The organism is Sphingobium vermicomposti (assembly GCF_011762025.1).
Taxonomy (GTDB): Bacteria; Pseudomonadota; Alphaproteobacteria; order Sphingomonadales; family Sphingomonadaceae; genus Sphingobium; species Sphingobium vermicomposti.
Window position 1 is genome coordinate 558,806 of sequence record NZ_JAASQR010000003.1, and the last position, 193,781, is coordinate 752,586.

A 193,781-nucleotide genomic window follows, 5' to 3' on the forward strand; every position below is an offset into this window, starting at 1 on the left:
CGGAATGGGCGTGTCGCGCAACAGCCGCGTGCCGCCGATGATCAACATCGGCAATTCAGAGGAAAAGGGCAGGCGGTCGCGCGCGAAATGGCGCTGGCGGACGACCGGGTTGGTGTGAAATCCATGCACCTGAGAGGCTGTCAGCCGCCCGTCCTCCACCAGTCCGTGGCAGGTCGGGCAAAGCAGCGTCGCGTCGGCAGCGTCGGGCAGCAGGAGATAGCGATAGATGGTGACGCCGCACCGGACGCAGGCATAGCCGCATGATTGACGCACTTCGTCCCGCTGCTGCGCGGTCAGGTCGGGTAGCGAAAGCATCACTGGCAGCGCCATGGAAAGACAACCTTTTGCACCGCCCTTCACGTCATTGCGAAGCGGCGTTACCCCGTGGCGTCCTTTCCCGGAAACCGAGCCTCCTAAGGGCCCGTCACTGTCCTATCGTTCAAATAAATTGGCGTGAGGTCAAGAGGGCGAGGTTGAAAGTCACCGTTGCGGCAGCAGATCAAGGTTGCGAGATGCCGCGATGTTACGGATTCGGCCGGGACGCGGCATGGATTTAATCGCGATTTCAGCGACATCCCCCGCGCTGAAAAGCTCCACATTGCCGACGTCGAAGATGCGCTGACCGAAAGTCTGGGTGATGCGCACGCTGCGGATGCTGGACAGCGCAATTTCCGTCCGCTGTTTCGACAGCAGGCCTCGCTCCATCAGGACCTCGCGATCCGACAGCGCCAACCGCTCACCCTTGGTGCGCAGCCACCAGATGCCGATCGCCAGCAGGCCGACGACCGATATCAGCAGCAGCAGGAACAGGAACGGATGCGCCCGGAACATTGCGGGATGTTCATCATATAGCCAGGCGTCGCTCACATCATTCGTCCCGTCAAGAAAAGGCCGCCGGACATCATCATGGAAGGCCTGCCTGCGTCAATCCTTGCAAGGGTGCACCCGCCTGCCTTGAAGGCGCTAGCTTTCGTCACCCATGCGCAGGGCAGCGATGAAGGCTTCCTGCGGAATCTGGACGCTGCCATATTCGCGCATCCGCTTCTTGCCTTCCTTCTGCTTGTCGAGCAGCTTCTTCTTGCGGCTGATGTCGCCGCCATAGCATTTGGCGGTCACGTCCTTGCGCATCGCCGCGATCGTTTCACGCGCGATCACTTTGCCGCCGATCGCCGCCTGAATCGGGATCTTGAACAAATGGCGAGGGATCAGGTCCTTCAACCGCTCGCACATGCCGCGCCCGCGTGATTCGGCGGTGCCGCGATGGACGATCATGGACAACGCGTCGACCGGTTCGCTGTTGACCATGATGCTCATCTTGACCAGATCGCCTTCGCGATAACCAATCTGATGATAGTCGAAGCTGGCATAGCCCCGGCTGATCGATTTCAGGCGGTCGTAAAAGTCAAACACCACTTCGTTGAGCGGCAGTTCATAGGTCACCTGCGCGCGGCCGCCGACATAGGTCAGGTTCTTTTGAATGCCGCGCCGGTCCTGACACAGTTTCAGGATCGACCCCAGATATTCGTCGGGGCAATAGATGATCGCTTCGATCCACGGCTCCTCAATCTCATCAATCTTGGTGGGATCGGGCATGTCGGCGGGGTTGTGCAGCTCGATCTCACCCGCGCCATAGGTCAGCTGGATCTTGTAGACCACCGACGGCGCGGTGGTGATGAGGTCCAGGTCATATTCGCGCGTCAGCCGTTCCTGGATGATTTCCAGATGCAACAGCCCCAGGAAACCGCAGCGAAAGCCGAAACCCAATGCCGCGCTGCTTTCCATTTCGAAGCTGAAGCTGGCGTCGTTCAGCCGCAGCTTGCTGATCGAATCGCGCAGCTTGTCGAAGTCGTTGGCATCGACCGGGAACAGGCCGCAGAACACCACCGGCTGCACTTCCTTGAAGCCCGGCAGCGGCTTGGTCGCGGGGTTCTTGACCGTAGTGATGGTGTCGCCGACGCGCGTCTGGCTAATGTCCTTGATCTGCGCGGTGATGAAGCCGATTTCGCCGGGACCGAGTTCGGGCAGCTGCTCGATCTTGGGCCGCATGCAACCCACGCGGTCGATCAGATGCTCGGTGCCGCCGATCATGAATTTGATATTCTGGCCCTTCTTGATGACCCCGTTCATCACGCGCACCAGGATGACGACGCCCAGATAGGGGTCGTACCAGCTGTCGACCAGCATCGCTTCCAACGGGGCGTCGCGATCCCCCTTTGGCGGCGGGATCTTCTTGACGATGGCTTCCAATATATCGTCGATGCCGATGCCCGACTTGGCGCTGGCCAGCACCGCTTCGGACGCATCCAGGCCGATCACTTCCTCGATTTCTGCGCGGACCTTTTCCGGTTCGGCGGCGGGCAGGTCGATCTTGTTGAGGACCGGCACGATTTCATGGTCATGTTCGATCGACTGGTAGACGTTGGCCAGCGTCTGCGCTTCCACGCCCTGCGCTGCGTCCACGACCAGCAGCGCGCCCTCGCACGCGGCCAGGCTGCGACTCACCTCATAGGCGAAATCGACATGGCCCGGCGTGTCCATCAGGTTCAGCTCATAGGTCTCACCATTTTTCGCGACATAGTCGAGGCGCACGGTCTGCGCCTTGATGGTGATCCCCCGCTCCTTTTCGATATCCATATTGTCGAGCACCTGGGCCGACATTTCCCGATCGGTCAGCCCACCGGTGCGCTGGATCAGGCGATCGGCCAATGTCGACTTGCCATGGTCGATATGGGCGATGATCGAAAAGTTGCGGATGTGGGAAAGGTCGGTCATGGACCGCGCCGATAGCAGCCATTTGCAGGCCTGTCAGCAGACTCGCGCATGTGGACGTCGCGGCAATGGCGGATGTCCACTTAAGGCTCGCTTGAACCGACACACTGTTGTGCTAGAGCTTGACGCGGTAATAGGGTCGCTACGAAGCAGAACTGTTTCCAACTATTTTCCAGGGGGTGCATAATCATGCGCATGTTCACATCGTTCATCGCCGCCGCAGCCGTTTTGGCCGCCACGGCGTCTCCGGCGATCGCCGCCGAAAAGGGCTCTTCCGCCCGTCAGCAGCAGGCCAAGAAAACCGCCGAAATCCCGCGCTGCACGAAGCGGCTGGGCACGGTCGCTATCGTGGAACCCGACACGCAGTGGTGGCGTGAATTGAATCTGGGCAGCCCCGAAGCGATACTGAAGGTTTTCATCCAGCAGTCGGGCTGTTTCGGCCTGGTCAATCGCGGTCGCGCGATGGCCAACCGCAACATGGAACGCGCGATGGCGGACTCCGGTGAGCTTCAGGCCGGATCAAATCTGGGCCGTGGCCAGGTGAAGGCGGCGGATTACTTCCTGCAGCCTGACATCGTGTCGTCGAACAAGAATAGCGGCGGCAATGCATTTGGCGGCATGATCGGCGGCCTGCTGGGTGGCCGGACGCTGGGCGCTCTGGCTGGCGGCATTTCGATCAAGAAGAGCGAGGCGAACGTCACGCTGTCGATCGTCAACGCGCGGACCACCGAAGAAGAAGCGCTGACCGAAGGCTATTCGCGCAAGTCGGACCTGAGCTTTGGCGGCGGTGGCGGTGCTGGCTGGTGGGGCGGTTTCGCCGCAGCTGGTGGCGGCGGCTATCAGAATACAGAGATCGGGCAGGTCATCGTGCTCGCCTATCTCGACGCTTATACAAAGCTGGTGACGCAGTTGGGTGGATTGCCCGCCAACGCTGCGGCGGCTGCTCCCCGCGCGCAGTAACGCAACAGGCTTTTCATGAAAGGGGCGTTGCCGTCTTTGCGGCAGCGCCCTTTTTCATGCCTGGCTGGGGGCGGGTCCCTCCACCCGCGCTGCTTGGGCGACGCGCCGCTTCTTCCACCAGGCCAGGATCGCTTCTCCCGCAGGGCGTTCGACCAGGCGGTTGATGGCCGTGCCCAGCGTCAACGCCACCAGAAACGCCGCGAAAAATCCGATCCATGGACTCCACCCCGCCTCTGCCATCTTCAACATCACGACAAAGCCGACATGCTGATGGATCAGGTAGAATGAATAGCTGATGCCACCCAGCCACAGCAGCGGGCGGATCGCGATGAAATGCAGCCGCCCGGCGATGAGCGCGGCGAATGCAGCCAGCAGCACGCACGCCATCATGGCGACGTCCCAGCTTTCCATCGTCACCACCGACAACAGCGCCAGCGCGGCATAGGGGGCCTGCTGCCGCCAGCTGCGCTGCCCCGACCAAACCCGATAGGACAGCATGCCGATGATGAAGAAGGGTATGTAACGCAGCACCAGCAGCATCACGACGCGTTCGGGCATGTCAGGCCATAGCGCAAATATCCATCGCACGATCAGCCACAGCGCAAGGACAGGCTCCAGACGGCGCAGTCCAGCCCACCACCACAACGCGATCATGCAGGCGTAGAAGGCAATTTCCACGGTCAGCGTCCAATAGGCCCCATCGACTTCCGGGATGAACGCGAAACCCTGCAACATGGTGAAATTGGCCAGTATCGCCGCTGGCCCGATCAGCAGTTGCGTCGCGCTGGCCAGATATTCAATCGACAATGTCAGCAGCATGGCCGCAAGATAGGCCGGGTAGAGCCGCGCGAAGCGGTTGATCAGAAAGTCCCGCACACCAGAGATCCGATCCAGCGTGAAGAAGATCGCAAAGCCCGAAATGGTGAAGAACAGCAGCACACGATAATTCCCGCCGGGAAAGCTGAACGGCACATGCGCCGCCTGGGGGAAGAGTTCGTGGAACCGTGTCGAATAATGAAAGGTCAGGACGCACAGCGCGCCAAGTCCCCTCAGGGCGTCAAGCTCCGTTAACCGGGTTCGCGATGGCGTTGGTTCACTCACGGTTGCGTTATAGCAATGAAATAGCAACGCTTCCGTTAAGATCGTGGTTAAGGCCCGGCGTTAACCTTCATTTGCAAATCGGCGTTCGGTGGGGCGCCGCGAGCTTGCCGCGCGAAGCCTCGCGGCTAACCCTCGTTCACCCTTCCCGCAAGCGGGAGGGGGTCAGGGGGTGGGTGCGAGCGGAGCGAGCCTCCTGCTATGCCGTTGGAGAAACCCTCAGACTTTGCGCTAGCCCACCCCTAACTCCTCCCGCCTGCGGGAGGGGAACAGGTCCCACCATTTCAAGCCCGAGGATGCGCGCTCCTGTACACATCCAGCAGGTGCGCCGTACCTGGACATCCACCTGAATGAAGCAGGGGGAAGCCGGTTCAGGCGTCGGCACCATCCAGAATGGTAGAAATTGCGACCGTCACTTCGTCCATATCGGCCATGCCATCGACGCGCGAGACGATGTTGCGAGCCTCGTAGATGGGCAGGATCGGCGCGGTCTTGGCGCGATATTCCGCCATGCGGGTGCGCACCGTTTCCTCATTATCGTCGGGCCGACGCTTGAATTCATGACCACCACATTTGTCGCAGGTGTCCGCGACCTTGGTGGTCTTGAACATGTCGTGATAACCCTCGCCACAGCTGGCGCAGGTGAAACGACCAGTGATACGCTCGACGAGAGCGTCCTCGTCCACGTCCAACTCGATCACATGGTCCAGTGTGCGGCCTCGATCGGCGAGAATGGTATCGAGCGAATGGGCCTGGGCCTGCGTCCGGGGATAGCCGTCGAAGATGACCCCGGTTTCAGCGGCCATGCCGTCCAGCGCTTCGCCGATGATGCCAGACACGATCTCGTCGGATACCAGTTCGCCAGCTTCCATCACTGCCTTGGCCTTGAGGCCAATCGGCGTCTGCGCCTTGACCGCAGCGCGCAGCATGTCGCCGGTCGACAGCTGCACCATGCCGCGATTGTCGACCAGGCGGCTGGCCTGGGTCCCCTTGCCAGCGCCCGGAGGGCCGAGCAGAATGATATTCATGCGCGCATTCTCCCCAATTGTGCGCTTCGCATCGCCGCGCAATTTAGCGCAGGCGTCCTTTCAACTTAGCCTTCTTGATCAGGTCGCCATATTGATGCGCCAGCAGATGGCTTTGAATCTGCGTGACCGTATCCACCGTCACATTGACGACGATCAACAGGCTGGTGCCGCCCAGGTAGAAAGGAATGCCCGCACGCGCGATGGCAAATTCCGGCACCAGGCAGATCAGCGCCAGATAGGCCGCGCCGATCACGGTGATCCTGGTCAGCACATAGTCGAGATAATTCTCGGTGTTCTTGCCCGGACGGATGCCGGGAATGAAGCCGCCATTGCGCTTGAGGTTGTCCGCCGTTTCTTCCGGATTGAACACGACTGCCGTGTAGAAGAAGCAGAAGAATACGATGCCAAGGCCATATAGCGCCATATAGACCGGACTGCCATGCGACAGATACTGGTTCAGCGTCAGGACGAAGTCGCCGAGGCGGCTTTCGCCCGCCACCATGTTACCCGCGAATTGCGAAATGGTGAGCGGCATCAGCAGCAGCGAGCTGGCGAAGATCGGCGGGATGACGCCTGCGGTGTTGACCTTGAGCGGCAGATGGCTGCGGTCGGCCTGCATGATGCCCTGGCGCGTCTGGCGCTTGGGATATTGGATCAACACCCGGCGCTGCGCCCGCTCCATGAAGCAGATCAGCAGGATGAGGCCAGCGGCCATGATGAGGATCAACATGATCAGCAGGCCGGAGATCGACCCTTCGCTACCGGACTTGAAGAGGTTGCTGAGCGTCACGGGCAGCTGCGCCACGATGCCGGCCATGATGATGAGGCTGACGCCGTTGCCGATCCCGCGTGACGTGATCTGTTCACCCAGCCACATCAGGAACATGGTCCCGCCGATCAGCGAGATCACTGCCGCGACCCGGAACAGATAGCCCGGATCGACCACAGCCTGCACGCCCGACTGCGCGCCGAAGCTTTCAAGGCCGACGGCGATGAAATAGCCCTGGACCGCAGTCAGGCCCACCGTGCCGTAGCGGGTATATTGGTTCAGCTTCTTGCGCCCGCTTTCGCCTTCCTTCTTGATCGCGGCGAGTTGCGGCGAGAGGGATGCGGCCAGTTGCACCACGATCGACGCCGTGATGTAAGGCATTACGCCCAGCGCGATCAGGCTCATGCGCGAAAGCGAACCGCCCGAAAAGGTGTTGAAGATGTCGAGGATTCCGCCGCTCGTCTGTTGATACAGTTGCGACAGCGCCGTCGGATCGACGCCCGGGAGCGGCACGAAGCTCAGGAAACGGAACACGATCAGCGCGCCTAGCGTGAACCACAGGCGCTTTTTGAGATCGGTCGCCTGGCTGAACTTAGCCAGGCTGAGATTGGATGCGAGCTGGTCGGCTCTCGATGCCATCTTGGCTGCCCTTCAAAACATCTTGGCGGAGTGTCGCTCCCGCCTGAATCGCTAACCCCTTAGCGAGGTCATGGGACGCTGTCGAACCGGGATTTACCGATGGCGCGACAATGGCGCTCCGTCGTTCCGTCCCCGATCATCCCCGCGCCGTTCGCAACGACCATAGTCATTCGGTTCGATCGGGAAAGGGAAATCAGGTCAGCTGCAAAAGCCCGAAACACATAGCCCCGCCAGCCCATATCGGGCAGCGGGGCCATGCTTGCAAGCATAGTGCGCTGATCAGGCCTTCTTGGCGGCCTTGGCAGTGCCCTTCTTGGCGGCAGCCTTTTCGGCGGCAGGCACGACGGCGATCACTTCGACCTTGCCACCGGCCTTTTCCACCGCTGCAACCGCACCCTGCGACGCACCGGCGACCAGCAGGCTGACCTTTGCGGTCAGTTCGCCCTTGCCCAGCAGGCGCACGCCGTCCTTGCCACCGCGGGCAAGCGCAGCAGCCTTCAGGGCGGCATGATCGATGGTGGCGTTGGCATCCAGCTTGCCTGTGTCAATCGCCTTCTGCACCGCGCCCAGGTTCACGACCGCGTAATCCTTGGCGAAGATGTTGTTGAAGCCGCGCTTCGGGATGCGCATGTGCAGCGGCATCTGGCCGCCTTCGAAACCATTGATGCTGACGCCCGAACGCGCTTTCGCACCCTTCTGGCCGCGGCCAGCGGTCTTGCCCTTGCCAGAGCCGATACCACGGCCGACACGCATCCGGCTCTTACGGGCGCCGGCATTGTCCTTGAGTTCGTTAAGCTTCGTCATTGTGCACTCGCTTTCGCTATGTTCGCGCGAGGCATGATTGCTCTTCGAGCAACCATGCCGAAGTCCCTGCGCAGGCTGGGACCGCTGGCGGCTTGACGCACCCTTGCGGGTCGCACCTAGCCAGATGAAACCGGCGGTCGCCTCCTAGAGGACGCGCCATCCGGCCTAATATCCCAGCCTTCGCTGGGATGACGAAACGGGCATATAGCCCGCTTTCAAAAAAACGAAAGAGGGGTTTCCCCCTCTCCCGCCTGATTCACCATGATCGGAAGGCTTAGCCTTCGACCACTTGCACCATGTGAGGTAGCTTCTTGATGGCGCCGCGGACTTCCGCAGTGTCTTCAAGTTCCACCACCCGGTTCATCTTGCCAAGGCCCAGGCCGATCAGAATTTTCTTCTGGTCGGCAGGGCGGCGGATCGGAGAGCCGATCTGCTTGATCTTGATCTTCGCCATATCAGTTACTCCACGATCGCTTCGGCATCAGCCTGCGCGACTTCTGCCGAGGCACCGCCGCGACGAAGCAGGTCAGCAACCTTCTTGCCACGACGCTGCGCCACCGACTTCGGACTGGTCTGTTCGCCCAGAGCCGAGAAGGTCGCACGGATCATGTTATAAGGGTTCGACGTGCCGTTCGACTTGGTCACGACGTCAGCGACGCCAAGGCTTTCAAACACGGCGCGCATCGGACCACCGGCGATGATGCCCGTACCGGCAGGTGCGGAACGAACCGTCACCTTGCCCGCGCCGAAATGGCCCAGGCCATCATGGTGCAGCGTGCGGCCTTCCTTCAGCGGAACGCGAACCATCGCCTTCTTGGCCGAAGCGGTCGCCTTGCTGATGGCTTCAGGCACTTCGCGCGCCTTGCCATGGCCAAAGCCCGCACGGCCCTTGCCATCGCCGACCACGACCAGAGCCGCGAAGCCGAAGCGCTTGCCGCCCTTGACGGTCTTGGACACACGGTTGATGTGAACCAGCTTCTCGATCAGTTCTTCGCCCTGATCCTCGTCACGATTGCCACCGCGACGGTCGTCGCGACGGCCACGGCCACCGCGTTCGCCACGGTTGCGATCGCCACCGCGACCACGGCCACGACCGGGACCACGGCCCTCGGTCGGTGCATTCTCGCCGCCTTCGACAGCAGCGGGTGCGCCCGGCTGGGCCTGGATTTCGTTTTCGTCAGCCATGATCAGAACTCCAGCCCGCCTTCGCGGGCGGCATCGGCCAGCGCCTTGACGCGGCCATGGAACAGGAAGCCACCACGGTCGAACACGACCTTGGTGACGCCGGCAGCGGTCGCCGCAGCGGCGACACGCTTGCCGACTTCGGCGGCGGCTTCGGAACTGGCGCCAGTCTTGCCCAGCGCCTTGGCCCCTACATCCTTGTCCAGGGTCGACGCGGCAGCAACAGTCTTGCCCTGCGCATCGTCGATGATCTGGGCGTAGATGTGACGGCCCGAACGGTGGACGCTGAGGCGGGGCTTGTGACCCGAAACTGCCTTGAGCGCGGTGCGGACGCGGCGACGGCGCCGCGCGAAGAGGGAAAGCTTTGCCATCTTACTTCTTCTTCCCTTCCTTGCGGAAGATGAACTCGCCGGCGTACTTGATGCCCTTGCCCTTATAAGGCTCAGGCTTGCGCCAGCGTCGGATCTCGGCCGCAACCTGACCCACCTTCTGCTTGTCGATGCCGCTGATCTCGACCGTGGTGTTATCCGGGGTCTTGATCTCAATCCCTTCCGGGATCGCGAAATCGACGTCGTGGCTGTAACCGAGCTGCAGCTTCAGGGTCTTGCCCTGCGAGTTGGCGCGGTAACCGACACCGGTGATGAGCAGCTTCTTGGAGAAGCCCTCGGTCACGCCGGTGATCAGGTTCTGGATCAGCGTGCGCTGCATGCCCCAGAAAGCGCGAGCGCGCTTGCCGTCATTGGCAGGCTTCACGGCGATCGAACCATCTTCGATGCTGTAGGTGACTTCGTCAGCCAGCGGCAGCGTCAGGGTGCCCTTGGGCCCCTTTACCGACAGCAGGCCACCTTCGATGGCAGCGGTGACGCCCGAAGGGACGGCAACCGGCTTTTTACCTGTACGGCTCATCAGAACACCTCCGCGAGCACTTCGCCGCCGACATTCTGGTCACGCGCTTCGGCGTCAGACAGAACGCCGCGGGGCGTCGAGACAATGGTGATGCCCAGGCCGTTGCGGACTACCGGCAGTTCCTTGGAACCCGAATAGACGCGGCGGCCGGGCTTCGACACGCGGGCGACATGCTTGATCGCCGGCTGGCCTTCGAAATATTTCAGTTCGATGCGCAGGCCAGGATGCTTGCCGAGGACTTCCTCGGAATAGCCGCGAATATAACCTTCGCGCTGCAGCACGTCGAGCACGCGGGCACGCAGCTTCGAAGCGGGGGACATAACGCTGTCCTTCTTCGCCTGCTGCCCGTTGCGGATGCGGGTGAGCATATCACCCAGGGGATCGGTCAATGCCATCTCAAATGATCCTTACCAGCTCGACTTGGTGACGCCGGGGATCAGGCCCTTGTTGGCCAGATCACGCAGCTGCACGCGGCAGAGGCGGAATTTGCGGTAATAAGCGCGGGGACGCCCCGTCAGTTCGCAGCGGTTCCGAACACGCGTCGGATTGCCGTTGCGGGGGATCTCCGCCATCTTCAGACGGGCGATCAGTCGATCGCTGTCGTCGGCCGCGGTATCATTCGCGATCGCCTTGAGCTTCGCATAACGGCCGGCATATTTCTTTACCAGCTTCTTGCGGCGCTCGTTCTTGTTGATCGAACTCAGTTTCGCCATGACTTAAGTTCTCTTCCTTTGTCTATGCATTGGGAGAGAAGCGGGACCTTTTTCAGGCCGCCTGCTTCTGCTCTTCAAGCGGGAAGGGGAAGCCGAAGAGACGCAGCAGTTCGCGCGCTTCCTCGTCCGTCTTCGCCGTGGTGGTCACGATGATGTCCATGCCGCGCACCTTGTCGATGCGGTCATAGTTGATCTCGGGGAAGATGATCTGCTCCTTGATACCGAAGGCATAGTTGCCACGGCCATCGAAGCTCTTCGGGTTCAGACCACGGAAGTCGCGCACGCGGGGGAGCGCGACATTGATCAGACGGTCCAGAAACTCATACATGCGTTCCCGGCGCATCGTGACCTTGGCACCGATCGGCATGCCTTCACGCAGCTTGAACTGCGCGATCGACTTGCGGGCCTTGGTGATCACCGGCTTCTGGCCTGCGATCAGTTCCATTTCCTCGGCCGCCGAAGTGACCTTCTTCTTGTCCTGGGTCGCTTCGCCCACGCCCATGTTGAGCGTGATCTTTTCGATCCGGGGCACCTGCATCACGTTGGCGTAACCGAACTTCTCGGTCATCGCCTTGACGATTTCAGCGTCATACTGCGCCTTGGAGCGCGGAATGTACTTGTCGGCCATTACAGCACCTCACCGGACTTGACGGCGACACGGACCTTCTTGCCGTCGCGATCCTCGAAACGGACGCGGGTCGGCTTGCCGTCCTTGTCTGCGACCGCCACGTTCGAAATGTGGAGCGGCGCGGGCTTGCGCTCGATGCCACCCTGCGGATTGGCCTGGTCGGGCTTGCGGTGACGCGCATGCACGTTCAGACCTTCGACGAGGACCTTGTCCTCCTTCGGCATGACGTGAAGGACAGCGCCGGTACGACCCTTGTCCTTGCCGGCCAGGACGACGACCTTGTCGCCCTTCTTGATCTTTGCAGCGCTCATTACAGCACCTCGGGAGCGAGCGAGATGATCTTCATGTGCTTCTTGGCGCGCAGTTCGCGAACGACCGGGCCAAAGATACGAGTGCCGATCGGCTCCTCGTTCTTGTTGATCAGCACAGCGGCATTGCCGTCGAAGCGAATCACGCTGCCATCAGCGCGACGCACGTCCTTGGCGGTCCGCACGATGACGGCGCGATGCACGTCACCCTTCTTCACCTTGCCGCGAGGCGCCGCTTCCTTGATCGAGACGACGATGATGTCGCCTACGCCAGCGAAGCGCCGCTTCGAGCCACCCAGCACCTTGATGCACTGGACGCGCTTGGCGCCGCTGTTGTCAGCGACGTCAAGATTGGATTGCATCTGGATCATCGATCCGGTTCCTTCTTATTTGGCCTACCGGGACAATACCCGGCGGTTCCGAATTTCTAGCCAGAGCCTTTGACTCTACGCGAAGCGCGGGCCTGTACCCTTTCCTTATGGAAAAGGCCAGCCCCGCGTCACGATTTCAGACCAAAGGCTCAGTGAGCCTCCCTCAGGCCGCCGTTTCGGGCGACTTGTGGGTGTCCACGCGCTCAATGACCTTCCAGGTCTTGAGCTTGGAAATCGGAGCGGTCTCTTCGATGCGGACCGTTTCGCCTTCCTTGTAGACATTGCCCTCGTCATGGGCGTGGTACTTCTTCGAACGGCGGATGATCTTGCCGTAGAGCGCATGCTTAACCTTGCGCTCCACCCGAACCACCACCGTCTTGTCGGTCTTGTCGGAAACCACCGTTCCCGTCAGCACGCGCTTGGGCATCGTGTGTTTCCTTTACTTCGCGGCCGAGCGCGAACGCTCGGTCTGCATGGTCTTGATCTGCGCGATCGACCGGCGGACTTCCTTGACCCGGCTGGGCTTTTCCAGCTGGTTGGTGGCCGCCTGAAAACGCAGATTGAACTGCTCGCGCTTCAGGTTGTTGAGTTCGGTCGACAGTTCGTCGTCCGTCTTGGTCTTGAGGTCGGCAACGTTCGCCACAGCTTAACCCTCCAGGTGCGAGGTGTCGCCGAGGCGGGCAACAACCTTGGTCTTGATGGGCAGCTTCATCGCGGCGCGCGAGAATGCCTCTGCTGCGAGCGGTCCGGGAACGCCATCCAGTTCGAACAGGATGCGGCCCGGCTTGACGCGGGCGGCCCAATATTCGACCGAACCCTTGCCCTTGCCCTGACGGACTTCGGCCGGCTTCTTCGACACGGGGACGTCGGGGAACACGCGGATCCACAAACGACCCTGACGGCGGATGTGGCGAGTGATCGCGCGGCGAGCCGCTTCGATCTGGCGCGCGGTGATCCGCTCGGGCTCCATAGCCTTCAGACCATAGGAGCCGAAGTTCAGGTCCGAACCGCCTTTGGCGTCGCCCTTGATCCGGCCCTTGAAGGTCTTGCGGAACTTCATTTTCTTCGGTTGCAGCATGACGCTATTACCTTCTTATCTTCAGCGCGCCGGGCGCACGCCGGAGGTCTGAGCCTCCAGCATCAGCCGGTCGGTGGCCATCGGATCATGGCCCAGAATCTCACCCTTGAAGATCCAGACCTTGATGCCGCACACGCCATAGGCGGTGTGCGCCGTGGCTTCGGCATAGTCGACGTTCGCGCGCAGCGTGTGCAGCGGAACGCGGCCTTCGCGATACCATTCGACGCGGGCGATCTCTGCGCCGCCCAAACGGCCGCCGCAGGTGATCTTGATGCCTTCGGCACCCAGGCGCAGGGCCGATTGCACCGCGCGCTTCATCGCACGACGGAAAGCGACGCGGCGTTCCAGCTGATCGGCGATACCCTGTGCGACGAGCTTGGAATCGACTTCCGGCTTGCGGATTTCGACGATGTTCAGGCTGACGTCGGACGAAGTCAGGCTACCCAGCTTCTTGCGCAGCTTTTCAATGTCCGCGCCCTTCTTGCCGATGATGACACCGGGGCGGGCGGCATAGATCGAAATGCGGCACAGCTTGGCCGGACGTTCGATCACGACCTTGGAGATCGCGGCCTGGGGCAGGTTCTTCATGATGAACTGGCGGATCTTCAGATCCTCCAGCAGCAGGCGACCATAGTCGGCGCCTTCCGCATACCAGCGGCTGTCCCAGGTACGGTTGATCTGAAGACGCAGACCGATCGGATTGCTCTTGTGACCCATGTGCTTACGCCTCCGCTTCTTCGCCAGCTTCACGCACGACAATGCGCACGCGGCTGAAGGGCTTGAGGATCCGGGTCGACTTGCCACGGCCGCGTGCGTGGAAGCGCTTCAGGGTGAAGCTCTTGCCCACCGATGCTTCCGCGACGACCAGTGCGTCGACGTCCAGATTGTGATTGTTTTCCGCATTGGCGATGGCCGAAGCCAGCACCTTGCGCACGTCGACCGCCATCGCCTTTTTCGAGAAAGCGAGGATGTTCAGCGCATCCTCGACCTTGCGGCCGCGGATGAGCGTGGCCACCAGGTTCAGCTTCTGGGCCGAACCACGGATCTGCGTGCCAACGGCCAGCGCCTCATTGTCGGCGACGCGACGGGGAGCCTTTTCCTTGCTCATTAGCGCTTGCCCTTCTTGTCGGCAGCGTGGCCGGGGAAGTAGCGGGTCGGGGCGAATTCGCCCAGCTTGTGACCCACCATGTCCTCGTTCACCGAGACCGGCACATGCTTGCGGCCATTATAGACGCTGAACGTCAGGCCAACGAACTGCGGCAGGATGGTGGAACGGCGCGACCAGGTCTTGATCGGACCTGAACGGCCACCGGCGTCCTGCGCGACTTCCGCCTTCTTCAGAAGGCTGAGGTCCACGAAAGGACCTTTCCAGACGGAACGAGCCATCTCGCTTACCTCTTCTTCTTCGCGTGGCGGCTACGGATAATCATCTTGTCCGTGGCCTTGTTGTGGCGGGTGCGGGCACCCTTGGTCGGCTTGCCCCATGGCGTCACCGGATGGCGACCGCCGGAGGTCCGGCCTTCACCACCGCCATGCGGGTGATCGACCGGGTTTTTGGCAACGCCGCGCGTCAGGGGGCGGCTGCCCTTCCAACGGTTGCGACCGGCCTTGGCGAGGTTGGTATTGCCATTGTCCGGGTTGCTGACAGCACCGATGGTGCCCATGCAGTCCGAACGGATGTAGCGCTGCTCGCCCGAGGACAAGCGGACCATCACCATGCCACGGTCACGACCGACCAGCTGGGCGTAAGTGCCCGCCGAACGGCAGAGCTGACCACCCTTGCCGGGCTTCATCTCGATATTGTGGATGATGGTGCCGACCGGCATCTGGCCGAGTTCCATCGCGTTGCCCGGCTTCACGTCGGTCTTCTTGCCCGCGATGACCTTGTCACCAGGGGCCAGACGCTGCGGCGCGAGGATATAGGCCTGGGTGCCATCGGGATAGTTGACCAGCGCGATGAAGGCGGTGCGGTTGGGGTCATATTCCAGACGCTCGACCGTACCTTCCACATCCCACAGACGACGCTTGAAGTCGATGATGCGGTAACGCTGCTTGTGACCGCCACCGATACCGCGCGAGGTCACATGACCCTTGTTGTTGCGGCCACCGGTCTTGCGCTTGCCTTCGGTCAGCGCCTTGACGGGCTTGCCCTTGTGCAGGCTGGACTTGTCGACGAGGATCAGGCCGCGCTGGGCCGGGCTCGTCGGGTTATAGCTCTTCAGCGCCATTGTCAGCGCACTCCTTCGGTGATGTCGATCGACTGGCCTTCGGCCAGGCGGACGATCGCCTTCTTGACGTCGGAGCGAGTGTAGGGCTTGCCCTTCCACTTCTTGGTCTTGCCTTTGGTCACGAGCGTATTCACGCTCTTGACGTCGACACCCCAGATCGCTTCGACAGCGGCCTTGATCTCAGGCTTGGAGGCATCGCCCGCCACCTTGAAAACCACGGCGTTATACTCGCTGAGAAGAGTCGCCTTCTCAGTGATGTGCGGGGCGACAACAACGTCATAGTGACGGTTGTCGACCGTTGCGGCTTGCTTCTTAGCCATTGAAACGGGCCTCCAGCTTTTCGACGGCGGCGCGGGTCAGCACCAGCGAGTCGGCTTTCAGGATGTCGTAGACATTGGCGCCGACGGCCGGCAGCAAATCCACGCCGATGATGTTGGCCGATGCCTTGGCAAAGCTGATGTTGACCGCGTCGCCGTCGATAAACAGCACCTTGGTCAGGTTCAGCCTGGCAAGATTGGCGACCAGCGCCTTGGTCTTGCCTTCGGCAACGTCGAGACTGTCGATGACGAACAGCGAACCGTCCTTCACCTTCGACGAAAGCGCCATCTTCAAGCCCAGCGCACGAATCTTCTTGTTCAGCGAGGGATTGAAGTCGCGAACGCGGGCACCGTGCGCCTTACCACCACCGATGAACACGGGGGCGCGGCGATCACCGTGACGGGCGGTGCCGCCACCCTTCTGGCGACCGAACTTCTTGCCGGTGCGGGCGACATCGCTACGCTCACGCGTGCCGCGTGCCGTGCCACGACGCTTTTCAAGCTGCCAGGTGACGACGCGGTGCAGGATGTCGGTGCGGGGCTCGATGCCGAAAACGGCATCGTTGAGCTCCACATCGCCAGCGGCCTGCGCGTCGAGGGTCTGTACCTTGACCTTCATGATTAGCCCTCCTGGCCTTCGGTCGCTTCGGGAGCAGCCGCTTCTTCAGCGGGCGTCTCGGCCGGAGCAGAGTTGCTGTTGGCGGCAGCCTTGAGGCTGGCGGGATACGGAACGTCGGCCGGACGCTTCACTTTGACGGCGTCGCAAACGGTGAGCCAGGTGCCCTTGGCACCCGGTACGCTGCCCTTGACGAACAGCAGGCCGCGCTCAACGTCGGTGCGCACGATTTCCAGATTCTGCTGGGTCCGCTCACGGTCACCCATGTGGCCCGCCATCTTCTTGTTCTTGAAGACGCGGCCCGGATCCTGACGGTTACCCGTCGAACCATGGGCACGGTGGCTGATCGACACGCCGTGGGTGGCGCGCATACCGCCGAAGCCCCAGCGCTTCATGGCACCGGCAAAGCCCTTGCCCTGCGTGTGGCCGGATACGTCAACCAGCTGACCATCGATGAAATGATCGGCAGCGATTTCAGCGCCGACGTCGAGGAGAGCATCCTCGGCGACGCGAAATTCGACCAGACGCGCCTTGGGCTCAACTTCCGCCTTGGCGAAGTGACCGCGCTGCGGCTTGGCGACATTCTTGACCTTCGCGACACCTGCGCCAAGCTGAACCGCGACATAGCCGTCACGATCAACCTCTTTGCGGGCCACGACCTGATTGCCCTCAAGGGCCAGAACCGTAACCGGAACGTGCCGTCCGTCCTCCTGGAACAGACGGGTCATCCCGACTTTCTTAGCGATCACGCCTGTGCGCATCACTGATTACTCCCATAGAGGCCCGCCTTAGCAGCGGGCGTATCCAACGAAAAAACCGCTCAGGATCTCTCCTTCGCGGCCCAACCCAATATAAAGATCACCCCGTCCGGGTTGGATGCCACCCCCTACTCGGGAATAGCGACGGGGGACCAGGACCACGAGCCTTTTCCGGTTCACCGGATCGGCCGTGCGGTATCCCTTGTGTCATTTGAGCTTCCGGTCTCCCGAAATGCCCGATACCCTGCCTCCTTGCGGAAGCAGGGACTTGCCAGCTTTAGGCCAGCTTGATTTCCACGTTCACGCCGGCAGCCAGATCCAGCTTCATCAGCGCGTCGACCGTCTGCGGCGTCGGCTGCACAATGTCAAGCATGCGCTTGTAAGTGCGGACCTCGAACTGCTCGCGCGACTTCTTGTCGATGTGCGGGCCACGGTTGACCGTGAACTTTTCGATGCGCGTCGGAAGGGGAATCGGACCGCGAATAAGGGCGCCGGTGCGGCGGGCGGTGTCGGCGATGTCGCCGGTCGCCTGATCAAGCACGCGATGATCGAACGCCTTGAGGCGAATGCGGATGTTGCTGTCCATTGTTCCTGTACCGATGCGAAAGAGCCAAACCAGAGCATTTCCCTGTCAGTTCAAGCTGACTTTTCGGAAAATGCGGCAATTCAAAAATATACCGCCCCGTCCTGGCCCTTCTAGCTCAGCAAGAGCCGGAGAAAGGCGATCCGGGGCGGCAGAAAATCCGAGCGGCGCGAATCAGGCGATTCGCGCCGCTGCGGTCCTATATTACTTCGAGATCGTACCGACAACCCCTGCGCCGACGGTCCGGCCGCCTTCGCGGATGGCGAAGCGCAGACCCGAGTCCATCGCGATCGGGGCGATGAGCTTGATGTTCAGCTTAACATTGTCGCCGGGCATGACCATCTCGGTGCCCTCAGGCAGAACGACTTCGCCGGTGACGTCCGTGGTGCGGAAGTAGAATTGCGGACGATAGTTGGCGAAGAACGGCGTGTGACGGCCACCCTCTTCCTTCGACAGCACATAGACTTCGGCGTCGAACTCGGTGTGCGGCGTAACCGAACCGGGCTTAGCCAGAACCTGGCCACGCTCAACGTCTTCACGGCCAACGCCACGAACCAGCGCACCGATGTTGTCGCCTGCACGACCTTCGTCGAGCAGCTTGCGGAACATTTCCACGCCCGTGACGGTGGTCTTGCGGGTGTCCTTGATGCCGACGATTTCGACTTCTTCGCCGACCTTGACGATGCCGGTTTCGACGCGACCGGTCACAACCGTACCACGACCCGAGATCGAGAACACGTCTTCGATCGGCATCAGGAAGGGCTTATCGATCGGACGCTCGGGTTGCGGAATGAAGCTGTCGACAGCAGCCATCAGCTTCAGAACGGCTTCACGACCGATTTCGTCGTTCGAGCCGTCCAGGGCCTTCACAGCCGAACCCGGGATGACGGGGATGTTGTCGCCGTCAAAATCGTAGGACGACAGCAGTTCGCGGATTTCCAGCTCGACCAGTTCGAGGATTTCTGGATCGTCGACCAGATCGACCTTGTTCATGAACACGACGAGCTGGGGAACGCCGACCTGCTTGGCGAGCAGGATGTGCTCACGGGTCTGCGGCATCGGGCCGTCGGTGGCGGACACGACCAGGATCGCGCCGTCCATCTGGGCGGCACCGGTGATCATGTTCTTAACATAGTCGGCGTGACCTGGGCAGTCGACGTGCGCGTAGTGGCGTGCTTCGGTTTCATATTCGACGTGGGCGGTCGAAATGGTGATGCCGCGCTCGCGCTCTTCGGGAGCCTTGTCGATGTTGGCATAATCAACGAAGGTTGCGCCGCCGGTTTCGGCGAGAACCTTGGTGATCGCTGCGGTCAGCGAGGTCTTGCCATGGTCGACGTGACCGATGGTGCCGATGTTGCAGTGCGGCTTATTCCGCTCAAACTTAGCCTTAGCCATTTTATCCTACCTTCTAATCAAAATCAGCTTGGGTCTGACCGCTCGGCCGCGCCGCGCGAAGGCGCGTCCATAGCAGCAAATTCACAATATGCCAGCCCAAACCGAGCCGCTCTCACGGCCCGGCCTGGGAAAATCATCAGGCCATCTTCGCCTTGACTTCGTCCGCCACATTCTGCGGCACTTCGTCATAGTGGGAGAAGATCATCGAGTAGTTCGCACGGCCCTGAGTGAAGGACCGCAGCGAGTTCACATAGCCGAACATGTTGGCCAGCGGGACCATCGCTTCGACCACCTGCGCGTTGCCGCGCGTATCGGTGCCCTGGATCTGGCCGCGGCGACTGTTCATGTCGCCGATGACGTCGCCCAGATATTCCTCCGGGGTAACGACTTCTACCTTCATGACCGGCTCGAGCAGCTTGATGCCTGCCTTTTGGGCAGCTTCACGCATCGCGGCGCGACCCGTGATTTCAAAGGCCAGAGCCGACGAGTCGACATCGTGATACGCGCCGTCATACAGCAGGATCTCGAAGTCGATGATCGGGAAGCCGATGAGCGAACCGGTCGCAGCCGTTTCGCGCATGCCCTTTTCAATCGCGGGGATATATTCCTTGGGAATATTACCGCCCTTGATCTCGTCCTTGAAGACGAAGCCCGATCCGCGCTCGCCGGGCGTGATCTTCACCTTGATACGGCCGAACTGGCCGGTGCCGCCCGACTGCTTCTTATGCGTGTAGTCGACGTCCACAGGCTTGGCGAGATACTCGCGGTAAGCAACCTGCGGCGCACCCACATTCGCCTCGACCTTGAACTCACGCTTCATGCGGTCAACCAGGATTTCGAGGTGAAGTTCACCCATGCCCTTGATGATGGTCTGACCCGATTCGTGATCGGTCGAAACACGGAAGGACGGGTCCTCGGCGGCTAGGCGGTTGAGGGCAACGCCCATCTTTTCTTGGTCGGCCTTGGTCTTGGGCTCGACCGACAGTTCGATGACGGGCTCAGGGAATTCCATCCGCTCCAGAATGATCGGCTGGCGCTCGGCGCACAGCGTATCGCCGGTGGTGGTTTCCTTCATGCCGGCCAGTGCGACGATGTCGCCCGCATAAGCGGCATCGATATCCTCACGCGAGTTGGCGTGCATGAGGAGCATACGGCCGATCTTTTCCTTCTTGTCCTTGACCGAGTTCAGATAGGTGCCCTTGGTCAGGGTGCCCGAATAGACGCGCAGGAAGGTCAGCGACCCAACGAACGGATCGTTCATGATCTTGAACGCCAGGCCAGAGAAAGGCGCGTCGTCCGCGGTCGCGCGGCTGTCGGGCTGCTCGTTGTCGGGGTTGATGCCCTGAACGTCTTCAATGTCGAGCGGCGAAGGCAGATAGTCGACGACGGCGTCGAGCAGCGGCTGCACGCCCTTGTTCTTGAACGCCGAACCGCACAGCACGGGCACGAATGCCTGGCCCAGCGTGCCCTTGCGGATCAGCTTCTTGAGCGTGGCGACGTCGGGCAAATTGCCTTCGAGATAAGCTTCCATCGCTTCGTCGTCCTGTTCGACGGCGAGCTCGATCAGCTTTTCGCGATATTCGGCGGCCTTGTCGGCCATGTCGGCGGGAATTTCTTCATAGGTGAACTCAGCGCCGAGATTTTCATCCTTCCAGATGATGGCGCGGTTCTCGACCAGGTCGACCAGGCCCTTGAAATCCGATTCCGCACCGATGGGGAGATACAGGACGGCAGGGGTAGCACCCAGACGGTCGATGATCGTCTGCACGCAATAATAGAAATTGGCACCGGTGCGATCGAGCTTGTTGATGAAGCACATCCGCGGAACCTTGTACTTGTCCGCCTGGCGCCACACGGTTTCCGACTGCGGCTCGACGCCCGCAACACCGTCGAACGCGGCAACCGCGCCGTCCAGCACGCGCAGCGAACGTTCGACTTCGATGGTGAAGTCGACGTGGCCGGGGGTGTCGATGATGTTCAGGCGATGCTCGGGACCCTTGCCCTCTTCAGCCTTCCAAACGCAGGTCGTCGCAGCCGACGTGATGGTGATGCCACGCTCCTGCTCCTGCTCCATCCAGTCCATGGTGGCGGCGCCGTCATGAACTTCGCCGATCTTGTAGGACTTGCCGGTGTAGTAAAGGATACGCTCGGTCGTCGTGGTCTTGCCGGCGTCGATATGCGCCATGATACCGAAATTGCGATAGCGTTCGAGCGGATGGCTGCGGGCCATGATGCTTCTCCGTTGCCGGTGCGCCGGCGGTGAGTGAATGAGTCTTGCGGCTGGCCCCTAAACCAATCCGTTCGCCATGGGTAGCCCCACGGCGAACGGACCGATCTTCGAAACCTGGAAATGACAGAGCGGGCACATCAGCGCCCGCTCCCCTTTACCAGCGGTAGTGCGAGAAGGCGCGGTTCGCTTCCGCCATGCGGTGCGTGTCTTCGCGCTTCTTGACCGCGTTACCACGGTTGTTGGCAGCATCCAGCAGTTCACCAGACAGGCGCGCGGCCATGGTGGTTTCGCTGCGGTTGCGCGATGCGGTGATCAGCCAGCGGATGGCCAGTGCCTGGGCACGCTCAGGGCGTACTTCGACGGGGACCTGGTAGGTCGCACCGCCGACGCGGCGGCTGCGAACTTCGATGCCGGGCTTCACATTGTTCAGTGCGTCATGGAACATGCCGATCGGGTCCTTCTTGGACTTCGTCTCGACAGTGTCGAGAGCGCCGTACACGATGGACTCGGCGACGGCCTTCTTACCGTCCTGCATGATGCTGTTCATGAACTTCGACAGCACGATATCACCGAATTTGGGATCGGGCAGGATAACGCGCTTTTCTGGGCGACGACGACGTGACATATTCTAGTCTCCCTTACTTCGGACGCTTCGCGCCGTACTTCGAACGGCTCTGCTTACGGTCCTTGACGCCCTGGGTATCCAGAACGCCGCGCAGCACATGGTAACGCACACCGGGAAGATCGCGTACGCGACCACCGCGGATCAGCACAACGCTGTGCTCCTGAAGGTTGTGGCCTTCACCCGGAATATAGGTGATGACTTCGCGCTGGTTGACCAGGCGCACCTTCGCGACCTTACGGAGAGCCGAGTTCGGCTTTTTCGGGGTCGTCGTGTAAACACGGGTGCAAACGCCGCGCTTTTGCGGGTTCGCGTCCATTGCAGGGACCTTCGACTTGGTCTTCTGCAGCTCGCGGCCCTTGCGGACCAGCTGGTTGATCGTTGGCATGAAGCCCTTCACCTTTTTCAGTTACTTTATCGCCTGCATTCCCGCTTTCCCTGCCACCGGAGGGCGTAGCCCCCAAACGGCAAAAGCCCCGGGCGAGCAAAAAGCCCCCTGGAGCCGCAAGAGCAGTCGACAATGTTCAGCTCTGTATTCACCCCGCATGACGTCGACTGGGAAAGACGAATCTTTGCAACCGCAGGCCGCCGGGCAGGCGCGCCTATAGCCGGGACATCAGCCATGGTCAAGAATGAGCACCAGGATGATCGGAGGGGGAGGCAAAGGGTAAATTAGGGGATTGATAAGATGTCATAAAGTAACTGGTTGGCTTGGCGTTCACCATTGAGCGCTGGCTGGGAACGGACGTGACGCAAATTTCCCGCCTTACGGGCGAATTTATCAGCGCAGAACGGGAGAGCGCCTTTCAGGAAGAGCGCCTGCCCGAATCGCGGCGTCACGCGCGGATGCTGTTTCTGTTTTCAGCGCTGATGAACACGCTGTTCCTGCTGAGCGATTGGCGTTTTGCCGGAACGCCTCATTTCTGGGTCGCCGTGCCAGCCCGGACCGTCATCATCCTGGCCTCGATCGCATGCCTCATGCTCAGCCGGAAGATGACGAATTTCAGAGCGGTCGAACGCTATTGTTTCTGCTGGCAGATGGTGATCGCCGTCGGCGTCGCGTTTCTCGTCACGTCCCGCACTGACCTTGCCTTGTTCGTTCTGGCCATGCTGCCCATGGTTTTCTATCTGGTCGTTCCCACCAGCTTCAGGGGGAATTTCGGCGGCGGGCTGGGTTGCGGCATCGCCCTTCTGATCGGTTATCTCAGCCCCGCCCCGCTGTCGCCGACCGCGCCGGGCCTGATCATCGGGGTGCTCACGCTTCATAGCGCCATGTGGATCGCGATCTCGCGCACCAATCGGCTTCAGCGTCAGGAATGGACCGCCGGCCGGATCGCCAACTCGGCCCAGGCAGCTCTCGCCGCCAACGGCGAAACGCTTGAACGCATGTTCATGAGCGTGCCGATTCCCTTGCTGGTGACCCGGGGCGGGACGGTCATTCGTTTCAACGACGCGGCCGCCGCCATGTTCGGCACGGGCAGCGATATTTCCGACGTGCATGTGCTGAATGAAAAGTCGGCCATGCTGACGACGTTGCGCGACTATATCGTCGCCGGTGAAGATGTGGACAATCATGAATGCCGCATCTTCAGCAGGGGGTCGGTTGCACATGATGTCCTGCTTGCGTCCCGTCCGATCGTGATCGGCGGGGAAGATTGCATCCTTTCCAGCATCGTCGACATTTCGCATCGCAAGGAGGCGGAACGCCATCTGGCCCACCTCGCCATGACGGATGCGTTGACCGGCCTTGCCAACCGGTCGCACTTCATGGCCAAGCTGGCCCAGGTCGCAGGCTCCATGACCCGTGGCCGGAGCAAGGCGGCAGTGGTGCTGATCGACCTGGACGAGTTCAAGCGGATCAACGACAGCGCCGGGCATGACGCGGGCGACGCCGTGCTGCGCGCCGTCGCCCAACGGCTGCAACAGGCGGTTCGCCCGGGGGATCTGGTGGGGCGCATGGGCGGAGACGAATTTGCCGTGCTGCTGACCCGGCTGGACTCTGCCGCCGACCTCCTCACTATATTGGACCGGATGACGGCTTCGCTGCATCAGCCATTGACGCATGGAGCGCGCGACCTGGACTGCCGCGTCAGCATGGGCGCGGCTCTGTTCCGTGATCATGCCGACAACATATCCGACCTGATGAAGCACGCCGACATCGCGCTTTATGAAGCGAAGAATGCGGGGCGTGGCCGCGCCTGCCTGTTCGAGCCAAGGTTGCTGGAAAGATGGCAACGGGAAGCCCGCATGCTGGAATGCGCGCGCGACGCGATGGCCCACGCCCCGCCCCAGCCCTGGTATCAGCCCAAAGTGGATCTGACGACCGGGCGCATCATGGGTTTCGAAGCACTGCTACGCTGTGTTCGCGCCGACGGATCGATCATCATGCCGGGCGATATCGCCGCCGCGTTCGAACATTGGGAACTCGGTCGCATCATTACCGAACGCATGATTTCGCAGGTTCTTCGCGATTGCCGCCGATGGCAGGACGAGGGCATCGATTTTGGCCATGTCGCAATCAATGTTCCCGGCGTGGAACTGCACGACAGCAGCTTCCCCGATCGCCTGCTGGAACAGGTCCGGGCCGCTGGCGTACCAACCGGGCGGATCGAGCTGGAGGTGACGGAATCGGTCTTTCTGGGCCGCAACGCAGAAGTGGTGGAGCGCAGCCTGCACCGGCTGAGCCAGGAGGGAATATCAATCGCGCTTGACGATTTCGGCACCGGCTTCGCATCGCTCTCGCATCTCAAACAGTTTCCGATCGACGTGATCAAGATCGACCAGCGCTTTGTCCGCGACCTGGAAACCGATCCCGACGACGCGGCGATCGTGCGAACCGTGCTCAACCTTGCCTACAGCCTTGGCATCCATACGGTGGCTGAGGGGATCGAGAATGAGCATCAGTTCGACTATTTGCGCGCTGGCGGATGCCATTATGGGCAGGGCTTCCATTTCGGGGCGGCGGTGCCTGCGGCAACGATCCCGGCGCTGCTTAACGGCGGCGGCAGCGAATCGGCTACCGGGCAAATTGCCTGATTTTTGTTGGAACGAAATGACAGTGGGAACGTTTCAGCCTGCTTGAAGTTCGCTTCGTCACGACTCCCCCTGCCCGGATTCGCGCCCTCCCCCGTCTTTTGTTAACGGCCCCCGGTCTTTGAAATACAAGCGGGGTCGCAATTGTCGCATCAGTTTAAAAGGAGGGCAGCCGCCCTTCGGGCCTGGATTATCGCCCGGTGCCCGGAGCGGGAGATTGCGCTGCTTTCCGCCGGGCAATTGAGGTCGATCAGACTTTCCACACGCCTGCAACTAACCACCGCCGCGATGCTGGCGGGACTGGCGATCACCTGGATGGCAGTCACCTTATCGATAATCACGGGCGGGACGGACCTCGCGCGCGAACGCGCAATGCTGGACGCAAAGGAACAGGCGGTCGCGGGCGCGGCGGGCAAGGTCGACCGCTATCGCCAGTCCATGGATCAGCTTGCGCGCGACCTGCGGCAGCGGCAGGATTTTATCGACGATCTGTACCGGGCGCATTTCGGCGAAGAGGCTGCGCAGCCAAGCGACGGCCTGGCAAGCAAACCCGGTGCCAAGAAGCAAGCCAACCCCACCGAACTGAGCGCAGTTGGCTCACCGGAAGCAGCCGCCCTGCTGAAGATCGATGCGCGCCAGCGGCGTTTCGCGGTGCAACTGACCCAGGCCGTCCGGCAGCGGACGGAAAAGACCGCCGCCGCCATCCGCAGCTACGGCCTCAACCCCAATGCGCTGGCACGAACCGCTGCACGCGCGCAGGGCGGCCCCTTCGTGCCCTGGCGCGGTCAGGGCGACGCGCTGCCTGGCGAATTTGAAAAGCTGGCGAGCGCCCTGTCACGGATGGAGTTTCTGGAAAGCAGCCTGATGTTCATCCCGTCGGGGCGACCGACCACGGCACCGATGCAATCCAGTTCCTATGGCTATCGCCGCGACCCGTTCAACGGCAAGGCGGCCTTTCATGCGGGTATCGATTTCCCCGGCCGCCACGGCCAGCCGATCCTTGCCGCCGCAGCAGGCAAGGTCAGCTTTGCCGGGCAGCGCAGCGGTTACGGCAATGTGGTGGAAATTGAGCATGGCAACGGCCTGACCACGCGCTACGCTCATCTTTCCGGCTTTGCCGCACGGGTCGGGCAAAAGGTGCGACCGGGTCAAAAGATCGCGCTGATGGGATCGACCGGTCGGTCCACCGGCGACCACCTTCATTTTGAGGTGCGGATGAATGGGGAGGCGATCAATCCCCGCCGCTTCCTGGAAGCGCGCGACGATATGCTGCAGGTGCAGAAGGTCGCCCGCGCGCGCCTCGCCGACATTGCCGAACGCGGCTGAACCGACGGGTCAGTTCACCGGGGGCCGCCGTCTGTAGCTGAGCGCCTCGGCGATATGAACCCGCCCCACCTGCTCGGCTCCTGCGAGGTCCGCGATGGTCCGCGCCACCCGCAGCACCCGTGTATAGCCGCGCGCCGACAGCTTCATCGCAACCGCCGCCTGCGCCAATAGCTCTCGCCCAGCCTGATCGGGTCCGGCGACCTCTTCCAGCCGGTCGCCATCGACTTCGGCATTGGTTCGAACGGGCGTCCCTTCATAGCGAAGCGTCTGCCTGCCGCGCGCCTGCGCGACGCGTTCTGCCACTTGGGCCGACCCTTCGGCGGGCGGTGGCAGCACCAGATCGGCGGCGGTCACCGCTTGCACTTCGACATGCAGGTCGATGCGGTCGAGCAGCGGTCCCGACACCTTCGCCTGATAATCCGCAGCGCAACGCGGCGCGCGCGAACAGGCAAGCGTCGGATCGCCCAGATGGCCGCAGCGGCACGGGTTCATCGCGGCGATCAACTGCACTCTGGCGGGGAAGGTCACATGCGCGTTGGCGCGGGCGACCGTCACCTCCCCGGTTTCCAGCGGCTGCCGCAGCGAATCCAGCACGGTGCGCTGAAATTCGGGCAGCTCGTCCAGGAACAGGACGCCCAGATGCGCCATGCTGACTTCGCCGGGCCGGGCGCGAATGCCGCCGCCGACCAGCGCGGCCATCGACGCACTATGATGCGGGCTGCGGAATGGCCGCGCGCGGCTGATCCGTCCCCCTTCCAACATGCCCGCCACACTCGCGACCATGGACGTTTCCAGGGCCTCTCCCGGCGTCAGTTCAGGCAAGATGCCGGACAGACAACTCGCCATCAGCGACTTTCCAGCGCCGGGCGGTCCCACCATCAACAGGTTATGGCCACCAGCTGCCGCAATCTCCAATGCCCGCTTGGCGCTTTCCTGCCCCTTCACCTGTTTGAGGTCCGATGTGCGCAGCGGCGGTTCGACCGCTCCGGCCTGGGGCGGGGACAGTGCCGCTGTCCCCTTGAAATGATTGAGCAGGCTCAAAAGGTCGGGCGCGGCGATCACCTCTATCTGCCCGGCCCATGCCGCTTCGGCCCCTTGCGCGACGGGGCAGACCAGCCCCAATTCCTTCTCGCCCGCATGCAGCGCGGCGAGAAGGACACCCGGCGTCGGCGCGATACGGCCATCCAGCCCCAGCTCCCCGACCACCACATAGCCAGCCAGCGTTTCCGCATCGATCACGCCCATCGCGCCCAGCAGCGCCAAAGCTATGGGCAGGTCGAAATGAGACCCTTCCTTGGGAAGGTCAGCGGGCGACAGGTTGACTGTGATCCGCTTGGGCGGGAGTGACAGGCCGATCGCCGCGATTGCGTTGCGCACGCGCTCCCGGCTTTCGGCGACGGCCTTGTCAGGCAATCCCACGACGATGAAGTTGGGCAGGCCCGGAACGAGCTGGCACTGAACCTCCACGCTGCGCGCGTCCAGCCCCAGATAGGCGACCGTCGATACCGTCGAAACCAAATTGCCCCCAATGTCTGTAAAGTCGCCGCTGAAAAACGGGTCAGTCCTGTTCGTCCTGCCTGCCCTTGAATCCCTGGGCCACGACAAACCATTCTACGCTGCCCTTCCGGCTGGCGGGGGGCTTTGCATGTTTGATGGTCGTGAAATGTTTTTTCAGCACGCTCAGCAGTTCGGCGTCGGTGCCGCCGGCAAAGACCTTCGCGACGAATGTCCCGCCCTTGCGCAGATTTTCCACGGCGAACCATGCCGCCGCCTCCACCAGCGCCATCGTGCGCAGATGGTCCGTCTGTGGATGGCCGACCGTGTTCGCCGCCATGTCGGAAATCACAAGGTCAGGTGCTTCGCCCAAAGTCTCGGCCAGCAGCGCGGGAGCCTTGTCATCCATGAAGTCCATCTGGAACAGGGTGACATCTGGGATCGGGTCGGTCGGCAGCAGGTCGATGCCGACCACCTTCGCCTTGGGCGCCAATTTCTTCACCACCTGCGCCCAGCCGCCCGGCGCAACGCCCAGGTCCACGACCGCGCGCGATCCCTTCACGAAATGGAACTTCTCATCCAGCTCGATCAGCTTGAAGGCAGCCCGGCTGCGCCACCCTTCCGCTTTCGCCCGGCGGACATAGGGATCGTTCAATTGCCGTTCCAGCCAGCGCGTCGATTGGGCGGTGCGCCCCTTCGCCGTCTTGACCCGGACCTTGCCTGCGCCAGCGCCCCTCACATTCTTGCTCCATCGCGGTCCATGAGGCCGCGCAATATGCCTTCCCGGATACCCCGGTCGGCGACGCCCAGCCGTTCGGCGGGCCAGATGTCGAGGATGGATTCCAGGATCGCGCATCCGGCGACCACCAGATCCGCTCGTTCGGTGCCGATGCAGGGCAGCTTTTGCCGTTCCGCCAGCGGCATCGTCGCCAGGCGGCTGGAAATGGCCCGCATCGATGCCGAAGGAACGATGAGCCCGTCAATCGCCTGCCGGTCGTAGCGAGGAAGGTTGAGGTGCAGACTGGCGAGCGTCGTCACCGTCCCCGACGTGCCGAGCAGCCGTACTGCCGAAGGCTGACGCGGCAGACGGCGCGCGAGCGGGGCAAAGGCATCGGCCACCCGCTCCCGCATCCGCGCATAGGCCTTCGCCCGCTCCGACGGATCGGCATGGTCGAACAGCTCACTCTCGGTCAGTGAAACCACGCCCCAGGGCGCGCTGACCCAGTCGACGATGTGGGGCACGCCCGAACAATTGGCATCCACCAGCACCAGTTCGGTCGAACCGCCGCCTATGTCGAAGATCAACGCCGGGCCGTCCCCCGGCTCCAGCAGCACATGGCATCCCATGACCGCCAGCCGCGCTTCTTCCTGCGCGCTGATGATGTCGAGCGCGATGCCCGTTTCCCGGTAAACGCGCTGGATGAAGTCCGCACCGTTGGAGGCGCGGCGGCAGGCTTCGGTGGCGACCGAGCGGGCCAGGGTGACATGACGGCGGCGCAGCTTGTCGCCGCAGATGGCCAGGGCCGAGATCGCGCGTTCAATGGCTTCGTCGCTGATCCGACCCGTCGCGGCAAGACCTTCGCCCAGCCGCACAATCCGGGAAAAGGCATCGACTACGATGAACCCGTCCGACGACGGCTTGGCGATCAGCAGGCGACAATTATTGGTGCCAAGGTCGATTGCCGCATATGCCCGCCGACCCCGTGGCGGATGAGGCAATGCGCCCCGCTGCTTCAACGGGGGAGTAATGGCCGCAGCCTTGCTCCCATTAGCCGGGCCGGAACGGGCTTTTTTGCCCGAAACACCTCCGGCGGGACCGGAACTCTGCGGCAATGGGCGGCTGTGCTGCACCATGGCCGTATCTCTTCTCTTCTTCGCCGACACCGAAGGGTGCGGAACTTGGGGTCAAGACTATGCGGATGCGCGGCAAAGCGCAAGACAGGGCCGGAAATCCAATCCGTTATGAGCGAAGCGGGCGAGCGCCTCAAAGCGGCAGCAGGGCAGCGACGATCCATCGTTCTTCCGCGCGTAGCACGCCCCATGCGCGGGCGGCGGCGCGGCTGTCCATCGCCTCGACACCGATGTCCATCGCCTCAAGGTCGCGGACGAACTGCCGGGACGGTTGCGCCAGGCGGCCCCCGGTTCCAAGCAGCAGAAATTCAGGTCGGGGCTGGATGGCCAGCAGGTTGCCCAGCGTCGCCAGTGACAGCGCCTCCACGGCAGGGGCATCATCCCATGCCCATGCCGCTGTCGGGCTCAGCAGCAAGCCTGTCGGAAAAACATCATCCCTGACGCGAAAGCCGCGACCTAAAAAACCGGTGACGATCGGCCCCTGCCCCGTTTCATCCCGGCGCAGTTCGATTCCGCTGCGCCCCTTTCCAGAGGTTGTGCCGTTCAGGGCCTTGCCCCGTCATCGCGCGGCCCCACGCGTTCCGCCTGGGCGGCAAGGCCGGACTTGCCGCCCTTGCGTTCCCCCATTTGCGGGGTCAGTCCCAGCGTGATCAGCAGCGAAGACGACACATAGACCGACGAATAGGTGCCAACGATGATGCCCAGCATCATGGCGGCGGTGAAGCCACGCAGCACATGGCCGCCAAACAGCAGCAGCGCGCCCAGCGCCAGCATGATGGTCACCGATGTCATGACCGTGCGCGGCAGTGTTTCGTTGACGGACAGGTCGATCAGAGACTTCATGTCCATCTTGCGATATTTGCGCATATTCTCGCGGATGCGGTCGTCGATCACCATCTTGTCGTTGATCGAATAGCCCACGATGGTGAGCACGGCGGCAACGATGTTGAGGTCGAATTCCAGCTGGGTAACGGCGAAAAAGCCAAGCGCCATCAGCACGTCATGCATGATGGCGACAAAGGTCGAAACGCCGAACTGCCATTCGTACCGAAACCAGGAAAACACCGCGATGCCGATCACGGCGAGCATGACGGCCAGAACGCCATTGCGGATCAGCTCGCCCGACACCTTGCCCGACACCGTATCATAGCGGGAAAAGGTGACGCCGGGGAACTGCGCGCTCATCGCATTGCGCGCCTTTTCAACGACCGCATTGGCTGCGCCCGCGCCGCCCTGTTCAGGAAGCGGCAGGCGGATCTGCACCGTCCGGGGATCGCCAAATTGCTGCAGGGAGCCATCGCCAACGCCGAGCCGGTCGATCGTGCTGCGGACCTGGTCCAGCTTTGGCGGCTGGTCGAACTTCGCCTCGATCATCAGGCCGCCGACAAAATCGACGCCCAGGTTCAGCCCGCGATATGCGGTCGCGCCAACGGCCAGCACGGTCAGCAGCGCAGTCAGGGCAAAGGCCCAGTGGCGCAGCTTCACAAAGCCGATATTGGTATTGTCAGGGACGAGCTTCAGAAGTTTCATGGGTCTTTTCTCCCGGCCCCTTTAGATGTGGATCTCGGTCGGGCGCTTGGCACGAAGCCAGCGCGCGGCGAGCAGGCGGGTGAAGGTAACAGCGGTGAACACGCTGGTAGCAATGCCGATCAGCAGCACGATGGCAAAGCCCTTGACCGGGCCGGAACCCAGCGCGAGCATGATCCCGCCAGCGATGGCGTGGGTGACGTTGGCTTCGAAAATCGTGCGGCTGGCTTCCTTGTAGCCGAACTCGATAGCCTGCACGACACCTCGTCCGCGCCGCCGCTCTTCGCGGATACGTTCGTAAATGAGCACGTTGGCATCGACCGCCGTGCCGATCGTCAGCACAAAACCCGCGATGCCGGGTAGCGTCAGCGTCGCGCCCAGCATCCCCATCACGCCCAATATGACCAGCACGTTGATGGTGACGGCCAGGTTCGCGTAAATGCCGAAACGGCCATAGCTGACGAACATGAAGGCAGCGACAGCGACGACCGCGATCAGGGAGGCGAGCAGGCCCGCGCGGATCGAGTCAGCGCCCAGCTGTGGTCCGACGGTGCGTTCCTCCACCACCGTCAGCGCGACGGGCAGCTTGCCCGAACGCAGCGCGATGGCCAGCTGGTTGGCGCTTTCCACGGTGAAATTGCCGCTGATCTGTGCGGAACCGCCCAGGATCGGCTCATTGATATTGGGTGCCGACAGCACCTTGCCATCCAGGATGATGGCGAAGGGGCGGTTGACATTCTGCGACGTGACCTGTCCGAATTTCCTGCCACCCGACCCGTTGAAACGGATGTTGACGATCGCCTGGTTATTCTGGTCAAAACCCTGGGTCGCATCGGTCAGTTCTTCGCCCGACACCATGACCTGCCGCTTGACCGCAATCACCGGCACGCCCGACGGATTGTCGGGATAGGGCAGCACTTCGCTGCCGACCGGTGCGCGGCCTTGCACGGCTTCGGACGGGTTGGCGGTGGTATCGACCAGCTTGAATTCCAGCTTGGCGGTCTGGCCCAGCAAATCCTTCAGCGCCTTGGGGTCTTGAAGCCCCGGCACCTGCACGACAATCCGGTTGCTGCCCTGCTGCTGGATAGTGGGCTCACGCGTGCCCATCTCGTCGATCCGCTTGCGGATGACTTCGGTCGCGACTTCCATCGCGCCCTTGACGGCATTGTCGATGCCGGCATCAGTCGGCGTGATGACGATGGTGGAGCTGTTCACCACCTCGACATTGAAGTCACGCTGCCCGGTCAGCCCCGCGCCCTGCGTCAATGGCCTGATACGCTCGACTGCGGCATCCACCTGCGCCGGGTTGCGCACCATGAAGCTCAGCTTGCCGTCGCGGCTGGAAATATCGCCGATCGCGATGCGTTCCCCGCCCCGCCGCAATTCGGTGCGGACCTGCTCCTCCATATTGGTGAGGCGCTGCCTGGCGACATCCTGGGTCGACGCTTCCAGCAGCAGGTGACTGCCGCCCGACAGGTCGAGACCCAGATTGACGCGCGTCTGCAGCGACTGAGGCAGTTTTTGCACCACATTGTCGGGCAGGAAGCTGGGCACGGCACACAGGATGCCGATGAGCAAAGGCAACAGGATCCCGGCAACGGCCCAGCGCGAGAAATTCAGCATCGTGGGTTCAGTCGTTCGCGGGTTTGGCGGTGGCGGGATTGACCACGTCGGTCAGCGTCGACTTCACCGCCTTCACTTTCATGCCCGGCGCGAGTTCAACGTCGCAATAGATTTCGTCCACCCGGACCACCTTGCCGACCAGGCCACCACCGGTCACGACCTGATCGCCCTTTTTCACCGCATCGATCTTGGTCTTGTGATCTTTCATCCGCTTTTGCTGCGGACGGATCAGCAGGAAATAGAAGACGACGAAGATCAGGACGAGCGGGGCGACCTGCACCAGCATGGAAGCGCCCGACGATGGTTCGCCCGCGGTCTGGGCAAAGGCTGGGGATATGAACATGGTGGGACTTTCGCCTTATTGTCTTGTCCAGCCGTGAATGCGCATGACGCGCCCACGGATCAAGGGCGGGCGGCTAACACAGATGCGGCTTTGGAGGCAACATGATTAGGGATTGCGCGGCGAGGCAAAAAGGCTTCGCTCAAGCCCTTGCATGTTGTTCGACATGCTTCTATGTGCCGCCCCTCCGGTCGGGACGTAGCGCAGCCTGGTAGCGCATCACACTGGGGGTGTGGGGGTCGGAGGTTCGAATCCTCTCGTCCCGACCAAATCATGCAGAAGCCGCAAGCGCGCTTCGCTTTTCCTCATATTTCATCATCTTTCCACGCCCACCTTGCGGCGCGGAAAGTTTTTGCTGTCCTACAACGAACCAAATGGGATAACTGATTCGCCTTCAACGACAGGGAAGGCGGATCGATGGACATTTCGGTATTGATCGATGAAGTGATTGCGCGTGAAGGTGGTTATAGCGACCACCCCGCGGATCGCGGTGGGCCGACGCATTTTGGCATTACCCAGGCGGTGGCGCGCGCCAATGGCTATTCGGGACATATGAAAGCGCTTCCCCGACCCATGGCGGAGGCAATCTATCGGCAGCTATATTGGGAATCGCCTGGCTACGGCTTTGTCGCAGAGATCGCCCCTCTGATCGCCGCCGAATTGTTCGATACAGGCGTGAATATGGGCACCGCCACCGCAACGGGATTTCTGCAACGCGCACTGAACGCGCTTAACCGGAATCAGAAGGACTATCCCGACCTGAAAGTCGACCGGGCGGTGGGTGCCAAGACGCTTGCGGCGCTGGGAGCCTTTATGAGGCTGCGGGGAAAACAGGGCGAAGCGGTGTTGCTCAAGGCCACGGAAGCACTGCAGGGTGAGCGATATCTGTCGCTGGCAGAAAGTCGCCCTGCGAACGAAGCCTTCCTCTACGGCTGGTTAGCAAACCGTATCGGTTAAGGAGGCGAGTCGATGGCCATATTGAAACGGCGGATCGCACCGCCGGACCCTTGGACTAGCCGTGCCCGGCCCGCCTTTCTCTACGTCATGTACGGGTTGCTGTTGTGGTCGGTGCCGCTGGGGTTGATCGGCGGCGCAAGGCCCGATGTGGCGCAGGCGATCATTGGGGCGATGCAGGCCTATTTCAACGCCCTGCCCGAACCGCTCTACGCTTTGTTCGGAACGGGGTATCTGGGCTACACGGCTGCCCGCGCATGGGGGAAATCGAAGGGCGCGGAGCGATAGGAAGTGGCGCGCAGAAACGATGGCGCGCGGAAGGCCTAGCGACGCCGAATACCCCTGACACATGAGAGGGGCCGTCGGGGCAGATGATCCCGACGGCCCATCATTGACATGGTCAGCGGCCGGAAGTGCCGCCCAGGGAAACGGTGTTCGCGCTATTTTTGACGAGCTGGCGACATCCTCACGGACATCACAGGGCGACCCAAAGCATGCTCATCTAAAATCGACACAGATGGTGTCGCTCAGCGGCGCGTTTCCCGAAGGGACTTGACCGACCTCACTGCTGAACCATGAGACATCGGATCACCTCCTTTCGCTTGTTAAAGCCCGCGCGACCCGGCTTTACTCGACCTTTGCACCTGGCCACGAACAGGACTGTGAATCAGATGAGGCGCACGATCAAGACTTGTAATATTCTTTTTTCGAATCATACTTGCGCGTCCGCTGATCAAGCTGATTTGGTGCCATCATGGCGCAATGGGCACAAGATGTGCCATCAGGGGCTGAATTCTGGCCTTTAGCGGCGACAATCCTCGATCACGCGGCTCACTTCCGCCCAGGCCGGCAGTATCAGCATGTCCACCCCTTGAGCCTCTAACGCGAAATGGCCGCGACTATAGGCGATCTGGTCCAACGTCGCGTCGGTGGCGGTTCGCGTCGCGACGACCGCTGTCGGCGTAGCGGCTGCAGGCCAGTTGGTCGCACCATAGCTGGTCCGCACAGTCAATAAGCCCTTACCGGCCCCGGCGCGGGCGACGCTGACCTGGCGCGCCGCAACATTGCAACGCATCGTCACCAATGCGGCGGTGCCTGGCGCACCAAAGGATGCGACCGACCCGGTGCTTTCTGCCCGATAGGTCCAGTTGCCGGGCGTCGTCGGGCGATATTGCCATTCGACCGGCGCAGCGGGCGGCGGGGCGGGCGCTGGCGCTGGCACTGGTGCAGGGCGCTGCGACGGCGCCGGAGAGGTCGGCTGATCGGGCGCTCCCACGCATGAAGCGAGCAGGAGCGTCAGGGACGCGAACGTGGCGGTGGTCACATAAGAGCGCATTCCCCTCCCATGCCCGATGGCGACCCCGCGCTTCAACCCGAAAAGGCACGAAACCTCTCGCTGATCAGGAATCATGACCGACGCGCCACCCTTCCCCCGCGCGACCAACCTATGACTTCAGCTGATTTTCAGGCCTGTTTCCGCAGCCCAAAAGTTGACAGCATCGGGGCGAATCGCTAGGGCGCAGCCTATCCCGGACACGCTGGTGAGCGGCAGTGCATGGCACTGGCCGTCTTTTTTGCGTCTCGGGGTCTATCGAATCGGCCGATCTCTCTATAGGGGTCTCGGCCCGGACGCTTTGAGATGGGACGGCGCCAACCGCCCCGTGGAGCAGGAGAACAGATTACCATGGCACGTATCGCGGGTGTTAACATCCCGACCAACAAGCGCGTGATCATCGCGCTCACCTACATTCACGGCATCGGCCGCAAGACCGCCGTCGACATCGCTGACAAGCTGGGCATCGACCAGAGCCGCCGGGTCCAGGACCTGTCGGACGCCGAAGTGCTGCAGATCCGCGAGACCATCGACGCCGACCTGACGGTCGAAGGCGACCTGCGCCGCGAAACCGCGATGAACATCAAGCGCCTGATGGATCTGGCCTGCTATCGCGGCCTGCGCCATCGTAAGGGGCTGCCGGTTCGCGGTCAGCGCACGCACACCAATGCGCGCACCCGCAAGGGTAAGGCCAAGCCGATCGCCGGCAAGAAGAAGTAATTCGTCCGGGGACGGATTACTCCACCGGAGGCAGCTTATTTTGGGCGAAGCTCCGGTCTCAAGAAGATTTTTGTAGGAAGAGCAGAAAATGGCACGCGAACCCCAGCGCATTAAGCGGCGCGAGCGCAAGAACATCTCGGCCGGCGTCGCACACGTTAACGCCAGCTTCAACAACACCATGGTCACCATCACCGACGCCCAGGGCAATGCAATCAGCTGGTCTTCGGCCGGCATGATGGGCTTCAAGGGCAGCCGCAAGTCGACCCCTTACGCCGCGCAGGTCTGCGCCGAAGACGCTGGCCGCAAGGCCGCCGATCATGGTGTGCGTACGCTGGAAGTCGAAGTGAAGGGCCCCGGTTCGGGCCGTGAATCGGCGCTGCGCGCACTGCAGGCCGTCGGCTTTCACATTACCTCGATCCGCGACGTGACGCCCATTCCACACAATGGCGTCCGTCCTTCAAAGCGCCGCCGCGTCTAATTCGACGCGAGGCTTGTTGGCGGGCGGCGGACGCGCCGCCCGTTCACCCATTTGCATCGGCCGAACGTCCTGTCTGGGTCCAGGATTTAAGCGTTTCGGCCTCATCCCCAGGGGAAATACATGACTGTCAACATGAAGAACTGGCAGGAATTGAAGAAGCCCAACAGCCTTGAGATCAAGGTTTCGGGCGACGGCAGGCGGAAGGCGACTTTTGTCGCTGAACCTTTGGAGCGCGGCTTTGGCCTGACGCTCGGCAATGCGCTGCGCCGTGTTCTTCTATCCTCGCTCCAGGGCGCGGCGGTCACCTCGATCAAGATCGAGAACGTCCTGCATGAATTTTCCTCACTCGCCGGCGTGCGTGAAGATGTGACGGACATCGTCCTGAACATCAAGCAGGTCGCGCTGAAGATGGAAGGCGACGGGCCAAAGCGTTTGCAGCTGAGCGCTACCGGTCCCGGCGAAGTGAAGGCTGGCGACATCACCACCGTGGGCGACATCGAAGTGATGAACCCCGACCTGGTGATCTGCCACCTTGACCAGGGCGCGATTTTGAACATGGAACTGACCGCTGACATCGGCAAGGGCTATGTCCCCGCCGTTGCCAACCGTCCGGCGGACGCTCCCATCGGCCTCATTCCGATCGATGCGCTTTACTCGCCGGTCCGCCAGGTCGCCTATAAGGTCGACAATACCCGCGTCGGCCAGGAACTGGATTATGACAAGCTGTCGCTGACCATCGAAACCGATGGCACCGTCACGCCGGAAGACGCGGTGGCTTTTGCTGCCCGTATCCTGCAGGACCAGCTGCAGCTGTTCGTCCACTTCGAAGACGCCCTGCCCGTGGCCGCTCCTGCCGCTGGCACCTCTGCGGCTGCTGCCGCCGAGGGCGAGAGCGACACGAACCAGATCAACCGCTACCTGCTCAAGAAGGTGGACGAGCTGGAACTGTCCGTTCGCAGCGCCAACTGCCTCAAGAACGACAACATCATCTATATCGGCGACCTGGTTCAAAAGACCGAAGCCGAGATGCTGCGCACTCCCAATTTCGGTCGCAAGTCGCTGAACGAGATCAAGGAAGTGCTGTCGTCCATGGGCCTGCGCCTGGGCATGGACATCCCCGGCTGGCCGCCGGAAAATATCGAGGAAATGGCCAAGAAGCTCGAACAAGAGCTGCTGGGCTGATCCCCGCCCTCTCTCCCGCGCAAGCTGGAGAGAGGGGGTGCCGGACCCTGGAGGTTTTTTGCTCCAGGGACGGTGTGAACTTTGCCTGTTTTTTGGGCAGGGGAATGGCGGCACCCCTGATTGCCGCCGGATCTGGGCTACCTCACACGGGCCCTTAGCGAACGAAGGAAGAAGACATGCGTCATAAGGTTGGTCATCGTAAGCTGCAGCGCGCCTCCGGGCATCGTAACTCGCTGCTCCGCAACCTCGCAGCCTCGCTCATCAAGCATGAGCAGATCCTGACCACCACGCCCAAGGCGAAGGAACTGCGTCCCTACGTCGAAAAGCTGATCACCCTCGCCAAGAAGGGTGGCCTGTCGAACCGTCGTCTGGCCCATGCCCGCCTGCAGGACGATACCCAGCTGACCAAGCTGTTCGAAGTCCTGGCTGAGCGCTATGCTGGCCGCGACGGTGGCTACACCCGCGTGATCAAGGCCGGTTTCCGCGCATCGGACGCCGCTCCGATCGCGATCATCGAACTGGTCGACCGCGACATCGATGCCAAGGGCAAGGATTCCGGCCCGGTTCAGACCGCAGACGCGGACGAGCTGGAAGACGCCTGATCGGCTAAGCCGCCTTTTCCCAAAGGCGAAAGACATTATAGGAAAGGCTGCGCTTCCATCATGGAACCGCAGCCTTTCTTGTTTGGCGTTTGGCCAGCCTGCCATTGCAAAGGCCGAAACCAGCACGAAAATCCCTCTTTCCTGCCCTCCGGTTCAATCCGCCATTTCCCCCCACCGGCAAAATGCTCTAGGCGGCGACGCGATCAGGAGTTTCTGCCGCATGCCCCCTTCGCCCTCCCCCCACCGTTCAGCCGCGATGGCCTTCATCCTGGTGACAGCGTTGCTCGACGTCATGTCGATGGGCATCGTCATCCCGGTCCTGCCTCAGCTCATTGAGGAACTCGCGGGATCGACCAGCGCGATCGGTTTGTGGAATGGCCTGTTCGTGGCGATGTGGGCAGCGATGCAATTTCTATGTTCGCCCATCATCGGGTCCCTCTCCGACCGTTTCGGACGACGGCCAGTGATCCTGATTTCGATAGCAGGACTTGCGCTCGATTTTCTGCTGATGGCGCTCGCGCCCAGTCTGTGGTGGTTGGCCATAGGGCGGATATTAGGCGGGATAACATCATCCAGCTTTACATCGACCTTCGCCTATATGGCTGACGTCACCCCGCCCGAAAGAAGGGCGCGCGGCTACGGGTTAATCGGGGCGGCATTCAGCGGCGGGTTCGTTGCCGGCCCGCTATTGGGCGGGGTCCTGGGCGAAATCTCTCTGCGCGCGCCCTTCTGGGTCGCGGCGGCACTGTCGGGAACGGCATTTCTCTACGGCCTTTTCGTGCTGCCGGAATCACTCGCACCGGCCAAGCGCATGGCGTTTTCCTGGCGACGGGCCAGTCCGTTCGGCGCGCTGCGGCTGCTGCGGTCACACCCCGAACTGTCGAGTCTGGCTGGCGTGAACTTCCTGCTGCATTTCGGCCATCATCTATTTTCCGCTGTGTTCGTTCTCTACGCCGGTGATCGCTATGGCTGGGGACCGGGGCAAGTGGGCGCTGTACTGGCCCTGGTTGGTGCGATGGACATGAGCGTGCAGGGCCTGCTGGTCGGCCCGGTGGTAAAGCGGCTGGGCGACCGTCGGACGATGGTGATCGGCCTGACCTTTGGTGCGGTCGGCCTCGCAGCGATGGGCCTAGCGCCCAATGGCTGGCTGTTCGTCGTGGCGATGCTTCCCAGTGCGCTATGGGGTCTTGCCATGCCGACCATCCAATCGTTGATGACGAGGCGCGTGTCGGAATCCGAACAGGGCCAGTTACAGGGCGCGAACAATAGCGTCGGGTCGATCGCGGGGATCATGTCGCCGCTATTCTTTGGCGCGGTCTATTCGGCTTCGGTGGGTGAAAGCCCGATACTGCCCTTCATCGGCAGCGCCTTCCTGATGGCGGCAGCGGTGCTGGCCGCCGGAGCGGTGCTGGGATGGACGAGCGGGCGGCGTCGGGATCCGCCTTTGCTGGACAAGGACGGTGCCACACACTAACCGCGCCACATTCCATTCTCTCCGGCTTATAGAGGCGATTCGATGACGCTGCCCCTTCAGGATTCCATCCTTATCGTGGATTTCGGCAGCCAGGTGACGCAGCTGATCGCGCGGCGCGTGCGTGAAGCGGGCGTCTATTCCGAAATCGCGCCGTTCAACAGCGCCGACGAGGCGTTCAAGCGGATGAAGCCCAAGGGCATCATCCTGTCGGGCGGCCCTTCGTCGGTCATGTGGGATGACAGCCCCCGCGCGCCACAGCATTTCTTCGACGCGGGCGTTCCCATCCTGGGCATCTGCTACGGCCAGCAGACGATGATGCAACAGCTGGGCGGCCAGGTGGAAGGCGGCGAAAGTGGCGAGTTCGGCCGCGCCTTTATCGAGGTGAAAAAGCGCTGCGCCCTGTTCGATGGCCTGTGGGCCGAAGGCGAGCGGCATCAGGTATGGATGAGCCATGGCGACAAGGTGACCCAGCTCGCGCCCGGATTTGAAGTCGTCGCGGTGAGCGAGGGCGCACCCTTCGCCATGACCGCCAACGAGGAAAAGCGCTTTTACGCCACGCAATTCCATCCCGAGGTCGTGCACACGCCCGACGGCGGCAAGCTGATCGCCAATTTCGCCCGCCATGTCTGCGGCTTGAAAGGCGACTGGACCATGGCCGAGTTCCGCGCGACCAAGATCGCCGAGATTCGTCAGCAGGTGGGTGACGGCAGGGTGATCTGCGGCCTGTCTGGCGGCGTCGATAGCGCGGTGGCCGCCGTGCTGATCCATGAAGCGATCGGCGAACAACTGACCTGCGTCTTTGTCGATCATGGCCTGATGCGCAGCGGAGAGGCCGAGCAGGTCGTTTCCCTGTTCCGGGGCAGCTATAATATCCCGCTAGTCCATGTGAACGCCGAAACGCTGTTCATGAAGGGGCTGGAGGGCGTCACCGACCCCGAGGCCAAACGCAAATTCATCGGCAAGACCTTCATCGACGTGTTCGAGGATGAGGCGAAGAAGATCGGCGGCGCAGCCTTCCTGGCGCAGGGCACGCTTTATCCCGACGTGATCGAAAGCGTGAGCTTCACCGGCGGGCCTTCGGTGACGATCAAGAGCCATCACAATGTCGGCGGCCTGCCTGAGCGGATGAACATGAAGCTGGTCGAGCCGCTGCGGGAACTGTTCAAGGACGAAGTCCGCGAACTGGGCCGTGAGCTGGGCCTGCCCGACGTCTTCGTCGGCCGCCACCCCTTCCCCGGCCCCGGCCTGGCAATCCGCATCCCCGGCGAGGTGAACAAGGAGCGTTGCGACATTCTCCGCAAGGCCGATGCCGTCTATCTGGAGGAAATCCGCAACGCCGGGCTGTACGACGCGATCTGGCAGGCGTTTGCAGTGCTGCTGCCGGTGCGCACGGTCGGCGTGATGGGCGACCATCGCACCTATGACAGCGTTTGCGCATTGCGGGCGGTCACATCGACCGATGGCATGACAGCCGACATATATCCCTTCGACGCGGCCTTCCTGAGCCGCGTGGCAACCCGCATCATCAATGAGGTCAAGGGCATCAACCGCGTCGTCTACGACTATACGTCCAAGCCGCCCGGCACGATCGAGTGGGAATGATGCGGGCCTGATTGGCGCACAAGGGTTGCGGCGGCAGCGGCTGGCCGCTAGGTTCCCCTTTCGTTCCATGAAGGGGATCATATGGACAGCCTTGTCGCCCTGCTGATAGTTGCAGCCTTGCTCGCGGGCCTTGGTGCCGGGTGGCTGCTGCGGGGGAAAGCCGTCGCCGCTACCGGCGCGGAAAAGATGGAGCTGGCGGCAAAGCTGGACGGCGCCATGGCACAACGCAATGCGGCGTTGCAGGAACTGGTGGTAGCGCAGGATCGCGCAGCGCAGGCGGCGGAACTCGCGCGGCGGCTGGAAGAAGAGCGAGCGGCGCGTGAAGCGGCGGCGCGCGACCTGGCAGCGCTGCGGTCCGATACCCAGGCGCGCGCCGAAGCGTTCGAGGCGCAGATCGTTGCGTTGAAGGATGCCAAGGAACAGCTTTCAGCGCAGTTCAGCGAAATTGGCGGCAAGTTGCTGCAACAGGCGCAGAGCCATTTCCTGGAGCGCGCGGACCAGCGGCTGGCGCAGGCGCATGAGAAAAGCGAAGCGCAGCTCAAACAACTGCTGCATCCGGTCAATGAGACCATCCAGCGCTATGACCTGAAAATCACGCAGATCGAACAGCAGCGGACCGAAGCCTATGGCATCCTGCGCGGCGAGATCGAATCCATGCGGACCGGTCAGGAAGCGGTGCGTGCCGAGGCGCAGCGGCTGGTGGATTCGCTGCGACACGCTCCCAAAGCGCGGGGGCGCTGGGGGGAGCAGCAGTTGCGCAACGTGCTGGAAACCTGTGGCCTATCGGAGCATGTCGATTTTCGGACCGAGGTGAGCGTCGAGGGCGAGGATGGACGGTTGCGGCCTGACGCGATCCTTCGCGTACCGGGAGGCCGATCACTGGTCATAGACGCCAAGGTGTCGCTCAATGCCTATCAGGATGCCTATGGGGCTGAAGGTGAAGATGAGCGCAACCGGCTGCTAACGGCCCATGCCAACGCCATGCGGGCGCATGTCGATACGTTGGGACGGAAAAGCTATGCCGACCAATTTGATGAAGCGCCCGACTATGTGATCATGTTCGTGCCGGGAGAACATTTCCTGTCCGCCGCACTGGAGCATGACCCGCGACTATGGGATCACGCCTTTGCCAAGCGGGTATTGCTGGCCACGCCGACCAATTTGATCGCGATCGCGCGGACAGTCGCGGCGGTATGGCGTCAGGAAAAAATGGCGGACGAAGCGAAGCGCATCGGTGCGTTGGGCAAGGAGCTTTATGAACGGCTGTCGGGTGCGGCGACTTCGCTCCGAAAGCTGGGCAACAGGCTCACCGGCGCAGTGGGCGACTATAATGCCTTTGTCGGCAGTTTCGAGAGCCGGGTGCTGGTGACCGGGCGCAAGCTGCGCGACCTCAACATCGAAACCGGCGGCAAGGAATTGGAACAGCTGGAGCCGGTCGACGCGCTGGTGCGCGAACCCGCCTCTCCCGAAGCCCTGCGGTCGCTGGACGCCCTCCCCAGCATCGCAGAGTAACCGATAGCGAAAATATAGGCTGAAGAAGTGAAGTCACAGGTTAATAGTTAGCCAGCTATAAGATCTATTCCAGCTTCAGATTGCACGATGCGCATCCTGGTGGCATGGGCAGGCGATGGCACGCATCGGCCTATTGGGCGGCTCCTTCAATCCAGCACATGGCGGCCATCGCGCCATTTCATTGTTCGCGGCCAAGGCGCTTCGCCTGGATGAGGTGTGGTGGCTCGTTTCTCCCGGCAATCCGTTGAAACGCTCAATAGGCATGGCACCGCTGACCGCGAGGTTGCAACATGCCAAGAAAATCGCGCGCGGCACCCCTATTCGACCCACAGCGATCGAACGCACTCTCGGCACGCGTTATACCACCGATTCGCTGCGCCGCTTGTCCGCACGCCATCCGCGCCATCGCTTCATCTGGTTGATGGGGGCCGATAATCTGGCGCAATTCGCCCAGTGGAAGGATTGGCGGGGCATTGCGCGACGAATGCCCATTGCGGTCATCGCCCGACCGCCCTATGATAGAGCAGCCCATGGCTCTGTGGCCATGGCCTGGCTGCGGCGTTTCGTCCGGCCCGCGCGCCAGAGTGCAGACTGGACGGAGTGGAGACCGCCGGCGCTTGTGCTTTTGCGCTTTCGCCCTGATCCAAGATCGGCGACCCTGTTACGGCAGGCAGACCCTCTCTGGCATCGTGAATATGAATATGAACATGCACGTGTGCGCGACCCGCTCACGCGCCGGCTGATTGTCTAGAATGGAGCCTCTTTGACCAGAACCCAGCCCGCCAACGACACGGCGCATGACGCCGGCAGCGTTGCCGCCCTGCACGCCCTAGTCCTTCAGTCGCTTGACGACGACCAGGCGCAGGAAACCATCTCCATCCCCCTTGAAGGCAAAAGCAGCATCGCCGACCATATGGTGATTGCGAGCGGCCGTTCGTCGCGGCAGGTCGCGTCCATGGCGCAGAAACTGGCCGAACGGATCAAGCAAACCACCGGCCGTTCCGCGCGGGTCGAAGGCTTGCCGGTCGCAGACTGGGTGCTGATCGATGCCGGGGACGTCATCGTTCACCTGTTCCGGCCGGAAGTGCGCAGCTTCTACAATCTGGAACGGATGTGGGGCTTTGTCGATGCGCCGGTGGCAGGCACAGCCTGAACGCACGGTTCGACAATCGCCGCGTGAGAAACTAGGGAGCGAGATATGCTCCTCCACATTATCGCGCGCGGCAAGATTGGGCGGTCCGCCGAAGCCGAACTGGTCGACCGCTATGTGAAGCGGCTGACCATGCCGCACAAGATCACGGAACTGCCCGACCGCGGCGGGAAGCTGCCGCCCGCACCGGCTGGCACGATCACCGTGATGCTCGACGAAAAGGGCCAGCAACTCGGCTCCATGGATTTCGCCCACCGGATCGAAGGATGGCGGGACACCGGAACGCGTGAGTGCCGTTTCCTGATTGGCGCGGCGGACGGCTTTGGCGATGCCGAGCGCGCCAACGCAGACCTGCTGATCGCATTCGGGCCGATGACATGGCCCCACATGATGGCGCGGGCCATGCTGGCGGAGCAGCTCTGGCGTGCCTGTTCGATCCTTGCGGGCCACCCCTATCACCGGGAAGGGTGAAGTATGGCTCCGGGTTAGGCGGTCACCCTCTTGCCCCTGCTCGACATGCGGGTGGGTTTGCGCCTAGACCTCTTCCTGCCTCCGCACGGGGGCGGCATCCGGGGGAAAGATTGAGACGATCGGCGATCATCGCGGCGTTGCTGGCCGCCGCAGCGGGCGTTGCGGGGACGACGGGCCTGATCGCGGCACAGAGGCCGGGGATCATCATTGAAGGCACCGGACGGACCAGCCTGCAGCAGGAGCAAGGCGCGCTGAAAGCGGCGCGATTGCAATCCGAACAAGCACGCGAGAGATCCGAACGGCTGGAACAACAGGCTGCCGCCGCACGAAATGAGGCCGAACAGGCACGCCGCAGCGCCGCCGCCATGGCCGCCCGCATCCAGCAGGCCGAAGCGGACATCCAGGCGGCCCAGGCACGCATCGCCATCATCTCCCGGCTGCAACGCGCCCAGGCCGAACGGCTGGCGGCGAAGCAGGCGCCCGTCGTTCGGCTGACCGCCGCGCTGCAGATGATCGCGCGCCGCCCGCTCGCGCTTGCGCTGGTGCAGCCCGGAACGATTAGCGACGCCGTCCACATGCGCGCCGTTCTGGGCCAGGTTCTGCCGGTGATCCAGCAACGCACAGCAGGGCTACGCGCCGAACTGGAACGCAGCCGGGCCCTGCGCGACACGGCGGAGCAGGCGGCAGGGGCGCTGGCGCAAAGCCGCGCCGACCTGCGCGACCGGCAGGCTGCGCTGCGGGCGCTGGAAACGCGCAAGCGGCTGGCGGAAAAGGACTATCAGTCGAGCGCGGGGCTGGAGAGCGACCGCGCCCTGGCGCTGGGCGAACGTGCGCGCGATATCGTCGACCTGATGGACCGCATCGAAGCAGCGGGGGATTTGCGGGAAGAATTGGCGCAGTTGCCGGGGCCGACATTGCGACCGGCCCAGCCCCATCTGGCCCTAACCACCGTTTCCGCGCGGGAACGGATCGCAGGCGGCCCGCCAGCCTATCGCATGCCGGTCATGGGCCAGTTGGTGACGGGCATGGGGGAACTGTCGGAAAGCGGGGTGCGCTCTCGCGGCCTCACCATCGTAACCCAGGCGGGGGCGCTGGCCGTCGCGCCGTCCGCCGGTCGTGTCGCCTTCGCAGGCCCGTATCGCGGCTATGGGCAGATCGCGATTATCGACCATGGCGGCGGATGGACAAGCCTGATCACGGGACTGCTGCGGCTGAGCGTCACCGTCGGCGACACATTGCGGCAAGGCGATCCGATCGGCAATGCCGGGCCCGGACGGCCCAGCATCATGGTGGAACTGCGACGCAACGGCAGACCGGTGGATATCGTGCCGCTGGTGAGCGGTTAGCGGTATCATCCCTTACCCAGCCGCCCAATGCATGACTGCTCACCAAGGGGCGGCTTCAACCGGGCCGACGAAAAAATGCGACCATCGCTTTTTGCGTCCATTCATAAACACGCTTATATTGACCGCCAAATGCCAGGACTCAGGACAGCAATGACTTCCAATTTCTTCCGGGGCGCGCTCGCCCTTGGCGCGCTCGCGCTCATTCCCGCCACGACCGCCGCGCTCGCCGACGGGGAAGCGAGCAGCTACAAGGCGCTCGACGAGTTCATGGACGTGTTCCAAAAAGTCCGCAGCGACTATGTCGAAAAGGTGGATGACGAAAAGCTGATCAAAGGTGCCATTGATGGCATGCTGGCCAGCCTGGACCCGCATTCAAGCTTCCTGGACGCGCGCGATTTCCAGAATCTGCGCACCCAGACCGAGGGCAGCTATGGCGGCCTGGGCCTGTCCGTCACCCAGGAAGACGGCGCGGTGAAGGTGATCGCGCCGACCCAGGACACCCCGGCCTGGCGCGCCGGGATCAAGGCGGGCGACTATATCACGCATCTGGACGGGCAGCTGATCTACGGCGGCACGCTGGACGAAGCCGTCGACAAGATGCGCGGCGCGCCGGGCACGTCGATCAAGCTGACGATCGTGCGACCGGGTCGCGACAAGCCGATCGAACTCACCCTGACGCGTGAGATCATCGAACTGAAGCCGGTAAAGTGGGAAGTGAAGAACAATGTTGGCGTGATCACGATCGTCAGCTTCTCCGCCAACACCGGGGCTGACCTGCGCCAGGCGATCCGCAGCGTCGACAAGGCGGCGGGCGGCAAGCCCACGGGCTACATCCTCGACCTGCGGTCCAACCCCGGTGGCCTGCTGGACGAAGCGGTCGCAGTCAGTGACAGCTTCCTGGAGCGGGGCGAGATTGTGTCGCAGCGCGGACGCAACAAGGGCGATGTCGAACGCTATTATGCCAAGCCGGGCGACGACGCCAAGGGCCTGCCGGTGATCGTGCTGGTCGATGCAGGGTCGGCATCCGCTTCCGAAATCGTGGCGGGCGCGCTTCAGGACCAGCACCGGGCGCTGGTGATGGGCGAGCGCAGCTTTGGCAAGGGCAGCGTGCAGACCATGCTGCCGCTGACGAACACCACGGCGCTGAAGCTGACGACGGCGCGCTATTACACGCCTGCCGGTCGATCAGTTCAGGAAGGCGGGATCGAACCCGACGTCCGCGTGCCGCAACTGTCAGATCCCGATTACAAAAACCGTCCCAAATTCCGCGAAAGCGACCTGCGCCGTCACCTGATCAACGAGATCAAGAGCGACAATGCCGCGCTGGAAGAAGATGTGAAGGCCGATCCGCGCTTCACCGCCACGGCGGAGGAGTTGAAGAAAAAGGGGATTGAGGACTTCCAGCTGGACTATGCGCTCAAGACCATCGGCCGCCTCGACGGCAAACCGGCCACGCCAATGGCCCAGGCGACGCCCGTTCGCACGCCTGCCCGCTGAAGACTGGAAGCTTTCTTGGGTCCAGCACATTGACGTTCGGCGTGGCGGCAAGTTCAGCATGACGAAAGGCGCGCGGGCGTTTAAGCGGTCGGTATGAAGACCCTGCCCCTCGCCCGCGCTATAGCCTTTGCCGTTCCGCTACTGTTGCTGGGCGGCGCATATGCCTCCCAATATCTGGGCGGGCTTCATCCTTGCGAGATGTGCTGGTGGCAACGTTATCCGCACATGGCCGCCGTGCCGCTCGCGCTGATTGCCTATGTGGTGAAGCAGCGGCCCTGCGTCAGCGCTCTGTTCGTCGGGCTTGCCGGGCTGGCCATCGGCGTCAGCGGCGGCATCGGCCTGTTCCATGCGGGCGTTGAATATGGCTGGTGGGAAGGACTTACCGCCTGCGCGACCACGTCGATCGGCGGCGGATCAGCCGATATATTGAACCAGATCATGGCTGCTCCGATCACCCGGTGCGATGTCGCGCCGTGGACCCTGCTGGGCATATCGCTGGCGGGCTATAACGGCCTCTTGTCCGGGGCTGCCGCGCTCGCCATCTTGGGCCTGCTGATCAAGGGAAGGACACAGGCATGAGCGCTCCCCGCGATTTTCCACGCCCCGGTCGCAAGGCCACGGCCCAAGAGCGTAATTCCATGCTGCGCGTGGACCAGGCCGGTGAATTCGGCGCGGCGCGCATCTACGCCGGGCAGCTCGCCGTTATGGGCGACCGTCATCCCGACTCCCGCGTGATTGCGGGGATGCAGGCGCAGGAAGAACGGCACCGCCGCATCTTCGACGCGATGATCGTGGATCGCGGCGTCCGCCCGACGGCGCTGCGCCCGATCTGGAACGTCGCTGGCTTTGCGCTGGGCGCGGTGACCGCCGCGATCGGCCCGCGCGCGGCCATGGCCTGCACTGCGGCCATCGAGACGGAAATCGACCGCCATTATGGCGAACAGCTGGAGGCTCTGGGCGGAGACGACCCGGAACTTACCGCCACCATCGCGGATTTTCAGGCCGAGGAACTGGAGCATCGCGACATCGCCATCGCCCATGGAGCGGAGCAGGCGATTGCCTACCCGCTGTTGTCGGGTGCCATCCGGCTGGGTTGCCGCGCCGCCATCGCGCTGTCGAAGCGGATCTGAGGAGACGATAAAGAAATGAACATGACACGGATCATCGCCGCGATGCTGATGGCGACAACCGCACTCCCCGCATCTGCCCAGCAAGCCGGACCATCGCAGGAGCAGCCCGCCGCACCCGCAGCCCCCGCTGGAGAGGCTGGATCGGAACGGGTCAATCTGGTGATCGTCTATGGCGACGACCCCTGTCCGCAAAGCGCGGGCAGCGACATCGTCGTATGCGCGCGCAAGGGAGAGGAGGAACGCTATCGTATCCCCGAACCGCTGCGCGGTGATCCCAATGCACCTGCAAACCAGGCATGGGGCGAACGGGTAAGGTCGATGGAATATGTCGGTCGGACCGGCACGGAAAGCTGTTCGGCCACCGGACCGGGCGGCTTCACCGGATGTTTTTCGCAGTTGGCGCGGCTTGCCAAGGCGGAACGGCAGCAGGCGGACAATGCCAGCTGGAAGGATCTGGTCGAGGCCGAACGCGCGCGGCGATTGTCCACCATCGACGCTGACAGCCGTGAGATTGAGGCGCGCGCCATCGCCGAGGAAAAGGCGGGGGCATCGAACGCAAGCCAGCAGCCCGCGCCTGAGCCATCGGCACCCTGACGATTTTCGCACGCTGGGGAGCGTTTCGCATCGGGGGATCGGCATGGGGGCATGCCGGCGCGACAGGGGACATCAAGGATGATTGCCAATGAGGTTCCTCGCCTACCCCGCGCTGACCGCGCTCCTGCTGCCCCTTGCCGTCCCAGCGCACGCTGAGCCGCCCAGCAAGGTCTTCAACCTCATCGTCTATGGCGACGACCCCTGCCCTCAGGGCGAGGGAGATGAAATCATCGTCTGCGCCCGCAAGCCAGAGGCGGAGCGTTACCGCATCCCCAAGAAGTTGAGGGAAAAGCCTGCGCCCTCCGGCGGCCCCGGCTGGGCAAGCCAAGTGGCGACGATGGAACAGGCTCAACGGCAAACGCTGCCGGGCAGCTGTTCCGCAATCGGCAGCAACGGCTTTTCCGGCTGCACCGCCAAGATGCTGGAGCAATGGTTTGCCGAGCGGCGAATGCAGGAGTCTAAGGGCGAACCTTGAGGGGGTAAGGCACACTTGCGCCCATGCGCAATCGGCTCTAGGAGGCCAATCGTCATCTGGGGAGTAGCCAGCCGTCCGATTGGACGGGCCGTCTGTCAACATATTCGGCCGAGAGGTCGTGGCATGCGGGATGTGGAAAGCGCCGGACCATCATCCGGCGTCCGCATCGGGCGAGACCAATGGCATCGACTTTTCCTTGTCCGGCCGGGCGGGAAGAGGCGGTGACATTGCGTCTTCACCTATCGCCCGGCCCGGATATCCGTTCATGGAAGCCCTGACCACCTCCACAGCCCTCGTCGCGCTCGCCGAAATGGGCGACAAGACGCAGCTACTGGCCATGCTGCTCGCCACCCGCTTTCGCCGCCCCCTGCCCATCATCCTGGGTATATTGGTAGCGACGCTGGCCAATCATTTCCTCGCCGCGCTCGTCGGCCATTCCATTGCTGATGTGCTGGACCAGGGGTGGTTTCGCTACGCGGTCGCGGCCAGCTTCGTCCTGATGGCCGGCTGGACCTTGATCCCCGATACGTTCGATGAGGATGAACCGATCAAGGCACCTGGGCGAGCGGGCGTTTTCGTTACCACGCTGATCGCCTTTTTTCTGGTGGAAATGGGCGACAAGACGCAGATCGCCACCGTGGCGCTGGGCGCGCAGTTTGAAAATCTGTTCGCCGTCACGACGGGGACGACATTGGGCATGATGATCGCCAATGTCCCCGCCGTGCTGTTTGGCGAGGCATTGGCGAAAAAGGTGCCGATGCGCGCGCTTCAGGTCGCTGCGGCGCTGCTGTTCCTGGGGCTTGGCCTGTGGATGATCGCTGACCTTCAGGGCTGGGTCGGCTAAAAAAGGAACGCGCCAGCCGTCGCAGCGGTTGTCAGCGAGCGGCGGCTGTTGCAAGGGGAAGGCAAGGTCATTTCCCCAATCAGGACAGGCATGGAACACGCGATGAAGGACAGTCTGGTTACAGTCTTTGGCGGCGGCGGCTTCCTGGGTCGGCATGTCGCACAGATGCTGATGGAACGCGGCGCACGCGTCCGTATTGCGCAGCGCGATCTGGCATCGGCGATGCGTGTGCAACCGCTGGGCGGACTTGGCCAGAAGCAGTTCGTCGCGGCCGACATCCGCAAGCCGCAGAACGTCGCGCGCGCCATTGCTGGCAGCGACATGGTGATCAATCTGGTCGGCGTGCTGAACGGTGATTTCGAGGGATCGCATCATGACGGCGCGGCCAACGTCGCCAAGGCGGCGGCCGACGCCGGTGTCCGGGCGCTGGTCCATGTGTCCGCCATCGGGGCCGACCCGCAGAGTCCGTCCGCCTATGGCCGGTCGAAAGCAGCGGGCGAGGCAGCGGTCAACGCGGCCTTCCCGCAGGCGACGATTATCCGTCCGTCCATCCTGTTCGGACCCGAAGACCAGTTTCTCAACCGTTTTGCCCAGCTGATCAGCAGCTTGCCGGTCGTGCCGGTGATCGGGGCCGAAACGAAGTTCCAGCCGGTCTTTGTCGGCGACGTGGCGCAGGCAATCGCCCAGGCCGTTGACAAGCCCGGCCTTCATGGCGGCAAAACCTATGAGCTGGGCGGGCCAAAACAGCTCAGCATGATGGAACTCAACCGCTGGATCGCCAAGGTCATCGGACGCCAGCGCTCATTCATCGCGATGCCAGCGTCGGTCGCTTCGATGATCGCGGGGCTGGGTTTTCTGCCTGGCGCGCCCATCACCCGTGACCAATATGCGATGCTTCAAAAGGATAATGTCGTATCCACCGGCGCGCCGGGCCTGGCTGAACTGGGCGTCAACGCCACGCCCATGGAGGCGGTCGCGGAAGGCTGGCTCATCCGCTATCGGCGTCACGGCCGTTTCGCCGGACGCGTCAAGGACTGAGCGGTAGCGTCCGGCCTGTCGCCCTCTTTCTTCGGCGGGGCGACAGGCGGATGCGACCGACCGTGCACGCAACCGCATTGCGCCCGCCCTTCGCTTCTGCACAATAAGGCGACCTTTCCACGCCACCCCGACCGGGGTGCGACCCTCCTTTCCAGCGCTAAGGATCAGACACGCCCATGGACCTGCATTATCTGACGGTAATCCTGCTGGGCATTGTCGAAGGGCTGACCGAATTTCTGCCGGTATCCTCGACCGGGCATCTTATCCTGGCCAGCGAGCTGCTGGGCTATGATGCTTCAACCTGGGCCATGTTCAACATCATCATCCAGCTGGGGGCAATCCTGGCCGTGGTCGTGCTGTACTGGCGCACGTTCTGGGCTGTAGCACTGGGACTGCTGGGCAAGGAGCCGACCAGCTGGCGTTTCGTGCGCAACCTGCTGATCGCCTTCATACCCTCGGCGGTGATCGGCTTGGCGCTGCATGACTTTATCGAAACGCTGCTGGGCGCGCCCAGGGTGGTCGCTTGGGCGCTGATCGTCGGCGGCGTGGCAATCCTGCTGATCGAACGGATGGTCAAGACGGAGCGTTTCCACGGCATCGCGGACATTCCGCTGGCGCGGGTCATCGGCATCGGCTTCATCCAATGCATATCGATGATCCCGGGGGTCAGTCGATCGGGCGCGACCATCATGGGCGCGCTGGCGCTGGGGGTCGAACGGCGGACCGCCGCCGAATTCAGTTTCTTCCTGGCGGTCCCGACCATGCTGGGGGCAAGCACGCTGGAGCTGCTCAAGAAAGGCGACCAGATCACCTCCGCCACCGTTGGTTGGGGCAGCATTGCCCTGGGCTTTGCGGTTTCCTTCATCGTAGCACTGCTGGTGATCCGCTGGTTTGTCGGCTTGGTGTCACGGCATGGATTTGCACCTTTCGCCTGGTATCGGATCATCGCGGGGGTTTGCGCCCTGCTGTGGTTGACATGGAGATAGTTCCGATACGGACCTTGTTTTCATAGGTTATGGGACATAAGCGTCAGCAAAGTGTTCAGTCGGCGACATATTAGGTCACCTATTATGACCCAATTTTCAGAATCCCCGTGACTCTGGGGGTTTTTCTGCTATGTGCACTCCTGACTTCATTTTCGCAGGACTCATCATGGCAGACTCTCCGATGCTGAAATTCGTGGGAACGGGCCAAGCCTATCCCGAGAAGCGTTCGGCCGACGATCGCGCCGACGATTTTCTCGAAATCAGCCGCAGCTTTCTGCTCGAAAGGGCAGAGGAGCAGGCGGCACGCTGTTCGCAATGCGGCGTACCCTATTGTTCGACCCATTGTCCGCTGCACAACCATATTCCAGACTGGCTGCGCCTGACGGCCGAGGGTCGGCTGCGCGAGGCTTATGAACTCAGCAATCTGACCAGCACCATGCCGGAAATCTGCGGTCGCATCTGCCCGCAGGATCGCCTGTGCGAAGGCAATTGCGTCATCGAATTTTCGGGTCATGGCGCGGTGACTATCGGCAGCGTCGAAAAATTCATCACCGACACCGCCTGGAAGGAAGGCTGGGTCGAACCGCTGGTGCCCGGCAAGCCGCTTGGCCAGTCGGTCGGCGTCATCGGCGCGGGTCCGGCGGGCCTTACGACTGCCGAATATCTGCGTGTCGCGGGCTATGAAGTGCATGTCTATGACCGGCATGACCGCGCGGGCGGGCTGCTGACCTACGGCATTCCCGGCTTCAAGCTGGAAAAGGATGTCGTCATGCGCCGGGTCCAGCGCCTGAAGGATGGCGGCATCATCTTCCATGAGGGCTTTGAGGTTGGTCGCGACGCAACGATGGAAGAATTGCGTGACCGCCATGACGCCATCCTGATTGCAACTGGCGTCTACAAGCCGCGCGACATCAAGGCACCAGGCGTCGGCGCTGCGGGCATCGTCAAGGCACTCGACTTTCTGACGGCCTCCAACAGGGCCGGGTTCGGCGACGTCGTACCGGAACATGAAGACGGCACCCTGCACGCCAGTGGCAAGAAGGTGGTCGTCATTGGTGGTGGCGACACCGCGATGGATTGCGTGCGCACCGCCATTCGCCAGGGCGCGACGTCCGTAAAATGCCTCTACCGTCGTGACCGGGACAATATGCCCGGATCGCAGCGTGAGGTGCAGAATGCCGAGGAGGAAGGCGTCGAGTTCGTCTGGCTTTCCGCACCCATCGCCTTTGAAGGTACTGAACATGTAACAGGGGTCAAGGTGACCAAGATGCGCCTGGGTCAGCCCGACGCCTCTGGCCGCCGCGCGCCTGAGGCTGATCCAGGCACGGAATATTCGCTGGACGCCGACCTGGTCATCAAGGCGCTGGGCTATGACCCCGAAGAACTGCCCAAGCTGTTTGGCGCAGAGGACCTGTCGGTCACCCGCTGGGGCACGCTGCGCGTCGATCACAAGACGATGATGACCAGCATGGATGGCGTGTTCGCGGCGGGCGACATCGTGCGCGGCGCGTCGCTGGTGGTCTGGGCCATCCGTGACGGGCGCGACGTGACCGAACATATGCACCGCTATCTGAAGGCGAAAGCCAAGGTAGCGGCAGGCGAGAGAGTCGCCGCCTAAAAAGACAGAGCAATCAGCCCGTTCGGTTCGAGCTTGTCGAGAACGTGGCATTAGACTTGCGACAGGCTCGAACCGACGGATTTACGAGGAGGCATTCATGGCCAACACCCCCTATATGGCGAGCCCCGAAGAGCGCGCGCGCCTTGCTGCCGAGGGCATGTACCACCCGGAGATGGAAGGCGATGCTTGCGGCGTGGGCCTCGTCGCCGCAACGGACGGCCTCCCCAGCCGCCGTGTCGTCGCTTCGGCCATCGATGCGCTGAAGGCGGTTTGGCACCGTGGCGCGGTCGACGCGGACGGCAAGACCGGCGACGGCGCGGGCATCCATGTCGATCTGCCGGTGCGGTTCTTTGACGATGCGATTGCGGATTCAGGCCATAAGCCCCTCCCCAACCGCCTGGCCGTCGGCATGATCTTCCTGCCGCGCACGGATCTGAGCGCGCAGGAAAGCTGCCGCACGATCGTTGAGTCCGAGATCATCGACGCGGGCTACACCATCTATGGCTGGCGTCAGGTGCCGGTCGACGTGTCCGTCATCGGCGAAAAGGCGCAGCGCACACGGCCTGAGATCGAGCAGATCATGATCGCCGGACCGATGCCGGAGGAGCGCGATCAGGTCGAGTTTGAAAAGGACCTCTACCTCATCCGCCGCCGGATCGAGAAGAAGGTGATCGCCGCGCAGATCCAGGATTTCTACATCTGCTCGCTGTCGTGCCGCTCGATCATCTACAAGGGGCTGTTCCTCGCCGAATCGCTGTCCGTCTTTTACCCGGATTTGCAGGACGAACGGTTCGAGAGCCGCGTTGCGATCTTCCACCAGCGTTATTCGACCAACACCTTCCCACAATGGTGGCTGGCCCAGCCGTTCCGCACGCTCGCGCATAATGGTGAGATCAACACCATTCGCGGCAACAAGAACTGGATGAAGAGCCACGAGATCAAAATGGCTTCGCTGGCCTTCGGGGATCATAGCGAAGACATCAAGCCCGTGATCCCGGCTGGCGCGTCCGACACCGCAGCGCTGGACGCCGTGTTCGAGGCGATCTGCCGTTCGGGCCGCGACGCGCCGACGGCGAAGCTGATGCTGGTGCCCGAAGCATGGCAGGCGGCGTCGAACGAAACGCCGCAGTCGCACATGGACATGTATGAATATCTCGCGTCCGTGATGGAGCCGTGGGACGGCCCCGCTGCGCTGGCGATGACCGATGGCCGCTGGGTCGTGGCAGGCGTCGATCGGAACGCGCTGCGTCCGCTACGCTACACTTTGACGGGCGACAATCTGCTGATCGTGGGTTCGGAAACCGGCATGGTCGTCGTTCCCGAAGCCACCATCGTGCGCAAGGGGCGCATGGGTCCGGGGCAGATGATCGCCGTCGACCTCGCAGAAGGCGTGCTTTACGACGACCGGGAGATCAAGGATCAGATAGCGGCCGAGCGCCCCTATGCCGAGTTGATCAAGGATTTCATGCGGATGGATAACCTGCCGCAGGCGCAAGGTGGCCAGCCACAGTGGGACAAGGCGGAACTGACGCGTCGCCAGGTAGCGGCGAACCTGACGCTGGAGGATATGGAGCTGATCCTCGCCCCGATGGTCGAGGATGCCAAGGAAGCCATCGGCTCGATGGGCGACGACACCCCGCTGGCCGTCATTTCCGACAAGCCGCGCACCGTCAGCCATTTCTTCCGCCAGAATTTCAGCCAGGTTACGAACCCGCCGATCGATTCCCTGCGCGAACGGCATGTGATGAGCCTGCGCACGCGCTTTTCCAACCTGCACAACATATTGGAGCAGGACACGCAGAACAGCCATGTGCTGGTGCTGGATTCCCCGGTTCTGATCTCGTCCGAATGGGCGCGGCTGAAGGCACATTTCGGCCCGGCGGTGGCGGAAATCGACTGCACCTTCCCGGCGGACGGCGGCCAGGAACAGCTGCGCGCGGCCATTGCCCGTATCCGCGAAGAGGCGGAGCAGGCCGTGCGGGAGGGTCGGACCGAAATCTTCCTGACAGACGAGCATGTAAATGCGGACCGGGTCGCCATCGCAGGCGTGCTCGCGGCAGCGGCGGTGCACACGCATCTCGTCCGCAAGGGGCTGCGCAGCTACGCGTCGATCAACGTGCGGTGCGCCGAAGCGCTCGATACCCATTATTTCGCAGTGTTGATCGGCGTTGGTGCGACCACCGTGAACGCCTATCTGGCCGAGGCGAGCATTGCCGATCGGCATGCACGCGGCCTGTTCGGCGACCTGACGCTGGAAGCCTGCTTCGAACGGTTCCGCGTCGCCATCAACGAAGGCTTGCTGAAGATCATGTCCAAAATGGGCATCGCGGTCATCAGCAGCTATCGCGGCGGCTATAATTTCGAAGCGGTGGGCCTGTCCCGTGCGCTGGTCAACGACCTGTTCCCCGGCATGCCCGCCAAAATTTCGGGCGAAGGCTATGCTTCGCTGCATCATAACGCCGTGCTGCGGCATGAGGCGGCCTATGACAGCGCGGTCGTTCGCCTGCCGGTCGGCGGCTTCTACCGTCAACGCAATGGCGGTGAAAGCCACGCTTATTCGGCACAGCTGATGCACCTGTTGCAGACGGCTGTCGGGAGCGATAGCTATTCGACCTATCTGCAATTTGCGCGCGGGGTGCGCGACCTGCCGCCGGTCTATCTGCGCGACCTCTTAGAGTTCAACTTCGCCCGCGAAGCCGTGCCGATCGACGAGGTCGAGGCGACCACGGAAATTCGCAAGCGGTTCGTGACGCCCGGCATGTCGCTTGGCGCGCTTTCGCCCGAAGCGCATGAGACTTTGGCGATCGCCATGAACCGCATCGGTGCCAAGGCCGTGTCGGGCGAAGGCGGCGAGGATGCGACCCGTTTCAAGCCATATGAGAATGGCGACAATGCCAACAGCGTGATCAAGCAGATCGCGTCGGGCCGTTTTGGCGTCCATGCCGAATATCTGGGGTCCGCCGAGGAAATTGAAATCAAGGTCGCACAGGGCGCCAAGCCCGGCGAGGGCGGCCAGCTACCCGGCTTCAAGGTGACCGAGTTCATCGCGAAGCTCCGTCATTCGACGCCCGGCGTGATGCTGATCTCGCCGCCGCCGCACCATGACATCTATTCGATCGAGGATCTGGCGCAGCTCATTTACGACTGCAAGATGATCAACCCGCGCGCGCGGGTCTGCGTGAAGCTGGTCAGCCAGGCGGGCATCGGCACGGTCGCGGCGGGCGTGGCCAAAGCCCATGCGGACGTCATCCTGATCGCGGGCCATGTCGGCGGCACCGGCGCTTCGCCGCAGACGTCGATAAAATATGCCGGCACCCCTTGGGAAATGGGCCTGTCGGAAGCCAACCAGGTGCTGACCCTCAACGGCCTGCGCCATCGGGTAAAGCTGCGCACCGACGGGGGGCTCAAGACCGGGCGCGACATCGTGATCGCGGCGATCCTGGGCGCGGAGGAGTTCGGCATCGGTACATTGTCGCTGGTGGCGATGGGTTGCATCATGGTGCGTCAGTGCCACAGCAACACCTGTCCCGTGGGCGTCTGCGTGCAGGATGAAAAGCTGCGCGAAAAGTTCACCGGCACGCCGGAGAAGGTCATCAACCTCATGACCTTCATCGCCGAGGAAGTGCGCGAAATCCTCGCTCGCCTGGGCTATCGCAGCCTGGACGAGGTGATCGGGCGGACGGAACTGCTCAAGCAGATCAATCGGGGTGCCGAGCATCTGGACGATCTCGACCTCAATCCGATTCTGGCAAAGGTGGATGCGCCCGACGAACAGCGGCGCTTCAGCCTGACGGAATGGCGCAACGAAGTGCCAGACAGCCTGGACGCGCAGATGATGCGCGACGCCAAGGCCGTGTTCGAACGGGGCGAAAAGATGCAGCTGACCTACACGGTCCGCAACACGCATCGCGCCGTGGGCACGCGACTGTCGGCTGCCGTGACCGAGCGGTTCGGCATGTCGACTCTGGCGGACGGCCACCTGACCGTGCGGCTGCGTGGTTCTGCGGGCCAGTCGCTGGGCGCGTTCCTGTGCAAGGGGATCACGTTGGAGGTCTTTGGCGACGCCAACGATTATGTCGGCAAGGGTCTGTCGGGTGGCACCATCGTCGTGCGCACAACCGTGTCCTCGCCGCTGACCAGCAAGGACAACACCATCATCGGCAACACCGTCCTCTACGGCGCGACTGCGGGTAAGCTGTTCGCGGCGGGTCAGGCGGGCGAACGCTTTGCTGTCCGCAATTCGGGCGCGCAGGTGGTGGTCGAAGGCTGCGGTGCCAATGGCTGCGAATATATGACCGGCGGCACTGCGGTGATCCTCGGTCGGACAGGTGCGAATTTCGGCGCGGGCATGACCGGCGGCATGGCCTTCATCCTGGACGAGGATGGCAGCTTTGGCACGCGGGCCAACCCGGAAAGCATCATCTGGCAGCGGCTCGACAGCGCCCATTGGGAGGCACAGCTCAAGGCTCTGATCGCCGAACATGCGGTGACGACCGATAGCAAATGGTCGAACACGATCCTGGACGATTGGGACCGCTGGCGGCGCTATTTCTGGCAGGTTTGCCCCAAAGAAATGGTGCACCGCCTCGTCCATCCGCTGAGCGATGCTCCAGCGGTCGTCGCTGCGGAATAAGAGGCGGCAAGTTCAGCCCTTGTCGATCGCCCTCTGATCTACTGGGCGCATCGGCACGGTCGGCTGGGCTTAGGGAATAGCGATAGACGGCTGAAAACGCCCCGGCGCAGCCGGAACGCCCTGCACGATCCGCATCGGGTGTGGCGCGGGGGTATCGCCATTTGCAAAGCGATCTATGTTCTCGGGCAGTTGATGCACCTGAGGAGGTGCATGGTCGCGCGCATCCGTCAGCAAATCTTCCGGCCGGTTCGGTTCCTGCGCGTCATAATCCTGAACCATCGGATCGTCATAGCCGTTCCAGGTTGCGGAAGCGGCATAATATTGCCGCTCCGCCAATGTTGGCCCGCAACCGGTGCATTTGACCTCCTGGGGTCCGTTCAACGCCCTGAGGTCCTGCGTTGCCGTTTGCCGCTCCTCGTAAACGAAACTGCTGTCGTCATAGGTTGAAATGGCCGCTCGTGGCGGCGTTGTAGCGTAGAGGCCAAGGCTCAACCCGCCAGCCAAGGCCGCACCCGCGCTTGCCACGCTGAACAACCAGAATCGAACCGACATGGCGACATCCTCCATCGTCTATTCCGTGCCCGCCATCGCTGACGCGGAAAAGAAAACGCACGGGAAGATCGGTTGTTGCATGGCGCGAAAGCCTTTGCTAAGGGCCGCCTCCTACCAGGTGCCGGCCCCGCCGGTTTCCCTTGAGATGTGCGGTCGTGGCGGAACTGGTAGACGCGCAACGTTGAGGTCGTTGTGGCCGAAAGGCCGTGGAAGTTCGAGTCTTCTCGACCGCACCATCCAGTCTGGAAAAGCTCCCCCACCGGGGGAACACCTATTACAGCAGCGCCCACTTTCGGCGCGGTTCCTCCACATTTCGCACGTGCCAATTCGGCAGTGCGTTCGTATCGCCTTCGCGGGCGGGTGCAGGGCTGTCAGCTTTGTCGCGCTTTTCGCTATCGCCATCACCACCGTCTATGCGACGTTGGTTTGATGGGTTTATCCAAGAGCGCAATAAGGCGGGGGATTGAGGAGGCGCGAATGGCCAAGGAAGATGCAAATCAGATTGCGGCTCACGAGCCGATCCGTGGCGTGGAACCCTATGACGGTCCTGCCGGCGGCTGGGGAGCATTGAAGGCCGTAGCAATGGCCATTCGCGATCAGATGGGGACATCTACAGATACGCGTGCGCTGCTGAAGATGAACCAGCCGACCGGCTTCGACTGCCCCGGCTGTGCCTGGCCCGACCCTCAAAAAACATCGTCTTTTGAATTTTGCGAAAACGGCGCGAAGGCTGTCACTTGGGAAGCCACGGCCAAGCGCGTGGATGTCGCATTCTTCGCCCGACACAGCGCTACGGCTCTTTGGGAATGGAGCGATCATCAACTCGAAGATGCGGGTCGGCTGACCCATCCATTGGCCTATGACAGCGATAGCGATCATTTCGTGCCCATAGGCTGGGATGAGGCGTTCGCCCGCATCGGCGCGGGCCTGCGCGCCCTGGACGATCCCAACCAGGCCGAATTCTACTGTTCGGGCCGCGCCTCTAATGAGGCTGCATTCCTGTATCAACTGATGGTGCGCGCCTATGGCACGAACAATTTCCCTGACTGTTCCAACATGTGCCACGAAGGAACCAGCGTCGGTCTGCCCCAGTCGATCGGCGTCGGCAAGGGAACGGTGACCCTGGATGATTTCGACGAAACCGACGCGATCTTCTGCATCGGCCATAATCCCGGCACCAATCACCCCCGCATGCTGTCAACCCTCAGCGCCGCCGCCCGCCGCGGTGTGCCGATCGTCGTCGCCAATCCGATGAAGGAACGCGGGCTTGAGCGGTTCAAGTCGCCGCAGCATCCAACCGAGATGTTATCCCCCAGCTCGACCCAACTCGCCTCGGCCTATCATCAGGTCCGGGTCGGCGGCGACAGCGCCATGCTGAAGGGCATGATGAAGGCGCTGTTCGAGGCCGACGCCGCCGATCTGGCAGCCGGAGGGGCCGGCCTTCTGGACCGTGCGTTCATCGCCGAACATACTCTGGGCATCACGGACCTTCGCAAAGATGTGGAAGCGACCGGATGGGAGGAAATCACCCGCCGCTCTGGCCTGTCCAAGCGTGCCATTGAGAGCATGGCGGAAATATATTGGAAGGCCGAACGGGTCATCCTCTGCTATGGCATGGGCATTACCCAGCATGCCAATGGCACGGCCAATGTGCAGGAACTGGCCAACCTGCTCCTCCTGCGCGGCAATATGGGCAAGCCGGGCGCGGGCATCTGCCCGCTCCGGGGCCATAGCAACGTGCAGGGTGACCGCACTGTTGGCATCACCGAAATCCCCGGCGAAGCAATGTTGGAGCGGCTCGACGCCCATTTCGGCATCACCAGTCCGCGCGCGCATGGCCATGCCGCAGTCGAATCGCTCCAAGCGATGCGGGAGGGGAAATCGAAGGCTCTTATCTCGCTCGGCGGCAATCTGGCCGTCGCCATGCCCGACCCGGATGCCTGCTTCGAAGCGTTTCGCAAACTCGACCTCTCCGTCAACATCCTCACCAAGTTCAACCGAACCTGCCTGCTCCTTGCGAAAGAAACCATCATATTGCCTTGCCTGGGGCGCACGGAACTCGACGAGCAGGCAGAGGGGCCGCAATGGATCACGGTCGAAGATTCCATGTCGATGGTTCACGCCTCGCGCGGTTTTCTAAAGCCTGCTGCATCCGACCTGAAGTCCGAACCGGCGATCGTTGCAGGCATGGCCAAGGCGACACTGCCCGACAGCGCCATCCCGTGGGACTGGCTGGTCGCCGACTATGATCGCATCCGCGACGCCATCGAGGCGGTGTTCCCCGATTTTCGCGATTTCAACACCCGTGTCCGTCAGAAGGGCGGCTTTCGACTGACGGTTGGTGCCTCGGAGCGCAAATGGAACACGCCGTCGGGCAAAGCCCATTTCCTTGTCCATCCGCTCACAGGAGCATCGGGCGAGGAAGGCGCGCTGATCCTCACGACCATCCGAAGCCATGACCAGTATAATACCACCATCTATGGGCTGAACGATCGCTATCGCGGGATCACCGGTCGCCGCGACGTGATCTTCGCCCATGCCGATGATCTTGCCGACCGGGGCCTGGCGCATGGCGACCTGGTCGATATCCACGCCGGGCCGGGCAGGTCGCTCAATGGCTATACGGTCGTCGCCCACGACATCGCGCGCCGATCCCTTGCGGCTTATTATCCTGAAGCCAATTGCCTCGTCCAGCTGGACGATCATGACCGATCGAGCGGCACGCCATCCTATAAGTCGGTAAGGGTGACGATGGCACACAGTAGCTTGGCCGCGAATGCCGCCTGACGCGACATTCGACCTGATCGAGACCAGCGGAGGGCGCTTCACCCAGTCGCGGGCGATTGCAGAGGAAGTCCCGGTTGCGATTGAACCGGGCGGCATCGGCTATGCCGTACTGATGGCGACGGCAGAGGATCTGGAAGATCTGGCCTATGGTTTCGCATGGAGCGAACGGCTGATCGACGGACCTCATCAGGTGCAGGGCGTCGATGTCCACCACGCAGAGGATGGCGTGATCCTGCGCATTGGGCTTTCCGTCGAGATGCAACCGCGCATTCATGATCGCGTCCGGCATCGGACATCGGAATCTTCATGCGGTCTTTGCGGCCTGGAAAATCTTGAACAGGCCATGCGCCCATTGCCGCGCTTGGCCGATTCCGCAACTATTGCGGAGGGTCCGATCTTTGCGGCGCTGGCGGCGCTGAACGACCATCAGCCGCTCAATCAGGCCACCGGCGGCGTTCATGCGGCAGCGCTGTGCGCGCCAAACGGGCAGATCAGATTGGTCCGGGAGGATGTCGGCCGCCACAATGCTTTCGACAAATTAGTGGGCGCGATGTTGCGTCAGGGGTTGGCGTGGGACGGCGGCTTTGCCCTCCTATCCTCCCGCTGCTCCTACGAGTTGGTGGAGAAGGCCGTCTTGTCGGGCTGCCCGACGCTTGTCACGATCTCAGCGCCCACCACATTGGCCCTTCGCCGGGCACAGGATGCGAATCTGCGCCTCTATGTCCTGGCGCGGCCTGACAGTGTGCTCCGCGCGCGATGACGCGCATATCGAGCGGGATGTTGGCGGGCGCTGGTCATGGTGGGATTAGGATGATGATCGAAATCAGGGCAGGTGGATGTTGAGTCCCGTCAGGGTGCGGCCGCTTTGGCTGATGGTCGGGCTGGTGGTGGGCCTAGCCGCAGGCATGATGATTGGCGGCAGGCTGGGGCAGTTGCTGGGTGGGATATTGCATCCCCTGGGTAGCCTCTGGCTGGACGCGTTGACCATGACCGTCGTCCCGCTGGTCTTTGGCTTGCTGGTTTCAGCGGTGGGGGCGGCTTCACGCAGGGCGGCCGCTGGCAAAACCACTATGCGCGCGTTGATCCTGTTCGGGTTGATGCTGGTCATGGCCACCATGGTGGCGGCTGGGCTTGCCGAGGGCATATTGCGGTTTTGGCCCGTGACGCAGGGAACGCTTCAGGGCGTGAGCGCGCCTTTGCCCGCCCCGTCGCCTGGCCAATGGTATCAAACCATCGTTCCTCCCAATCCGATCAAGGCTGCCGCAGAGATGGCGATGGTGCCGCTGGTGGTCTTCGCCCTCTTTCTGGGCTTCGCCTCTGCCCGGATTTCGGAAGATTCGGCTGAATCTTTGTTGAAGCCCCTGCAAGGACTGGTCGATGCCATGCTGGTGATCGTCGGCTGGGTACTGGCAGTCGGTCCGATCGGCATCGGCGCGCTGGCATTTGGCGCTGGCGCACGGCTTGGTGCGAATGTGCTGGGGACGCTGGGCCAGTATGTGGTGGTCGTGGCGGCCTGCTGCCTCGCTGCCACGCTGCTCGCTTATATATGGGCCACGGTAGCCGGCGGAGTTTCGCCGCGACGTTTCGCGCGCGCCGCGCTGCCGGCTCAGACGGTGGCGCTGGGGACGCAATCTTCACTCGCGACCCTGCCGGTCATGGTAGAGGCCGCTGACGGGCTAGGCGTTTCGAAAAGAACGGCCGCGATTGTCCTGCCGATGGCAGTGTCATTGTTCCGCGCGGCAAGTGCGGGTGCCAACGTCGCGGTGGCGGTCTTTCTGGCGCATATGCACGGCGTCCCCATCGGACCGGGAGAATTGCTGATCGCTGCGACGGTCGCTGTTCCAGTCAGCCTGGGCGCGGTTGGGCTGCCGGCGCAGGTGTCCTTCTTTGCGACAATCGCCCCGGTCTGCATCGCCATTGGCGTGCCTGTCACCGCACTGCCGCTGCTGCTCGCAATCGAATCCATCCCCGACCTGTTCCGAACCCTGGGTAACGTCACCAGCGACATGGCCGCCGCCTGCGTGGCGGGACATTGGCGGGACACGGACCGTGACTTACCGGGCGGTGAGAAGGACTAAGCTTCACCAATTCGGTCGGCCCCGCCGCGCGCCTGGTGGGTCGACTCCGATGATCGAATCATGCTCTAGATGCGGCCCTCCTTCAGGAACTCCGCAGCATGGTGCGCAGCGCGCGCGCTCAGCGCCATGTAGGTAAGGGAAGGGTTCTGGCACCCGCTGGACGCCATTGCAGCGCCATCGGTGATGAAGAGGTTCGGCACATCATGCGCCTGGTTGAACCCGTTGAGCACGGACTTGGCGGGATCTTTGCCCATGCAGGCGGTCCCCATTTCGTGAATCGCGAGTCCCGGCACCCCCGGATCGGCCACCGAGCCGACAACCGTGCCTCCGCCTGCCTCTATCATTGCCTTGGCGTCCCGCTCGATCGCCGCGCTCATCTTGCGCTCGTTCTCGCCATGCTCGCAGTCGATATGCACGATGGGAATGCCCCATTTGTCCTTGCGGGTGGGGTGTAGTGTCACGCGATTGTTGGGATTGGGCAACATCTCGCCAAAGCCGCCTATGAAAGCCATCCAGGGGCCAAGCTTGCGCGTGCGTTCCTTTAACGGTGCACCGATGCCCGGCGTGGACAATGCGTTGATACGCCAGCCCATGCGCTGCACCCCGCCTTGATAGCCATAGCCGCGCAGGAAATCGCCAGGCTCGCTGACGTTGCGGAAACGCGGAATGTAGAATCCCGTTGGTCGGCGCCCATGATAATAGGTGTCGGGCGCATGCGGCATGAAGCCAAAGGCCGAGACTGCGGTCAAATGATCCATCAGGTAGCGGCCCACCATGTCCGAAGAGTTGGCGAGGCCGTTGGGATTGGCTTCCGATGTCGAATTCAACAGGATTTGCGCGGAAGCAATTGCCGAGGCGCAGCTGAAGATCAGCTTGGCCTCGTAGGTGCGCCCCTGCCCCGTGCTGGTATCCGTCACCCGCACGCCGGTCGCGCGGCCGGTCCTGGGATCGTGGATGATGCTGTGCACGATCGCGTCGGTCACGATCGTCAGGTTGCCGGTTCGCTCGGCTGCGGGCAATGACGAGCTGAGGCTCGAGTGATAGGCACCGTACGAGCAGCCTCGCTGACAGAATTGGCGGTTCTGGCAGCTCGTCCGCCCCAGTTCCTCATGGTGAGGTTGCGCCTGCGACAGGTTGGCCGTTCGACCGGGAATGAGCCGTCGCCCGGGAAAGGCCTTTTCGATCCCGGCCTTGAGCGTCAGTTCCCCGTCATTGAGCGCGAAAGGTGGCAGAAACGCGCCGTCCGGCAACTGGTCAAGCCCTTCCTTCGAACCGGCCACGCCGATGAAGCTTTCGACATGATCGTACCAGGGAGCCAGATCGGCATAACGGATCGGCCAGTCTGAGCCGTGGCCGTCCTTGGCATTGGCCTCGAAATCCATCTCGCTCAGCCGGTAGGATTGACGCCCCCACATGATCGATCGACCGCCAAGGTGATAGCCACGGATCCAGCTGAAGGGCTTGTCACCGGGTGTGGAATAAGGGTGGTCGCTATCCTTTACCCAATATTGCCGGGTCGTCTCGTCGAAAGCGTAACACTGGCTTTGGATCGAGTAATCCTTCGCCAAATCCTCCGCCACCATGTTCTCGTTGGGAATTTCCCACGGCTGCATCCAATCGGTATAGGATGTGCCGTGTTCAAGCTTGCGCCCGCGCTCGATCACCAGGGTTTTCAGTCCGCGCTCGCACAGTTCCTTGGCGGCGATACCGCCGCTCATTCCTGAGCCGATGACGATTGCATCAAACATGTTGCAAACTCCGCTTAAAGCAAGGCGACGCCGCCTTCGGCCCGCGTGTCGGGGGTGACGGGAATCGATGGCTTCCACTCGCCCGGCGAATGTTCGTAGCGAAGGTCGTGCGTGAGCGCCGATTCCGAGAAGTAGAAGGCCACGACGATCAGTTCCTTGAGCTTCGCATAAGCCGGATCGGCTAGTTGCGCGCCCTGGATCAGAGACCCGCTCTGCGAGGATTTCTGCTCGGCTTTACCCTGCTGCGGATCGGCCAGGACGGTCGTGCTATCGACAGGAACGACTGCGGGCGGATTGAGCGCCGCTGCGTCGTGCGCTGCCAGCAATTCGAAGCGCTTCGCAGGCGACAGGGACGCGAAGCCTCCACCGCCGCTGGCCTTGCCCAGCGCATCAATCCGGTCCAGCGCGGCGGTCAACTCGGCGCGCCTTGCGGGGGATGCCCAACTGCCCAGCACGGCATCCACCACCTGCGGTGCGCCCACCTCAACCGCGCCGGACGTGTCGGTCTTGGGGATGATTGTATCCGCCACCGCCACCAGCAACGCGTAGTGCGCCGGATTGAGCTGGCGCGTGCCACCCTCGACGGCGGCGGCGAGCGCCTCCGCTCCGCCGGGCAGCACGGAAACGCCCGCCAATGCCAGCAGGTGCTGCATCAACATGCGTCGATTCATGTCCATCGCGTGCATCATGGCCGGTCTCCCGTTCGCTTGCTATTGGGTAAGCGCTGCCTCCCGCCTTCTCTTCCATTCAGTCGGCACGGCGTCCTCACTTGGCCCCCTGCGCCTTGAGGTAGGCGATGATCGCCGCACGTCGCGCAGGGTCGCCCGTCCCGATCACCATACGGGTTCCGGGCACCTTCTTGGTCGGTGCGGTGATGAACTCATCCAGCGTCTTATCGTCCCAGCGCAGCTTCGCGCCCTTGAATGCGGCAGAATAGTTGAAGCCGGGCACGGATGCAGCTGGACGGCCTACAACGCCGTAGAGATTGGGGCCAACGCCGTTGCGACCGCCCTTTTGGACGACATGACAGGCGCGGCAGGCAGCGAAGGCTGGCGGCGGAGCATTTGGTGCCGACTGGGCCAGAGCGGAAGCGGCATGCGCGGTCAAAGCCGTCGCCGCCAGGATAACGATCAAGCCTCGGCCCATGAACTTTCTCACAATGTCTCTCCGGGACCGATCAGGGTCCATTTTCGGTCGGACCCGGCATTGTCCACCATCGCCTCGATGAACCGCATCGTACGCAAGCCGTCGGCGACGCCGGGAAAAGCAGCGCCCGCTTCGCCGCGAATGACTCGTGCAAAACCGCGATAGAGGTTGGCGAATGCCTCGATATAACCTTCGGGATGGCCCGCCGGGACGCGCGTCATGCCGCCGACACCGTCATGCAGGCCTGGGCCACCGGCTCGCACCATCTCGGCAGGGCGATCGAGCCAGCGCAGGACCAGCGTGTTAGGCTCCATCTGCGACCATTCCAGCCCGCCCCGCTCGCCGTGGATGCGCAGTTTCAGGCCATTTTCCTCACCCGCCGCGACCTGGCTCGCCTTGAGCATGCCGCGCGCGCCGCCGTTGAAGCGCAGCAGCGCGCTGACGTCGTCGTCGAGCCGCCGTCCCGGCACATGGGCCGTCAGGTCAGCCGACACCGACTCCACCCGCAATCCCGATACATGCTCGGCCAGATGGAAGGCATGCGTGCCAATGTCGCCCAGGCAGCCGCCCAGTCCGGCGCGCGCCGGGTCGGTGCGCCATTCCGCCTGCCGGTCGCCATCATTGTCGATCGGCAGACTGAGCCAGCCCTGCAGATATTCCACCTGCACCAGCCGGATCGCGCCGAAATCGCCACGCGCCACGCGCAGGCGCGCCTCCTCCACCAGCGGGTAAGCGCTATAGGTGAAGGCAAGCGCCAGGCGGCGGTCACTGCTGTGCACGGCGCGCGCAATCGCCTCGGCCTCTGCGACACTGATCGCCATCGGCTTTTCGCATAAGACATGGAAACCCGCTTCCAGCGTGGCGATAGCCATCGGTGCGTGAAGATGGTTGGGGGTGACGATCGCCACCGCATCGATCCGCGCGTCTTCGGGCAGTGCCTGCTCCGCCGCCAGCATAGCATCAACGGACGCATAAACACGCTGCGGGTCCAGCCCCAACAACGCGCCCGTTCGGCCATTGCGACCCGCATCCGTGCTGAACGCGCCCGCCGACAATTGCCATTCACCGTCGAGTGCGGCGGCCATCCGGTGGACAGCGCCGATAAAGGCCCCCTCCCCACCGCCCGCCATGCCGAGCCGAAGCGCGCGCCTAGTCATGGCCTTCGCTCCCCGAAAGACCCAGAAGCGACCGGATCGATCCGACATCGACATCGCTCGCCGCAAAGTCGTCGAACGCGCGTTCGGTCAACCGGATGATATGATCGCGGATGAAGGGTGCACCTTCCCGCGCGCCGTCTTCCGACCGCTTGAGCGCGCATTCCCATTCCAGCACCGCCCAGCCGGCATAGCCATATTGGGCCATCTTGCTGAAGATCGCGGTGAAGTCGACCTGCCCGTCACCCGGCGAACGAAATCGCCCGGCACGGTCGACCCAATTGTCAAAGCCACCATAGACCCCCGACCGGCCAGTCGGATTGAATTCGGCATCCTTTACATGGAAGCAGGATATCCGGTCATGATAGCGATCGATGAAATCGAGATAGTCGAGCTGCTGCAGCACGAAATGCGAAGGATCGTAGAGGATGCGCGCGCGCGGGTGATGATTCACCGCCGCCAGGAAACGTTCCCAGGAAGCGCCATCGTGCAAGTCCTCACCGGGATGAATTTCATAGGCACAGTCGATGCCCGCATCTTCGAACGCGTCCAGGATCGGCGTCCAGCGCCGGGCGAGTTCGGCGAACGCTTCCTCGACCAGTCCGGCGGGGCGCTGCGGCCACGGATAGACATAGGGCCAGGCGAGAGCGCCGGAAAAGGTCGCATGTGCCGACAGGCCGAGATTGGCGCTGGCCTTGGCCGCGAGCTTGACCTGCTCGACAGCCCATGCCTGCCGCTCAACCGGTTTGCCACGCAGCGCAGCAGGCGCGAAACTGTCGAACAGCGGGTCATAAGCAGGGTGGACGGCGACCAACTGCCCTTGGAGATGGGTCGAAAGCTCCGTGACCTCCAAGCCATGGCTGGCCAGCATGCCTTTCAGATCGTCACAATAATCCTTGCTCTGCGCCGCGCGGGGCAGGTCGATCAGCCGGGGGTCGCAGGGAATTTGGAGACCGGCATAACCCAGGCCCGCCGCCCACCGGGCCAGGTTTTCGAGCGTGTCGAACGGTGCCGCATCGCCCAGAAACTGCGCCAGGAAAATGCCCGGCCCTTTCACACCCTTTGAACCTGTCATGCTGCGGTCGTCGTCCTGCTGTCGTCGCGGAAGGTAAGGTGGAAGAGGATCGCGATCACCGCAGCGGCGATGGCGGGATACCACCACATATGCTGCCAGTCGGCGATGGTCGGCGTTGCGGGCAGTTGCGCATACAGAAGGGCGCCGATTTGCGACCCCAGCAACATGCCGACACCATAGGTGAACAGGGTCAACATGCCCTGCGCCTGCGCGTTGACGCCCTTTGGCGTCGCAATGGTGCCGGTATAGATCGCGCCTGCGACGAAGAAGAAGTCATAGCAGACACCGTGCAGGGCAACGCCGACATAGACAGCCCAGAGAGAATCGCCACTGTCCCCGATGGCAAACAGGGAATAACGCACGGCCCAGGCGATCATGCCGACCAGCAGCAGAGGTTTCACTCCGAACCGTCGGTAAAGCCATGGCATGGAGAACATGAAAGCCAACTCGGACATTTGCCCGATCGACATCGTGCCGCCGACATTGCTGATGCCGACCGCCCCGACAAAGGGTGACGCATAGGCATAATACATGGCGAGCGGGATAGAGATCAAAGTCGCGCTGAGGATGAAGACCAGAAAGGACCGCTGCCGCAACAGGCCGAACGCTTCCACGCAGAGCACCTGTCGCACGATGGATTCGTCGCGCGGCGGATCGCTCGCGACCGATGGCAGGGTAAAGCTGTAGAGACCGAGCGCCACCGATACGACTGCGGCAACGGTGAAAATCTGCGGACTGGCGGAAAGACCTGCCCAGCCGATGATGAGGCCGGACGCGATCCAGCCCAATGTGCCGAAGGCGCGCACAAAGGGGAAATTGTCGACACGATCACCGAAGCTCTTGAGCGCGATGGTGTTCGCAAGCCCAACCGTCGGCATATAGAGGATCATGTAACCCAGCAGCAGCCAGACGAAGGCACCCGCCCTTTCCGGCGTGACCAGCGAGGGGAGAAGGAACAGGATAACACCGCCCACCAGATGCAGGATCACCATCAACATCCTGGGACTAAGATAGCGGGTCGCGGCCATGCCGAGCAGCAAAGACCCCGCAATGGACGCGATCGGGCCGACTGAAAAAGCGTTGCCGATCAGGTTGCCGATGCCGACCGTCTGCATGACCAGGCCGAGCGTGACGTTCCACGCGCCCCACACGAAAAATTGCATGAACATCATCGTGCTGAGACGCGCGCTGAGTGTCGCTGAACCCGTCAAACCGGCAGTTTCCGCGGCCGCATAATTAGCTGCCATCCGCTCATCCCTCCCGCATACGCTTTTGCGTTTCACCACCGGGCTAGCTTGAGTCATTCTTCATGTAAATGATTACATCGGGATAGGCCCACTGACGTCCCCTGACGCCATTAAGTCCATCAGCAGACAGATCATGTTGAGCCCGCGCGCCGCCTTGCTGCATCCACAGGCGCGACTGAGCGCAACCCAGGGATGCACCCGGGCTGATCGACGCGCTTATTCCCATCCCGACGTGGATCAGTGACGTCGATGTGGGATGTGAAATCTTTGACGCCGATCTCGCCATCCGGGGTGAACGGGCTCACCCGGCATTTGAAGCGCCATGCCGACCGGCGATCCAGGCGAACACCATGGCCGGACCAAGCGTCGCACCTGCACCCGGATAGGTTCTGCCCATGACGGGAGCAGCGCAGTTGCCCGCAGCATATAGGCCTTCGATGACGCTGCCATCCTGGCGAAGAACCCGGGCATGTTCGTCCGCCATCAATCCCCCCTTGGTGCTCAGGTCGCCCGGATAAAAGCGCGTGGCATAGAAGGGCGCCTGGTCGATGGGGCCAAAGGACGGATTTGGCCGGTTCCCCGGATCTCCATAATATTGATCGTAGACATTGTCGCCACGACCGAAATCCTCATCGACGCCCTTTTCAGCCATGGCGTTTACCCGTTCGACCGTACGCTTCAATCCATCCGCATCGATCCCGCATGCATCGGCAAGCTCGCCGAGCGTCGAAGCCCTTGTAAAGGCACCGCTCTTCAAAAATTCGCCGTTCATTCCAGGGGGGGTGGACCCAAAGAAATAGCGGCTGCGATAGCGGTTGTCGAAAATGAGCCAGCTGGGCACCGCTCCAACGCTTTTGTCGCGGTCCAGCATGGCACGTCCGGCGTTAACATAGGATGCCGCTTCGTTCGTGTATCGCTGCCCTGAAGCGTCAACGATGATCGATCCGGGCAATGTACGTTCCCAGATGCCTACGTTGAATGTGCCATCCGGCAGGATCGATATCGGATACCAGGTGGCAGCGTCCATCAGGGCCAGTTCGGCACCGACACTCGCCCCGATCTGATGGCCATCGCCAGTGTCGCCGGGGCTGGCCGAACTCCATTCACCGCTGACCTCCTGAAACTGCTTCCGATAGCTGCTGTTCTTTGCGAACCCGCCCGTGGTCAGCAGCACGCCATGCGGAGCCATGAACCGTTGTTCGGTTTCTCCCTCACCGGTTACGACACCCACTATCCTGCCGCCCTCCTGAATCAGAGACTTTAGCGGAGTGTCGAGGAGGACCGGTATTTCCAGTCGTTGGACGATGGCCATCAATTGCGCCACCAGCGTAGCACCCATGGACAACGGTTTGCGCCCGCACATGTACCAGGCCAGCGTCCGCCCCATCATGCGAATTGCGGCCGAAAGTGATTTGAACGATCGGAACATGGTCGGGATTTTGGGTGCGTCGTCGGTGCTCATCACCATCGACGGCAGGTCCGACTTGCGCATGGTTTCCAGCCAGCCGCCCAGCTTCTTCCCGTCGAAGCTCACACCTTCCAATGTGCGGCCTACGCGCGCGCCGGGCTGATCCTGATGATAGTCAGGATATCGCGGAGCACGACGCCAGCACAGGCCCTGCGCCTCCAATGCCTGCACCATCTCAGGGCCGACATTCAAATAGGCAGCCTTGCGTTCGCTACTACTGGACGGACCCACATCGCCAATGGTGGCTTCCATATAGGCAAACGCAGCCTCGTAACTGTCTTCCACCCCGTCACGCTGCATCAGGTGATTATTCGGAATCCAGACCCCGCCACCAGAGAGGGCACTGGTCCCGCCCCAAGAGGCGGTTTTCTCGATGATCACCGGGTTCAGGCCGTTCAGCTTGGCGGAAATTGCACCCACCAGGCCGCCCGCGCCCGTCCCTACAACAATAAAATCAGCTTTCACCATCACCGAAACGCCTTGCCCCTTCTTGCGGACCAACTGGAGATAATCGCTCTGTAGCGATCATTATTGGTGCGCCACTAACGCAAAGCCGTTTGGCGGCGCAAGTGAAGTGGCAACCGCGTGAGCGCGGCGGGGGGGAATAATGGGCTTGGATATTCCCGGTCCAGCCATTGCCCTATCGGCTTCGCCCGCATCCGCTAAGGCGTTTCAGGCCACTCTGTGGCTCGCCATGCTGGATTTCTCCTTCATGGCTCTAAAAAAAAACGGTCTTAAGCGCCACGCCCCCCTGCCCGAAGCGAGCCACAGGGGTCTTCCGGGCCTTTTTTGCTACTCGATTGTGCAGCAGAACCGTGGCGGAGGATTCAGAGTCCGTCTTCGAAACGGCTTTCGCACAATTTCAATCTATTGAGGCAAATGGTGCCCGGGGACGGATTCGAACCGCCGACACTGCGATTTTCAGTCGCATGCTCTACCAACTGAGCTACCCGGGCAGGGTGGCCGGGCAGAGGCTCCGGCCTATTGAGAGGCGTGCCTATAGGCATCAATCCGGGGTGCTGTCCACCCCATAATCGTCGCTTTTTGTCATCTCATCTGCGGCAGGCGTGCCGGGTACGCTATAGCCTTCGCCCAGCCACTGCAGAAGATCGCGATCGCGGCAAGCCTTGCTGCAAAAGGGACGTGTCTCGCCTGTGGCAGGCTGGCCACAGATCGGGCAGGAAGAGGCTTTACGCGACATGGCCTGCCGATATGGCAAGGCTTGTATCCGCCTTCAAGCTGATCGCGCCGCCGCGGCGGCGGGCGAGCTGTTCGATCCACTCGCCCGCCTTGTGCAGCCGGTCGATGATCGTCGGGGCAGCGGTGATGACAGCCGGGCCGCCCTGCCCATGCCGTTCGGCACGGCGAAGCAGCGCAAGCGTCGCAGTTTCAACAGGATCGGCGCGGAGCAATTCCATCAGGTTCATGCGTTCGCGGCGGCGAATGATCTGGATGAAGCCAAAGCCGTTGACGGCCGTGCGTTCAAAGGGAAGCGGCAGATATTTGTCGATCTGCGCGGATGCGATGGCACGTTCGTCCTTGTTGTTCATCGTCGGCAGATCGACGCCGATCGAGCCGGTCAGACCCATGCGCTGGATCGCCTGCGCTGCCATTTTCGCGCCCTTGGGGCCAAGTTTGGCCGGGGGGAGAGACCCGTCGACATCGATCAGGATCATCGCGGGCGTCGGGAATATGCGCAGGCTGGCTTCTTCCGCGCCGACTTCGCCCGACATGGCTTCTTCCATCAACTCGCTCCAGCCATGGGCTTCCAGCTGGTCTTCCTCATGCGCGGGGCAAGGCGTCACAGGGATGCCGGTGGCGCGTATCCGCTGAAGCAGGCTGGGAGCCGGATGCGCCTTCGTTCCGGGCAGGGCGATGCGGCCCTTGGCCAGTTTTGCGCGGCCTTCCTCCGGGATCGCTTCGCGCAGGATTTCGATGAAGACGCTCGCCCCCTCCGCGATCTTGGGCGGTATGGGTTCGACCAGGACTTCTTCGCCGTTGATCAGGCGAACGATGCCCCGCCGCTTGGGGATGACGGTGCGGACGAGCTTGCCCTGCATCACCGATCCGGGGCGGGCGGCGTCATTTTCGCGCTCGATCAAAGCTTCGACCAGACGGCCTTTTTCGATTTTGGCGGCGCGGATTTCGCCGATGCCTTCTTCATACAGCCACTGCGCCATAGATCAGTCCAATGGATAGCCCGCTGCCTTCAGCAGCGCGCGGGTTTCGTAAAGCGGCAGCCCCATGATTGCGCTGTGGCTGCCCTGAATGGCGCGGATGAGGCCAGCGGCCCGCCCCTGGATTGCATAGCCGCCCGCCTTGCCATGCCATTCCTCGCTGGCAATGTAGGCGTCGATTTCAATACGCTCCAGCCGTTTGAAGGTAACGACATTGACCGACAGGCGGTGGCGCGCTTTTCCGTCGGCGTCGATCAGGCTGATGGCGCTCAACACGCGATGGCGGCGGCCGGACAGCAGTTCAAGGCACTGACGCGCCTCCGACTCTGTTTCCGCCTTGGGAAGGATGCGTCGGCCAGCAGCCACGACAGTGTCCCCCGCCAGCACCAGCGCGCTAGGGTGCCGGGCGGCGACAAGCGCCGCTTTTTCCGCGGATACACGCTGGGCGTAGCAAGGCGGCAGTTCGCCTTTCCGGGGTGTTTCGTCACAATCGGCGGGGTCAACCGCATCAGGCGACACGCCAATCTGGCCCAGAAGTTCACACCGTCTGGGAGAAGCAGAAGCAAGGATGAGCCGCATGCGAAAAGCGGCTATTTGAAGCGGTAGGTGATCCGACCCTTGGTAAGGTCGTAGGGTGTCAGTTCCACCAGCACTTCGTCACCCACCAGCACGCGAATGCGATTCTTGCGCATCTTGCCGGCGGTATGGCCGAGGATCTCGTGATCATTTTCAAGCCGCACGCGGAACATGGCGTTGGGGAGAAGCTCCACAACCTGTCCGCGCATTTCAAGCAGTTCTTCTTTTGCCATAATATCCTGGAAAGTCGAAAAATCGCGCCGCCATAGCGCCAAAAAGCAAAAATGGAAAGTCAGGCTGAACCGGCGAAGAAATCGCCTGCTTGCGCGAGCGCCTCAAAGATCTGATCCAGCTGATCCGAATCAAGACAATAGGGCGGCAAGAGATAGATGGTGTTGCCCAGCGGTCGCAGCAAGATGCCGCGATCAAGGAAGAACGCGCGAAGCTGTGGCGCAAGATCGGACAAATAGCCAGCGTCGGATGCAATCAGGTCGATCGCAACGACCGTGCCGTGCTGGCGCGGATTGGCGAAGGCGGGATGGCGTGCCAAGACCCCGAGTCGCTGCGCCAGGCCTTGCGACAGCGCAGCGATGCGACCCAGCACGTCTTCTTCCCGCCAGATAGCAATGTTTGCGGCGGCGGCGGCGCAAGCGATGGCATTGGCCGTATAGCTGGACGAATGGTAGAAAAGCCGCGCACGATCGGTCGATAGATGCGCATCAAAGATTCGCGCCGTCGCCAGCGTGGCGGCAAGCGCAATCGACCCGCCCGTAATCCCCTTCGCGACGGCCATGATGTCAGGAACGACCCCGGCCTGCTCACAGGCGAACAGCGTGCCCGTGCGGCCCCAGCCAGTCATGACTTCGTCAGCAATGAAAAGGACGTCGTGACGCGCGCAGATCGCCGCCATTTCGCGCAACACTGCGGGCGAATACATCAACATCCCGCCTGCCCCCAGGATGAGCGGCTCGACGATGAAGGCGGCGGGCTTTTCCGGGGCAGTGCAGGCGGCTTCCAGCGCCGCAAGCGTCTTCGGTTCCTGGCCCGCATGCGGGAAGGCTATGGTGGTCACATCGAACAGCAAGGGCGTCCAAGCGGCGTTGTAGACCCCGCGCTCGCCCATCGACATCGTCCCGATCGTGTCGCCATGATAGCCATGCTCAAGGACCAGGATACGGTGACGGGGGGTCGACAAGCCATCCAGGGCGCGGTTGTGCCAGTAACCCAGCGCCATCTTCAGCGCCACTTCCACCGCCGTCGACCCGCTGTCCGAATAGAAGACGTGGGACAAGGGGTCGCGGCCATCGGCGCGCGGGGCAAGGTCGATCAGGCCCTGCGCGACTTCTTCGGCAGGATCATGGGTGTAGGCGGCGAAGATCAACTGATCGAGCGTCTGGGCCTGTGCGCCGATGGCTGCTGCAATGCGAGGATCACAATGGCCGTGGGTCGTCACCCACCAGCTGGATATGCCATCGATAAGGGTCCGGCCATCAGCCAGATGGAGTAATGCGCCTTGCGCCCGCACCACTTTGGGAATGGGTTCGCCAAGACCATGTTGAGTGAAAGGATGCCAGAGGGGGGAGGTCATGGCCGCACGCTTAGAACAGCATGCGCGACAGGCCAAGCACCTCCCCTATGGAAACAGCGCTTATTGGGGCTGGGCAGGACTTGCAGGGGCAGCCGGTGATGCTGGCTGAGCCGGGGCGGCAGCCTGAATACGCTGCTGCAGCGCCGGGTCGGCAGCAGCAGCCTGGCCAATCGCGTTGAACTTTTCAGGCGGGATGCCGGATGCCTGCAAGGCGGCCAGCATCTTGGGCTGCTTTTCGGCGTCCGCAATCGTGCTGTCCGACTGAATCTTGGTCACCGCGACTGCGGCGGCGGCAAACTGCTTGATATCAGCGTCGCTAAAGCTCGACGCATCCGCTGATGGGGCCGCCGGGGTGGTAGGCGTCGCCGGGGTTGCCGGGGCAGCAGCTTCCTGAGCGAGTAGAGGGGCCGAAGCGAATAGTGCGGCCGACGCCAGGCCCGCCTTCAAGAATTTAGAGGAATGGAAACCCGTCAACATGCTTCTCCTTTGCTTTACCGGCATCCAAGCTGGGAAAGTGAGAGCAACGAATAAAGGGCGATCCGATAAGACGTGGCTTTCCAAAGATAGCGGGACCGAAGATTTCAGCTGGTCCGCACCCGCACACATTCCGTCGCGCTACCGAATCGTTGCGCCACGGCAATGGACTTGGCCTCCGGTTACCAGATCTTCACCCGGTCGCGCGGTGAAAGGACCATCTTCTCGCCAGCTTGCGGTCTGAATGCCGTATACCATTTGTCGAAATTGCGGACGATGTCGGCGCGATATTGAGCAGGGGAATGTGGATCAGTCACCAGGCGCTGGCGCAGGTTGGGCTCCCGATAGTTACGCCGCCAGACCTGCGCCCAGCCAAGAAAGAAGCGCTGGTCCCCGGTTGTCCCGTCAATCACTGGCGCGGGCTTGCCCCCCAGCGAGGCATGATAGGCGTCCAGCGCAACAGCCACCCCGGCGAGATCACCGATATTTTCGCCCAGAGTGAAGTCACCTTTCACATGCGCACCCGGCAGAGGTTCATAGGCGTCATATTGCTTCACCAGCCGGTCCGTCAGCCCTTTGAAGGCGGCGACGTCGGCATCGCTCCACCACTGGTTGAGCTTTCCGGTCTCATCATATTTTGCGCCCTGATCGTCGAAATGATGGCTGAGCTCATGCCCGATCACCGCGCCGATGCCGCCATAATTCACCGCCGGATCGGCATGAGGATCAAAGAAGGGCGGTTGCAGGATCGCGGCGGGGAATACGATTTCCACCATGCCGAAATCGGCATAGGCGTTGATCTCCATCGGCGTCATCTGCCATTCCCAGCGGTAGATCGGCTTGCCCAGCTTACCCATCTGATAATCGAAGTCATGGGCATTGGCGCGTTGCGCATTGCCGTAAACATCATCCGCCCTGACCGTCAGCCCGGCATAGTCGCGCCATTTGCTCGGATATCCAATCTTGGGCGTGAAGGCGGCCAGTTTCTTGTGGGCGCGCGCCTTGGCTGGATCGCTCATCCAGGCAAGGCCATCGATGCGACGACCCATGGCGGCGATGACATTTTTCACCAGTTCGTCCATCGCCGCCTTGGTTTCCGGGGGGAAATAGCGGGCGACATAGGCCTGCCCCACGTCATCGCCCATGGCGTCCTTGACGAACCCGACAGCCCGTTTCCAGCGCTGCTCCCGCTGCGGCGTGCCTGACAGGACCGTGCCGTAAAAGGCGAAGTCAGCGTCGGCGATCCGGTCGGGCAGGTAGGTCGCATAGGCGTGCAGCCCGCGCAGCAACAGCGCATCCTTGAGCACGCCGAGCGGCGTTTTGGCGATGAGCGCAGCCTCACCCGTGACCGCGCTCGGCTGCGCGACGAGCAGCGCGGCGGGCTGCAGCCGGATGGCGGCAAAATAAGCGGCGAAGTCGAAGCCCGGCGCGGCCTTTTGCAGGTCGGTCAGGGTCATCTTGTTATAGGTCTTGTCCGCATCGCGGCTGTCGACCTGGGTCCAATGGACCTTGGCCAATTCGGTTTCAAACGCCATCAGTGCAGCGGCGCGGGCTTTTCCATCGATCTCACCCGCCAGTGTCAGCATCTGTTCGAGATGCGCGACATAGGCGGCACGGATCGCGGCCATTTTCTCGTCAGGCTGAAGGTAGAAATCACGGTCGGGAAGGCCCAGCCCACCCTGACGCATGTTCAATATGTAGCTTTCCGGGTCCTTGTCATCCTGTCCGACATAGAAAACGAACGGGCCTGAAATCCCCGTGCGCGCGGCTTGCGCTGCGACCTGGGCGTAATCCGCCTTGTCGTTGATGCCCTTGACCTTCGCTATCCACGGCTGGATCGGTGCCATCCCCTTTTGCTCAACCGTGGCTGCGTCCAGATAGCTTGCATAGGCAAGGCCGATCTTGCTGGAATGATCAGCCCTCGCCGCCTCCAATATGCCGCGCGTCCTTTCGCGCGACAGGTCGTCCAGCACGTTGAACGCGCCATAGTTGGACTTGTCGGGCGGGATCGGCGTCGCCTTCGCCCAGCCGCCGTTGGCGTGGAGGTAGAAATCGTCGCCCGGCTTGACCGATGGGTCCATGCCCTGGGTATCAAATCCGTAGCTGCCATAAGTGGGTTTGGCCGGGCTGGTCGATGGCGCATCGGCCTGCGCGATGGACGTGCCGATCGTCAGCGCGCAAGCCGCCGCGCTCAAGAGGAAAATCTTCATGAAAGCATCCCTTGCCTTGTCATATGGCGTGATTTGACCCGCGCGGGCGGGCGAAGTCCATATTATTGCGTTGAAAAGCGCGATCGGCTCGAACGCCGACCCGCCATATTGCGGTCATTCGCTCTAAAACAGGGTGTCAGCCGTATGGATGGCCAGCCCGACAAGGCCGCCCACCAGCGTCCCGTTGATACGGATATATTGCAGGTCGCGGCCCACCGCGCTTTCCAGGCGGCTGGTGATCGTTCCTGCGTCCCACCCGCGCACGGTTTCGCTGACCAGCGTGACGATCGAATCGCCATAGGCGGCGGTCGCGCCCACAGCGCCCCGGCGCACGAAGCGGTTGACCAGCAGCCGCAGCCGGGCATCATCCTGCAATGTGCCGCCCAGCTGCCGCAACGCCTCACCCAACCGCCCCGCCATAGCCTTGCCAGGGTCGCGCACAGCGCGCAGCAGGCCCGATCGCGCCTGTTCCCATAGTCCGTCGATCCAGCGCTGCATCGCCGGGTTGTCGACAATTTCATCACGGATACGGGCTACTCGCGCCTGCATCGCGGCGTCATGTTGCAGGTCGGCGGCCAGCTTGGCCATGCCCTCCTCCGCCTTCAGCCGCAGGCTGTGGCCGGGGTCATCGGCCATGTCCGCCAGCAACCGCCGCAACCCGTCAATGATCGCGTTTGCGACATTTTCGTCCAGCCCGGTCCAGCGCAAAATCTTGCCCGACCGTTCATGCACCATCTGGCGGATCAGATGGTCATTGGCTTCCAGCGTCCGGTCTGCCCAATGGATGATGCCGTCCATGACCGGCGCGTGACGGCCGTCGCGCATCGCCGCTTCCAATGACTGGCCGATCAGCGGAGCGAGATTCATGACGCGCAGCCGCTGGGCAATCGCGCCCTTCACCATGCCTCCGAGCCGCTCCTGGTCCAGCGCTTCCAGCATGTCGGCGGCGAGCCGGGACGCGCCTTCGCGCAGTCGGCCGTCTCCGCCCGATGGGCTGGCCAGATATCGCCCGACCGCGCCCGCGACGTCCAGCCGCTGCATCCGGCGGGCGACGACGGCGGGGGTCAGGAAATTGTCGCGCAGGAACAGGGCCAGCGTGTCGCCGATCCGGTCCTTGTTGCGTGGGATGATCGCCGTATGCGGGATGGGCAGGCCCAGCGGATGGCGAAACAACGCGGTGACGGCGAACCAGTCGGCGAGGCCGCCGACCATGGCGGCTTCGGCGAACGCCTGGACAAAGCGGATGGCGGGGTGGAGGTGAACGGTGGACCGGGCGATGATGAATAGCGCCGCCATGGCCAGTAGCATGCCCGTTGCCACCAGTTGCATGCGCCGGGCCGGGTGGGCCGGGCCGCCGACGGGTGGCAGGGATGCGGGAAGCAGCTTCATGGCCGACAAACGGTTACGCCGCCGTTTCGTTCAGGCAAGCGCTTCTTTTCGCGGGAAGACCTGATTTTCCACACAGTCATTCCGCGGGTTGGGTGCCGCCTGCATGGGTGCTGTCGTCGCCTGCCTTGTAGGTCAGCAAGCGGCGGCTGAGGCGGGGTCCCATCCATCCTTCAAACTGCAGCGCCAGGCTGAAGGTCGCAGGCACGATCACCAGTGTCAGCAGGGTGGACAGCAGCAAGCCGCCGATCACCGTGATGCCCATGGGGGAGCGCCAGGCGCTGTCGCCGCCCAGCGACAGGGCGGTGGGCACCATGCCGGCCACCATGGCGACGGTGGTCATGACGATCGGCTGCGCCCGCTTGTGCCCGGCATCGACGATCGCATCGAAGTGCGGGACGCCCTTTTCAATTTCTTCCAGCGCAAAATCGATCACGAGGATGGAATTTTTGGCGACGATGCCCAGAAGCATCAGCAGCCCGATCAGCACCGGCATGGAAATTGGGTGGCCGGTCAGATGGAGGGCAATCGCGCCGCCCAGCGGTGCCAGCAGCAGCGACCCCAGATTGACGAAGGGCGGCATGAGCCGTTTGTAGAGCAGCGTCAGGACGGCCAGCACCAGCAGGATGCCGGAAATGACGGCGACGATGAAATTCTTCACCAGTTCCGCCTGCCACTTGGTTTCGCCAGTGGTGATTTTCTGAATGCCGGGGATCGCGCCCTGATCCACCGCCTTCATCGTTGGCAGGGCGTTGATCCGGGCCATCGCCTGGCTGCTGACGATGCCGGGTGCGAAATCGGCACCCACGACGATGCGGCGCGCCTGATTGTAGCGGCGGATCTGCGTCGGTCCCGCGCCGAATTCGATGTCGGCGACGACCTTTAGCGGCACCGATCCGCCGTCCACTGTCGGCACCGGCATATTCTCGATCGTGGCGATGTCACGGCGGCTATCCTCTGCCATCGCGACGCGGATCGGGATCTGGCGGTCCGACAGCGAGAATTTCGCGCTGTTCTGATCGATGTCCCCGATCGTCGCGACACGGATGGTCTGGCTGAGCGCCGCCGTGGTGACGCCCAGGCTGGCGGCCAGGTCGAACCTGGGCTTGATGAGGATTTCCGGGCGGCTCATGTCGCCCTGGACGCGGGGCGTACGGACTTCCTTTACCCCGGCCATTTCGGCCACCAGCTTGTTTGCGGTCTGCTCAAGCACTTCAGGTTCGTCGCCGCCGAACATGATGATGACGTCGCGACCGAAGCCGCCGCCTGACTGAGACTGAAAATTGACGCGCGCGTCTGCAACCTGGTGAAATTTCGGTGCGGTTTTACGTTCCCATTCGACCGACGACATCGGTCGGTCCTTTTTCAGGGTCAGGTAAATGTCGGCACCGGTCGTTTGAATGTCAGCAAAGGCGGCATCGACTACTTTCGTGTCCGCCGACAGCATATCGGCGATCTTGCGGGCGACGCCGGTCGTCTGTTCCAGCGTGCTGCCCGGCACCATTTCGATCTTTACCTGGCTGAAATTGGTGTCGATCGACGGCTGAAAGGCCATGGGCAAGGTGCCAAAAGCAAAAAGGGTCGCAACGAACGCGGCCCCGCCCATGCCCAATGTCCACAGGCGATGATCCCGCAGCCAGGCACCCAGTCGCGCCCGACCACCCCGCGCCCGGTGCGCAATCGCCTGGCGTTCGTCCAGTGACCAGCGCAGGACCGACATATAGACGTCCATCAGCCAGCCTTCGCCATGGCTTTCCTGGCCGTGCGCTTTCAGGAAATAGGCCGCGACCATCGGCGTGATGAGGCGCGCGACGGCGAGGCTGAGCAGCACCGCGACGACGATGGTCATGCCGAATTGGATGAAGAACTGGCCGGACACGCCAGGCATCAGTCCGACCGGCAGGAAGACGGCGACGATCGCCATCGTCGTCGCCAGCACCGCCAGCCCGATTTCGTCAGCGGCGTCGATCGCGGCCTGATAGGCGGTTTTGCCCATGCGCATGTGGCGGACGATATTCTCGATCTCCACAATGGCGTCGTCGACCAGCACGCCCGCCACCAGGCTGAGCGCCAGAAGCGAGGTGATATTGAGGGTGAAGCCCATCATTTCCATGAACCAGAAAGTGGGAATCGCCGACAGGGGAATGGCAAGGGCGGCGATGATCGTCGCTCGCCAATCGCGCAGGAACAGGAAGACCACGACGACGGCCAGGATGGCACCTTCGATCATGGCCGCCATCGCCGAATGATATTGGTTCTTTGTATAGTCGACGGTGCTGAAAAGCTGCTTGTAGCGGACCTTGGGATTTTCCTTGCTCAGCTTTTCCAGGACGACCTTCGCCCCTTCGAACACGGTTACGTCCGATGCGCCCTTCGCCTTTCCAAGGCTGAAGCTGGTGACCTGCCGCCCGTTCATCAACGCCAGCGACCGCTGTTCGGCATACATGTCGCGAACGTCGGCCAGATCAGCCAGCTTGACCGTGCGGCCACCCGGAATGGCTATCTGCGTCTGACCCAGCGCATAGGCGCTTGCGGCATTGCCCAGCACGCGGATCGCCTGTTCGGCCCCGGCAATTTCGGTGCGCCCCCCCGCAGAATTGACGTTCACCTGCTGCAGCTGCTGATTGACCTGGCTGGCGGTGATGCCGCGCGCCTGCATCTTTGCCGGGTCCAGTATGACGCGGATTTCCCGGCTGACGCCGCCGCCGCGCGCGACCGCAGCCATGCCGGGCACCGCCAGCAGCCGCTTGGCCACGGTATTGTCGACATACCAGGACAGTTCCTCCAACGTCATGTCGGTGGCTTCGGCGCTGAAATAGGCCATCGGTATGCCGTCAATGTCGAGGCGGGTGACCTGCGGCTCCAATATTCCTTCGGGAAGGTCGCTGCGAATCTGGTCGACGGCATTTTTGACGTCGGCGACGGCGCGGTCGACCCCCGTTCCGATCTGGAACTGGACAGTCGATATGGACTGCCCTTCCGACACGATCGAGGTAATTTCATCGACGCCGCTGATGCTGCGGACGGCAGCTTCCACGCGCTGCGTCACCTGCGTTTCAAGTTCGGATGGCGCGGCACCGGGTTGCAGCACCATCACTTGCGCGACGGGGAAGCTGACGTCCGGCTGTTGATTGACGTCCAACCGCATGAAGCTGACCACCCCCGCCAGCAGCAGCGCGACGAACAGCACAAGCGGCGACACCGGGTTGCGAATGGCCCAGGCGGACATATTGCGAAAACTCATGAGGGATTCCTCGCCCTGTTCCACCATGCGCGCCGGACAGGCACGCTTACCTCAACTGGCCTTAGCTGGCCTTGCGTACCTCTGGCTTGACCTTCTGGCCAGGCGCGAGGAAGGCACCGGCCAACAGCACCACATGTTCAGCGCCGGTCAGCCCGTTCGTGACGGCAACGCCCTTTCCAGACACCTGCCCCACCTCAACATCGCGCCGCACCGCCTGATTGTCGGCGTTGACGACATAGACATAATGCCCCTTCGCGTCGGTCTGGACCGCGGATTCCGGCAGCATGGGAGCGGTTGCGGTGCCGCTGACGATCGTCGCGGACGCAAAGCCTCCGGGCCGGATCGCGCGATTATAGGGAATGGCGATGCGGGCGATGCCCTGCCGGGTTTGCGGATCGACCACCGGCGATACCTGCCAGACGCGCCCGGCAATCTGTTCCGTGCCACCCACCGGCGTGATCGTGGCGCTGTTGCCGGCGCGCAGCGTCGCAAGGTCGCCTTCGCTGACCTGCGCCAACATCTCCATCTCACCATCCTTGGCCATGCGGAACAGGACGCCGCTGCCCGATCCCACGATCTGGCCCGGTTCCACATTTCGCGTCAGCACCAGGCCCGCGGCAGGGGCGCGAATGTCCAGCCGGCCCGTCCGGGCGCGCTGTTCGGCCAGTTGCGCGGCGGCGACATTCACGCGCGCATTGGCCGCGTCACGCGTCGCAGTGCGCTGATCAATATCCGCCTGACTGATGAATCCGCGCGCGACCAGAGCCTTTGCCCGATCGAGCTGGGCCTGGGCGAGTTTCGCATCGGCACGCGCCACCTCTACCTGAGCGGCGAGCGAGCGAATCTGTTCGCTCTGGACGGATCGTTCGATCACGGCCAGGGCCTGTCCCGCGCGCACCCAGTCGCCCGGCTGGACCAGAACGCGCCTGACCTCTCCACCTTCGCCGACCACGCCCACGGGCATTTCGACCCGAGCGGCCAGCGATCCGGTGCTGCTAGTCGTCTGGTCAACCATCGACTTGCCCGGAACGATCACGGTGACGACAGGAGCCTGTTCCATAGGGGCCGCCGAGCCGGACCCGGTCCCCCGAAAGGCCATCCAGGCGGCGATTGCGATCAACAGGATGGCGACCGCGACGCCGATGATCAGCCCGCGCCGACGCCCGGACCGCGGCTGATCTTCGTCGAAGACGTGCGCCGGGATGTCACCGGCCAGCTGAGTCTCGTAATTCATCCTGATTCCAATTTCAGACGGCGCTGTCTGAGGCCGCGCTGTATTATATAAATATATCACCCTGCTCAACCCCCAATATCATGCTGCCGACGCGGCGGGCAAGTTCGTTACTGGGGGGCAGGCGCGCCGCATTCCCTTGCCAATTGGACGTATTTGTGGCGCAATGAACGACGCAAGGGGTGGAGAGAAGCGATGGAAATGCTGGGATGGATCATCGTCGGTCTGTTCGCGGGCGCGATCGCCAGACTGGTGATGCCCGGACGCGATCCGGGTGGCTGTGTCGTGACACTGTTGCTGGGCATAGCCGGGGCGCTGCTGGCCGGATATGTGGGCCGTTTTCTGGGATTTTATACGCCCGATGAAAATGCCAGCTTCATCGCCGCCATTCTGGGGTCGATAGCGGTGCTGGCGCTATATCGCTGGTTTGCGCGCCGGGCCTGATGGCAAGCGCGCGTGAAAAAGGGCCGCGTCGCAAGGACGCAGCCCTTCTTACCCGCCAGCGAGGTTCAATCGGTTAGCGCATCGACCCGCGACGCACCAGATTGACGATGGCAAGCAGCACGATGGCACCCACCAGGGAAACCAGGAAGCTGTAGAGCGTCAGGCCGTCGTTGATCGAACCGCCGCTGAAAATCAGGCCGCCGATGAACGCCCCGACAATGCCGACGACGATGTTCAGCAGGATGCCCTGCTGCGCGTCCGTGCGCATGACCATGCTGGCGAGCCAGCCGATAATGCCGCCGACAACAAGCCACAAAATGATACCCATTTCACACTCTCCTTGGACCAGCGCCCCCAGCGGGTGGCTGTCCTGTTCAACGGAGAAGTCGGCTTAGCGTTCCGTGAAATATTTCTGGATGAGAAACGATTCCGCAAAACCGGGCGTGCGCGGCACGAAAAAGGCCGCCGGATCATGCCCGGCGGCCTTTTTCTCTTCCAGTGCGTCTTCAGCGGCGCGGGGGCGTGATCAGTATTTCTGCTGCCGTTCGTAAAGCGACTTATAATATTGGATGCGGGTCACGCGCAGGCCATGCATGCCCGAACGGTCGACCGCACGTTGCCAACCGGCAAATTCTTCCAGCGTCAGCGAATAGCGCGCGCAGGCTTCATCCACGGTCAGGAGGCCACCATTCACGGCAGCGACGACTTCAGCCTTGCGGCGCACGACCCAGCGGGTCGTATCCGCCGACGGCAGGCTGTCCAGCGTCAGAGGTTCTCCAAGCGGCCCGACGACCTGAGCAGGTCGGATTTTTTGATTTTCTATCATTCTCACCCTCAAAAAGCGGCACTGGCGTTGCCGAATTCAGCAGCGGCAACCGGTATGCGCGTCAGCCCTGAAGATCGGCTAAAGCGCCACGGTAAACGCCTCCTTCATCATCCTTGTCCCACTCTTAAATGCTCTGCGATCAACGGGTTGAAACTGCCCCTTGACCGTGCGGTATCGATCATGCCGCTGGAACGCGGCGCGAAGATTTCGGCCAGTTCCTGAATCCAGTCCCCCGGTTTTTCCTGCCCCCGCAGGACGACGGCGACGGCCTGCGCAGTCGGGCTAGCCGCCTGCGCCGCCGCCGAAGCGGCACGCAGCATCGGCCACACGGGCGCGTGCGGCCTGCCGACCGGCCTGGCATAAGCGGGTTTTAGCCCGCCTGCCCGGATGAAGCTCAAATCCATGGCCTTATGTGTAGTCGTGAAAGGATAAAGTCCGGTAAACTCCACCTGCCATTCCGGCCGGAACTGGCGAACAGGCGGAATCCGGCTGGAATGCTGGCGCGCGCGCGACTATATGCGCGTCCATGCAGCCCCAGTTCCAACTGCCAGAGCCGCTTTCGCAGCGGCGGATTGTCGTCGCCATGTCAGGCGGCGTCGATTCGAGCGTCGTCGCGGCGCTGGCCGCGCGCACGGGGGCGGAAACCATCGGCGTTACGCTTCAGCTTTATGATCATGGCGCGGCGGTGGGGCGCACGGGAAGCTGCTGCGCAGGCCAGGACATCCGCGACGCGCGCGCGGTCGCAGATCGCATCGGCATCGCGCATTATGTGTTCGATTATGAAAGCCGCTTTCGCGATTCGGTGATCGCCGATTTCGCCGATGAATATATGGCGGGCCGCACACCCATCCCCTGCGTCAAATGCAATATGGGGGTGAAGTTCACCGACCTGTTCCAGATTGCCCGCGACCTGGGGGCGGACTGCCTGGCAACCGGCCATTATGTCCGCCGCGTCGAAGGGGTGCACGGCGCAGAGCTTCACCGCGCCGCCGATCCGGCGCGCGACCAGAGCTATTTCCTGTTCGCCACCACCCAGGCGCAGTTGGATTATCTGCGCTTTCCCCTGGGCGGACTGCCCAAGCCGCAGGTGCGCGAGATCGCCGCTGAGCTGGGTCTTGCCGTGGCGCTGAAGCCGGACAGCCAGGACATCTGCTTCGTGCCTGACGGCGACTATGCGAAAATCGTGCGCAAGCTGCGCCCCGATGCGGACGAAAGCGGCGACATCGTCCATGTCGATGGCCGCGTGCTGGGCGCGCACAAGGGGCTGATCCATTATACGGTGGGCCAGCGCAAGGGGCTGGAGATTGGTGGCCAGGCCGAGCCGCTTTATGTCGTGCGGCTGGATGCGGACGGACGGCGGGTCATCGTCGGGCCGAAAGCGGCGCTGGCGGTGGCGGCGGCGCGGCTGGACGACATCAACTGGCTGGGCGGGGAATTTTCCGGGCCGTTGTCCGCCAAGGTCCGTTCAATGGCGAAGCCCGTGCCTGCGCGGCTGGATGGCGACCGGCTGATCTTCGACGCGCCCGAATATGGCGTCGCGCCGGGGCAGGCCGCCGTGCTGTATGCGGGTGAGCGGGTGCTGGGTGGCGGCTGGATTGCTGAAACGCACGCGGCCATGGCGCTGGTTGCATGATCCTTGTCCTTTGCGGCCCGCGCCGGTAAGGCCCGCCGGTCATGACTCGTCCGCTCACCTTCGCCATTCCCAAGGGCCGCATTCTGGATGAAGCGCTGCCGATGCTCGCGCGCGCCGGTATCGAGCCGGAGGCGGAGTTTCACGACAAGAAAAGCCGGGCGCTGCGTTTCGCGACGAACCGGCCCGACATTTCCATCATCCGGGTGCGCGCTTTCGACGTCGCCACCTTCGTCGCCCATGGCGCGGCGCAGATCGGCATCGTGGGATCGGATGTGGTGGAAGAGTTTGATTATTCCGAACTTTACGCGCCGGTCGACCTCGACATCGGTCACTGCCGCCTGTCCATCGCGGAGCCGGTAGGCGTTTCGGACGAGGATGAGGCGGCGATGAGCCATGTCCGCGTCGCCACCAAATATCCCTACCTCACGCGCAGATATTATGAAGCGCGGGGCATTCAGGCGGAATGCGTGAAGCTGAACGGCGCGATGGAGCTGGCGCCTTCGCTCGGCCTGTCGCGGCGCATCGTCGACCTTGTGTCTTCGGGCGCGACGCTGAAGGCCAATGGGCTGGTGGAAACGCATGTCATCATGCCGGTGTCCGCGCGGCTGATCGTCAACCGCGCCGCCTTCAAGATGCGATCCGCCGACCTGACGCCGCTGGTGGAAGCATTCCGCAAGGCCGTGGGGGGCAAGGATGCCGCTTAGGCTGGACAGCCGCGACGCCGATTTCGCAACCGCCTTCACCGCCTTGGTCGATGCCCGGCGCGAAGCGGATGAGGATGTGTCGCGCGATGTCACGGCGATCCTGAAGCGCGTCCGCGCCGAAGGAGACGCAGCGCTGGCGGACTATACCAGCCGTTTCGACCGCCATGACCTGAATGCCAGCGGCTGGACGGTAAGCCCGGCTGAATGCCGCGCCGCGCTCGACAGCATTTCGACCCAATTGCGTGACGCGCTGGAACTCGCGGCGGCCCGGATAACCGCCTATCACGAAAAGCAGAAGCCGCAGGACAGCGACGAAATCGACGCAACCGGGGTGCGGCTGGGTGCGCGCTGGCGGTCCGTCGATGCGGCGGGGCTTTATGTTCCCGGTGGCCGCGCGGCCTATCCCAGTTCGCTGCTGATGAACGCCATCCCCGCCAAGGTGGCCGGTGTTTCGCGCATCGCCATGGTGACGCCGACGCCCAATGGCGACATCAACCCGCTGGTCCTGGCCGCAGCCAGCATCGCCGGGATCGAGGAAATCTGGCGCGTCGGCGGCGCGCAGGCCGTGGCGGCGCTCGCCTATGGAACGAAATCCATAAAGCCCGTCGATGTCATCACCGGCCCCGGCAACGCCTGGGTGGCTGAGGCGAAACGCCAGCTTTATGGCGTGGTTGGCATCGACATGGTCGCGGGTCCGTCCGAAATCCTGGTGGTCGCCGACGCGAAAAATGACCCCGCCTGGATCGCCGCCGACCTGCTCAGCCAGTCGGAGCATGACCCGACCAGCCAGTCGATCCTGTTCACCGATGACGCGGCGTTCGCCGATGCCGTCGCGAAAGCGGTCGAGCAGCGGCTGCCACTGCTTTCGACGCAGGCCGTCGCGGCCACCAGTTGGGCAAACAACGGTGCGATCATCCTGGTCCGTGACTTTGAAGAGGCCATGCCGCTGGTCAACCGCCTGGCAGCCGAGCATCTGGAGCTGGCGGTCGATGATCCCGAAGCCCTGTTCACACAGGTGCGCCACGCCGGTTCGGTCTTTCTGGGCCGGATGACGCCCGAAGCGGTGGGCGACTATGTTGCCGGGCCCAACCATGTCCTGCCTACCGGCCGCCGCGCCCGTTTTTCGTCCGGCCTGTCCGTGCTCGACTTCATGAAGCGGACCAGCTTCCTGAGCCTGGATCAGAACAGCATCGGCGCTATCGGCCCGGCTGCGGTCGCGCTGGCGGAGGCAGAGGGGCTTCCCGCTCACGCCGCGTCGGTGGCGTTGCGGCTCAAATAACATCCGTTCGCCCTGCGCTTGTCGAAGGGCTGCACTTTCTTCATGAAGGGCTGGGCTTCGACAGGCTCCGCCCGATCGGCTATATGGAATTCCGATGAACGAACGCTCCAAATCCCGCTCCGCCGCGCGCCTTGCCGCCGTTCAGGCGCTCTATCAGCTGGAAATGGAAGGCACGCCGATCCGCGTCCTGCTCCATGAATTCCATCAGCACAGGCTGGGCGCGACGATCGAAGACGTGACCTATGCCGAAGCGGAGGAAAGTTTCTTCGACGACATCGTCATCGGCGTGGACAAGCGGCGGGAAGAAATTGACGGCCTGGTAAAGGCGCGCCTGTCGCAGGGCTGGAGCCTGGAAAGGCTGGACAAGCCGATGCGGCAGATCCTGCGCGCAGGCAGCTATGAACTGATCGCCCGCCCCGATGTGCCCACCCCCACCGTCATCAGCGAATATGTCGATGTCGCCCACGCCTTTTACGACAAGCGCGAGGCGGGCTTCGTCAATGGACTGTTGGATGCCGTGGCAAAGGATGTGCGGAAGTAGGCGGGCATCGCTGCCTGACGCGGCCTGCCTTTGCAAAGGCAGAAGCGCGGCGCCTTGAAGAGGATGGGGTCTGCCATGTCTGCTGAATCCCGTTTCCTGACCCTGCTTCGCCTGCTGGCGAACGACCCCGCCGCCCGTGGATTGCAGGACGATGTGGCGGTGCTGGAAATCGGTGGCGGTCGGCTGATCCTGACCAGCGACACGATGGTGGAGGGGGTGCATTATCTGGCCACCGATCCCCCCGCCGACATCGGCTGGAAACTGGCGGCGGTGAACCTGTCCGACCTGGCGGCCAAGGGGGGCAGGCCAGTCGGCTGCCTGCTAAACTATGCCCTGTCCGGCGATGATGGATGGGACGCAGCCTTTCTACAGGGGTTGGGAGAAGCGCTGAGCCGCCATGCCATGCCGCTGATCGGCGGCGACACGGTGCAGATGCCCAATGGGAGCGCGCGCAGCTACAGCCTGACGGCCATCGGCGAAGCGGCAACCGCCATACCCGCCCGCGACGGAGCGAAAGCGGGCGATCGGCTTTACCTGACGGGGCCCGTGGGCGATGCTGGCGTCGGCCTGGACTTGGTGCGCGCAAACCCCACTGCCACGGGGCCGCTGGTCGATGCCTTTCGCCGTCCGCGCCCGCGCCTTGCCGAAGGGGCGCTGCTGGCTTCGCAGGTCCATGCGATGATGGACGTTTCCGACGGGCTGCTGATCGATGCGGCGCGCATGGCCGATGCCAGCGGCCTGGCCCTGATCATCGACCATATCCCCCTTTCCCCTGCATTGGAGGCGGCGCGCGGGGCCAGCACCGCCGTTCAGATGGCCGCCGCCAGCGCTGGCGACGACTATGAGTTGCTGTTCGCGCTTCCCGCCGGGGTCACGCCGCCAGTGCGGGCTTTGCGCGTCGGAACATTCGCGGCGGGGTCAGGCCTGACGCTCCGCATCGATGGCGTCGTCATGCCGCTGCCCGCGCGGCTGGGCTGGGAACATGGGTGAGCCGCCACTCAACGCGTTGATTCACATCAGTTCCGTAACGGCTTGACGCGCGGCGTCGGCCCTGTAGCTTGCGCCCATCCCATTCTCAGCCGGTTGGACCGCATATGTGCGAGACCCTGCGATGCTGATTGACGCGGTGCCCGATGCCGGATGCATGAATCCCGGCCGCCCGCCTTTGTGCCATTCGTCCGCCCGTCATTCCCTGCGGAGCGGCCGATGACAGGGATAACAGGGGGAGAGGATTATCCATGCAGATTGTCTACATCGCCATAGGGTGCGGCCTGCTGGCCCTGCTCTACGGACTATTCACCAGTCGTCAGGTGCTGGCAGCCTCTGCCGGCAACGATAGCATGCAAGCGATCGCGGGGGCGATCCAGGAAGGTGCGAAGGCCTATCTGAGCCGCCAATATATGACCATCAGCGTGGTCGGGGTGGTGGTTGCCGTGATCGTCTTCATCTTTTTGGGGACGACGTCGGCCATCGGCTTCCTGATCGGCGCGATCCTGTCGGGCGCGGCGGGCTTTATCGGCATGAACATTTCAGTGCGCGCCAATGTGCGCACCGCCGAAGCCGCACGCGGGACGCTGCAAAGCGGCCTGACCGTCGCATTCCGCGCGGGCGCGATTACCGGCATGCTGGTCGCAGGACTGGCCCTGCTCGCGATCAGCCTGTTCTTCTGGTATCTGACGGGGCCTGCGGGCCATGCGCCCGATGACCGGTTGGTGATCGACAGCCTGGTCGCGCTGGCCTTTGGCGCCAGCCTGATTTCCATTTTCGCGCGTCTGGGCGGCGGCATCTTTACCAAGGCGGCGGACGTCGGCGCTGATCTGGTCGGCAAGGTAGAAGCGGGCATCCCGGAGGATGATCCCCGCAACCCCGCCGTCATCGCCGACAATGTGGGCGACAATGTGGGTGACTGCGCCGGGATGGCGGCTGACCTGTTCGAAACCTATGTGGTGACGGTCGGTGCGACCATGGTGTTGACGGCGCTGCTGGTCAGCGGGGTCGATAATGAATTTCTGCAACGGCTGATGGCGCTGCCGCTGATCGTGGGCGGCGTGTGCATCATCACTTCGATCATCGGCACCTATATGGTGCGGCTGGGTTCCAGCCAGTCGATCATGGGTGCTCTTTACAAGGGATTCTGGACCACGGCCATCCTGTCGATCCCGGCGCTTTACGTCGCGACGGCATTTACGCTGGGCGACATCGACGCGCGTTTCGGCACCGACCTTGACGGGATGGGCGGCTATACCGGGATGCAGCTATTCTGGTCGATGATGGTCGGCCTTGCCATTACCGGGCTGATCGTATGGATCACCGAATATTATACCGGCACCAACTACCGCCCGGTGCGCAGCATCGCCCGCGCTTCGGAAACCGGCCATGGCACCAATGTGATTCAGGGGCTGGCCGTCAGTCTGGAAGCCACGGCGCTGCCGACGCTGGTGATCGTGGTGGGCATCATCATTTCCTATCAGCTGGCGGGCCTGATGGGCATCGCCTTTGCGGCGACTGCCATGCTGGCGCTGGCGGGCATGGTCGTGGCGCTCGACGCCTATGGCCCCGTGACCGACAATGCAGGCGGGATCGCGGAGATGGCGCATCTCGACGACAGCGTTCGCCGGAAAACGGACGCGCTGGACGCGGTGGGCAACACGACCAAGGCGGTGACGAAGGGCTATGCCATCGGATCGGCGGGTCTGGCGGCGCTGGTGCTGTTCGGCGCATATACGGAGGATCTGAAATATTATAATTCGGCCCTTGGCCTGACCGAGCCGGTCGATTTCAGCCTGTCCAACCCCTATGTCATCGTCGGCCTGTTGCTGGGTGCGCTGCTGCCCTATCTGTTCGGCGCAATGGGTTTGACGGCGGTCGGCCGCGCGGCGGGCGACGTCGTCAAGGATGTGCGCGACCAGTTCGCCACCAATAGCGGCATCATGGAAGGGACATCGCGCCCCGACTATGCCCGCACCGTGGATCTGGTCACACGCGCCGCGATCAAGGAGATGATCGTGCCCAGCCTGCTGCCGGTGCTGGCGCCGATCATCGTCTATTTCGCGATATCGGCGGTGGCGGGAACGTCCAACGGCTTTGCCGCGCTGGGCGCGCTCCTGCTGGGGGTGATCGTTTCGGGCCTGTTCGTCGCCCTTTCCATGACATCGGGCGGCGGGGCATGGGATAATGCCAAGAAATATATCGAGGACGGCAACCATGGCGGCAAGGGATCGGAAGCGCACAAGGCAGCCGTGACGGGCGATACGGTGGGCGATCCCTACAAGGACACTGCCGGTCCGGCGGTCAATCCGATGATCAAGATCACGAACATCGTCGCACTGCTCCTGCTCGCCGCGCTGGCGCACGGGGGCTAAGGCATGACCCCGCCCCATAGCGGGGCGGGGTCATCCAATGACGGGTCGGTGGCAGGCCGAACGGCTTGCCCCGCTCCACCGTGCGGGCCTATAGGCCGCGCATGACCAGCGAACCCTTCCGATCGCAGCTTGCATCGCTTGAAAAACGTGGCCGCCTGCGCGCGCTGGCCCCACGGGCAGGCAGGGATTTTGCTTCCAACGACTATCTGGGACTCGCGTCCGACCCGATCATCGGTCAGGCGGTCGCCGACGCGGTGGCGCGTGGCGTCCCCGTGGGTTCGGGCGGGTCGCGGCTGCTGCGGGGCAATGCGCCCGAACATGAAGGGTTGGAGGCCAAGGCCGCCGCTTTCTTTCGCACCCAGGCCGCGCTGTTCATGGCCAATGGCTTTGCCGCGAACCTGGCGCTGTTTTCCACCCTGCCCCAGCGTGGCGACCTGATCGTCGCGGATGAACTGATCCATGCCAGCGTCCATGACGGCATCCGCATGTCAAAGGCGGACGCTGTGTTCGCGCGCCACAATGATGTGCAGAGCTTCGCCGACCTGATCGCCAGTTGGCGCGCGGATGGGGGGAAGGGCCGGATATGGATCGCGGTCGAGACGCTCTATTCGATGGATGGCGACATGGCTCCCCTGGCGGACCTTGCCGCGCTCGCCGCCAAACAGGACGCCATGCTGATCCTGGACGAAGCGCATGGCACGGGCGTGTTCGGACCCAGCGGGCGCGGGCTTTCGTCAGGCCTCGACGGGCTGCACAATGTCGTGACGCTCCACACATGCGGCAAGGCGATGGGGGTGGAAGGCGCGCTGATCTGCGGGCCGCGCATCCTGATCGATTATCTGATCAATCGCGCGCGCGCCTTCATTTTCTCGACCGCGCCGTCGCCATTGATGGCCGTAGCGGTGTCTGCGGCGATCGACCGGATCGAGCAGGCCGACGATCTGCGCGCCCGCCTTACCACATTGCAGACCGACGCTGCCGAAGCGATCTGCGCGCCGCTGGGCCTGCCCAAGCCGCGGAGCCAGATCATCCCCGTCATCCTGGGGGAGGACAAGCGCGCGATGGCGGCGGCATCCGCCTTGCAGGACGCGGGGTTCGACATACGCGGCATTCGTCCGCCAACGGTGCCGCCGCGCACCAGCCGCCTGCGCATATCGCTGACGCTGAATGCCGGGCGGGCGGATGTATTGGCGTTGGGCGACGAACTGCGGAAGATATTGGCATGAGCATATTCATCGTCACCGGAACCGGCACAGGGATTGGCAAGACGGTGTTCGCCGCCGGTCTGGCCGGGGCGCTGGGCGCTTATTATTGGAAGCCTATCCAGGCGGGCCTCGACCCGGAGGGCGACAAGGAGACGGTGGCGCGATTGTCCGGCCTTCCCGCGTCGCGCATCCTGCCCGAAGCCTATCGGCTGACGACACCGGCATCCCCTCACCTCGCCGCGCGGATCGACGGCGTGGAGATTGAAATGGGCCGGCTGGCCTTGCCCAAGGTCGATGGCCCGCTGGTGATCGAGGGCGCGGGCGGCGTGCTCGTCCCGGTCAGCGAAACATTGTTGATGGCGGACCTTTTCCGGCACTGGGGGGTGCCCGTCATCCTCTGTGCGCCCACGCAGCTCGGCACGATCAACCACAGCCTGCTGAGCATAGAGGCGCTTCGAAGCCGTGGGGTGCCGCTTGCGGGAATCGCCTTTATTGGTGAGCCGCATGCGGAGAATGAGCGCATCATCCCGTTGTTGGGCAAGGTGAGATGCCTGGGCCGTTTGCCGCATCTTGCGGCGCTGGACGCCCCGACATTGGCGAGTGCATTTGGGTCTGCCTTCACCTTGCCGTGACGGCATCGCCCGGTCGAAAAGAATATTGCGGGCTTGAAAGGCGGGGGGCCGCTCCCCAATTGGCAGCGGCAACCGATTTCAGTTGCTTATTGCAACCTTGATAGGGGAATATATGGCCAGCTTGCTCGATCCCGTTCAATTGGGGGCCATCCCAGCGCCCAACCGCGTCCTCATGGCTCCACTGACGCGCGCCCGTGCCACCCGCGACCATGTGCCAACGCCGATCATGGCGGATTATTACCGGCAGCGCGCGTCGGCCGGCCTTATCATCAGCGAAGGCGTGGGCGTGTCCCAGCAGGGGCTGGGCTGGCCCTATGCGCCCGGCATCTGGTCAACAGAACAGGTGGAGGCGTGGAAGCCGGTCACCCAGGCGGTGCATGACGCTGGCGGGCGCATCTTTGCCCAGCTGTGGCATATGGGGCGGCTGGTGCATTCCAGCGTGACGGGGGAACAGCCGGTTTCCTCCAGCCCGCTCACCGCACCCGGACATGCGCATAGCTACCAAGGCAACCTGCCCTATGAACAACCCCGCGCATTGGCGGTGGAGGAGATTCCGGGGCTGATCGCCACTTATGTGATGGCTGTGCGCAACGCGCGGGCGGCGGGATTTGATGGCGTGCAGATTCATGCCGCGAACGGCTATCTGATCGACGAATTCCTGCGCAACGGCGTCAACCAGCGTGACGACATTTATGGCGGGAGCGTTGAAAACCGCGTTCGCCTGCTCCGGGAAATCACCCAGGCCGTGGCGGACGCCATCGGCGCGGACCGGACGGCGGTGCGCTTGTCGCCCAACGGCGCATCGCAAGGCACCGACGACAGCGATCCGGCCAGCCTGTCGCGCGCAGCGGCACAGACGCTCGAACCCATTGGCCTCGCCTTTCTGGAGATGCGCGAGCTCAAACCCGGCGGCACGAGGGGCGCATCCGACGTGCCGCGCCAGTCGCCGATCGTCCGCGAATATTTTACGGGTCCGCTGGTGTTGAACAGCGATTATGACGCGGCGAGCGCGCAGTCAGACCTGGACAGCGGCCTTGCCCAAGCGATCAGCTTTGGTCGACCGTTCCTTGCCAATCCCGACCTGCCCACCCGGCTGGCGGCTGAGGCACCATTGAATGAAGCGCGGGTCGACACTTTCTACACACAGGGTGCCGAAGGCTATATCGACTATCCGCCACTGGAACAGGCCGCCTGACGTAGAACGGGGCCGCCCTGTCCAGGCGGCCCCGCTTCTCAATTCCCTTGCACGCTGTCCTTACTCCCTTGCGGGAGGGTCAGATCGCGCCGAAACGTTCGCGCAGCGCGAGCATGGCGATAGCCGCCTTGGCTGCTTCGCCGCCCTTGTCCTTCTCAGTCCGCTTTGCGCGGGTGAGCGCCTGCGCTTCATCTTCGACCGTCAATATGGCGTTGCCGATCGCGATCCCATCCATGCTGAGCGCCATCAGTCCGCGCGCGCTTTCGTTGGAGACCACTTCGAAATGATAGGTTTCGCCCCGGATCACGACACCGATGGCGATAAAGCCGTCATAGCGCCCGGTTTCGGCCGCCAGCGCCACGGCACCGGGGATTTCCAGCGCGCCCGGAACGGTCACCACCTCATATTTATGCCCGGCGTCGTCCAGCGCTGCGGTCGCGCCTTCGATCAGCAGGTCGTTGAGATGGTCGTAGAAACGGGCTTCGACGATCAGAAACTTGGCCATGGCCCAATCCTTCCTACTTCTTACAGTTCGACAGGCCGATGCCCAATCACGGCCAGGTCATAACCGTCAAGCGCGATCAGGCTGTGGTGCGAATTGGTGAGCAGCACCATGTCATGCACGCCCAGTTCCGCCAGGATCTGCGCGCCCACGCCATAATCGCGCAGCTCGTCCATTTCGCTGCCCGCGCGCTGCCGCAGGATGCGGCTGACAAAATCGCTAGGCGTGCTGGGGGTCAGCACCACGATCACGCCCGCCCCTTCCTGCGCGATGATTTCCATCGACTTGGCGAGCAGGTCCGAACGAGAGCCGGTCGCGCCATAGACATCGTCCAGCAGGGATAGCTGATGCATGCGCACCAGCGTGGGTTCGTCGGGCAGGACATGGCCCTTTTGCAGCACCAGCTGCTCACTATGGGTCGCGCGGTTGTAAAAGCTGATCGCCTTCCAGTCGCCGCCCCATTTGCTGTGGAAATTGGCTTCGGCGCGTCGTTCGACCATATGATCGTGGCGGCGGCGGTAGGCGATGAGGTCACGGATCGTGCCGATCTTCATCTTGTGCTTCTGGGCGAAGGGGATGAGGTCGTCGAGCCGGGCCATGGTGCCGTCGTCCTTCATCACCTCGCAGATGACGCCGGATGGATTGAGGCCGGCAAGCCGCGCGACATCGACCGCCGCTTCGGTATGGCCGGTCCGCACCAGGACGCCGCCATCCTTGGCAACCAGCGGAAAGACGTGGCCGGGCGTCACAATGTCCTGCGGCCCCTTCGACCCGTCGATCGCGACGGAAATGGTGCGGGCGCGGTCGGCGGCGCTGATCCCCGTCGTCACCCCTTCGCGCGCTTCGACCGATACGGTGAAGGCGGTTTCGTGCCGGGTGCCGTTGTTGCGGCTCATCAGGCCAAGGCCCAGATGCTCGACCCGTTCCTTGGTCATGGCCAGGCAGATGAGGCCACGGCCATGGGTCGCCATGAAATTGATCGCGTCTGGGGTCGCCATCTGCGCCGGGATGACAAGATCGCCTTCATTTTCACGGTCTTCGTCATCGACCAGGATGAACATGCGTCCGTTCCGGGCTTCGTCGATAATCTCTTCGGGAGAGGCCAGCGCGGTGCCCCCTTCACGGCGGAGCAGGTAGCTTTCCAGCTTGCCCAGCGTTTCAGCCGTGGGGTTCCAGTCGTTTTCACCCAGCCGCCGCAGTGAATTGGCATGGAGTCCGGCGGCGCGGGCAAGGCCCGAACGGGACATGCGCCCGTCGGTGACGAGCGTGCGGACAGTGTCAATGAGCGAGGAAGACATGCTATGGACTCCTGGACCAGATCGGCCTTTCTCGCCGGTTATCACACTGTGGTGTGATTATGGCAAGTGGCAATCACACAGAAGACTGGCGAAGGCTCTGCATCCGGTCGAGATAGCGGGCAAGCACGTCGATCTCCAGGTTGAACGCGCGCCCTGGGGCAAGGCTGTCGAGCGTGGTCGCCGCCGCCGTATGGGGAATGATGTTCAGCCCGAAATGGACCGACCCATCGGCCTGATCGTCAACGCTGTTGACCGTCAGGGAAATGCCGTCGATCGTGATCGAACCTTTCGCCGCCAGCGCCGCAGCCAGCGCAGCCGGGGCAGCGACGACCAGCCGGGTCGAATCGCCCTCTGGCGTGGCGGATATCAATGCGCCGATGCCATCGACATGGCCGGTGACGATATGCCCACCCAGTTCGTCGCCCACCTTGAGCGCCCGTTCCAGGTTGAGCCGCCCGCCCTGTTCCCACAGGCCCGGCGCGGTGCGGGCCACGGTTTCAGCGGACAGGTCGACCGCGAACCAGTCCGCGCCCTTTTCCACCACGGTCAGGCATGCGCCCGAACAAGCGATAGACGCCCCGATTGCCACGCCATCCATGTCATAGGCGCAGCCGATGACAAGGCGCAGGTCGCCGCGCTGATCGACGGCGCGAATTTCGCCTATGTCGGTGATGATGCCGGTGAACATGGGTCTGCAATCCTGCTGGTTCCAGCCGCGCTCTAGGCGCTGCGCGTCCTTTCGTAAACCTCCAGCCGATCCTCGCCCAGCCGCCGTTCATCGGCAAGCCGCCAGCGGCCATGGGCGTCGGCAAGGTCGGCAAGGCCAATGTCGCCAACGCCCGCCCGGCCCGCGCCGATCAGGACAGGCGCGCGGTACAGCAGCAGCCGGTCGACCAGATCCGCGCGCAGGAAAGCCGCCGCCGTTTCCGCGCCGCCTTCGACCATCAGGTGGTCGACACCGGAAAGCGCGGCAATGTCTTCCGGGCGGGCGATATGTTCCCACCCTGCGGGCGCGGCGAGGCGGCTGAGCAGCAGGCGGCGGGGCGACCGGCCTTCCAGCCCCGCGATCCGCACGTTCAACCGGGGCGCATCCGCCCGCAGCGTGCCGCCCCCGACCAGGATAGCATCGTGCCGGGCGCGTTCCATATGGGCATGGGCGCGCGCCGCATCCCCGGTGATCCAGCGGCTGGTGCCATCGGCGAGGGCGATGCAGCCGTCGAGCGACAGTCCCAGTTTCAGCGTGACGGCGGGGCGGCCCAGCGTCTGGCGCAGCACGAAGCCGCGCATGGCCGCCGCAGCCTCCTGCGCCATCAGGCCCATTTCCACTTCGACACCGTGGGCGCGCAGATGGTCAGCGCCCTGACCATCCGTGCGGGGGTCAGGATCGCGCAGGGCGATCACGGCGCGCGATATTCCGGCGCGCGCCATCAGGTCGGCGCAACGCGGACCCCGCGCCGACAGGTGGAAACAGGGTTCCAGCGTCACATAAGCGGTTGCCCCCTGCGCCCGGTCCAGCGCCTGATCCAGCGCCTGCGCTTCGGCATGAGGGCGCCCGCCCTTCTGCGTCCAGCCGCGCCCGGCGACGATGCCGTCCCTGACAATCAGGCAACCGACATTGGGATTGGGGGTGGAAAGGCCCCGACCGCGTTCCGACAGCGCGATGGCGGCCTGCATGAAGCGGCGGTCGGCGGCGACGTCAACGCTCATGGGGAAAGCTCAGGGCTGCCCCGTGGTCGGCGCGCTTTTTTCCATCGCCTCCGCCTTGGCAAGGCGGGCGTCCAGCTGCCCATTAATCTGCTTCAGCGCTTCTTTTCGCCGCGCGCTGTTGCGTGCTTCCTCCGCGCGCCAATCGATGCCGAACACATCGGCGACGCCCTGCATCTCTTTCTGTTGCCGCTGGAGCGCCGCCTCGCGCTTGGCGAGGTCGATCTTCTGCTGCAAAATGATGGCCGCGTCGGACCGTTTGGCGTCCCAGCTTTGGACGTAGATGATCTGGTTGCGCGTCGGCATGGTGTTGGTGTTCGCATCGACGATGAACGCCCAGACGATGAGCCAGGTCATCGCCGCCGAAAGGCCGAGCAGCGGCCATTTATGCGCCCTGTTTTCAAGAAAATACCCCCACAGGTCGCTAAGCGCGCTTTTGGGGGACACCGGACGGGGAAAAATCGTCATCGCGGACATATAGGATAAGGCGCGACCGGATGCAAAAGCGTGGTTGGCTGGCCACGCTTTTCGCCCCAGTCCCAACGGTTTTTAACGATCGGCAAGCCGGAAATGGACCGTAAGCACCTTGCTGCCGCCGGTGGCCACGCCGTCGTGAGTCGCGGGGCGGAAGCGCCATTTGCGCAGGGCGTGGCGCTGTGTCGCGATCCAGAACGCGTCATCCGTGGCCGACAGCCTTTCTATCGCGGTCACTCGCCCATCCGGGCCGATCATGACGCGAACCGTCACTGATCCTTCCAGTCCCTGCCGCACCATCGCGCCGGGATAATCGGGCTGGAAGGCTGGCAGCGCCCGGGGATCGATTCGCGGTTCCACCAGCACCGGCTCACGCGCGGGATCGGGCAGAGGCGGCAGGACGTCAGCGCCGCCGGCAGTGTCGCCGCCGATAGTGCCGGAAACCGCGTCCCCCGGCGTCACCAGCAGGTCAGATGTCGTGTCGGCGCGAATGGGCTGGACCATCGGGCGGGGATGGATGACGGCCTTGCTTTCCGGCGGCGGCTCGGTCGTTTCGGGCGGCGGCGGCTGATCCAGAGGGATCTGATTGCTGATCAGGATTTGCGGCACATAAGGGGCAAAGGTCTCTCGCGGCATCAGGATGAGCAAGCCGCCTACCAGCGCGTGGACGGCAATCGCCCCGCCAATCCCGATAGGCGAACGTTTCGCGCCCCCATAGCCCGACTGCATATGCGCGCCGTTCGCCGACATGGTCATGAAGCCCATCGCATCCTCCATCCTTCGTTCTTTCCGCCTCCATGTGCGGTTGGATGATGTTACATCATATCATATGATATGTTGCAACATTATCTTTGGAAGGTCGCCGGTCCGTCGGGTGCTTGTGCGGGGGGCAGTGCCACCCTACCATAAGGAGATGACACAGACGCCCGAAGATCTGACGCTGGACGAAGTACGCGTGCGGCTTGCGCCGATCCTGCCACATCATGCGGCTTTCGATGGATGGCGGCCTGAAGCGGTGGCCATGGCGGCGGCTGAGGGGGGGGTCGATCCCGAGATCGCGCGGCTGGCCTTTCATGACGGCGCGATGGACATGATCGACGCCTGGTTCGCCAGCGTCGATGCCGGCATGGTGGACGCCCTGCCGCCTGAACAGTTGGCGGCCCTGTCGATCCGGCAGCGCATCACGTCGCTGGTCGAAGCACGGCTGGCGCTGCTGGCGCGCGACCGGGAGGCGCTGCGCCGGGCGATTGCCATCATGGCGATGCCGCAAAATGCGGCCCGCGCGGCTCGGCTCGGCTGGCGCGCTGCCGACATGATGTGGCGTGCGGCGGGCGACGATGCAACTGATCTCAGCCATTATAGCAAGCGCATGACGCTGGCGGCGGTCTATGCCGCGACGCTGATGGTCTTCATCGATGATGAGAGCGATGATTATGAAGAAAGCCGCGCTTTCCTGGCGCGGAGAATCGAGGGCGTGATGCGCTTTGAACGGGCGAAGGCGCGGTGGAAGGGCATTGGCGGGGGCGAACGGTTGAGCCTGGCGCGCTTTATCGGCAGGCTGCGCTATCCGGCGGTGTGATGCGGGGGGCCGTGATTGGGTCTGGCCTTTTCCTATCGGTATTGATAGTCACTCGCAGAAGTTTTGAATGAGTGATTTTCCTTGCGCCTGACCGACCTGCCGCTGCGCCAACCCGCTTATGTGGACATGATCGACTGGAACGCCCTTTCGGCGACCGATGGTCAGCGCCTGCGTGAATTCGGCCTGATCGAAGGGGCGGATGTAGAGGCGCTCCACCATGGCGGACTGTTGGGGCGCGGGCCGATTGCGTGCAAGATCGGGCGGATGACAATCGCCATGCGCCGCGCCCATGCCGCCGCGATTTCGGTGCGGATCGGCGACCGGGACGAGCGCGCATGAGCGCATTTCCCCTGGTCGCGCTGGTCGGCAATCCCAATGCCGGCAAAAGCGCGCTGTTCAATGCGCTGACCGGCGCGCGGCAGAAGCTGGGCAATTATCCCGGCGTCACGGTCGAACGGAAGGCGGGGCGTCTTTCCCTGTCCGATGGTCGCCCGGTCGAACTGGTCGATCTGCCGGGGACCTACAGCCTTGATCCCACCAGCCCGGACGAGCAGGTCACGCGCGACGTGGTGCTGGGCAAGCAATCGGGCGAGCGGCTGCCCGACGCGCTGGTGGTCGTCATCGATGCGTCCAACCTGGACAATCACCTGCGTTTCGCGCTGGAATTGCTGTCGCTGGGGTTGCCGACCGTCGTCGCGCTCAACATGGTCGACCTGGCGTCGCGCGATGGGCTGGAACTGGACCCTGCCGTCCTGTCGCGGGAACTGGGCGTGCCGGTGGTTCCGACCGTCGCGGTGCGCAAGCGGGGGTTGGACGACCTGCGCGGACAGATTGAAACGCTGTTGAACCCTGCCCCCGCGCGCGCCAAGGCCCTACCGGGCGACTTTAACGCAGTGCGCGCAGAGGCCAAGCGTATCGCGAAAGCTGCGGTGGTGCGCGAAACCCCGTCGCGGCGGCTGACGGCTGCGGTTGACCGGATCGCACTGCACCCCGTTTTCGGGCTGTTCATGCTGCTGGGGCTGCTGTTCATCATGTTCCAGGCGGTCTATGCCTGGTCCGAAGCGCCCATCGCCATGATCGAAGGGCTGGCCGGAACGCTGAGCGGGGCTGTCACCGATGCACTGCCCGACGGCTTGCTGCGATCATTTCTGGTCGACGGCGTCATCAACGGCGTTGGGTCGGTCGTTGTCTTCCTGCCGCAGATCCTGATCCTCTTCTTCTTCATCCTGATGCTGGAAGCGACGGGATATATGGTGCGCGCCGCATTCCTGATGGATGGACTGATGGCGCGGGTGGGCTTGTCGGGCCGTGCCTTCATCCCGCTACTGTCCTCCTTTGCCTGCGCGGTGCCGGGAATCATGGCAACGCGCACGATTGCCGATTCCAAGGACCGGCTGACGACCATTTTGATCGCGCCGCTGATGACCTGTTCCGCGCGCTTGCCAGTCTATGCGGTGATCATCGGTGCCTTCATTCCCGCGCGCGATGTCGGATTGGGCGTTGGGCTGCAGGGCCTTGTGCTGTTCTGCCTCTATGTCGCGGGGATCGTCGGGGCGATGCTGGTGGCGCTGGTGCTGCGCATGACGGTCACAAAGGGGGCCAGCGGCAGCTTCCTGATGGAGATGCCCAAATATCAGTGGCCGCGTCCGCGCGATGTGCTGCTGGGCCTGTGGCAGCGGGCCGTCATCTTCTTGAAGCGCGCAGGCACGATCATCTTTGCGTCGACCGTGATCCTGTGGCTGATGCTGAGCTTTCCCAAGGCTCCAGAGAATAGCGCGGTCAGCCAGGTCAATTATTCGGTCGCCGGGCGGATCGCCAATGGCCTGAACGTCGTGCTGGAGCCGATCGGTTTCAACCGCGACATCAGCCTGGCGTTGATCCCGGCCATGGCCGCGCGCGAAGTCGCGGTGTCCGCGCTCGCCACGGTCTATTCGCTCGATGCGGACGAGGATGAGGCCAAGCTGGAACGGAGCCTTGGCGATCGGCTGAAGGACAATTGGCCGCTACCGACGGCGCTCGCCTTCCTCGCCTGGTTCGTTTTTGCGCCACAATGCATCTCCACCATCGCCGTGACGAAGCGTGAAACCAACGGTTGGCGCTGGCCGCTGTTCATGGTTGGGTATCTTTTCGCCCTTGCTTATGCCGCAGCGGGTTTGACCTACTGGACCGCGACGGCTGCGGGGCTATAAGAACCTCCAAAGTATCGGAGGAAATATGGCGGGTTCGGTCAACAAGGTTATTCTGGTCGGGAATCTGGGCGCGGACCCCGAGGTGAAGAGCTTCCAGAATGGCGGCAAGGTGTGCAACCTGCGCATCGCCACATCTGAAAACTGGAAGGATCGCAACTCGGGCGAGCGCAAGGAGCGCACCGAATGGCACAGCGTCTCCATTTTTTCCGAAGGGCTGGCCGGCGTCGCCGAACGCTTCCTGCGCAAGGGGTCGAAAGTCTATCTGGAAGGCCAGCTGCGCACCCGCAAGTGGCAGGACCAATCGGGCAATGACCGTTACACCACCGAAGTCGTGCTGCAGGGGCCGGGCGCGGTTCTGACCATGCTGGACGGCGCGCCGGGCGGCGGTGGCCAGGGTGGCGGCCGCAGCCAGGGCGGCGGCGATTGGGGCGGTGGTTCGGGCGGCAGCTATGGCGGCGGCGATGATGATTTCGGCGGCCCGAACAGCGGTGGCGGACGGTCCTCAGGCGGGGGAAGCCGGGGCGGATCGACCTTTGACAACGACCTGGATGACGAAGTGCCGTTCTGAGGCTGGCACTTCTTTCGCGAAAAAGGGCGCTCCGGCTTGTGCAGGAGCGCCCTTTTCGTTGGGGGAGCCGGGAGACTCCCCTTTTCCATGTGCCCTGAGCGCCTGTTGCAAGCAGGCAGTCGACGGGGGCTTCCTTCTCTTCAAAGGAAGTGAAGGGCTTCGACAGGCTCAGCCCGAACGGGGATGGGTGTTCGCGGACATATCCTCAGTTGGTCCTAAAGGCTCCAGCTTGCGCGGGAGCCGCTCAGGCAGCAGCCGCAGCGACCTCGCTCAGACCAAGCTCTGCAATGGCGAAGCGGCGGATATGTTCGGCCAGATCTTCACGGTCGAGCGCGAAGGCAAGGTTCGCTTCGATATAGCCCGCCTTCGAACCGCAATCGAACCGGCGACCGTCAAACGTGACGCCGTGGAAGGGCTGTTGCCCGATCATCGACGCCATGCCGTCGGTCAGCTGAATCTCACCGCCCGCGCCCTTTTCCTGCGTCTCCAATATCTTCATCACTTCGGGCTGCAGGATGTAGCGCCCCGGCAGGATGAGGTTGGACGGCGCGGTCCCCGGCGCAGGCTTTTCCACCAGGCCCTTGACCTCAGTCAGCGCACCATCCCGCGCGCCCGGATCGATCACGCCATAGCTAGGCGTTTCGGCCATGGGCACTTCCAGAGCGCAGACGAGATTGCCGCCGACCTTGTCATAGGCGTCGACCATCTGCTTGAGGCAGCCGCGGCCCGGCGCGCCCTTCATCAGTTCGTCGGGCAGCAGGATGGCAAATGGTTCATCGCCGACAATGTCGCGGGCGCACCAGATGGCGTGACCAAGGCCCAGCGGCTCCTGCTGGCGCAGGAATACGGCGTTGCCAGGCGCGAGGCGCGTGCCTTCCAGGGCGGACAGGTCCTTGCCCCGTTCGCGCTGCGTCGCTTCGGCTTCAAAGGCCATGTCGAAATAATCTTCGATCGCGCCCTTGCCGCGACCGGTGACGAAAATCATTTGCTCAATGCCCGCCTCGCGCGCTTCATCGACGGCATATTGGATCAACGGGCGATCAACGACGGGCAGCAGTTCCTTGGGCACCGACTTGGTGGCCGGAAGGAAGCGGGTGCCAAGCCCTGCAACAGGAAACACGGCTTTACGAATTGGCTTATTAGGCATGAGACTCCATTCTCGCTAATCGCGGACGACAGGCTTTGCCATCCGTGGCTCAAAGGTCAAGCGAAGCGAAAGGATTACCCCACCCGGTCAGACGGCCAGCAGGCGCTGGGCCGTGGTTTCGAGCGACGCAATCTCCGCGTCGAGTTGCTCAAGCGAAACATGCATATGGTTGTTCCGCGTGTCACGGCAGGTGAAGCCGCCAGGCGCAGGCTGCTGAAAGCCGCCAACAATGAGCGATCGAAAACGGTCGATCCTCTGCATGTTTCGTTCGATATCCGAAATCTCGGTCAGGGCGCCAGCGTTGCGCCGATCGCGCATCGCCACCATGGTCCGCAGTTCGGCCATCAGTTTGGCCATGGCCGGGCGCGTCCGGGTGCCGACGGTTCGCACGTCACCCATAGCCTCCCGCATCATGGCGATCTTTGCTTCCAGACTCTGTTCCAACATTGTCCAGGCACAAACCAGACGTCCTACGCCGCACAGCAGCGCAGCATCTTCCGGCGCATAGTCAGACACCGCCCTCACCTTGATTTCCGAAATGTGGTTCACCGTCCACCCCCGACCCGTTTTTGTTTCTTTGCCCGCGCAAATCCTGCACGTTATGGGTGAGCCAAGGCTAGAGGCGGAACAGAGCGCCGCCCGCATCCATGGCACAGGCCAGCGGCAGACGTGCAAAATCAGCGATGAGCCGATTGGGGGGGCCAGCTTCCGGCAGCCGGGCGAATCAAAAATCGATAGCGATTCCCTTGCGTTCCCAGTCGCCGTAACGGACGGGGCTAAGCTCTTCATCATGGCGTGATGGCTGGTCGACGGGGTCGGGTTCCGGCACGGGCGGGCTTTTGGACAGGTGAGCGGGTGGCTTCACATGCGCCGGGCGCTTGCCGTTGAACGTTCCCATGGTCCGATGCCTTTCGATTGCGATGCCGGTTGGGCAATCCCATATTCATGCCGTGCCTGCTATCTGGGCCGCGAAGGAGAATGACGCAAGTGAGCGGTTTGAAGACGATGATGCTGTTGTCGGCGATGACGGCGCTGTTCATGGCACTGGGCTATACGCTGGGCGGCGGCGCGGGCGCGCTGATCGCGCTGCTGGTGGCGGCGGGCATGAACCTCTTCACCTTCTGGAACGCCGACAAGATCGTCCTGTCCATGCACGACGCGCGCGAAGTGGACGCAGGCAGCGCGCCGGAATTTTACGGGCTGGTGCGCGACCTTGCCCAGCGGGCGGGCCTGCCGATGCCGCGCGTCTATCTGATCGACCAGCCGCACCCCAATGCGTTCGCCACGGGCCGTGATCCGGCGCATGCGGCGGTGGCGGCGACTACCGGACTGCTTTCGATGCTGACCCGCGATGAAGTGGCGGGGGTGATGGCGCATGAACTGGCCCATGTGAGGAATCGCGACACGCTGATCATGACGATGGTGGCGACCATCGCGGGTGCCATCGCCATGCTCGCCAATTTCGGCCTGTTCTTTCGCGGGGGCAGCAATGACAATGGCCACGGCAATCTGGTAGCGGGGCTGTTGGCCGTCATCGTCGCGCCCTTTGCCGCGATGATCGTGCAGATGGCGATCAGCCGCACGCGCGAATATGCCGCCGATGCGGGCGGCGCGCAGATCAGCGGCAACCCGCACGCGCTGGCGTCGGCGTTGGCGAAGATTTCGGGCAAGGCGGCGACGATCCCCAACCCGGTGGCGCAGCGCAATCCCGCTGCCGCACAACTCTACATCGTGCCGTCCCATGTCAGCGAACTGTTTTCCACCCATCCCGCGACGGAAAAGCGCATCGCGGCACTGCACGAAATGGGCGGAGGCATGGCGATCCCCACGGCGTCAGCCCCCCGCGCATCGGCGCTTTCGCCGGTCGCGACCCCGCGCCGAAACCGTTCGAGCGCGCTTGATCCCCTGCGCCGCGACTGAGCAGCCTTTGCGCCGCCCGAGGAAATGGCCTAGGCGCGGCGGATGGCTCGTTCTACCCGTCCCGATGATGTCCCCGGCCTGGCAACGCGCCGCGCCGCCCTGCGATTGCTCGACGCCGTGTTGCGCCGGGGGGAGCCGCTGGAAACCGCGCTCCACGGTGCGGCGCAGGGGTTGAGCCAGCCCGACCGGGCGATGGTCCATGCCATTGCCGCCGAAACGTTGCGCCATCTGCCTGACCTGGACGCCCTGATCGACGGCGCGACGCGCCAGCGCCTGCCTGACGACGCGAAGGCGCGGATGGTGCTGCGCATCGCCCTGATCCAGGTGCTGGTGCTGGGCACAGCCCCTCATGCCGCCATCGCGACGGCGTTGCCGCTGGTCGATGGCGGTCCGCGCAAGCTGGTTCACGGCGTCTTTAGCACCATCACGCGGGCTGCCCCCACCCTGCCGGTTCCGCCTGCCCTGCCGCCCGAAGTGGTCGCTCGCTGGTCTCCCATGTGGGGCGACGCCATGCCGGCGGCGGCGGCGCAAGCCTATGCCGACCGACCGCCCGTCGATGTCAGCGTCCGGGATTTGGACCAAAGCAGCCTATGGGCGGAACGACTGGAGGGCGAAAGCCTTGCGCCCGGTCATGTGCGCCTGCCCGGCCATGGTGCCGTGACCGACCTGCCGGGCTTTGACGAAGGCGCATGGTGGGTGCAGGATCTGGCCGCATCCTGTCCCGCGCGGCTGCTGGGCGCAGGCGAGGGACGCGTGGCGCTGGACCTGTGCGCGGCACCGGGCGGCAAGACGATGCAGCTGGCGGCGGCAGGATGGCAGGTGACGGCGGTCGACCAGTCGAAGAAGAGGCTGGAGCGGCTGAGCGCCAATCTGGCGCGCACCGGCCTGTCTGCGTCCATTGTCCAGGCCGACCTGCGCCAGTGGCAACCGGACGCGCCCGTCGATGCCATCCTGCTGGACGCGCCGTGCAGCGCCACCGGCATCTACCGCCGCCACCCCGACGTGCTGCATCGCATCGGCGCGCGCCAGATTGCTGAACTGGCCGAATTGCAGACGGAACTGCTCAACCGGGCGGCGCAATGGCTGAAACCGGGCGGGACGCTGGTCTACGCCACCTGCTCGCTGGAAAAGGCGGAGGGGGAGGAGCAGATTGGCAGCTTCCTGCGCGCCCATCCCGATTTCAGGCTGACGGCCCCGGCACAGGCGGATTTGCCCGAAGGCATCGAACCGTCCGTCGAAGGATGGCTGCGGACCCTGCCTGCCACGCTGGCCGACAAGGGCGGGACGGACGGCTTTTTCATCGCCCGGCTTGCGCGCGACGCGGCATAGGCGGTAAATGGCAAGAGTCTGCCTGACCGCCAGAAAGGCTCAGCTTGCGCCCGACCGAACCCCTTCCGCTTTATCATAGCTGGCCGCTGTACGACCTGCATGTTCACCTGTCGCCGGTGGCGCTCGACAGCTATTGCGCTCAGGGCGACCTGGCACTGGCGGAGCGGGGGATCGGCCTGTGGCACTGCGACCTGAAGGATGATCGGCTAAGCTGGACCAGCGGCGTCTATGACCTGTTCGGGCTGGAACAGGGCATGACGGTGCCGCGCCTCCTGGCGGTATCGCTCTACGCGCCGGATTCGCGCGAAGCGATGGAACGGTTGCGCACCTATGCCATATGTTACCGTCGCGGCTTTACGCTGGACGTGGACATTCGTCCGCTGGACAGCGCTGATGAACGCACGATGCGCCTGGTCGCCGCGCCGATCCTTCACGACGATCAGGTCGTGGGGCTGCATGGGATAAAGCAGATTTTGCCGCGCGGATCGGCCTTTTCTGAGCGGCGGCACCCCACCCTTTTCGACCGATCCTGAGCGCGCGAGGTGGTCCAGCGCAGAACCCTGTGGATAAGCTGGAAATGGAGCGTTGCCCTAGCCCCATGGCGTCGTTAGAGCGGGCTGTTGATGACCAGCCCAATCCTGATTTCACCATCCATCCTGTCCGCAGACTTCGCCCGCCTGGGTGAGGAGGTTCGCGCCATCGACGAAGCGGGCGCGGACTGGATTCACATCGACGTGATGGACGGGCATTTCGTGCCCAATATCACCATCGGCCCCGGCGTCGTGAAGGCATTGCGCCCACACACGAAAAAGCCGTTCGACGTGCATCTGATGATCTCTCCGGTCGATCAATATCTGAACGCCTTTGCCGAAGCGGGCGCTGACATATTGACCGTCCACCCGGAAGCCGGGCCGCACATCCACCGGTCGGTCCAGCACATCAAGTCGCTGGGGGTGAAGGCTGGCGTCGTGCTCAATCCCGGCACCCCCGCCAAGATGCTCGATTATCTGATCGATGACGTCGACCTCATTTTGGTGATGAGCGTCAATCCGGGCTTTGGCGGCCAGAGCTTCATCGAGAATCAGCTGCGCAAGATCGAAGCGATCCGCAAGATGATCGACAAGAGCGGTCGTGACATCCGGCTGCAGGTCGATGGCGGCATCGATTTCACCACTGCGCCGCGCGCGATCGAAGCGGGCGCGGACGTGCTGGTCGCGGGCACCGCCACCTTCCGGGGCGGACCGACGGCCTATGCCGATAACATCGCGAAGCTCAAGGGCGGGTGAGCGACCGCAGGCGCACCCCTGCCCCATCGGTGCCGGACCTGGCCGGAAACGGTCAGGAAGATGACGGGATCGAACAGGGCAAGCGGCTCATTCGCATCGCGGATGACAAGGGACTGTCGCTGGCCCAGCGGATCGCCAACCGCTTTTACCTGATGAGCTGGAAGACGCCCATTCATGGGCGGCGGCTGAAGGGCAAATATCCGCTGAAGCTGCTGGCGGTTCCCGACGATGAAATGCCCGGCGATCTTCGATCAGGTCAGGCGATTCGGGCGGGATATTTCCTGTTCCGTGGAACGCGGCAGCCTGTCGACACGGTCGATTTCGACCGGCTGTCGCTCACCCCCGCCTTCACCGACTATCTGCACAGCTTCGCCTGGTTGCGTGACCTGGCCAGCGCGGGCACGCGGGAACAGGGCGCTCCCGTTGCCGAAGGCGTGATGCGCAAATGGCTTTCGGTCCATGCCGACACGCCCAGCGAACCGGCCTGGCGCGCGGACAATGCCGGGTGGCGGCTGCTTTTCTGGTCGGCGCACGCGCCCTTGATCCTGTCGTCGAGCGACCTTGTCTATAGGTCGCTGGTGCTGAACTGCATCGCGCGCACCGCCCGCCATCTGGATCGCGGCGCGGACAAGGCCCCTGTCGGGTTGCCGCGGCTGGTTGCCTGGGGTGGGATCGTCGGCGTATCGATGCTGTTGCCGGGGGGCGCGGCGCGCAAGATATTCGGCGAAGCGGGGCTGAAGCGCGCCATCGACAGCGCCTTCCACGGCGATGGCGGCATCATTTCCCGCTCCCCGCTCGACCAGTTCAAGGCGGTCATGCTGCTGTCGATGGTCCGGTCGGTATATGATGTGCGGCGTGAACAGATCCCGCCCTTCCTGACCGAAGCATTGGCGCGCGCCGTTCCGGCGCTGCTGGGCCTGACCCATGGCGACGGCGGCCTGGGCAGTTGGCAGGGCGCTGCTGCGATCGACCCGGCGGCGATGGAGGCGATCGTTCGCGCCAGCCGCGTGCGGGCGCGACCGCTGCGGCAGGCGAATGACTGGGGTTATCAGCGGCTGGTCGCGGGCGCGACGATCGTTCAGATCGACGCTGCGCCGCCGCCCGTCGCGCGGCTGGCGGCAGCGGGCTGCGCGTCCACGGGTGCGATCGAGATCAGCGACGGGCCGCAGCGGCTGATCGTCAATTGCGGCGGCGCGGCACTGGGCGGGGCGTGGATGCCCGCCGACCTGGCGCAGGGTCTGCGCACCACGGCGGCGCACAGCACGATGGTCCTGAACGACAGCAATTCGACCGCGCTGATGCCGGATGGAACGCTGGGGCGCGGCGTGACCGAGGTGGAGCTTCACCGCCAGGAAACCGACAATGGCAGCCGCATCGAAATCAGCCATGATGGCTATGTCCGGCGCATGGGCTATGTCCATCGCCGTCTGCTGCTGCTGAGCGGCGACGGCAAGGAAATTCGGGGCGAAGACCTGCTGACGCCGACGGTCAAACGCCGCAAGCCGGTGAAGCTGCCCGTCCAGCTGCGTTTCCACCTGGCCCCCGGTGTCGAGCCGACGTCCACCGCCGATGGCATGGGGGCATTGTTGCGCATCGACGACGGGGCAATGTGGCAGTTTCGCGCCAATGGGGGCAAGCTGGCGGTCGAAGACAGCCTGTGGACCGACCATGAAGGCCGACCGCATCCAACCCGGCAACTGGTCATCATGGGCGAAGCGCTGCCGGGCGGTTCCACCATAGGCTGGCTTTTCAAGAAGGTCGGTTGAGCGTGACCGTGCTCCTGCGAAGGCAGGAGGCCAGTTCCAAGCCCAGACTGGGCTCCTGCCTTCGCAGGAGCACGTGGTGCCGGGGGTCGATCAGGGCGAGCGTCGGGGCCTTGCACCGCCTTACGCAGCGCCAGATGTCCCCTATCTCTTGCCGCAACGGCCAAGCAGCACTAGAGGGCGGCGCAAGCCCGAAACGGCACCGAACAGCAGGATTCTCGCCATGACCGACGTCACCATCAAACGCGCCCTTCTTTCCGTTTCAGACAAGTCTGGCCTGGTTGAACTGGGTCAGGCGCTGGGCAGGCACGGCGTCGAACTGGTTTCGACCGGCGGCACGGCCAAGGCGCTGCGGGACGCGGGGCTGGAGGTTAAGGATATTTCCGATCTGACCGGCTTCCCCGAAATGATGGATGGCCGGGTCAAGACGCTGCACCCCAAGGTGCATGGCGGCCTGCTGGCCGTCCGCGACAATCCCGGCCATGTCGCGTCGATGCAGGAGCATGATATCGGGGCGATCGACCTGGTGGTCGTCAACCTCTACCCCTTCGCCGCGACCGTCGCCAAGGGCGCGGATCGCGAGGAGATTATCGAGAATATCGACATTGGCGGCCCTTCCATGGTCCGGTCGGCGGCAAAGAACCATGAAAGCGTCGCGATTGTCACCGATCCGGCCGACTATGCCCGGCTGATCGGGGAAATGCAGGAAAAGGGCGGCGCGACAAGCTATGATTTCCGCCGGATGCTCGCGGCCAAGGCCTATGCCGCCACCGCCGCCTATGATTCGATGATCGCCAGCTGGTTCGCCTTTGCCGATCAGGGCGTCGCGCTACCGGAAACGCTGGCCGTGGCCAGCACGCTGGGCGCAACCCTGCGCTATGGCGAAAATCCGCATCAATCCGCCGCGCTCTATTTGCCGGTCAGCGGCGGCGCGAACGGCATCGCCCAGGCCCGGCAGATCCAGGGCAAGGAACTGTCCTACAATAATTATAATGATGCCGACGCTGCGCTGGAACTGGTCAGCGAGTTTCGCGACGGCCCGCCGACGGTGGTGATCGTGAAGCACGCCAACCCCTGCGGCGTCGCCACCGGCAACAGCCTGATCGAAGCCTATGAAGCTGCGCTCGCCTGCGACAGCGTATCGGCCTTTGGCGGCATCATCGCCGTCAATCGCCCGCTCGACGGGCCTACCGCCGAAGCGATCAGCGGCATATTTACCGAGGTCGTCGCGGCCCCCAGCGCGGACGATGATGCCAAGGCGATCTTTGCCAAGAAAAAGAACCTGCGCCTGCTGCTGACCGGCGATCTGCCCGATCCGACCCGCAATGGCCTTCAGATCAAGAGCATCGCCGGGGGCCTGCTGGTGCAGGGCCGTGACAATGGCCGGATCAGCCGCGACCAGTTGAGGGTCGTGACGAAGCGCGCGCCGACCGAACAGGAACTGGCCGATTGCCTGTTCGCCTGGACCGTCGCCAAGCATGTGAAGTCCAACGCCATCGTCTATGCCAAGGATAATAGCACGGCGGGCATCGGCGCTGGCCAGATGAACCGGCTGGAATCCGCCCGCATCGCGGCGTGGAAGGCGAAGGATGCAGCGGACAAGGCGGGATGGGGCCAGGCGCGCACGATCGGGTCGGCGGTGGCGTCCGACGCCTTCTTCCCCTTTGCCGATGGGCTGCTCACGGCGGTCGAGGCGGGCGCTACGGCGGTGATCCAGCCGGGCGGATCGATCCGGGACGATGAAGTGATCGCCGCAGCGGACGAAGCCGGTCTGGCGATGGTGTTCACGGGCATGCGTCACTTCCGTCACTGACCCCCGGACGACGGCGATAGAAAGGGGTGCCGCCTGGCCGGCGGCACCGCCTGCCTAACGCGCTGTTAACCAATCCTTAGATGATTTCCTTCACTCGGCATGGTAGATGGATTTTATCGGGGGGCTTCAATGCCGGATATCGATCAGACTGTGGACGTCGCCATCATCGGCGCAGGTCCTGCCGGCCTTACCGCAGCCTATTTGCTGACGAAAAAAGGCTATTCGGTCGCGGTCATCGAAAAAGACCCCATTTATGTCGGCGGCATCAGCCGCACCGTCGAGCTGAACGGTTTCCGTTTCGACATTGGCGGTCACCGCTTTTTTTCCAAGTCGAAAGAGGTGGTGGACCTCTGGAACGAGATACTGCCCAACGATTTTATCCAGCGCCCGCGCATGAGCCGCATCTATTATGAGGGCAAATTCTACAGCTATCCGCTGCGCGCGTTCGAGGCCCTGCTGAACCTGGGCTTTTGGCGGTCGGCTCTTTGCATGGCGAGCTTTGCCAAGGCAAAGCTGTTCCCCAACCGCACCATCCGGTCGTTCCAGGACTGGACGGTGAATGCTTTTGGTCACAAGCTGTTTTCGATCTTCTTCAAGACCTATACCGAAAAAGTATGGGGCATGCCCTGCGACGAAATGTCGGCGGATTGGGCGGCGCAGCGCATCAAGGGGCTGTCGCTCTGGGGCGCGGTCAAGGATGGGCTGAAGCGCTCGCTGGGCCTCAACAAGCGTCCCAATGACGGGATGGAGACCAAGACGCTGCTGGAAAGCTTCCGCTATCCGCGCCTTGGCCCCGGCATGATGTGGGAAGCCGCGCGCGATTTCGTGGTGGCGGGAGGCAACAGCGTATTGATGGCGCACAGTCTGGAACGGCTGGCGCGCAATGATGTATCAGGTCAGTGGCAGATGGTGGCCAAGGGGCCTGATGGCGATATATCGCTTACATCCGCCCATGTGATCAGTTCCGCGCCGATGCGCGAACTGGCCGGGCGCATCCATCCCCTGCCCGCGACGCTGGGCAATGCGATGGAGCTGAAATATCGCGACTTTTTGACCGTCGCGCTGATGATCCGGTCCGAGGACCTGTTCCCCGACAACTGGATCTACATCCATGACAGCAAGGTGCAGGTCGGTCGCATCCAGAATTTCCGCAGCTGGTCGCCCGAAATGGTGCCTGACCCGACGCTGGCCTGCGTAGGCCTGGAATATTTCTGCTTCGAAGGCGACGGCCTCTGGTCGTCGAGCGACGCCGATCTGGTCGAACTCGCCAAGAAGGAGATGGCGTTGCTGGGCCTGTGCGATCCCGCCGATGTCGTAGGCGGAGCCGTGGTTCGGCAGGAAAAGGCCTATCCGGTCTATGATGATGATTATGCCGTCAATGTCCTGGCGATGCGCACCGAATTGCAGCAGCTTTACCCGACGCTGCACCTGGTCGGCCGCAACGGCATGCATCGTTATAATAATCAGGATCACGCCATGATGACGGCGATGCTGACCGTCCGCAATATCGAGGCAGGCGAAACGATTTACGACATCTGGGCCGTAAACGAAGACGCCGAATATCATGAGGCAGGCGAAGAGGGTCAGGATGCCGCAGGAGAGCAGGCTGCCCTGTCCAGCGTGCGGAGCGTGCCGGGCCGCCTGAAGGCAGCCTGAAGCCATGGAACGACGCACGCCTGCACTGGCTTCCATGGCGGGCGGCATCATCGCCCGCTTCACCTTCACCCGCTATCTGGTGGCGAGTGTCATCGCCCTGTGCGGCGACATGCTGCTGTTCCTGGGCCTGTTGCAGGCTGACGTGTCACCGGCGGCAGCGGGATTTGCGGGCTATGCCGGGGGGCTTGTGCTGCACTGGATGATCAGCATCCGTTTCGTATTCACGCCATCCGAACGCGCCACCCATGGGCAGCGGTTGGGCTTTGTGGCCAGCGCGGTCATCGGGCTGGCGATCACCACCGGTTTGATCAGCGGCCTTAGCGCAACCGGGCTGGCACCCGCGCTGGCGAAGCTGGTCGCCGTGCCGGTCAGTTTCCTGTCTGTCTATGCGATCCGAAAATATGGCGTCTTTTCCGGTGCCTGATCAAAGCCATGCGATTCCCGAAAAGAATGCCCCGAAGTTCACGCCCGGCATGCGCTGGGCGATGTTCGGCTGGCTGCTTTGCTGTGCTGTCCTGCTGTGGCTTTCGCGCCATGAACTTGCTTCGCTGACCTTTCGCGATCCTGACGATTCGATGCGGTTGCAGCAGGTGCGCGACTGGCTGGGGGGGCAGGGATTTTACGATGTCAGCCAGCATCGGGTTTTTCCGCCCCAGGGCGGTCCGATGCACTGGTCGCGGATCGTCGATGCGCCGATTGCAGCGCTGATCCTGATGCTGCGTCCCTTGCTGGGAACGGCCCTGGCTGAAACCGTGGCATGTGCCGCCATACCCCTGCTTTTGCTGGGTGCGCTTACCGCGGCGCTGTTCGCCGCAGTCCGCAGGATCGCCGGGCCGGCAATCGGCTTGCTGGCGACGGGGCTGCTGCTGACCACGCCAACCATCCTGGTGCAGTTCGGGCCGCTGCGGATCGATCATCACGGCTGGCAGATCGTCATGGCGACGATCGCTCTGGGCGGCGCGCTGGATTATCGCCCGGCGCGTGGCGGTGCCATCGCCGCCATTGCCTTGGCGATATGGTTGCAAATTTCGAGCGAGGGCCTGCCCTACGCCGCCCTGTTCGCGGCGATATTCGCGCTGTGGCAATGGCGCGACCGGGACCAGACGCCGCGCTTCGTCGCTTTCGCCATGCTACTGGGTGGCGTTGCGCTACCGCTGCTGGCGTTGTTGCGCGGACCAGCGGCACTGGTGCAGCAGCAATGCGATTCATTGTCGGCCGCCTATCTCTGGCCGCTAGCCGCCTTTGCGGTGGCAACGCCCATCCTGTTTCGGGTGCTGCCCACATCCGCCAGCGGTCGCTTCGCTGCGGCTGCGACAGGCGCAGCCGCGGCGGCGGCAGTGTTCGCCTTTACCGGCGGCCCGTGCCTGACCGGCGACCCGTTCAAGGCTCTCGGCCCCCTGGCCTACAAGCTATGGTATCTGCATGTGATGGAGGGGCGGCCCATCTGGGAACAGGCGATTTCCATGGTTGGGTTGATCCTGCTGCCGCCGCTGGCCGGGCTGGTCGGATCAATCGCCGCGGGCCGCGCTGCCAAGGATCAGGGCGAACGATATCGCTGGATCGTGATCACATTGCTTCTGGTCGGATCGACTGGGGTCGCTGTAATGGTGATGCGCGCCATGTCGGTCGCGCACATCATGGCGATGCCGGGCATTGCATGGCTGATGCTACAACTTTTCCGTCGGGCGCAGAGTCACACAAGCGCTGTCGTGCGGGTGCTGGGGTCGGCGGCGGTCGCCTTGCTCACGCCGACTGCGCTTTGCGCCCTGTGGGTGGGATTGACCCCTGAGAAGAAAAGCAATGAGGCTCCACCAGCGCAGGCAGCCGACTGCCGCGCCGGGCAGACCATCGCGCCCTTGCGTCAGTTGCCGGTTTCAACATTGTTCGCGCCGCTGGACATGGGCCCGGACATATTGATTCGCACTGGGCATAATGTGACCGGCACCGCCCATCACCGCAACGCCGCCGGGATCACGGCCGTGGTCAAAGGCTTCACGGCAACGCCGGATCGCGCGCGTGTCATTCTGGCCCGGCTGAGCAGTGGGCGAGGCCCCGACTATGTCATTACGTGCAAGGCGCTGAACGAATTCGAACATTATGCGCGCGACCATCGCCAGAGCCTGGCCGCCGCGCTGGTGCGTGGCGCGCCGCCGACGTGGCTGCGTCGAGTGCCCGCGCCGGAGCCGCTGCGCATCTACAAGGTCATGCCGGTGCGAAACTGAGCGCCGCGCCGTTCATGCAATAACGCTTGCCCGTCGGGCGGGGGCCGTCGTCGAAAACATGACCCAGATGCCCGCCGCAACGCGCGCAATGCACCTCTGTCCGTGGATAGCCGAGCTTGAAGTCGCGCGATGTCCCCACCGCTTTGGGGAGTGGCGCCCAGAAGCTGGGCCAGCCTGTGCCGCTGTCGAATTTGGTGGCGGAGCGGAACAGCGGTTGTCCGCAACCCGCACAGGAAAATGTCCCGTCCCGATGTTCCTTGTCCAAGGGACTGGTGAAGGGACGTTCGGTCGCATGTTTGCGCAGCACATTATAGGCGAGTGGGCTCAGCCGCTTGCGCCATTGGGCGTCGCTCAAGGCGAAGGGATAGGCGGCCGCCGCGTCTTCCGTGCCCAGCCGCCCCAGGGCTATCGCCGCGACACCATAGAGGCCGCCGTTCAGAAGTTGCCGCCGGTTCATCATCCTGACCTACGCCGCCGGGGCTGAGCGCCGCCTGAACAGGCCACGGCTGCGCGCTCCGCCCGATTTCAACACATGGCGGCGGAACAGCCACACCCCCAGCCGGATGATCAGCGCCACCCACACCGCCTGCCACACTATCGCCACCAGATGAGGCCAGATCGCCGTATCCTGCGCCGCCCTGGCGATCATGACGAAGGGCGAGGAGAAGGGAAAGACCGCTGCGGCGATTTCAGACGGCGACCCCATATGATCGACCGCATAGGTAGCGAAGAAGAATATCACCATCTGCGCCATGGTCACCGGCATGTTGAGCGTCTGCACTTCGCGCACGGTCGCCGCCTGCGCGCCGATCCCCAGGAACAGGGAACCAAGCAGCGTGTAGGCGGTCGAAAAATAGATCGTGCCCAGCAGCAGGAAGACGGGCCAACCCACGGCGGGTGTCGGCGGCATCATGTTCGGCCCGGCAAAGGCCATCAGCGCGACGAAAACACCCGATCCCCAGAAGCAGATGCCAACGAAGCTCATCGCCAGCATCGCCATCAGCTTGCCCAGGAAAACGGCATCGATCGGCACGGCGGCGGCGAGGATTTCGATGATCTTGTTGGTTTTTTCCTCAACCAGATTGGACAGGACCATGCCCGCCAGCAACATGGTGAGCAGAAAGATCAATATCTGCGCCGCCCGTCCGGTGAGCAGGCGCGATTGCGCATCCGCCCCGGCGCTGGCAGCGACGGGCCGTTTTTCGACCCGGACATGGGGTAGCCGTTCACCCGCCAGCGCGGCGCTGGCGATCAGGCCGATGTCGCCTTCCAGCCAGCCGAGGTCGCCCGCCTTTCCGGTCAGGACCGGATGTTCGACCGTGCCCGACACCACGGCGAGGAAGCGGGCATCCGATTGCGCCAGCAGCGCGCGGGGGTCGCCAGCCGGAGCGCGGCGCAAACGGGGCAGATTTTCTTTGCCTAGCCGGTCGACGAGCAGGCGATGCGCCCGTTCCATCCGTGCAGCATCGGCGGCTGGCATCGCCACCCCGACCGTCGGGCGAAGGCCTTCGGTCGTAATCTTTTCCCCCAGACCGCCGAAGGCCATGCCGATGACGACGGGGAATAGCGGTCCCAGCAGGAACAGGATGAAGGTTTTCGACAGGATGACCGCCGAAAAATCGCGGCGGGCGATGACCAGGGCTGCGCGCAGAATCTCGGTCATGATGCTGCTTCCTCCGCTTTGCCGCCGTCCATCTCGCGGGCTGCGGCGGCTCCGGCAATGGCGACGAAGGCGTCGTGCAGGCCGGGCCGCTCAATCGACAGGCTTTCAATGCCCGCCTGCCCTTCCAGCAGGGCGTGCAGCAAGGGTTCTATGCCCTCGTCCGGTAAATCGAAATGCCACGCCCCGTCCTGCGCCAGGGTTTCGGCGGGGAGGGCGCGACGCCAGGCCCCGTCGCTGGCCCGCGTGCGCAGCCGCACCTGCGGACGCAGTTGGTCACGGGCGTCGGCCACCGATCCTTCGAACCGGATCCGCCCGCCCGCGACGATAGCAATACGTTCGCACAGCCGTTCGGCATGGGCGATGACATGGGTCGAAAAAAGCACGGTGACGCCGCGCCGCGCCTGTTCACGGATCAACGCCTCCAGCTTGCCCTGGTTGATGGCGTCGAGGCCGGAAAAGGGTTCGTCCAGCACGATAAGGCGCGGATCGTGCACGATGGTGCCGAACAACTGGACGGTCTGGGCCATGCCCTTGGACAATTGCCTGATGGGCTTGTCGATGGACGCGCCCATGCCATGATCCGTCAGCAAGGCGCGGGCGCGTTGCCGCCCGACCTTTAGCGGCAGGCCGCGCAATGCGCCCATGAAGGCGATTGCCTCGGCTGCCTTCATGGAAGGGTAGAGGCCGCGTTCTTCCGGCAGATAGCCGATGGCGCGCGCCTGACGGATCGGCACGGGATCGCCCAGCAGCGTGCGATGACCGTCGTCCGGGTCGATGATGCCCAGCAAGGTGCGCAGCAGCGTCGTCTTGCCCGCGCCATTGGGGCCAAGGATGCCGTATATCGACCCGGCAGGCACCGCTATGTCGATGCCATCGACCGCACGGAAATCGCCGAATGCCTTGACAAGACCATGGCCTTCGACAGCATAGGTGGGGGACGGAGCCGGGGTGTCGCCGATCATCCGATCCTGATAGTCGCACGCCATGCCAACGCAAATGGAAACCTTGGAACAACGCCTGAAGGCGGAGGCGCAGCGGCTGGGCTTTGCGGCCTGCGCCATCGCGCGCGCCGACGCTGCGCCTCAGGCCGGGCAAAGGTTGAGGGAATGGCTGGATGCGGGGCGGCATGGCGACATGCTGTGGATGGAGGATCGCGCCGAACAGCGCGCATCGCCGGTCGGACTATGGCCCGACGTGCGCAGCGTCATCATGCTGGGGATGAGCTATGCGCCCGGTCGCGATCCGCTGGCGCTGGCGGATGTGGGGAATCGCGGGCGCATATCCGTCTATGCGCAGGGCCGCGACTATCATGACGTCGTCAAAAAGGGGCTGAAGGCGCTGGCCCGATGGCTGGTGGAACAGCAGAGCGGCGCGGTCAAGGTCTTCGTCGATACAGCGCCGGTGATGGAAAAGCCGCTGGCGCAGGCGGCGGGCCTTGGCTGGCAGGGCAAGCACAGCAATCTGGTCAGCCGCACCCATGGCAGCTGGCTGTTCCTGGGCGCGATCTATAGCGAGATTGCGCTGCAACCCGACGAGGCCGAAGCGGATCATTGCGGCAGTTGTTCCGCCTGCCAGACCGCCTGCCCGACGGACGCCTTTCCCGCCCCCTATGTCGTGGATGCACGACGGTGCATTTCCTACCTGACCATCGAACATAAGGGGCCGATTCCGGTCGAATTGCGCAGCGGGATCGGCAACCGCATCTATGGGTGCGACGACTGTCTGGCGGTCTGTCCGTGGAACAAATTCGCCGACACTGCCGCCGCGAACAGAGCATTTGTGGGTCGCGCGGAATTGGCGGCGCCAGCCTTGGCCGACATACTGAGCCTGGACGACGCCGCATTTCGCGAGATTTTCTCAGGTTCCCCGATCAAGCGGATCGGACGCGGGCGCATGGTGCGCAACGCGGCGATCGCTGCGGGAAACAGCCGGGACAAGACATTGCTGAACCAGCTTCAGCCCCTGACGACAGATGCTGATCCGGTCGTGGCCGAAGCGGCGGCCTGGGCCATCGAACGGTTGGCCGCCACCGCGCCCTGAGCCTTAGCGCCTCTGCAGCGCGGCGGCACAACCGGCTGGATCAACGTCGGCCCCCACCGGACTGCGCGCATCGACATGGGTGACTACCGGCTCCCTGCCGCGCGCGGGGGCATAGAGATAGGCGTCGAGCACGCAGCGGCCATTGGCGAACTGCAATTTGCGCATCGCGCTTTCCCGAATGTCGAGCCGGGGCGTCCCGAACATCTGCGTCAGGTGACGCGCGTCCATGCCCATCAGGGGACCCGACTTGGCAAAAGCGCTGGCGGGCGGGCCTGCGGGCGAAGGGCGAGCGGGTCCGGGCGGAACGAGTCCGCCACTACAGGCGGCAAGCGGTAATGAGATGATGGCGGCCAAGGCCAGCCGTGCGAGGGTCATGCGGCTTTCCTTCTGACGCCGTGCAGCATGTGCACCGCCATAGCCGCGCTCCAGATCGGCGCAAGCAGGTTGACCAGCGGAATGAGGAACAGAAGCGCCGAAACGAGGCCCATGCGCCACCGGCTGACGGAGGGAATGGGTGGCAGGGCGGGGTGACGCGGCTCCACCATGTCGGCCAGGTCACGGCCCAGCAGATAGGCGTTGAGCAACAGGAACAATCCCACCGTGCCGACGCCTGTTGCAAGCAAGACGATATAGGCCGGAAGGGCAAGCAGGTTCCAGCCGATCGTCCGCGCCACAGACGTGAGGGCGAAGCGCAAGCTGCGCGCAAAGCCCACGGGCTTGGCTCGGGCGGCGGCGGCAGGGTAGCTTTCGCGCTCCACCGTCACGATGATATTGTCGGCAAAGAAGCCCATGACCGCCATGGCGGCGGTGCGGAACAACAGCCAGCCAAGCGCGACCGCTCCCAGCGCGGTCGCCGCTGCCTCCGCCAGGCCGCCGCCGCCCCAGCCGAAATAGACGCGCACCGCGTGCACCGCGCTCCACAATCCCAGCGCCGCCATGGCGAACAGCAGGAGCGTGATCAGCAACGTCTTGACCAGCAGGCGCAGGGCCGCTCGATGAAACAGCGTCCGAAAGGCGCGCAAAGCGGCAATGATAACCATGGCCGACCTATCCCGCTCCTTCGCCGCCGCGTCAATCAGCGCCGTTGCGCGGGGGCGCGCCGATCGATAGAGACCGCAGCCAAATTATGTCTTTCTCCATCATAAGGATGTCGCGTGACCGCAGCTCCCACGCTTGATGTTGTCGCCATCGGCAACGCCATTGTCGACGTACTCGCGCCGAGCGATGACGCATTTCTGGCCGAGCATGCCCTGACGAAGGGCGGCATGCAGCTGATCGACGCGGCGATGGCGGAAAGCCTTTATGCGGACATGGCTGCTGGCAAGGAAGTCAGCGGCGGGTCGGCCGCCAACACGCTGGCTGGCCTGGCGGCGCTGGGAAAAAAATGCGCCTTCATCGGACAGGTTTGCGATGACCAGCTGGGGGCAGTGTTCACGCATGACGTGCGCGCGCTGGGCATCCGCTATGAAACGCCCGCCGTCAGCAGCGAAGTGCCCACCGCCCGCTGCCTGATCCTGGTGACGCCCGACGCGCAGCGGACGATGAACACATTTCTGGGCGCGTCCCAGTTCCTGCCGCAATCGGCGGTCGACATGGACCTGATCCGGTCGGCGTCGATCCTGTATCTGGAAGGCTATTTGTGGGACCCCGAACAGCCGCGCGCGGCCATGCGGGCTGCCATCGCCGCCGCGCGGGAGGCGGGACGGAAAGTCGCCTTCACCCTGTCGGATAATTTCGTGATCGCCCGCCATCGCGACGATTTCATCGACCTGATCGACCAGGGGATGATCGACATATTGTTTTCGAACGAGGGTGAAATCCAGTCGCTGGCGCAGATCGATGATTTCGAACGCGCGGTCGCAGCCATCGCCGCGCGCGTGCCGGTGCTGGTATCGACCCGCAGCGAAAAGGGCGCGATCGCCGTGGTCGATGGCATGCGTTACGAAACGCTGGCCGCTTCGGTTGAAGCCGTCGTCGACACGACGGGCGCGGGGGACCTGTTCGCCGCCGGTTTCCTGGCCGGGCATCTGGAGGGGCTGGACGTCGAAAAATGCCTGAAGCTGGGCGCGGCGGCGGCGGCTGAGGTTATCTCGCACTGGGGCGCGCGGCCAGAACGGGATTTGCTGGCGATCCGGGCGAAAACGCTGGGTTAAACTGAAGCCGGGAAGCGCAGCTTACGCCTTTTGGCTGCGGAACAAGGCCCGGTCATCCGGGCCGAAGCCCCAGCGCCAGATGACCAGGCCATAGACGCCCAATATCGTCGCGATGCCAAAGACCAGCTCCACCCATTCAAAGCGGGGGGGCAGCGCGACGAAGACCCCACCGGCGGCGCAGGCAACCGCGGACGCGCCCAGCAGCGGCCAGCGCCAGGCATTGACCCGCGCGCCTAAAAGCCGGGCGAGCAATCGCGCCTTTACCACTGCCCCGACGCCGAGCGCGATGCACAGTGCGAGCGCGGGCGCGGCGGCGATCGCCACCTGCGACAGGCCCATGTCCCGTGCCGCCAGGATAAGGGCGAAGCTGAGCAAAGCCTGCAGCCCGATCATCATCAGCGATATCATGAGGTTGCGATGCCGCGCGATATAGACCAGCGCCGATTCGCTGACGACGGCGGTGGCGGCGACGACCTCCGCCAGCAGTAGGAAGGCGAGCGCGCCCGTTCCGCCGACAAAATGCGGACCGACCAGACCCATCACCGCTTCACCGGGAATGCCCAGCGCCAACGCGATCCCCGCCTGCGCGGCAATGATCCAGAAACCGACCTGGCTCACCTGCCGGGCGATGGCGGTCAGATTGCCTTCCGCCAGATTGCGGGTGATGACCGGACCCAATATCGGGTCGAAACTGGTCTTGAGCTTTTGGGGCAGGGACGCGACCTGCTGTGCGACATAATAGACGCCGACCGCCGCGGGGCTGACGAAGAGGCCCAGGATCGCCAGATCCAGTCGACGCGACCCCCATTCGATGCCGTCCGCAGCCGCCAGCGGCAGGTTGCGCCGCGCCAGCCGCAAGAGACGGCCAAAGTCGGGACGCCAGCCATGGGGAATACCATAATGGCGGGTCATGGGAATGATCGACGCCACCAACGCGGCGAACATCGACAGCACATAGGATAGGATGAGGCCGTCGCGGGTCGAATAAAAGGCGAAGGCGAACGCGCCGATGCTGATCGCCCAGGGCTCTATGATCGACCGCGCGCGCACTGTCGCCCCGACGTCGAAACGATAGGCGCAGGCCGCCAGCGCCACATCCGAACCCGCGACCGCGATCACGATCAGCGGCAACAGCCGGTCCAGCCCGTTGATCGAGCTGTTGGGAAACATGGCGTAGGGAAAGGCGACCAGCAGGCCCGCCGCGATCAGCGATGCGCCCAATGTCACGGCCATGGCGTCGGTCACGACATGGCTGTGGGGCCGTTCGGTTTGCGACAAGGCGCCCGCCAGCCCGCGTTTCAGCCCCAGCGTCGCCAGCTGTGCCGCAAATTCCACGACCAGCACGGCATAGGCGAAACGGCCCAGCGATTCCGCGCCATACCAGCGCCCCGCGATGAACAGAAAAGGCAGCCGCGCAGCCAGACGCAGCAGGAAACCGAAAAGGTTGGTCCGGCCGCCCCTGGCAAGAGCTGCAATGTCATCCTGTTGCGCAGAAGGAGAATCCGTTACCGGCAAAGAATAAGGATCCCCTCGTCGCTTCATGTCTGTTGCTGTTATGGTAAACGATAATCGAAAATGGGGCGACGATATTATTCGGGCCGCAACGGACGCGTGAGCAGCGCATCGATGACCTGAACAAGCGGCGCAGCTTCTTCCAGCAGGGCGCAGACCGCTTCCACCACGGGCATGTCGACGCCGACGGATCGCGCCGCTTCTCGCAACACCGGCGCTGTGAAAGCGCCCTCCGCCACCGTCCGCCGATTGGTCAGCAGTTCGGCAGCCGAGCGTCCTTCGCCCAGCCCCTTGCCCAGCGAAAAATTGCGTGAGTTGGTCGAGGAGCAGGTGAGCACAAGGTCGCCCAGTCCCGACAGCCCGCCCAGGGTTTCGGCGCGCGCGCCCCGCGCAAGGCCAAAGCGCGTCATTTCGGCAAAGCCGCGACTGATGAGGGCGGCGCGCGCATTAAGGCCAAGCCCCGCGCCATCCGCCACGCCGCACGCGATGGCGAGCACATTCTTGACCGCTCCGCCAATCTCCGCGCCCACGACATCGTCCGAAATATAGGGACGGAAGGCCGGGCGAGCGATCCGCGCGGCGATGCGGGCGGCCAGTTCGGCGTCGGCACAGGCCAGCGTGATCGCGGTGGGCAGGCCCCTGGCAACTTCATGCGCGAAGGTCGGACCTGAAAGGACCGCGATGGGCGAAGCGGACTGCGCCTGTTCGGCCACTTCCGACATCAACAGGCCGGTGCCTGCTTCAATCCCCTTGGAACACAGGATCAGCGGTATTCCGGCGGGGGCGCTGCCGACGATACCGCGCAGATGCTGGGCGGGGCAGACAATCAGCAGCATGTCCCTGTCGGCCATGTCCGCCATGTCGCCGCTGGCGCGCAAAGAGGGGTTGAGAGGCACTTCGGGAAGGTAGAGCGGGTTGACCCGATCGCGATTGATCGCATCCACCACGTCAGGTTCGAACGCCCAGAGCCGGACATCATCACCGCCTGCCGACAATGTCTGGGCAAGGGCCGTGCCCCATGCCCCCGCGCCGATAACGCCTGCCTTCATGCCTTCACCCCCGCGCCGCGCGCCTTTTCCGCCCCCGGATCCAATGGCCAGCGCGGGCGCGCCGGCACTGTCAGATCATCGACCAGCCCCGCCGCATAGCGTTCCGCGCCCGCCCAGGCGATCATCGCCGCATTGTCGGTGCAAAGCCACAGCGGCGGCGCAACGAACGGCAAGTCATGCTTGCTGGCAAGCATTTCCAGGGCCTGGCGGATCGACTGGTTGGCGGCCACCCCGCCCGCCACGACCAGCGCGGTGATGTCGCCAAGACCGCCCAGCTGCTTTTCAGTGCGGTCGACCAAGCAGTCGATCACCGCCTGCTGAAAGCTCGCCGCAATGTCTTCGGTTGAATATTGGCCCGATTGCGCCGCCCGCATCACCGCGCTTTTAAGCCCTGCGAAGGAGAAATGCGGTTCAGCCGTCCCTACCAGCGGGCGGGGCAGCGGCACGGCCTTGGCGTCGCCCTTGGCTGCGGCCTGTTCGACGGCAGGTCCGCCGGGATAGCCCAGGCCCAGCAGCTTGGCGGTCTTGTCAAATGCCTCACCCGACGCATCGTCGATGGTCGTGGCAAGGCGGGCGTAGTCGCCGGGGCCACGGACGTGGAGCAACTGGCAATGGCCGCCAGACACCAGCAGCAGCAGATAGGGAAATTGCAGCGATGGGTTGGCGAGGCGAGGCGACAGCGCATGGCCTTCCAGATGATTGACGGCGATCAGCGGCTTGCCCGCCGCATGGGCCAGCGCCTTGCCCGTGACCAGGCCGACCATCACACCGCCGATCAGCCCCGGCCCAGCCGTCGCCGCAATCACATCGACATCGGCCAGCGTCATGTCTGCATCGGCCAGCACGGCGGCGATCAGCGGGCTTAACGCCTCGACATGGGCGCGGGCGGCGATTTCGGGGACCACGCCGCCATAGGGGCGATGCGCCTCTTCCTGCGTGGCGAGGCGATGGGCCAATATCTTGCTATCCGCCGTCACCAACGCTGCCGCCGTTTCGTCGCAGCTTGATTCCAGGCCCAGGATGATCGTCATTGCAGCTTCCATCTAATGGCCGCGATCATTAGAGCAAGCAGGATATGACTCTGCCCTCCTTCCTGTCCGACCGCCCTCTTCGCCTTGGCACCAGAGGATCGCCCCTTGCGCTGGTGCAGGCGCGGATGACCGCCGAGGCATTGTGCACCCGACACGGGTTAGCCCCCGACACGATCGAAACGGTCGTGGTGCAGACCAGCGGCGACCGCATCCAGGACCGCGCGCTGGCCGAAATCGGCGGCAAGGCATTGTGGACCAAGGAACTGGACCGCGCGCTGATGGCGGGCGAGATCGATTTTGCCGTCCATTCGATGAAGGATGTGGAGACGCTGCGTCCGCCCGCCATCCGCATAGCCGCCATGCTGCCCCGCGCCGACGCGCGCGACCGGCTGGTCGGGGCCGCGAGTTTCGAGGCGCTGCCCAATGATCCGGTGGTGGGAAGCAGCTCACCGCGCCGCGCGGCGCAGGTGAAACGGTTACGCCCCGATGCCACAGTGATCCTGTTTCGCGGCAATGTCGCCACGCGCCTGGCCAAGCTGGCGTCGGGGGAAGCGGATGCGACGCTGCTCGCGGCGGCGGGGCTGGACCGTCTGGGACGATCCGATGTGGGCACGACCATATCGCCAGACGTCATGCTGCCCGCGCCCTCGCAAGGTGCAGTGGGCATAGAGACGCTGGGCGACAATGCGGAAATGCTGGCGATGCTGGCGGCGATCAATGACGCCGACACCTATGATTGCGTGATGGCCGAACGGTCGGTGCTGAAGGGACTGGGCGGGACCTGCCATTCGCCGATCGCGGCGCTGGCGCAGATGCAGGGCAGCGAAATCAGCCTACGTGCGGAGATATTGAGCGCGGACGGCCGCGAAGTCGTCAGCGATCAGTGCGTGCTGGCGCGCGGGGCGCTGGACGATGCCGAAGATCTTGGCCGGTCGCTGCTGCAACGCGCCAGCCCGGAGCTTCGCGCCCTGTTCGAAACGTGAGGCCAGTCATCATCCTGCGGCCTGAACCGGGCGCTGAAGAGACTGCCGCCCGCGCCCTGACGCTTGGCCTGACCGTCCGTCTCTGTCCCCTGTTCGAAGCGCGGGCGGTGGCGTGGACCGCGCCTGCGGCAGCGCAGTTCGACGCCCTATTGCTGACCAGCGCGCAGGCCGCGCGGCTGGCAGGGCCGCAACTGGCGGCTTACCGCAATCTTCCGGCTTATGCGGTCGGCGGCGCGACGGCGCGCGCGCTGGCGGCGCAGGGATTTGATAGCATCGTTTCCGGCGATCAGGATGGCAACGCCATCGCCGCCAGGATCGCGGCGGATGGTCACCGCCGGGTGCTGCATCTGGGCGGGCGAACCGTTGCTGCCATCGCCCAAGGGCCGCTCTCCATCCAGCGGACCATCATCTATGAGATGGTGGGGCGTGCCGGCGCTGAGCTGGCAACGCTGTTGCAACCCGGTGCGGTGCTGTTGATCCATTCGCCGCGCGCAGGGCAGAAAGTCGCTGATCTGGTTCCGGTGAACCTTCGCGATCAGTTCCATATCGTCGCCATCAGCCCGGCTGCCCTGTCGGCCTGTGGCGATGGTTGGGCGAGCGCGGAGACCCCCGATCGCCCCGATGATGAGAGGATGCTGGCCCTAGCCGCCCGATTGTGCGAATGATCCCGCACCATGGAAGAAACTCTGTCGATGAGCGATGAAGGCGGCGCGGCGAACGCCCCGGCAACTCCGCCGCCTGCACGTCCACGCGCACGGTGGCTGCTGCTGGCGCTACTGCTGGCCTTCATAATCGGTGTCGTCATCACCCTGTTGGCCATGCCCCATTTGCAAAAACGCTGGGGCAGTGGCGCGCGGCAGATGCCTGTTTCGGCGGACCCATATCTGCGCGGGACGACAGCGCCCGGCGTTGCCCCGCGGCCCCTGTCGAACGATGCGGCGCAGATGCTGGACGGACGGGTAGTGCAGCTGGAACAGCGGCTGAACCGCATTACCGTCGAAGCGCAGGCCGCGTCCAACAATGCCGCGCGCGCCGAAGGATTGCTGATCGCCTTTGCCGCCCGGCGCGCGCTCGATAGCGGGACGCCGCTCGGCTATGTCGAAGGGCAGCTGCGGCTCCGGTTCGGTCAGGCACAGCCGCGCGCGGTGGCGACCATCATCAACGCAGCGCGGGAACCGGTGACTTTGCCCGACCTGCGCGGCGGGCTGATGGGGATCGCCGATCGGCTGACGATGGCTGGACCGGACACCGGCTGGTGGGAAGCGCTGGAACATGAAGTGCGCGAACTGGTGACCATTCGCCGGGCGTCCACGCCTTCGCCGCGCCCGCAGGCGGCGATGGACCGCGCGATCCGGTTCATGGATGCGGGAAGGGTCGGACCGGCCCTGGCCGAAGTGGAACATATGCCGGGCCGCGCCGCCGCCGACCGTTGGTTGCAGCTCGCCCGCCGTTATCTGGAGGCGCACCGCGCGCTGGACCTCATCGAAACGGCTGCCATATTGGAACCGCGCCAGTTGCGCGCAGTGGATGGCACAGCAGGCGCACCGACCTCTCCGCTGACACCCTGACCTTCTGTCACAATCGACCAACGGTTTACCAGCGCGGCTGAAACCTCTGGACGCGCGGCGCATTTGTCATGAATATGTCATCTTTCGCCCACGCGCTGGAGGATCATGTTTTCGTGCCGCCCTATGCCGACGCCATAACAAGCTTCTGGAAAGGGCGTCTCGCCGGTGGGTCCGGCGCGGCTGAACGACCTTCGCTTCAGCATCTGATCGGCAACGCATCCATGCCATTCGACCTGGCGCGCAGCCGGGCGCAGGCGGCATCGCTGGCCGCTACGATAAGGGGTGATGGCCGCCAATTGCTGCTGCTGCCCGGCCTGCTCGCGTCGGAACACAGGATGGAGCCGATGCGCGCGATCCTGGAATCGGCAGGGTTCCGGGCGCATGGCTGGGGCATGGGGCGCAATTTTGGCCCTCGCGCCGACACGCTGGAACAGATTGACCGCCGTATCGATCAGATCCGCCGTAACACCAGCGGCGATCCCGTGACCCTGATCGGGTGGAGCCTGGGCGGCCTGTTCGCGCGCGAATATGCCAAATTTGCGCGGGCCAAGGTTGGCGGCGTCGTGACCATGGGCACGCCCTTTTCCGGCGATCCACGCGCCAACCATGCGTGGCGCATCTACCAGCTGATATCCGGTTTTCCCGTGGACCGCCCGCCCTTCACCTGCCGCCGGGAAGAAAAGCCATCCGTGCCCACGGTCGCTCTGTGGTCAAGGCGCGACGGGGTGATCATGCCCGCATGCGCTCGAGGCCGACGGGGCGAGCGGGATCATGCGATAGAGGTGGATTGCACCCACATGGGCTTTGCCGTCGCGCCCGAAGGCATATTGGCGGTGGGCCGCGCGCTGGAGGCTATGCGCGGCTGAGCCGCCGAACCGCTTCCTCCTTGCCGATCAGGGGCAGCAACTGTCCCATGTCCGGTCCATGATCGATCCCCGTCAGCGCCCGCCGCAGAGGCAGGAACAGGGACTTGCCCTTGCGGCCGGTTTCCCCCTTCAGCCGATCCGTCAGCGTCCGCCAGATGTCCGCATCGAAATTTTCCTGTGACAGCGCGCTAGCCGCAAGCTCCAGAAATTCGCCATCTTCTGGCGCGGGCGCTTCTATCGGCCCGGTAACGATCCGCCACCAGTCCGCCGCCTGCGCCACGGTTTCCAGATTGGGCCGGATGACATCCCACGCCCCGGCGTCCATGCCGGATGGCAGCCGGTCCGCCACGGTAGCATAGGGCAGCAAATGCACGATTTTTTGGTTGAGATGCGCCAGTTCGCCCTCATCGAACCGCGCAGGCGCGCGACCGAACCGGGCAAAGTCGAAACTGTCGATCAACGGCTGCGGATCAGCGAGCGGCTCGATCGCCATGCTGGTGCCCAGCCGAGCGAGCATCGACACGATAGCCATGGGTTCAAGGCCGATTTCCCGGAAATGCGCTACGCCCAGTGACCCCAGCCGCTTGGACAGCTTTCCTTCGCTGCCGGTCAGCAACGCCTCATGCGCGAATTGCGGTATGGGCGCGCCCAGGGCAGAGAACATCTGGATTTGCGCCGCCGTGTTGGTGACATGATCTTCACCGCGCAACACGTGAGTGACGCCCATGTCGATATCGTCGATGACGGAAGGCAGCATGTAGAGCCAGCTTCCGTCCGCGCGGCGGATCACCGGGTCGGACAGCAGCCTGGGGTCGAAGCGCTGCTCCCCCCGGATCAGGTCGGTCCAGACAATCGGCCGATCATGATCCAGCCGGAAACGCCAGTGCGGCTTGCGCCCCTCAGCCTCATGGGCGGCGATCTGGTCGGCGGTCAGGGTCAGCGCGGCGCGGTCATACACCGGCGCCAGGCCGCGCCCCAGCAGCACCTTGCGGCGCAATTCCAGTTCCTGCTGCGTTTCATAGGCGGGATAGACATGGCCAGCAGCCTTCAGGGCTTCGAACCTGGCTTCATACAAGGCGAACCGGTCGGACTGGCGCTGTTCATCATCCCAGTCCAGCCCCAGCCAGCGAAGGTCGGCGCGGATCGCGTCGGCATATTCCGGGCGCGATCGTTCCTGATCGGTGTCGTCCAGGCGCAAAAGGAAGCTGCCGCCGCTTTTCCGCGCCCACAGCCAGTTGTGCAGCGCGGCGCGGATGTTGCCGACGTGGAGGTTGCCGGTGGGCGAAGGGGCAAAGCGAGTGATGACGGTCATGGGCTACAGCGTCCGAAAGGCGTTGGTGATCGGATAGCGGCGATCCCGTCCGAAGTTGCGGATGCCCAGCTTCACGCCGGGCGGCGACTGGCGGCGCTTATATTCAGCGACGTAGAGCAGGCGTTCGATCCGCGCGACCATGTCGCGGTCGAAACCGCGCGCGACCAGCTGTTCGACCGACAGTTCCTCTTCCACCAGCCCATAGAGGATGGGGTCGAGCAGGTCATAGGGCGGCAGGCTGTCCTCATCCTTTTGATCATCGCGCAGTTCGGCACTCGGCGGCTTGGTGATGACGCGTTCGGGCATGACCGGGCCAGCGGGACCCACGCCTTCGCCCAGTGACGGCACATTGGCGTTCCGCCAGCGGCTAAGGTCAAACACGGTCGTCTTGTAGGCGTCCTTCAGCACGGAATAGCCGCCCGCCATGTCGCCATAAATGGTGGCATAACCGACCGACATCTCGCTCTTGTTGCCGGTGGTCAGCAGCATGTGGCCAAATTTGTTGGACAGCGCCATGAGCAAGACGCCGCGAATGCGCGACTGTATATTTTCTTCGGTCAAATCACGCTGCCGTTCCGCGAATACGTCGCCCAGCATGGCGTCGAACGCCGCGGTGCCAGCTTCGATCGGGATGACGTCATAACGCACCCCCAGCAGCCGGGCGCATTCGACCGCATCGTCCAGGCTGTGCTGACTGGTGAAACGCGACGGCATCATCACGCACCACACCCTGTCCGCGCCCAGCGCATCGACGGCGACGGCGGCGGACAGCGCGGAATCGATACCGCCCGACAGGCCCAGCACCACGCCGGGGAAACGGTTGCGGTCGACATAGTCGCGCAGGGCGATGGTCATCGCATTGTAGATGTCGGCGGGGCGCTCATCTAGGGCGTGACGCTCACCGGGCATGCATATCCATTGCCCGTCCCATTTTTCCCATTGCGTCAGGACCAGCGCCTCCTCCCAATCGGGCAGTTGATGCGCGATGGAAAGGTCCGCCCCCATGACGAAGGACGCGCCGTCGAAGGCGAGCTCATCCTGCCCGCCAACCCGGTTGATGTAGATCAGCGGCAGGCCGGTTTCGCGCACGCGCGTTCCAGCGACTGCGTTGATGCGGCGGTCATCCTTGTCGATCTCAAACGGGCTGCCATTGGGGCTGATCAACAATTCCGCCCCTTCCGCACGCAGATGGGCGGTAACAAAGGGAAACCATATGTCCTCGCAGATCGGCACGCCGATCTTCACGCCCTTGAAATCGATGGGGGCCGGCAGCGGGCCGGGCGCGAACAGGCGCTTTTCGTCAAAGGTTCCGTAGTTGGGAAGTTCACGTTTCTGCCGGATCGCGGTCACGGCCCCATTTTCCAGCAACGCGACGACGTTGAACAGCACGCCCTGGGAAGCCACGACCGTGCCCACCAGCATGGCGGGGCCGCCGTCCGCCGTTGCCTGCGCCAGGCGGTCAAGTTCCTGATTGGCCCGTTCAACCAGCGCGGGTTTCAGCACCAGATCTTCCGGCGGATAGCCGATCAGCTGAAGTTCGGGGAAGACGATGAGGTCGGCTTCCCTCGCACGTTCGCGCCATTGCAGCATCGCATCGGCATTGGCGGCAAGATCCCCCACTGACTGAGTCATCTGGGCTAGGGCGATCACAAGTTTGTCGGTCATGGGCCAGCGCCCTAATCCATTTTCCCACAAGGCGCAAAAGCGCCTTTCCAGTCGCGGCAACGCCCGCTAAAGGGGCCGCGTTTCTCAGCGTCATCAATTCGTCACGGGGGTCCAGGCCATGAAACTCATGACCGGCAATTCCAATAAGCCGCTAGCGGCCGCCATTGCGGACTATATCGAAATTCCCCTGACCGACGCGAGCGTCCGCCGCTTCGCCGACGAAGAGGTTTTCGTGGAAATTCATGAGAATGTCCGCGGCGAAGATGTGTTCGTGATCCAGTCGACCAGCTACCCGACCAACGACAATCTGATGGAATTGCTGATCATGATCGACGCGCTGAAACGCGCGTCGGCCAAGCGAATCACGGCGGTTGTCCCTTATTTCGGCTATGCTCGGCAGGACCGGAAACCTGGCCCCCGCACCCCGATTTCAGCCAAGCTGGTCGCCAACCTGATCACCACGGCGGGCGCGAACCGCGTTTTGTCGGTCGACCTGCATGCCGGGCAGATCCAGGGCTTTTTCGACATTCCGACCGACAATCTGTTCGGTGCGCCAGTCATGTCGGCGGACATTCAGGCCCGTTTCGGCGACCGCAACCTGATGGTCGTGTCGCCCGACGTCGGCGGCGTGGTGCGCGCCCGGGCGCTGGCCAAGCGGCTGGACAACGCCCCCCTGGCCATCGTCGACAAGCGGCGTGAACGGGCGGGCGAATCGGAAGTCATGAATATCATCGGCGACGTGAAGGGCCGCTTTTGCATCCTGATCGACGACATCGTCGATTCGGCAGGCACGCTGTGCAACGCGGCTGCGGCGCTGAAAGCTGCGGGGGCCGAGGATGTGGTCGCCTATGTCAGCCATGGCGTGTTGTCGGGCGGCGCGGTGGCGCGGGTCGAAGCGTCGGAGCTCAAGGAACTGGTCATCACCGATTCGATCCAGGGCGTCGATGCGGTGTGCAACTCCAAGAGCATCCGTCATCTGCCTATCGCCCCGTTGCTGGGCGAAGCCATCAAGCGCATCGCGGACGAAAGCTCGGTATCCAGCCTGTTTGACTGATTGAAGTTGCGCCGCACGACTTTATGCGGTGGGCAGCAGCACCAGCGGCAGGCAGAATAGCAGGATCAGCGCGGTGACGACCCGCTGGGCACGGGAAATGCCCAGCGGCTTTCCGTGCCACAGCATCGGGCAGGCGAGCAACGCGAGCAGGAACAGCATGTTCGACAGGCTGGAGGACCCGCCCACCGGCATGTCCTGCCGCAGCGCCAGCGCGCCCAGCAGGGCCGCGAAACTCAAGAACCAGCCGATCAGCGCCACGCCCAACTCCTTGCCTACCGCCAGAAAGTCTAACGCGGCAGCGTTGCCGAAGCCTTAAACCGCCCCGGCCCAGGGATCGTAAGTGCCGAAACTCCAGAGATTGCCCTCTGGATCGAGCGTTTCATAGCCGCGCCCCGGATAGCCCATATTGTCATGCGGTTCGGAAATGACGACCGCGCCTTCATTCCGCGCATGAAGGCAATGGGCGTCGGCGTCGGGCACCACCACATAGATGCAGCTGGTCACGCCCCCCAGTTCGCGCGGGGTGGTCCAGCTATATAGCGATTCGTCCTGCCCCTCGCGCGCGTGCCCAGCATGATCATGCCATCGCCCAGCACCAGCTCGGCATGATGGACGATAGTGGGATCATCCTGATCCTCATAGGAAGCGCGCACTTCAAAACCGAAGGCCGAACAGAGGAAGGCGATGGCGGCGGGCGCATCGGCGTAGCGCAGACCGGGGATGACGGGTGAGCCGGGCATTGTTCGCTCCTTCATCGTCAAGTAGGCCTCAGCCTAGCGCGGGCGGCCCTTTGCCGCTAGGGCAAAGCGCATGACCACTCGCGACGACCTGACCCTTGCCAACCGCCTTGCCGACGCCGCCGCGGCGGCGATCCGCCCCTTTTTCCGCGCGCGTTACGATACGGAATTCAAGTCCGACCAATCCCCGGTGACCGAAGCCGACCGGGCCGCCGAAGCCGCGATTCGCGCTATATTGGAACAGGAACGGCCCCAGGACGGCATTATCGGCGAAGAATATGGTGCCACGCGCGAAGATGCGGAGCGAGTGTGGGTGCTCGACCCGATCGACGGCACGCGCAGCTTCATCGCGGGCCGACCGATCTTTGGCACCTTGATCGCACTGACACAGGCAGGCTGGCCCACGGTCGGCATCATCGACCAGCCCATCGCCAAGGAACGCTGGGCCGGGATGGTGGGCCAGCCGACGACCTTCAACGGACAGCCGGTAAAAACACGCGCCTGCCGGTCGCTGGAGGATGCGATCCTCGCCAGCACCGGGCCGCAATATTTCCCCGGCTGCACGGGCGAGCATTTTTCCCGACTGGCGGGTCAATGCCGCGACACGGTGTGGGGTGGCGACTGTTATAATTACGGATTGGTGGCTTCGGGGCATGTCGATATCGTCATCGAAGCAGGCCTGAAGCTGCATGATATCGCCGCGCTGGTTCCGGTGGTGGAGGGCGCTGGCGGGCGCATGTGCGACTGGACGGGCGAGCCGGTGACGACAGAAGGTGACGGCCGGGTCATCGCGATTGGCGATCCGGCCCGGCTGGAAGACGTGCTGGAGGCGCTGGCCGAAGGACATCACCAGCATTGACGGCGTCCACCCGCCGTTCTTCCGGCGAACGATGTTGATGGCGGCTTTCGGTGCCGAATCGCCTTGCTTTCCTGCGCTCAGCCGACTATGCGCCGCCCTTCGCGATATTTGGAGGGACCGCCCGGCTAACTAGGGCTGCCGGGGCTGTCTATAATCGTCGCGCTGAAGAAGGAGACGAAAATGCCCAAGCTCAAGACCAAGAGCGGTGTGAAGAAGCGCTTCAAGTTCACCGCTTCCGGCAAGGTCAAGCACGGCGTCGCTGGCAAGCGTCACCGCCTGATCAGCCATAACGCCAAGTATATCCGCCAGAACCGTGGCACGTCGGTATTGTCCGACGCCGATGTTTCACACGTGCGCCTCTGGGCGCCCTACGGCCTGAAGTAAGGAGTAGAGGCACATGGCACGCGTAAAACGTGGTACGACCACCAAGGCGAAGCATAAGAGGATTTTGGATCAGGCGAAGGGCTATTATGGCCGTCGCAAGAACACGATCCGCATCGCTCGCCAGGCCGTCGAAAAAGCCGGGCAATATGCCTATCGCGACCGTAAGGTTAAGAAGCGTTCCTTCCGCGGCCTGTGGATCCAGCGCATCAACGCTGGTGTTCGCGCCGAAGGTCTGACCTATTCGCAGTTCATGCACGGCCTGAAGTTGGCCGGTGTGGAGCTGGACCGCAAGGTTCTGGCCGACATTGCGATGCACGAAGGCGAGGCGTTCAGCGCCATCATCGCCCAGGCGAAGGCTGCGCTGCCCGCAGCTTGAACCGGATCGGTCGCAAGATCGTACAAAAGGGCGCCGGAGCAGATGCTTCCGGCGCCCTTTTTGTTTTCTCGGCCACGTTCCCCCGGAATATGAAGGATGCGCTGGGCACGCCTGAGCCTTCCCTTGCGCGGCGCGTCCGGCTAAGGCGCAGCCAAACTTTCCGCCTACCGGGAACGACGAAGCCTTATGAGTGAAATTGCCAATCTGAAAGCCGGCCTGATCGCCGACATTGCCGCCGCCGATACGCTGGAGGCGCTGGAAGCCCTGCGCGTGGGCGCGATGGGCAAGAATGGCGTCGTGACCGGACTGCTCAAGACGCTGGGGCCGATGAGCCCGGAGGATCGGTTGGAAAAGGGTCCGCCGATCCAGGATCTGCGCGAAAGCGTCGCCGCTGCGCTCGCAACGCGCAAGGCGGCGTTGGAGCAGGCGGCTCTGGACGCACAGCTGGCCGCCGAAAAGATCGACATGACGCTGCCCGCCGATCCGGGTCCGCAAGGATCGGTGCATCCCGTGTCCCAGGTCATGGACGAACTAGCGGAAATCTTCGCTGATCTCGGCTTTTCCGTGGCGACCGGGCCAGAGATTGAGGATCAGTGGCATAATTTCACGGCGCTCAACATGCCTGAAACCCATCCGGCGCGCGCCATGCACGACACTTTCTACCTGAGCGCCGAAGATGGCGCGGAACCCAAGGTGCTGCGCACCCATACGTCCCCCGTGCAGATCCGCACGATGATGAATCAGGAACCGCCGATTCGCATCATTGCGCCGGGACGGGTCTATCGTTCGGACAGCGATGCCACACATACGCCGATGTTCCACCAGATTGAAGGACTGGTGATCGACAAGGGCATTACGCTCGGCCACCTCAAATGGACGCTGGAAACATTTCTCAAGGCATTCTTTGAACGGGATGACATCGTGCTGCGGCTTCGACCGAGCTACTTCCCCTTCACGGAACCGTCTGTGGAAGTCGACGTGGGCTATATGCTGACGAACGGACAGCGTGTGATCGGCGGCGACGGCGACGCGCCGGGCGGCGGCTGGCTGGAAGTGCTGGGCAGCGGCATGGTGAACCGACGGGTGATCGAGGCCTGTGGGCTGGACCCGGATGAGTGGCAGGGCTTCGCCTTCGGCACCGGCGTCGACCGACTGGCGATGCTGAAATATGGGATGAACGACTTGCGCGCTTTCTTCGACGGCGATCTGCGCTGGCTGCGGCATTATGGTTTTTCGGCGCTGGACGTGCCGACGCTGAGCGGAGGAGTGGGCGCATGAAGTTCACCCTGAGCTGGCTCAAGACGCACCTCAACACCGATGCTGACCTGAGCACCATCCTGAAAGGCCTGACCAATATCGGGCTGGAAGTCGAAGGCGTCGAAAGCCCGGCGGAAAAGCTGGGGGCGTTCCGCATTGCCCGTGTTCTGACCGCCGATCCCCATCCGCAGGCCGACAAGCTGCAGGTCCTGACCGTCGATGCGGGCGATGGCCCGCTGCAGGTCGTGTGCGGCGCGCCCAATGCGCGCGCAGGCCTGATTGGCGTGTTCGGCGCCGAAGGCGCGGTGGTGCCGGTCAATGGCATGGTCCTGAAAAAGACCGCCATTCGCGGGGTCGAATCCAACGGCATGATGTGTTCGTTCCGGGAACTGGAACTGGGCGAGGATCATGACGGCATCATCGACCTCGACCCGCAGGCACCGGTCGGGCAGGTCTATGCGCAGTGGGCGGGTCTGGACGATCCGGTCATCGACGTGTCGATCACCCCCAACCGGCAGGATTGCATGGGCGTGCGCGGGATTGCGCGGGATCTGGCAGCGGCGGGCCTTGGCACGCTGAATGCGATCATCGTGCCTGAGATCAATGGTGCCGGACCCGGTCCCGATGTCCGGGTCGATGATGCCGATGGCTGCCCCGCCTTTTTCGCGCGGACGGTGAAGGGCGTCACCAATGGGCAATCGCCTGAATGGATGGCGCGACGGCTGAAAGCGATCGGGCAGAAGCCGATCAGCACGCTGGTCGATATCACCAACTATCTGATGATCGACCTGGGGCGACCGCTGCATGTCTATGATCTGGACGTGCTGAAGGGACCATTGGTAGCGCGCAAGGGACGTGCGGGCGAAGAGGTGCTGGCGCTCAACGGCAAGACCTACACGGTGGACGACACGATGACCGTCATCGCGGACGATGCGGCGGTGCACGACATTGGCGGCATCATGGGCGGCGAACATTCGGGTGCGCAGGACAGCACGACCGGCGTGCTGATCGAATGCGCCTATTTCACGCCGGAGCGGATCGCGATGACGGGGCAGAAGCTCGCCCTCACATCCGATGCGCGCGGGCGGTTCGAGCGCGGGGTCGATCCCGCCTTCCTCGACGACGGCCTGTCGATCGCGACCGACCTGGTGGTGAAGCTGTGCGGCGGCACCCCCAGCGAAGCGACGCGGGCGGGCGAGCCGCCCGTCGCGGCCAACACGGTTCGTTACGACCCATCGCAATGCCTGTCGTTGGCGGGCGTCTACGTGGGGGACGATGAGCAGAAGCGCATCCTGCAAAGCCTAGGCTTCGGCATTGAGGAACATGACGCCACCTTCGACTATCAGGACGGCGTGCCGGTGACGACGCCCGCTTACTGGACCGTCAGCGTTCCTAGCTGGCGGCGGGACGTGGATGGCTGGCCCGATCTGGTCGAGGAAGTGGTGCGGATCGTCGGGCTGGATCAGGTGCCATCCACCCCCCTGCCCCGCACGCCAGGCGTCGCCAAGGCGACGGCAACGGTCGAACAGTTGATGGAGCGCCGCGTGCGGCGGACGGCGGCTGCGCGCGGCCTGTCGGAAGCGATCAACTGGTCCTTCATCTCCGAAAAGGAAGCGGCCAGCATTGGCGGTGGCGACTGGGCGCTGGCCAATCCGATTTCGGAGGACCTTAAGGTCATGCGCCCGTCCCTGTTGCCGGGCCTGCTGTCGGCTTCGCGACGGAACGTGGATCGCGGCGCTTCTTCGGTATGGCTGTTCGAGCTGGGCCGCCGTTATTTCGCCGACAGGGAAAGGGCCACCGCGAGTTTTGTACTCGCTGGGGAAAAGCTCCCGCGTGGCTGGCAAACGGGGAAGGCGCAGGCCTTCACGGCCTTTGATGCCAAGAGTGAAGTCGTCGCTCTGCTGGCGGCGGCAGGGGCGCCGGTGGGCAATTTGCAGAGCTTTGGCGAGGCGTCGGCTGCCTATCATCCGGGGCAGTCGGGCACGTTGCGGCTAGGTCCGAAGACGGTGCTGGCGGAGTTTGGCGTTTTGCATCCTTCGTTAGCTAAGCAATTTGGTTTGACCGGCACGGTGGTGGCAGGCGAGATTTTTCTGGATGCGATCCCGGCCAAACGCCGGAATGGCTTTATGCGCGCACCCTACGCGCCGCCCGCCCTGCAGGCGGTGAAGCGCGATTTCGCCTTTGTCGTGGACGAGGCGCTGGAGGCGGATGCGCTGGTCCGTGCGGTCAGGGGTGCTGACAAGAAGAGCATCGTCGATGTGCGGCTGTTCGATGTCTTTGCTGGTCCCGGCGTCGAAGAAAGCAAGAAAAGCCTGGCCATCGAAGTGACCCTGCAACCAGGGGACAAGAGCTTTTCGCAAGAAGAACTGGACGCGATCAGCGCCAGCATCGTGAAGGCAGCGGAGAAGCTGGGCGGCGTGCTGCGGGGGTGAGGCCTCCCCAATCATGTGAGGCAGGAACGGTTTCTCGACTGCGCTCGAAACGAACGGAGGTTGGAGTGGAGGGCCTTGTTTCCATCGGGTCGGATGGCCTGACCGCCAGCATCAATCCCATGGGCGCGGAGCTTTGGTCGCTGAAGGACGCGCAGGGACGCGAACTGATGACCGACGCCGATCCGCGTTGGTGGACTGGGCATGCGCCGCTGCTCTTTCCCTTTGTCGGGCGGTCGCGGGGGGATGTTTATCGGCTGGACGGGCGCGACTATAGCATGCCGCAACATGGCTTTGCGCGCCGCATGGCCTTTACCCAAGTGGAACATCTGCCGGAATCGGCGACCTTCCGGCTGGAGGCAGACGCCGAAACGCGGGCCGTCTATCCGTTCGACTTCCGGCTGGACATGCAGTTCGCCCTTGCCGGGGGAACGGTGATGATGACGGCCATGGTGACGAACCGGGGCGATGGCCACATGCCCTTTTCCTTCGGCTACCATCCCGCCTTTGCCTGGCCCCTGCCCTTTGGCGGGTCGGTCGAAGAGCATCGCGTCGAATTCGAACAGCCCGAACCCGCCGCCCTGCGCAAGGTGGGCGACGAACCCGGCCTGATCGCGCGCGAAACTGCGCCATCCCCGGTCGAGGGCAGGATGCTGACCCCCACTTATGCGATGTTCGAAGGCGACGCGCTGATCTGGGACGATCTGAAAAGCCGCAGCCTGCATTGGGGGGTGCCGGGACGCACGCGTTTGCGGATCGATTTTCCCGACACACCCTGGCTGGGCCTGTGGCAAAAGCCGGGCGCGCATTATCTGTGCGTCGAACCCTGGGCGGGGATGGCGGACCTTGTCGGCTTTGATGGGGATGTGTGGGACAAGCAGGGCATCATGCGATTGCTGCCCGGCGAAGAGCGGCGGTTCCGCATGGACGTGACGGTCGTGGACGTGTAACGGCGGCTTCCATGATTCCGTTCGGGCTGAGCCTGTCGAAGCCTCTTCCCTGGAAGGAAGCAAAGCCCTTCGACAAGCTCAGGGCGAACGGTTGTTTTTGTACCGAGCCCCCGACAGCATCATGACCATTCCATCCCGCCGCACCTTCGCGATCATTTCCCACCCTGACGCTGGCAAGACCACGCTGACCGAAAAGCTGTTGCTGGAAGGCGGCGCGATCCACCTGGCCGGAGAGGTCAAGGCACGCGGGGCGAACCGGCGCGCGCGGTCGGACTGGATGAAGATCGAGCAGCAGCGCGGGATTTCCGTGACCAGCTCGGTCATGACGTTCGAGCGGGATGGCATCACGTTCAACCTGCTGGATACACCGGGGCACGAGGATTTTTCCGAAGATACCTATCGCACACTGACCGCAGTGGATTCGGCGGTCATGGTGATCGACGCGGCCAAGGGCATCGAGCCGCAGACCCGCAAGCTGTTCGAAGTCTGCCGCCTGCGCAACGTGCCGATCATCACCTTCGTCAACAAGGTCGACCGCGAGGGCCGCGACGCCTTTGCCCTGCTGGATGAAGTGGCCGATGCGCTGGCGCTGGACGTGTGTCCGATGAGCTGGCCGGTGGGCATGGGCGGCGAGTTCGAAGGCGTTTACGACTTTGCCAAGAACCGACTGCGGCAACCGAGTGGCCCCAGCAAGGAATTTGAGGGCAAGGAAGTGTTCGTCGAGGGCATCGACGATGATGCGCTGGCGGAGCATATTTCCACGCGGGGGCTGGCGAAGCTGCGGGAAGAGGCGGAGCTTGCCGTCGGCGGCTATGCCGATTTCGATCTGGCCGCCTATCGCCACGGCGACCTGACGCCGGTCTATTTCGGATCGGCGTTGAAGCTGTTCGGTGTCACCGAATTGATCGACGCGCTCGCCGCCCACGCGCCGCCACCGCGCGCGCAACCCGCCGAGCCTGCGCCGGTGGAGCCCGAAAATGGCGAAGTGACGGGCTTCATCTTCAAGGTGCAGGCCAATATGGACCCGCAGCACCGCGACCGCATCGCGTTCATGCGGCTATGTTCGGGCAAGTTCCGGCGCGGCATGAAGCTGACGCCCAGCGGATCGGGCAAGCCCATCGCGGTGCATTCCCCCATCCTCTTTTTCGCGCAGGATCGCGAGATTGCGGACGAGGCCTTTCCCGGCGACATCATCGGCATTCCCAACCATGGCACTTTGCGGGTTGGGGACACGCTGAGCGAGAAGGCGGGGGTGCGCTTTACCGGCCTGCCAAACTTTGCACCGGAAATATTGCGGCGCGTGGTGCTGAAGGATCCGACCAAGACCAAGCAGCTTCGCAAAGCGCTGGATGACCTGTCCGAGGAAGGAGTGATCCAGGTTTTCTATCCCGAAATTGGCAGCAACTGGGTGGTCGGCGTGGTCGGGCAGTTGCAGCTCGAAGTGCTGATTTCGCGGCTGGAGGCGGAATATAAGGTGGCGGCGGGGCTGGAGCCTGCGCCGTTCGATACCGCGCGCTGGGTTTCGGGCGATGATGCGGCGGTCAGGGACCTGGCGTCGTTCAACGTGTCGAACATGGCGAAGGATCGCGATGGCAATCTGGTCTTCATGGCCAAGAGCGCATGGGATGTAGGTTACCAGCAGGAGCGGCATCCGAAGGTGAAATTCAGCGCGACCAAGGAACGCTGACGGCATCGGCGGCGCGATATGACCGCCATCCTCTACAGTTTTCGGCGTTGTCCCTATGCCATGCGGGCGCGGATGGCCCTGATCGCCAGTGGGCAGCCAGTGGAGTTGCGGGAAGTCGTGCTGCGCGACAAGCCGCCCGCCATGCTGTCGCTGTCCCCCAAGGGCACGGTTCCAGTGCTGGCGCTGCCGGACGGGGCGGTGATCGACGAGAGCCTGGACATCATGCGCTGGGCGCTGCGCTTGCGCGACCCGGAAGGCTGGCTGGACGGGGATGACGCCGCGCTGATCGCGACGAATGATGGACCGTTCAAGCAGCATCTGGACCGCTATAAATATGCGACCCGCTATGGATCGGACCCGCTGGTCCATCGTGCTGGGGCAATGGAAGTGCTGGGCGAACTGGAGGCGCGGCTCGTGGCCAGTGACTATCTGTGCGGAGCGCATAGAACGCTCGCCGACATCGCTATCTTTCCCTTTGTGCGGCAATTTGCGGGAACGGAACCGGCGTGGTTCGAAGCGCAGCCTTTGCCACGGGTGCAGGCGTGGTTGCGGGCTCTGGTGGCGTCCGAGCTATTTGCCCGCGCCATGGTGCGCAAGCCTGCGTGGCAGCCAGGGGACGCCGCGGTCTTTCTCTAACGGCGCAGCAGGAAGACGGCGTGCTCGGCGAACAGATTGGCGTTCGCGTGGGTGGTTTCCTTGTCGCCCTTCAGGAACCACTGGCCATCGATTGTCCAGCCCCGCTCCTTCACCAGCGCGCGGAAATCGTCGACTGTCACATGATGGATGTTGAGCGTGTCATACCATGTGTCGGGCAGCAGCCGCGTCACCGGCATGCGGCCGCCCCACAGCAGCGACAGCCGACCACGCCAATGGGCAAAATTGGGAAAGGATACGAAGGCCTGCCGCCCGATGCGCAGCAATTCGTCCACGACCAGGTCGGGGCGGCGCGTCGTTTGCAACGTCTGGCTCAGGATCGCATAGTCGAAACTGGCGTCGGGATAATAGGTGAGGTCGGTGTCGGCATCCCCCTGCACCACTGACAGGCCACGACCGACAGCGGCGGCGACATTTCCCGCGTCAATCTCCAGTCCTCGCGCGTCGACTTTCTTGGTGTCCCTGAGCGCCGCCATCAAGCCGCCCTCACCGCAGCCCACATCCAGCACGCGCGCGTCAGGCTTTACCATGCGAGCGATCAGGGCCAGGTCCGGCCGCAGATTGTCGATCATGCGCGCCCGCCCTTCAGGAACCCGTTCACCACGCGGTTCAGTTCCGGGCATTCCAGCAGGAAGGCGTCATGGCCAAAGGGGCTGGACAGCTCCACAAAGCTGGCCTGCGCGCCGCTGGCGTTGAGAGCGTGGACGATGATGCGGGATTCGGCGGTCGGGTAAAGCCAGTCGGTGTCGAAGCTGACCAGGCAGAATCGCGCGCGCGACGCGGCGAAGGCAGAGGCAAGGCTGCCGCCATGATCTTCCGCAATGTCATAATAGTCCATGGCGCGGGTGATGTAGAGATAGCTGTTGGCGTCGAACCGCTCGACAAAGCTCAGCCCCTGGTGGCGCAGATAGCTTTCCACCTGAAAATCGGCGTCGAACCCGAACGTCTTGGCATCGCGGCCCTGCAGGCGGCGGCCGAATTTTTCGGTGAGGCCCGCTTCGGACAGATAGGTGATGTGCGCAGCCATGCGCGCGACGGCCAGGCCCGCGCTCGGCACCTGGGCGTCGGCATAATAGTCGCCGCCGCGCCAGTTGGGATCGGCCATGATCGCCTGACGCCCCACTTCGTGGAATGCGATATTCTGGGCGCTGTGGCGCGCGGTGGAGGCGATGACGATGCAGGCTTCGACGCGGTCGGGGAACAGTGTCGGCCAGCTGAGCGCCTGCATGCCGCCCATCGATCCGCCGATGACAGCGGAAAGGCGATCGACCCCCAGATGGTCGAGCAGCATCGCCTGAGCGCGCACCATGTCGGCGATGGTCAACACCGGAAAGCGCATGGCGTAAGGGCCGTTGATCGCGGGATCGACGCTGGCCGGGCCGCTCGACCCCATGCAGCTGCCGATGACGTTGGAGCATATGATGAAGTGGCGCGCCGGGTCGACCGGCTTTCCTTCGCCGACCATGCGCCACCACCAGCCCGGTTTGCCGGTGACGGGATGGTCGGACGCGACATATTGGTCGCCGGTCAGCGCGTGGCAGATGAGGATGACGTTCGACTTGTCCTCATTCATCCGGCCATAGGTTTCATAGGCGATGTCGACGGGACCAAGCGCCGCGCCGCTGTCCAGCCGCAGGGGGCCGGGCAGGCGGGCCTGGCGGCGCAGGCCGAAACGATTGTCGTCGGTGGTGGGGGCGCTGGCCATGGTCCAAGCGGGCTAGGACCGTGGGGCGATGCTGTCAATCGGGTGGAGGCAGGGCTTCACCGTCGCATCCAGCGGCGCTTTGCCTTTGGCGCGGATGACGCTAAAGCCCGGCCATGACGAAACCTGCACCCAAGGACTGGATTCTCGGCATCTCCCCCTATGTGCCGGGCAAGGCGGCCGCCGATGACGGTAGGCCGCTGATCAAGCTGTCGGCGAACGAAAATCCGCTGGGCACCAGTCCGGCGGCGCGCGCGGCGCTGGTCGCGGCGACGGCGGACCTTGCCACCTATCCTGATCCCGGCGCGGCGAAGATGCGTGAGGCGATTGCCGCCGCCCACGGGCTGGACCCGGCGCGGGTCATTTATGGCACGGGATCGGACGAACTGCTGCATATCGCGGCGAGCGCCTATGCAGGCCCCGGCGACGAGATTCTCTACGTCCGCTATGGGTTTTCGGTTTATGATATCGCCGCCCGGCGGGTGGGTGCGATCCCGGTGATTGCGCCCGACGCGGATTATGCGACCGACGTGGACGCGCTGCTGGCCTGCGTCACCGACAGGACGAAGGTCGTGTTCCTGGCCAATCCCAATAATCCCACCGGCACCATGACGCCGCGCGAGGACATTGCCCGGCTGCACGCGGCGCTGCGCCCCGACATATTGTTCGTCCTGGATCAGGCCTATGCCGAATATCTGGATGGGGATGAGGATGATGGCGGGATGGAATTGGCGAAGAGCGCGGCCAACGTGTTGGTGACGCGGACCTTCTCCAAGATTCATGGATTGGCCGCCGAACGGATAGGCTGGGGCTATGCCAGCGCAGAGATTATCGACGCGCTGCACCGCATCCGCGCGCCGTTCAACGTCACGACCGCTGGGCAGGCCGCCGCCATCGCCGCGATCCGGGACAGCGGCTGGGTGGATGCAAGCCGCACCCATAACCGCCAGTGGCGCGAATGGCTGGCGGCGGAAATCGCCGCGCTGTCCAACCATGGCCTGCGCGCGGTGCCCAGCAAGGCCAATTTCCTGCTGATCCTGTTCGAAGGAAAGCTGACCGCCGAGGCCGCGATGAAGGGATTGTGGGACGAAGGCTATGCCACGCGCTGGCTGCCGGGCCAGGGGCTGCCCCACGGCCTGCGCATCACCATCGGCACGGCAGAGCAGGTCCGCGCCGTCGCGGCCAAGCTGCGCGCCATGGCGGAGGCCGCGTAGGATGCTGCCCTTTTCCCGCGTCACCATCATCGGTCTGGGGCTGATCGGATCATCGCTGTGCCGCGCGATCCGGGATCATATGCCCACGGTCCGGGTCACCGGCTACGACGCCGATCCGCAGGTGCGGCAAATTGCGCGCGCCATCGACCTGGCCGACGACGTGACCGATACCGCGGGTGCTTCGGTAACCGATGCTGATCTGGTCATACTGTGCGTCCCGGTGCGGGCGATGGGCGCGGCGGCGGCGGACATCGCGCAGGACCTGCCCGCCGAAGCCATCATCAGCGACGTGGGATCGTGCAAGGTGGACGTTCTGGCGCAGCTTAACGCCGCGCTGCCGGGCCGGTGCATCATCCCCGCTCATCCGGTCGCCGGAACGGAAAATAGCGGCCCGGAAGCGGGCTTTGCGTCACTGTTCCATGGCCGCTGGTGCATTGTCACCCCGCCCGCCGATGCCGACCCGGCGGCGGTAGAGCGGGTCGCAGAGCTATGGCGGCGCGTGGGCGCGGAGGTCGAGAGGATGGACCCCCCGCATCATGATCTGGTGCTGGCGGTGACGAGCCACCTGCCCCATCTGATCGCCTATACGATCGTGGGGACGGCCAGCGACCTGGAGGATGTGACCCAGTCAGAGGTTATCAAATATTCCGCTGGCGGCTTTCGTGACTTCACGCGCATCGCCGCGTCCGACCCGACCATGTGGCGCGACGTGTTCCTGGCGAACAAGGACGCGGTGCTGGAAATGCTGCAACGTTTTTCCGAAGACCTGTCGGCATTGCAGCGTGCGATCCGGTGGAATGACGGGGATGCGCTGTTCAACCTGTTCACGCGGACGCGGGCGATCCGGCGGTCGATCATCGAACAGGGGCAGGATGATGCGAAACCCGACTTTGGCCGGAGCCACTGATTTCAAACGCGATTGTTCAGCGCGTTGATGGCGGCATGGACGCGCGCTTCGGCCAGGTGGCGATCAAGGCCTGCGGGGACGACCTGTCCCACCTTGTAGGTGATGACGCCTGCGCGTTTCAGAAAGCTGCCGCGCGGTGAGACGCGGCCACTGTCGATGGCGATCGGGACCACTGGCAGGCCCAGCAGCGCATAAAGTCCCGCAAAACCGGCCTTGAGTGGCGGCGCTTCGCCATGCGGGACGCGCGTGCCTTCGGGGAAAAGGCATAAGGGACGGCCTTCCGCCACGCATTTGCGGGCAGCGGTGCGCAAGGCCCGCATCGCGCTGGCCCCGGCGCTGCGTTCGATGGGGATCAGACCATATTGGCGCGCGACCCTGCCCCATAGGGGAATATCGAACAGTTCCCGTTTGGCGGCGATGGCCGGACGATCGAACAGGCAGAGTATGTCGATCGTTTCGAACATCGATTCATGTTTGATGATGTAGAGATAGTCGCCCTGCGGCAGTTCGCCTTCGACACGCACCTTTTGCCCCAGAAGCCAGCGCGTGCAGAAGCGATGGAGATAGGCCCAGGCGGTCGCCACTCGCCGAACGGCGACTGGCGAGACGAAGGCGACGAGCAGCGCCGTCAGCACCAGCAGCAAGGACATGCTGTAGAAGGCGAACATATAGGCGAGCGAGCGCAGAGCCGTAATCATCAAGCCGCCTATATCCCAATCAACGCAGCGGCGCGCCGCAGCAGATATTTATTATATTCACGCGCCAGCATGGTCAGGCTGGGACGGCTGGGCACCGCGTCGTAAACGATCGTCACGCGGCTGGGCAGCGCCTGTCGCAGTTCCAGCGCGGAGCGACGCATGTGCCAGTCGGTCGTGATCAGCCGCACCGTTTGAAAGTCGCGCCGCTCCAGCCAATGCGCGGTTTCGATGGCGTTGGATCGCGTGTCGATCGCCTCTCGCCCCAGCGTTATGCAACAAGCGAACAGCCGTTCGGGGGCGTCATATTGCGCTGCCAGTTCAGCCGGGCGCACCGAACGATCCACCCCGGAAATCAACATGCGTTTCGACGCGCCTTCCTGAAGCAAGGCCAGCCCCCGGTCGATCCGACCTGCGCCACCGGTCAGCACGACGATGGCATCGGTCGTCCGGCCATCCAGCGGTTGCGGCAGAAAGATCGCGAACCAGGCAAAGCCGAGCATCCACCCGAGCACGGACAGCGCGAAGAGCCGGACGATCATAGCAGCCGACCCAGCGACCGCAGCACCGTCCAGCGCGCAGCCAATGTCGCGAGCAGCACGCCACCCAGCGGCAGCGCGGCCAGCACCAGCCAACCAATCCAGGACAGGCGGATCGCCCCGACCAGGTCCGATCCGGTTGCCGTTAGCCGGGCACCGAGCAAAAGGATGACCAGCAAGGCCACGGTAAAGCCCAGGAGCCCGCCGAACAAAGCATCCAGTCCGATGCGGCGCTGAAACAGCCGGGCAATCTGAACATCGGTCGCACCCATCAGGTGGAGGACGTCAATCGTGCCGCGATGGCTGTCATGCGCCGCCCGCGCGGCCAGCACGACGATGGCGGCGGTGGCCACCGCCATCAGCAGGACAATGCCCGCCGCCAGACCACCCAAGGCGGCAAGCAGTTGCCCCAGTGGCTGAAGAAAAGCCGCGTGCGGCTCTATTCTTATGCTGGGCGATAGGGTCGCCAGGATGGCCCGCAGGCGAGCGACCTTGGCCTGTGTCGATCCGGGCGTCAGTTCAACGTCGATCAGCGCCGGAATGGGCAGGTCGCCGCTGACCGCCTCTTCCCCCAGCCAGGGCCTGATCTGGTCGGCCAGGACGGCGGGATCGACCGGATGAAGCGTCCGCACGTCCGGGCTTTTGCGCAGCAGGCGCACGGCGCGACCGCTATAGTCTTCACGACGGTCGGCGTTCGCTTCCACGATCTGCACGGTCACCCGTCCCGCCAGTTCAGCACCGACCGATTGCACCGCCGTCCCCAGACCCAGTCCGGCAGCCGCTGCCAATACGGTCAGAAACATCATGATCGCGATGACCCAAGGCATGGGACCAGCAACCCGGCCTTCGGGCAGCAACCTATGGCGCGCGGCAGCAGCGGCGCGGCGATCCGCCCCGGTCATGGCGCGACCGCCGCTTGGGCACGTGGCGGATAACGCAGCGAGCCCGTCGGATCAGACAGCCGCCCCTTATCCAGCCGCATCATCTGCGCGCCTTCCACCTGGCCGATCAGCGGCAGGTCGTGGGTAGCGACCACGATGGTCGTGCCCAGGCGATTGAGTGCTTCGAACAAGGTAAGCAGGCGTCGGGCCATGTCAGCGTCGACGTTGCCGGTCGGTTCGTCCGCCACCAATATTTCCGGTCGGGCAATCACCGCGCGGGCGATGGCGACGCGCTGCTGCTCGCCCCCCGACAGGGTCGCCGGACGCGCATCGGCCCGGTCGCCCAGGCCGACCCAGTTCAGCATCTCCGACACCGACGCATGGGTTTCGGCCTCCACCATGCCAGCGACGCGCAAAGGCAGCGCGATATTGTCATAGGCGGACAGATGCGGGACCAGCCGGAAATCCTGAAAAACGACGCCGATGCGGCGACGGAAACCGGGCAGGCGGTTGCGGGGCAAGGTCACGACATCTTCGCCAAACAGGCGGATGACGCCCCGGCTGGGGCGCTGCGCCAGATAAAGGAGCTTCAACAGCGATGTCTTGCCCGCGCCCGACGCACCGGTCAGGAAATAAAATCCGCCGCCATGCAGCGAGAAGCTGACGTCGGACAGGGTCTCGCTGTCCAGACCATAGCGCAGGCCGACATTTTCGAACTGGACGATTGCCGACATGATTCAATGAATGCGCCTGCGCGCTCCCTGCTGCCCCTGGGTCGCAGCAATGGCACAGTGGGCAGGGAGCCGTAAACCCCAAGCCGCGTGGACCGGCGAGTCGCGGCAGGCCGCTGCCGCCTGTCGATGCCGCTTGCCCTTGAGTCCAAGCCATGGCTATGAAGCGTCATGATCCTGGTGTGTCCCAATTGCGCCACGCGCTATATTGTACCGGACAGCGCCGTCGGCCCCAATGGCCGCCAGGTTCGCTGCGCCTCTTGCAAACATAGTTGGTTTCAGGAGGGTGCCGCGCTTGCGCCCCAGGAACGGGCCGCGATGCCGCCGGTGCAGGCCATGGAAGAAACGGCGACGTCCGTTGCTCCCTCAGCAACTCCGCCGCCTCCATCGCGTCCAGCCCCAGCTCCAGTCCCACCGGCTCCCGCACCTGCCCAACCGGCTGAGGATGACGCTGAATTTTCGTCTTCCGTAGCGGCCACTGCGCCATCGTCACCGACGCTCGCCCGTGGGGCTGCCGTCGCGTCGGCGGCGGATAGCGGTTATCGTACCGATGACATTTACGGACGGGCAGGCCAGCAACAGGCGGAGGAAAGCGCGCCAGCATCCCGCCCTCGGCGCAACCGCCTGAAGCTGTGGACCTATGCAGCCGTCGCCTTTTTCCTGACCATGGGAGCGTTGGGCGGCGGGCTCTGGTATTTCGGCGCGCCAAGCTGGGCTGTGAATCTGGGCTTTGTAGCGGAGGAAGGCGACCCCGACCTGCTATTCTATCTGTCCAAGCCTGCCGAGCGCCGCAAGCTACCGACGGGTGAGGAATATTTCGCATTCGGCGCGCGCATCGTGAACAGCGGCAAGGAAGTCCTGCCCGTGCCGCCCGTGCTGGTGCAGTTGCGCGACCAGCAGAACCGCCTTGTCTTCAGCTGGACCACCAAGGCGGATCGCAACAGCCTGAAACCCGGCGAGGAAGCGTCGATCAATGAAAGCCGGATCGACATTCCCAAAAATGCCGAAAACCTGTCGCTGACCTTCGTCCAATAAGCGGCCCCGCCACAGGCCCGATCACCAGCCGGTCAGGGATAGCTGACGGTTTTGGGCCTGCCCTGCGGGATGGGAATAAATTCCTGATCGTCGCCGGGGATCAGCGGAAAACGCATCGCTTCCCAATCCTCCCGCGCCTGATACAGCCGGTCGACATCCGACGACACGAAATTCCACCAGACATGACGTGGCGTGCGGAATGCTTCCCCGCCGCACAGCATCACCCGCCCGCCATCCACGCTCATCAATGTCGCGCGCGTACCGGGGCGCAGCACATAAAGCGTCTGCGGCTGAAGCATCATCCCGTCCAGCGCCGCGTCGCCGCCCGCGACATAGATCGCTCGTTCCTCTGCATCTGCGTCGATAGGCACACTGCCACCGGGCGACAGCTGAATATCGGCATAGATGGTATTCGCATAGGTCGTCACCGGCGATGTTTCGCCCCACAATGTTCCCATGATCACGCGCGCGCGAGCATTGCCACAGTCGATGATGGGCATGCCGCCTTCGCCGACATGTTCAAAGGCGGGCGGCATTTCCTCCAGCCCGTCGGGCAGCGCCAGCCAGGTCTGGATCGCTGACAGCTTGGATAGCTTTGCCCGTTCTCCATCGGGCGATCGTTCGGAATGGACGATGCCGCTGCCCGCCGTCATCAGGTTGACCGCGCCCGGCTCGATCAACTGCTCCGTCCCCAGGGAATCGCGGTGCACGAATGCGCCTTCGAACATGTAGGTGACCGTGGCGAGGTTGATGTGCGGATGCGGGCGCACGTCGATGCCCTGCCCCGCCCCGATCCGCGCTGGTCCGGCCTGATCAAAGAAAATGAACGGCCCCACCATGGTCCGTTCCCGCGCGGGCAGTGAACGGAAAACGCGAAAGTCGCCCAGATCATGGGTCGTGGGGGTGATCGTCTGGGTGATGATGTCGTCAGGGATCATGGGGCATCCAGTTCGCTAGGGTGGCTGATGAAGGGCAGGCTGCAGACTCCAGCCGTCCCCTACTCTTCGCCGGGCGCGCGCGCCTTGATTGCAAGGGCATGGACCTTGTCGCGCAACAGTTCGGCCAGCGCCGCATTCACCATGCGCTGCCGCGCAACCCGATTCTGGCCGGAGAATCGCGCCGACACGATCTCCACCGTGAAATGGCTCTCTCCCGAACCGTCATGTCCCGCGTGGCCGCGATGCCGGTCGCTATCATCGATTACGGCGAGATGTTCAGGCGACAGGGCGGCGCGCAGCCGCTCTTCAATCTCTGTGGCCACTGGGCCTTTCAGTTGCGTGCTCATCGCCCCTATATAGGGCTTTTGCTCATCCATGCATCAGGACAATCGTGGCCAGCGACCCGTTTTCGAACCGACGTTTCAACCGTTTCCATGGCCGGGTGGAAAGCGACCACCCCTGCGCCGCCAAAGGCTGCGAAGAGCCGGGCGAGTTTCGCGCGCCACCGGCAGACGGGCCGGCGTCCAACCATGAAGGGCCGCGCTGGCGCTGGCTGTGCCTGGATCATGTGCGCGAATTCAACCAGGGCTATAATTTCTTCAGCGGCATGAGCGCGGACGAAATCGCCGCCGCTCAGCGCCCCTATGCCGGATGGGATCGCGAAACCCGCGCCTTTTCATCCAACGCCGCCAGCCCGCCGCCCCGCTGGGGCGATTTTTCCGACCCGCTCGATGCCATCGGCGCGAAATTCAAGGACCGGATGGCCAAGGCCCGCGCCGATAGCCAGATGCGGCAAGACGGCAAGTTCCTGTCCAACGAGGACCGCAAGGCGATGGCAGTCATGGGATTACCCATCGACGCGGATCGTAAAGCGTTGCGGCAGCGTTATACTGAATTGCTGCGCCGCTATCATCCCGACCATAATGGCGGCGACCGTAGTCATGAAAGCGCGCTGCAAGGCGTGATCGAGGCCTATGGGCTGCTGCGCAAAGCGGTGGCCTTTGCCTGAGCGGACGGACTCAGAAAATGAACCACCCCATCAATAGGCCGCACTGAATGACGGCGATCAGTATCAACTGCGTGGAAAAGGGTTCTTTGCGAGTCTTATGACGGAACAAGTGGCGTGCAATCAGCGCTCCAGGCGTTCCTCCGATCAACGCAAGACCAAGGAGATCAGTCTCCCTGATACGACGCCCGCCCGACCTAGCCCGCGCCTTGTCCTGGCCGAAGCAAAAGATGGTCCAGACGTTAATAGCGATCAAAGCGGCCAGCATCATATGCGTCATCGCAACGACTTAGCCTTTCTTGCGTTAACAAACGCCTGAAAAATCCGCCCCCATTTCACGGACCACTTCACGTCAGGCCCGCTTGATCGCTGCATGACGAAGCCCCACTCTATCGACACGCCCTTCCCCGATCGGTTAGGGGCTGGAAAGATCATTCAGAAAGACCTGCGCGCATGACCGACATTTCGAACGTCCAGCCCGATACCCGATCCGAAACGCTGCTGGCCGCGCCCGACCGGGAAGTGGACGCGCGGGAAGTGTTCGGTGTCGATGTCGACCTGAAAATCCCGGCTTTTTCCGAAGCGGACGAGCGGGTGCCTGACCTTGACCCCGCTTATGTGTTCGATCCCGACACGACGCTGGCGATCCTGGCCGGGTTCGCATTCAATCGCCGCGTCATGGTCCAGGGTTACCACGGCACCGGCAAGTCGAGCCATATCGAACAGATCGCCGCCCGCCTGCGCTGGCCGTGCATCCGCATCAACCTGGACGCGCATATCAGCCGTATCGACCTGGTCGGGCGCGACGCCATCGTCCTGCGCGATGGACAGCAGGTCACGGAATTCCGTGAAGGGCTGCTCCCCTGGTCGTTGCAACGGCCGGTGGCGCTGGTCTTCGACGAATATGATGCGGGCCGCCCTGACGTCATGTTCGTGATCCAGCGCGTCCTGGAAGCCGACGGCAAGATGACGTTGCTCGACCAGAACCGCGTGATTCGCCCGAACCCCTGGTTCCGCCTGTTCGCCACGGCCAATACCGTGGGCCTGGGCGATACGACGGGGCTTTATCACGGCACGCAGCAGATCAACCAGGGCCAGATGGACCGCTGGAATCTGGTGGTGACGCTCAACTACCTGCCCGCCGCGACCGAAGCGCAGATCGTCCTCGCCAAGTCAGGCGAATATGATCACGAAGGCGGTCGGAAAGAAGTCGAGAATATGATCAAGGTGGCGGAACTCACCCGCCAGGGCTTCATCAACGGCGATATTTCGACCGTGATGAGCCCGCGCACCGTGATCAGCTGGGCGCAGAACGCCCTCATCTTCAAGAATGTCGGGTTCGCCTTTCGCCTGAGCTTCATCAACAAATGCGATGAGGCGGAACGACCGCTGGTGGCGGAATATTATCAGCGGGTGTTCGGCAAGGACCTGCCGGAGAGCGTGGCGCACCGGGTAGCCTGACGCCATGGCTGAGCGATCGCCCCTGGACGCATTCAAGGACGTGCTGTCCGGCGCGGCGCGGTCGATCGCGCGCGATGCGGAGGTGGAGGTGGGCTTCACCGCCGACGCGCCGCATATGGCGGGCAAGGCGATCAAGGTGCCGACGCCCGCCCGCACCCTGCCCGCCGATCAGGTGGCGCTGGCGCGCGGCTTTGCCGATGCGAATGCCCTGCGGCTACGCCATCACAACAGCCGCCTGCACGCCCACGCCGCTCCGACCGATGCGACCGCGCGGGCTGTCTATGACGCGGTGGAGCAGGCGCGGGTAGAGGCGATCGGGTCGCGCGCCATGGAAGGGGTGCGTGCGAACCTGAACCATGCGCTGGACCTCAAGCTGAAGTCCGACCCGTTGCGCCGGGCGCGTTCGGCAGATGAAGTGCCGCTGTCCACCGCTGTTGCGCTCAAGGTCCGCGAGCGGTTGACCGGTCAACCGATGCCCAAGGACGCCATCACGGGCATGGCGCTGGTCGACCAGTGGATCGAGGACAATGCGGGCAGCGATCTGGATGCGCTGGGACTGGCGATCGATGACCAGCGCGCTTTTCAAAAGCTGGCGCAGGCCATGCTGGAACATCTGCATCTGGTCGAAGCCGACACGCCCCCTGAAACCGACGATTCGGAACCTGACGACCAGGGCGAAGACGAAGAGGAGCAGCAGGAAGAGGGCGATTCTGGCGAGGATCAGGCTGGCGACAGCGACATGAACGCCGAAGCCCGCGCCGACGACACGGGCGGCGACACGGAAGAAGGCGACAGCGAGTATAGCGACGATTTCGACGCCGACAGCGATGCAGGCGCCGACGATATGGGCGAAGAAGGCATGATGCCGGTTCGCCCCAACCGACCGCTGTCCGACCTGCCGCCCGGTTTCGACTATAAGCCCTACACCCAGCTGCACGATGAGGTCGTGACCGCCGAGGACCTGTGCGACGAGGACGAACTGTTGCGGCTGCGCGGGTTTCTGGACCAGCAGCTCACCAGCCTGCAAGGCGCTGTCACCAAACTTGCCAACCGTTTGCAGCGACGGTTGATGGCGCAGCAGTCGCGGTCGTGGGATTTTGACCAGGAAGAAGGGCTGCTGGACGCGGCGCGACTGGCCCGCATCGTCATCGATCCCACGCGATCGCTGTCCTACAAGATCGAACGCGACACCGAATTTCGCGATACGGTGGTGACGCTGTTGATCGACAATAGCGGTTCCATGCGCGGACGGCCGATCAGCATCGCCGCGATCAGCGCGGACATCATGGCGCGCACGCTGGAACGATGCGGCGTCAAGACAGAGATATTGGGCTTTACCACCCGCGCGTGGAAGGGCGGGCAGAGCCGGGAAGACTGGCTGGCGGCAGGACGGCCGCCCTTGCCGGGGCGGCTCAACGATCTGCGTCACATCATCTACAAGAAGGCCGACGAGCCATGGCGGCGGGCGCGCAAGAATCTGGGCCTGATGATGCGCGAGGGGCTGCTGAAGGAGAATATCGACGGCGAGGCACTGCTATGGGCGCATAGCCGCCTGATCGCGCGGCATGAGGAACGCCGCATCCTGATGGTGATTTCCGATGGCGCGCCGGTCGATGATTCCACCCTGTCGGTGAATAGCGGCACCTATCTGGAGCGGCACCTGCGCCAGGTGATCGAATGGATCGAGGCGCGGTCGCCGGTCCAGCTGGTGGCGATTGGCATCGGCCATGACGTTACCCGCTATTATCGCCGCGCCGTCACCATCATGGATGCCGAACAATTGGGCGGCACGATGGTGGAACAGCTTGCCGGGTTGTTCGACGAGGATTGAAAGCCGGTCCGGCGCTTCCGATCTCAGCAGTTTGTCAGGAGAGTGCCATGAGCGTCGCCTTTCGTCGCGAAAGCGATGAGGAACATCTGGAACCCAAGTTCGAGATTCCGATTCCGCCCGGTCCCAATTGGGTGACGGCGCGCGGACTGCGACTGACGCGCGAGAAGGTCGAGGCGCTGGAGGCGGTCGCGACGACGGACATGGCCGAAGACGATGTGAAGAAGCTGAAGCGCGACCTGCGCTATTGGCGCACCCGGCTGGCGACTGCGCAATTGCAGCCGGTGCCGAATGCGGAGGCCGTGACATTCGGGACGCGCGTGACCTATCGGCTCAATGGCGGGACGAAGACGGTCACCATCGTGGGCGATGACGAAGCCGATCCCAATGACGGGCGGATCAGTTTTTCCTCGCCGCTTGCCCGCGCGATGATCGATGCGGAAGTGGGCGAACAGCTGGATTTCGGGAGCAACGGTCAGTCAGTAGAGATTCTGGCGATCAGCCCTATCGAAGAGGGCTGACCCGCCAGTGAGGACGCAGGGGCCGCGGAGAGGAACCTCTGCATGCATGCCCTGCGCCTGGGAGCGAATTAGGCTTGGCGATCAGCCGTTGCGCCCTGCTTCGAACAGGAACCATGCGCGTTCTTCGGCCTGATCGGTCCAATCGTCGACAATGCCTTCGGTCGCGTTGTCGCCAGCGTCGGTGGCGGCAGTCTTGGCGGCGCGGAGCGATTCCACGAGCCGCAGATTATCTTCGCGCAATTCGTTCAACATATCGGCAGCGCTGACATATTCGGCGTCATTGTCCTTGATCGATTGATGGCGGGAAATGTCGCCAATCGACCGCAGCGTCGTATTGCCGGTCTTGCGCACGCGTTCGGCGATGGCGTCAGTGGTCGCCAATATCTGCGTCGCCTGCTCATCAAACATCAGGTGATAGTCGCGGAAATGCGGGCCAGAGACGTGCCAATGGAAATTCTTGGTCTTGAAATACAGGGCGTAGCTGTCGGCCAGTACGCCGTTCAGCGCTTCGGCCACCGATTTGGTGGCGTTGCTGCGCAGGTCGGTCGGCGTCTTGAGATTAGGGGCGGTCATGCGTTGCTCCTGTGTCCAGCGAATGATTTCGGGAGTATAATGATCTGATCGCCAAAAAGTATCATGACAGGACGCAAATTTCCCGGTGAATTCCTCGCTCAGTCTGATCAAGCGGGTCGATCAGCCCGCGTCGATCAGCCCACTAGCCCCAGCGCCACGACGGCGCTGCCCAGCCCGATGACCACCATGGTCAGCGCGCCCGTCAGCCGGATCGCCCGTAGCGGGACATGCTGTGCCAGTCGTTCGCGCAGCAGCACGGCGGGTATTATCGCCGCCATCATTCCCAATGCGCCGCCCAAGGCGGCCATCGCGGGATCGGCAGTCCGGGTTGCTATGCCCAGGATCAGAAATTGCTGACCATCGCCAAAGCCAAGGATGAACAGGCCCAGCGCCGACGTCAGAAAGGGACCTGTCGGCCAGGTCGTCAACGGGTCGGGCGGCTTGACTGGCCACAGCATCCCGCCGCCCAGCATCAGCACCGCCAGCGCCAGGAACAGCAGGCGCGCCTGCGATCCCAGCATGGGACCAATGAAAGCCCCGGCAATTGCGGCAAGTATGGCGTTGGCGATGACCGCTACGGCGGCGCCAGCAATAACGGCGCGATTATTGTGGAAGCGCGCGCCGAGCGCCAACGCCAGAAGCTGACTTTTATCGCCTATGCCGCCCAGCAAACATCCCATCAGTGCCGTCAGCAGTGCATCCATGGGGGCGGGCGGGCTTTAGAGCGAGATGGAAGGGCGCGCGGAAACCATCGGCTTCGTCGCAATGGAAAGGGGAATGATGTCGGCCCTGGGCATTTGCGCCGCGATCGCATCCCGAATAAGGTCGAGATAGGAGAGCACCACTGGCCCCATGCCCTGCAGCGACAATGCCGATTCCAGCGTGCAGGCCAGGCTTTCGACGCTGTCGATATGATAGGCGCGGGACAGGTGACGGACCTGATCAAGCTCATCACGCAAGCGCGACACGCTCAAATGGCCGCGCTCGTCGGCGAGGCCGTCGACCCGTTCAAGCAGATTTGCCAGAATGGCCATCATCGGATCATGTCGCATGGAGAATTCTCCCCCGTCTTTGGCTTAAGCCCGCACTATGCATGCAGGAAGTTAAGGCCGTGTAAAGCGTAACGCGCGGTGCCCCGGTGGGTTGCTTCGCCTTGACATCGATCCGAATCTCCCTCATGGGCGGCTGCTGAAACAGGGCGGCCTTTTTCGGAAGATTGGGGCCGCTTTTCTTTTCACGATATTACGACCAGGAACACAGGGCCATGGCCAAGCCAGCAACCGTCAAGATTCGCCTCGTCAGCTCGGCTGACACCGGATTCTTCTACGTTACGAAGAAGAACCCGCGCACGAAGACCGAGAAGCTGAGCTTCCGCAAATATGACCCGGTCGTGCGCAAGCATGTCGAGTTCAAGGAAGCCAAGATCAAGTGATCTGCGGGCGGCGTTAAGCCGTCCCGGTTCCATTTGGATGCTTCAAGGAAAGGCCCGTCCCTGTGAGGGAACGGGCCTTTCCTTGTTGCTGCCTGAAATCGATAACGGGCAGTGCCCCCTCCCCTTTCCGCGCTGTCGGGAAGCATCATGCGATGCTTCCCGAATTGGTCCGCGGCGAACGGGAAGGTTGTGCCGTCGCGTTCGTCAGTTGCCGACCGGCTGATCGTCGGTGCGGGTGATGACGACAGTGGAGGAACGCGGCTGTTGCCCCGCGACTGGCCAGTCCCCCGTGGGATGCTGAATATTGACGAAGAAGGTCTTGAGGTCCGGCGTGTAGGCGATGCCGGTAATTTCACAGCCGACCGGCCCCACCAGGAAGCGTTTGGACTGTTTGCTGGTCTGGTCGACATGGAACATCGCATTATTGCCGAAGGCCTGGTCGATGGTCGTACCGGTCACGCCCGAATTGCCCGGCACGCTATGGTCGGTCTGGACCCAGAGGCGACCCTGCGGGTCGATGCGAAGGCCGTCGGGGCTTGAAAAAGTGTCGCCATTGATATTGCCCACCAGATTGGAGCCGCCCGCCGCCAGGCCGGGATCGCCCGCCTGCAGGAAAATTTCCCAGGTGAAGCTGGTCGCCAGCGGCGAATCGCCATTTTCTTTGAACTTGATGATATGGCCGTGAAGGTTGCGGGTGCGGGGGTTGGCAGCGTCGGTCACCTGCCGACCGCTATTATTCGTCAGGGTGCAGAAGACCGCGCTGTTGTCCGGCGCGACGGTCAGCCATTCCGGTCGATCCATGACGGTGCCGCCCGCGACACGCGCCGCCGCCTTGGTGTTGATCAGCACATCCGCCCGGCTGTTGAAGTCGATGATGGTGGGCGCGGGTGGCGTCGTGCTCTGGCTGATATTGCCGGGGTCCGAAGCGCCGGGGAGCAAGCCGTTCTGCCCGTATACCAACGCGCGCCATTCGCCCGTGCCATCGGCATTGAAGCGAGCGACATAGAGCGTGCCATAATCCAGAAGATCCGTGTTCGCGGCCCGATTTGACGCACTGTAGGCGCGATCAGGCACGAATTTGTAGATGCAGCCCGGCGTGGCGTCGTCACCCATGTAGAATGCGGTGCGGCGGTTGCTGTCCGCCATGAAGGCGACATTTTCATGGTCGAACCGGCCCATGGCGGTGCGCTTGGTCGGTTCAGCCAGTTCCTGGGCGGGATCGATTTCGACCACCCAGCCATAGTCGTTGTCCGGCTGCGTCGGATCGAGATAATTGTCCGTCGTTTCTTCGCAGGTGAGGTAGGTGCCCCAGGGCGTGCGACCAGACGCGCAATTGTTGAGCATCCCCTTGATCGTGCCGGAAAGCTGGCCAGCGGCGGGGCCGCCCGCGCGATAGCTGCTGTTGCCGGTATAGCGCTTGTTGAAGCGCGAACCCGCCTTCACTGCCCATTTGCCGTCCGTACCCTTGGCGACTTCGACGACCGAGATGCCGACGGCAGAAAGCGCCAGCGCCTTTTGATCGGCAGTGGCGGTGGCGGCATCATAGCTGCCCGAAAACAGAATCTGGCTGTCGGGATATTCATGGTTGATCGCGAGCAGGCCGCCGATATTGGCGTCGGTGCCGGACAGTTCGAAATACTCCATGCCGTCATGATTGCCGCCCGCCCATTTTTCCGCGTCGGCGGGGGTGGGGTAGCTGCCCGAATAGGGGGTGCCAGCCTCAACGGAATCGCCCGCTTTCAGCAGGACATCGACGGTGTAGCCGGTCGGGACGGTCACGGTGTCGTTCTGGTTCGCCGCCACCGGAGCGAAGGCGATGGCATAGCTGGGCGTGGGGGTCGGCGTTGGCGACGGGCTGGGGCTGGGCGAAGGCGAGGCGAAGCCGTCGTCATCATCGCCACAAGCGGCCAGCGTTCCCAGCATCGGCAGGATCGACAGGCCCAGCAGCCCGTTTTTCAGGATGGAGCGGCGGCCCGGATTGGCAGCGACAATGGCTTCCAGGCTGTTGTCGCCTACTGTGATCGTGGGCTGGTTGTCACGAAACGGCGCGCGCGCTTCGTCGGTCAGATGAGACATGGTTGTTTACCCCTGGTGCAGATCGGGCTGTCCGCAGTTCGCGGCGCCCATGGCCAGGGAGTTGGCAGAGGCAGATGAAATCAGGGCGTCATTTCAGCGACATGGCCATGAAAGCAGCATGACGGTCCGGTGACGATCGTGGCCCATCCGTTACAGCAGCGCGTTCACCTGTTCGACAAAGCGCAGCACGGAAATAGGCTTGGACACATAGGCCTGCGCACCCGCGCCGCGAATCCGGTCCTCATCGCCCTTTCCGGCGTAGGCGGTGACCGCCATGATCGGCACGGCGGACAGGCGCGGGTCGCGTTTCAGCGATATGATGAGGTCAAGGCCGCTGACATGCGGCAAATGAATGTCGGTGATCACCAGGTCCGGGCGGAACTCCAATGCCTGCACCACCGCGTCGCGACCGTCGCGCAAGGGCAGCACTTCATGCCCGTGCGCGCGCAACAGATCGCAAAAAAGTTTGAGATTGAGTTCGTTGTCCTCGACAACGAGCACACGCTTTGCCACCAGTCACCCGCGTTTCGATCATGCGCACAGGATATGCGCCCTTAATATTGTCCCCAGCCGAGAACCACCATGCGTCCCCATGACCCCGAAGGCAAGAAGGATAGCCAAGGCGATGCCCAGGCAGCGGGCACGCTGGCGCTGATGGCGCTCGCCTGGACGTTGAGCGACGAACGGCGGGCCGAGCGCCTGCTGGCGCTGACGGGACTGGACGCCGACGCGTTGCGCAGGGGCATCGACAGCCCGGCGGTGCTGGGGGCCGTGCTGGATTTCCTGGCCGATCACGAACCTGATTTGATTGCCTGCGCCGAAGCGATCGAAACCACTCCTGCCACTTTGATCGGCATCAGGACCCAGCTTCGCCAATGACCCGTCCCCTTATCATTACCGACTGCGACGAAGTCCTGCTGCACATGGTCGTGCCGTTTCGGCAGTGGCTGGACGAGCAGCACAATGTCCATTTCGACATGGCCGAGCAGGGTTTTGTCGAGGCGCTGCGCCACAAGGACAGCGGCATCCCGTTGGAACGCGAGCTGGTATGGCAATTGCTGATCGGCTTTTTCGACACCGAAATGCACCGGCAACAGCCTATCGCAGGCGCGATTGAATCGCTTGGCCGCCTGTCGCGCATCGCCGACATCGTCGTGCTGACCAACATTGGCGAGCGTCATCATCAGCAGCGGATAGAACAATTGGCGACCCACGGGCTGCACCATGGCGTCCACTGGAACCACGGCGGCAAGGGACCGCCGCTGGCCGCCATCGTCGCGGAACGCAAGCCGCCGGTCGCCCTGTTCATCGACGACCTGGCCGAACATCATGCGTCGGTCGCGGACCATGCGCCGGGCGTGTGGCGCCTGCACATGGTCGGCGAACCCGAAATCGCTCCCAATATCGCCGCTGCCCCGTCGTCCCATGCGCGGATCGACACATGGAGCGCAGCCGAACAATGGATCACCGAGCGGTTGGCCCAAGGCCCCGCCCCTATTTCCCCGCCCCCTACCAATGGAGCTTCCTTATGAGCGTTGAAACCCGACTTGCCGAACTGGGCATCACCTTGCCCGTCGCCGCTGCGCCTGTTGCCGCCTATGTCGCCACGGTGGAAGCGAACGGCCTGCTGCATATTTCCGGCCAGATTTCGCTGTCCGACGGACAGTTGATGACCGGCCGACTGGGTGAAGACCGCGACCTGGACTATGGCGTCAAGGCGGCGCGCGCCTGCGGCCTGAACCTGATCGCGCAGATCAAGGCGGCGCTGGGCAGCCTGGACCGGGTCGAGCGGATCGTGAAGCTGGGCGCATTCATCAGCAGCGCGCCTGATTTCACCGACCAGCCCAAGGTCGCCAATGGCGCGTCCGAACTGATGGTCGAAGTGTTCGGCGACGCGGGCAAGCACACGCGCAGCGCCGTGGGCGTTCCCGTCCTGCCGCTGGGCGCCGTCGTTGAAATCGACGCTGTGGTCCTTGTCCGGCCCGCTGCCTGATCCTTACGCCTTCCTGATCGAACGGCCCTTTGCCCATCGCGGGCTGCATGGGCCGTCGATCAGTGAAAACGGCATGGCGGCGTTCCGCGCCGCCGTGGCGCAGGGTCATGGCATCGAATGCGACGTCCGGTTGAGCCATGACGGGATCGCCATGGTTTTTCACGACACGGCGCTGTCGCGCATGACCGGCGTGGAGGGCGATATATGCAATTGGCCAGCCGATCGGCTGGACCAGCTGCCTCTAAATGATGGCGAGCCGGTTCCCCGGCTCGCCGCCCTGCTCGACCTATGCGGGACGCAGGTGCCGCTGCTGATCGAAATCAAGGTGACGGGTCGGCGGGTCGCGCCGATCTGCCGCGCGGTGGCGCAGGACCTCGCGCGTCATCCGGGCGCGAAGGCGGCGGTCATGTCGTTCAATCCCCTGGCGATGCGATGGTTTGCACGGCACATGCCCGGCATAGCGCGCGGCCTGGTCGTTACAGAGCAAGACAAGCCGGGCTGGCGCGGGGAAATACAGGGTGGCCTTGCGCTTTGGCTTGCCCGGCCCGATTTTGTGGCCTGTGACATTCTTGACCTGCCTTCATCCCTTTCCACGCGCGCGCGCCGCAAGGCCATGCCCGTGCTGACCTGGACCGTGCGCACCCCGGACGATCGGGCCCGCGCAGCGCGATATGCGGACCAGATCATCTTTGAGGTGGCGCGTGACTGATTGCGTGGCGCGGGTGGCAAGCGGTGTCGCGGACCTGCCCCGCGACCAGTGGGACGCCTGCGCCGGGGCGGCGAATCCGTTCATATGCTGGGATTTCCTGGCGGCGCTGGAAAAATCGGGCAGCGTCGGGCCGGGCACTGGCTGGCAAGCACTGCCTTTGCTGATCGATGGACCCGATGGACGGATCGCCGCGGCGGCTCCGCTCTATGCCAAGACCCATAGCCAGGGCGAATATGTGTTCGACCATGGTTGGGCCGAGGCATGGGAGCGGGCGGGTGGCCGTTACTATCCCAAAATCCAGCTTTGCGCCCCCTTTTCCCCGGTTCCCGGCCCCCGGCTGCTGCTGCGCGACCCGTCGCTGGCCCCCGCGCTGATCGCCGGGATCGAGGCGGTGGTCGAGCGCAACACATTATCATCGGCGCACGCCACCTTCATCGAACCGGCGCAGGTGCCGTTGTTCGAGGCGGCGGGCTGGCTGATCCGGGAGGACATCCAGTTCCACTGGACCAACCGGGGCTATCACAATTTCGATGATTTCCTGGCCAGCCTGTCCAGCGCCAAGCGGAAGAATATTCGCAAGGAACGGGCGCGCGCGGTCGAAGGGCTGGACATTCTCCACCTGACCGGTGCGGACCTGCGCGAAGAACATTGGGACGAATTCTGGCGATTTTACCAGGATACCGGCGCGCGCAAATGGGGGCGACCCTATCTGACGCGGGCCTTTTTTTCGATGCTGGGCGAAAGCATGGCGGACCGCGTGTTGCTGGTGCTGGCGCGGCGGCAGGGTCGCGCGATTGCGGGCGCGCTGAACCTGATCGGCGGCGATGCGCTATACGGGCGCTATTGGGGCTGCACCGAAGAGGTCCCCAACCTTCATTTCGAGCTATGCTATTATCAGGCGATCGACATCGCCATCGCCCGCGGTCTGTCGCGGGTGGAAGCGGGAGCGCAGGGCGGGCACAAGCTGGCCAGGGGCTATGCGCCCGAACCGACCTATTCAGCCCATTATCTGCCCAATCCGTCATTTCGCCGAGCAGTGGCGGATTTTCTGTCACGGGAGCGGGCTGGCGTCGAACGCGACCGCGCCTGGTTGGGCGAACGAACGCCGTTCAGGAAAGCGGACTGACGATCAGGCCGCGCGCAGCTGGGTCGCGGCGATCATGGCGCGTGCCTGGCGCTGTGCCTCGGCAATTTCGCGCGCGGTCATTTCTTCCGCGATTTCGGCGCGCATCGCCTGCCCTTCCTCACTGCCGCGCAGCGCGGCGAGGTTGAACCATTTGTGCGCTTCCACCAGATCGACCGACAGGTCGCCCGTGCCGCAGCTATAGGCGACGCCCAGTTCAAAACAGGCTTCGGCCGATTCATATGCCGCAACCGACCGGCGGCTTTCCATCAGAAACTGTGCGCTCTTCAAACTGTTCGCCATGACCGGATCCCCCTTATGGATTTCACTGGATGGTTCTTGACGAGCGGCAGAATGGACGGTTCATGATAAAAAAATGGTTAACGCGATTTTCCGGGCTGGGCGTCCTGGGCCAGCAACAGCGGGGCGGGCGAAGGTTAATGCGTTGAATTGACGATCCAGGGGGTGGCGTCCACCGGGGATAATCCCCATAGCCACGCCATGACTGCCTCCCCGGAAACATCTGCCTCGGCCCCGCCGAAAAAGGACATAGCGTTCCGCGAATTTGTCCTTCTGTCCGCATGCCTGATCGCAATGAATGCGCTGTCCATCGACCCTATGCTGCCCGCTTTGCCGGACATTGGCCGGGACCTGGCCGTCACGCAGCCCAATGACCGGCAACTGATCATCAGCGTCTATTTCATGGGGCTAGGCGTTGGATCATTGATCTTCGGCGTCCTGTCCGACCGATTCGGCCGCAAGAAAGTGCTGGGCATCGCGATGGCGCTGTTCATCCTGGCATCCATCGCCTGCGCAGCGGCGCAAAGCTTTGCGATGATGCTGACGGCGCGCGCGATGGCCGGATTTTTTGCGGGGGCGAGCCGGGTGATCGCCGTCAGCATCATCCGCGATCGTTTCCGGGGCGACGCCATGGCGCGGGTCATGTCGTTGATCTTTGCCGTGTTCATGCTGATCCCGGTGGTCGCGCCCAGTTTCGGGCAAGCGATATTGTGGATAGCGCCATGGCGGTGGATTTTCTGGATATTGGCGATCCTGTCCACGCTGATCCTGTTGTGGATGCTGATCCGCCTGCCCGAAACGCTGGCGCCGGAAAACCGCGTCCCCATCAGCGTGCGGTCCCTGCTGCGCACCATGGGGACGATCGTCACCACGCGCAGTTCGATCGGCTATATGCTGGCAAGCGGGGTTGCGATGAGCGGCCTGATCGGCTTCATCCTGTCGATCCAGCAAATCTTTTTCGACGTGTTCGACGCGCAGGCGATATTCCCCTTTGCCTTCGCGGCGCTGGCAGGCAGCATGGGGATCGGCAGCCTGGTCAACAGTCGGCTGGTGTCGCGCTTTGGCGCGCGGCGGCTGAGCCAAGGGGCGTTGCTGGGCCTGATCCTTATCAACGCGATGCATCTGGCCGTCATTCTGGCCGGTTACGAAACGATGATCAGCTTCATCATCCTGCAATCGCTGACGATGCTGACGGTGGCGTTCACCGCGTCCAATTTCAGCGCGATTTCGATGGAGCCATTTTCCAGGGGAGCGGGCGCCGCGTCGTCCTTTCAGTCATTCCTGACAACGGCGGTTTCCAGCATTTTCGGCAGCCTGGTCGGTCTGTCCTTTGACGGTTCGACCCTACCCCTCACCTTGGGCATGCTGGCCTTTGGCGCGCTGTCGTTCCTGATCGTCTATTGGGCAGAGAGAGGAAAGCTCTTTACCCGCCCCGGTCACAGCGCACTGCGTGACGTGGGGGTCGAAACGGTCCGTTGAACGGGAAAGGGGGGCGTGATTGCCCGCCCCCCTTTCCCCTTTTTTGTCAGGCGTCGCGCCCGCCCGGTGTGGGCGCGCCCGGCATCGGCGGCACCGGCTGTGGCGGAATGCCGCTATCCTGTTCATGCGTTTCCACAATGCCCTGCGCCACATGACTCTTGCGATAGCCATAGAGGAAATAGAGCAGCAGCCCCAGCCCGCCCCAGACCGGCAGGACCATCTGGGCGTCGACCGGCAGATTGAAGAACAGGAACATGCAGCCAATGGCCGCAGCGGGCGCGATGAGCCAGAGCGCCGGCGTCCTGAACGGGCGCGCGCGCCGGGGATCCCTGACCCGAAGCACCATGACCGCGATCGACACCATGAAAAAGGCGAACAGCGTCCCTGAATTGGAGATGTCAGCCAGCTGGCCCACGGGCAGCAAGGCAGCGGCGATGGCAACGAAGATGCCGGTGACGATCGTCACGACATGCGGCGTCTTGAAGCGCGGGTGGATGCTGGCTAGCTTTTCCGGCAACAAGCCGTCACGCGCCATCACAAAGAAAATGCGTGTCTGACCGAACATCATCATCAGGATGACAGAGGGCAGAGCGAGGTTGGCGGCGAGGCCAAGCGCGTTGCCGACAACGTTCCAGTTGATCGCCCGCAGCACATGGGCCAGCGCTTCGTTGGAACAGACGAGGTCATTGGCGTGAACCGCCGTGGCGCAGGCAGCAGCAAAGCCCGCCGACCCCGGCGCGACCACCGATCCATCGGGACCCAGCACCGGCTGCGCGCCGATTGCGCCAATCGCGCCCGCCGCGACGAACAGATAAAAGATGGTGCAGATCGCAAGGCTGCCGATCAGGCCGATCGGCACGTTGCGTTGCGGATTTTTGGTTTCTTCCGCAGCGGTCGAAACCGCGTCGAAGCCGACATAGGCAAAGAAGATCGATGCCGCCGCGCCGACGATGCCCATGCCGCTGGTGCCTGCCGGGCCGAACCAGCCATTGGGCGCGAAGGGCGAAAAATTGCCAGAGTCGAGGGCGGGAAGCGTAAGCGCGACGAAAGCCGTGAGCGCCGTCACCTTGATGGCGACCAGAACTGCGTTCACGCGCGCGCTTTCGGTCGTGCCGACGACCAGCAACGCGGTGACGGCCAAAGCGATGACGATCGCGGGAATGTTGATAAACCCGTGCGAGAAATCGGCATGAGGGATCAGGCCGTTCATGGTCCAGACCGGCCCAGCCGATAGCGCCTGGGGCAATTCAAGCCCGGTGATACTTTTCATGAGGCCCATGAAATAGCCTGACCAGCCGACCGACACGGCGCTGGCCGCGACCGCATATTCCAGGATGAGCGCCCATCCCACCATCCAGGCGAGCAGTTCGCCCACAACCGCATAGGTATAGGTATAGGCCGACCCGGAAACAGGGACCATCGATGCGAGTTCGGAATAGCACAGGGCGGCAAAGGCACAGACCGCGCCTGCGATCATGAAGCTCCACATCATGCCCGGTCCCGCCTTTTGCGCGGCGGCGGCGGTCAGCACGAAAATACCGGTGCCGATGATCGCGCCGACGCCCAATAGCGTCAGCTGGACCGGCCCCAATGTGCGGACGAGGGATTTTTTCTCGGCTGTCGCCAATATGGCGTCCAGCGGCTTTATGCGCCCGAAGATCATGAATGGAACCCTTTTTCCATATGTCGTTGTCCCGGTCGTGCAGGCCGACCGCTCCCCTATTTTCTATAATCCGGGAGACTATCGCCTAATCCGGATCGCGCAAGTATGTTGCGCGGTGCCGACACAGAATAAGGAAGCCCATGATGATCGAAATGCTGCGGGCAGGGTGCCTGGCCAATGTTCCCCATGGTTTTGCAGGGCGGCGCGGCGGCGTGTCCACCGGCGTTCACGCGGGCCTGAATGTCGGGCTGGGATCGGACGATGAGCGAGATGCGATTTTGCGCAACCGCGATTTGGCGCGCGACGCCCTGCTCCCCGGAGCGAAGCTGGTGACGGTGCGGCAGGTCCACTCGCCCGACGTGGTGACGGTCAGGGCAGCGATCGAGGAGCAGGACCGCCCGGCGGCGGACGCCATGGTTACAGACCGGCCCGGACTGATCCTGGGCATATTGACGGCGGACTGCGTGCCAGTCCTGTTCGCCGATCCTGATGCAGGCGTCGTCGGCGCGGCGCATGCGGGCTGGAAAGGCGCTTTGAGCGGCGTAACCGACCGGACGATCCAGGAGATGGAGAAACTGGGCGCTCAGGCGCAGCGCGTCCGCGCCGCCATCGGCCCCTGTATCGGGCGCGCATCCTATGAAGTGACCGAGCCGTTCCTGCGCGCTTTTGAAGAGCAGGACCCGGAAAATGGACGGTTTTTCAGTGAGGGGCGCGAAGGCCATTACCAGTTTGACATCGCCGCTTATGTCGCGGCGCGCCTGGCGGCCAACGGCATCGGCCGGGTCGAGATGCTGGATGAGGACAGCTACAGCCAGCCTGAGCGTTTTTTCAGCTATCGCCGATCCTGCCATCACGGCGAAGCGAGCTATGGTCGGCAGATTTCGATGATCGCGGTGGGGTGACAGCGCGCGGCCCCGGCCTTCCGCGCCCAATATGGCATGGTCGGCGGGCTGTCGGATCGCTTTTTTAGTTGCAATAGAGGATGGGATTGCGGCCACGCCGCCTGCAACCTATTTGTCGCGGGCGCGCCGCTGTTTGACGCGCAAGGGGGACAGGCTAAGGCGTGGCATGAGCACCAGAACAGACTCAGGGGAAAATGATCCCGTCATCGAGAGCCGCGACCAGTTGCTCGCCGCCTTCGCCAAGGGGGAAAAACCCAAGGATCGTTGGCGCATCGGGACCGAACATGAAAAGTTCGTCTATGCCAGGACCGATCATCATGCCCCATCCTATGGAGAGAGCGGGGGCATCCACACCCTGCTGATCGGCCTGACCCGCTATGGCTGGAGCCCGGTGTTCGAGGGCGAGAACATCATCGCCTTGTCCGGTCCCGACGGCACGGTCAGCCTGGAACCGGCGGGACAGCTGGAGCTGTCAGGCGCGCCGCTGGAAAATCTGCACCAGACCTTTGGCGAGACGCAGCGGCATCTGGAACAGGTCCGATATGTCGGCGAAATGCTGGGACTGGGCTTCCTTGGCCTTGGCATGTGGCCCGACAAGCGCCGCGACGAGTTGCCGATCATGCCCAAAGGCCGATACGACATCATGCTGCGCCATATGCCGCGCGTCGGATCGCTGGGCCTGGACATGATGCTGCGCACCTGCACCATCCAGACCAATCTCGATTACGGCAGCGAAGCGGACATGGTGCAGAAGTTCCGCGTCAGTCTGGCGCTACAACCGCTGGCGACCGCGCTGTTCGCCAATTCCCCCTTTACCGAAGGCAAGCCCAACGGCTTTTTGTCTTATCGCAGCCATATCTGGTCGGACACCGACCCCGCGCGCACCGGCATGTTGCCGTTCGTGTTCGAGGATGGCTTTGGCTATGAACGCTACGCCGACTATGCGCTCGATGTGCCGATGTATTTCGTCTACCGCGAGGGCCGTTATATCGATGCGGCAGGGCTGAGCTTTCGCGACTTCCTGGACGGGCGGCTGTCCGTCCTGCCGGGCGAGAAACCGACCGAAAAGGATTGGGAGGACCATCTGTCCACCGCCTTCCCTGAGGTGCGGTTGAAAAGCTTTCTGGAAATGCGCGGGGCGGATGGCGGCCCGGCGGACCGGATCACGGCGCTGCCTGCCTTTTGGGTCGGACTGCTTTACGATCAGGGTGCGCTCGACGCGGCGTGGGATCTGGTCAAGGACTGGTCCATGGCGGATCGGCAGGCATTGCGGGACGCTGCGCCGCGTCTGGCTCTGAACGCTCCGCTGCCGGGCGGGCGAACGCTGCGCGACATTGCCGGTCAAGTGCTGGAAATTGCGAGAGGCGGGCTGAAGGCGCGGGCGCGGATGGACGATGCTGGCCGGGATGAGGCCGGATATCTGGCACCGCTGGACGACATCGCCGCATCAGGGGTCACCCATGCCGAACGGCTGCTGGAACGCTATCATGGCGAATGGGCGGGCGACCTTGGCCGGGTATATGCCGAGGAAAGCTATTGATCCACGCGCCCCTATTCGGCGGGCTGTAGTTCCGGCCCGCCAGCCGACTTGCGCCCGGTAATCCAGGCGAACAGGCGGGGGACCGGCGCGTTGCGCGCCATCCATTCGCTATAGGCGCGATAGGCGGGATCGGTCGACAGATGCGCCTCTTCCGTCCGGGCGCGCCAATAATAGACGGCATTGGTTACAGCCAGCATCGCGCAGTTGCGGACCATGTCGGTCAGGCTGCCCGACAGGGTCAGGAATGGCAGGGCGGAAAACCACCAGAACAGATTTTTCGACAGATAGGCGGGATGCCGGGTCCAGCGATATGGCCCATGCGTCAATATGCCGCGATGCGTCAGGTTGGAAAAGCGGATGCCAAAAGCCACCGTCGCCCAGGCATAGATAGCGGTCAGCAGCACCAGCCAGCCGCCCAGCAGCCATTGAATGGTCGTGTGCCCCTGCGTCCACATATCCCATTCCCCGCCGCCCGCATGATAATCGAGCGGGCCGCCCGCCCCCATCAGGACGAAGGGCGGATAGCAGATCAGCGCCGCCACCCATCCGCCCAGCGCGGGATTGGCGGACCGGATATGCGAATCCAGCGGCTTGCAGGTCAGCAGATAGCCCACTGTCGCCATACAGACGTCGATCATGAACATGACGGCGATCAGGAAGGCGGTCAGGTTCACCGGGTTGGCAAAGGCGTGATCGATGCGCCAATCGACGACGCTCGCGAAATTGCCGGGCACGATCGACAGCATGAAGGCGAGGAAGAAGCCCTTGACCATCCAGGCGCGGGCGTGATTGGCGACCTGTTCCCGGTCGGGCCTGCCCGCCGCGCCACCGATGACCCATTGGCCGAACGCGTAGGACGCGTCCTTCGGATCGACCAACCGCCGGTCGATCCACAGCACATAGGGGATGGAAAAGGCGAGCAACCATGGCGCGGCGGCCATGAACAGGTCCATGGAAAAGCGGTAGTTGCCGCTCCAGTACCAGCGCGCGACGCAATAGAAGATGGCGATGGCCAGCCATGTCGCCCACAGCCCGGCGATCTTGACGAGGCTGATATCGATCACCTCTCGCCATGGACGCGCAGGCCCGCGCCAGTCGATGCCCGTCGATGCGTTGCGATGCACCTTGTCCACCAGCAGCGACCACAACACCATCGGCAGGCCGCAGGCGACGACGGCGGCAAAGCCCGCATAGGGGCCGTCCATCCCGTAACGGCGCGCCACCAGCGTCCAGACGCCAAGGCCAAGGAGGCCGACAAGACCGACGCCATGACCGACGGCGGAAGGCGGGCAGGGATCGGCTGTCTTTCGCATGACGGCGACTTATGAGCGAAAATGGTAAGCAAGCGGTGAAGGACAGGACCGCCCCGCCCCCTCGCCCACCGCTTAAAGAACGGTCGTCACCAATCCCGGCGCGGCAGCTGGACGGATGCCACCACCACATCGCACGCTTTTAGCTGGCGCGAGGCCCAAGACGATGTAAAGAACAGACCATGACCAAAGGGCAAGGGGCATGATCGCTAAACTCAAGGGGCGGCTGGACAGCACCGGCACCGACCATGCCATCATCGATGTGGGCGGCGTCGGCTATCTGGTCGGCGCATCGTCGCGCACGCTCGCCGCGCTGGGTCCGGTCGGCGAAGCGGTGACAGTGCATACCGAAATGCTGGTATCCGACGATTCGGTGCGCCTGATCGGATTCGCACGCGGGGAGGAACGCGACTGGTTCCGCCTGCTGGTGGGCATACAGGGCGTGGGATCGCGGGTGGCGCTGGCGATCCTGTCGGCGCTGGAACCGGCGGAGCTGCATCGATCCGTGGCAACCGGCGACAAGGCGATGGTGGCGCGAGCGAACGGCGTCGGCCCGAAGCTGGCCCTGCGTATCGTCAATGAATTGAAGGACAAGATCGGCGCAGCGCCGGGTGCCAGTGGTGCGCTGGCGAGCGGCGGTATCGCGCCGTCCCTGATCAACGGCCATGGCGCGGACGCCATTTCGGCGCTTCAGAATCTGGGCTTCCGTCCGGCGGAGGCCAGCAGCGCCGTTGCAGCAGCGGAAGAAGAACTGGGTGATGGCGCGACCCTTGATGCGCTGGTCCGGCTGGCGCTGCGCAAGGCGTCGAAATGAGCGAGGACAGGCTGATCGCCTCCACCCGCCGCGTCGAAGATGTGGATGCGGCGCTGCGGCCCAAATCGTTAGGCGAATTTATCGGGCAGGAAGCGGCGCGCGGCAATTTGCGCGTGTTTATCGAGGCAGCGAAGGCGCGCGGCGAGGCGCTGGACCATGTGCTGTTCTTTGGGCCGCCGGGCCTGGGCAAGACGACGCTGGCGCAGATTGTTGCCAAGGAAATGGGCGTAGGATTTCGCGCGACATCGGGGCCGGTCATCGCCAAGTCAGGCGACCTGGCCGCGCTGCTCACCAATCTGGACGAAGGCGACGTGCTGTTCGTGGACGAAATCCATCGCCTGAACCCGGCGGTGGAAGAGGTGCTGTATCCAGCGATGGAGGATCGGGCGCTGGACCTGATGATCGGCGAAGGGCCGTCTGCCCGTTCCGTGCGCATCGACCTGCCGCATTTCACGCTGGTCGGCGCGACGACGCGGCAAGGATTGCTGACAACGCCCCTGCGCGACCGTTTTGGCATTCCGGTGCGGCTGCAATTTTATACGGTCGATGAGCTGGAGCTGGTGGTTCGCCGCGCGGCGCGATTGCTGAACCTGGTGATCACGCCCGACGGTGCGGTCGAAATTGCGCGCCGTTCGCGGGGCACGCCGCGCATCGCCGGACGGCTGCTGCGGCGCGTCCGCGACTTTGCCAATGTCGCAGGCGCGCAAGCGGTGGACGCCAAGGTGGCTGATGCGTCGCTCAGCCGCCTGGAGGTTGACCAGCTGGGGCTGGACCTGATGGACCGGCGCTACCTGATGATGATCGCCGATATTTATCGTGGCGGCCCGGTGGGGGTGGAGACGCTGGCGGCGGGCCTGTCCGAGCCGCGCGACACGGTCGAGGAAGTCATCGAACCCTATCTGATCCAGCTGGGCCTTATCGCTCGCACCGCACGGGGCCGTTGCCTGAATGGTCCGGGATGGAAGCATCTGGGGCTCAACCCGCCCGCAGGGACGCAGGACGGCCTGTTCGGCTGACAGGGTTCGTCGGCTGACAGGGCCGGGCCGAAAATTCGATTGGCCGTTACGGCACCGCGCCGTTATAGCCTGCCCCCAAAATGGCGCGACGCGGGCGCGCCGGGTCCAGGAGGCAGGCTTGCAGGCGATCGAACGGTTCCCCAATCTGGTGACAATGTTCTTCGCGCGGGCGAAGGAAAAGGGCGACCTGCCCTTTCTGTGGCGCAAGGTCGATGGTCGCTGGCAGTCGCTCAACTGGACCGAGGTCGCGCATCAGGTCGCTTCGCTGGCCACCGCATTAAGGGCGCGGGGCCTGAAACCGGGCGACCCCGTCATGCTGGTGAGCGAGAACCGCCCGGAATTCTGCATCGCCGACCTTGCCATCATGGCGGCGGGATGCGTGACCGTGCCGACCTACACCACCAACACGACGCGGGATCATCAACATATCCTGACCGACAGCGGCGCACGGGCGGTGATCGTTTCTACCGCGAAGCTGGCCCAGGCATTGATGCCCGCAGTGCTGCGGTCGCGGGCGAGTTTCGTGATCGGCATGGAGCCATTGCGGGCCGGACAGGGTGACATTTCCTGCCATCTGTGGAGCGACCTGATCGCAGCCCACATCGCCGACCCCGACGCCTGCGCGGCTGAACAGACGGCGGGGCGGGCGGACCTGGCCTGCATCATCTATACCAGCGGCACCGGCGGCGCGCCGCGCGGGGTGATGCAGCATCACGGCGCGATCCTGTGCAATATCGAAGGCGCAGGCAGGCTGGTCGTGGAGGATTTCGGCTGGGGGGACGAGGTTTTCCTGTCGTTCCTGCCGCTGTCGCACGCCTATGAACATAGCGGCGGCCAGTTCCTGCCGATCATGCTGGCGGGGCAGATCTACTATGCCGAAGGGCTGGAAAAGCTGGCCAGCAATATCGAGGAAGCGCGGCCCACGATCATGGTCGTCGTCCCGCGCCTGTTCGAGGTGTTGCGGACCCGGATCATGAAATCCGTGGAAAAACAGGGCAAATTCCCCACCTGGCTGATGGGGCAGGCGCTGCGGATCGCCGCGAAGGAGCAGCAAGGCCGCAAATCGATTGCCGACGTGCCGATGAAGGCGCTGCTGGCGCGCACGCTGAAGCCCAAGATTGCCGCCCGCTTCGGTGGCCGGATGAAGGCGCTGGTGTCGGGCGGCGCGCCGCTCAATCCCGATGTCGGCCTGTTCTTCGACGCCATGGGCCTGACCTTGTTGCAGGGATATGGGCAGACCGAGGCCGGGCCGGTGATCAGTTGCAACCGGCCGCGCGCGGGTATCAGCATGGATACGGTCGGGCCGCCGCTGGACGGGGTGGAGGTGCGGATCGCCGCCGATGGCGAAATATTGGTGCGCGGCGAACTGGTCATGCACGGATATTGGCGCAACGAAGCGGATAGCGAGCGGGCGCTGAAGGGCGGCTGGCTGCATACCGGCGACATTGGCGAGTTTGACGAGCGCGGACGCATCCGCATCACCGACCGGAAAAAGGACCTGATCGTCAATGACAAGGGCGACAATGTATCGCCGCAGAAAGTCGAAGGCATGCTGACGCTCCAGCCGGAAATCGGGCAGGCGATGGTCTATGGCGATCGTAGGCCGCATCTGGTCGGGCTGATCGTGCCGGATGCCGAATGGACACGCGAATGGGCGGCGGCGCGGGGGCAGGAGCCGGACAGCGCCGATGCCGACCCCGCATATCAATCAGCCCTGCGAGCAGCCGTCGAACGGGTGAACGCCGACCTGTCGGTCACGGAACGGGTAAGGCGCGTGATTGTAGCCGATGAGCCGTTCACCATCGCCAATGAAGAAATGACCCCGTCGATGAAGATCCGGCGCCATGTCATTCGTGCGCGCTATCAGGATCGGCTGGATGCGCTTTACCAGGGCGCGGCCCCGGTTACTCAGCGGCCCGGCGTTCGATAGGGGGTGAAAGACCCCAGCGCGCATGCGCCGGTGACCATGCCAACCGTCAGGTCCGCGCTGCGGGCCATGTCGCCCCGGCAATATTGTGATCCCAACGGCCTTACCACCAGAGTGTCGCCACGGGCGAGGCCGGGGCAGCTTCCGATCAGGTCGTTGCGATAGATCAGCCGACCGCTGACCCGGTAAAGCAGCACGCTGCCGCTGATCGCGGTCAGGCTGGCCTGGGGATGGCGCGGAATGCAGCTTACCGGTTCACCGGGGACCTTGCCTGCCAGCGCCTTTTCCAGCCTTGCCGCCTGCCTTTCGGTCAGTTGCGGCGGCTCGGCACTGCCCGCGCAACCGGCAAGCATCGCGGGGGCCAGTAACATCCATCCACGCATGGCCATTCTCCTGCAGGTCGCTCCTGGGGAGCGACATCCTTTCAACGCATGACCGTCAGGCGGTATCCTTGGCCGCGCGGCGCTCAGCCAATTGTTCGACATCGGCAGCGCGCAGGAAGATGTTGGTCGCCCGCTCCTGCCCGATGGTGGTCGGCACTGTCGCTTCGCCCCGGTGGCGGGCGGCGTCGACCTTCGTCATGCGATCGGCAAGCGCTTGGTTTTCCGGCTCCACCGTCATCGCAAAGCGACCATTGGCCTGCGTATATTCATGCGCGCAATAGACCAGCGTGTCATCCGGCAAGGCGGCGAAACGCTGCATATTGGCGAACATCTGGGCGGGAGTGCCTTCGAACAAGCGGCCACAGCCCATGGCGAACAGTGTGTCGCCCGCGAACAGCAGATGCTCCGCCGACAGATGATAGGCGATATGGCCGGCGGTGTGGGCTGGCACTTCCATGACCGTGGCGACATGATCGCCGATGCGGACGCTGTCCCCTTCCCCCACCAGCCGGTCAAGCGTCCCGATCTTCGCCGCCTCGCTCGCAGGGCCGGTGATGGCGCAACCTGTCGCCGCCTTGATCGCTGCATTGCCGCCGACATGGTCGGGGTGCCAATGGGTGTTCCAGATCTGGCTGATGGTCCAGCCACGTTCCGCCGCTTCCTGCAGCACCGGATCGGCCACGGCGGGATCGATGACCACCGTGTCGCCGCCCGCATGATCGTGCATCAGCCAGACATAATTGTCATTGAGCACCGGGATGCGGACGACCTCCAGCATGGCCTACCACTCTCCGCTATTGGGCATGGACGCCCAGGGTTCGGCGGGATCGAGATAGCCGTCCTGCAACAGTTCGATCGAAATATTATCGGGCGTGCGGACAAAGGCCATGTGCCCATCGCGCGGCGGTCGGTTGATCGTGACGCCCGCATCCATCAGCCGCTGACAAACATCGTAAATATTATCGACGCGGTAGGCCAGATGGCCGAAATTGCGCCCGCCCTCATAGCGTTCGGGGGTGCTGCCATCCGTGGCTGGCCAGTTGTAGGTGAGTTCAACCTGCGCATCCTCATCACCCGGCGCGGCGAGGAAAACCAAGGTGAAGCGCCCCTGGTCGTTATCGATCCGCCGCTGTTCCTCCAACCCCAGCAGGTTGAAGAAGGCGACCGTCCGGTCGACATCGGTCACGCGGATCATCGTGTGGAGATATTTGGTCAAATCTTTGCTCCGTTCGTCGCCATCCAGCAACGGTTCATCTCAGACCTGTCAGGGATGCCTTCAAGATAGGGTGGCATGGGCCTCGAAGGAAGAGGAGACGGACATGGGCTTGGACTTGCGTGACAAGGTGCTGCTCGGCTGCGCCGGACTGCTGGCTGGCGGGATGGTGAGCGGCGGCTATCTGCTGGGCGACGGTTTGAAGCGCGCCAAGGCCGCCGACCGTTCAGTCACGGTCCGCGGCCTGGCGGAACGCGACGTCACCGCCGACCTTGCCACATGGTCGATCAGCTATTCCGCCACCGGGTTTGACCTGCCCACGGTGCGGGCCGAAATCGATAATAATACCAAGGAATTGAAGGCTTATTTCGCCGGGCTGGGCTTCCCGGTGCAAGCGCTTGCCCCCACCGGCGCGGGGGTCAATCAATATATCAACAATGGCGTCAACACGATCACCATCACGCAAAGGATGTTGTTACGCACCAACGACATCGCCAAGGCCCAGCGCGCGGTCGCCCAGCAGTTCGACCTCGTCCGGCGCGGCGTCACGCTGCAGGAAGGGTCGGGCATGCGCTACAGCTTCACCAAGCTGAACGACGTCAAGCCGCCCATGGTCGCCGCCGCGACCAAGGACGCGCGCGCCGCCGCCGAGCAATTTGCGCGGGACAGCGGCGCGAGCGTCGGCGGCATCAAGAGCGCGACCCAGGGCTATTTTTCCATAGACGCGCGCGACGGCGAAACCGATGGAGCCAGCGACACCCCCTATAAGAAGGTGCGCGTCGTCACGACCGTCGATTTCTACCTGAACTAAGGTCGCCACCCGAAGCGATGACGTTCCTCATCACTTCGGGTGACGGAATATCAATCATCATCGCCAATGATGGCCCCGGCAGTGCCGCCGACCACAGCACCCTCCACCGTGCCAAGCCCGGTGACAGCGCCCACAGCCGCGCCACCAGCGCCGCCGATCAGCCCTCCGCGCGTCGCCCCATGCGAGCAGGCACCAAGCGACACCGCGCCCATCATCAGCAGGCCGATGACGGCGAGCTTTCCTCGATTGCTTTGCATTTCGAATGTCCTTTCCCGATTGCCATGTGATGGGCCAACGGGAGGGCGTGGCCAAGGTTCCCCGGAGCGAACCCGCCGCGTCCGATTCAGCCTTTGGGCTGGGCCGCCAGTCGCGCCAGGCTGTCGGCTGCCGCTTTCCCCGCCGGGGACGCCGGAGCAATCTTCACCGCGCGTTCCCAGGCGGATTTCGCGACATCCTCATGATCGGTGAGGATGGCGATATTGCCTTCCTCCAACGCCACGGACGCGTCATCGGGCGATAGTTGGACCGCACGTGCGATATGGGCCTGCGCCAGCCTCATTTCACCGGTGCGACGCGCCAAGGTCGCCGACAAAAGCCAGGCGAGAGGGTCCTGCGCGGCCTGCTCCGTCGCGATATCCAAAGACTCGCGCGCACTTGCCACATCGCCCAGCGCCACCAGAGCGCGGGCGCGATCCAGATGAACTTCGCCCTTTTCGATACCGTCGGGCAATCCGCGTGCCAGTGCAGCGTCAAAGCTTGCCCGCGCCTTTGCCGCGTCGCCAGCCGCCAGCGCCGCATTGCCCGCCTGCGCCCATAGTCGGGCGCTTTGCGCCATTTCGCCGCTACGCTCCGCCTCCTCCGCCGCCTGTTCAAAGGCGACAATCGCGGGAGCCCATCGTTCCGCCCGCGCATAGGCGAAGCCCAGGCAGTGACGCGCGTAGAAGCTGCCGCCGTCCAGCCTCCACTGTTGGGCAAAGGCGATTGCCTGTTCAGCAGAATCGACGGCCTGGTCGAGACAGGCCTGAAACGGCTTGGCGAATTTTTCCGGTACGGGGATGCGCCCGTCAGCAGCGGTCGCAGGCCGTGGCGGCGGCGACGCAGAGCGGGCGATCGCCGCTTCCTTGCGCCGCCGGGTCATCACCGCCTCAACCTCAGGATCATAGGCTTGCGGCGTCAGCAGCAGCAGGGGCAGAAGGAAAGCCATCAGAAACTGTCCAAAAGGCTGGCGACGGTGCGGATCAACAAAGCGATGTCCGCGTCGCGGGAAAGGCGATGGTCGCCATCCTTAACCAGCAGCGTCTGCACATCCGATGAACGTAGCCGCTGGGCGATACGGAGCGCCGTTTGCCAGGGAACGTCGCGATCTTCCTGCCCCTGGAGCAGGCGGACCGGGCAGGAAATGGCGATCTCTCCGCCCAACAGGCGCAGCGCCTGCCCGGACTCCCAAAAGGCCAGCGTCGTGACATAGGGTTGATCGCCATAGGGCGTCGGCTCGACAATGCGCCCTTCCGTCGCCAGCAGCGCCTTGTCGGCGTCGGTAAAGCCCCAGTCGGTGAAGTCCGGCGCGGCGGCTATGCCCACCAGCCCCACCACCTTGTCAGGTCGGGCAAGCGCGATGAGCAGCGCCAGCCATCCCCCCATGGACGATCCGACCAGCACCACCGGCCCCTGCACCAGCGCGTCGATCAGTTGCAGCGCATCGTCCCGCCAGGTCGCGAGCGTGCCATCCTCGAACCGTCCTTCACTCGCGCCATTGCCGCCATAATCGAGCCGCAGCATCGCCCGGCCCGCTTCGCCCGCCCACGCGTCCAGAGCGATAGCCTTGCCGCCTTCCATGTCGGACATGTAGCCGGGCAGAAAGACAAGCGTAGGCCCGGCACCCGCGCGGTGGCGATAGGCGAGCCGACCGCCTTCGGGGCGTGCGAAAAAGGATGGCGGGCTGGCTGTCAAATCCATGGGGCTCTCCACGGCAGTGAGGGGCGATGTCCGCCCTGTCTTAGAGGCAGCCGCAACGAAATCCAAAGCAGAAGAAAAATAACGGCATGCGCGATTGACAGGGTAAAGACCAACGGCTAATCGCGCCGTCCTACCCCGTGCCCAGATGGCGGAATTGGTAGACGCACCAGCTTCAGGTGCTGGCGATCGCAAGGTCGTGGAGGTTCGAGTCCTCTTCTGGGCACCAAATCCTTGATTTTGTAGCGTAAATTCAACCCCTTAGGGGTAACGCTTAAATCCAGTCCACCCTTTGGCCCACCCTCGCTTCTGCGAAGCAGCGAGACGCAATGCGCACCTATGCGCAGGCGCATGCTGATTAGGTCCTGCTTGGCCATAAGAAGATAGTGAGCAGGGGTTAGATATCTCGGAGTGGATGTGGAGGTCCCCATGACCTTGGCAGAAGGAACAGAGATTTAACGCCGACTGGCTCCCCTCAACTGCGAGGAGCTAATACTTAAATAGGGTCGGCTACGCGCCCACTTCTTGCCGCTCGATTGCACTTATCGTTCGCGTGGAAGCGGACATTGCTGATGAAGCCATCGATCCACGATGCTCGTAGGCTCTGGGACATTGCAGCCATTGACGGACAACGCGCCGCCTCTCCAAATTAGCGCGCCACTGTGCCTGACTATCCTCCGCTAGCCACGTCACGGATTTGAAGAACAGAAGCGACCACGGCTAGCGCGCTGCCGAGCACGACCACACCGATCCATCCATCTGTCGCCCAGACAGCCATCGCGGCGGCGGAGCCGATTGAGCCGCCCAGAAACATCGACACCATGAAAATGGTATTGAGGCGGCCCCGTGCTTCCGGGCGAAGAGCGTAGACGATGTGTTGATTTGAAACGAGTGCGCTCTGCACGGCGAAGTCGAGCAGGATCACACCGGAGATAAGGCCTGCGAGCGATAACCAGAGGCCGAAAACGACCCAGGATGCCAGGGTCAACACTGTCGCAAGAATGATAACTCGCTGGGGACCGTATTTGTCCGCTATCCGTCCCGCGACTGGCGCCGCCAGAATGCCAACAGCGCCAACGACGCCGAACAGACCAGCAGCATCGGCTCCGAGTCCGAATTGGGGCTCTTGCAGATGGAAAGCCAGGATCGTCCAGAAGACGGTGAAGGCCCCGAACAATAGTCCTTGCGTGATCGACGCAAGGCGTAGAGCGGGAAATTCCATCCACAGCGTGACCATGGATTTCAGCAACTGGCCATAGCGCATCTTCGCGTCAGGCTTGCTGGGGGGTAGACGCCAGGCCATAAGCAAGCCGGCACCCAAGGCCATGGGCGCGCCCAGCCAGAACATCTGACGCCAACCAGCGTGCGTCGCCACAAAGCCTGCCAAAGTACGGCTGAGCAGAATTCCGCACAGCAGCCCGGCCATGACGACGCCGACAGTGGCGCCGCGCCGTTCGGGCGTCGCGAGGTGGGCGGCCAGAGGGACCACTTGCTGAGCCACTGTAGCCATCGCACCCATGGCGAGCGACGCCAGGAGCAGCATCCATGCACTTGGCGCGACCGCCGCTGCTACCAAAGTCAGGGCCAGCGCAAAAAACTGGATGACGATCAGGCGCTTGCGCTCGAACAGGTCCCCGATCGGAACGAGAAGAAACAGACCGGCGGCGTAGCCTAGCTGGGTGGCAGTCGGGATCAGCCCGGTGATCGGACCGGGCAGGTCCTGCTCCATGATGCCCAGCATCGGCTGATTATAGTAGATGTTGGCAACGGCGACCCCTGCGGCAATCGACATGGCCAGCGTGAGAGTTGCCGACAGCACCGGCTGCACGCGAGCGCCGCGATTTGGTGACACAGCCACTGGGGCTCTTTCTAATATCGATGGGATTTTCATCAGGAAGCTCCGTTGAGGGCAACGGCATCAAGTAGGCGCATCTACATTGTTCGCGGTAGTTGCTGAACGTGGTCGGCCGCTATAACGATAATGGTTATGCTGAACCTGTCAGACCTCGCTATTTTTGTCGAAGCCGTCGGGGCGGGCAGTCTCGCGGGTGCGGCGCGACGCCTGAACATCCCGGCCATGACGGCGTCGCGCAGGCTGGCTGCACTCGAAGCGGATTTGGGCGTCCGACTTGTCCACCGGACGACCCGCACCCTATCGCTGACCGGCGAGGGCGAAGCATTGCTTCCCCATGCCCAAATGCTGGTGGAAGGGGAGCAATCCCTGCGCCTGGCGCTGAGACCCGCAGCGGACGCGGTTTCGGGAACGCTGCGAGTAACGGCCTCGGTGCCGTTCGGGCGCAAGATCCTCACGCCCTTCATCGGGCAACTTCTGGAGCAGCAGCCGGGTCTTCGGGTCGACCTTATCCTCCACGACGGATTGGTCGACATTGTGAGTCAGGGGATCGACTGCGCCATCAGGATCGGGCTGCTGCAGGACAGCACGCTGATCGCGCAGGCTCTGGCGGAAAATCCACGTCAACTTTATGCCGCACCTGCCTACCTCGATCGCAAGGGGCGCCCGCTCACGATCGATCAACTTGTCGACCATCAATGCCTCGTTCAATCAGGCACAACCCATTGGCGTTTTGGATCGAAAGAAGCGCGGCAGCCGATCCACGGTGCATTTTCAGCAAACTCTGTGGAAGCTTTGCACCAGGCGGCGCTCCACGGCATGGGTATCGCTCTGCTGTCGGACTGGGCGGCCCGCGAAGACTTGCAGGCAGGTCGACTCGAAGCGCTTCCCATGGCGGAAGGGGCACCCGAGCCACGCAAGATCTGGGCAATCTACCCGAGCGTGCGGTTCGTTCCCCCTAAAGTGCGCCAGTTCATAGCCAGCCTGAGACGTCACCTCGCAGCAGAAAGCCTGACGTCATTCAGCTTGTGATCCTGATCGCTGGTTTGACCTCCTCCTGCATTGCGAAGCTTAGGGCCCCTGACGGGATCACACGTCACCACACATCGTGAATGTCCGCATTTCAACAATTTCGAACATGGGCCTGGAAATTATACGACTGCGTCAAAGCAATCATCCCGTCTAACCCTCCAATCGCACCGGACGAACCGAGTGTACGAAATTCAGTTGGAGACCGACATGACCATCAAAGCGACCCCGACCCCCGGCAAATCCCTGATCTCCGCCGAGGACCACACTCTCATCATGATCGATTTCCAGTCGCAGATGGCCTTTGCCACCAAGTCGATCTCCACAGAGTTGCTCCGCAACAACGCCGCACTGGTCGCCAATGCAGCTGCCGGCTTCAAGGTTTCCACCATCCTCACCACGGTCGCCGCCGACAGCTTCTCCGGCCCGATGTTCAGCGAGATTACCGACGCCTTCCCAGGCCAGCCGCTGCTCGACCGCACCTCGATGAACACCTGGGAGGACGCCGCCGTCATCGACGAGGTGAACCGCATCGGCAAGGAGCGCATCATCTTTGCCGGTCTCTGGACCTCGGTGTGCATCGTCGGCCCTGTAGCATCCGCCGTCGATCAGGGCTTTGACGTCTACTTCATCACCGACGCCTGCGGCGATATCTCTGAAGAAGCACATGAGCGCGCCGTCGAGCGTATGATCCAGCTGGGCGCCAAGCCGATGACCTCGCTGCAATACCTCCTTGAGCTGCAGCGCGACTGGGCGCGGACCGAGACTTACGACATGACGACCGGCTTCGCGAAGAAGTGGGGCGGTGCCTATGGCCTGGGCATCACCTATGCCAAGACCATGTTCAACGCTTCGGAGGGCGCGCACTAAGCTCCGGCCACGTGGCGACCGGGCGCACCTCTCCACCTGCGCGCCCGGTCGCCGATACTTCCCCTATTCCCGCATAAGGATCTCGCCATGACCAGCTTCGTCACCACCCAGGACGGCGTCGACATCTTCTACAAGGACTGGGGTGCCAAGGACGCGCAGCCGATCATGTTCCACCACGGCTGGCCGCTGTCTTCCGATGACTGGGACGCGCAAATGCTGTTCTTCCTGGGCAAGGGCTATCGCGTCGTCGCCCATGACCGTCGCGGTCACGGTCGCTCGGCGCAAGTCGATGTCGGTCATGACATGGATCACTATGCTGCTGACGCTGCCGCGGTTGCCGAGCATCTCGATCTGCGCGACGCCATTCACATCGGCCATTCCACCGGCGGCGGCGAAGTTGCGGCCTATGTCGCCCGCCATGGCCAGCCGCAAGGCCGGGTCGCCAAGGCTGTGCTGGTCAGCGCGGTGCCGCCAATCATGCTCAAGACCGAACGCTACCCGGGTGGCCTGCCCATGGAGCTGTTCGACGGTCTGCGCGCTGGCCTCGCCGCCAACCGCTCGGAGTTCTTCCGCGACGTGGCGAGCGGACCATTCTACGGCTTCAACCGGGAGGGCGCAGAGGTGAAGCCTGCCATGGTCGACAATTGGTGGCGGCAGGGCATGATGGGCAGCGCGCTCGCCCAGTATGAAGGCATCAAGGCTTTTTCCGAAACCGACCAGACCGACGATCTGAAGGCGATCATCGTGCCGACCCTGGTGCTGCATGGCGACGACGATCAGGTCGTTCCGTATAAGAACGCCGGCGTCCTTCAGGCAGAGCTGCTGCACAATGCCATGCTCAAGGTGTATGAGGGCTATTCGCACGGCATGTTGACGGTGAACGCCGACGTGCTCAACGCCGACATCCTCGGTTTCATCCAGGCCTGACCCAGGCAACGCAGGAGCATGGCCATGAAACCCTACATCCTCTCCCTCGGCGCTGGCTTGATCGTCGGCATCGTCTACAGCTTGATGGGCGTCCGTTCCCCCGCACCGCCGGTCATTGCCCTGATCGGACTGGCTGGCATCCTGCTCGGCGAACAGATTATTCCGGTCGTGCAGCGCGTCGCAAGCCTCTCTGAATTGAACAGGTTCGTGCGGCAGGATTGCGTGAACCATGTGCTGGGCAAACTGCCGACGCACGGAAAGCGCGACGCATGATGAACCGCCGCCAACTGCTTGGCAGCGCTGCTGCCACCACCGCTCTCATCGCCACCACGGAAAGCTTCGCCATGACCCAGAACGACCTGATCCTCACCAACGCCAAAGTCACGACATTGGACCGTGAGAATCCGCAGGCGCAGGCAGTCGCGATTCGCGACGGCAAGTTTCTCGCCGTCGGTTCAGAGCAGGAGGTTCGCGCCGCCGCCGCGCCCAACGCGCGGGTCATCGACGCTGGCGGTCGCCGCTTGATCCCCGGCCTGATCGACAGCCATATCCACGTCATTCGTGGCGGCCTAAATTATAATATGGAGCTGCGCTGGGAGGGGGTGCCCTCTCTTTCCGAAGCCATGGCGATGCTGAAGCGGCAGGCCGAAAATACGCCGCCGCCGCAATGGGTACGCGTGGTCGGCGGCTTCACCGAACATCAGTTCGCGGAAAAGCACCTGCCCACCATCGCAGAAATCAACGCCGCGGCGCCCGATACGCCTGTTTTCATTCTCCACCTTTACGATCGTGCGCTACTCAACGCCGCCGCGCTGCGAGCCGTGGGCTATACGAAGGACACGCCCAATCCACCGGGCGGCGAGATCGTCCGCGATGCTCAGGGCAACCCCACGGGACTGTTGCTGGCCCAGCCCAATGCGACGATCCTCTATTCGACGCTGGCGAAGGGTCCGAAGCTGCCGCAGGACTATCAGCTCAATTCCACGAAACATTTCATGCGTGAACTGAACAGCCTTGGCGTCACGAGCGTCATCGACGCAGGCGGCGGATCGCAAAATTATCCGGACGATTATGAGGTCATCGACAAGCTGCACAAGGACGGCGAGTTGACGCTGCGTATTGCCTACAATCTGTTCACGCAGAAGCCGAAGGAGGAGCTGAAGGACTTCGCCAGCTGGTCCACGCAGATTAAGCCGGGCGACGGCGACGACAGCTATCGCCACAATGGTGCTGGCGAGATGCTGGTCTATTCGGCCGCCGACTTCGAGGATTTCCGCGTTGCTCGTCCCGACATGTCGCCGGAGATGGAGGGCGACCTCGAACCCGTCATCCGTCTGCTGGCCGAGCGTCGTTGGCCCTGGCGACTGCACGCCACCTATGACCAGACGATCAGCCGCGCGCTCGACGTGTTCGAGAAGGTGAATAAGGACATCCCGCTCCAAGGTCTCAACTGGTTCTTCGACCATGCCGAGACGATCAGCGAGCGCAACATCGACCGCATCGCCGCGCTGGGCGGCGGCATCGCAGTCCAGCACCGCATGGCGTTCCAGGGCGAATATTTCGTCGAACGCTACGGCGCCAAGGCTGCCGAGGCGACGCCGCCTATCAAGAAAATGATGGATGCCGGTGTGCCCGTAGGCGCAGGCACCGACGCCACCCGCGTCGCCAGCTACAATCCCTGGGTCTCGCTCAGCTGGCTGGTCACGTCAAAAACCGTAGGCGGCTTGACGCTCTATCCGACACGTAACCGGCTCGACCGCGAGACGGCTCTGCGTCTGTGGACAGAGAAAAATAGCTGGTTCTCGAACGAGGTCGGCAAGAAGGGGCAGATCAAGGCTGGCCAGCTGGCCGACCTGGCGCTTCTGTCCGACGATTATTTCAGCGTGCCCGAGAGCGAGATCGCACATCTTCGTTCGGTGTTGACCGTGCTGGGTGGCAAGATCGTTTATGGCGAGGGCGCTTTCGGTCCGATCGCGCCCCAGGCTCCCAAGGCGATGCCCGACTGGTCGCCGGTCGCAACGTTCGGCGGCCACTGGCGCCGCGACGAGTCGGCGAAGACAATGGCGTCGGCTTGCGGCTGCGCGTCCTCCTGCAATGTCCATGGCCATGACCATGCGGCAGCGCTGGGCGCGAACGTACCGGCTGCCGACGTCCAAAGCTTCTGGGGCGTCATGGGCTGCGGCTGCTGGGCCGTTTGATCACGACGACGGCCTTTTTCCAGCGGGAGGGGGCATCATCCTCATGTTCGATAATCTGGAACGCTCCCTCTGATTTTATTCGGATCGATCAAGGGTTCTGGGCCGGTTAGAACGTGCCCGCAGCCTCATCGAACTCCTGAAACCACTCTACCGGAGATACAGACATGAACCGCATTGCCCTCGTATCGAACGGTCAGCTGCCCTGGCCTTATGGCCGCGACATGACCGGTTACGAAGTGGCTGATCTGCCCGCGACGCTCGCCAAGGCTGCTGCTGCCGGTGTCGAGACCCTCGTCCCAGCGCATGCTGAGAACGACCGTCAGGCCGCGATCGTCCGCTTCCCCGGCGGCTACATTGCCGAAATCCACGCGACGATGAAGCCATGACGCGTTCCGAACCACGCTTCGTCGACGCGATCCTCGACTGGCCTGGCACATGGTTCCTTGCGCGGCTGGCGCTGGTCGGTGCTTATCTGCTGGGGGGCATCGTCAAGCTGACTGATTGGCCCGCGGCGGTCGCCGAGCAGGCGCATTTCGGCATGAACCCGCCCTATTTCTGGGCGGCGCTGACCATCGGCATAGAGATTGTCGGCCCACTCCTGATTCTGACTGGCCGCCTCGTTTGGCTGGGTGCGGGCATGTTGGGTGTGTTCACTCTGTTTGCCGCGTTCACCGCCAATGCCTTCTGGACCATGTCTGCAGGGCAGGAGCGCTTCATGGCGACCAATGCTTTTTTCGAGCATGTGGGCCTGATCGGCGGCTTTGTGCTGGTGGCACTTGTCGCCGAACGGGCGCGTCGCCGTGCTTAGGTCGCTCGCGGCGGCGGGACTGCTGGCAGGAGTCGTGTCGGCACCTGCCAGCGCCCAGCAGCGCGAGGCTTGGCAGGCACCGACGCTCAGTATCACACGTTATGACGAGGACTGGTCCGATCTTGCCGATGCGCAGAAGCGCGCACATCACTGGACCGGCCAGTTCAAATATATTGCGTTAAGCGATGACAGCTGGGTCACCACCGGCATCGAACTGCGCACCCGCAGTGAGAGCTACAGGAACAACCTGTGGGGCGGGGCGGCTCCGCCGGACGACAGCTATTTGTGGCTGCGCGTCTTGCCCTATGCCGATCTCCACGTGGGGAAGGCCCGCGCTTTCGTGCAGCCCATCCTGGCCTATGCGGTCGGCGTATCCCCTTCCGCCGGTCCCGTCGATCAGACCCGCGCCGATCTGCTACAGGGGTTCGCGGAGGTCGACCTCGGCCCGGTCAACCTGCGCGCGGGACGGCAAATGCTGTCTCTCGGCACCGAGCGGCTTGTCGGGACGCGCTACGGTCCCAACGTCCCGCTGGCCTTTGATGGTGCACGGGCGGATGTCGCCTTTTGTGGTGCCAGGGTGAGCCTGCTGGCAATGAAGCCGGTCCAGCCCGGCCCCCGCAGCTTCGACGATGCCACTTCCGATGCCAAGGCGCTGTGGGGGGTTTATGCGGCACTGCCGGAGCTGGACATCTATTATCTGGGCTATCGCAACCATGTTGCACGTTTCGGCGGCCAAACCGGGTATGAGGTTCGGCACAGCATCGGCCTGCGATCGCACGGGACCCGTGGCGACTGGCACTGGAATGTCGAGGGCGTGGCGCAGTTCGGTCATTTTGAGAGGCAGAAAATCGCGGCATGGACAGTCGGCACGGAGGTCGGCCGCAGCTTTCCCACGCTTCCGCTCGCCCCGGACGCCACCCTGCGGTTCAATATCGTCAGCGGCGACGGCAAGCCGGGCGACGGCAGGCTTGGCACCTTCAATGCGCTCTTCCCCAAGGGCAAATATTTTGGCGAACTCTCGCCGGTCGGGCCGACGAACATCGTCAGCGTCAATCCTCGCCTCAGCGGTGCACTGAGCGAACGGGTGTCGTTCAGCCTCGCCGCCATGGCCTATTGGCGATACAGCAGGGCTGACGGCGTTTACGATATCCCCGGGAATCTGGTCAGGGCGGCGGGTGACAGCAGCGAGCGCTTTATCGGCAAGGAGGCAGAGGTGACGGTCGCCTGGCAAGCCACGCCCGAATGGGAACTGTCGACGTCCCTGTCCGCCTTTGCGCCCGGTGCCTTCATCCGCGAAACAGGGCCGGGTAGAACCATCACGATGCTGGGTCTGGAGAGCAATTTCCGCTTCTGACGCCTGACTTTTCGAATTTATCGAACAAGGCGGCTGGTCTTATTCCACTGCATAGATGACGTTGAGCAGGCTACCCACAATTCATCGACCTCTGCCGGAGACCATCATGCCCATTGCCAAGCCTGCCTCATCGCCGCTCCCCTGGCTTCTTCTGCTCCTGTCAGTCACGACCGGTCTGGTCGACGCCATTTCGGTACTGGGCCTGGGCAAGGTGTTCACTGCGAACATGACAGGCAACATCGTATTCCTGGGCTTCGCTGCCAGTGGTGCCCCCGGTTTCAAGGTCGCGCCTTATGTGGTCGCGATTGCCTTCTTCATGATCGGTGCCCTGGTCGCCGGTCGCGTCGGCAAGCATCATGCGGAATCACCGTTGCGCCGCTGGCTTATCGTTGCGGCATCGGTGGAAGCCATTCTCCTCTGGATTGCGGCTGGCGTCGCAGTCGGCTTCGACGTAACCGCCCAGTCGCCCGGCTCCAGCGTCTATATCATCATCGCTTTGACTGGCCTCGCGATGGGCTTTCGCAACGCGACCATCCGGCAGATGAAGGTTCCCGACCTCACCACCACGGTCCTGACCCTTACCATCACCGGACTCGCCGCCGATTCCAGCCTGGCGGGCGGCACGAACCCCAATTGGGCACGGCGTATCGGCAGCGTGGCTGCTATCTGCCTGGGCGCGGCCATCGGTGCCTATCTCGTGACGCATGGCGGGCTTGTGCTGCCTCTCATCCTTGCCGGTGCGCTGATCTTTGTCGGGACGCTGGCTTGCACCCTGCACCCGGCCGCTTCCAGGCCGCTTTAGTCGCGCAGGGCGCGCTCGATCCGGCGATCGGGCGCGATCCAGAATAACAGCACCACGACATAGAAGATGATCGCCATCGGGCGGGCGACGAACGCGGTTGGTACGGCGACGGCGTAGAGGCCGAGGCTGATCTTGCCCTTCCAGTCGCGACCGATCGCCTGCGCCAGCGCCGATTGCCGGCCATTGCACGCGATGATTGACCGTTCCGTGAGCGTATAGCCGATGGCGGCCATCCCCAGTACGACGCCATAGGATGCCGTCGCCATCGCCGAAAAGCCGCTCGCATCGAGCCACCGTATGACAAATGGCACAAGTGACAGCCAGAAGAGCAGGAACAGGTTCGACCACAGCACCTTGCCGTCGATCCGCTCGGTCGCCTGGAGCAGATGGTGATGGTTGTTCCAGTAAAGTCCTACATTGATGAAGGACAGGACGTAGGCGAGCAGGATCGGCACGCTGTCCGACAGCGCCGCCAGCGTCCCGTCATGCGGGACCTTCAACTCCAGCACCATGATGGTGATGATGATCGCCACCACGCCGTCGGTGAAGGCCTCTAGCCGCCCCGCCCTCATGCCGCCCCCTACGCTTTGATGAGAACGATCAGACATCACCCATGCCTTCCAATTCGCGGTCATCCTGGCCAAGCGCGACGAACTGATCGAGCAGCCATGAGGCCGCCGGTCCCGGCGGGGTATCGCGTCGCCAGACGCCAGCGAAACGATATGTTCCGCCAAGATGATCAGGCATGACTAGCCGCACCAGGGTTCCAGCAACGAGGTCCGGTTCGATCATCGGCAGGGGCATGTTCCCCCAACCGATCCCTTCCCGGAGCAAGGCGTGCTTCGCGCCCAGATCGGCGAGGCGCCAGGTCTTGGGACTCATTACCGAAAAATCCTGCCCCTCGGTAAAGCGAGATCGATCCGTCAGCACCAGCTGCGTATAGTCGCGGCCGGCGCCCGGCGGGATGCGCTCCATGCGCCCCAGCGGATGGTCGGGGGCCGCGACCGGCACCATCGGCACCGACCCGGCGGCGATGCACTCGACACCTTCCACTCCGGCAGCCAACGGCCCGGAAATCCCGATCGCGGCGGCCCGGTCCAGCACCATCGCGGTGATAGCGCCCAGGGCTTCTACGTGCAGACGCAACTGGACAGTTGGGAATTCGGTGGAGAAATCGCGCAGCACCCCGCCAAGCCGTTCGGACGGCAGCATGACGTCAACAGCCAGGTCCACCTCCGCCTCCAATCCGTCAAGCAGACCCTTCACTTTGGCGCGCAGACCGTCGAAGCCGTGCGATATGCTGCGGGCTTCGGCGAGAAGCGCGCGCCCCGCCACTGTCAATTTAGGCTTTCGCGTCCCCTCCCGCTCGAACAGTGTGAGGCCAAGCTGCGCCTCAAGGTTGGCGATGCCATAGCTGATGACCGACACCGCACGGTTGAGCTTGCGACCCGCAGAAGCAAAGCTGCCCGTGTCGATGATGGTCAGGAATATCCGGAGCTGGTCGAACGTGGGCGTGCCGGGTGTATTCACTATTCTATTTCCTCGAACGAAATGGCCTGCTTTATCCCTCTGATCAGGACGGATCGCAAGGCGTAAACCATCTCCAACGACAGCGAAACGCTGTTTCGACAGGAGATATGAGATGATCGAACTTCGCCCCTTCGCAGACCTTGGCAGTGCCAATCACGGCTGGCTCGATGCCAAGCATCACTTCTCGTTTGGCGGATATCACGACCCGGCTCGCATGAACTGGGGCAACCTTCGTGTGTGGAACGACGATACGATCGCCCCGCATACCGGCTTTCCACCGCATCCCCACCGCGACATGGAGATCATTACCTATGTCCGCGAAGGCGCGATCACGCATGAGGACAGCCTGGGCAACAAGGGGCGCACTGAGGCTGGTGATGTCCAGGTGATGAGCGCTGGCACCGGCGTGCGCCACTCCGAATATAATCTGGAGGATGTGACCACGAAGATTTTTCAGATCTGGATCGTCCCGACGCGCGACGGCGAAGCACCAAGCTGGGGTGCGAAGCCCTTCCCAAGGGGTGAGCGCTCCGGCCACTTCGTAACGCTGGCATCAGGTTACGAGGACGACAACGACGCTCTTCCCATTCGCACCGACGCACGCATCGTCGCGGCAACATTGAAGGCTGGGGAAAGCGCCGAATATAAAATCGGTAAAGATCGTAAAGGCTATATGGTGCCTGCGACTGGCGCGATCCGGCTGGACGATGTTCGGATCGAAGCGCGCGATGGCGTGGCAATCTCCGAAGTCGATGTGATACGCGTCACTGCGATCGAGGACAGCGAGATCGTCCTGGTCGATGCGGCTTGAGAACCGGTGAGCGGCGGAAGTAGACCCGCCGCTCGCCTCCTCTGAACGCGTCGGATGGCGACAAAGGAATTTAAACCTGTCTGATCATTGGCCGAACTTAGCTAATTCCTCCGTTCGGTTGCTGAATTCTCGATCGTCCGACACCCTCCACCTCGCTCAAAGAGCAGCAATCATCCCGGCGAAGGGACACCGCGCAAGGCGGCCCTCAGGCCCCGCTTACGACTGATCGCTTGTTGGACCGGTGGCGCACCATGCTGATGGCGGTGGGGTGCAGATTCTGATGCCATTGGATCTGGCGAGTTATGCTACAAACGACAACGCCGCCCCGAAGGGCGGCGTTAGCAGTTTTATGCCGTTGGTTGCGGGAGCAGGATTTGAACCTGCGACCTTCAGGTTATGAGCCTGACGAGCTACCGGGCTGCTCCATCCCGCGTCACCAAAGGCAAAAG

General features: G+C 63.3%; 202 protein-coding genes, 5 tRNA genes, 2 pseudogenes and 1 riboswitch (1 of these 210 cut by a window edge). Of the genes and pseudogenes, 100 read left to right on the forward strand and 109 right to left on the reverse strand.

From position 1 onward, the window contains the following. The 3 genes from FHS54_RS12440 to lepA all read right to left on the reverse strand — a co-directional run. A protein-coding gene (locus FHS54_RS12440) for a hypothetical protein (protein ID WP_425057313.1) crosses the window boundary here: on the reverse strand, positions 1 to 330 show its 5' portion. It extends 369 nt beyond the left edge of the window; 330 of the gene's 699 nt are visible here — the first part of the coding sequence; it begins with the start codon at positions 328 to 330; its stop codon lies beyond the left edge, outside the window. A gap of 150 nt (positions 331 to 480) precedes the next feature. Then, positions 481 to 867, reverse strand: coding sequence for a PH domain-containing protein (locus FHS54_RS12445; RefSeq protein WP_167304113.1), 387 nt, complete (start codon positions 865 to 867; stop codon positions 481 to 483). A gap of 96 nt (positions 868 to 963) precedes the next feature. Then, positions 964 to 2,772 carry a translation elongation factor 4 gene (gene lepA / locus FHS54_RS12450; protein WP_167304114.1) on the reverse strand — a complete coding sequence of 603 codons (1,809 nt, stop codon included), beginning with the start codon at positions 2,770 to 2,772 and terminating at the stop codon, positions 964 to 966. Positions 2,773 to 2,958: 186 nt separating this feature from the next. Between lepA and FHS54_RS12455 the strand changes: the two genes are divergently transcribed. Beyond that, positions 2,959 to 3,729, forward strand: coding sequence for a CsgG/HfaB family protein (locus tag FHS54_RS12455; protein WP_167304115.1), 771 nt, complete (start codon positions 2,959 to 2,961; stop codon positions 3,727 to 3,729). A gap of 54 nt (positions 3,730 to 3,783) precedes the next feature. Here FHS54_RS12455 and FHS54_RS12460 read toward each other — a convergent pair whose 3' ends face one another. The 28 genes from FHS54_RS12460 to rpsL form a co-directional block, all read right to left on the reverse strand. Then, positions 3,784 to 4,830, reverse strand: a complete 1,047-nt coding sequence (locus FHS54_RS12460) for an acyltransferase family protein (RefSeq protein ID WP_167304116.1) — start codon at positions 4,828 to 4,830, stop codon at positions 3,784 to 3,786. A gap of 368 nt (positions 4,831 to 5,198) precedes the next feature. Further along, entirely contained in the window at positions 5,199 to 5,855 is a 657-nt protein-coding gene (locus FHS54_RS12465) for an adenylate kinase (RefSeq protein ID WP_167304117.1), read from the reverse strand. 43 nt (positions 5,856 to 5,898) lie between these two features. After that, a complete protein-coding gene (gene secY, locus FHS54_RS12470; RefSeq protein WP_167304118.1) occupies positions 5,899 to 7,263 on the reverse strand; it encodes a preprotein translocase subunit SecY in 1,365 nt (454 codons plus the stop codon). Positions 7,264 to 7,542: 279 nt separating this feature from the next. Continuing rightward, positions 7,543 to 8,067, reverse strand: coding sequence for a 50S ribosomal protein L15 (gene rplO, locus FHS54_RS12475; protein WP_167304119.1), 525 nt, complete (start codon positions 8,065 to 8,067; stop codon positions 7,543 to 7,545). A 274-nt stretch (positions 8,068 to 8,341) separates the two neighbouring features. Beyond that, a complete protein-coding gene (rpmD, locus tag FHS54_RS12480; RefSeq protein ID WP_167304120.1) occupies positions 8,342 to 8,521 on the reverse strand; it encodes a 50S ribosomal protein L30 in 180 nt (59 codons plus the stop codon). A gap of 5 nt (positions 8,522 to 8,526) precedes the next feature. Next, positions 8,527 to 9,252 carry a 30S ribosomal protein S5 gene (gene rpsE / locus FHS54_RS12485; RefSeq protein WP_167304121.1) on the reverse strand — a complete coding sequence of 242 codons (726 nt, stop codon included), beginning with the start codon at positions 9,250 to 9,252 and terminating at the stop codon, positions 8,527 to 8,529. A gap of 2 nt (positions 9,253 to 9,254) precedes the next feature. Continuing rightward, the gene (rplR, locus tag FHS54_RS12490; protein ID WP_167304122.1) at positions 9,255 to 9,620 is read right to left on the reverse strand and encodes a 50S ribosomal protein L18; all 366 of its coding nucleotides are present in this window, start codon (positions 9,618 to 9,620) and stop codon (positions 9,255 to 9,257) included. A 1-nt stretch (position 9,621) separates the two neighbouring features. Further along, the gene (gene rplF, locus FHS54_RS12495) at positions 9,622 to 10,155 is read right to left on the reverse strand and encodes a 50S ribosomal protein L6 (protein WP_167304123.1); all 534 of its coding nucleotides are present in this window, start codon (positions 10,153 to 10,155) and stop codon (positions 9,622 to 9,624) included. Continuing rightward, the gene (gene rpsH / locus FHS54_RS12500) at positions 10,155 to 10,550 is read right to left on the reverse strand and encodes a 30S ribosomal protein S8 (RefSeq protein WP_167304124.1); all 396 of its coding nucleotides are present in this window, start codon (positions 10,548 to 10,550) and stop codon (positions 10,155 to 10,157) included. Before rpsH ends, rplF begins: the two co-directional genes overlap by 1 nt. A 12-nt stretch (positions 10,551 to 10,562) precedes the next feature. Beyond that, positions 10,563 to 10,868, reverse strand: a complete 306-nt coding sequence (gene rpsN / locus FHS54_RS12505; RefSeq protein WP_007707881.1) for a 30S ribosomal protein S14 — start codon at positions 10,866 to 10,868, stop codon at positions 10,563 to 10,565. 52 nt (positions 10,869 to 10,920) lie between these two features. Beyond that, complete coding sequence (gene rplE / locus FHS54_RS12510; protein WP_167304125.1) at positions 10,921 to 11,496, reverse strand: 50S ribosomal protein L5; 576 nt, start codon at positions 11,494 to 11,496, stop codon at positions 10,921 to 10,923. Next, positions 11,496 to 11,807: a 50S ribosomal protein L24 gene (rplX, locus tag FHS54_RS12515; protein WP_167304126.1), complete on the reverse strand. Its 312-nt coding sequence runs from the start codon at positions 11,805 to 11,807 to the stop codon at positions 11,496 to 11,498. Before rplX ends, rplE begins: the two co-directional genes overlap by 1 nt. Then, positions 11,807 to 12,175 (reverse strand): 50S ribosomal protein L14, encoded by a 369-nt coding sequence (rplN, locus tag FHS54_RS12520; protein WP_093020417.1) that lies wholly within the window; start codon positions 12,173 to 12,175, stop codon positions 11,807 to 11,809. Before rplN ends, rplX begins: the two co-directional genes overlap by 1 nt. Positions 12,176 to 12,338: 163 nt before the next feature. Next, complete coding sequence (gene rpsQ / locus FHS54_RS12525; protein WP_006960320.1) at positions 12,339 to 12,602, reverse strand: 30S ribosomal protein S17; 264 nt, start codon at positions 12,600 to 12,602, stop codon at positions 12,339 to 12,341. A gap of 12 nt (positions 12,603 to 12,614) precedes the next feature. Beyond that, positions 12,615 to 12,818: a 50S ribosomal protein L29 gene (gene rpmC, locus FHS54_RS12530; protein WP_167304127.1), complete on the reverse strand. Its 204-nt coding sequence runs from the start codon at positions 12,816 to 12,818 to the stop codon at positions 12,615 to 12,617. Positions 12,819 to 12,821: 3 nt separating this feature from the next. Continuing rightward, positions 12,822 to 13,253 (reverse strand): 50S ribosomal protein L16, encoded by a 432-nt coding sequence (gene rplP, locus FHS54_RS12535; protein ID WP_167304128.1) that lies wholly within the window; start codon positions 13,251 to 13,253, stop codon positions 12,822 to 12,824. A gap of 21 nt (positions 13,254 to 13,274) precedes the next feature. Then, complete coding sequence (rpsC, locus tag FHS54_RS12540) at positions 13,275 to 13,970, reverse strand: 30S ribosomal protein S3 (protein ID WP_167304129.1); 696 nt, start codon at positions 13,968 to 13,970, stop codon at positions 13,275 to 13,277. A gap of 4 nt (positions 13,971 to 13,974) precedes the next feature. Continuing rightward, positions 13,975 to 14,361, reverse strand: coding sequence for a 50S ribosomal protein L22 (gene rplV, locus FHS54_RS12545; RefSeq protein WP_004208717.1), 387 nt, complete (start codon positions 14,359 to 14,361; stop codon positions 13,975 to 13,977). Beyond that, positions 14,361 to 14,639, reverse strand: coding sequence for a 30S ribosomal protein S19 (gene rpsS, locus FHS54_RS12550; protein ID WP_167304130.1), 279 nt, complete (start codon positions 14,637 to 14,639; stop codon positions 14,361 to 14,363). The genes rplV and rpsS overlap by 1 nt, the downstream gene beginning before the upstream one ends. A 5-nt stretch (positions 14,640 to 14,644) precedes the next feature. Further along, positions 14,645 to 15,481 (reverse strand): 50S ribosomal protein L2, encoded by an 837-nt coding sequence (gene rplB / locus FHS54_RS12555; protein ID WP_167304131.1) that lies wholly within the window; start codon positions 15,479 to 15,481, stop codon positions 14,645 to 14,647. Between the two features lie 2 nt (positions 15,482 to 15,483). Then, a complete protein-coding gene (locus FHS54_RS12560) occupies positions 15,484 to 15,801 on the reverse strand; it encodes a 50S ribosomal protein L23 (protein ID WP_167304132.1) in 318 nt (105 codons plus the stop codon). Further along, positions 15,794 to 16,417: a 50S ribosomal protein L4 gene (gene rplD, locus FHS54_RS12565; RefSeq protein WP_167304133.1), complete on the reverse strand. Its 624-nt coding sequence runs from the start codon at positions 16,415 to 16,417 to the stop codon at positions 15,794 to 15,796. Before rplD ends, FHS54_RS12560 begins: the two co-directional genes overlap by 8 nt. Positions 16,418 to 16,419: 2 nt before the next feature. Next, complete coding sequence (gene rplC, locus FHS54_RS12570; RefSeq protein ID WP_167304476.1) at positions 16,420 to 17,175, reverse strand: 50S ribosomal protein L3; 756 nt, start codon at positions 17,173 to 17,175, stop codon at positions 16,420 to 16,422. A gap of 274 nt (positions 17,176 to 17,449) precedes the next feature. After that, positions 17,450 to 17,758 carry a 30S ribosomal protein S10 gene (gene rpsJ / locus FHS54_RS12575; protein WP_007686587.1) on the reverse strand — a complete coding sequence of 103 codons (309 nt, stop codon included), beginning with the start codon at positions 17,756 to 17,758 and terminating at the stop codon, positions 17,450 to 17,452. Between the two features lie 201 nt (positions 17,759 to 17,959). Further along, complete coding sequence (gene tuf / locus FHS54_RS12580; RefSeq protein WP_167304134.1) at positions 17,960 to 19,150, reverse strand: elongation factor Tu; 1,191 nt, start codon at positions 19,148 to 19,150, stop codon at positions 17,960 to 17,962. A 136-nt stretch (positions 19,151 to 19,286) separates the two neighbouring features. After that, positions 19,287 to 21,380, reverse strand: coding sequence for an elongation factor G (fusA, locus tag FHS54_RS12585; RefSeq protein WP_167304135.1), 2,094 nt, complete (start codon positions 21,378 to 21,380; stop codon positions 19,287 to 19,289). Between the two features lie 154 nt (positions 21,381 to 21,534). After that, the gene (rpsG, locus tag FHS54_RS12590) at positions 21,535 to 22,005 is read right to left on the reverse strand and encodes a 30S ribosomal protein S7 (protein ID WP_167304136.1); all 471 of its coding nucleotides are present in this window, start codon (positions 22,003 to 22,005) and stop codon (positions 21,535 to 21,537) included. Positions 22,006 to 22,018: 13 nt separating this feature from the next. Continuing rightward, entirely contained in the window at positions 22,019 to 22,390 is a 372-nt protein-coding gene (gene rpsL, locus FHS54_RS12595; RefSeq protein ID WP_004208728.1) for a 30S ribosomal protein S12, read from the reverse strand. A gap of 359 nt (positions 22,391 to 22,749) precedes the next feature. Here rpsL and FHS54_RS12600 point away from each other — a divergent pair, with 359 nt between their 5' ends. Beyond that, positions 22,750 to 25,038, forward strand: a complete 2,289-nt coding sequence (locus tag FHS54_RS12600; RefSeq protein WP_167304137.1) for an EAL domain-containing protein — start codon at positions 22,750 to 22,752, stop codon at positions 25,036 to 25,038. A 237-nt stretch (positions 25,039 to 25,275) separates the two neighbouring features. Next, the gene (locus tag FHS54_RS12605) at positions 25,276 to 26,361 is read left to right on the forward strand and encodes a M23 family metallopeptidase (RefSeq protein ID WP_243855744.1); all 1,086 of its coding nucleotides are present in this window, start codon (positions 25,276 to 25,278) and stop codon (positions 26,359 to 26,361) included. Between the two features lie 9 nt (positions 26,362 to 26,370). Here the strand turns inward: FHS54_RS12605 and FHS54_RS12610 are convergent, their stop codons facing one another. From FHS54_RS12610 to yajC, 7 genes are all read right to left on the reverse strand, one after another. Beyond that, positions 26,371 to 27,879 carry a YifB family Mg chelatase-like AAA ATPase gene (locus FHS54_RS12610; protein ID WP_167304139.1) on the reverse strand — a complete coding sequence of 503 codons (1,509 nt, stop codon included), beginning with the start codon at positions 27,877 to 27,879 and terminating at the stop codon, positions 26,371 to 26,373. A 40-nt stretch (positions 27,880 to 27,919) separates the two neighbouring features. After that, a complete protein-coding gene (locus FHS54_RS12615; RefSeq protein WP_167304140.1) occupies positions 27,920 to 28,594 on the reverse strand; it encodes an SAM-dependent methyltransferase in 675 nt (224 codons plus the stop codon). Next, positions 28,591 to 29,709 (reverse strand): Ppx/GppA phosphatase family protein, encoded by a 1,119-nt coding sequence (locus tag FHS54_RS12620; RefSeq protein ID WP_167304141.1) that lies wholly within the window; start codon positions 29,707 to 29,709, stop codon positions 28,591 to 28,593. Before FHS54_RS12620 ends, FHS54_RS12615 begins: the two co-directional genes overlap by 4 nt. Before the next feature lie 130 nt (positions 29,710 to 29,839). Continuing rightward, a complete protein-coding gene (locus FHS54_RS12625) occupies positions 29,840 to 30,181 on the reverse strand; it encodes an MTH938/NDUFAF3 family protein (protein WP_341785973.1) in 342 nt (113 codons plus the stop codon). A gap of 68 nt (positions 30,182 to 30,249) precedes the next feature. After that, entirely contained in the window at positions 30,250 to 31,236 is a 987-nt protein-coding gene (gene secF, locus FHS54_RS12630) for a protein translocase subunit SecF (RefSeq protein WP_167304142.1), read from the reverse strand. Between the two features lie 21 nt (positions 31,237 to 31,257). Next, positions 31,258 to 32,856: a protein translocase subunit SecD gene (secD, locus tag FHS54_RS12635; RefSeq protein ID WP_167304143.1), complete on the reverse strand. Its 1,599-nt coding sequence runs from the start codon at positions 32,854 to 32,856 to the stop codon at positions 31,258 to 31,260. A 7-nt stretch (positions 32,857 to 32,863) separates the two neighbouring features. Beyond that, a complete protein-coding gene (gene yajC / locus FHS54_RS12640) occupies positions 32,864 to 33,199 on the reverse strand; it encodes a preprotein translocase subunit YajC (protein ID WP_167304144.1) in 336 nt (111 codons plus the stop codon). A gap of 189 nt (positions 33,200 to 33,388) precedes the next feature. On the opposite strand from yajC, the gene FHS54_RS12645 reads away from it, so the two are divergent. The 3 genes from FHS54_RS12645 (at position 33,389) to FHS54_RS12655 (ending at position 34,438) form a co-directional block, all read left to right on the forward strand. Beyond that, positions 33,389 to 33,465: transfer RNA gene (locus tag FHS54_RS12645), tRNA-Pro, on the forward strand. A gap of 148 nt (positions 33,466 to 33,613) precedes the next feature. Further along, positions 33,614 to 34,153 carry a glycoside hydrolase family 108 protein gene (locus FHS54_RS12650; RefSeq protein WP_167304145.1) on the forward strand — a complete coding sequence of 180 codons (540 nt, stop codon included), beginning with the start codon at positions 33,614 to 33,616 and terminating at the stop codon, positions 34,151 to 34,153. 12 nt (positions 34,154 to 34,165) lie between these two features. Beyond that, complete coding sequence (locus tag FHS54_RS12655; RefSeq protein ID WP_167304146.1) at positions 34,166 to 34,438, forward strand: 3TM-type holin; 273 nt, start codon at positions 34,166 to 34,168, stop codon at positions 34,436 to 34,438. A 514-nt stretch (positions 34,439 to 34,952) separates the two neighbouring features. On the opposite strand, the gene FHS54_RS12660 is transcribed toward FHS54_RS12655, so the two are convergent. After that, a complete protein-coding gene (locus FHS54_RS12660) occupies positions 34,953 to 35,474 on the reverse strand; it encodes a hypothetical protein (protein ID WP_341785968.1) in 522 nt (173 codons plus the stop codon). A 360-nt stretch (positions 35,475 to 35,834) separates the two neighbouring features. Here FHS54_RS12660 and rpsM point away from each other — a divergent pair, with 360 nt between their 5' ends. From rpsM to gltB, 21 genes are all read left to right on the forward strand, one after another. Beyond that, positions 35,835 to 36,203 carry a 30S ribosomal protein S13 gene (gene rpsM, locus FHS54_RS12665; RefSeq protein ID WP_167304148.1) on the forward strand — a complete coding sequence of 123 codons (369 nt, stop codon included), beginning with the start codon at positions 35,835 to 35,837 and terminating at the stop codon, positions 36,201 to 36,203. Between the two features lie 88 nt (positions 36,204 to 36,291). Beyond that, a complete protein-coding gene (gene rpsK, locus FHS54_RS12670; RefSeq protein ID WP_167304149.1) occupies positions 36,292 to 36,681 on the forward strand; it encodes a 30S ribosomal protein S11 in 390 nt (129 codons plus the stop codon). 120 nt (positions 36,682 to 36,801) lie between these two features. Further along, on the forward strand, positions 36,802 to 37,863 hold the full coding sequence (locus tag FHS54_RS12675; RefSeq protein ID WP_167304150.1) for a DNA-directed RNA polymerase subunit alpha: 1,062 nt from the start codon (positions 36,802 to 36,804) through the stop codon (positions 37,861 to 37,863). A 176-nt stretch (positions 37,864 to 38,039) separates the two neighbouring features. Further along, positions 38,040 to 38,465 carry a 50S ribosomal protein L17 gene (gene rplQ, locus FHS54_RS12680; RefSeq protein WP_167304151.1) on the forward strand — a complete coding sequence of 142 codons (426 nt, stop codon included), beginning with the start codon at positions 38,040 to 38,042 and terminating at the stop codon, positions 38,463 to 38,465. A 220-nt stretch (positions 38,466 to 38,685) separates the two neighbouring features. Then, positions 38,686 to 39,939: a TCR/Tet family MFS transporter gene (locus tag FHS54_RS12685; protein WP_167304152.1), complete on the forward strand. Its 1,254-nt coding sequence runs from the start codon at positions 38,686 to 38,688 to the stop codon at positions 39,937 to 39,939. Between the two features lie 42 nt (positions 39,940 to 39,981). After that, positions 39,982 to 41,541 (forward strand): glutamine-hydrolyzing GMP synthase, encoded by a 1,560-nt coding sequence (guaA, locus tag FHS54_RS12690; protein ID WP_167304153.1) that lies wholly within the window; start codon positions 39,982 to 39,984, stop codon positions 41,539 to 41,541. Positions 41,542 to 41,622: 81 nt separating this feature from the next. Beyond that, the gene (locus FHS54_RS12695; protein ID WP_167304154.1) at positions 41,623 to 43,053 is read left to right on the forward strand and encodes a DNA recombination protein RmuC; all 1,431 of its coding nucleotides are present in this window, start codon (positions 41,623 to 41,625) and stop codon (positions 43,051 to 43,053) included. Positions 43,054 to 43,132: 79 nt separating this feature from the next. Next, the gene (locus FHS54_RS12700) at positions 43,133 to 43,804 is read left to right on the forward strand and encodes a nicotinate-nucleotide adenylyltransferase (protein ID WP_341785974.1); all 672 of its coding nucleotides are present in this window, start codon (positions 43,133 to 43,135) and stop codon (positions 43,802 to 43,804) included. 12 nt (positions 43,805 to 43,816) lie between these two features. Continuing rightward, positions 43,817 to 44,206, forward strand: a complete 390-nt coding sequence (gene rsfS, locus FHS54_RS12705) for a ribosome silencing factor (RefSeq protein ID WP_167304156.1) — start codon at positions 43,817 to 43,819, stop codon at positions 44,204 to 44,206. 45 nt (positions 44,207 to 44,251) lie between these two features. Beyond that, positions 44,252 to 44,674, forward strand: a complete 423-nt coding sequence (locus tag FHS54_RS12710) for a 23S rRNA (pseudouridine(1915)-N(3))-methyltransferase RlmH (RefSeq protein WP_167304157.1) — start codon at positions 44,252 to 44,254, stop codon at positions 44,672 to 44,674. Between the two features lie 110 nt (positions 44,675 to 44,784). Then, entirely contained in the window at positions 44,785 to 46,020 is a 1,236-nt protein-coding gene (locus tag FHS54_RS12715) for a murein hydrolase activator EnvC family protein (protein ID WP_243855745.1), read from the forward strand. Positions 46,021 to 46,170: 150 nt separating this feature from the next. Further along, positions 46,171 to 47,517: a S41 family peptidase gene (locus tag FHS54_RS12720; protein WP_167304159.1), complete on the forward strand. Its 1,347-nt coding sequence runs from the start codon at positions 46,171 to 46,173 to the stop codon at positions 47,515 to 47,517. A gap of 93 nt (positions 47,518 to 47,610) precedes the next feature. Then, complete coding sequence (locus FHS54_RS12725; protein ID WP_167304160.1) at positions 47,611 to 48,096, forward strand: disulfide bond formation protein B; 486 nt, start codon at positions 47,611 to 47,613, stop codon at positions 48,094 to 48,096. Further along, a complete protein-coding gene (locus FHS54_RS12730; RefSeq protein ID WP_167304161.1) occupies positions 48,093 to 48,647 on the forward strand; it encodes a demethoxyubiquinone hydroxylase family protein in 555 nt (184 codons plus the stop codon). The genes FHS54_RS12725 and FHS54_RS12730 overlap by 4 nt, the downstream gene beginning before the upstream one ends. 15 nt (positions 48,648 to 48,662) lie before the next feature. After that, a complete protein-coding gene (locus tag FHS54_RS12735) occupies positions 48,663 to 49,241 on the forward strand; it encodes a hypothetical protein (RefSeq protein WP_167304162.1) in 579 nt (192 codons plus the stop codon). 88 nt (positions 49,242 to 49,329) lie between these two features. Continuing rightward, entirely contained in the window at positions 49,330 to 49,716 is a 387-nt protein-coding gene (locus FHS54_RS12740; RefSeq protein WP_167304163.1) for a hypothetical protein, read from the forward strand. Positions 49,717 to 49,761: 45 nt separating this feature from the next. Further along, positions 49,762 to 49,884, forward strand: a riboswitch (yybP-ykoY riboswitch). A gap of 97 nt (positions 49,885 to 49,981) precedes the next feature. Beyond that, positions 49,982 to 50,560 (forward strand): TMEM165/GDT1 family protein, encoded by a 579-nt coding sequence (locus FHS54_RS12745; protein WP_167304164.1) that lies wholly within the window; start codon positions 49,982 to 49,984, stop codon positions 50,558 to 50,560. 102 nt (positions 50,561 to 50,662) lie between these two features. Beyond that, entirely contained in the window at positions 50,663 to 51,598 is a 936-nt protein-coding gene (locus FHS54_RS12750) for a complex I NDUFA9 subunit family protein (protein WP_208404896.1), read from the forward strand. A gap of 176 nt (positions 51,599 to 51,774) precedes the next feature. Continuing rightward, on the forward strand, positions 51,775 to 52,584 hold the full coding sequence (locus tag FHS54_RS12755; protein ID WP_167304166.1) for an undecaprenyl-diphosphate phosphatase: 810 nt from the start codon (positions 51,775 to 51,777) through the stop codon (positions 52,582 to 52,584). Positions 52,585 to 52,750: 166 nt separating this feature from the next. Next, on the forward strand, positions 52,751 to 54,202 hold the full coding sequence (locus tag FHS54_RS12760; RefSeq protein ID WP_167304167.1) for an NAD(P)-dependent oxidoreductase: 1,452 nt from the start codon (positions 52,751 to 52,753) through the stop codon (positions 54,200 to 54,202). 97 nt (positions 54,203 to 54,299) lie between these two features. Further along, the gene (gltB, locus tag FHS54_RS12765) at positions 54,300 to 58,835 is read left to right on the forward strand and encodes a glutamate synthase large subunit (protein ID WP_167304168.1); all 4,536 of its coding nucleotides are present in this window, start codon (positions 54,300 to 54,302) and stop codon (positions 58,833 to 58,835) included. A gap of 69 nt (positions 58,836 to 58,904) precedes the next feature. Here gltB and FHS54_RS12770 read toward each other — a convergent pair whose 3' ends face one another. Further along, positions 58,905 to 59,387 carry a hypothetical protein gene (locus tag FHS54_RS12770; RefSeq protein ID WP_167304169.1) on the reverse strand — a complete coding sequence of 161 codons (483 nt, stop codon included), beginning with the start codon at positions 59,385 to 59,387 and terminating at the stop codon, positions 58,905 to 58,907. Between the two features lie 149 nt (positions 59,388 to 59,536). Between FHS54_RS12770 and FHS54_RS12775 the strand changes: the two genes are divergently transcribed. The 4 genes from FHS54_RS12775 (at position 59,537) to FHS54_RS12790 (ending at position 64,252) form a co-directional block, all read left to right on the forward strand. Beyond that, positions 59,537 to 59,623, forward strand: a tRNA-Leu gene (locus FHS54_RS12775). A 241-nt stretch (positions 59,624 to 59,864) separates the two neighbouring features. Beyond that, positions 59,865 to 62,174 carry an FdhF/YdeP family oxidoreductase gene (locus tag FHS54_RS12780; protein ID WP_167304170.1) on the forward strand — a complete coding sequence of 770 codons (2,310 nt, stop codon included), beginning with the start codon at positions 59,865 to 59,867 and terminating at the stop codon, positions 62,172 to 62,174. Next, positions 62,164 to 62,934, forward strand: a complete 771-nt coding sequence (fdhD, locus tag FHS54_RS12785; protein WP_167304171.1) for a formate dehydrogenase accessory sulfurtransferase FdhD — start codon at positions 62,164 to 62,166, stop codon at positions 62,932 to 62,934. The genes FHS54_RS12780 and fdhD overlap by 11 nt, the downstream gene beginning before the upstream one ends. A gap of 76 nt (positions 62,935 to 63,010) precedes the next feature. After that, a complete protein-coding gene (locus FHS54_RS12790; protein ID WP_167304172.1) occupies positions 63,011 to 64,252 on the forward strand; it encodes a dicarboxylate/amino acid:cation symporter in 1,242 nt (413 codons plus the stop codon). Between the two features lie 65 nt (positions 64,253 to 64,317). Here the strand turns inward: FHS54_RS12790 and FHS54_RS12795 are convergent, their stop codons facing one another. From FHS54_RS12795 to FHS54_RS12880, 18 genes are all read right to left on the reverse strand, one after another. After that, on the reverse strand, positions 64,318 to 66,000 hold the full coding sequence (locus tag FHS54_RS12795) for a GMC oxidoreductase (RefSeq protein ID WP_167304173.1): 1,683 nt from the start codon (positions 65,998 to 66,000) through the stop codon (positions 64,318 to 64,320). Positions 66,001 to 66,014: 14 nt separating this feature from the next. Next, a complete protein-coding gene (locus tag FHS54_RS12800) occupies positions 66,015 to 66,659 on the reverse strand; it encodes a gluconate 2-dehydrogenase subunit 3 family protein (protein ID WP_167304174.1) in 645 nt (214 codons plus the stop codon). A gap of 106 nt (positions 66,660 to 66,765) precedes the next feature. Then, the gene (locus tag FHS54_RS12805) at positions 66,766 to 67,134 is read right to left on the reverse strand and encodes a c-type cytochrome (RefSeq protein WP_425057314.1); all 369 of its coding nucleotides are present in this window, start codon (positions 67,132 to 67,134) and stop codon (positions 66,766 to 66,768) included. Positions 67,135 to 67,154: 20 nt separating this feature from the next. Beyond that, positions 67,155 to 68,303, reverse strand: a complete 1,149-nt coding sequence (locus FHS54_RS12810) for a Gfo/Idh/MocA family protein (RefSeq protein WP_167304175.1) — start codon at positions 68,301 to 68,303, stop codon at positions 67,155 to 67,157. Further along, positions 68,296 to 69,375, reverse strand: coding sequence for a sugar phosphate isomerase/epimerase family protein (locus tag FHS54_RS12815; protein WP_167304176.1), 1,080 nt, complete (start codon positions 69,373 to 69,375; stop codon positions 68,296 to 68,298). Before FHS54_RS12815 ends, FHS54_RS12810 begins: the two co-directional genes overlap by 8 nt. Continuing rightward, positions 69,372 to 70,622: an MFS transporter gene (locus FHS54_RS12820; protein WP_167304177.1), complete on the reverse strand. Its 1,251-nt coding sequence runs from the start codon at positions 70,620 to 70,622 to the stop codon at positions 69,372 to 69,374. The genes FHS54_RS12815 and FHS54_RS12820 overlap by 4 nt, the downstream gene beginning before the upstream one ends. A 301-nt stretch (positions 70,623 to 70,923) precedes the next feature. Further along, positions 70,924 to 72,558: an FAD-binding protein gene (locus FHS54_RS12825; protein ID WP_167304178.1), complete on the reverse strand. Its 1,635-nt coding sequence runs from the start codon at positions 72,556 to 72,558 to the stop codon at positions 70,924 to 70,926. A gap of 412 nt (positions 72,559 to 72,970) precedes the next feature. Continuing rightward, positions 72,971 to 73,046 (reverse strand) — tRNA-Phe (locus tag FHS54_RS12830). A 50-nt stretch (positions 73,047 to 73,096) separates the two neighbouring features. Then, entirely contained in the window at positions 73,097 to 73,291 is a 195-nt protein-coding gene (gene yacG / locus FHS54_RS12835; RefSeq protein ID WP_167304179.1) for a DNA gyrase inhibitor YacG, read from the reverse strand. Next, on the reverse strand, positions 73,281 to 74,270 hold the full coding sequence (locus tag FHS54_RS12840) for a ribonuclease (protein WP_167304180.1): 990 nt from the start codon (positions 74,268 to 74,270) through the stop codon (positions 73,281 to 73,283). The genes yacG and FHS54_RS12840 overlap by 11 nt, the downstream gene beginning before the upstream one ends. 3 nt (positions 74,271 to 74,273) lie before the next feature. After that, on the reverse strand, positions 74,274 to 74,846 hold the full coding sequence (locus FHS54_RS12845) for a Maf family protein (RefSeq protein WP_167304181.1): 573 nt from the start codon (positions 74,844 to 74,846) through the stop codon (positions 74,274 to 74,276). An 11-nt stretch (positions 74,847 to 74,857) separates the two neighbouring features. After that, the gene (infA, locus tag FHS54_RS12850; RefSeq protein WP_003049127.1) at positions 74,858 to 75,076 is read right to left on the reverse strand and encodes a translation initiation factor IF-1; all 219 of its coding nucleotides are present in this window, start codon (positions 75,074 to 75,076) and stop codon (positions 74,858 to 74,860) included. Positions 75,077 to 75,135: 59 nt separating this feature from the next. After that, positions 75,136 to 76,431, reverse strand: a complete 1,296-nt coding sequence (locus FHS54_RS12855) for an adenosylmethionine--8-amino-7-oxononanoate transaminase (protein ID WP_167304182.1) — start codon at positions 76,429 to 76,431, stop codon at positions 75,136 to 75,138. 60 nt (positions 76,432 to 76,491) lie between these two features. Next, entirely contained in the window at positions 76,492 to 76,908 is a 417-nt protein-coding gene (locus FHS54_RS12860) for a DUF4168 domain-containing protein (protein WP_425057315.1), read from the reverse strand. 179 nt (positions 76,909 to 77,087) lie between these two features. Continuing rightward, positions 77,088 to 79,115: a M13 family metallopeptidase gene (locus tag FHS54_RS12865; RefSeq protein WP_167304183.1), complete on the reverse strand. Its 2,028-nt coding sequence runs from the start codon at positions 79,113 to 79,115 to the stop codon at positions 77,088 to 77,090. 123 nt (positions 79,116 to 79,238) lie between these two features. Then, positions 79,239 to 80,504: a DUF445 domain-containing protein gene (locus FHS54_RS12870; protein WP_167304184.1), complete on the reverse strand. Its 1,266-nt coding sequence runs from the start codon at positions 80,502 to 80,504 to the stop codon at positions 79,239 to 79,241. A gap of 76 nt (positions 80,505 to 80,580) precedes the next feature. Continuing rightward, positions 80,581 to 83,745 (reverse strand): efflux RND transporter permease subunit, encoded by a 3,165-nt coding sequence (locus FHS54_RS12875; protein ID WP_167304185.1) that lies wholly within the window; start codon positions 83,743 to 83,745, stop codon positions 80,581 to 80,583. A 61-nt stretch (positions 83,746 to 83,806) separates the two neighbouring features. Further along, positions 83,807 to 84,979 (reverse strand): efflux RND transporter periplasmic adaptor subunit, encoded by a 1,173-nt coding sequence (locus tag FHS54_RS12880; RefSeq protein WP_167304186.1) that lies wholly within the window; start codon positions 84,977 to 84,979, stop codon positions 83,807 to 83,809. 192 nt (positions 84,980 to 85,171) lie between these two features. On the opposite strand from FHS54_RS12880, the gene FHS54_RS12885 reads away from it, so the two are divergent. Then, the gene (locus FHS54_RS12885; protein WP_167304187.1) at positions 85,172 to 85,420 is read left to right on the forward strand and encodes a GlsB/YeaQ/YmgE family stress response membrane protein; all 249 of its coding nucleotides are present in this window, start codon (positions 85,172 to 85,174) and stop codon (positions 85,418 to 85,420) included. Between the two features lie 73 nt (positions 85,421 to 85,493). Here FHS54_RS12885 and FHS54_RS12890 read toward each other — a convergent pair whose 3' ends face one another. From FHS54_RS12890 to FHS54_RS12900, 3 genes are all read right to left on the reverse strand, one after another. Beyond that, positions 85,494 to 85,748 (reverse strand): GlsB/YeaQ/YmgE family stress response membrane protein, encoded by a 255-nt coding sequence (locus FHS54_RS12890; protein WP_167304188.1) that lies wholly within the window; start codon positions 85,746 to 85,748, stop codon positions 85,494 to 85,496. A 198-nt stretch (positions 85,749 to 85,946) separates the two neighbouring features. Further along, on the reverse strand, positions 85,947 to 86,246 hold the full coding sequence (gene sciP / locus FHS54_RS12895) for a CtrA inhibitor SciP (RefSeq protein WP_167304189.1): 300 nt from the start codon (positions 86,244 to 86,246) through the stop codon (positions 85,947 to 85,949). A gap of 107 nt (positions 86,247 to 86,353) precedes the next feature. Continuing rightward, entirely contained in the window at positions 86,354 to 86,650 is a 297-nt protein-coding gene (locus FHS54_RS12900; RefSeq protein ID WP_167304190.1) for a hypothetical protein, read from the reverse strand. Between the two features lie 122 nt (positions 86,651 to 86,772). Between FHS54_RS12900 and mnmA the strand changes: the two genes are divergently transcribed. The 9 genes from mnmA to FHS54_RS12945 all read left to right on the forward strand — a co-directional run bounded on the left by mnmA (position 86,773) and on the right by FHS54_RS12945 (position 96,797). Next, on the forward strand, positions 86,773 to 87,879 hold the full coding sequence (gene mnmA / locus FHS54_RS12905; RefSeq protein WP_167304191.1) for a tRNA 2-thiouridine(34) synthase MnmA: 1,107 nt from the start codon (positions 86,773 to 86,775) through the stop codon (positions 87,877 to 87,879). Between the two features lie 41 nt (positions 87,880 to 87,920). After that, positions 87,921 to 88,583 (forward strand): ATP phosphoribosyltransferase, encoded by a 663-nt coding sequence (gene hisG, locus FHS54_RS12910; protein WP_167304192.1) that lies wholly within the window; start codon positions 87,921 to 87,923, stop codon positions 88,581 to 88,583. Further along, complete coding sequence (gene hisD, locus FHS54_RS12915; protein ID WP_167304193.1) at positions 88,573 to 89,862, forward strand: histidinol dehydrogenase; 1,290 nt, start codon at positions 88,573 to 88,575, stop codon at positions 89,860 to 89,862. Before hisG ends, hisD begins: the two co-directional genes overlap by 11 nt. A gap of 94 nt (positions 89,863 to 89,956) precedes the next feature. Then, positions 89,957 to 90,403 carry a transcription antitermination factor NusB gene (gene nusB / locus FHS54_RS12920; RefSeq protein WP_167304194.1) on the forward strand — a complete coding sequence of 149 codons (447 nt, stop codon included), beginning with the start codon at positions 89,957 to 89,959 and terminating at the stop codon, positions 90,401 to 90,403. A gap of 75 nt (positions 90,404 to 90,478) precedes the next feature. Then, complete coding sequence (gene thiL / locus FHS54_RS12925) at positions 90,479 to 91,393, forward strand: thiamine-phosphate kinase (RefSeq protein WP_167304195.1); 915 nt, start codon at positions 90,479 to 90,481, stop codon at positions 91,391 to 91,393. A 248-nt stretch (positions 91,394 to 91,641) separates the two neighbouring features. Further along, a complete protein-coding gene (locus tag FHS54_RS12930; protein WP_167304196.1) occupies positions 91,642 to 93,765 on the forward strand; it encodes a sodium-translocating pyrophosphatase in 2,124 nt (707 codons plus the stop codon). Positions 93,766 to 93,866: 101 nt separating this feature from the next. Then, the gene (locus FHS54_RS12935) at positions 93,867 to 94,991 is read left to right on the forward strand and encodes an 8-amino-7-oxononanoate synthase (protein WP_167304197.1); all 1,125 of its coding nucleotides are present in this window, start codon (positions 93,867 to 93,869) and stop codon (positions 94,989 to 94,991) included. Further along, positions 94,988 to 95,602, forward strand: a complete 615-nt coding sequence (bioD, locus tag FHS54_RS12940) for a dethiobiotin synthase (RefSeq protein ID WP_167304198.1) — start codon at positions 94,988 to 94,990, stop codon at positions 95,600 to 95,602. The genes FHS54_RS12935 and bioD overlap by 4 nt, the downstream gene beginning before the upstream one ends. 112 nt (positions 95,603 to 95,714) lie before the next feature. Further along, a complete protein-coding gene (locus tag FHS54_RS12945; protein WP_167304199.1) occupies positions 95,715 to 96,797 on the forward strand; it encodes an alkene reductase in 1,083 nt (360 codons plus the stop codon). Between the two features lie 79 nt (positions 96,798 to 96,876). On the opposite strand, the gene ribH is transcribed toward FHS54_RS12945, so the two are convergent. The 6 genes from ribH to FHS54_RS12975 all read right to left on the reverse strand — a co-directional run bounded on the left by ribH (position 96,877) and on the right by FHS54_RS12975 (position 101,552). After that, complete coding sequence (gene ribH / locus FHS54_RS12950) at positions 96,877 to 97,302, reverse strand: 6,7-dimethyl-8-ribityllumazine synthase (protein WP_167304200.1); 426 nt, start codon at positions 97,300 to 97,302, stop codon at positions 96,877 to 96,879. A gap of 20 nt (positions 97,303 to 97,322) precedes the next feature. Then, positions 97,323 to 98,597: a 3,4-dihydroxy-2-butanone-4-phosphate synthase gene (gene ribB, locus FHS54_RS12955; RefSeq protein WP_167304201.1), complete on the reverse strand. Its 1,275-nt coding sequence runs from the start codon at positions 98,595 to 98,597 to the stop codon at positions 97,323 to 97,325. Between the two features lie 73 nt (positions 98,598 to 98,670). Further along, on the reverse strand, positions 98,671 to 99,285 hold the full coding sequence (locus FHS54_RS12960) for a riboflavin synthase (RefSeq protein ID WP_167304202.1): 615 nt from the start codon (positions 99,283 to 99,285) through the stop codon (positions 98,671 to 98,673). A gap of 32 nt (positions 99,286 to 99,317) precedes the next feature. Further along, entirely contained in the window at positions 99,318 to 100,271 is a 954-nt protein-coding gene (gene ribD, locus FHS54_RS12965) for a bifunctional diaminohydroxyphosphoribosylaminopyrimidine deaminase/5-amino-6-(5-phosphoribosylamino)uracil reductase RibD (protein WP_167304484.1), read from the reverse strand. 42 nt (positions 100,272 to 100,313) lie between these two features. Continuing rightward, positions 100,314 to 100,769, reverse strand: coding sequence for a hypothetical protein (locus FHS54_RS12970; RefSeq protein ID WP_243855746.1), 456 nt, complete (start codon positions 100,767 to 100,769; stop codon positions 100,314 to 100,316). A gap of 81 nt (positions 100,770 to 100,850) precedes the next feature. After that, positions 100,851 to 101,552, reverse strand: a complete 702-nt coding sequence (locus FHS54_RS12975) for an energy transducer TonB (protein ID WP_243855747.1) — start codon at positions 101,550 to 101,552, stop codon at positions 100,851 to 100,853. Positions 101,553 to 101,688: 136 nt separating this feature from the next. Between FHS54_RS12975 and FHS54_RS12980 the strand changes: the two genes are divergently transcribed. The 4 genes from FHS54_RS12980 (at position 101,689) to ssb (ending at position 105,111) form a co-directional block, all read left to right on the forward strand. Then, on the forward strand, positions 101,689 to 102,354 hold the full coding sequence (locus FHS54_RS12980; protein ID WP_167304204.1) for a COQ9 family protein: 666 nt from the start codon (positions 101,689 to 101,691) through the stop codon (positions 102,352 to 102,354). A gap of 81 nt (positions 102,355 to 102,435) precedes the next feature. Next, the gene (locus tag FHS54_RS12985) at positions 102,436 to 102,693 is read left to right on the forward strand and encodes a FeoA family protein (RefSeq protein WP_167304205.1); all 258 of its coding nucleotides are present in this window, start codon (positions 102,436 to 102,438) and stop codon (positions 102,691 to 102,693) included. Then, positions 102,690 to 104,543, forward strand: coding sequence for a ferrous iron transporter B (feoB, locus tag FHS54_RS12990; protein WP_167304206.1), 1,854 nt, complete (start codon positions 102,690 to 102,692; stop codon positions 104,541 to 104,543). Before FHS54_RS12985 ends, feoB begins: the two co-directional genes overlap by 4 nt. Before the next feature lie 25 nt (positions 104,544 to 104,568). Continuing rightward, complete coding sequence (ssb, locus tag FHS54_RS12995) at positions 104,569 to 105,111, forward strand: single-stranded DNA-binding protein (RefSeq protein ID WP_167304207.1); 543 nt, start codon at positions 104,569 to 104,571, stop codon at positions 105,109 to 105,111. A gap of 244 nt (positions 105,112 to 105,355) precedes the next feature. On the opposite strand, the gene FHS54_RS13000 is transcribed toward ssb, so the two are convergent. From FHS54_RS13000 to FHS54_RS13010, 3 genes are all read right to left on the reverse strand, one after another. After that, a complete protein-coding gene (locus FHS54_RS13000; RefSeq protein WP_167304208.1) occupies positions 105,356 to 106,258 on the reverse strand; it encodes a UTP--glucose-1-phosphate uridylyltransferase in 903 nt (300 codons plus the stop codon). 87 nt (positions 106,259 to 106,345) lie between these two features. Then, positions 106,346 to 106,774: a hypothetical protein gene (locus tag FHS54_RS13005; protein ID WP_167304488.1), complete on the reverse strand. Its 429-nt coding sequence runs from the start codon at positions 106,772 to 106,774 to the stop codon at positions 106,346 to 106,348. Between the two features lie 208 nt (positions 106,775 to 106,982). Then, positions 106,983 to 107,156, reverse strand: coding sequence for a DUF1674 domain-containing protein (locus FHS54_RS13010; protein WP_167304209.1), 174 nt, complete (start codon positions 107,154 to 107,156; stop codon positions 106,983 to 106,985). An 89-nt stretch (positions 107,157 to 107,245) separates the two neighbouring features. Here FHS54_RS13010 and htpX point away from each other — a divergent pair, with 89 nt between their 5' ends. The 9 genes from htpX (at position 107,246) to FHS54_RS13055 (ending at position 118,247) form a co-directional block, all read left to right on the forward strand. Then, the gene (htpX, locus tag FHS54_RS13015) at positions 107,246 to 108,178 is read left to right on the forward strand and encodes a zinc metalloprotease HtpX (RefSeq protein WP_341785975.1); all 933 of its coding nucleotides are present in this window, start codon (positions 107,246 to 107,248) and stop codon (positions 108,176 to 108,178) included. A gap of 42 nt (positions 108,179 to 108,220) precedes the next feature. Further along, positions 108,221 to 109,507, forward strand: coding sequence for an RsmB/NOP family class I SAM-dependent RNA methyltransferase (locus FHS54_RS13020; RefSeq protein WP_167304210.1), 1,287 nt, complete (start codon positions 108,221 to 108,223; stop codon positions 109,505 to 109,507). A 44-nt stretch (positions 109,508 to 109,551) separates the two neighbouring features. Then, positions 109,552 to 110,040, forward strand: coding sequence for a diguanylate cyclase (locus tag FHS54_RS13025; protein ID WP_167304211.1), 489 nt, complete (start codon positions 109,552 to 109,554; stop codon positions 110,038 to 110,040). Between the two features lie 90 nt (positions 110,041 to 110,130). Beyond that, positions 110,131 to 110,793 carry a ribulose-phosphate 3-epimerase gene (rpe, locus tag FHS54_RS13030; protein ID WP_167304212.1) on the forward strand — a complete coding sequence of 221 codons (663 nt, stop codon included), beginning with the start codon at positions 110,131 to 110,133 and terminating at the stop codon, positions 110,791 to 110,793. Beyond that, positions 110,790 to 112,559: a heparinase II/III domain-containing protein gene (locus FHS54_RS13035; protein ID WP_167304213.1), complete on the forward strand. Its 1,770-nt coding sequence runs from the start codon at positions 110,790 to 110,792 to the stop codon at positions 112,557 to 112,559. Before rpe ends, FHS54_RS13035 begins: the two co-directional genes overlap by 4 nt. 220 nt (positions 112,560 to 112,779) lie before the next feature. Beyond that, positions 112,780 to 114,369 (forward strand): bifunctional phosphoribosylaminoimidazolecarboxamide formyltransferase/IMP cyclohydrolase, encoded by a 1,590-nt coding sequence (gene purH, locus FHS54_RS13040; RefSeq protein WP_167304214.1) that lies wholly within the window; start codon positions 112,780 to 112,782, stop codon positions 114,367 to 114,369. A 129-nt stretch (positions 114,370 to 114,498) separates the two neighbouring features. Continuing rightward, a complete protein-coding gene (locus tag FHS54_RS13045) occupies positions 114,499 to 116,025 on the forward strand; it encodes an NAD(P)/FAD-dependent oxidoreductase (protein WP_167304215.1) in 1,527 nt (508 codons plus the stop codon). Between the two features lie 4 nt (positions 116,026 to 116,029). Beyond that, on the forward strand, positions 116,030 to 116,449 hold the full coding sequence (locus tag FHS54_RS13050) for a GtrA family protein (protein ID WP_243855749.1): 420 nt from the start codon (positions 116,030 to 116,032) through the stop codon (positions 116,447 to 116,449). Further along, positions 116,442 to 118,247: a hypothetical protein gene (locus FHS54_RS13055; RefSeq protein WP_341785969.1), complete on the forward strand. Its 1,806-nt coding sequence runs from the start codon at positions 116,442 to 116,444 to the stop codon at positions 118,245 to 118,247. Before FHS54_RS13050 ends, FHS54_RS13055 begins: the two co-directional genes overlap by 8 nt. On the opposite strand, the gene msrB is transcribed toward FHS54_RS13055, so the two are convergent. The 3 genes from msrB to FHS54_RS13070 are packed head-to-tail and all read right to left on the reverse strand — an operon-like array spanning position 118,228 to position 120,872. Continuing rightward, complete coding sequence (gene msrB / locus FHS54_RS13060) at positions 118,228 to 118,704, reverse strand: peptide-methionine (R)-S-oxide reductase MsrB (RefSeq protein WP_167304491.1); 477 nt, start codon at positions 118,702 to 118,704, stop codon at positions 118,228 to 118,230. The two genes, FHS54_RS13055 and msrB, sit on opposite strands and share 20 nt — an antisense overlap. Before the next feature lie 9 nt (positions 118,705 to 118,713). Continuing rightward, the gene (locus FHS54_RS13065) at positions 118,714 to 119,910 is read right to left on the reverse strand and encodes an ABC transporter permease (RefSeq protein WP_167304216.1); all 1,197 of its coding nucleotides are present in this window, start codon (positions 119,908 to 119,910) and stop codon (positions 118,714 to 118,716) included. Continuing rightward, positions 119,907 to 120,872, reverse strand: a complete 966-nt coding sequence (locus FHS54_RS13070) for an ABC transporter ATP-binding protein (RefSeq protein ID WP_167304494.1) — start codon at positions 120,870 to 120,872, stop codon at positions 119,907 to 119,909. The genes FHS54_RS13065 and FHS54_RS13070 overlap by 4 nt, the downstream gene beginning before the upstream one ends. Before the next feature lie 34 nt (positions 120,873 to 120,906). On the opposite strand from FHS54_RS13070, the gene queG reads away from it, so the two are divergent. Beyond that, a complete protein-coding gene (gene queG / locus FHS54_RS13075; protein ID WP_167304217.1) occupies positions 120,907 to 121,950 on the forward strand; it encodes a tRNA epoxyqueuosine(34) reductase QueG in 1,044 nt (347 codons plus the stop codon). Positions 121,951 to 121,953: 3 nt separating this feature from the next. On the opposite strand, the gene FHS54_RS13080 is transcribed toward queG, so the two are convergent. Further along, a complete protein-coding gene (locus FHS54_RS13080; protein ID WP_167304218.1) occupies positions 121,954 to 122,325 on the reverse strand; it encodes a hypothetical protein in 372 nt (123 codons plus the stop codon). Beyond that, entirely contained in the window at positions 122,322 to 122,990 is a 669-nt protein-coding gene (locus FHS54_RS13085; protein ID WP_167304219.1) for an EI24 domain-containing protein, read from the reverse strand. The genes FHS54_RS13080 and FHS54_RS13085 overlap by 4 nt, the downstream gene beginning before the upstream one ends. 114 nt (positions 122,991 to 123,104) lie before the next feature. Between FHS54_RS13085 and FHS54_RS13090 the strand changes: the two genes are divergently transcribed. After that, positions 123,105 to 124,103, forward strand: a complete 999-nt coding sequence (locus tag FHS54_RS13090) for a PfkB family carbohydrate kinase (RefSeq protein ID WP_167304220.1) — start codon at positions 123,105 to 123,107, stop codon at positions 124,101 to 124,103. A 21-nt stretch (positions 124,104 to 124,124) separates the two neighbouring features. Here the strand turns inward: FHS54_RS13090 and FHS54_RS13095 are convergent, their stop codons facing one another. Genes FHS54_RS13095 through tsaD form a run of 3 tightly spaced genes read right to left on the reverse strand, consistent with a single transcriptional unit; the run spans position 124,125 to position 127,695 of the window. Further along, positions 124,125 to 125,645, reverse strand: a complete 1,521-nt coding sequence (locus tag FHS54_RS13095; RefSeq protein WP_167304221.1) for a lipopolysaccharide biosynthesis protein — start codon at positions 125,643 to 125,645, stop codon at positions 124,125 to 124,127. A 47-nt stretch (positions 125,646 to 125,692) separates the two neighbouring features. Next, on the reverse strand, positions 125,693 to 126,664 hold the full coding sequence (locus FHS54_RS13100) for an NAD(P)H-dependent glycerol-3-phosphate dehydrogenase (protein WP_167304222.1): 972 nt from the start codon (positions 126,662 to 126,664) through the stop codon (positions 125,693 to 125,695). After that, positions 126,661 to 127,695, reverse strand: a complete 1,035-nt coding sequence (tsaD, locus tag FHS54_RS13105; RefSeq protein WP_167304223.1) for a tRNA (adenosine(37)-N6)-threonylcarbamoyltransferase complex transferase subunit TsaD — start codon at positions 127,693 to 127,695, stop codon at positions 126,661 to 126,663. The genes FHS54_RS13100 and tsaD overlap by 4 nt, the downstream gene beginning before the upstream one ends. Positions 127,696 to 127,739: 44 nt before the next feature. Here tsaD and hemC point away from each other — a divergent pair, with 44 nt between their 5' ends. From hemC to FHS54_RS13125, 4 genes are all read left to right on the forward strand, one after another. Continuing rightward, the gene (gene hemC, locus FHS54_RS13110) at positions 127,740 to 128,678 is read left to right on the forward strand and encodes a hydroxymethylbilane synthase (RefSeq protein WP_167304224.1); all 939 of its coding nucleotides are present in this window, start codon (positions 127,740 to 127,742) and stop codon (positions 128,676 to 128,678) included. Continuing rightward, positions 128,675 to 129,343, forward strand: a complete 669-nt coding sequence (locus FHS54_RS13115) for a uroporphyrinogen-III synthase (RefSeq protein WP_167304225.1) — start codon at positions 128,675 to 128,677, stop codon at positions 129,341 to 129,343. Before hemC ends, FHS54_RS13115 begins: the two co-directional genes overlap by 4 nt. Positions 129,344 to 129,352: 9 nt before the next feature. Continuing rightward, entirely contained in the window at positions 129,353 to 130,246 is an 894-nt protein-coding gene (locus FHS54_RS13120; protein ID WP_167304226.1) for a hypothetical protein, read from the forward strand. Between the two features lie 113 nt (positions 130,247 to 130,359). Then, entirely contained in the window at positions 130,360 to 131,112 is a 753-nt protein-coding gene (locus FHS54_RS13125) for an alpha/beta fold hydrolase (protein WP_167304495.1), read from the forward strand. Here the strand turns inward: FHS54_RS13125 and gltX are convergent. Continuing rightward, positions 131,099 to 132,424, reverse strand: a complete 1,326-nt coding sequence (gene gltX, locus FHS54_RS13130) for a glutamate--tRNA ligase (RefSeq protein ID WP_167304227.1) — start codon at positions 132,422 to 132,424, stop codon at positions 131,099 to 131,101. The genes FHS54_RS13125 and gltX overlap by 14 nt on opposite strands. A 3-nt stretch (positions 132,425 to 132,427) precedes the next feature. Beyond that, positions 132,428 to 134,089 (reverse strand): NAD+ synthase, encoded by a 1,662-nt coding sequence (locus FHS54_RS13135; RefSeq protein WP_167304228.1) that lies wholly within the window; start codon positions 134,087 to 134,089, stop codon positions 132,428 to 132,430. Between the two features lie 118 nt (positions 134,090 to 134,207). Between FHS54_RS13135 and FHS54_RS13140 the strand changes: the two genes are divergently transcribed. Next, positions 134,208 to 135,143 carry a ribose-phosphate pyrophosphokinase gene (locus tag FHS54_RS13140; protein ID WP_167304229.1) on the forward strand — a complete coding sequence of 312 codons (936 nt, stop codon included), beginning with the start codon at positions 134,208 to 134,210 and terminating at the stop codon, positions 135,141 to 135,143. Between the two features lie 21 nt (positions 135,144 to 135,164). On the opposite strand, the gene FHS54_RS13145 is transcribed toward FHS54_RS13140, so the two are convergent. Further along, the gene (locus FHS54_RS13145) at positions 135,165 to 135,401 is read right to left on the reverse strand and encodes a hypothetical protein (protein WP_167304230.1); all 237 of its coding nucleotides are present in this window, start codon (positions 135,399 to 135,401) and stop codon (positions 135,165 to 135,167) included. Positions 135,402 to 135,455: 54 nt separating this feature from the next. Continuing rightward, positions 135,456 to 135,883: pseudogene (locus FHS54_RS13150) on the reverse strand (VOC family protein). Positions 135,884 to 135,953: 70 nt separating this feature from the next. On the opposite strand from FHS54_RS13150, the gene hisN reads away from it, so the two are divergent. The 8 genes from hisN to FHS54_RS13190 all read left to right on the forward strand — a co-directional run bounded on the left by hisN (position 135,954) and on the right by FHS54_RS13190 (position 144,458). Next, positions 135,954 to 136,739 carry a histidinol-phosphatase gene (gene hisN, locus FHS54_RS13155; RefSeq protein ID WP_167304231.1) on the forward strand — a complete coding sequence of 262 codons (786 nt, stop codon included), beginning with the start codon at positions 135,954 to 135,956 and terminating at the stop codon, positions 136,737 to 136,739. A 180-nt stretch (positions 136,740 to 136,919) separates the two neighbouring features. Next, the gene (gene rpmI, locus FHS54_RS13160) at positions 136,920 to 137,123 is read left to right on the forward strand and encodes a 50S ribosomal protein L35 (RefSeq protein WP_167304232.1); all 204 of its coding nucleotides are present in this window, start codon (positions 136,920 to 136,922) and stop codon (positions 137,121 to 137,123) included. 13 nt (positions 137,124 to 137,136) lie between these two features. Continuing rightward, complete coding sequence (gene rplT / locus FHS54_RS13165; protein ID WP_167304233.1) at positions 137,137 to 137,499, forward strand: 50S ribosomal protein L20; 363 nt, start codon at positions 137,137 to 137,139, stop codon at positions 137,497 to 137,499. A gap of 186 nt (positions 137,500 to 137,685) precedes the next feature. Beyond that, on the forward strand, positions 137,686 to 138,777 hold the full coding sequence (gene pheS, locus FHS54_RS13170; RefSeq protein ID WP_167304234.1) for a phenylalanine--tRNA ligase subunit alpha: 1,092 nt from the start codon (positions 137,686 to 137,688) through the stop codon (positions 138,775 to 138,777). Continuing rightward, positions 138,774 to 141,188 carry a phenylalanine--tRNA ligase subunit beta gene (gene pheT, locus FHS54_RS13175; protein WP_167304235.1) on the forward strand — a complete coding sequence of 805 codons (2,415 nt, stop codon included), beginning with the start codon at positions 138,774 to 138,776 and terminating at the stop codon, positions 141,186 to 141,188. The genes pheS and pheT overlap by 4 nt, the downstream gene beginning before the upstream one ends. A gap of 65 nt (positions 141,189 to 141,253) precedes the next feature. Beyond that, a complete protein-coding gene (locus tag FHS54_RS13180; RefSeq protein WP_167304236.1) occupies positions 141,254 to 142,135 on the forward strand; it encodes an aldose epimerase family protein in 882 nt (293 codons plus the stop codon). Positions 142,136 to 142,256: 121 nt separating this feature from the next. Further along, positions 142,257 to 143,822, forward strand: a complete 1,566-nt coding sequence (locus tag FHS54_RS13185; protein WP_167304237.1) for a peptide chain release factor 3 — start codon at positions 142,257 to 142,259, stop codon at positions 143,820 to 143,822. An 18-nt stretch (positions 143,823 to 143,840) separates the two neighbouring features. Further along, on the forward strand, positions 143,841 to 144,458 hold the full coding sequence (locus tag FHS54_RS13190; protein WP_167304238.1) for a glutathione S-transferase: 618 nt from the start codon (positions 143,841 to 143,843) through the stop codon (positions 144,456 to 144,458). On the opposite strand, the gene metW is transcribed toward FHS54_RS13190, so the two are convergent. Further along, entirely contained in the window at positions 144,455 to 145,048 is a 594-nt protein-coding gene (gene metW / locus FHS54_RS13195) for a methionine biosynthesis protein MetW (RefSeq protein WP_167304239.1), read from the reverse strand. The two genes, FHS54_RS13190 and metW, sit on opposite strands and share 4 nt — an antisense overlap. Further along, positions 145,045 to 146,181 (reverse strand): homoserine O-acetyltransferase MetX, encoded by a 1,137-nt coding sequence (gene metX / locus FHS54_RS13200; protein WP_167304240.1) that lies wholly within the window; start codon positions 146,179 to 146,181, stop codon positions 145,045 to 145,047. Before metX ends, metW begins: the two co-directional genes overlap by 4 nt. A gap of 113 nt (positions 146,182 to 146,294) precedes the next feature. Between metX and hisC the strand changes: the two genes are divergently transcribed. Both hisC and FHS54_RS13210 read left to right on the forward strand, forming a co-directional pair. Continuing rightward, positions 146,295 to 147,392, forward strand: coding sequence for a histidinol-phosphate transaminase (gene hisC, locus FHS54_RS13205; protein WP_167304241.1), 1,098 nt, complete (start codon positions 146,295 to 146,297; stop codon positions 147,390 to 147,392). A gap of 1 nt (position 147,393) precedes the next feature. Continuing rightward, positions 147,394 to 148,299 (forward strand): prephenate/arogenate dehydrogenase family protein, encoded by a 906-nt coding sequence (locus tag FHS54_RS13210; protein WP_167304242.1) that lies wholly within the window; start codon positions 147,394 to 147,396, stop codon positions 148,297 to 148,299. 2 nt (positions 148,300 to 148,301) lie between these two features. Here FHS54_RS13210 and FHS54_RS13215 read toward each other — a convergent pair whose 3' ends face one another. The 4 genes from FHS54_RS13215 to ftsE are packed head-to-tail and all read right to left on the reverse strand — an operon-like array spanning position 148,302 to position 151,148. Further along, positions 148,302 to 148,997 carry a lysophospholipid acyltransferase family protein gene (locus tag FHS54_RS13215; protein ID WP_167304243.1) on the reverse strand — a complete coding sequence of 232 codons (696 nt, stop codon included), beginning with the start codon at positions 148,995 to 148,997 and terminating at the stop codon, positions 148,302 to 148,304. 8 nt (positions 148,998 to 149,005) lie between these two features. Further along, positions 149,006 to 149,536, reverse strand: a complete 531-nt coding sequence (locus FHS54_RS13220) for a YdcF family protein (protein WP_167304244.1) — start codon at positions 149,534 to 149,536, stop codon at positions 149,006 to 149,008. After that, the gene (locus FHS54_RS13225) at positions 149,533 to 150,435 is read right to left on the reverse strand and encodes a cell division protein FtsX (protein ID WP_167304245.1); all 903 of its coding nucleotides are present in this window, start codon (positions 150,433 to 150,435) and stop codon (positions 149,533 to 149,535) included. The genes FHS54_RS13220 and FHS54_RS13225 overlap by 4 nt, the downstream gene beginning before the upstream one ends. Continuing rightward, the gene (gene ftsE, locus FHS54_RS13230; RefSeq protein WP_167304247.1) at positions 150,432 to 151,148 is read right to left on the reverse strand and encodes a cell division ATP-binding protein FtsE; all 717 of its coding nucleotides are present in this window, start codon (positions 151,146 to 151,148) and stop codon (positions 150,432 to 150,434) included. Before ftsE ends, FHS54_RS13225 begins: the two co-directional genes overlap by 4 nt. Positions 151,149 to 151,316: 168 nt before the next feature. Between ftsE and FHS54_RS13235 the strand changes: the two genes are divergently transcribed. Further along, positions 151,317 to 152,180: an MJ0042-type zinc finger domain-containing protein gene (locus FHS54_RS13235; protein WP_167304249.1), complete on the forward strand. Its 864-nt coding sequence runs from the start codon at positions 151,317 to 151,319 to the stop codon at positions 152,178 to 152,180. A gap of 32 nt (positions 152,181 to 152,212) precedes the next feature. On the opposite strand, the gene FHS54_RS13240 is transcribed toward FHS54_RS13235, so the two are convergent. After that, complete coding sequence (locus FHS54_RS13240) at positions 152,213 to 153,118, reverse strand: pirin family protein (RefSeq protein WP_167304250.1); 906 nt, start codon at positions 153,116 to 153,118, stop codon at positions 152,213 to 152,215. Positions 153,119 to 153,177: 59 nt separating this feature from the next. After that, positions 153,178 to 153,465 (reverse strand): BolA family protein, encoded by a 288-nt coding sequence (locus tag FHS54_RS13245; RefSeq protein WP_167304251.1) that lies wholly within the window; start codon positions 153,463 to 153,465, stop codon positions 153,178 to 153,180. Between the two features lie 44 nt (positions 153,466 to 153,509). On the opposite strand from FHS54_RS13245, the gene FHS54_RS13250 reads away from it, so the two are divergent. After that, positions 153,510 to 154,127 carry a DnaJ domain-containing protein gene (locus FHS54_RS13250; RefSeq protein WP_167304253.1) on the forward strand — a complete coding sequence of 206 codons (618 nt, stop codon included), beginning with the start codon at positions 153,510 to 153,512 and terminating at the stop codon, positions 154,125 to 154,127. Between the two features lie 10 nt (positions 154,128 to 154,137). Here the strand turns inward: FHS54_RS13250 and FHS54_RS13255 are convergent, their stop codons facing one another. Next, on the reverse strand, positions 154,138 to 154,404 hold the full coding sequence (locus FHS54_RS13255) for a DUF1294 domain-containing protein (protein ID WP_167304255.1): 267 nt from the start codon (positions 154,402 to 154,404) through the stop codon (positions 154,138 to 154,140). A 173-nt stretch (positions 154,405 to 154,577) separates the two neighbouring features. Here FHS54_RS13255 and cobS point away from each other — a divergent pair, with 173 nt between their 5' ends. The 3 genes from cobS to FHS54_RS13270 are packed head-to-tail and all read left to right on the forward strand — an operon-like array spanning position 154,578 to position 157,934. Then, entirely contained in the window at positions 154,578 to 155,585 is a 1,008-nt protein-coding gene (cobS, locus tag FHS54_RS13260; RefSeq protein WP_167304257.1) for a cobaltochelatase subunit CobS, read from the forward strand. A 4-nt stretch (positions 155,586 to 155,589) separates the two neighbouring features. Beyond that, complete coding sequence (gene cobT, locus FHS54_RS13265; RefSeq protein ID WP_167304259.1) at positions 155,590 to 157,416, forward strand: cobaltochelatase subunit CobT; 1,827 nt, start codon at positions 155,590 to 155,592, stop codon at positions 157,414 to 157,416. A gap of 47 nt (positions 157,417 to 157,463) precedes the next feature. After that, on the forward strand, positions 157,464 to 157,934 hold the full coding sequence (locus FHS54_RS13270) for a GreA/GreB family elongation factor (protein ID WP_167304261.1): 471 nt from the start codon (positions 157,464 to 157,466) through the stop codon (positions 157,932 to 157,934). An 81-nt stretch (positions 157,935 to 158,015) separates the two neighbouring features. Here the strand turns inward: FHS54_RS13270 and FHS54_RS13275 are convergent, their stop codons facing one another. The 3 genes from FHS54_RS13275 to FHS54_RS13285 form a co-directional block, all read right to left on the reverse strand. After that, positions 158,016 to 158,507 (reverse strand): Dps family protein, encoded by a 492-nt coding sequence (locus FHS54_RS13275; protein ID WP_167304263.1) that lies wholly within the window; start codon positions 158,505 to 158,507, stop codon positions 158,016 to 158,018. Positions 158,508 to 158,641: 134 nt separating this feature from the next. Then, positions 158,642 to 159,211 (reverse strand): TMEM165/GDT1 family protein, encoded by a 570-nt coding sequence (locus FHS54_RS13280; RefSeq protein WP_167304265.1) that lies wholly within the window; start codon positions 159,209 to 159,211, stop codon positions 158,642 to 158,644. A gap of 15 nt (positions 159,212 to 159,226) precedes the next feature. Continuing rightward, complete coding sequence (locus FHS54_RS13285) at positions 159,227 to 159,559, reverse strand: hypothetical protein (protein WP_167304266.1); 333 nt, start codon at positions 159,557 to 159,559, stop codon at positions 159,227 to 159,229. Between the two features lie 212 nt (positions 159,560 to 159,771). On the opposite strand from FHS54_RS13285, the gene rpmG reads away from it, so the two are divergent. Next, complete coding sequence (gene rpmG, locus FHS54_RS13290; protein ID WP_007687342.1) at positions 159,772 to 159,939, forward strand: 50S ribosomal protein L33; 168 nt, start codon at positions 159,772 to 159,774, stop codon at positions 159,937 to 159,939. Between the two features lie 204 nt (positions 159,940 to 160,143). Here rpmG and FHS54_RS13295 read toward each other — a convergent pair whose 3' ends face one another. Beyond that, positions 160,144 to 162,015 carry a PhoX family protein gene (locus FHS54_RS13295; RefSeq protein ID WP_167304268.1) on the reverse strand — a complete coding sequence of 624 codons (1,872 nt, stop codon included), beginning with the start codon at positions 162,013 to 162,015 and terminating at the stop codon, positions 160,144 to 160,146. A 150-nt stretch (positions 162,016 to 162,165) separates the two neighbouring features. Further along, on the reverse strand, positions 162,166 to 162,528 hold the full coding sequence (locus tag FHS54_RS13300; protein WP_341785970.1) for a response regulator: 363 nt from the start codon (positions 162,526 to 162,528) through the stop codon (positions 162,166 to 162,168). Positions 162,529 to 162,597: 69 nt separating this feature from the next. Here FHS54_RS13300 and FHS54_RS13305 point away from each other — a divergent pair, with 69 nt between their 5' ends. The 5 genes from FHS54_RS13305 to FHS54_RS13325 are packed head-to-tail and all read left to right on the forward strand — an operon-like array spanning position 162,598 to position 165,843. After that, positions 162,598 to 162,894, forward strand: coding sequence for a DUF3572 domain-containing protein (locus FHS54_RS13305; RefSeq protein WP_167304270.1), 297 nt, complete (start codon positions 162,598 to 162,600; stop codon positions 162,892 to 162,894). Then, complete coding sequence (locus tag FHS54_RS13310; RefSeq protein ID WP_167304272.1) at positions 162,891 to 163,547, forward strand: HAD family hydrolase; 657 nt, start codon at positions 162,891 to 162,893, stop codon at positions 163,545 to 163,547. The genes FHS54_RS13305 and FHS54_RS13310 overlap by 4 nt, the downstream gene beginning before the upstream one ends. After that, a complete protein-coding gene (locus FHS54_RS13315; RefSeq protein WP_167304274.1) occupies positions 163,544 to 164,008 on the forward strand; it encodes a RidA family protein in 465 nt (154 codons plus the stop codon). Before FHS54_RS13310 ends, FHS54_RS13315 begins: the two co-directional genes overlap by 4 nt. Continuing rightward, entirely contained in the window at positions 163,968 to 164,717 is a 750-nt protein-coding gene (locus FHS54_RS13320; protein WP_279589136.1) for a glycerophosphodiester phosphodiesterase family protein, read from the forward strand. Before FHS54_RS13315 ends, FHS54_RS13320 begins: the two co-directional genes overlap by 41 nt. Then, the gene (locus tag FHS54_RS13325; protein ID WP_167304276.1) at positions 164,710 to 165,843 is read left to right on the forward strand and encodes a GNAT family N-acetyltransferase; all 1,134 of its coding nucleotides are present in this window, start codon (positions 164,710 to 164,712) and stop codon (positions 165,841 to 165,843) included. Before FHS54_RS13320 ends, FHS54_RS13325 begins: the two co-directional genes overlap by 8 nt. A gap of 3 nt (positions 165,844 to 165,846) precedes the next feature. Here the strand turns inward: FHS54_RS13325 and FHS54_RS13330 are convergent, their stop codons facing one another. Further along, positions 165,847 to 166,143, reverse strand: a complete 297-nt coding sequence (locus FHS54_RS13330; RefSeq protein ID WP_167304278.1) for an SEL1-like repeat protein — start codon at positions 166,141 to 166,143, stop codon at positions 165,847 to 165,849. Between the two features lie 198 nt (positions 166,144 to 166,341). Between FHS54_RS13330 and FHS54_RS13335 the strand changes: the two genes are divergently transcribed. Next, on the forward strand, positions 166,342 to 167,619 hold the full coding sequence (locus FHS54_RS13335) for a multidrug effflux MFS transporter (protein ID WP_167304498.1): 1,278 nt from the start codon (positions 166,342 to 166,344) through the stop codon (positions 167,617 to 167,619). Between the two features lie 46 nt (positions 167,620 to 167,665). Here the strand turns inward: FHS54_RS13335 and FHS54_RS13340 are convergent, their stop codons facing one another. Beyond that, positions 167,666 to 169,282: an amino acid permease gene (locus FHS54_RS13340; RefSeq protein ID WP_167304279.1), complete on the reverse strand. Its 1,617-nt coding sequence runs from the start codon at positions 169,280 to 169,282 to the stop codon at positions 167,666 to 167,668. 143 nt (positions 169,283 to 169,425) lie between these two features. Between FHS54_RS13340 and pgeF the strand changes: the two genes are divergently transcribed. Then, complete coding sequence (pgeF, locus tag FHS54_RS13345; RefSeq protein ID WP_167304500.1) at positions 169,426 to 170,184, forward strand: peptidoglycan editing factor PgeF; 759 nt, start codon at positions 169,426 to 169,428, stop codon at positions 170,182 to 170,184. Positions 170,185 to 170,350: 166 nt separating this feature from the next. Then, positions 170,351 to 171,724, forward strand: a complete 1,374-nt coding sequence (locus tag FHS54_RS13350; RefSeq protein ID WP_167304281.1) for a glutamate--cysteine ligase — start codon at positions 170,351 to 170,353, stop codon at positions 171,722 to 171,724. Between the two features lie 11 nt (positions 171,725 to 171,735). Here the strand turns inward: FHS54_RS13350 and FHS54_RS13355 are convergent, their stop codons facing one another. Then, entirely contained in the window at positions 171,736 to 173,037 is a 1,302-nt protein-coding gene (locus tag FHS54_RS13355; protein ID WP_167304283.1) for a methyltransferase family protein, read from the reverse strand. A 199-nt stretch (positions 173,038 to 173,236) separates the two neighbouring features. On the opposite strand from FHS54_RS13355, the gene ruvA reads away from it, so the two are divergent. The 3 genes from ruvA to FHS54_RS13370 all read left to right on the forward strand — a co-directional run bounded on the left by ruvA (position 173,237) and on the right by FHS54_RS13370 (position 176,794). Then, the gene (gene ruvA, locus FHS54_RS13360; protein WP_167304285.1) at positions 173,237 to 173,848 is read left to right on the forward strand and encodes a Holliday junction branch migration protein RuvA; all 612 of its coding nucleotides are present in this window, start codon (positions 173,237 to 173,239) and stop codon (positions 173,846 to 173,848) included. After that, a complete protein-coding gene (ruvB, locus tag FHS54_RS13365; RefSeq protein ID WP_167304287.1) occupies positions 173,845 to 174,864 on the forward strand; it encodes a Holliday junction branch migration DNA helicase RuvB in 1,020 nt (339 codons plus the stop codon). The genes ruvA and ruvB overlap by 4 nt, the downstream gene beginning before the upstream one ends. Before the next feature lie 154 nt (positions 174,865 to 175,018). Beyond that, positions 175,019 to 176,794, forward strand: coding sequence for an AMP-dependent synthetase/ligase (locus FHS54_RS13370; RefSeq protein ID WP_167304502.1), 1,776 nt, complete (start codon positions 175,019 to 175,021; stop codon positions 176,792 to 176,794). Here the strand turns inward: FHS54_RS13370 and FHS54_RS13375 are convergent. From FHS54_RS13375 to FHS54_RS13385, 3 genes are read right to left on the reverse strand one after another with little or no spacing between them, the layout of a single operon-like run. Continuing rightward, positions 176,773 to 177,174, reverse strand: a complete 402-nt coding sequence (locus tag FHS54_RS13375) for a hypothetical protein (RefSeq protein ID WP_167304289.1) — start codon at positions 177,172 to 177,174, stop codon at positions 176,773 to 176,775. The two genes, FHS54_RS13370 and FHS54_RS13375, sit on opposite strands and share 22 nt — an antisense overlap. 55 nt (positions 177,175 to 177,229) lie before the next feature. Continuing rightward, on the reverse strand, positions 177,230 to 177,952 hold the full coding sequence (gene gloB, locus FHS54_RS13380; protein ID WP_167304291.1) for a hydroxyacylglutathione hydrolase: 723 nt from the start codon (positions 177,950 to 177,952) through the stop codon (positions 177,230 to 177,232). 3 nt (positions 177,953 to 177,955) lie between these two features. Further along, positions 177,956 to 178,390 (reverse strand): VOC family protein, encoded by a 435-nt coding sequence (locus tag FHS54_RS13385; protein ID WP_167304293.1) that lies wholly within the window; start codon positions 178,388 to 178,390, stop codon positions 177,956 to 177,958. A 103-nt stretch (positions 178,391 to 178,493) separates the two neighbouring features. Here FHS54_RS13385 and FHS54_RS13390 point away from each other — a divergent pair, with 103 nt between their 5' ends. Continuing rightward, complete coding sequence (locus FHS54_RS13390) at positions 178,494 to 179,198, forward strand: SIMPL domain-containing protein (protein ID WP_167304295.1); 705 nt, start codon at positions 178,494 to 178,496, stop codon at positions 179,196 to 179,198. A 50-nt stretch (positions 179,199 to 179,248) separates the two neighbouring features. On the opposite strand, the gene FHS54_RS13395 is transcribed toward FHS54_RS13390, so the two are convergent. The 3 genes from FHS54_RS13395 to FHS54_RS13405 all read right to left on the reverse strand — a co-directional run bounded on the left by FHS54_RS13395 (position 179,249) and on the right by FHS54_RS13405 (position 181,154). Then, the gene (locus FHS54_RS13395; RefSeq protein ID WP_167304297.1) at positions 179,249 to 179,455 is read right to left on the reverse strand and encodes a hypothetical protein; all 207 of its coding nucleotides are present in this window, start codon (positions 179,453 to 179,455) and stop codon (positions 179,249 to 179,251) included. 86 nt (positions 179,456 to 179,541) lie between these two features. Next, entirely contained in the window at positions 179,542 to 180,402 is an 861-nt protein-coding gene (locus tag FHS54_RS13400; RefSeq protein WP_167304299.1) for a tetratricopeptide repeat protein, read from the reverse strand. After that, entirely contained in the window at positions 180,402 to 181,154 is a 753-nt protein-coding gene (locus FHS54_RS13405) for an alpha/beta fold hydrolase (RefSeq protein WP_167304301.1), read from the reverse strand. The genes FHS54_RS13400 and FHS54_RS13405 overlap by 1 nt, the downstream gene beginning before the upstream one ends. Before the next feature lie 139 nt (positions 181,155 to 181,293). On the opposite strand from FHS54_RS13405, the gene FHS54_RS13410 reads away from it, so the two are divergent. Continuing rightward, positions 181,294 to 181,380 (forward strand) — tRNA-Leu (locus tag FHS54_RS13410). Positions 181,381 to 181,821: 441 nt separating this feature from the next. On the opposite strand, the gene FHS54_RS13415 is transcribed toward FHS54_RS13410, so the two are convergent. Next, a complete protein-coding gene (locus FHS54_RS13415) occupies positions 181,822 to 182,943 on the reverse strand; it encodes an MFS transporter (protein WP_208405002.1) in 1,122 nt (373 codons plus the stop codon). 195 nt (positions 182,944 to 183,138) lie between these two features. Between FHS54_RS13415 and FHS54_RS13420 the strand changes: the two genes are divergently transcribed. The 9 genes and pseudogenes from FHS54_RS13420 to FHS54_RS13460 all read left to right on the forward strand — a co-directional run bounded on the left by FHS54_RS13420 (position 183,139) and on the right by FHS54_RS13460 (position 190,991). Beyond that, on the forward strand, positions 183,139 to 184,035 hold the full coding sequence (locus FHS54_RS13420) for a LysR family transcriptional regulator (RefSeq protein ID WP_208404899.1): 897 nt from the start codon (positions 183,139 to 183,141) through the stop codon (positions 184,033 to 184,035). A gap of 207 nt (positions 184,036 to 184,242) precedes the next feature. Then, positions 184,243 to 184,902, forward strand: coding sequence for an isochorismatase family protein (locus tag FHS54_RS13425; RefSeq protein ID WP_167304305.1), 660 nt, complete (start codon positions 184,243 to 184,245; stop codon positions 184,900 to 184,902). 87 nt (positions 184,903 to 184,989) lie between these two features. Beyond that, positions 184,990 to 185,829, forward strand: a complete 840-nt coding sequence (locus FHS54_RS13430) for an alpha/beta fold hydrolase (RefSeq protein ID WP_167304307.1) — start codon at positions 184,990 to 184,992, stop codon at positions 185,827 to 185,829. Between the two features lie 24 nt (positions 185,830 to 185,853). Next, positions 185,854 to 186,102: a XapX domain-containing protein gene (locus FHS54_RS13435; protein ID WP_167304309.1), complete on the forward strand. Its 249-nt coding sequence runs from the start codon at positions 185,854 to 185,856 to the stop codon at positions 186,100 to 186,102. Beyond that, positions 186,099 to 188,027, forward strand: a complete 1,929-nt coding sequence (locus tag FHS54_RS13440; RefSeq protein ID WP_167304311.1) for an amidohydrolase — start codon at positions 186,099 to 186,101, stop codon at positions 188,025 to 188,027. Before FHS54_RS13435 ends, FHS54_RS13440 begins: the two co-directional genes overlap by 4 nt. 179 nt (positions 188,028 to 188,206) lie before the next feature. After that, positions 188,207 to 188,413, forward strand: a pseudogene (locus tag FHS54_RS13445) (glyoxalase); the annotation flags it as partial. After that, positions 188,410 to 188,835 carry a DoxX family protein gene (locus FHS54_RS13450; RefSeq protein WP_167304313.1) on the forward strand — a complete coding sequence of 142 codons (426 nt, stop codon included), beginning with the start codon at positions 188,410 to 188,412 and terminating at the stop codon, positions 188,833 to 188,835. The pseudogene FHS54_RS13445 and the gene FHS54_RS13450, both read left to right, overlap by 4 nt. Then, the gene (locus FHS54_RS13455) at positions 188,828 to 190,189 is read left to right on the forward strand and encodes an alginate export family protein (protein WP_167304315.1); all 1,362 of its coding nucleotides are present in this window, start codon (positions 188,828 to 188,830) and stop codon (positions 190,187 to 190,189) included. The genes FHS54_RS13450 and FHS54_RS13455 overlap by 8 nt, the downstream gene beginning before the upstream one ends. A 106-nt stretch (positions 190,190 to 190,295) precedes the next feature. Further along, positions 190,296 to 190,991, forward strand: coding sequence for a YoaK family protein (locus FHS54_RS13460; protein ID WP_167304317.1), 696 nt, complete (start codon positions 190,296 to 190,298; stop codon positions 190,989 to 190,991). On the opposite strand, the gene FHS54_RS13465 is transcribed toward FHS54_RS13460, so the two are convergent. Next, positions 190,988 to 191,599: a TMEM175 family protein gene (locus FHS54_RS13465; RefSeq protein WP_243855753.1), complete on the reverse strand. Its 612-nt coding sequence runs from the start codon at positions 191,597 to 191,599 to the stop codon at positions 190,988 to 190,990. The two genes, FHS54_RS13460 and FHS54_RS13465, sit on opposite strands and share 4 nt — an antisense overlap. Then, entirely contained in the window at positions 191,592 to 192,521 is a 930-nt protein-coding gene (locus FHS54_RS13470) for a LysR substrate-binding domain-containing protein (RefSeq protein ID WP_167304319.1), read from the reverse strand. Before FHS54_RS13470 ends, FHS54_RS13465 begins: the two co-directional genes overlap by 8 nt. A 112-nt stretch (positions 192,522 to 192,633) precedes the next feature. Here FHS54_RS13470 and FHS54_RS13475 point away from each other — a divergent pair, with 112 nt between their 5' ends. Beyond that, entirely contained in the window at positions 192,634 to 193,332 is a 699-nt protein-coding gene (locus FHS54_RS13475; RefSeq protein ID WP_167304321.1) for a pirin family protein, read from the forward strand. A 356-nt stretch (positions 193,333 to 193,688) separates the two neighbouring features. Here FHS54_RS13475 and FHS54_RS13480 read toward each other — a convergent pair. Beyond that, positions 193,689 to 193,765 (reverse strand) — tRNA-Met (locus FHS54_RS13480). Positions 193,766 to 193,781 lie beyond the last annotated feature (16 nt).

Coding starts and splice junctions, on each gene's coding strand:
- mnmA (WP_167304191.1), top strand. CDS start 86,773: ATGCAGCCCCAGTTCCAACTGCCAGAGCCGCTTTCGCAGCGGCGGATT.
- rpsS (WP_167304130.1), bottom strand. CDS start 14,639: ATGGCTCGTTCCGTCTGGAAAGGTCCTTTCGTGGACCTCAGCCTTCTG.
- nusB (WP_167304194.1), top strand. CDS start 89,957: ATGAACGAACGCTCCAAATCCCGCTCCGCCGCGCGCCTTGCCGCCGTT.
- FHS54_RS13280 (WP_167304265.1), bottom strand. CDS start 159,211: ATGGATGCACTGCTGACGGCACTGATGGGATGTTTGCTGGGCGGCATA.
- rpsL (WP_004208728.1), bottom strand. CDS start 22,390: ATGCCAACGATCAACCAGCTGGTCCGCAAGGGCCGCGAGCTGCAGAAG.
- rpsK (WP_167304149.1), top strand. CDS start 36,292: ATGGCACGCGAACCCCAGCGCATTAAGCGGCGCGAGCGCAAGAACATC.
- rplB (WP_167304131.1), bottom strand. CDS start 15,481: ATGGCGCTGAAGAGCTATAACCCGACGAGCCCGGCCCAGCGCGGCCTG.
- guaA (WP_167304153.1), top strand. CDS start 39,982: ATGACGCTGCCCCTTCAGGATTCCATCCTTATCGTGGATTTCGGCAGC.
- queG (WP_167304217.1), top strand. CDS start 120,907: ATGGAAACCTTGGAACAACGCCTGAAGGCGGAGGCGCAGCGGCTGGGC.
- FHS54_RS13285 (WP_167304266.1), bottom strand. CDS start 159,559: ATGCGACATGATCCGATGATGGCCATTCTGGCAAATCTGCTTGAACGG.
- FHS54_RS13400 (WP_167304299.1), bottom strand. CDS start 180,402: ATGGCTTTCCTTCTGCCCCTGCTGCTGCTGACGCCGCAAGCCTATGAT.
- FHS54_RS13020 (WP_167304210.1), top strand. CDS start 108,221: ATGGCTCGTTCTACCCGTCCCGATGATGTCCCCGGCCTGGCAACGCGC.
- ssb (WP_167304207.1), top strand. CDS start 104,569: ATGGCGGGTTCGGTCAACAAGGTTATTCTGGTCGGGAATCTGGGCGCG.
- FHS54_RS13350 (WP_167304281.1), top strand. CDS start 170,351: ATGAGCACCAGAACAGACTCAGGGGAAAATGATCCCGTCATCGAGAGC.
- FHS54_RS12695 (WP_167304154.1), top strand. CDS start 41,623: ATGGACAGCCTTGTCGCCCTGCTGATAGTTGCAGCCTTGCTCGCGGGC.
- rplT (WP_167304233.1), top strand. CDS start 137,137: ATGGCACGCGTAAAACGTGGTACGACCACCAAGGCGAAGCATAAGAGG.
- FHS54_RS13010 (WP_167304209.1), bottom strand. CDS start 107,156: ATGGGAACGTTCAACGGCAAGCGCCCGGCGCATGTGAAGCCACCCGCT.
- FHS54_RS13370 (WP_167304502.1), top strand. CDS start 175,019: ATGTTCTTCGCGCGGGCGAAGGAAAAGGGCGACCTGCCCTTTCTGTGG.
- rplF (WP_167304123.1), bottom strand. CDS start 10,155: ATGAGCCGTACAGGTAAAAAGCCGGTTGCCGTCCCTTCGGGCGTCACC.
- rpe (WP_167304212.1), top strand. CDS start 110,131: ATGACCAGCCCAATCCTGATTTCACCATCCATCCTGTCCGCAGACTTC.
- rpsN (WP_007707881.1), bottom strand. CDS start 10,868: ATGGCGAAACTGAGTTCGATCAACAAGAACGAGCGCCGCAAGAAGCTG.
- metX (WP_167304240.1), bottom strand. CDS start 146,181: ATGGCCAGCGCCCCCACCACCGACGACAATCGTTTCGGCCTGCGCCGC.
- FHS54_RS12900 (WP_167304190.1), bottom strand. CDS start 86,650: ATGGATTTGAGCTTCATCCGGGCAGGCGGGCTAAAACCCGCTTATGCC.
- FHS54_RS12740 (WP_167304163.1), top strand. CDS start 49,330: ATGAGGTTCCTCGCCTACCCCGCGCTGACCGCGCTCCTGCTGCCCCTT.
- gltX (WP_167304227.1), bottom strand. CDS start 132,424: ATGACCGTCATCACTCGCTTTGCCCCTTCGCCCACCGGCAACCTCCAC.
- FHS54_RS13430 (WP_167304307.1), top strand. CDS start 184,990: ATGACCAGCTTCGTCACCACCCAGGACGGCGTCGACATCTTCTACAAG.
- rplQ (WP_167304151.1), top strand. CDS start 38,040: ATGCGTCATAAGGTTGGTCATCGTAAGCTGCAGCGCGCCTCCGGGCAT.
- pgeF (WP_167304500.1), top strand. CDS start 169,426: ATGATCGAAATGCTGCGGGCAGGGTGCCTGGCCAATGTTCCCCATGGT.
- hisN (WP_167304231.1), top strand. CDS start 135,954: ATGACCACTCGCGACGACCTGACCCTTGCCAACCGCCTTGCCGACGCC.
- FHS54_RS12790 (WP_167304172.1), top strand. CDS start 63,011: ATGTTGAGTCCCGTCAGGGTGCGGCCGCTTTGGCTGATGGTCGGGCTG.
- hisD (WP_167304193.1), top strand. CDS start 88,573: ATGCCGCTTAGGCTGGACAGCCGCGACGCCGATTTCGCAACCGCCTTC.
- FHS54_RS12855 (WP_167304182.1), bottom strand. CDS start 76,431: ATGACCTCCCCCCTCTGGCATCCTTTCACTCAACATGGTCTTGGCGAA.
- metW (WP_167304239.1), bottom strand. CDS start 145,048: ATGATCGACAATCTGCGGCCGGACCTGGCCCTGATCGCTCGCATGGTA.
- FHS54_RS13395 (WP_167304297.1), bottom strand. CDS start 179,455: ATGCAAAGCAATCGAGGAAAGCTCGCCGTCATCGGCCTGCTGATGATG.
- sciP (WP_167304189.1), bottom strand. CDS start 86,246: ATGATAGAAAATCAAAAAATCCGACCTGCTCAGGTCGTCGGGCCGCTT.
- FHS54_RS13390 (WP_167304295.1), top strand. CDS start 178,494: ATGGGCTTGGACTTGCGTGACAAGGTGCTGCTCGGCTGCGCCGGACTG.
- FHS54_RS12885 (WP_167304187.1), top strand. CDS start 85,172: ATGGAAATGCTGGGATGGATCATCGTCGGTCTGTTCGCGGGCGCGATC.
- FHS54_RS13295 (WP_167304268.1), bottom strand. CDS start 162,015: ATGTCTCATCTGACCGACGAAGCGCGCGCGCCGTTTCGTGACAACCAG.
- rplN (WP_093020417.1), bottom strand. CDS start 12,175: ATGATCCAGATGCAATCCAATCTTGACGTCGCTGACAACAGCGGCGCC.
- ftsE (WP_167304247.1), bottom strand. CDS start 151,148: ATGTCGGCAATCGTCCAGTTCGAAAATGTCGGCCTGCGCTATGGTCTG.
- rplD (WP_167304133.1), bottom strand. CDS start 16,417: ATGAAGGTCAAGGTACAGACCCTCGACGCGCAGGCCGCTGGCGATGTG.
- rplR (WP_167304122.1), bottom strand. CDS start 9,620: ATGGCAAAGCTTTCCCTCTTCGCGCGGCGCCGTCGCCGCGTCCGCACC.
- FHS54_RS12730 (WP_167304161.1), top strand. CDS start 48,093: ATGAGCGCTCCCCGCGATTTTCCACGCCCCGGTCGCAAGGCCACGGCC.
- FHS54_RS13310 (WP_167304272.1), top strand. CDS start 162,891: ATGACCCGTCCCCTTATCATTACCGACTGCGACGAAGTCCTGCTGCAC.
- FHS54_RS13460 (WP_167304317.1), top strand. CDS start 190,296: ATGCCCATTGCCAAGCCTGCCTCATCGCCGCTCCCCTGGCTTCTTCTG.
- FHS54_RS12810 (WP_167304175.1), bottom strand. CDS start 68,303: ATGACTAGGCGCGCGCTTCGGCTCGGCATGGCGGGCGGTGGGGAGGGG.
- FHS54_RS13240 (WP_167304250.1), bottom strand. CDS start 153,118: ATGATCCCTGACGACATCATCACCCAGACGATCACCCCCACGACCCAT.
- fdhD (WP_167304171.1), top strand. CDS start 62,164: ATGCCGCCTGACGCGACATTCGACCTGATCGAGACCAGCGGAGGGCGC.
- FHS54_RS13270 (WP_167304261.1), top strand. CDS start 157,464: ATGAGCGTCGCCTTTCGTCGCGAAAGCGATGAGGAACATCTGGAACCC.
- hemC (WP_167304224.1), top strand. CDS start 127,740: ATGACTCTGCCCTCCTTCCTGTCCGACCGCCCTCTTCGCCTTGGCACC.
- msrB (WP_167304491.1), bottom strand. CDS start 118,704: ATGAACCGGCGGCAACTTCTGAACGGCGGCCTCTATGGTGTCGCGGCG.
- gltB (WP_167304168.1), top strand. CDS start 54,300: ATGGCCAACACCCCCTATATGGCGAGCCCCGAAGAGCGCGCGCGCCTT.
- tsaD (WP_167304223.1), bottom strand. CDS start 127,695: ATGACGATCATCCTGGGCCTGGAATCAAGCTGCGACGAAACGGCGGCA.
- FHS54_RS12960 (WP_167304202.1), bottom strand. CDS start 99,285: ATGTTCACCGGCATCATCACCGACATAGGCGAAATTCGCGCCGTCGAT.
- FHS54_RS13210 (WP_167304242.1), top strand. CDS start 147,394: ATGCTGCCCTTTTCCCGCGTCACCATCATCGGTCTGGGGCTGATCGGA.
- FHS54_RS13450 (WP_167304313.1), top strand. CDS start 188,410: ATGACGCGTTCCGAACCACGCTTCGTCGACGCGATCCTCGACTGGCCT.
- FHS54_RS12945 (WP_167304199.1), top strand. CDS start 95,715: ATGGCCAGCTTGCTCGATCCCGTTCAATTGGGGGCCATCCCAGCGCCC.
- FHS54_RS13340 (WP_167304279.1), bottom strand. CDS start 169,282: ATGATCTTCGGGCGCATAAAGCCGCTGGACGCCATATTGGCGACAGCC.
- rpmD (WP_167304120.1), bottom strand. CDS start 8,521: ATGGCGAAGATCAAGATCAAGCAGATCGGCTCTCCGATCCGCCGCCCT.
- rpsG (WP_167304136.1), bottom strand. CDS start 22,005: ATGTCACGTCGTCGTCGCCCAGAAAAGCGCGTTATCCTGCCCGATCCC.
- FHS54_RS13215 (WP_167304243.1), bottom strand. CDS start 148,997: ATGATTACGGCTCTGCGCTCGCTCGCCTATATGTTCGCCTTCTACAGC.
- FHS54_RS13305 (WP_167304270.1), top strand. CDS start 162,598: ATGCGTCCCCATGACCCCGAAGGCAAGAAGGATAGCCAAGGCGATGCC.
- rpsQ (WP_006960320.1), bottom strand. CDS start 12,602: ATGCCCAAGCGCGTGCTGACGGGAACGGTGGTTTCCGACAAGACCGAC.
- yacG (WP_167304179.1), bottom strand. CDS start 73,291: ATGTCGCGTAAAGCCTCTTCCTGCCCGATCTGTGGCCAGCCTGCCACA.
- ribB (WP_167304201.1), bottom strand. CDS start 98,597: ATGTCTTCCTCGCTCATTGACACTGTCCGCACGCTCGTCACCGACGGG.
- FHS54_RS13065 (WP_167304216.1), bottom strand. CDS start 119,910: ATGACCGAGATTCTGCGCGCAGCCCTGGTCATCGCCCGCCGCGATTTT.
- rplV (WP_004208717.1), bottom strand. CDS start 14,361: ATGAGCAAGGAAAAGGCTCCCCGTCGCGTCGCCGACAATGAGGCGCTG.
- FHS54_RS12875 (WP_167304185.1), bottom strand. CDS start 83,745: ATGAGTTTTCGCAATATGTCCGCCTGGGCCATTCGCAACCCGGTGTCG.
- FHS54_RS12675 (WP_167304150.1), top strand. CDS start 36,802: ATGACTGTCAACATGAAGAACTGGCAGGAATTGAAGAAGCCCAACAGC.
- FHS54_RS12755 (WP_167304166.1), top strand. CDS start 51,775: ATGGACCTGCATTATCTGACGGTAATCCTGCTGGGCATTGTCGAAGGG.
- FHS54_RS12655 (WP_167304146.1), top strand. CDS start 34,166: ATGGCCATATTGAAACGGCGGATCGCACCGCCGGACCCTTGGACTAGC.
- FHS54_RS13190 (WP_167304238.1), top strand. CDS start 143,841: ATGACCGCCATCCTCTACAGTTTTCGGCGTTGTCCCTATGCCATGCGG.
- FHS54_RS12930 (WP_167304196.1), top strand. CDS start 91,642: ATGCAGATTGTCTACATCGCCATAGGGTGCGGCCTGCTGGCCCTGCTC.
- FHS54_RS12465 (WP_167304117.1), bottom strand. CDS start 5,855: ATGAATATCATTCTGCTCGGCCCTCCGGGCGCTGGCAAGGGGACCCAG.
- FHS54_RS12870 (WP_167304184.1), bottom strand. CDS start 80,504: ATGAAGCTGCTTCCCGCATCCCTGCCACCCGTCGGCGGCCCGGCCCAC.
- fusA (WP_167304135.1), bottom strand. CDS start 21,380: ATGGCCCGCAGCCATCCGCTCGAACGCTATCGCAATTTCGGTATCATG.
- FHS54_RS13095 (WP_167304221.1), bottom strand. CDS start 125,645: ATGAAGCGACGAGGGGATCCTTATTCTTTGCCGGTAACGGATTCTCCT.
- rpsE (WP_167304121.1), bottom strand. CDS start 9,252: ATGGCTGACGAAAACGAAATCCAGGCCCAGCCGGGCGCACCCGCTGCT.
- FHS54_RS12560 (WP_167304132.1), bottom strand. CDS start 15,801: ATGGCTAAGAAGCAAGCCGCAACGGTCGACAACCGTCACTATGACGTT.
- FHS54_RS13330 (WP_167304278.1), bottom strand. CDS start 166,143: ATGGCGAACAGTTTGAAGAGCGCACAGTTTCTGATGGAAAGCCGCCGG.
- FHS54_RS13435 (WP_167304309.1), top strand. CDS start 185,854: ATGAAACCCTACATCCTCTCCCTCGGCGCTGGCTTGATCGTCGGCATC.
- FHS54_RS12860 (WP_425057315.1), bottom strand. CDS start 76,908: ATGTTGACGGGTTTCCATTCCTCTAAATTCTTGAAGGCGGGCCTGGCG.
- FHS54_RS12735 (WP_167304162.1), top strand. CDS start 48,663: ATGAACATGACACGGATCATCGCCGCGATGCTGATGGCGACAACCGCA.
- FHS54_RS13070 (WP_167304494.1), bottom strand. CDS start 120,872: ATGATCGGCGACACCCCGGCTCCGTCCCCCACCTATGCTGTCGAAGGC.
- rplO (WP_167304119.1), bottom strand. CDS start 8,067: ATGACGAAGCTTAACGAACTCAAGGACAATGCCGGCGCCCGTAAGAGC.
- FHS54_RS13255 (WP_167304255.1), bottom strand. CDS start 154,404: ATGACGCATATGATGCTGGCCGCTTTGATCGCTATTAACGTCTGGACC.
- FHS54_RS12710 (WP_167304157.1), top strand. CDS start 44,252: ATGCTCCTCCACATTATCGCGCGCGGCAAGATTGGGCGGTCCGCCGAA.
- FHS54_RS12820 (WP_167304177.1), bottom strand. CDS start 70,622: ATGGCAGCTAATTATGCGGCCGCGGAAACTGCCGGTTTGACGGGTTCA.
- rpsJ (WP_007686587.1), bottom strand. CDS start 17,758: ATGGACAGCAACATCCGCATTCGCCTCAAGGCGTTCGATCATCGCGTG.
- FHS54_RS12970 (WP_243855746.1), bottom strand. CDS start 100,769: ATGACGATTTTTCCCCGTCCGGTGTCCCCCAAAAGCGCGCTTAGCGAC.
- secD (WP_167304143.1), bottom strand. CDS start 32,856: ATGCTGAATTTCTCGCGCTGGGCCGTTGCCGGGATCCTGTTGCCTTTG.
- FHS54_RS12845 (WP_167304181.1), bottom strand. CDS start 74,846: ATGCGGCTCATCCTTGCTTCTGCTTCTCCCAGACGGTGTGAACTTCTG.
- gloB (WP_167304291.1), bottom strand. CDS start 177,952: ATGCTGGAGGTCGTCCGCATCCCGGTGCTCAATGACAATTATGTCTGG.
- rplP (WP_167304128.1), bottom strand. CDS start 13,253: ATGCTGCAACCGAAGAAAATGAAGTTCCGCAAGACCTTCAAGGGCCGG.
- FHS54_RS13220 (WP_167304244.1), bottom strand. CDS start 149,536: ATGATCGTCCGGCTCTTCGCGCTGTCCGTGCTCGGGTGGATGCTCGGC.
- FHS54_RS13085 (WP_167304219.1), bottom strand. CDS start 122,990: ATGGTTATCATTGCCGCTTTGCGCGCCTTTCGGACGCTGTTTCATCGA.
- FHS54_RS13140 (WP_167304229.1), top strand. CDS start 134,208: ATGAAACTCATGACCGGCAATTCCAATAAGCCGCTAGCGGCCGCCATT.
- FHS54_RS12770 (WP_167304169.1), bottom strand. CDS start 59,387: ATGTCGGTTCGATTCTGGTTGTTCAGCGTGGCAAGCGCGGGTGCGGCC.
- FHS54_RS12760 (WP_167304167.1), top strand. CDS start 52,751: ATGGCAGACTCTCCGATGCTGAAATTCGTGGGAACGGGCCAAGCCTAT.
- FHS54_RS12935 (WP_167304197.1), top strand. CDS start 93,867: ATGACCAGCGAACCCTTCCGATCGCAGCTTGCATCGCTTGAAAAACGT.
- FHS54_RS13415 (WP_208405002.1), bottom strand. CDS start 182,943: ATGTCGATTGCCGCAGGGGTCGCCGTTGCCAACATCTACTATAATCAG.
- tuf (WP_167304134.1), bottom strand. CDS start 19,150: ATGGCTAAGGCTAAGTTTGAGCGGAATAAGCCGCACTGCAACATCGGC.
- FHS54_RS13335 (WP_167304498.1), top strand. CDS start 166,342: ATGACTGCCTCCCCGGAAACATCTGCCTCGGCCCCGCCGAAAAAGGAC.
- FHS54_RS12890 (WP_167304188.1), bottom strand. CDS start 85,748: ATGGGTATCATTTTGTGGCTTGTTGTCGGCGGCATTATCGGCTGGCTC.
- cobT (WP_167304259.1), top strand. CDS start 155,590: ATGGCTGAGCGATCGCCCCTGGACGCATTCAAGGACGTGCTGTCCGGC.
- FHS54_RS13465 (WP_243855753.1), bottom strand. CDS start 191,599: ATGTCTGATCGTTCTCATCAAAGCGTAGGGGGCGGCATGAGGGCGGGG.
- rplC (WP_167304476.1), bottom strand. CDS start 17,175: ATGCGCACAGGCGTGATCGCTAAGAAAGTCGGGATGACCCGTCTGTTC.
- cobS (WP_167304257.1), top strand. CDS start 154,578: ATGACCGACATTTCGAACGTCCAGCCCGATACCCGATCCGAAACGCTG.
- FHS54_RS13355 (WP_167304283.1), bottom strand. CDS start 173,037: ATGCGAAAGACAGCCGATCCCTGCCCGCCTTCCGCCGTCGGTCATGGC.
- FHS54_RS12825 (WP_167304178.1), bottom strand. CDS start 72,558: ATGGTGAAAGCTGATTTTATTGTTGTAGGGACGGGCGCGGGCGGCCTG.
- rpsM (WP_167304148.1), top strand. CDS start 35,835: ATGGCACGTATCGCGGGTGTTAACATCCCGACCAACAAGCGCGTGATC.
- FHS54_RS13425 (WP_167304305.1), top strand. CDS start 184,243: ATGACCATCAAAGCGACCCCGACCCCCGGCAAATCCCTGATCTCCGCC.
- FHS54_RS12800 (WP_167304174.1), bottom strand. CDS start 66,659: ATGTTGATGCAGCACCTGCTGGCATTGGCGGGCGTTTCCGTGCTGCCC.
- FHS54_RS13375 (WP_167304289.1), bottom strand. CDS start 177,174: ATGCGTGGATGGATGTTACTGGCCCCCGCGATGCTTGCCGGTTGCGCG.
- ribH (WP_167304200.1), bottom strand. CDS start 97,302: ATGGCCAAGTTTCTGATCGTCGAAGCCCGTTTCTACGACCATCTCAAC.
- FHS54_RS13225 (WP_167304245.1), bottom strand. CDS start 150,435: ATGACCGGGGCGGATCGCCGCGCCGCTGCTGCCGCGCGCCATAGGTTG.
- FHS54_RS13315 (WP_167304274.1), top strand. CDS start 163,544: ATGAGCGTTGAAACCCGACTTGCCGAACTGGGCATCACCTTGCCCGTC.
- FHS54_RS12745 (WP_167304164.1), top strand. CDS start 49,982: ATGGAAGCCCTGACCACCTCCACAGCCCTCGTCGCGCTCGCCGAAATG.
- FHS54_RS12650 (WP_167304145.1), top strand. CDS start 33,614: ATGGACATTTCGGTATTGATCGATGAAGTGATTGCGCGTGAAGGTGGT.
- secF (WP_167304142.1), bottom strand. CDS start 31,236: ATGAAACTTCTGAAGCTCGTCCCTGACAATACCAATATCGGCTTTGTG.
- FHS54_RS12455 (WP_167304115.1), top strand. CDS start 2,959: ATGCGCATGTTCACATCGTTCATCGCCGCCGCAGCCGTTTTGGCCGCC.
- ruvA (WP_167304285.1), top strand. CDS start 173,237: ATGATCGCTAAACTCAAGGGGCGGCTGGACAGCACCGGCACCGACCAT.
- lepA (WP_167304114.1), bottom strand. CDS start 2,772: ATGACCGACCTTTCCCACATCCGCAACTTTTCGATCATCGCCCATATC.
- FHS54_RS13235 (WP_167304249.1), top strand. CDS start 151,317: ATGATCCTGGTGTGTCCCAATTGCGCCACGCGCTATATTGTACCGGAC.
- hisC (WP_167304241.1), top strand. CDS start 146,295: ATGACGAAACCTGCACCCAAGGACTGGATTCTCGGCATCTCCCCCTAT.
- FHS54_RS12780 (WP_167304170.1), top strand. CDS start 59,865: ATGGCCAAGGAAGATGCAAATCAGATTGCGGCTCACGAGCCGATCCGT.
- purH (WP_167304214.1), top strand. CDS start 112,780: ATGACCGACGTCACCATCAAACGCGCCCTTCTTTCCGTTTCAGACAAG.
- secY (WP_167304118.1), bottom strand. CDS start 7,263: ATGGCATCGAGAGCCGACCAGCTCGCATCCAATCTCAGCCTGGCTAAG.
- FHS54_RS13080 (WP_167304218.1), bottom strand. CDS start 122,325: ATGACCCTCGCACGGCTGGCCTTGGCCGCCATCATCTCATTACCGCTT.
- FHS54_RS12865 (WP_167304183.1), bottom strand. CDS start 79,115: ATGAAGATTTTCCTCTTGAGCGCGGCGGCTTGCGCGCTGACGATCGGC.
- FHS54_RS12685 (WP_167304152.1), top strand. CDS start 38,686: ATGCCCCCTTCGCCCTCCCCCCACCGTTCAGCCGCGATGGCCTTCATC.
- ruvB (WP_167304287.1), top strand. CDS start 173,845: ATGAGCGAGGACAGGCTGATCGCCTCCACCCGCCGCGTCGAAGATGTG.
- FHS54_RS12725 (WP_167304160.1), top strand. CDS start 47,611: ATGAAGACCCTGCCCCTCGCCCGCGCTATAGCCTTTGCCGTTCCGCTA.
- FHS54_RS13405 (WP_167304301.1), bottom strand. CDS start 181,154: ATGGATTTGACAGCCAGCCCGCCATCCTTTTTCGCACGCCCCGAAGGC.
- ribD (WP_167304484.1), bottom strand. CDS start 100,271: ATGCAGGCCGCCATCGCGCTGTCGGAACGCGGTCGGGGCCTTTCCACC.
- FHS54_RS12750 (WP_208404896.1), top strand. CDS start 50,663: ATGAAGGACAGTCTGGTTACAGTCTTTGGCGGCGGCGGCTTCCTGGGT.
- FHS54_RS13050 (WP_243855749.1), top strand. CDS start 116,030: ATGGAACGACGCACGCCTGCACTGGCTTCCATGGCGGGCGGCATCATC.
- FHS54_RS12720 (WP_167304159.1), top strand. CDS start 46,171: ATGACTTCCAATTTCTTCCGGGGCGCGCTCGCCCTTGGCGCGCTCGCG.
- FHS54_RS13000 (WP_167304208.1), bottom strand. CDS start 106,258: ATGCCTAATAAGCCAATTCGTAAAGCCGTGTTTCCTGTTGCAGGGCTT.
- FHS54_RS12620 (WP_167304141.1), bottom strand. CDS start 29,709: ATGGTGCAGCACAGCCGCCCATTGCCGCAGAGTTCCGGTCCCGCCGGA.
- FHS54_RS12975 (WP_243855747.1), bottom strand. CDS start 101,552: ATGGAGGATGCGATGGGCTTCATGACCATGTCGGCGAACGGCGCGCAT.
- yajC (WP_167304144.1), bottom strand. CDS start 33,199: ATGTTCATATCCCCAGCCTTTGCCCAGACCGCGGGCGAACCATCGTCG.
- infA (WP_003049127.1), bottom strand. CDS start 75,076: ATGGCAAAAGAAGAACTGCTTGAAATGCGCGGACAGGTTGTGGAGCTT.
- FHS54_RS13475 (WP_167304321.1), top strand. CDS start 192,634: ATGATCGAACTTCGCCCCTTCGCAGACCTTGGCAGTGCCAATCACGGC.
- rpmG (WP_007687342.1), top strand. CDS start 159,772: ATGGCCAAGCCAGCAACCGTCAAGATTCGCCTCGTCAGCTCGGCTGAC.
- FHS54_RS13135 (WP_167304228.1), bottom strand. CDS start 134,089: ATGACCGACAAACTTGTGATCGCCCTAGCCCAGATGACTCAGTCAGTG.
- FHS54_RS12795 (WP_167304173.1), bottom strand. CDS start 66,000: ATGTTTGATGCAATCGTCATCGGCTCAGGAATGAGCGGCGGTATCGCC.
- rpmI (WP_167304232.1), top strand. CDS start 136,920: ATGCCCAAGCTCAAGACCAAGAGCGGTGTGAAGAAGCGCTTCAAGTTC.
- FHS54_RS13440 (WP_167304311.1), top strand. CDS start 186,099: ATGATGAACCGCCGCCAACTGCTTGGCAGCGCTGCTGCCACCACCGCT.
- pheS (WP_167304234.1), top strand. CDS start 137,686: ATGAGTGAAATTGCCAATCTGAAAGCCGGCCTGATCGCCGACATTGCC.
- hisG (WP_167304192.1), top strand. CDS start 87,921: ATGACTCGTCCGCTCACCTTCGCCATTCCCAAGGGCCGCATTCTGGAT.
- rpsH (WP_167304124.1), bottom strand. CDS start 10,550: ATGGCATTGACCGATCCCCTGGGTGATATGCTCACCCGCATCCGCAAC.
- FHS54_RS12880 (WP_167304186.1), bottom strand. CDS start 84,979: ATGAATTACGAGACTCAGCTGGCCGGTGACATCCCGGCGCACGTCTTC.
- FHS54_RS13045 (WP_167304215.1), top strand. CDS start 114,499: ATGCCGGATATCGATCAGACTGTGGACGTCGCCATCATCGGCGCAGGT.
- FHS54_RS13185 (WP_167304237.1), top strand. CDS start 142,257: ATGACCATTCCATCCCGCCGCACCTTCGCGATCATTTCCCACCCTGAC.
- FHS54_RS13420 (WP_208404899.1), top strand. CDS start 183,139: ATGCTGAACCTGTCAGACCTCGCTATTTTTGTCGAAGCCGTCGGGGCG.
- FHS54_RS12815 (WP_167304176.1), bottom strand. CDS start 69,375: ATGACAGGTTCAAAGGGTGTGAAAGGGCCGGGCATTTTCCTGGCGCAG.
- rplX (WP_167304126.1), bottom strand. CDS start 11,807: ATGAGCGCTGCAAAGATCAAGAAGGGCGACAAGGTCGTCGTCCTGGCC.
- FHS54_RS13275 (WP_167304263.1), bottom strand. CDS start 158,507: ATGACCGCCCCTAATCTCAAGACGCCGACCGACCTGCGCAGCAACGCC.
- pheT (WP_167304235.1), top strand. CDS start 138,774: ATGAAGTTCACCCTGAGCTGGCTCAAGACGCACCTCAACACCGATGCT.
- FHS54_RS12980 (WP_167304204.1), top strand. CDS start 101,689: ATGACACAGACGCCCGAAGATCTGACGCTGGACGAAGTACGCGTGCGG.
- thiL (WP_167304195.1), top strand. CDS start 90,479: ATGTCTGCTGAATCCCGTTTCCTGACCCTGCTTCGCCTGCTGGCGAAC.
- rpsC (WP_167304129.1), bottom strand. CDS start 13,970: ATGGGTCACAAGAGCAATCCGATCGGTCTGCGTCTTCAGATCAACCGT.
- FHS54_RS13120 (WP_167304226.1), top strand. CDS start 129,353: ATGGAAGAAACTCTGTCGATGAGCGATGAAGGCGGCGCGGCGAACGCC.
- feoB (WP_167304206.1), top strand. CDS start 102,690: ATGAGCGCATTTCCCCTGGTCGCGCTGGTCGGCAATCCCAATGCCGGC.
- FHS54_RS13100 (WP_167304222.1), bottom strand. CDS start 126,664: ATGAAGGCAGGCGTTATCGGCGCGGGGGCATGGGGCACGGCCCTTGCC.
- FHS54_RS13245 (WP_167304251.1), bottom strand. CDS start 153,465: ATGAGCACGCAACTGAAAGGCCCAGTGGCCACAGAGATTGAAGAGCGG.
- bioD (WP_167304198.1), top strand. CDS start 94,988: ATGAGCATATTCATCGTCACCGGAACCGGCACAGGGATTGGCAAGACG.
- FHS54_RS12840 (WP_167304180.1), bottom strand. CDS start 74,270: ATGGCGCAGTGGCTGTATGAAGAAGGCATCGGCGAAATCCGCGCCGCC.
- rplE (WP_167304125.1), bottom strand. CDS start 11,496: ATGGCCGACAAGTACATTCCGCGCTCCAAGGCGCAGTATGACGCTGAA.